This is a genomic window from Enterococcus sp. DIV0170 (assembly GCF_051710765.1).
Lineage (GTDB): Bacteria > Bacillota > Bacilli > Lactobacillales > Enterococcaceae > Enterococcus_A > Enterococcus_A raffinosus.
In genome coordinates, this window is record NZ_JBIOLG010000001.1 from 1,681,717 (window position 1) to 1,892,500 (window position 210,784).

General features: G+C 37.9%; 185 protein-coding genes, 11 tRNA genes, 3 pseudogenes and 2 riboswitches (1 of these 201 cut by a window edge). Of the genes and pseudogenes, 30 read left to right on the plus strand and 169 right to left on the minus strand.

Translation table 11 applies throughout. The features are described 5' to 3' along the window. A protein-coding gene (locus IGI50_RS08160; RefSeq protein WP_218255541.1) for an LTA synthase family protein crosses the window boundary here: on the plus strand, nucleotides 1-1,633 show its 3' portion. The gene continues 467 nt to the left of window position 1, outside the view; only the last 1,633 of its 2,100 coding nucleotides appear in the window; the start codon falls outside the window, past its left edge; the stop codon is at nucleotides 1,631-1,633. Nucleotides 1,634-1,670: 37 nt separating this feature from the next. Here the strand turns inward: IGI50_RS08160 and IGI50_RS08165 are convergent, their stop codons facing one another. The 7 genes from IGI50_RS08165 to pbp4 form a co-directional block, all read right to left on the minus strand. Then, complete coding sequence (locus IGI50_RS08165; protein WP_218255543.1) at nucleotides 1,671-3,557, minus strand: endonuclease MutS2; 1,887 nt, start codon at nucleotides 3,555-3,557, stop codon at nucleotides 1,671-1,673. A 339-nt stretch (nucleotides 3,558-3,896) separates the two neighbouring features. After that, the gene (gene asnB / locus IGI50_RS08170) at nucleotides 3,897-5,777 is read right to left on the minus strand and encodes an asparagine synthase (glutamine-hydrolyzing) (protein WP_218255545.1); all 1,881 of its coding nucleotides are present in this window, start codon (nucleotides 5,775-5,777) and stop codon (nucleotides 3,897-3,899) included. A 230-nt stretch (nucleotides 5,778-6,007) separates the two neighbouring features. Continuing rightward, on the minus strand, nucleotides 6,008-7,039 hold the full coding sequence (locus tag IGI50_RS08175) for a hypothetical protein (RefSeq protein ID WP_438776685.1): 1,032 nt from the start codon (nucleotides 7,037-7,039) through the stop codon (nucleotides 6,008-6,010). Further along, nucleotides 7,039-7,887 (minus strand): hypothetical protein, encoded by an 849-nt coding sequence (locus IGI50_RS08180; RefSeq protein ID WP_010744867.1) that lies wholly within the window; start codon nucleotides 7,885-7,887, stop codon nucleotides 7,039-7,041. Before IGI50_RS08180 ends, IGI50_RS08175 begins: the two co-directional genes overlap by 1 nt. 216 nt (nucleotides 7,888-8,103) lie before the next feature. Continuing rightward, nucleotides 8,104-9,135 (minus strand): DUF1002 domain-containing protein, encoded by a 1,032-nt coding sequence (locus IGI50_RS08185; protein WP_218255547.1) that lies wholly within the window; start codon nucleotides 9,133-9,135, stop codon nucleotides 8,104-8,106. Nucleotides 9,136-9,411: 276 nt separating this feature from the next. Further along, nucleotides 9,412-9,594 (minus strand): hypothetical protein, encoded by a 183-nt coding sequence (locus tag IGI50_RS08190; protein ID WP_010744869.1) that lies wholly within the window; start codon nucleotides 9,592-9,594, stop codon nucleotides 9,412-9,414. Nucleotides 9,595-9,649: 55 nt separating this feature from the next. Beyond that, a complete protein-coding gene (gene pbp4 / locus IGI50_RS08195; RefSeq protein WP_438776686.1) occupies nucleotides 9,650-11,674 on the minus strand; it encodes a penicillin-binding protein PBP4(5) in 2,025 nt (674 codons plus the stop codon). Between the two features lie 66 nt (nucleotides 11,675-11,740). Between pbp4 and IGI50_RS08200 the strand changes: the two genes are divergently transcribed. Next, nucleotides 11,741-12,283, plus strand: coding sequence for a guanylate kinase (locus IGI50_RS08200; RefSeq protein ID WP_438776687.1), 543 nt, complete (start codon nucleotides 11,741-11,743; stop codon nucleotides 12,281-12,283). Here the strand turns inward: IGI50_RS08200 and IGI50_RS08205 are convergent. The 6 genes from IGI50_RS08205 to IGI50_RS08230 form a co-directional block, all read right to left on the minus strand. Next, on the minus strand, nucleotides 12,263-12,922 hold the full coding sequence (locus IGI50_RS08205) for a GNAT family N-acetyltransferase (RefSeq protein WP_438776688.1): 660 nt from the start codon (nucleotides 12,920-12,922) through the stop codon (nucleotides 12,263-12,265). The genes IGI50_RS08200 and IGI50_RS08205 overlap by 21 nt on opposite strands. Further along, the gene (locus IGI50_RS08210; RefSeq protein ID WP_438776689.1) at nucleotides 12,912-13,823 is read right to left on the minus strand and encodes a sce7725 family protein; all 912 of its coding nucleotides are present in this window, start codon (nucleotides 13,821-13,823) and stop codon (nucleotides 12,912-12,914) included. Before IGI50_RS08210 ends, IGI50_RS08205 begins: the two co-directional genes overlap by 11 nt. Before the next feature lie 4 nt (nucleotides 13,824-13,827). Then, on the minus strand, nucleotides 13,828-14,514 hold the full coding sequence (locus IGI50_RS08215; protein WP_438776690.1) for a hypothetical protein: 687 nt from the start codon (nucleotides 14,512-14,514) through the stop codon (nucleotides 13,828-13,830). Between the two features lie 74 nt (nucleotides 14,515-14,588). Continuing rightward, nucleotides 14,589-15,914 carry a dihydrolipoyl dehydrogenase family protein gene (locus tag IGI50_RS08220; RefSeq protein WP_438776691.1) on the minus strand — a complete coding sequence of 442 codons (1,326 nt, stop codon included), beginning with the start codon at nucleotides 15,912-15,914 and terminating at the stop codon, nucleotides 14,589-14,591. A gap of 2 nt (nucleotides 15,915-15,916) precedes the next feature. Continuing rightward, the gene (locus tag IGI50_RS08225; protein ID WP_438776692.1) at nucleotides 15,917-16,870 is read right to left on the minus strand and encodes an ABC transporter ATP-binding protein; all 954 of its coding nucleotides are present in this window, start codon (nucleotides 16,868-16,870) and stop codon (nucleotides 15,917-15,919) included. Then, nucleotides 16,871-18,406 (minus strand): ABC transporter permease/substrate-binding protein, encoded by a 1,536-nt coding sequence (locus IGI50_RS08230; RefSeq protein ID WP_218255560.1) that lies wholly within the window; start codon nucleotides 18,404-18,406, stop codon nucleotides 16,871-16,873. Between the two features lie 125 nt (nucleotides 18,407-18,531). On the opposite strand from IGI50_RS08230, the gene IGI50_RS08235 reads away from it, so the two are divergent. Then, entirely contained in the window at nucleotides 18,532-19,098 is a 567-nt protein-coding gene (locus tag IGI50_RS08235; RefSeq protein WP_438776693.1) for a hypothetical protein, read from the plus strand. Nucleotides 19,099-19,138: 40 nt separating this feature from the next. Here the strand turns inward: IGI50_RS08235 and IGI50_RS08240 are convergent, their stop codons facing one another. From IGI50_RS08240 to IGI50_RS08300, 13 genes and pseudogenes are all read right to left on the minus strand, one after another. Next, nucleotides 19,139-19,438: a YciI family protein gene (locus tag IGI50_RS08240; RefSeq protein WP_438776694.1), complete on the minus strand. Its 300-nt coding sequence runs from the start codon at nucleotides 19,436-19,438 to the stop codon at nucleotides 19,139-19,141. Between the two features lie 16 nt (nucleotides 19,439-19,454). Continuing rightward, nucleotides 19,455-19,754: a YciI family protein gene (locus IGI50_RS08245; protein ID WP_438776695.1), complete on the minus strand. Its 300-nt coding sequence runs from the start codon at nucleotides 19,752-19,754 to the stop codon at nucleotides 19,455-19,457. A 10-nt stretch (nucleotides 19,755-19,764) separates the two neighbouring features. Continuing rightward, nucleotides 19,765-20,670 carry a helix-turn-helix transcriptional regulator gene (locus IGI50_RS08250; RefSeq protein WP_438776696.1) on the minus strand — a complete coding sequence of 302 codons (906 nt, stop codon included), beginning with the start codon at nucleotides 20,668-20,670 and terminating at the stop codon, nucleotides 19,765-19,767. A 109-nt stretch (nucleotides 20,671-20,779) separates the two neighbouring features. Beyond that, nucleotides 20,780-20,989 (minus strand): hypothetical protein, encoded by a 210-nt coding sequence (locus IGI50_RS08255; RefSeq protein WP_438776697.1) that lies wholly within the window; start codon nucleotides 20,987-20,989, stop codon nucleotides 20,780-20,782. Between the two features lie 188 nt (nucleotides 20,990-21,177). Continuing rightward, entirely contained in the window at nucleotides 21,178-21,537 is a 360-nt protein-coding gene (locus IGI50_RS08260) for a DUF1304 domain-containing protein (RefSeq protein WP_010744883.1), read from the minus strand. 2 nt (nucleotides 21,538-21,539) lie between these two features. Beyond that, on the minus strand, nucleotides 21,540-21,827 hold the full coding sequence (locus IGI50_RS08265; RefSeq protein ID WP_438776698.1) for a putative quinol monooxygenase: 288 nt from the start codon (nucleotides 21,825-21,827) through the stop codon (nucleotides 21,540-21,542). A 16-nt stretch (nucleotides 21,828-21,843) separates the two neighbouring features. Beyond that, nucleotides 21,844-22,482 carry a nitroreductase family protein gene (locus tag IGI50_RS08270; RefSeq protein WP_218255569.1) on the minus strand — a complete coding sequence of 213 codons (639 nt, stop codon included), beginning with the start codon at nucleotides 22,480-22,482 and terminating at the stop codon, nucleotides 21,844-21,846. Between the two features lie 14 nt (nucleotides 22,483-22,496). Beyond that, complete coding sequence (locus IGI50_RS08275) at nucleotides 22,497-22,904, minus strand: MarR family winged helix-turn-helix transcriptional regulator (RefSeq protein WP_218255571.1); 408 nt, start codon at nucleotides 22,902-22,904, stop codon at nucleotides 22,497-22,499. A gap of 342 nt (nucleotides 22,905-23,246) precedes the next feature. Then, nucleotides 23,247-23,312, minus strand: a pseudogene (locus IGI50_RS08280) (metal-sulfur cluster assembly factor); the annotation flags it as partial. 349 nt (nucleotides 23,313-23,661) lie between these two features. After that, nucleotides 23,662-24,828 carry an FRG domain-containing protein gene (locus IGI50_RS08285; RefSeq protein ID WP_438776699.1) on the minus strand — a complete coding sequence of 389 codons (1,167 nt, stop codon included), beginning with the start codon at nucleotides 24,826-24,828 and terminating at the stop codon, nucleotides 23,662-23,664. Nucleotides 24,829-25,077: 249 nt separating this feature from the next. Then, nucleotides 25,078-25,242: an IS3 family transposase gene (locus IGI50_RS08290; RefSeq protein WP_438777581.1), complete on the minus strand. Its 165-nt coding sequence runs from the start codon at nucleotides 25,240-25,242 to the stop codon at nucleotides 25,078-25,080. A 12-nt stretch (nucleotides 25,243-25,254) separates the two neighbouring features. Further along, nucleotides 25,255-25,971, minus strand: a complete 717-nt coding sequence (locus IGI50_RS08295; RefSeq protein WP_438776700.1) for an IS3 family transposase — start codon at nucleotides 25,969-25,971, stop codon at nucleotides 25,255-25,257. A gap of 59 nt (nucleotides 25,972-26,030) precedes the next feature. Beyond that, complete coding sequence (locus IGI50_RS08300; RefSeq protein WP_438776701.1) at nucleotides 26,031-26,621, minus strand: helix-turn-helix domain-containing protein; 591 nt, start codon at nucleotides 26,619-26,621, stop codon at nucleotides 26,031-26,033. A gap of 170 nt (nucleotides 26,622-26,791) precedes the next feature. On the opposite strand from IGI50_RS08300, the gene IGI50_RS08305 reads away from it, so the two are divergent. Beyond that, on the plus strand, nucleotides 26,792-27,658 hold the full coding sequence (locus tag IGI50_RS08305) for a hypothetical protein (RefSeq protein ID WP_438776702.1): 867 nt from the start codon (nucleotides 26,792-26,794) through the stop codon (nucleotides 27,656-27,658). A gap of 303 nt (nucleotides 27,659-27,961) precedes the next feature. On the opposite strand, the gene IGI50_RS08310 is transcribed toward IGI50_RS08305, so the two are convergent. From IGI50_RS08310 to IGI50_RS08355, 10 genes are all read right to left on the minus strand, one after another. Further along, nucleotides 27,962-28,801, minus strand: coding sequence for an immunoglobulin-like domain-containing protein (locus tag IGI50_RS08310; protein ID WP_438776703.1), 840 nt, complete (start codon nucleotides 28,799-28,801; stop codon nucleotides 27,962-27,964). 47 nt (nucleotides 28,802-28,848) lie between these two features. Continuing rightward, nucleotides 28,849-29,304, minus strand: coding sequence for a hypothetical protein (locus tag IGI50_RS08315; RefSeq protein ID WP_438776704.1), 456 nt, complete (start codon nucleotides 29,302-29,304; stop codon nucleotides 28,849-28,851). A 998-nt stretch (nucleotides 29,305-30,302) separates the two neighbouring features. Next, nucleotides 30,303-31,631: a DUF3883 domain-containing protein gene (locus IGI50_RS08320; RefSeq protein ID WP_438776705.1), complete on the minus strand. Its 1,329-nt coding sequence runs from the start codon at nucleotides 31,629-31,631 to the stop codon at nucleotides 30,303-30,305. Between the two features lie 88 nt (nucleotides 31,632-31,719). Continuing rightward, entirely contained in the window at nucleotides 31,720-31,893 is a 174-nt protein-coding gene (locus IGI50_RS08325; protein ID WP_438776706.1) for a hypothetical protein, read from the minus strand. Between the two features lie 76 nt (nucleotides 31,894-31,969). After that, on the minus strand, nucleotides 31,970-32,161 hold the full coding sequence (locus IGI50_RS08330) for a hypothetical protein (RefSeq protein WP_438776707.1): 192 nt from the start codon (nucleotides 32,159-32,161) through the stop codon (nucleotides 31,970-31,972). A 101-nt stretch (nucleotides 32,162-32,262) separates the two neighbouring features. Beyond that, complete coding sequence (locus tag IGI50_RS08335; protein WP_438776708.1) at nucleotides 32,263-33,309, minus strand: DUF4062 domain-containing protein; 1,047 nt, start codon at nucleotides 33,307-33,309, stop codon at nucleotides 32,263-32,265. A gap of 114 nt (nucleotides 33,310-33,423) precedes the next feature. Continuing rightward, a complete protein-coding gene (locus tag IGI50_RS08340; RefSeq protein WP_438776709.1) occupies nucleotides 33,424-34,725 on the minus strand; it encodes a hypothetical protein in 1,302 nt (433 codons plus the stop codon). 82 nt (nucleotides 34,726-34,807) lie between these two features. Then, nucleotides 34,808-34,915 (minus strand): HTH domain-containing protein, encoded by a 108-nt coding sequence (locus IGI50_RS08345; RefSeq protein WP_438776710.1) that lies wholly within the window; start codon nucleotides 34,913-34,915, stop codon nucleotides 34,808-34,810. Continuing rightward, on the minus strand, nucleotides 34,916-35,431 hold the full coding sequence (locus IGI50_RS08350) for a recombinase family protein (RefSeq protein ID WP_438776711.1): 516 nt from the start codon (nucleotides 35,429-35,431) through the stop codon (nucleotides 34,916-34,918). It abuts the gene before it with no gap. A 396-nt stretch (nucleotides 35,432-35,827) separates the two neighbouring features. Further along, on the minus strand, nucleotides 35,828-36,076 hold the full coding sequence (locus IGI50_RS08355) for a hypothetical protein (RefSeq protein WP_438776712.1): 249 nt from the start codon (nucleotides 36,074-36,076) through the stop codon (nucleotides 35,828-35,830). 57 nt (nucleotides 36,077-36,133) lie between these two features. Between IGI50_RS08355 and IGI50_RS08360 the strand changes: the two genes are divergently transcribed. Then, the gene (locus IGI50_RS08360) at nucleotides 36,134-36,466 is read left to right on the plus strand and encodes a hypothetical protein (protein WP_438776713.1); all 333 of its coding nucleotides are present in this window, start codon (nucleotides 36,134-36,136) and stop codon (nucleotides 36,464-36,466) included. Beyond that, entirely contained in the window at nucleotides 36,463-37,020 is a 558-nt protein-coding gene (locus tag IGI50_RS08365) for a DNA methyltransferase (protein WP_438776714.1), read from the plus strand. Before IGI50_RS08360 ends, IGI50_RS08365 begins: the two co-directional genes overlap by 4 nt. Nucleotides 37,021-37,090: 70 nt before the next feature. Here IGI50_RS08365 and IGI50_RS08370 read toward each other — a convergent pair whose 3' ends face one another. From IGI50_RS08370 to IGI50_RS08390, 5 genes are all read right to left on the minus strand, one after another. Then, nucleotides 37,091-37,258, minus strand: coding sequence for a hypothetical protein (locus IGI50_RS08370; protein WP_438776715.1), 168 nt, complete (start codon nucleotides 37,256-37,258; stop codon nucleotides 37,091-37,093). 182 nt (nucleotides 37,259-37,440) lie between these two features. After that, on the minus strand, nucleotides 37,441-37,788 hold the full coding sequence (locus IGI50_RS08375; protein WP_438776716.1) for a tyrosine-type recombinase/integrase: 348 nt from the start codon (nucleotides 37,786-37,788) through the stop codon (nucleotides 37,441-37,443). A gap of 14 nt (nucleotides 37,789-37,802) precedes the next feature. After that, nucleotides 37,803-38,414, minus strand: coding sequence for a tyrosine-type recombinase/integrase (locus tag IGI50_RS08380; protein WP_438776717.1), 612 nt, complete (start codon nucleotides 38,412-38,414; stop codon nucleotides 37,803-37,805). 144 nt (nucleotides 38,415-38,558) lie between these two features. Continuing rightward, nucleotides 38,559-38,900, minus strand: coding sequence for a metal-sulfur cluster assembly factor (locus tag IGI50_RS08385; protein ID WP_010744891.1), 342 nt, complete (start codon nucleotides 38,898-38,900; stop codon nucleotides 38,559-38,561). Between the two features lie 93 nt (nucleotides 38,901-38,993). Next, the gene (locus IGI50_RS08390; RefSeq protein WP_218255573.1) at nucleotides 38,994-39,896 is read right to left on the minus strand and encodes a YitT family protein; all 903 of its coding nucleotides are present in this window, start codon (nucleotides 39,894-39,896) and stop codon (nucleotides 38,994-38,996) included. A gap of 215 nt (nucleotides 39,897-40,111) precedes the next feature. Here IGI50_RS08390 and IGI50_RS08395 point away from each other — a divergent pair, with 215 nt between their 5' ends. Then, nucleotides 40,112-40,603, plus strand: a complete 492-nt coding sequence (locus tag IGI50_RS08395; RefSeq protein WP_010744893.1) for a YajQ family cyclic di-GMP-binding protein — start codon at nucleotides 40,112-40,114, stop codon at nucleotides 40,601-40,603. Between the two features lie 179 nt (nucleotides 40,604-40,782). Here the strand turns inward: IGI50_RS08395 and IGI50_RS08400 are convergent, their stop codons facing one another. Beyond that, nucleotides 40,783-43,125 (minus strand): helicase C-terminal domain-containing protein, encoded by a 2,343-nt coding sequence (locus tag IGI50_RS08400; protein WP_438776720.1) that lies wholly within the window; start codon nucleotides 43,123-43,125, stop codon nucleotides 40,783-40,785. A 298-nt stretch (nucleotides 43,126-43,423) separates the two neighbouring features. Here IGI50_RS08400 and IGI50_RS08405 point away from each other — a divergent pair, with 298 nt between their 5' ends. The 5 genes from IGI50_RS08405 to rpsT all read left to right on the plus strand — a co-directional run bounded on the left by IGI50_RS08405 (nucleotide 43,424) and on the right by rpsT (nucleotide 48,430). Further along, on the plus strand, nucleotides 43,424-44,050 hold the full coding sequence (locus IGI50_RS08405; RefSeq protein ID WP_438776721.1) for an MBL fold metallo-hydrolase: 627 nt from the start codon (nucleotides 43,424-43,426) through the stop codon (nucleotides 44,048-44,050). 23 nt (nucleotides 44,051-44,073) lie between these two features. Next, nucleotides 44,074-44,778 carry a histidine phosphatase family protein gene (locus tag IGI50_RS08410; RefSeq protein WP_010744896.1) on the plus strand — a complete coding sequence of 235 codons (705 nt, stop codon included), beginning with the start codon at nucleotides 44,074-44,076 and terminating at the stop codon, nucleotides 44,776-44,778. Nucleotides 44,779-44,904: 126 nt separating this feature from the next. Then, nucleotides 44,905-45,738: an undecaprenyl-diphosphate phosphatase gene (locus IGI50_RS08415; protein ID WP_010744897.1), complete on the plus strand. Its 834-nt coding sequence runs from the start codon at nucleotides 44,905-44,907 to the stop codon at nucleotides 45,736-45,738. Between the two features lie 289 nt (nucleotides 45,739-46,027). Continuing rightward, complete coding sequence (locus tag IGI50_RS08420; protein WP_438776722.1) at nucleotides 46,028-47,911, plus strand: heavy metal translocating P-type ATPase; 1,884 nt, start codon at nucleotides 46,028-46,030, stop codon at nucleotides 47,909-47,911. A 264-nt stretch (nucleotides 47,912-48,175) separates the two neighbouring features. After that, nucleotides 48,176-48,430 (plus strand): 30S ribosomal protein S20, encoded by a 255-nt coding sequence (gene rpsT, locus IGI50_RS08425; protein ID WP_010744899.1) that lies wholly within the window; start codon nucleotides 48,176-48,178, stop codon nucleotides 48,428-48,430. 84 nt (nucleotides 48,431-48,514) lie between these two features. Here rpsT and nifJ (IGI50_RS08430) read toward each other — a convergent pair whose 3' ends face one another. The 42 genes from nifJ (IGI50_RS08430) to purC all read right to left on the minus strand — a co-directional run bounded on the left by nifJ (IGI50_RS08430) (nucleotide 48,515) and on the right by purC (nucleotide 99,593). Continuing rightward, a complete protein-coding gene (nifJ, locus tag IGI50_RS08430; protein ID WP_438776723.1) occupies nucleotides 48,515-52,048 on the minus strand; it encodes a pyruvate:ferredoxin (flavodoxin) oxidoreductase in 3,534 nt (1,177 codons plus the stop codon). An 11-nt stretch (nucleotides 52,049-52,059) separates the two neighbouring features. Then, a complete protein-coding gene (gene gltA, locus IGI50_RS08435) occupies nucleotides 52,060-53,469 on the minus strand; it encodes an NADPH-dependent glutamate synthase (protein WP_438776724.1) in 1,410 nt (469 codons plus the stop codon). Next, a complete protein-coding gene (locus IGI50_RS08440; protein WP_438776725.1) occupies nucleotides 53,462-54,298 on the minus strand; it encodes a sulfide/dihydroorotate dehydrogenase-like FAD/NAD-binding protein in 837 nt (278 codons plus the stop codon). Before IGI50_RS08440 ends, gltA begins: the two co-directional genes overlap by 8 nt. Nucleotides 54,299-54,327: 29 nt before the next feature. Continuing rightward, entirely contained in the window at nucleotides 54,328-54,777 is a 450-nt protein-coding gene (locus IGI50_RS08445; RefSeq protein WP_010744904.1) for a flavodoxin, read from the minus strand. A gap of 467 nt (nucleotides 54,778-55,244) precedes the next feature. Further along, nucleotides 55,245-56,273 (minus strand): DNA polymerase III subunit delta, encoded by a 1,029-nt coding sequence (holA, locus tag IGI50_RS08450; RefSeq protein WP_438776726.1) that lies wholly within the window; start codon nucleotides 56,271-56,273, stop codon nucleotides 55,245-55,247. 96 nt (nucleotides 56,274-56,369) lie between these two features. After that, complete coding sequence (locus tag IGI50_RS08455; RefSeq protein WP_438776727.1) at nucleotides 56,370-58,472, minus strand: DNA internalization-related competence protein ComEC/Rec2; 2,103 nt, start codon at nucleotides 58,470-58,472, stop codon at nucleotides 56,370-56,372. A 122-nt stretch (nucleotides 58,473-58,594) separates the two neighbouring features. Then, a complete protein-coding gene (locus IGI50_RS08460; protein WP_218255586.1) occupies nucleotides 58,595-59,086 on the minus strand; it encodes a ComE operon protein 2 in 492 nt (163 codons plus the stop codon). A gap of 369 nt (nucleotides 59,087-59,455) precedes the next feature. Beyond that, complete coding sequence (locus IGI50_RS08465; RefSeq protein WP_438776728.1) at nucleotides 59,456-60,403, minus strand: MFS transporter; 948 nt, start codon at nucleotides 60,401-60,403, stop codon at nucleotides 59,456-59,458. A gap of 395 nt (nucleotides 60,404-60,798) precedes the next feature. After that, complete coding sequence (locus tag IGI50_RS08470) at nucleotides 60,799-61,404, minus strand: helix-hairpin-helix domain-containing protein (RefSeq protein WP_438776729.1); 606 nt, start codon at nucleotides 61,402-61,404, stop codon at nucleotides 60,799-60,801. 106 nt (nucleotides 61,405-61,510) lie between these two features. Then, nucleotides 61,511-62,554: a SepM family pheromone-processing serine protease gene (locus IGI50_RS08475; RefSeq protein WP_438777582.1), complete on the minus strand. Its 1,044-nt coding sequence runs from the start codon at nucleotides 62,552-62,554 to the stop codon at nucleotides 61,511-61,513. Next, the gene (gene coaD / locus IGI50_RS08480; RefSeq protein WP_438776730.1) at nucleotides 62,544-63,038 is read right to left on the minus strand and encodes a pantetheine-phosphate adenylyltransferase; all 495 of its coding nucleotides are present in this window, start codon (nucleotides 63,036-63,038) and stop codon (nucleotides 62,544-62,546) included. The genes IGI50_RS08475 and coaD overlap by 11 nt, the downstream gene beginning before the upstream one ends. A gap of 1 nt (nucleotide 63,039) precedes the next feature. Then, nucleotides 63,040-63,594 carry a 16S rRNA (guanine(966)-N(2))-methyltransferase RsmD gene (gene rsmD, locus IGI50_RS08485; protein ID WP_438776731.1) on the minus strand — a complete coding sequence of 185 codons (555 nt, stop codon included), beginning with the start codon at nucleotides 63,592-63,594 and terminating at the stop codon, nucleotides 63,040-63,042. A 159-nt stretch (nucleotides 63,595-63,753) separates the two neighbouring features. Continuing rightward, nucleotides 63,754-64,101, minus strand: coding sequence for a YlbG family protein (locus IGI50_RS08490; RefSeq protein WP_028020682.1), 348 nt, complete (start codon nucleotides 64,099-64,101; stop codon nucleotides 63,754-63,756). Next, nucleotides 64,088-64,513, minus strand: coding sequence for a YlbF family regulator (locus IGI50_RS08495; protein ID WP_438776732.1), 426 nt, complete (start codon nucleotides 64,511-64,513; stop codon nucleotides 64,088-64,090). Before IGI50_RS08495 ends, IGI50_RS08490 begins: the two co-directional genes overlap by 14 nt. A gap of 1 nt (nucleotide 64,514) precedes the next feature. Continuing rightward, nucleotides 64,515-65,621 carry a CAP-associated domain-containing protein gene (locus tag IGI50_RS08500; RefSeq protein WP_438776733.1) on the minus strand — a complete coding sequence of 369 codons (1,107 nt, stop codon included), beginning with the start codon at nucleotides 65,619-65,621 and terminating at the stop codon, nucleotides 64,515-64,517. Nucleotides 65,622-65,658: 37 nt separating this feature from the next. Continuing rightward, on the minus strand, nucleotides 65,659-69,081 hold the full coding sequence (locus tag IGI50_RS08505; RefSeq protein ID WP_438776734.1) for a pyruvate carboxylase: 3,423 nt from the start codon (nucleotides 69,079-69,081) through the stop codon (nucleotides 65,659-65,661). Between the two features lie 5 nt (nucleotides 69,082-69,086). Continuing rightward, nucleotides 69,087-70,277, minus strand: a complete 1,191-nt coding sequence (locus tag IGI50_RS08510; RefSeq protein WP_218255593.1) for an FtsW/RodA/SpoVE family cell cycle protein — start codon at nucleotides 70,275-70,277, stop codon at nucleotides 69,087-69,089. A gap of 3 nt (nucleotides 70,278-70,280) precedes the next feature. Next, nucleotides 70,281-70,583 carry a YlaN family protein gene (locus tag IGI50_RS08515; RefSeq protein WP_010744919.1) on the minus strand — a complete coding sequence of 101 codons (303 nt, stop codon included), beginning with the start codon at nucleotides 70,581-70,583 and terminating at the stop codon, nucleotides 70,281-70,283. Between the two features lie 468 nt (nucleotides 70,584-71,051). Then, nucleotides 71,052-71,678 carry a DUF2922 domain-containing protein gene (locus tag IGI50_RS08520; protein ID WP_218255594.1) on the minus strand — a complete coding sequence of 209 codons (627 nt, stop codon included), beginning with the start codon at nucleotides 71,676-71,678 and terminating at the stop codon, nucleotides 71,052-71,054. A 48-nt stretch (nucleotides 71,679-71,726) separates the two neighbouring features. Beyond that, on the minus strand, nucleotides 71,727-72,113 hold the full coding sequence (locus tag IGI50_RS08525; protein ID WP_376713206.1) for a hypothetical protein: 387 nt from the start codon (nucleotides 72,111-72,113) through the stop codon (nucleotides 71,727-71,729). A 267-nt stretch (nucleotides 72,114-72,380) separates the two neighbouring features. Beyond that, the gene (gene typA, locus IGI50_RS08530; RefSeq protein ID WP_218255595.1) at nucleotides 72,381-74,222 is read right to left on the minus strand and encodes a translational GTPase TypA; all 1,842 of its coding nucleotides are present in this window, start codon (nucleotides 74,220-74,222) and stop codon (nucleotides 72,381-72,383) included. 111 nt (nucleotides 74,223-74,333) lie between these two features. Next, entirely contained in the window at nucleotides 74,334-75,098 is a 765-nt protein-coding gene (locus IGI50_RS08535; RefSeq protein WP_438776735.1) for an inositol monophosphatase family protein, read from the minus strand. A gap of 62 nt (nucleotides 75,099-75,160) precedes the next feature. Continuing rightward, nucleotides 75,161-75,430 (minus strand): UPF0223 family protein, encoded by a 270-nt coding sequence (locus IGI50_RS08540; protein WP_218255597.1) that lies wholly within the window; start codon nucleotides 75,428-75,430, stop codon nucleotides 75,161-75,163. A gap of 82 nt (nucleotides 75,431-75,512) precedes the next feature. Beyond that, nucleotides 75,513-76,376 (minus strand): Rgg/GadR/MutR family transcriptional regulator, encoded by an 864-nt coding sequence (locus tag IGI50_RS08545; protein WP_218255598.1) that lies wholly within the window; start codon nucleotides 76,374-76,376, stop codon nucleotides 75,513-75,515. Between the two features lie 625 nt (nucleotides 76,377-77,001). Then, nucleotides 77,002-78,408 carry a dihydrolipoyl dehydrogenase gene (lpdA, locus tag IGI50_RS08550; protein ID WP_218255599.1) on the minus strand — a complete coding sequence of 469 codons (1,407 nt, stop codon included), beginning with the start codon at nucleotides 78,406-78,408 and terminating at the stop codon, nucleotides 77,002-77,004. Nucleotides 78,409-78,415: 7 nt separating this feature from the next. Next, nucleotides 78,416-80,071 carry a dihydrolipoyllysine-residue acetyltransferase gene (locus tag IGI50_RS08555; RefSeq protein WP_438776736.1) on the minus strand — a complete coding sequence of 552 codons (1,656 nt, stop codon included), beginning with the start codon at nucleotides 80,069-80,071 and terminating at the stop codon, nucleotides 78,416-78,418. Between the two features lie 19 nt (nucleotides 80,072-80,090). Beyond that, nucleotides 80,091-81,068, minus strand: coding sequence for an alpha-ketoacid dehydrogenase subunit beta (locus IGI50_RS08560; protein WP_010744927.1), 978 nt, complete (start codon nucleotides 81,066-81,068; stop codon nucleotides 80,091-80,093). 2 nt (nucleotides 81,069-81,070) lie between these two features. After that, a complete protein-coding gene (gene pdhA / locus IGI50_RS08565; protein ID WP_218255601.1) occupies nucleotides 81,071-82,180 on the minus strand; it encodes a pyruvate dehydrogenase (acetyl-transferring) E1 component subunit alpha in 1,110 nt (369 codons plus the stop codon). A 391-nt stretch (nucleotides 82,181-82,571) separates the two neighbouring features. Continuing rightward, nucleotides 82,572-85,178 (minus strand): magnesium-translocating P-type ATPase, encoded by a 2,607-nt coding sequence (mgtA, locus tag IGI50_RS08570; RefSeq protein WP_311855430.1) that lies wholly within the window; start codon nucleotides 85,176-85,178, stop codon nucleotides 82,572-82,574. Nucleotides 85,179-85,372: 194 nt separating this feature from the next. Then, nucleotides 85,373-85,537: riboswitch (M-box (ykoK) riboswitch) on the minus strand. Between the two features lie 37 nt (nucleotides 85,538-85,574). Next, nucleotides 85,575-86,306, minus strand: coding sequence for a nitroreductase family protein (locus IGI50_RS08575; RefSeq protein ID WP_438776737.1), 732 nt, complete (start codon nucleotides 86,304-86,306; stop codon nucleotides 85,575-85,577). Next, nucleotides 86,307-87,728 carry a PLP-dependent aminotransferase family protein gene (locus IGI50_RS08580; protein ID WP_218255604.1) on the minus strand — a complete coding sequence of 474 codons (1,422 nt, stop codon included), beginning with the start codon at nucleotides 87,726-87,728 and terminating at the stop codon, nucleotides 86,307-86,309. It lies immediately after the preceding gene. Between the two features lie 108 nt (nucleotides 87,729-87,836). Next, nucleotides 87,837-88,814, minus strand: coding sequence for a GMP reductase (gene guaC, locus IGI50_RS08585; protein WP_010744934.1), 978 nt, complete (start codon nucleotides 88,812-88,814; stop codon nucleotides 87,837-87,839). A 181-nt stretch (nucleotides 88,815-88,995) separates the two neighbouring features. Next, nucleotides 88,996-89,424, minus strand: a complete 429-nt coding sequence (locus tag IGI50_RS08590) for a DUF3788 family protein (RefSeq protein WP_438776738.1) — start codon at nucleotides 89,422-89,424, stop codon at nucleotides 88,996-88,998. A 257-nt stretch (nucleotides 89,425-89,681) separates the two neighbouring features. After that, nucleotides 89,682-90,932: a phosphoribosylamine--glycine ligase gene (gene purD, locus IGI50_RS08595; RefSeq protein ID WP_438776739.1), complete on the minus strand. Its 1,251-nt coding sequence runs from the start codon at nucleotides 90,930-90,932 to the stop codon at nucleotides 89,682-89,684. 15 nt (nucleotides 90,933-90,947) lie between these two features. Further along, on the minus strand, nucleotides 90,948-92,480 hold the full coding sequence (gene purH, locus IGI50_RS08600) for a bifunctional phosphoribosylaminoimidazolecarboxamide formyltransferase/IMP cyclohydrolase (RefSeq protein ID WP_438776740.1): 1,533 nt from the start codon (nucleotides 92,478-92,480) through the stop codon (nucleotides 90,948-90,950). Between the two features lie 57 nt (nucleotides 92,481-92,537). Next, on the minus strand, nucleotides 92,538-93,107 hold the full coding sequence (gene purN / locus IGI50_RS08605) for a phosphoribosylglycinamide formyltransferase (RefSeq protein ID WP_438776742.1): 570 nt from the start codon (nucleotides 93,105-93,107) through the stop codon (nucleotides 92,538-92,540). After that, nucleotides 93,104-94,147, minus strand: a complete 1,044-nt coding sequence (gene purM / locus IGI50_RS08610) for a phosphoribosylformylglycinamidine cyclo-ligase (RefSeq protein WP_218255614.1) — start codon at nucleotides 94,145-94,147, stop codon at nucleotides 93,104-93,106. The genes purN and purM overlap by 4 nt, the downstream gene beginning before the upstream one ends. A 147-nt stretch (nucleotides 94,148-94,294) precedes the next feature. After that, the gene (gene purF, locus IGI50_RS08615; protein WP_438776743.1) at nucleotides 94,295-95,734 is read right to left on the minus strand and encodes an amidophosphoribosyltransferase; all 1,440 of its coding nucleotides are present in this window, start codon (nucleotides 95,732-95,734) and stop codon (nucleotides 94,295-94,297) included. After that, nucleotides 95,719-97,938 (minus strand): phosphoribosylformylglycinamidine synthase subunit PurL, encoded by a 2,220-nt coding sequence (purL, locus tag IGI50_RS08620; RefSeq protein WP_438776744.1) that lies wholly within the window; start codon nucleotides 97,936-97,938, stop codon nucleotides 95,719-95,721. The genes purF and purL overlap by 16 nt, the downstream gene beginning before the upstream one ends. Then, nucleotides 97,938-98,618 (minus strand): phosphoribosylformylglycinamidine synthase subunit PurQ, encoded by a 681-nt coding sequence (purQ, locus tag IGI50_RS08625; RefSeq protein WP_438776745.1) that lies wholly within the window; start codon nucleotides 98,616-98,618, stop codon nucleotides 97,938-97,940. Before purQ ends, purL begins: the two co-directional genes overlap by 1 nt. Nucleotide 98,619: 1 nt before the next feature. Further along, a complete protein-coding gene (gene purS / locus IGI50_RS08630) occupies nucleotides 98,620-98,874 on the minus strand; it encodes a phosphoribosylformylglycinamidine synthase subunit PurS (RefSeq protein ID WP_311855795.1) in 255 nt (84 codons plus the stop codon). Nucleotides 98,875-98,876: 2 nt separating this feature from the next. Then, the gene (gene purC / locus IGI50_RS08635; RefSeq protein ID WP_438776746.1) at nucleotides 98,877-99,593 is read right to left on the minus strand and encodes a phosphoribosylaminoimidazolesuccinocarboxamide synthase; all 717 of its coding nucleotides are present in this window, start codon (nucleotides 99,591-99,593) and stop codon (nucleotides 98,877-98,879) included. Between the two features lie 256 nt (nucleotides 99,594-99,849). Between purC and IGI50_RS08640 the strand changes: the two genes are divergently transcribed. Continuing rightward, nucleotides 99,850-100,221, plus strand: coding sequence for a hypothetical protein (locus tag IGI50_RS08640; protein WP_218255623.1), 372 nt, complete (start codon nucleotides 99,850-99,852; stop codon nucleotides 100,219-100,221). Between the two features lie 38 nt (nucleotides 100,222-100,259). On the opposite strand, the gene purB is transcribed toward IGI50_RS08640, so the two are convergent. The 5 genes from purB to IGI50_RS08665 form a co-directional block, all read right to left on the minus strand. After that, nucleotides 100,260-101,555 (minus strand): adenylosuccinate lyase, encoded by a 1,296-nt coding sequence (gene purB, locus IGI50_RS08645; RefSeq protein WP_438776747.1) that lies wholly within the window; start codon nucleotides 101,553-101,555, stop codon nucleotides 100,260-100,262. 48 nt (nucleotides 101,556-101,603) lie between these two features. After that, nucleotides 101,604-102,725: a 5-(carboxyamino)imidazole ribonucleotide synthase gene (gene purK, locus IGI50_RS08650; RefSeq protein ID WP_218255627.1), complete on the minus strand. Its 1,122-nt coding sequence runs from the start codon at nucleotides 102,723-102,725 to the stop codon at nucleotides 101,604-101,606. Continuing rightward, complete coding sequence (purE, locus tag IGI50_RS08655; RefSeq protein ID WP_311855788.1) at nucleotides 102,718-103,206, minus strand: 5-(carboxyamino)imidazole ribonucleotide mutase; 489 nt, start codon at nucleotides 103,204-103,206, stop codon at nucleotides 102,718-102,720. The genes purK and purE overlap by 8 nt, the downstream gene beginning before the upstream one ends. 205 nt (nucleotides 103,207-103,411) lie before the next feature. Further along, entirely contained in the window at nucleotides 103,412-104,695 is a 1,284-nt protein-coding gene (locus tag IGI50_RS08660) for a nucleobase:cation symporter-2 family protein (protein WP_438776748.1), read from the minus strand. 1 nt (nucleotide 104,696) lies between these two features. Beyond that, nucleotides 104,697-105,278 (minus strand): xanthine phosphoribosyltransferase, encoded by a 582-nt coding sequence (locus tag IGI50_RS08665; RefSeq protein WP_010744950.1) that lies wholly within the window; start codon nucleotides 105,276-105,278, stop codon nucleotides 104,697-104,699. Between the two features lie 82 nt (nucleotides 105,279-105,360). Continuing rightward, nucleotides 105,361-105,458, minus strand: a riboswitch (purine riboswitch). Between the two features lie 245 nt (nucleotides 105,459-105,703). Between IGI50_RS08665 and IGI50_RS08670 the strand changes: the two genes are divergently transcribed. After that, on the plus strand, nucleotides 105,704-106,621 hold the full coding sequence (locus tag IGI50_RS08670; protein WP_311855785.1) for a magnesium transporter CorA family protein: 918 nt from the start codon (nucleotides 105,704-105,706) through the stop codon (nucleotides 106,619-106,621). 107 nt (nucleotides 106,622-106,728) lie between these two features. Here IGI50_RS08670 and tdcB read toward each other — a convergent pair whose 3' ends face one another. The 6 genes from tdcB to clpB form a co-directional block, all read right to left on the minus strand. Further along, a complete protein-coding gene (gene tdcB / locus IGI50_RS08675; protein WP_218255636.1) occupies nucleotides 106,729-107,736 on the minus strand; it encodes a bifunctional threonine ammonia-lyase/L-serine ammonia-lyase TdcB in 1,008 nt (335 codons plus the stop codon). Continuing rightward, a complete protein-coding gene (gene ald / locus IGI50_RS08680) occupies nucleotides 107,736-108,845 on the minus strand; it encodes an alanine dehydrogenase (RefSeq protein ID WP_218255638.1) in 1,110 nt (369 codons plus the stop codon). The genes tdcB and ald overlap by 1 nt, the downstream gene beginning before the upstream one ends. A gap of 337 nt (nucleotides 108,846-109,182) precedes the next feature. Beyond that, nucleotides 109,183-109,620, minus strand: a complete 438-nt coding sequence (locus IGI50_RS08685) for a Fur family transcriptional regulator (protein WP_010744954.1) — start codon at nucleotides 109,618-109,620, stop codon at nucleotides 109,183-109,185. Between the two features lie 93 nt (nucleotides 109,621-109,713). Beyond that, nucleotides 109,714-110,643, minus strand: a complete 930-nt coding sequence (gene cysK / locus IGI50_RS08690) for a cysteine synthase A (protein WP_218255640.1) — start codon at nucleotides 110,641-110,643, stop codon at nucleotides 109,714-109,716. A gap of 230 nt (nucleotides 110,644-110,873) precedes the next feature. Continuing rightward, a complete protein-coding gene (locus tag IGI50_RS08695; RefSeq protein ID WP_438776749.1) occupies nucleotides 110,874-111,722 on the minus strand; it encodes a glucosaminidase domain-containing protein in 849 nt (282 codons plus the stop codon). A 265-nt stretch (nucleotides 111,723-111,987) separates the two neighbouring features. After that, the gene (clpB, locus tag IGI50_RS08700; RefSeq protein WP_438776750.1) at nucleotides 111,988-114,591 is read right to left on the minus strand and encodes an ATP-dependent chaperone ClpB; all 2,604 of its coding nucleotides are present in this window, start codon (nucleotides 114,589-114,591) and stop codon (nucleotides 111,988-111,990) included. Between the two features lie 302 nt (nucleotides 114,592-114,893). Here clpB and IGI50_RS08705 point away from each other — a divergent pair, with 302 nt between their 5' ends. Beyond that, the gene (locus IGI50_RS08705; RefSeq protein ID WP_218255645.1) at nucleotides 114,894-115,904 is read left to right on the plus strand and encodes a zinc-binding alcohol dehydrogenase family protein; all 1,011 of its coding nucleotides are present in this window, start codon (nucleotides 114,894-114,896) and stop codon (nucleotides 115,902-115,904) included. 60 nt (nucleotides 115,905-115,964) lie between these two features. Here the strand turns inward: IGI50_RS08705 and IGI50_RS08710 are convergent, their stop codons facing one another. From IGI50_RS08710 to pcrA, 31 genes are all read right to left on the minus strand, one after another. Then, nucleotides 115,965-116,999, minus strand: a complete 1,035-nt coding sequence (locus IGI50_RS08710; RefSeq protein WP_438776751.1) for a lysylphosphatidylglycerol synthase transmembrane domain-containing protein — start codon at nucleotides 116,997-116,999, stop codon at nucleotides 115,965-115,967. 99 nt (nucleotides 117,000-117,098) lie between these two features. After that, nucleotides 117,099-118,328: a peptidase T gene (gene pepT / locus IGI50_RS08715; protein WP_438776752.1), complete on the minus strand. Its 1,230-nt coding sequence runs from the start codon at nucleotides 118,326-118,328 to the stop codon at nucleotides 117,099-117,101. Nucleotides 118,329-118,351: 23 nt separating this feature from the next. After that, complete coding sequence (locus tag IGI50_RS08720) at nucleotides 118,352-119,473, minus strand: Nif3-like dinuclear metal center hexameric protein (protein ID WP_438776753.1); 1,122 nt, start codon at nucleotides 119,471-119,473, stop codon at nucleotides 118,352-118,354. Then, entirely contained in the window at nucleotides 119,454-120,167 is a 714-nt protein-coding gene (locus IGI50_RS08725) for a tRNA (adenine(22)-N(1))-methyltransferase (protein WP_438776754.1), read from the minus strand. Before IGI50_RS08725 ends, IGI50_RS08720 begins: the two co-directional genes overlap by 20 nt. A 118-nt stretch (nucleotides 120,168-120,285) precedes the next feature. Further along, nucleotides 120,286-121,212, minus strand: coding sequence for a primosomal protein DnaI (dnaI, locus tag IGI50_RS08730; protein WP_438776755.1), 927 nt, complete (start codon nucleotides 121,210-121,212; stop codon nucleotides 120,286-120,288). Next, complete coding sequence (locus tag IGI50_RS08735; RefSeq protein WP_438776756.1) at nucleotides 121,212-122,522, minus strand: DnaD domain protein; 1,311 nt, start codon at nucleotides 122,520-122,522, stop codon at nucleotides 121,212-121,214. Before IGI50_RS08735 ends, dnaI begins: the two co-directional genes overlap by 1 nt. A gap of 11 nt (nucleotides 122,523-122,533) precedes the next feature. Then, nucleotides 122,534-123,007, minus strand: coding sequence for a transcriptional regulator NrdR (gene nrdR / locus IGI50_RS08740; protein WP_010744965.1), 474 nt, complete (start codon nucleotides 123,005-123,007; stop codon nucleotides 122,534-122,536). Nucleotides 123,008-123,193: 186 nt separating this feature from the next. Beyond that, a complete protein-coding gene (coaE, locus tag IGI50_RS08745; protein WP_438776757.1) occupies nucleotides 123,194-123,793 on the minus strand; it encodes a dephospho-CoA kinase in 600 nt (199 codons plus the stop codon). A 2-nt stretch (nucleotides 123,794-123,795) separates the two neighbouring features. Continuing rightward, nucleotides 123,796-124,629, minus strand: coding sequence for a DNA-formamidopyrimidine glycosylase (gene mutM, locus IGI50_RS08750; RefSeq protein WP_218255656.1), 834 nt, complete (start codon nucleotides 124,627-124,629; stop codon nucleotides 123,796-123,798). 245 nt (nucleotides 124,630-124,874) lie between these two features. Next, nucleotides 124,875-127,514 carry a DNA polymerase I gene (gene polA / locus IGI50_RS08755; protein ID WP_438776758.1) on the minus strand — a complete coding sequence of 880 codons (2,640 nt, stop codon included), beginning with the start codon at nucleotides 127,512-127,514 and terminating at the stop codon, nucleotides 124,875-124,877. Between the two features lie 270 nt (nucleotides 127,515-127,784). Continuing rightward, nucleotides 127,785-128,468 (minus strand): Bax inhibitor-1/YccA family protein, encoded by a 684-nt coding sequence (locus tag IGI50_RS08760; RefSeq protein ID WP_438776759.1) that lies wholly within the window; start codon nucleotides 128,466-128,468, stop codon nucleotides 127,785-127,787. Then, the gene (locus tag IGI50_RS08765) at nucleotides 128,461-128,925 is read right to left on the minus strand and encodes a MaoC family dehydratase (RefSeq protein ID WP_371086069.1); all 465 of its coding nucleotides are present in this window, start codon (nucleotides 128,923-128,925) and stop codon (nucleotides 128,461-128,463) included. The genes IGI50_RS08760 and IGI50_RS08765 overlap by 8 nt, the downstream gene beginning before the upstream one ends. A gap of 192 nt (nucleotides 128,926-129,117) precedes the next feature. Next, nucleotides 129,118-130,452, minus strand: a complete 1,335-nt coding sequence (gene murC / locus IGI50_RS08770) for a UDP-N-acetylmuramate--L-alanine ligase (protein WP_438776760.1) — start codon at nucleotides 130,450-130,452, stop codon at nucleotides 129,118-129,120. Nucleotides 130,453-130,553: 101 nt separating this feature from the next. Further along, nucleotides 130,554-131,003, minus strand: coding sequence for a SprT family protein (locus IGI50_RS08775; protein ID WP_311855736.1), 450 nt, complete (start codon nucleotides 131,001-131,003; stop codon nucleotides 130,554-130,556). Beyond that, nucleotides 130,996-133,176 (minus strand): Tex family protein, encoded by a 2,181-nt coding sequence (locus IGI50_RS08780; RefSeq protein WP_311855737.1) that lies wholly within the window; start codon nucleotides 133,174-133,176, stop codon nucleotides 130,996-130,998. The genes IGI50_RS08775 and IGI50_RS08780 overlap by 8 nt, the downstream gene beginning before the upstream one ends. A 79-nt stretch (nucleotides 133,177-133,255) precedes the next feature. Beyond that, nucleotides 133,256-134,155 carry a DMT family transporter gene (locus IGI50_RS08785; RefSeq protein WP_311855739.1) on the minus strand — a complete coding sequence of 300 codons (900 nt, stop codon included), beginning with the start codon at nucleotides 134,153-134,155 and terminating at the stop codon, nucleotides 133,256-133,258. A gap of 135 nt (nucleotides 134,156-134,290) precedes the next feature. Continuing rightward, nucleotides 134,291-135,019, minus strand: a complete 729-nt coding sequence (locus tag IGI50_RS08790; protein ID WP_311855741.1) for a metallophosphoesterase family protein — start codon at nucleotides 135,017-135,019, stop codon at nucleotides 134,291-134,293. A gap of 31 nt (nucleotides 135,020-135,050) precedes the next feature. Then, the gene (locus IGI50_RS08795) at nucleotides 135,051-135,422 is read right to left on the minus strand and encodes a VOC family protein (protein WP_218255668.1); all 372 of its coding nucleotides are present in this window, start codon (nucleotides 135,420-135,422) and stop codon (nucleotides 135,051-135,053) included. Between the two features lie 126 nt (nucleotides 135,423-135,548). Beyond that, on the minus strand, nucleotides 135,549-136,940 hold the full coding sequence (locus IGI50_RS08800; protein WP_438776761.1) for an L-cystine transporter: 1,392 nt from the start codon (nucleotides 136,938-136,940) through the stop codon (nucleotides 135,549-135,551). A 277-nt stretch (nucleotides 136,941-137,217) separates the two neighbouring features. Next, nucleotides 137,218-137,601 (minus strand): DUF1149 family protein, encoded by a 384-nt coding sequence (locus IGI50_RS08805; protein ID WP_207109222.1) that lies wholly within the window; start codon nucleotides 137,599-137,601, stop codon nucleotides 137,218-137,220. A gap of 114 nt (nucleotides 137,602-137,715) precedes the next feature. Beyond that, nucleotides 137,716-138,321 (minus strand): HAD-IA family hydrolase, encoded by a 606-nt coding sequence (locus IGI50_RS08810; RefSeq protein WP_438776762.1) that lies wholly within the window; start codon nucleotides 138,319-138,321, stop codon nucleotides 137,716-137,718. Nucleotides 138,322-138,342: 21 nt separating this feature from the next. After that, nucleotides 138,343-139,011, minus strand: coding sequence for a 2,3-bisphosphoglycerate-dependent phosphoglycerate mutase (locus IGI50_RS08815; RefSeq protein ID WP_311855745.1), 669 nt, complete (start codon nucleotides 139,009-139,011; stop codon nucleotides 138,343-138,345). Between the two features lie 50 nt (nucleotides 139,012-139,061). Then, nucleotides 139,062-139,475 (minus strand): hypothetical protein, encoded by a 414-nt coding sequence (locus tag IGI50_RS08820; protein ID WP_438776763.1) that lies wholly within the window; start codon nucleotides 139,473-139,475, stop codon nucleotides 139,062-139,064. Between the two features lie 24 nt (nucleotides 139,476-139,499). Further along, nucleotides 139,500-139,628, minus strand: a complete 129-nt coding sequence (locus IGI50_RS08825) for a hypothetical protein (protein WP_010744982.1) — start codon at nucleotides 139,626-139,628, stop codon at nucleotides 139,500-139,502. 2 nt (nucleotides 139,629-139,630) lie between these two features. Beyond that, nucleotides 139,631-140,995, minus strand: a complete 1,365-nt coding sequence (gene rlmD / locus IGI50_RS08830; protein ID WP_438776764.1) for a 23S rRNA (uracil(1939)-C(5))-methyltransferase RlmD — start codon at nucleotides 140,993-140,995, stop codon at nucleotides 139,631-139,633. 171 nt (nucleotides 140,996-141,166) lie between these two features. Continuing rightward, the gene (locus tag IGI50_RS08835) at nucleotides 141,167-142,177 is read right to left on the minus strand and encodes a diacylglycerol kinase (protein WP_311855446.1); all 1,011 of its coding nucleotides are present in this window, start codon (nucleotides 142,175-142,177) and stop codon (nucleotides 141,167-141,169) included. 12 nt (nucleotides 142,178-142,189) lie between these two features. Continuing rightward, on the minus strand, nucleotides 142,190-143,620 hold the full coding sequence (gatB, locus tag IGI50_RS08840; RefSeq protein ID WP_010744985.1) for an Asp-tRNA(Asn)/Glu-tRNA(Gln) amidotransferase subunit GatB: 1,431 nt from the start codon (nucleotides 143,618-143,620) through the stop codon (nucleotides 142,190-142,192). Then, nucleotides 143,620-145,089 carry an Asp-tRNA(Asn)/Glu-tRNA(Gln) amidotransferase subunit GatA gene (gene gatA / locus IGI50_RS08845; RefSeq protein WP_218255680.1) on the minus strand — a complete coding sequence of 490 codons (1,470 nt, stop codon included), beginning with the start codon at nucleotides 145,087-145,089 and terminating at the stop codon, nucleotides 143,620-143,622. The genes gatB and gatA overlap by 1 nt, the downstream gene beginning before the upstream one ends. Next, nucleotides 145,089-145,394 (minus strand): Asp-tRNA(Asn)/Glu-tRNA(Gln) amidotransferase subunit GatC, encoded by a 306-nt coding sequence (gene gatC, locus IGI50_RS08850; protein WP_010744987.1) that lies wholly within the window; start codon nucleotides 145,392-145,394, stop codon nucleotides 145,089-145,091. Before gatC ends, gatA begins: the two co-directional genes overlap by 1 nt. Nucleotides 145,395-145,585: 191 nt before the next feature. Beyond that, the gene (ligA, locus tag IGI50_RS08855; RefSeq protein WP_218257354.1) at nucleotides 145,586-147,604 is read right to left on the minus strand and encodes an NAD-dependent DNA ligase LigA; all 2,019 of its coding nucleotides are present in this window, start codon (nucleotides 147,602-147,604) and stop codon (nucleotides 145,586-145,588) included. Nucleotides 147,605-147,635: 31 nt separating this feature from the next. Then, nucleotides 147,636-149,885, minus strand: a complete 2,250-nt coding sequence (gene pcrA, locus IGI50_RS08860; protein ID WP_218255682.1) for a DNA helicase PcrA — start codon at nucleotides 149,883-149,885, stop codon at nucleotides 147,636-147,638. Nucleotides 149,886-150,036: 151 nt separating this feature from the next. Here pcrA and IGI50_RS08865 point away from each other — a divergent pair, with 151 nt between their 5' ends. Continuing rightward, nucleotides 150,037-151,611, plus strand: coding sequence for a ClC family H(+)/Cl(-) exchange transporter (locus IGI50_RS08865; protein ID WP_218255684.1), 1,575 nt, complete (start codon nucleotides 150,037-150,039; stop codon nucleotides 151,609-151,611). An 8-nt stretch (nucleotides 151,612-151,619) separates the two neighbouring features. Here IGI50_RS08865 and IGI50_RS08870 read toward each other — a convergent pair whose 3' ends face one another. Further along, nucleotides 151,620-153,080: an alpha-amylase gene (locus IGI50_RS08870; protein ID WP_218255685.1), complete on the minus strand. Its 1,461-nt coding sequence runs from the start codon at nucleotides 153,078-153,080 to the stop codon at nucleotides 151,620-151,622. 157 nt (nucleotides 153,081-153,237) lie between these two features. On the opposite strand from IGI50_RS08870, the gene IGI50_RS08875 reads away from it, so the two are divergent. From IGI50_RS08875 to IGI50_RS08885, 3 genes are read left to right on the plus strand one after another with little or no spacing between them, the layout of a single operon-like run. Beyond that, nucleotides 153,238-153,990 (plus strand): DeoR/GlpR family DNA-binding transcription regulator, encoded by a 753-nt coding sequence (locus tag IGI50_RS08875; RefSeq protein ID WP_218255687.1) that lies wholly within the window; start codon nucleotides 153,238-153,240, stop codon nucleotides 153,988-153,990. Next, the gene (pfkB, locus tag IGI50_RS08880) at nucleotides 153,987-154,907 is read left to right on the plus strand and encodes a 1-phosphofructokinase (RefSeq protein WP_218255689.1); all 921 of its coding nucleotides are present in this window, start codon (nucleotides 153,987-153,989) and stop codon (nucleotides 154,905-154,907) included. Before IGI50_RS08875 ends, pfkB begins: the two co-directional genes overlap by 4 nt. Nucleotides 154,908-154,959: 52 nt before the next feature. Next, nucleotides 154,960-156,882 (plus strand): PTS fructose transporter subunit IIABC, encoded by a 1,923-nt coding sequence (locus IGI50_RS08885; protein ID WP_218255691.1) that lies wholly within the window; start codon nucleotides 154,960-154,962, stop codon nucleotides 156,880-156,882. Nucleotides 156,883-156,923: 41 nt separating this feature from the next. Here IGI50_RS08885 and IGI50_RS08890 read toward each other — a convergent pair whose 3' ends face one another. Further along, nucleotides 156,924-157,109 (minus strand): hypothetical protein, encoded by a 186-nt coding sequence (locus IGI50_RS08890; protein WP_010744995.1) that lies wholly within the window; start codon nucleotides 157,107-157,109, stop codon nucleotides 156,924-156,926. Between the two features lie 90 nt (nucleotides 157,110-157,199). Next, nucleotides 157,200-158,528 carry a hypothetical protein gene (locus IGI50_RS08895; RefSeq protein WP_438776765.1) on the minus strand — a complete coding sequence of 443 codons (1,329 nt, stop codon included), beginning with the start codon at nucleotides 158,526-158,528 and terminating at the stop codon, nucleotides 157,200-157,202. A 133-nt stretch (nucleotides 158,529-158,661) separates the two neighbouring features. Here IGI50_RS08895 and IGI50_RS08900 point away from each other — a divergent pair, with 133 nt between their 5' ends. Beyond that, nucleotides 158,662-158,814 (plus strand): SPJ_0845 family protein, encoded by a 153-nt coding sequence (locus IGI50_RS08900; RefSeq protein ID WP_010744997.1) that lies wholly within the window; start codon nucleotides 158,662-158,664, stop codon nucleotides 158,812-158,814. Here IGI50_RS08900 and yihA read toward each other — a convergent pair. From yihA to IGI50_RS08940, 8 genes are all read right to left on the minus strand, one after another. Continuing rightward, nucleotides 158,811-159,407, minus strand: coding sequence for a ribosome biogenesis GTP-binding protein YihA/YsxC (gene yihA / locus IGI50_RS08905; protein WP_010744998.1), 597 nt, complete (start codon nucleotides 159,405-159,407; stop codon nucleotides 158,811-158,813). The two genes, IGI50_RS08900 and yihA, sit on opposite strands and share 4 nt — an antisense overlap. A 56-nt stretch (nucleotides 159,408-159,463) precedes the next feature. Then, nucleotides 159,464-160,711, minus strand: a complete 1,248-nt coding sequence (gene clpX, locus IGI50_RS08910; RefSeq protein ID WP_010744999.1) for an ATP-dependent Clp protease ATP-binding subunit ClpX — start codon at nucleotides 160,709-160,711, stop codon at nucleotides 159,464-159,466. Between the two features lie 152 nt (nucleotides 160,712-160,863). Next, complete coding sequence (locus IGI50_RS08915) at nucleotides 160,864-162,243, minus strand: GH25 family lysozyme (protein WP_218255695.1); 1,380 nt, start codon at nucleotides 162,241-162,243, stop codon at nucleotides 160,864-160,866. Between the two features lie 253 nt (nucleotides 162,244-162,496). Then, nucleotides 162,497-163,780, minus strand: a complete 1,284-nt coding sequence (gene tig, locus IGI50_RS08920; RefSeq protein ID WP_218255697.1) for a trigger factor — start codon at nucleotides 163,778-163,780, stop codon at nucleotides 162,497-162,499. 103 nt (nucleotides 163,781-163,883) lie between these two features. Continuing rightward, entirely contained in the window at nucleotides 163,884-164,807 is a 924-nt protein-coding gene (locus IGI50_RS08925; protein ID WP_438776766.1) for a tetratricopeptide repeat protein, read from the minus strand. Beyond that, nucleotides 164,804-165,349, minus strand: a complete 546-nt coding sequence (locus IGI50_RS08930; RefSeq protein ID WP_438776767.1) for an RDD family protein — start codon at nucleotides 165,347-165,349, stop codon at nucleotides 164,804-164,806. Before IGI50_RS08930 ends, IGI50_RS08925 begins: the two co-directional genes overlap by 4 nt. Before the next feature lie 2 nt (nucleotides 165,350-165,351). Continuing rightward, the gene (sppA, locus tag IGI50_RS08935) at nucleotides 165,352-166,380 is read right to left on the minus strand and encodes a signal peptide peptidase SppA (protein WP_438776768.1); all 1,029 of its coding nucleotides are present in this window, start codon (nucleotides 166,378-166,380) and stop codon (nucleotides 165,352-165,354) included. A 10-nt stretch (nucleotides 166,381-166,390) separates the two neighbouring features. Beyond that, on the minus strand, nucleotides 166,391-166,678 hold the full coding sequence (locus IGI50_RS08940) for a hypothetical protein (protein ID WP_438776769.1): 288 nt from the start codon (nucleotides 166,676-166,678) through the stop codon (nucleotides 166,391-166,393). Nucleotides 166,679-167,156: 478 nt separating this feature from the next. On the opposite strand from IGI50_RS08940, the gene glmS reads away from it, so the two are divergent. Next, on the plus strand, nucleotides 167,157-168,965 hold the full coding sequence (gene glmS, locus IGI50_RS08945; RefSeq protein WP_438776770.1) for a glutamine--fructose-6-phosphate transaminase (isomerizing): 1,809 nt from the start codon (nucleotides 167,157-167,159) through the stop codon (nucleotides 168,963-168,965). 84 nt (nucleotides 168,966-169,049) lie between these two features. Here glmS and glmM read toward each other — a convergent pair whose 3' ends face one another. The 4 genes from glmM to nifJ (IGI50_RS08965) form a co-directional block, all read right to left on the minus strand. Further along, nucleotides 169,050-170,405, minus strand: coding sequence for a phosphoglucosamine mutase (gene glmM / locus IGI50_RS08950; RefSeq protein WP_010745007.1), 1,356 nt, complete (start codon nucleotides 170,403-170,405; stop codon nucleotides 169,050-169,052). Nucleotides 170,406-170,428: 23 nt separating this feature from the next. Then, complete coding sequence (locus IGI50_RS08955; protein WP_218255706.1) at nucleotides 170,429-171,529, minus strand: CdaR family protein; 1,101 nt, start codon at nucleotides 171,527-171,529, stop codon at nucleotides 170,429-170,431. Then, on the minus strand, nucleotides 171,526-172,410 hold the full coding sequence (gene cdaA, locus IGI50_RS08960; protein WP_010745009.1) for a diadenylate cyclase CdaA: 885 nt from the start codon (nucleotides 172,408-172,410) through the stop codon (nucleotides 171,526-171,528). The genes IGI50_RS08955 and cdaA overlap by 4 nt, the downstream gene beginning before the upstream one ends. Nucleotides 172,411-172,611: 201 nt before the next feature. Then, nucleotides 172,612-176,283 carry a pyruvate:ferredoxin (flavodoxin) oxidoreductase gene (gene nifJ, locus IGI50_RS08965; protein ID WP_438776771.1) on the minus strand — a complete coding sequence of 1,224 codons (3,672 nt, stop codon included), beginning with the start codon at nucleotides 176,281-176,283 and terminating at the stop codon, nucleotides 172,612-172,614. A gap of 280 nt (nucleotides 176,284-176,563) precedes the next feature. Here nifJ (IGI50_RS08965) and IGI50_RS08970 point away from each other — a divergent pair, with 280 nt between their 5' ends. After that, on the plus strand, nucleotides 176,564-177,079 hold the full coding sequence (locus IGI50_RS08970) for a thioredoxin domain-containing protein (RefSeq protein WP_438776772.1): 516 nt from the start codon (nucleotides 176,564-176,566) through the stop codon (nucleotides 177,077-177,079). Between the two features lie 22 nt (nucleotides 177,080-177,101). Here the strand turns inward: IGI50_RS08970 and whiA are convergent, their stop codons facing one another. From whiA to uvrB, 7 genes are all read right to left on the minus strand, one after another. Further along, the gene (gene whiA, locus IGI50_RS08975; protein ID WP_010745012.1) at nucleotides 177,102-178,037 is read right to left on the minus strand and encodes a DNA-binding protein WhiA; all 936 of its coding nucleotides are present in this window, start codon (nucleotides 178,035-178,037) and stop codon (nucleotides 177,102-177,104) included. A gap of 98 nt (nucleotides 178,038-178,135) precedes the next feature. After that, nucleotides 178,136-179,134 (minus strand): gluconeogenesis factor YvcK family protein, encoded by a 999-nt coding sequence (locus tag IGI50_RS08980; protein WP_010745013.1) that lies wholly within the window; start codon nucleotides 179,132-179,134, stop codon nucleotides 178,136-178,138. Further along, nucleotides 179,131-180,018 carry an RNase adapter RapZ gene (gene rapZ / locus IGI50_RS08985; protein WP_438776773.1) on the minus strand — a complete coding sequence of 296 codons (888 nt, stop codon included), beginning with the start codon at nucleotides 180,016-180,018 and terminating at the stop codon, nucleotides 179,131-179,133. The genes IGI50_RS08980 and rapZ overlap by 4 nt, the downstream gene beginning before the upstream one ends. 294 nt (nucleotides 180,019-180,312) lie before the next feature. Next, nucleotides 180,313-181,026 carry an amino acid racemase gene (locus tag IGI50_RS08990; RefSeq protein WP_438776774.1) on the minus strand — a complete coding sequence of 238 codons (714 nt, stop codon included), beginning with the start codon at nucleotides 181,024-181,026 and terminating at the stop codon, nucleotides 180,313-180,315. A gap of 2 nt (nucleotides 181,027-181,028) precedes the next feature. Beyond that, nucleotides 181,029-182,285: a carboxylate--amine ligase gene (locus IGI50_RS08995; protein ID WP_438776775.1), complete on the minus strand. Its 1,257-nt coding sequence runs from the start codon at nucleotides 182,283-182,285 to the stop codon at nucleotides 181,029-181,031. 101 nt (nucleotides 182,286-182,386) lie between these two features. Then, nucleotides 182,387-185,209 carry an excinuclease ABC subunit UvrA gene (uvrA, locus tag IGI50_RS09000; RefSeq protein WP_218255719.1) on the minus strand — a complete coding sequence of 941 codons (2,823 nt, stop codon included), beginning with the start codon at nucleotides 185,207-185,209 and terminating at the stop codon, nucleotides 182,387-182,389. A 76-nt stretch (nucleotides 185,210-185,285) separates the two neighbouring features. After that, a complete protein-coding gene (uvrB, locus tag IGI50_RS09005; RefSeq protein ID WP_010745018.1) occupies nucleotides 185,286-187,277 on the minus strand; it encodes an excinuclease ABC subunit UvrB in 1,992 nt (663 codons plus the stop codon). A gap of 245 nt (nucleotides 187,278-187,522) precedes the next feature. On the opposite strand from uvrB, the gene IGI50_RS09010 reads away from it, so the two are divergent. Both IGI50_RS09010 and IGI50_RS09015 read left to right on the plus strand, forming a co-directional pair. Further along, nucleotides 187,523-189,685, plus strand: coding sequence for an amino acid ABC transporter substrate-binding protein/permease (locus IGI50_RS09010; protein WP_311855473.1), 2,163 nt, complete (start codon nucleotides 187,523-187,525; stop codon nucleotides 189,683-189,685). Next, on the plus strand, nucleotides 189,686-190,435 hold the full coding sequence (locus IGI50_RS09015; protein WP_218255723.1) for an amino acid ABC transporter ATP-binding protein: 750 nt from the start codon (nucleotides 189,686-189,688) through the stop codon (nucleotides 190,433-190,435). It begins immediately after the preceding gene. A gap of 21 nt (nucleotides 190,436-190,456) precedes the next feature. On the opposite strand, the gene IGI50_RS09020 is transcribed toward IGI50_RS09015, so the two are convergent. Continuing rightward, nucleotides 190,457-191,500: a glycerol dehydrogenase gene (locus IGI50_RS09020; RefSeq protein WP_311855476.1), complete on the minus strand. Its 1,044-nt coding sequence runs from the start codon at nucleotides 191,498-191,500 to the stop codon at nucleotides 190,457-190,459. A 130-nt stretch (nucleotides 191,501-191,630) separates the two neighbouring features. Beyond that, nucleotides 191,631-192,818 (minus strand): elongation factor Tu, encoded by a 1,188-nt coding sequence (tuf, locus tag IGI50_RS09025; RefSeq protein WP_010745022.1) that lies wholly within the window; start codon nucleotides 192,816-192,818, stop codon nucleotides 191,631-191,633. A gap of 334 nt (nucleotides 192,819-193,152) precedes the next feature. Here tuf and IGI50_RS09030 point away from each other — a divergent pair, with 334 nt between their 5' ends. The 3 genes from IGI50_RS09030 to IGI50_RS09040 are packed head-to-tail and all read left to right on the plus strand — an operon-like array spanning nucleotide 193,153 to nucleotide 194,826. Then, nucleotides 193,153-193,428, plus strand: a complete 276-nt coding sequence (locus IGI50_RS09030) for a hypothetical protein (protein ID WP_311855478.1) — start codon at nucleotides 193,153-193,155, stop codon at nucleotides 193,426-193,428. Nucleotide 193,429: 1 nt separating this feature from the next. Continuing rightward, the gene (locus IGI50_RS09035) at nucleotides 193,430-194,068 is read left to right on the plus strand and encodes an ABC transporter ATP-binding protein (RefSeq protein WP_311855479.1); all 639 of its coding nucleotides are present in this window, start codon (nucleotides 193,430-193,432) and stop codon (nucleotides 194,066-194,068) included. Then, nucleotides 194,065-194,826, plus strand: coding sequence for an ABC transporter permease (locus tag IGI50_RS09040; protein WP_010745025.1), 762 nt, complete (start codon nucleotides 194,065-194,067; stop codon nucleotides 194,824-194,826). Before IGI50_RS09035 ends, IGI50_RS09040 begins: the two co-directional genes overlap by 4 nt. A 42-nt stretch (nucleotides 194,827-194,868) precedes the next feature. On the opposite strand, the gene ilvA is transcribed toward IGI50_RS09040, so the two are convergent. From ilvA to IGI50_RS09075, 7 genes are all read right to left on the minus strand, one after another. After that, nucleotides 194,869-196,125 carry a threonine ammonia-lyase IlvA gene (gene ilvA, locus IGI50_RS09045; RefSeq protein WP_218255729.1) on the minus strand — a complete coding sequence of 419 codons (1,257 nt, stop codon included), beginning with the start codon at nucleotides 196,123-196,125 and terminating at the stop codon, nucleotides 194,869-194,871. Between the two features lie 13 nt (nucleotides 196,126-196,138). Next, the gene (gene ilvC / locus IGI50_RS09050) at nucleotides 196,139-197,134 is read right to left on the minus strand and encodes a ketol-acid reductoisomerase (protein ID WP_010745027.1); all 996 of its coding nucleotides are present in this window, start codon (nucleotides 197,132-197,134) and stop codon (nucleotides 196,139-196,141) included. 59 nt (nucleotides 197,135-197,193) lie between these two features. Continuing rightward, nucleotides 197,194-197,670: an acetolactate synthase small subunit gene (gene ilvN / locus IGI50_RS09055; protein WP_438776776.1), complete on the minus strand. Its 477-nt coding sequence runs from the start codon at nucleotides 197,668-197,670 to the stop codon at nucleotides 197,194-197,196. Nucleotide 197,671: 1 nt separating this feature from the next. Beyond that, nucleotides 197,672-199,369, minus strand: a complete 1,698-nt coding sequence (gene ilvB / locus IGI50_RS09060; protein ID WP_035016634.1) for a biosynthetic-type acetolactate synthase large subunit — start codon at nucleotides 199,367-199,369, stop codon at nucleotides 197,672-197,674. Nucleotides 199,370-199,389: 20 nt separating this feature from the next. Further along, the gene (gene ilvD / locus IGI50_RS09065) at nucleotides 199,390-201,072 is read right to left on the minus strand and encodes a dihydroxy-acid dehydratase (RefSeq protein WP_218255731.1); all 1,683 of its coding nucleotides are present in this window, start codon (nucleotides 201,070-201,072) and stop codon (nucleotides 199,390-199,392) included. Between the two features lie 430 nt (nucleotides 201,073-201,502). After that, nucleotides 201,503-203,308 (minus strand): ABC transporter ATP-binding protein, encoded by a 1,806-nt coding sequence (locus IGI50_RS09070; RefSeq protein ID WP_438776777.1) that lies wholly within the window; start codon nucleotides 203,306-203,308, stop codon nucleotides 201,503-201,505. Next, nucleotides 203,289-205,031, minus strand: coding sequence for an ABC transporter ATP-binding protein (locus IGI50_RS09075; RefSeq protein WP_438776778.1), 1,743 nt, complete (start codon nucleotides 205,029-205,031; stop codon nucleotides 203,289-203,291). The genes IGI50_RS09070 and IGI50_RS09075 overlap by 20 nt, the downstream gene beginning before the upstream one ends. Nucleotides 205,032-205,108: 77 nt before the next feature. On the opposite strand from IGI50_RS09075, the gene IGI50_RS09080 reads away from it, so the two are divergent. Both IGI50_RS09080 and IGI50_RS09085 read left to right on the plus strand, forming a co-directional pair. Then, on the plus strand, nucleotides 205,109-205,945 hold the full coding sequence (locus tag IGI50_RS09080) for a MerR family DNA-binding transcriptional regulator (RefSeq protein WP_438776779.1): 837 nt from the start codon (nucleotides 205,109-205,111) through the stop codon (nucleotides 205,943-205,945). Between the two features lie 375 nt (nucleotides 205,946-206,320). Then, the gene (locus tag IGI50_RS09085; RefSeq protein WP_438776780.1) at nucleotides 206,321-207,487 is read left to right on the plus strand and encodes an RtcB family protein; all 1,167 of its coding nucleotides are present in this window, start codon (nucleotides 206,321-206,323) and stop codon (nucleotides 207,485-207,487) included. Between the two features lie 80 nt (nucleotides 207,488-207,567). On the opposite strand, the pseudogene IGI50_RS09090 reads toward IGI50_RS09085, so the two are convergent. Continuing rightward, nucleotides 207,568-208,053, minus strand: a pseudogene (locus tag IGI50_RS09090) (isochorismatase family cysteine hydrolase); the annotation flags it as partial. Between the two features lie 247 nt (nucleotides 208,054-208,300). On the opposite strand from IGI50_RS09090, the pseudogene IGI50_RS09095 reads away from it, so the two are divergent. Next, nucleotides 208,301-209,602 (plus strand): annotated as a pseudogene (locus IGI50_RS09095) (ISL3 family transposase). Nucleotides 209,603-209,716: 114 nt separating this feature from the next. On the opposite strand, the gene IGI50_RS09100 reads toward IGI50_RS09095, so the two are convergent. The 11 genes from IGI50_RS09100 to IGI50_RS09150 all read right to left on the minus strand — a co-directional run bounded on the left by IGI50_RS09100 (nucleotide 209,717) and on the right by IGI50_RS09150 (nucleotide 210,768). Continuing rightward, nucleotides 209,717-209,789: transfer RNA gene (locus IGI50_RS09100), tRNA-His, on the minus strand. 58 nt (nucleotides 209,790-209,847) lie between these two features. Beyond that, nucleotides 209,848-209,931: transfer RNA gene (locus IGI50_RS09105), tRNA-Leu, on the minus strand. Nucleotides 209,932-209,955: 24 nt separating this feature from the next. Further along, nucleotides 209,956-210,026, minus strand: a tRNA-Cys gene (locus IGI50_RS09110). Between the two features lie 69 nt (nucleotides 210,027-210,095). Further along, nucleotides 210,096-210,167 (minus strand) — tRNA-Gln (locus tag IGI50_RS09115). 10 nt (nucleotides 210,168-210,177) lie between these two features. Beyond that, nucleotides 210,178-210,250 (minus strand) — tRNA-His (locus IGI50_RS09120). 11 nt (nucleotides 210,251-210,261) lie between these two features. Then, a tRNA-Trp gene (locus tag IGI50_RS09125) sits at nucleotides 210,262-210,332 on the minus strand. A gap of 8 nt (nucleotides 210,333-210,340) precedes the next feature. Continuing rightward, nucleotides 210,341-210,421, minus strand: a tRNA-Tyr gene (locus IGI50_RS09130). Between the two features lies 1 nt (nucleotide 210,422). Then, a tRNA-Phe gene (locus tag IGI50_RS09135) sits at nucleotides 210,423-210,498 on the minus strand. Between the two features lie 33 nt (nucleotides 210,499-210,531). Further along, nucleotides 210,532-210,607 (minus strand) — tRNA-Asp (locus tag IGI50_RS09140). Nucleotides 210,608-210,610: 3 nt separating this feature from the next. Then, a tRNA-Val gene (locus IGI50_RS09145) sits at nucleotides 210,611-210,683 on the minus strand. A gap of 13 nt (nucleotides 210,684-210,696) precedes the next feature. Then, nucleotides 210,697-210,768, minus strand: a tRNA-Glu gene (locus IGI50_RS09150). Nucleotides 210,769-210,784: the final 16 nt, after the last annotated feature.

The following is a 210,784-nucleotide window of genomic DNA, read 5'->3' on the forward strand; positions in this document are numbered from 1 at the left end:
TCGTTTTCGACAAGCGGCTGCCCTTTCTGCTCTTTCACTTCTGATTGGTAGCGGAAATATTTTCTTGGCTGAAATTGATCGTTCTGGCTTATTGAGTCGTCAGTTTTCTCGCGAGTATTTGGTGAAATATTTAGGTGTGAATGCTTTTACGTTATATGACAGCTATCAAACCTATCAAAACAACCAAATCCGAGCAGAAGCAAGTCCGAATGATTTAAAAGAGGTCGAGAGCTACGTCAAAGATCATTATGCCGCACCCAATGATTCGATGTTTGGGATCGCTAAAGGAAAAAATGTTGTCTATATTCATTTAGAAAGCTTTCAACAGTTTTTGATCGATTATCAATTGACTGATGAGAACGGTGTAAACCATACAGTGACACCTTTTTTAAATAGCTTATATCATGGGGAAAGCACCTACAGCTTCGATAACTTTTTCCATCAAGTGAAGGCAGGAAAAACGTCTGATGCTGAGACACTGATGGAGAACTCACTGTTTGGTTTGAATCAAGGAGCACTGTTTACACAAATGGGTGACAAAAATACCTTTGAAGCAGCACCGAATATTTTGAAGCAAAAAGCGGATTATACTTCAGCCGTTTTTCATGGTCACTCAGCTTCATTCTGGAATCGTGATAAAACCTATAAGCATTTAGGCTTCGAATATTTCTTTGATTCTTCCTACTATGACATTAACGACGATAACTCGTTCCAATATGGGATGCATGATAAGCCCTTCTTGAGTCAATCGGTTCAATACTTGGAGCATTTACAACAACCTTTTTATGCGAAATTCATTACCGTGTCCAACCATTATCCTTATTCTCGTTTTAAAAATGAAGAAGATGGTTTCCCATTGGCAAACACGAAGGATGAAACAATTAATGGCTATTTTGCTACAGCAAACTATTTAGATACCGCGTTGAAAGAATTTTTTGATTACATGAAAGCCAGCGGACTTTATGATAACTCGATTTTTGTACTATATGGTGATCACTATGGAATTTCCAATACGCGGAATAAAGAATTAGCTCCATTATTAGGGAAAGAATCGGACACTTGGACAGATTATGACAACGCGCAATTACAGCGTGTTCCATTTATGATCCATGTACCTGGGGCAACGAATGGCGGAATCAATCATACGTATGGTGGTCAGGTCGACGCGCTCCCTACTCTACTACATTTGCTGGGAATTGATTCAAAGAAATATTTACAGTTAGGGCAAGACCTATTTTCTCCTGATCACAAGCAAGTTGTTGCATTTAGAGATGGTGACTTTGTAACACCCCAATATACATTTTATGGCGGAAAAATGTACGATAATCAGACTGCTCAAGTTATCAGTGAGCCTACACCTGAGCAGGAACAATTCTTTGTTGAGTTGAATCAAGAGGTCGATCAGCAATTGATCACCTCGGATAAAATCACTAATGGGGACCTGTTAAGGTATTATCAAGATAGCGGCTTAGATTCTATCAATCCAGACTCATTTGACTATCGAGATCAATTGGCTCGTTTGGAAGAAATTGAACGACAAAAAGGGGCGCAATCCTCGAGCCTGTATAGTGAGAACAATCAAAAATCAACTGTCGGACTATACAAGACAAAAACATTTCAGCAATATGAATAAGTAAAAGCTGCTCCAGTTTTAAAACTGGGGCAGCTTTTTACTCTTGTCTTCTTTGCAAAGCCTCTTTTCGCAATTTGCGTTGTGCTTTCTTTGATCCACGATCAATATCACGTCGTTCTTTTCGAGTATGAAAATCCTCGAATAAATTTTCTAGCTCATAATCAGCCGGATAAAGCTCTGATGCACGAAACTCAAGTTTCATTCTACGCTTTGGTACTTCAATGAATGTATTGTCTAGAAAGACCTTTACATTTTCAGTAAATGGAATTTCTTGATAAACTAATGCGGCTTTTTGTTGTTCTAATAAGAAGACCTTATCGCCTTTATAATAGGACATCTCATCAGCTGCAGTTGGTTGCTTCTTCGTTTTCGTTTTGAAAGATTTCTTTTCAAGGTCATAACTTCGATCGTTAAAATAGTTTTGTGCTTTAGTAATAATCTGCTCGGAGATCGCCATTTTTTTGGCGATCCACAGTGCGTTACTTTCACCAGTCTGACCGATCAGCAAGCGATACTTAGGCGTTAAGTGCTCAGCATCAAAATCCATTGCCGCTGTAATGAAATCCGGATGCTGCTCAGCAAACCGTTTGATTTCACCGTAATGTGTTGTAGTGATTAGAATACTGCCCTTTTGATAGAACTCCTCCATAATGGCAATAGCTAGGGCTGCGCCTTCATTTGGTTCCGTCCCACTGCCTAATTCGTCCAATAAAATCAAGCTGTTTTTATGCGTCTTTCGAAGGATTTCAGAAATATTCTGCATGTGTCCCGAGAAAGTACTAAGGGCATTTTCGATACTTTGCGCGTCACCGATGTCAACAAAGATCTGATCAAAAATAGCGATCTCTGTTCCCTCTTTTGCTGGAATCTGCAGACCGATCATAGTCATTAGACTCATCAGGGCGACTGTTTTTAATACAACCGTCTTACCACCGGCATTCGGACCAGTAATCGTTAACCCGCGATAATCTTCACCAATTGTCAAATCTAATGGTACCACATTGTTAATCAATGGATGCGTTGCAGAGACAAGATGAATATAGCCATCTGAATTTATCTCCGGTGTGATTCCTTTTAATTCTCGACTAAATTTTCCGCGAGCAAAAATATGATCGAACTCAGCGATAATTTCAATATTTTGTTGAATTAGTGGTAAGGCCTCTGCTAATAGACCGGTCAATGTTGCTAATATTTGATAGACTTCTGCTTCTTCGATCATCTTATGGTACACCAATTGTTCATTCCATCGACTTACATTACTGGGCTCAATATATGCTGTCGTCCCTTTGCTTGAAAGCTCGATAATCGTTCCTTTTACTTGCTTCTTATAAGCTGATTTAATGGGTACTGTAAAAACATCGTTGCGTTTTGTAATAATTGCCTCTTGCAATTTTTCCTTGTTTTGTCGAATAAATTTTTTCAATAGCTCTTGAATCTTGTCTTGTGTTTCCGCGATGTCTCGCCGTGCACGGCGAAGCTCACGGCTAGCGTCATCAATAATCCGCCCATTACGAATAACTTGGTAGATTTCTTCTTCAATTTCATTGAAGCCATTCAGCCCTTGTCCATACCGATTCAACAAAGGTGCCACCGTTTGATTTTTTTCAAAGAATTGGCGAATTAAGCGTAAGCTACGTAAAAAATCTGCGTACTCTAAAAGTTCTTGTGGCGTTAGAACAAATCCTTTTTCAAGCTGATTCGTAATATGTTCAATGCTCTGAAGCCCCATAAAAGGCACGTGAAGACTACTGTCAAGCAATTTTTTTGCTTCGGTTGTCTCAGTTAACCGCTTTTCTACAACAGAAAGTTTTGAATGAGGTTGTGTATTTTCTATTCTTTTTTTCCCAAAGCTACTAATAGCATAACTACTTAGTTGTGCTTTAATTTCGTTAAATTGTGTTTTTTCAAATGTTTCGTTATTCATGGTCTCTTCCTTTCAATCTGAAAAGATCCCTATCGAGGCCGGAGGAAAACTTAACAAGTAATGGTTACTCATGATTTATATTGTTTGCACAGTCGTAAAAAATACGCAGCGCACAAAAAAGCTGTGAAGATTCCTCTTCACAGCTTGAACTCTAATTCATCAGCTTTGATAGGCATCTAATTTGGCATGCGAAATAAACCTGCATAAACAGTTCTTTTTCGCTATCAAGTTACTCCAAATTAAATAACTACACTCACCAAGACACCTCATAAATTTTGTTAAGTTTTCTTATTAAAAGAATAACGTGTCAATGAACATTTGTCAAATCCGATAAATACTTTATGCGATTTCAGCAGGTATTGGTTTTACCCCATCATTAATAAAATATACTTGGTACCAAGTTAAGAAAGTATAAATGGTCCAGATCTTGCGACGACCATCCACTGTTCCAGCAAAATTATCGTCAAGTAATTTTACGATCTTTTCTTGATCAAAGAATTCTTTGACAAAATCTTGTGTAAATACATCGCGAACAATCTGATAGAACTTCTCTTCTCGCAACCAGTCTTTGATCGGAACTGGGAAGCCTAGTTTTTCACGATTGTACCATTCTTCTGGCAAATGACGAGCGGCTGCTTGTCGAAATGCAAACTTTGTATTTTCGGCATTGATTAGATATTTTGTCGGTACAATTTCAGAGACTTTCATCATTTCTTTATCTAATAGCGGTACACGAACTTCCAATGAATTGGCCATCGCCAATTTGTCAGCCTTCAATAAAATATCTTTTGGCATCCATTGGTGCATATCCAAATATTGCATTTTTTTGATTTCAGACATGTCTTGAACTTTTTCATAATGAACATCCACAATTTCTTTAATGGATGGGCTCTGTTTATATTCAGGCTGCAGATAATCCACTGCCTCGTCTTCTTCAAAGACTTTCGCTTGCCCTATAAAGAATTCTTCAGCTGGCGCAAGTGAAGTGTACAAGTGTAAAGCACCCTTGAATGTTTTTCCTTTTAACCCTTTAGCAATAGAATAGCGCATATTTTTCGGCAGTTTTTTCAAGCCTTCAGCAACAACTTTCACTGCTTTTGATTTCGTGTTCATACCATACGCTTGATAACCAGCAAATAACTCGTCGGCACCTTCCCCGCTCAACGCGACACGCACATCACGACTAGCAAGTTCTGTTAAGAAATATAACGGAACACATGAAGGATTAGAATCGGGTTCATCCAAATGATACTGAATTAATGGGAAATATTCGAAGGCCTCGTCTCCAGTTACTACACGAGAAGTATTGTTAAGATCGATTAAATCGGCCAATTTCTTCGCTTCAATAGATTCATTGTAAGACTTATCACCAAAACCAATAGAATATGAATGTTCTGGGCGTAATACAGCCGTTACGTAGCTTGAGTCAACACCAGAAGATAAGAAGGAACCAACCTCAACATCTGCGATCCGGTGAGCTTCAACGGATTTCACAACGGTATCATCAATTAGATCAACGGTTTCTTCCAATGTCATATTCGTTTCCTGTTCTTTCACATCCCAATATTGCTGAATGTCTAACTGACCATCTTTATAAGTAAAATAATGCCCTTCTTTGATGCGGTAAACATTTTTAAAGAACGTTTCATCTAATGCTGAATATTGGAAGGTCATATAAGGTTTTAAGGCTTCTTTATTTAACTCTTTGACAAAATTTGGGTGTTGCAAAAAGCTTTTTATTTCTGAACCGTACATGAAAGTGCCATTCATCATCGTGTAATAAAGTGGTTTGATCCCGAAATGATCCCGCGCACCAAACAACTCTTGTTTCTTTGTATCCCATATAACAAAAGCAAACATTCCGCGGATTTTTTGCAGCAGATCAATCCCATATTCTTCATACCCGTGCAACAACACTTCAGTATCGGCATGAGTTGTAAAAATATGCCCCTTAGCAATCAAATCCTCGCGAATACTTTGATAATTATAAATTTCTCCATTAAAGGTAATGATTTTTGTTCCATCTTCGTTTTTGATAGGCTGTGTACCGCCCTCAAGGTCAATGATGCTTAATCGACGAAATCCTAAAGCAGCACCTTCGTCGATGAATTGCCCCGCGCTGTTTGGCCCACGGTGAACAATTGTATCCATCATATTTTTAACAATTTGTTCTTTTTGCGTTGTATTTGAACGATCAATAAATCCTACAATTCCACACACAATCTCTACCCTCTTTCAAACATGGTAAACTGATACTCTTTCATATCAACTTTCAAAGTATATCATAGGATTTAAGGACTTTCACGAACGAACGTGATTTCCTATAAAAAAAGGCAAAAAAAATTAATTTTTTCCAAAGAGATTGTTCCTTATGAATTGTTATCCAATCAATAGAATAGTAAAAAGTGTTGCACCAAAAAATATTTGGTGCAACACTCGTTGTTTCATTCTTATTCGTCAGTAATTGTTAATGGAACTAAGAATGGATAGCTTCCAAAGAATTCAATCAATGATTTGTTTTTACGATCAGTATTTAGTTTCAAGCTACTAGTCTGTTCTTCAATATTTTGATTAATGGTAACTGTTTGTTTCCCGTCTAAAGCAACTACGTAGCTATTTTCATCTAACTTCTTGAAATCATAATGTTCATTATCCATTGTCGTGATAAAGATTTTGTCCAGTACCTCTACCGGAGTTTTATGATGAAGATCCACGGATAAGTCTAACGGTTGACTGTTGTCTAAAAGATTTTCATCGAAATCGAAGCCTAAATCTTTCATATGAGCCATCACATCATTCATTTCCCGACTAAACATTGAATTTTGTCCGCTCGTGTAAATGTGTTTGTTGTAGCAATCTTTCAGTAAGGTTAATACTGCATCGTCCAAAATCGTGGCTTTCATCGTCTCAGGATAAACTTCCATCAATTTTATTTTTTCACTGCGGAATTTCCCATCAGAGGTTGGCATCATAAAACTAAAATTGATTTCATTTGTACTAGTTAATCGATAAGAAAGATTGAAGTGCTTGCTCTCCCAAGTTGAAAACTCGTTGGTTGAAAGATGCAGATCATGATTTTGTAATGGCTTAATTAATTCGAAGGTGAAATATTCTAAAAGCGCACCTTTGGCAATAGCAGAGGCAGTCATTTCAGCTGTAATAAAAATCTTCTTAAAGTAATCCAATAAGGTCGGGAAATCAGATTCCATTAATACTTTTCGAAATTTAAGATCAGCAATTTCTTTTTCTGCGTCTGCAATTAAATTTAATAAATCTTGATAATTTTCTTCTCGATTATCGTAATAATTTAGAGAAGTTCCACTGACAGGTTTTGATTGAGGAACAGTCTTGAATTCTTCGTTTGAATCCTCCGCTGATTCATCCGGATGAAGAATTTCTTTTTCGCGGATATTTAAGCCAGGTTCTTCCGAATCGACTAAAGTATCATAGATTTGATTGAATTTGTTTTTTTCTTCAGTCATTATTCTGCCCCCCTATTTAAGAAATCTTTGATAAAAATCTCAAGTGCGGCATCCATTTCTTCCAAACCGCCGAAGCGTTTTTTAATCAAGCGTAATTCTTTCAATGCAATGGCTTGCTCTAACGACAAATTATTTATCCGATTGGCCAGTTCGATTTTTTGAGATTCCCCAGATAATTGATCACCGACAAATGGTGTCCATTGGCTCCGTTGTTTTTTTAACTCACTCAATTTTTCATCGATGACTTCGATTTCATCTTCGACTTTCTTACGGTTCATAAAACTCTTGGTCTCTTCCAATTCAGCCTTAAGTTTCTCCTGATGAGCAATTTTTCCGTTAAGCTCTCGTAATTCAGATTGTGCAGCAATTGTTTTAGCATCAAAATCATCCTGTTGATTCTGCAATTCTGATAACTGCTCTTTATATCCGCCTTTTTCAGCTTTTTCCCATTGCTCGCGGATTTCAGGTAATATTTTTATAGTCGGTTGCGTCGCGTCAACCTGTAAGACCGCTCGGTCACGATAGTAACTGCCGATCTGATAATTGATCAAAATTGGGGAAACCACATCACGCATGATCATAAATGGGAACGTCCTCTGTATTTCTTGATCTAACTTACTAGTCAAGAAATTATCAATTTCATGATTTGCGTTACTGGATTGTTGGATTGAGGCAGGCAATTCGTTCCAGTAAATTTGATAAACATCGCCCATTCGCTCTGCTTTCATTGCCTCTTCTAATCGTCTGATCTGCCCCATCAACCCACCTAACACATCGGAAGCAGATTCTTTCACTGAATCAAACGAGGTTTCAGTTTGAAGTTCTTCCTGTTTTTCTGGAGTCTCCATCTAAGACCCTCCTTTATTTTTTTGATTAATTATATAATAAATATTACCATAATTATTCTTGATCCAAGTCAAACGTGTAAATATTCTAAATTTTCCCGCCAGAATTGGAACCCACTTCTCTATTTTACCCTAGCAAGGCCGTAATGATAAGCATAAACTTTTAGAGAAAGAAAAAAAGATTGTGCCAATCTAAAAAAAATGACACAATCTTTTTAACTATTTTGTTAATCCACTAAAGAAATCTTTGATTTGTTGCCATAAATTTGAGAAAAATCCTTGGTTGTCTTCTAATGTTCCTTTAAGTGAATCTCCAAATTTTCCTAATTGATCAGAAACTTTATTGACAGTTCCTTTAAAATCATTACTTATTTTATCTAATTGTTCAATGGATTCTTTGTCTAGGACACCGTCTGTCATTTGATATTTTTCTGCTAAAGCAACTAATTTGTTGACGTCATCCTTCGTCACATATTGAGAGAGATTATTCTTATCCAATGCATCATTAACAATTTTCTCAACATCTTCTTTCGTAGCTAACTCCCCTTGCTTCTCCTTAAGCTCTGCTAACTCTTTTTTTATGTCTACAAGGGTTTGATTCAATTGTGCTTTATAAGCTTCATCAGCTTTTTCTTTTTCACTATCAGATAAGTTTTGGTTTTGGCTCTGTTCATTTGCCTTATTCACTACAGATTGCGAAACATCTGACGTAGTATCTAACTCCGTTTGTGCTAACTGCGCACGTTCAGGATTTACAGTCTCGCCATTGGATTCAAACGCTTTATAAACCCCTGTCAATGCGCTCTCACCAGTCACCTTCACGACACTAGCAACCTTCACCGTTGCATCAGTGATTCCTGCTGTAACTAGTGGGTTTTTATACTGATCTGCAGTAATTTGGGTAATATTCTGTGGTGTTAATATATCAACATTGATTCCTTTTCCTGGGTCTTCACGATTAACAACGACAGAACTTAACATAACACTGTCGTCACCGCTGCCATAGCCCAGATATTTCACTAAATCTGCTCCAGTTGCCGTTTCCATTTTGACGCTTTCTTGATTGATGCCCAATTTATCCATTGTTTCATTTAATTGCTGTTGATTTAAGCCGGCTCCAGCTACAAAGGTTGGTTTTCCCCAACGTTCATTGATTGCACTGTCTTCCGCATGAGCCTTTTCCTGACCAATCAGTCCCGCTCCTAAAGATAGACCTAAACCTGCTAGTAGAATATATTTATGAAGTTTCATTTTACTGCCTCCTGTAACTTGATATTCATATTCTAGCTGATTTTGTTCATTTTCCTTAGTCAGAACCCTTCTCTTTAAACAATTATTTACTAAGTCAAGAATCTCTTAACTATTTTTTCAGTCTCCAGTAGGAGGAAAAACCTATTATTCTATGCCTTATCATTGCTTAATGTTTCCCCTACTTACAAAAAGCTCATTCAATGATAAAAAGTTTACGATAGCTGTTCCAACATAAAAACACATCTCAGTTCCATTTACTGAGATGTGTTTCAAGAATTATTTTTCTTTTGTTGTAAAATGAATCTTATCTTGGTCATCACGTTCCAAGTAAGTCGTTTCTTTTAAATAGTTGAAATGTAATTCTTTGATGCTGGAATCTTCCAGCATTTTTTCGTAGCCTTCAAAAATTGCCCGAATGTACTGCTTATAAGCTTGTTTTTTTCGTTGTCGCTTGTTCATAAGACACCGTCCTTCTTGGTTATCTTACCAAGCATCCGCTTTTCAGACAAGTATTTTATTGATAGGTTTGATTCAAATACGTCAACAAGTCTTTCGATAAATCCGTGGCAGAAGTTCCTTCCGGTTTGTTTTCCAAAAATTCCACAACGGAATAATTTTGTTTTTCTGCATCGAAAGCATATAAGAAGCTGTTTTCTTGTCCTTTTTCGTCTTGTTTTTGTTTAATCTCAGCGGTCCCAGTCTTAGCCGCTAGTGGAATGTTTAATGCTGCTAAACTATGAGCGGTCCCATTCTCATCGCTTACAACCGCCTGCATATCATTGGTAATCGTTTCTGCTGAGCTGGCTTTGATAACATCTTTGGTGTCCTTCGTTTCTTTGTCTGCGATCAATTTAGGATAAACCATTGTGCCTCTGTTTGGGAATACCGAGTAAGCAGTGATTTGTTGAATTGGATTTAGCAATAACTGCCCTTGTCCATATCCAGTATCTGCCAACAGGATTTCAGAGTCAAAGCTGTCTTTACTGGAGATTTGAGCCTTCTCCATAGCAATTGGTAAATCTAAGTCTTTGCCAAAAACAAATTTGTTCAAGCCAGCGCGAAACGTCTTTTCCCCCATTTTCAACGTTTCCTGTGCCATATAGATATTATCTGAGTAAACGAGGGCTGTTTTCAAATTGACTGGACTTACATCAGACACACGCGTAACTTGATAAGAACCCCAAGAACTATCTTTCTGCCATTTCAAACCGTTAATAGCTAATTCTTCGTTGGGATTCAACGTTCCGGCATCCAGACCAATTGCTGCAGTAATTGTTTTAAAGGTTGAGCCTGGTGCGTAGCCTGTAGCAAAACGACTCATGAATGGTTGATTCTTGTCATTACTGTAAGCGTCATAATCCTCCTGACTAATTCCATTTGTCATCTTATTAGGATCAAAACTTGGGGAACTGGCAGCTACCAGCAAATCTCCTGTCTTTGGAGCCATTACGACACTCGAGCCTGCTTGACCATTTAAACCATTATACGCAATTTGCTGCGCTCTGCTATCAATGGTCAATTTAACGTTCTTACCATCTTTTTTATCAATGCTTTGCAATACTTTTTTTTCATTTCCTTTGCTATCCATAATAGCAAGTGACCCGCCATCTTTTCCACGTAGCTGTTTGTCCAATGCCATTTCTAAGCCACTGCGACCTATCAAACTATCGCTTGCTAAGTCATCGTTCTTTTTCATATCTTCTGCGGTTACTTTTCCGACATAACCAATTAATTGTGCAGCCGCTTCTTTTAGCGGATAAGTCCGTCCTGTTATTTCCTTTACTTCCAAACCATCAGGAGCTTCTTTAGGAGCATCTGCGCTAGTCTTTAACGGCACAAAGAAGTCCTCTTGGACCCAACCTTGTGATAAAGCAGTATTAATATCATCCGCAGTGATATCTAAGCTTTTAGCAATCGCCTCGATTTTAGACGTGCGATCCTCACCCGTACCTAGATTTTTAGGAACGACACCTACCTGATAGACCGTTCCGTTAGTTGCGAGTCCTTGACCATTGCGATCTAAAATCTCACCACGAGTCGCTGGATCAACAGAATAGTTAATCTTGTCTTTTCCTGACATACCAGGAAAAATCAAATTAGGTTTCCAGTTTATTTCTTTACCATCATCGGTTAGTGTCCCCGTATATTTTTGCTTCTTTAGCTGACCGAAGCCAGTGTTCACTGACAACTGATAGGAAAATTGATAACCGGAGCCTTTTTTATCTATTGTTAAATCAGACATTTTTATATTTGATGCATTGATCCCTGTAAAAATTGATTGATACTTCTCAGCAACTGATTTTGTTGAATAGCCGCTTTTTTTTACAGAATCAGCATTCAAATTCTTTGTCATATCTTGATAGTTGCCTTTTTGTAAATCTTTAACAAACGATTGGACCGTTTTCTCCCCTTGTTTTTTTTCTTGATTTGCCTGATAGGCTCTCACTCCAAAAAATCCCGCAATGAGTAAAATGATAACGCCCACAGCAATCATCGGTAATTTACTGCTTTTTTTCATATTCCGTGTACTTCTTTCCATAAGAAGATTCCTCCCTAGCATCTTTCATCCTCTTTCTTTATACTATAAAAAAGGACGTGTGAACTTATGAATCATTGTTACTTATTTATCGGTCCTAGTGGATCCGGAAAAACTAGTTTAGCTGAAAAAGCCTTCGCCCCTGAACAAAAGGTAATCTCTTATACAACGCGCATGCCTCGTAGCGGCGAAGAAGAGGGACGAGATTACTATTTTGTGTCAAAAAAAATATTTAAACAAATGATAGTAAACGATCGATTCGCTGAATACGATGTGTATGATGAACATTTTTACGGTATTGCGAAAGACACGTTGCGTGAAGCATTAGAAGCGGGTGATTGCTATGATCCTATCACTACGACCGGCTTCACCAACTTACATCGGCTCTTTGGTGATCAGATGGTTCCTATCTGGATCAATATCTCAAAGGAAACTATGATCGCACGTCTTGAAAAACGTGCATCTGCTGAAGATTTAGAACGTCGTCTAGCTATTTTCCAAGAAGATCAAAAAAGTTTAGAGCGTTTAAAAAAGTTCCCAAATCTGATTGAGATTGATGGCGAAGCCTCTTTAAATGAAATGCTTTTTCAATTACGTCAAGCGTTGGCGTAATTGAAAGGCTTTGCGCTCACCATGCTCAAAGGGGAAATGTATCATGCCTCGATAGGTAAAACCACTTTTTTCAATCAATCTTAGCATTGGCTGATTCGCAGGATATGTATCTATGCGGATATCGTCATAACCTAGCACTTGAGATTGTTTAATTGCCAAGTTTAATAAGCTTTTCCCTAGACCGATTCCGCGATGCTTTTGACTGATCGCTACATGGTGCAATGAAATATATGGGCCATCTCCTTGCCACGTTCCTTCAATAGCCTCATAAACAGGATCCGTCTCCGCGATCAAAGCAATCGTTCCGACGATCTCCTCTTCTAAAGTTAGCACATAGCTGGCCTTTTTTCGGATATCCTCGCGAATAACAGCTTCATGTGGTTCATGACCATTCTGCCATTGAGGTGAGCCTTGTTCCTTTAAGTATTCCTTCGCCTCATTGATGATAACGCCTATCGCCGGTATATCTGCTAATGTACTTGGACGAAAAACAAATTTCGCTTCCTCTAACTCAGTCGTTCGGGCCTCATCCCCAAATGAGAGAATCGCATCAGCATCTTTTTTTCCAAGAATACCGCCTAAAAGCTCCCCCGTTTGTTTGGCCTGTCTGACAATAAAATCCTCATCTTCATATCCCATTTTTCTTCCATCCTCTCCGCCAATGATCGCCTTGTTCTAAAAAAGCACCAATTAATTCAAAATGATGTGCCAACGACCATTTTTTTATTGTTCCTAAACCTGGGAATTTTTGGGTTTCCCGGTAATGTAACAACTCCTCTAAACCAAGTGTTAACAATAGTTGATCTTGATTTCTCGAATACCAGCTAGCTAGTTTGTCCAATGCTTCGAAAAATTTCCCGCTTTGATCTTGTGCGTTCTCATTAGTATCAGACACAAAATGCTTCACTCTTAAATTAAGATACGCATCAAAATAGGTAATATGTAGTGCAATCGCACGACTTGGACCGCCCTTATCAAAATAACGACTACCTTCGATCGTGTAGTCACTAAAACCTACTGAATCGAACCCAATAAAAAGGTGTTCATCGCTATAGAAATCATCTACTTTTTCGCTATAATTAGCAACATTTTTTTTCGTTTGAAAGGCTTCTCTGAGTAAAATTTTATTTGGTACATCTAAAATTCTAAACCTTCCCTGATCTGGAATAACGGTTAAATCCTTTGATTTTATCATAAATTGATCGTTTTTCCTTGGTGAATGTTCATTGAATAAATAGAGAGTTGCTTCAAACGAATTGTCCTTTGTAACAATTTCAGCTTTTTTAACACTGCTTTCTTTCTTCAATGACCATTCAAAACGCTTTTCTTCAAATAGTCTCGCCGTTCCAACCTGAGGATTCATAATTAAATAACAAATAATATCTTTTTTATCAAACAATTCGATGGTCTTCTTTAAAGTGGCTGAATCACGAACCGGCTCGATAATCGGTCGAATCCTTTTTGACCACCGTTCTTCCTTAATTAAAGTAGTGACCGCTAACAAATCAAACTGTTTTCCTCTTAAATAGGGATAATACATTTAATCACTCCAGTGGCTCAGTTGGCCGTCGCCGCACCTGTCTCTGCTGACGTAAAAATTCATAATCTTGTTCTAGGGCGCGAAGCTCTTCTTCTAAACTATCAATTCGTGCCGTATGCACGTCATCAATAAATCGCTGATAATAATTCTTCTCGTGCAGACTATCCTTATCGTCTAGTCTTCGTTTAAGCTCTTTGTAAAGCTGTTCTGTCGAGAAAAAACTTGTTCCATATGCCATTCGTTTCGCTTTCTGGACCTCTCTAAACAGCGAAGCCATAAAACGTTGCGTTAAAGCAAGTTCCTCTACTAGGAGTTCTCTTCTTAACGGCTTCTTCGCTACAAAAAAAGTGCCATCTGCTGGTAAATCCTCTGTTTCCAAATAAGGTCGGTAAACTAAAACACCAATGTCATTCGGAATATCCTCCTGTACTTTTTTATAAAGCTCATCTGTTAATACGAAATAATTGTAATGACCAATAAAGGAAAGCTTTGCCTTTGAGTAAAAATCAGCTTTCGTTACTTTAAGCTCGTAACAACGCCATTCTGTACTACTCGGTTTGAAGAAACAGGCCAATGTATCAACGATTCCTTGATCTTCTGGCATGGTTACCTCTTCCACAACAATCCCGCCGAGTTCAATGCAATAGTAATATAGTGCTTTTTCAATTTCTTGTGTCAATGTCGTTTTCATAATCTCACCATGGGAACGTATTTTCGTAAACTTTAGCATATCTATGTAAAAAAAAACAGAGGTTGCCCTCTGTTTTAAATAAAATATGAAAGATCACTGGCAGGACTGGGATAGGCGAAGATGTACCTTTCAATTTCTTCATGTGTCATTTTTTTCATTAACACGATCAAAAGATAATTAATAACCTCATCGGCAAGTTGGCTCAAGCAACTTATAGAAACAATTCTGTTGTTCTCATCGTAAACAAACTTAATTTTTGCACCTTGGTCATTGATTCGATGATACGTATACCAGCTTGATAAATCTGTTGTTTCTGAATGATAGTTTTCTGCATGGTCCGCAAGTTCTCTTTCACTCAAACCTATTCGAGCTAATCGCTGATCGCCAAAAACGATGGTTGGGATCAATGGATAGTCGATTGCCTCGGTCTCTCCATTCATTGCTTTCGCCACGTAAGCTGCTTCGAAACCCGCCACAGGTGTAAGCTTCGGTTGGCTTTTTGCGATTACATCCCCACAGGCAAAAATATGCTGCTGTGTCGTACGCAAATGGTCATCAACTTTAATTCCTCTTTTATCGTACGATACACCTGCATTCTTCAGATTTAATCCTTCAACATTTGGATTTCGTCCGGTCGCACCAATGACCATATCTGCGACTAACTCAAAGTTCTCTCCAGTAATTCGATAGTTGGGATGCAGTAACTCAATAGCCTTTGTATTTACATTAAAGTGAAAGTTAATGCCGGCTTGTTTTAAATGTTCAACTAAGTCGTTAACAAGTTCGACATCAAATTCTTTTAAAGGTCGATCATTATGATGGATGATATGAACCTCAGAACCTGCGGCATTTGCGATAGCTGCTAATTCAAAGGCGATATATCCAGCACCAATAAAGACAATTTTTTGAGGCAAGTGGTCTAAAGAAAGAAAATCGGTACTGCTTTGTAAAAATTCCTGTCCTTCAATCGGTAACACCGCTGGTCGTTGTCCTGTCGCAATCAAAAATTGTTCAGCTGTCAACGTTTGATCATCAACAACGATTTGTGTTTTGTTTATAAAGCTCGCTTGTCCTTGGTAACGATCTATTTCTGCAGCATCCAACCCATTCTTGGTATTTTGTGGGACGGTATCCGTATAGCTTTTCTTAAAGGCCATCAAATCCTCCCATACGATTTTCGGTGTTTCTTCAAAGCCGTTTCCGATCATTGTTTCAATCCGTTTTTGTGCCTCTACACCAATCATAAGCATCTTCTTAGGGTCACAGCCACGGTTCGGGCACGTTCCACCCCATAAATCTGATTCAATAATCGCTGTTGTTTTTCCTTGTTCCTTCAAGGCATACGTCGCAGCATTTCCCGCTGGACCACTGCCAATCACGATTGCATCATATTTTTTCATCATTATCCCTCCTGACTTAAAAAGCGGAAAACGTCACTTCGCTCGATGATACCAAGGATTTTTTTATCATGTTTAAGGATAAACGATTCTTCTTCAGCCAATAAATCAAAAACCTCACTTAAGCTTGTATCCAGATCCAAGGTAGTTAGATTAGATGGATTAGTTGCCATTTTTTGATAAAAGCCGCCATTATATAATGTTTCTAATGTTTGCGTATAGACTTCATCCGTCGTTTCGTCAAAAAATTCTTCAACGAAATGATTGGCCGGATGCTTTTGGATTTCTTCAGGTGTATCGCACTGAATCAGCTTTCCTTCGTGCATGACCGCAATACGACTGCCGATCTTCATAGCTTCTTTCATGTTATGTGTGACAAAAATGACAGTATTCCCAAGTTTTTGGTGCAGTGCTAAGACGAGGTCTTGTAGACTCGCACGTGAAATCGGATCAAGAGCGCTGAATGGTTCGTCCATTAGAACGATATCTGGCTCAGAGGCTAAAGCACGAATAATTCCGATTCGTTGCTGCTGCCCACCGGATAATTCACTTGGCATCCGATCCCTGAATAACTCGGGGTCCATATCGACCTCTTTTAATAGCTCATCCACACGATTGTTTCGACGTTCTTTATCCCAACCAAGCATGTCAGGAATTACTTCGATATTCTCTTTGACGCTCATTGTTGGAAAAAGAGCAATTTGCTGCAAAACATAGCCGATTTGCCAGCGTAATTTCTGAATATTATAATCTTTAATTCGCTTTTCCTTAAAATAAAGGTTGCCATCAGTTGGTTCGATTAAACCGTTGATCATTTTTAAAGACGTTGTTTTCCCACTGCCTGAAGGGCCAACTAAAACAAAAATTTCACCTTTTTTTACAGAAAGGTTTAAATCTTTTAAGACAACATTGCCTTCAAATTCCTTACTTACATTTTTAAATTCAATAATTGATTCCATCTATTTCTCCTCCCCAATGATTTTCTCTTTCACTAAGAAGTCATGAGCGACTTTAGCTGGTTGCTCTTTTTTAACATTAACCAAATAATTCATTTCAATCATTTGGTCTTCGGTAATCTTACCAGCTAAACGATTCAGTGCTTTAACAACTTTTGGGTGCTTCTCCGCAAATTCTTTTTTCATTAAAGGTGCCCCTTGATAAGGAGGGAAAAGATGCTGATCGTCTTCCAAAGTCATCAAATCATACTGCTTAATCTCACTATCCGTAGAGTAGGCATCAATCACATCAACGTCGCCTGTGTTAATTGCTTGGTATCGTAATGCTGGCTCCATGCTCTGGACAGAGCTTAGCTTTACTCCATATTTGTCTTGAATTCCACGATAACCATCTTGACGATCAATAAATTCTAAAGTAAATCCAGCTTTTAATTGATCTTGTTGTGCCTGAAGTTGAGAAATTTTTGTGATCCCGCGTTTCTCGGCTTCGCTTTTCTTCATTGCCAAAGCATAGGTATTTTCATAATCCATTGGTTTTAACAAGCGCATATCAAATTGCGAATCTAATAATTTATTGGCTTCAGTATAAGTTTTCTCTGGTGTCAGATTATCTGGAGTATTTTTAGGAACCTCTACTAGACTCTCTAAAACTGTCCCAGTAAATTCAGGATAAATGTCAATTTGATCACTTTTCACGGCACTGAATAAGAAACTTGTTTTCCCGAAGTTTGGTTTCAATTCCACATTAATGGAAGAGTCTTCATCTTTGATAACTTCCTTGTACATGTTAATCAAAATATCCGGTTCTGAGCCTAGTTTCCCCGCAATCGTTACTGTTTCAGTTCCAATAGGATTATTCTGAGCAAAGAAAATCCCCCCGATACTCAAACAGATTACTCCTAAAGCAATTAGAGTTACTTTTCCGCTGCGATTTTGTAAAAAGCGAATCAGTGTGCTGAAGATAATAGCAAGCAAAGCGGAACTAATCGCACCGATCAAGGTTAGGTTCGGATCATTTCGATCAATCCCTAGTAGGATAAAAGTTCCCAGTCCTCCAGCACCAATCAGCGCAGCTAATGTCGCGGTACCAATAATCAAGACAAGAGCTGTGCGTACACCGGAAATAATTACAGGCATTGCCATTGGCAACTCCACGCGAACCAATTTACGCATCCGAGACATTCCAAAGGCGTCTGCTGCTTCTTCAATGGATGGGTCAATTTCCGAGAGCCCAATATAAGTATTTTGAAAAATGGGAAGCAGGGCGTAAACTACTAGGGCGATTAAAGCCGGCACCGTCCCGATACCCACGAAAGGAATTAGTAGCCCCAACAGAGCGAGAGATGGAATCGTCTGTAAAATACTAGTTATCTGCAAAACGACTTCCGCTAATTTTTTTCGTTGACTCAATAGTATTGCTAATGGAATGGCGATCACTATGGCAATTAATAAAGCACTCAAGGAAATTGCTAAATGTTCAAAGATTGCCGATAAAAGATCGTCTTTTCTTTCACTAAAAGTATTAATTAATTCATTCATAAAATATCCTTTCAAAATTATGACCTGTTCTCAGTATAACTTAATCAAAAAGGGAGACAAAAAGATTGGCTTGGACAAAAGTAGTATAATGAGCAATGACTTACAGTAAAGAAAGCGGGAGAAAAATGAAATCCAATGATGAATTAAAAAAAATCCAAAGAAAAACACAAGAGAAAAACTATTCTTACTTGAATTCTTATCATTATAATTGGTTTAAAGCTATTGAACTGAACTTGTTAAGCGGTGATGGCTTTACTAACTATTTCTTACGAATCAAACAAAATGAGCCGATAGTTTTTGAAAAACTACAGGGAAGCGTATTAGACGCAACAGTGGTCGCCTTTCAAAAAGGACTATCTGAAATAGATAGCTTTGTCTTAATTACGGCGGCTTGGGCCAATGGCTTCGTCCCTGAAAAATCCGAATCAGCGATGCAAGATTTGGACCGTTTCCTAACAAACTATACTATCCAAAAAGAACCACTAATCGGGATTAATCAAATGAATGCAGATTTTAATCAGGTATTAATGCAGCATTTTCCTAAAGTTCGTCGTCAAGATTTGCGATTGATTTATCGGCTGCTTCTATTGAAAAGTGTCCCTTCAAACCGTGTTACCAAAGAATTAGAAACCTTAAATGAACCTACCAAAAAAAGAACCATAGAAATGCTGACGCTTTTCCGATCATTCTAATAAAAAAGAAACGACTGTGAGAATGTCGTTTCTTTTTTTATTACTTATCGTGGGTGACCACTACATGCCATTGCTTTAACTCGTAGCGGTAAAGATCGTCTTGGAATACTGGATCAGCATCAGAGATTGATTTGGCTTCTGCTAGACTTTCTGCTTCAAAAATCACCATCGCTCCATCAATTTCCTCGGTTGACATATCCCCGAATACTCCCGCTGTTAAGTAGCGCTCTTTTGATAATCCCTTCAAATACTGTGCCGACTCCATGGCGACCTGCTCGCTAACCTCCTTTTCCCCGTTTTTGTAATCGATCCGAACAAACAACATACTACCTTCTTTCATATTATTAACTCCCTTTCTATAACAAATAGTTATTCTCTTTATTCGCAATGTGCAAACGATGTAACTCATAAGTAGCATAGCCAGCAATAACTAGCGGCTCTTGCTTACAAATTTCTTCAGCTTCTTCATAGCTTTTTGCTTTAAGTAAAAACATTCCTGCCATACCAGGAAACCCTTTAAATGCACCAGCAAGTTCAATGTGCCCCTCAGTATCTAATTTACGGATGTTCTCAACATGTGCAACCACCCCTGCTTTGTTTAATTTACGATATTCCTTCGTCTTCTTAATCATCATGACGTATAACCATTCTTCCATTTTCTTCCTCCTAATCATATTTTTCGGCGATTTTCATTGCACGTTTTTTCAATTCCTGCTGGGCTTCTTTCGGTTCTAGAACTTCCATGTGAGAGCCATAAGAAAGCAGACGGTGGTATGTCCATTCATTCAATGGGTACTGGACGTTCACTAAAAAATTTCCATCTGCACACCGCTTAACCTGATGTTCGTGAAACTCATCAAATAGACGATGCGCCATTTCGGGAGAAAATTTTAACTTGAATAATGTAAATGCCATATTATTGGCAGATTCATCTAATGAATAAGTCTCGGGCATCACTCGGTCGAAGGTTTCAGTCAAAACTCGTATTCTTTTCATACGAGACAAGCGAAAAACTCTAATTGCTTGATTCGTACGACAAAATCCAACCACATACCACGCATGAGATTTAAAAACCAATCGGAATGGTTCAACTCTTCTTTTAGATTGTTGCAATTCAGAGTTGAAATATTCAAAAGCCAAAATATATTTCATAGTGATTGCACGTCGTAATTCCGAAATCGTGATTTTTTCATCGTCGCTACTCCCCCAATAACTAAGATCAATCTCTAACCAATCTTCTGATAACGGCCGGTCAAATAATGCTCCGATTTTGTTCAGGGCCTCCTTGGCATCTGGATAATTCGATGCTTGAAGAATCTGTAGCCCTTGATACACTTGAACCTGTTCTTCCGCAGTTAAAAAGGACTTATTTAAGGCATATCCGTCCATCAGTGAAATACCTCCGCCCGTTCCCTTTTTTGAAATAACAGGAATACCTGATAACGTCAACGTATTCATGTCCCGATAAATTGTTCGTGTCGAAACCTCAAAATAATCAGCTAACTCCCGTGCAGTCACCTGTTTGTGGCTGACAATGTAAAAAATCATCCTTACCAACCGTTCGATCTGCATAAATTTCCTTCCTTTCGAACACACTATAGCAATGGTAATGTGACAACAAGCTGTCCTATTAGATAAAGAAAAAAACAGAGAGAAAACATTTGTATGCTCTATCTCTGTTTTATGTCATTCTTGTAATTTCGCTTTCAATCAGTGCAAGAGACAGCCTTAGTGCCTTTACGCGCTCTTTTGATAAAGTGATTTGCGCCTTCATATTTCGTCCAGCCGCTTGTTTTTCCTCTAGTGAAATAATTGCTTGTTCGATTTTGTGCAACGTTGAAGCTAAGGACTTCTTTGCTGCTAGGTAATCTTCTAATTGATAGTTTTCCATGCGACCCACTCCTTTAGAACAAGTATATCAAAAAAGCTCTTTCAAAATTGAATGAACTTTACATTATTGAGTAATAATTACAAATTTTACTTATCATATAGTGTCTCAACTGTGCTGTGCTTATGGAGAATGATTTCCTAAACAAGCAAAAAGCACAGGAAATAGAGACCTATGCTTTTGACAAATAATTAAAAGAATGTTGTTACAAGAGCGATAATAGCTAATCCGCCTTGTGTTAAGATAATTTTTTTGTCACTTGTTAAACTACCATACAAAGCAACAAATATGATATAGATTAGGAATATTCGACTAATTTCAATCGGAGCATTAGAAAAAAACAGGCCATATAGCAAACCAAGTCCAAGTAGTCCATTGTAGATTCCTTGATTCTTAAATAAGGTATTTAAGGATTCTTCCTTCAATTTTTCTTTTGTCAGATTAAAAACTCTGCTAGTTGTATTTGACGTGGTAGCAAAGGTTTCTAAATACATAATATAGAAAAATTCTAATGCAACGAAAAGAATAAATATTTTTGAAATGATGGACAATGTTAGTCCTCCTTTTCTGTTACAGTTAATTCTGTTTTCTTTTCAGCGTACTCAGGCATGTTACCGAATAGTTTTATTAATAGCGGATTTTGGTTATGCTGTTCAACCGCTTCTTGATTTTGCCAATTCTCAATCATGACAAATTGGTTTTTCTTTTCAATTGACTCATATAGATCATATTTTAAGCAGCCTTCTTCTAACCGTGCAGAAGTTATTAAAGGGAAAATATCCGCTAAAAAGTCAGCTCTTTTATCATCATTAATGTAGAAAGTTGCTTGGATAATCTTCATTATTTAACCTCATTACTTATTTAAATTCTGTAATTTTTTCAGCAGGCAATCGAACAGACGTATATCCAGCTTCTTTCGCCTTACCGATAGACAAGATCATGACTGGTGTATATCGGTCTTTATTGAGCCCAAATGATTCAGCTAACTGGTCAGCTTCAAAGCCGCCGATTGGATTGGTTTCATACCCATGTGAACGTGCAATTAGCATAAACTGCATAGCAGCTAGACTGGAATCAATTTTTACTACATCATTCATTTGTTCTTTAGTGAAGCTCTTATAATAAGGAATAATCGCCGATAACTGTTGATCTCTTACTTCCACAGGCATCTTACCCTCTTCCACAGCCTGATCATAAATTTCTTCACCTAATTCGTAACACAACATATCCCCAAAAATCAGTATCATGGCTGATGAGGTATCATTTTGTTTAGTATTAAAACGAATCAATGGTTTCAATTTCTCTTTTTGCTCATCACTTTCAACTACCACAAAACGCCAAGGTTGCATGTTCACTGAAGAGGGTGCTGTAGTTGCTTCTTGAATCATTTCTAGCATCTCTTCGTGAGATATTTTAACCGTTTCGTCGTATACACGAACGGATTTTCTCCCAAATGTAATTTCAGAAAAATCATTATTTACTAGTTCTTTAGACATCGTTACTTCCTCTTTCAATTCACTAATTTTTTTAATAATTCAAGCAATGTTTGAGTTTCCCCTTCATCTAGGGGCAATATAACTCTTTTTTTTGAATGAGTATAATCTTGCTCACACGTTTCCAATGCTTTTGATGCTTCATCGGTAATCTTTACAAAAACTTCTCGATTATTGTCTTTATTTCTTTCGCGAATGACATATTTTTTCTCTTCTAAAATCTTTAAATGCCTAGTGACCGCAGCACTATCTATTTTCAACTCGTTTTGCAATACCGTTTGAGAACACTGACCATTTTCTTTTAAAAACATCATTAATTCATAACGAGTAATACTAAAACCAGTTTCTTTTTCGAATTTACTGGTTGTCTCTTGATTCGCAAGTTTCAGCTGGTAGAATAACTTACTAATTTCTCTTAGGTTCATTTAAAACTCCTTCCATTAATTGACTAATCAACTGTTGACTGATCAACTATACTTCATTAAGGATAATTTAGGAAGCAATTTGCCTGTAAAATTCCTTTTAAATAAAAACGAATACCTTACTATCCTTTAAATCTATTAGAAACTATAGAAATCCCTTCTTATCAGTTTACTTAATTATTCTAATATCGTTTTATATTGCACATTATCTTTTTGCGTAACGTTTAAGCTATAAAAAATGCAAAAACGCCTTTATCAACATTATTGAAAAAGTTGATAAAGGCGTTTTTATTTTAATACGTATACTGTAAGTTCATCTTAACAGAAGTTCATTAACGCAAGTTCTTATCTAATACCTAAAGCAATCCGTGCATACCGACTCATCTTGTCAGTTGTCCATGCGGGATACCAATTTTTGACTTGCTTAGCGCTCCGCACTAAGACACTCACTTCTAAAAATGGCGTTCAATTATCAGCAGAAAGGTTGATTTATCAATATTTCAGTCAGTTATTTACTTCTCTTTTTTAGCAGTATAACTTAAGATATTTGCTTCAGCAATAGCCAATCTTAGGCTTGGATAACTGACTAATTGAGTCAAAAAACACTCATTTTATCTGTAGTCCAGTCAAAAATAGGCATGATTTTTATCAAAAATTATTTGGGTATTTCTGTCAATTATTTTAAAATATCTATAACAAAAAATAATTATTTCACTTCTGTTGAATGGGAGTACAATAAATTAGGAAGCTTCGTTATTAGTTATCCAAATGGGTGCATCTTTTTGTAAAATGATTTCGAATAATTATTTGCATAGTATTTGGCTATATTATCATGGTCAGGATAAATAAATTTTTGGTTGATACCAATTTTATCTAACTGAGATAAGATTTCTTCTTTTTTAGAAGAAGGTATTTTAAATGAAAAAGAAGGAGTCACTTTTTGGTTGACTATTGTCTTCGCCCATTCCTCACTTAACTGATAAATAAACTCTCCACCTTGGTTTCTCATTCTATCAAATACTATTGATGGTTTATGCAAAAGTAGTTTTAAATCTGGGAAAAATCTATTTTCTCCCTTTCCGATTAAGTCAATTGAAGTATTTATGCAAAATACATGTCTTAGATAAATTTGCTCATCTATACTCTTGTTGGCTATACTGTCTCTTAGATATTTATTTGCTTCGCTGAAATTTTCACTTTCAAAAAAGTTCAAAATATCTTTATCAACAATTCCCTTAATTGAAGAATCTCCTTGCCTTTTTAGAGTTTGGTATTCCGTATATGCCTCAAACAATAACATTGTTTCTTCACTTTCTCGAAAGAGATTATAAATGAATTCATTTGCCTCTTCCTTCAATTCTTTCTGAATATCATCAGAATCAACTTCATTAAACCATCGAAAACGGATATATTGTTTATTAGGGTCCTTGGAGATTAATTTTCCAATCAAATCATGGTAAAGGTTATCATAGAATTTATTTGTATTGATCGCATCAGCATTGTAGCCATTATTGTCGAATAGATAAATATATCCATCATCATCAAAATCTTTTTCACAAGCAAAGTACAATGCCACTGCTGGGTTAGAGGTAATATCTAATAATTCTGTTGGTAAACCGTGGTGCTGAGCATAGGAAATAAAGTTCTCTGTCTCCTTTTCAGTCAAGGTATGACCGATTTCTCGATAATAATCTCTTCTGAGCCAAAGCAGGTCATCAAATGTCTTACCATTTTTATATATCCAGCGGTATCCACTTGCCATATTTCTAGTGTCAAAAGATTCTCCATTTTCACCTAAAATAGTATTGCTATAGTCCTTTGGTTCTCCCCTAAAATAAAAATTTCCCGAAAACTTTTCATCTTCAAATTTTGAAATAAAAGCTTGCAATGAGTCAATTTCAAAAATTTGTTCTTTTTTCTCTTTCATCTATCAAAAACTCCTAACTAAAACTATACAACTTTGATTCTACTTGAAATAAAAAAAGAGTAAAGAATCTTTATGCTGGGCTCCCCGTCAAGTGGACAATGAAATAGAATAAAATTATTTGAATTGCTGTCTATCAATCTCGATAGACAGTTTTTATCTTTTTAATGTGTTTAACCTTGACTTCGCTTGGTTGGTCCCCCTCTTAAATAAGCGAAGGGCATTTTTTCGCTTATCTAAGAGGGAGAAGTATTACGCTGCCATCAATAATTCCTGATGAACCTGCATCGGTGTCTTACTCTTTAAACATCGTTGGTACCGACCATTATTGTAGTAAGTCATGTATTTCTCAATCATTTCAACCAAACTTTCTCTGCTCGTAAATTTGCGACGATAATATTTTTCTCGCTTAAGTATTCCCCAGAACCCTTACATCGGTCCATTATCAATGCAACGGGCAACCCGAGACATGCTTTGTTTCATTTTTGCTTTCTTTAGTTTTGTACAGAATCCCTTACACGTATATTGAAATCCACGATCACTGTGAAACAGCGGCTGTGCGGTAGGTTCGGCGGCGACTGCTTGATCGAATGTATCAAAGACAAGTTGATTATCATTTTTATCACTGATTACGAAAGAGACAATTCGACGATCTGCTAAATCAAGAATCGCGCTTAGATAGACTTTCTTTACTTCCATTCCCTGATAGTATTTAAATTCACTCACATCCGTTAACCATTTTTGATTTGGTTGATCTGCATAAAATTTTCGATTCAAATAGTTTTTCGCAATATGATACGGATTCTTAGACGCTTTCGTAATACTGTTGCCTGAATGTTTGATCGTAGATTGGATTTGAAGTTTGCGACAAATTCTAAGAATCCGTTTATCATTGACCTGAAAACCGTAATCATTCACGAGATCCTCACAGATTCTGCGATAGCCTTTATCATTGTCTGTCTCGTAAATATAACGAACCAGATCAGACAACTGTTCATTAAATACCACTTCAGGCAACTTAGGACTTTCTAACCAGCGATAGTAAGCCGATCTTGTGACATGAAGAAGGGAACACATTGTGCGAATTGGGTAACCTTTTGCTTCGTTCAACTCTTTGATTGCTTGGTATTCAAAGGAATAACGCACTAATTCAAATCCCGCCTCCTCTCTAACTCGCTGACTTTTTTAACAGATTATTTTCCATTTCAAGCAATTTGATACGCCGTTCTTGCTGGTTCGCTACCTGCCCGATGTCCACGCCGATCTTCTAACCCTTTTTCTCCCATCTCATCGTACTTCAATACCCAGTTACGAACTTGTTGGTAGGAGACTTGATAATGAATGGCTGTCTTTCCATAGTCTCGACCATTGACAATACAGTAATGGACAATTTCGATTCGTTCCTTAACTGTTATTTTTCTCGATTGACTCATTCTACTTCCACCGCTTTCTGATCTGAAGTTTCTATGAGTATTATATATCTTTAGCCAGTTTTCTAATTGTGTTTTGTTGCGAAGTCCATATTTCTTAGCGATGCTTTGCAACCCACAATGTTTTCCAGATAGATAATCTTTGACTGCGTTTAGCTTCAACTCAACTGAATAAGATCTATTTTTTGAAGTAGTCAATAAACCGGTTGGTCCTTCGTTATCATAAATAGCTATCCATCTTATCATCGTGCTGATAGCTACTTGTGCTTCTTTCGCTAGGCTATTTATGCTGGCCTCATTTCTTTTATATCTTTCTACAAAAAGCAATCGTTCTTCGGGTGTTAACTTCATTTTTCTTCTGGACATACAAAACTCCCCCTATATAGGTCACTTTATATTTCAGTGTCCTATATAGGGGGAGCATATCATTAGGAGAAAATGTTCTTTTCTTCCAAATATAAAACTAAAAAATTTAGATAAGCACCATTTTAAATATAGTATAATGATTCTTAAATAAGACTAGTCTAGGAGTAACTATGAAAAAAGTAGCATCAATAACAGCTAATTTGTTAGAGGTAGCAATTAAAATAAAAAAGAAATTTGTTAAAACTTTTGACCATTCTATTTATAGAACTTTCTACATACAATCTTTAGAAGAACAATTGGCATCCAAGTATTTAGTAATAAGGCTATTTGTCTATTTAATCACAGTAAACAGTCTTCTATTTTGTGGAGGCTTCTTCATGTATTTTTATCTATTCAATGGCACCATAAGCGAATATGTCATTGACTTTGCTCTCTTAATTATAAGTTTTGGCTTTAATTTAGCTACAATAAATTCTTTGAAAAAAATTGTTGATTTTCAAAATAGAAAACATCAAATTTCAGTTGTTAGCCGTCTAACAGAATGCCTACTAGTCTTTTTTGTTATTGCTAGTATTGTTAGCGTTTCTTATCCTGATGGGAAAACTACCCTACAACATTATTCAGAAGGAGTTACCGTATCTAGAAAATATTTTTTAGAACCTTTTAACGACTCTTCATACCCAAAATATTCAAATAAAAAATATTACTCTAAAAAAGAAGTTGTGACAATTTCTTCTAAAGATGTTGAAAAAATTACTAAACAAAAAAATAGCAAATTAAAAAAAGTAGAACGAGAGATTGCGAAAATTGAAAAATCTTTAAAAACACTGAAGGTAACTCCCTCTAAGAATAAAGCTAAAATATCTGAGTTTGAAAAAAAGAAAAAGGAACAGTTGAATACTAAAGAAGAGCTTAATTCTGATGTACTAATTTCCACTACTACAAATTATATTTTACCTTCTACAAGTGTAATGCAATTTCTTGCACTATTAATATTAACTCCAATTCGACTTCTATTTCCTTTGTTAAACGAATAAAAAACAGCAAATATAGTTTCTGCTCTAAATATGAAAATTTGTATTTGGTATTTTCAATTATTGTGGGTTTGAAACATAAATTGTACTTGTCTTTTTCAAGATTTTGCTAGGATTAACTGGTTTAGCAAGTGCAATTAATACTCTTGCATCGTCACCCCAGCACGTTTGCAAATATAAAGGTGCTGATTCTATCGCACTAGAAGCTGACTTGTTCCCTCTTGCTGAAAATTTGTATTCCATTCCTCGTGGCGTATTAGGATACAAATACCTGTCAGCATACATCAAAAATTTATCATAAACTCTTTATTCGTAGGTGGTTCCATTGACGTGTTTTATTAATCTGGAATTTGGTTTTATCTTCGCAAGATTTTCACCTCTTGCACTATGTATAAACAGTCGACTTTGGTCTAAACCCATATACCACCAGCCTCTTTCATCATTGCGTTTAGGATAAATATGTACTGTGTTTACTGGTTTAAAAGTATTTGGTGTAGTTTTCTTCACTACTTTTTTAGTTTTTACAATTTTTGACTTTACAGTGATGGTTCTTCGCTTAGTTGTTGTGTTTCCACTTCTATCTTTTACAACATACTTTAGGTAATATTTACCTGCTTTTTTAGTGTTAACATATCTTCTTTTCCCGACTTTGTACCATTTCGCCTTATTTGCTATGTATACACTGTATCCACGTCTGCCATCAACATTATCTCTTGCAGAAATCCCCTTGATAATGCTGAATTTTGAGCCAAAATTTATTGTTGTGTTAGATATTCCATAAAATTTTGGAGCGGTTCTATCTTTAATATAGATTTTTCTATGTATATTTTTTACCTTATTTCCGCTTCTTAATTCGTATCTTAACAATTGATACTGCCCTTTTTTCGTAACCTTGTTGGTTTTTATGTAATTTGTGGAACCTACCTTTTTGCCTTTGTAATATACTGAAAATCCTCTTTGATTATTATTTTCATCATAACCTTTAATCCCTTTTACCGTACTAAAACTACTTTTTGCTTCTATAGTAGTATCTCTTATTCCTTCAAATCTTAATCCATTTTCGGCTGCACTCGCCTTGCTTGCTCCGAAAATTCCTACTACCGCCAACATTATCCCCATTTTTACTGCTAATTTTCTTCTATTCATTTTAGTCACGCTCCATCTTTTAGTTTTTTTATTATCATCTTCTTTCTTTAGTTTTTTGCTGATTCCTTCTGTGCTGGGTATATCCCTAGTTGTTTTAATAGTTTTAAATTTAACTCATAGTCTTTAATCCAGATAGGTACTCTTGTTCTAGTAATAGTAAGAGTGTTTACATTTTCTCGAATCTTTTCATAAGGTACCATGTATCCATTTGTACCAATTTTTCCATTCTTTTCTTCATAAAATGCTAACAGATAGTAGTCAGTTGTTTTTCCTTTCCCTCGCTCAATTTTTCTTCTTTTTACAATATTGAATTGCAATTCAATCCTTTCCAAATATCCACCGTCTTTGCTCCTTCTAGTATTTCCAGCCGAAAATTTTACGTCTACTCTTTTGGCTTTTCCTGATTTATCAAATATTTTAATATCATAGCCTTCGTGACATTTGCCCATTAGTTCAGTATTTAATCCTTTGTTTCTAAAATAGAAATAACTCAAAATCTCCATCTTCTACCACTTTTTCAACTCATTCCAATCCTTATTCTAATACTCTCTTGCAATTCTTTCTCTTTCAAACATTCTCCTTTTACCTCTAGTTTTTTGTTGTTTTTATTATCCCTTTCCGATTTTTTAAATAACTTACGTTACCTTTGTATTCATAATTATACACATTGTATAATTATGAGTCAAAAAAATATCAACATTTTTAAAAGCCCGCATTAAATAAGGATTTATGAGTTATTGAATTGAAAAAAGCTTGATAATAAAGGGGAATTATTTATTGAGTTTTCTTGATGAAATATAACAAAATGTTTGTATTGAAGAAGAAAAAAGCTTGATAAATCTGAGGAAATTTTGTGGGGGTAAGACTTAAGACTGATTTTTTATAAAGGTATTTTTTAGTTTTTGAAGAAGAAGAGAAGAAGAAAAAATTGGGGGAGAAAAACATGAAAAAACCACCAACCCAATGAAAGGTGGTGGCTAGGATAATTATAAACTCTAAAAACTAAAAATTTGAAAGAGTTGACTAAAAATGGAAACTTCAAAACAAGCGCAGTAATGAAAATTTATGATTGTAAAGTTTTCTTTACATTTTTTAGTTTATCATCAGTGGATTTTTGAGTCAAATTTTCTGGTGATTCTGAAAAAGAGTAGCCAAAAAGCTACTCTTAATTAATTTCTTCAATTTTTAGCTGGTCTTTTGCCATTCTCGTGACTTTAAATCGCTTGTCCAAATATGAATATCTTAGAACTTTAAAATATTTAGAATGCAAAAAGTAGTAAAAGTTGAATTTCCTGATAAAATCCCAGCCCTCACATAATTCGTATTCATCCCCTTCGAAACTGATGTAAAATTGTAAGTCCGTGTCGTACTTTTCTGCTAAAATTTTGAACTCTGTGATTAATTCCTTTACCGTTTTCATAATCAATTAGCCCCTTTTTCCTCTGATTGATGGGCCCAATATAACTTCAGAGAAAAGTTTTATCAAGCTTGATTTTTCAACTTATAATTCAAACTTTACTTTTACCTCATACTTTACTGCCTTTATTTCATATTTTGATTCATCATTGAGGAAGTTTTTCATCGAATAAATTTTAGGTACTGTATTACTCAAATCAACAATATAAATCCAATAATTCGATAATAATTTTCCTTTTTCAAGCTCTCCGCTCGACATGAAAAACTTTGCTTTTTTACTAGAATCTAAAGTTGTTGTTTTAACCTCGATTTGTCTTTCTTCTCTATTTTCCCCTGACTCAAAACTTAATATGTCATACCCAGTTTTATCACTGTTTAAAGAAACTTGTTTAATTAATTGACTTAAGTCGTGCCTACCTGCTTCTCTGAGACGTTTTCTTTCGTATTCTAATACAATTTGCTCTCCTCTATTTCCAACATAGTAATCTCTAACAGCCTTTTCTAAATAATCCTGTGCTCCATCATTTAGATTATCTTGTTTAGTTTTTTTCTTACTACTATCATTAATACTTCTTTGAACTTCTTTTAGATTTTTTTCTTCATATTCAACTTTATAGCTATTCATTTGTAATTTATATAGTTCATCTACAAGTGTAATAAACCCTTTATCACTTTGATTAGAAATATTTCCAAATAGAAAATACAGATATTTCATAAATTTGTAGTTTGCCCAGTTTTTTAAAATTCTGTGCTGATTTTTTTCTTTAAGCAATATTTGTTGTTGATACACAACTGCATGAGGAGGATTTTCTAGATTCAATTTTTCATGAAAATGGTCTAAATGTGAAGGGGTAAATATATTCAAGTATCTATCAGGATTATACATATATGCCACTTTATATTTGATTGTATTTGCAGAAATCCCTGAACTATTAACTTTATTATCATCGCCATTCATAGAAGCTTCAATCAATCCACAGTAGCATCTTTTTAATAAATCAAACGCCTTTTCAAGTGTTTCTCCGTAAGTTTTAGTGTGAAAGAACCCCCTTTTCCCCTCTCGACAATAAATGCCGTATTTTCTAGTATCACCTTGACCACTTATTGATCCAACAATCTCCGTTTCATATTCCAATCGATAAGTGAAAGAATGTTTTGCATTTTTATTCTGTGATAGAAGACCTGTATATTCTTTCATTGTTAAATTTATTATTTTTTCTTTTGGAAAATCTTTTACGAAATTCTTTCTTAGTTCTTCTACTTTTTCATAGTCTGTAGAAGCAATCTCTTTGGCTCTTCTAATTATCGAGTTCTTTAGTGTATAATTGGATTCCATCATTTTTAGTAAGTAATAATCTTCTACTTCTCCTTTTTCAAATACTGATATCCACTCGTCATACAATTCTAATCCCATTTCCCATTCAGCTCCTTCATTTTCCTTTTCCTTTTAATGAAAGCATACCAAAATTACAAGTGTTATCAACATAAAAAAGAGAAGGTTGCTAAATAGCTTCCTTCTCATGTAGTTGATTGTCTATAAAATTAGTTTCAGTAGATTCATCTTGCAGGAAAAGTAGCTGGTGGTCAATATATTTTTGAATCAAGATAATAGCAACTTCATCAAAATTTTCAACTAAATGTTTGACATCTTCTAATGTCTCAAATGGCTTCATCATGTTTAATCCACCTTCTTTTCTTGAAATTGGTTAATTAGATGATACCAAATTTTGGACGCTTTGTCGAACATACGTTCTATTTTTGTTCTGGAATATTTTTGTAATAGATTATTTTTTCTCTATGAGCTTGGTATGGCTCTGTATCTTTTATGATTAAGTGTTGTTCTGTTTCTATTTCATCAAAGTCTATACTATTTAAAATTTCCAGCAGTTTATCGTATTTTTCTAAATCGTCACCTAGAAAAAATTTGACTATCTTCTTGTTCATCACTGTTCCACTCCAAATTTTCCTTCTAAGTAAAGTATTCCAATTCTGCTATTATTTTCGTTCCCTTCTTGAAAAAAAATGAAAGACCTCAGAAATGAGGTCTAGTAATTAACATCTACGAAAGTTTTATGAGATTGAACTAATTGATAGAATTCTTTATACATATCAAAGTATTCCTGAATTTTTTCATTAATTTCTTCTAGCTTATCTGATTCAGAACTACCATCAGCATTTTTGTAGTTGAGATAGAAAATCTTTTTTGGCTCTTTATACAATTTAATATTACCAACCCAATTGCTATAATCACTATACAAACCTATCATATTGCATATTTCCCGACCTAAATCATGCCATTCTGTAAATCTGTCATCCAATTTCGAGTCTAAGAAGACTTTGTTTTGTTTACTAAAACCGAAATCAATTTCTTCAAACATTTCATTAAATAGGTTAGTTTCAGAAAGGCTCATCTCTCCATGATTATAATAATTGTAAGCTACATTAATAATTTTGAATATTTCAATTGCTTTATTGTAATCCTTGCTTGAGCTTAATTTGGCAACATCATTTTCAGATATATTCATTTTTGAAAAGCTAAAAAGCATAACTTCTTTGGCTATAGTAAATATTGTTTCCTTAATTCTTTTCAGTAATTGGTCATCTGATTTATAGAAATAGTAAGAAACACCATCATTATTTAACTCTTTTAAAAATTTTTCTAAATCCTTGTTTTTCTTTTTCTCGGTTTTGTTCTCCTTGGAATCCACTACTAAATTTAAATTATCAGTAGTTTCTACTTTTTCACTTTCTAAGGATTCCTTCTTCTTATCTTTATTTTTATCTTCAGCTTCATCTTTAAGAATATAAACATGCATTGGGATATTATTTTCTCTTGCAAGCCTGTATTCTTCATGGGTGCCAGATAATCCAGAATTTGTTTTACTTCCATAATGTTCTTTTAAAAATAGAATTACGAAATCCGATTCTAATATGTTTTGTCTATAAGTTAGGGGTAATACTGATGGTGTAAGGGCTGTTTCATAAAGTAAAGGTTCTGCACCAGTTTCTTTAAGTAATTTTTCAATTTCATTTCTAACATATTCATTCCCTTTAAATGTTGAACTAACAAAAATTCTTGGTCTAAAAATCATTAAATATTCCCTCCTTCTAAATAACTTTCGCTTTTTCTTATGCTGAAAACTAGAATTATATATACTCTCTTAATAATTATTCTTCAACTTTCTATCGTATTTAGTTGTATACTATCACTTCTTTTTCGTTACTATTGGTATTAACAATCTAATAGGAGTAAAAATTGCAATTCCAATAAATGATATTAGATTTTTCCTCGTGTTGAACTCAGACTTATTAGTAACCAAATAATAATCTGAAAATTCACCATTATCCATTCTTTTTGCATTTTCAACAATATATAATTCTTTATGTTCATAAGAAGGTTTTCCAGTTACCTCTTTTAAATAATCATCATCTAGTCTTTTGAAATAATCTCCTCTTGTATATTTGATTATTACTTGTCCCTTTTCTCCTTCATAATGCGCTCTTGCAGTATCTTGTTTAGAGAATTGATTTTGGATAAAGAATAATGTAGACACTACAAGTAAGCAGGTGACAACTGCTGTCGCCAAATCAATGTGATAGTTCGAATACTCAATTTCTTTTTTAAACTCCTTAAAAAAGAAGAAATCTATTGAAAATGTTAACATCATAATAAAGGTTATCCATATTAATGGGTGTAGTTTATTTTCAAATATAGCTATAGAAACTCCCCAGATTAAACCATTTAAAATTATTAGAAATATAATTCCTGATATAATCGAGAATCCAAGTTTTATCCCGCTCTTCTTTGGCTCTTTATTTTCATTACCTTCTTTGTTATTCTCATCATTTTTGTTTGTTTCATTATCTTTCTCAGCATCTTCTTTCTTTTCTACTGATTTAGACAGGGCATCTTGTTCCTCTATTAGACTCAATGTGTCTTGAATATATTTATTTTCGTCTTTTTTTCTTCTAAAACGTTTGATGAAATTAAACCATCTGATATTTAAATATTCCCAATGATGTTTAAGAAGGTATCTAGTGAAAGCCCTTAATATTTCTGCATCTATTTCAGAAATAACTTTTGGCTTTGCTGATTTTAATTCTCTATTTTTAGTTTCTTCCTCATTACTTGAATAATCCTTTAAAATATTGTCGCAGAAAATTATCATTGTGCTTGTCATTTGGTCAAAATCTTTGCGACCCATATCCGCATTTTTTGACAATAAGTCAATTCTATTTTTCGGAACATATCTCAATGCTCCTCTTACTCGACAAACGTCATCTAACGATATCTCATATTTCGAAGCTACATTATATAATTCTTTTCTCCAACCTGACTTTGAATCTAATGAATCTCTTAAATTTCTGCTTGCAACAAATTGTTGCCCCATAAAACCAACAATACCACCAATTAAACCACTAAATATAATATTAATATTAGTAACTTGACCAAACCAATCTACAATACCATCAACTACCCCTGCTGAAGCAACCACACTCATAATCATTTACTATAGTCCCTTTCTATAATAATTATTATTATAATTTTATCAAACTTTTTTTCTTTGGTATATAAAAAGAAGGAATAGTTTATAACTTTCCTTCTGCTCGCAATTTTTTCGCATTTCTATAAACAGTAGAACGATTAATACTTAATGCCTTAGCAATTTCATTATAGCTATTACTCTTTTCAAGCATTTAAACCATCCTGTCATAAATCAGCTTATCTGCTCCTTCAGCTCTTGCATGATATTTCATTTTTCTTCCTTGATACTTTCCTTTTTCTTTTGCTATAGCTATCCCTTGCCGTTGCCGTTTAAGGATTTTTTCTCTCTCATTTTGTGCTACAAAACTCATAAGCCCCAATAACTGGTCAAACATGGTCTCATCTAACAACTCGTTCCCTGTATTTAGGTTCAAAAATGGAGAATCTATTACTGTTATTACCACTTTTTTCTCTCTTAACTTAGTGATAATTTTTTTGATGTCATCATAATCTCTACTCAATCTATCTAAACTTAAAACTATGAATTCATCTTCTTTATGTACTTCCTCTAAAATCTCTTGAAGGACTGGTCTTCCTTCAATATTTTTTCCACTCTCTTTTTCTACATAAACATCTTCTTTTCTTGCACCAGCTTTTTTAAATTCTTCTATTTGTCTATCAAGTTTTTGTTCCTCACTGCTTACTCTCGCATAAAAATATTTTGACATTTTTTCCTCCCTCCTAATTTTCTATTAAGCACAACTCAAAAGCACACGCTCCAATGGTGCATGAAATCTGTAATATAAGTGTGTGCTTGCGGTATACCCTTGAGCGCACACTTTGATTTAAGAAAAAGGACAATATTTAAACTGCCCTCTTTCAAATTCTAACTCCAGTAAACTTTTCTTCACAACTATAATTATTTAATAGGGTGAAGTGTCAACTGGTCTGATTCCTTGTCTTTAATATCTTGAACATAATCTAACACTGAATAAATTGCTGTAGATTCTGGTGATTTTGACTCGAAAAGTGGCTTCAAATCAATACTCTTTTTACAATTGTCAAAAAATATTGTTGTGCCTCTTCGGACAAAAGTATCTCTTTTTTCAAGCTTATTCATTCGTTCAACTATGAGTATTACTTTTTTCCATTTTGTAATTTGATAATAGAAATGCTACGTCCCAATTTTCTTTAACCAGTTGCTCATTGCTAATCCAGATTTTTACTAAGTTTAAAGCTTCTTCTTCATCAAAAATATCCTTAAATCTGTATTCGAGTTGGTCAACTACTGTCTGTATTGTATTAACTGTTCTTGGAGAAACACTTTTAAGATTAGTTGTGATTTCTTTCGCCTTTAAATTCAAATCTTCCATAAAATCTCCTGTGTTATAATTTTCTAGAATAATTATATCAGATAAGGAAACTAGTTTATGGAAAAAATATTAAACGCTATCACATTAGGTGACTCATTTGAATTGATTCACAAGGTTGAAGATAATTCTGTGGATTTAATACTTACAGACCCACCATATTTTGCAAATGCAGAAAAAGGATTTAAGGGTAAGGATTGGGATTCCTCTAAAAATTTACTCAATGAAGATTTGATTTATAAAATTGAAAACAAAATTTTAAATGGAGTACAGGCTAAACAGGAATACCTTAAAGCAGTAGAGCAGTATTTTATTAAAATTACTAAAACTCTTTTTCTTCCAACAATTAAGGAAGATGGTGTACTAATAGTATTTAGCAGGAAAAAAACTTGAATACTATTAAGACTGTTTTAGATAAAGATAGATTTGCTGATGAAGAATGGGCAAATACTATTTTTGCAAATGAACAAAAAGAACCTAAATCAAGATGGTTTACTACTATTCTGGAGTGGAAAAAATCTAATCCCAATAAAACTATTACAGAACATGCTTGGTCAGAATATGCCTTAATTGCTATTAATACAACAAGTTCTAATGTTGAAAAAATTATCCAAATACCTGAGTATTGGGATGATGCGCTTAACTTCAACAACCAGTATTATGCTTCTTCGCCACATAAAAGTTTGTCAATTTTTAGTGGAAAAGCTAATCATGTAACACCAAAACCAAATCAAGTTTGGGCAGATTTGATAAAAAGATTTTCTAAACCAAATGACCTTATTTTTGACCCATTTTCAGGGTCTGACACCACTACTATGGTAGCTGAGGATTTGCATAGACAGTATATTGCTTTTGAATTTGATGAAGAACAAGTAACTAGAAGTTTAAAAAGATTGAATACTTTTAAAGAGAATATGCCCCATTCATTATTTATTTTTGAGGAATAAAAATAGGCTGTCCTTGGTTGGATAGCCTAATATTTTACACAAAAACATTTAGTTGTTTGGTCTAAAAAACCTACTGCTTAACATATTTGATGTGTTTGTTTTCCTTAATGACTTTGATTCCATCAATTTTTCCATTTTTGATTCGAGTAGTAATGCCTGTTAAAACACCTTCTCTTCTAACTCCATCAGAATTATACAACTCAACTTTTAGGGCAGAATTGATTCTAACCTTGCCCAAACCTCATTGTAGATTGCACCATGTTTGTACTTCTCCTCATTTAACATAATATGCAGTGCATTGATAACCTTAGCCGTTGTGCTTAGTTTAATTCTCTTCTTCTCTTTTTTCATAATAATTACGACCTCTTCCAAAAATTTGGGACCATATTACCTTCAGATAGGATTTTTATCAATTGAAAATTACAAATTCATAAGTGGGCTACTAACAAGCCCTTTTTCTAATACAACATTATTGACTAAACTATTTAAATAAATTTCTGTTGTTTTATTTGAAGCATGACCTAGTAATCTTTGAATCGTGTAAATATCTGTACCATTTTTTAAAAGTGATTGGGTGAAGAAATATCTAAAAGTGTGAGGGCTGGCTCTAACACTAGTTGCTACACCAGCATTCTTTGCAATTCTTTTAATATCCCTTTGAGCTATATCATTAGTATATTTTTTTCCGAACTTTGTTAAGAATACATAATTTTCTTCAACTATATTTTTGTGTTCGAAATATTCCTTTTTAATCCTGTAATATTTCATTTTTTCCTTTAAGATTATTGGTGAAGTAAAGATAAATCTTCCTTTTTTCCTTTAGCTCTAATTACATTAATTCCCTCTTGTGTCAGGGTCGAATCCCTTAATTCATGCACTTCACTTATTCTAAGTCCAGAGTCTACCAAAAGCATAATCAAAAATTTATCTCTTTCACGAGTAACTCTTGTCAAATGTCCAGTATGATATTTGTCATATTTTTTTAGCTTATGATGAGTTATTTTGTCAGTGTAGATAAGCATTTTCTTAACATCTTCTTCTGAAAAAGTAGTCAATATTTTCTTTTCTTGTTTCATCCATTTTACCCTTAAAGTTGGGTTTTCCATTTGTGTGATATACTCTTCATCTTCACAAAAAAGAAAGAATGCTCTGATTGAGCGTAGAAATACATTGACATAACTCTCTGAATTTTCTTGCCCTTTTTTATAAATCATAAAACTCTTAATCATGTTGGTGGTTACTTGCTTCAAAGTATTGACTTTAAACTCTTGGCTTAGAAATTTGAAGAACATTGTCAAAAACTTGGTATTTTTCTTGATTGTCTTGTCTGATAACCCTCTGGCTCTGTCAGAAAATTCCATCTCTGTCAAAAGGTTAAATAACTCTAATTCCATACAAAAAAGCCCTCCCTTTTATTAAAAAAGAGAAGACTTTCAGTCTATACCATTGCTCATTTTATCCGTAGTCCAAGAAATTCTTGATTCTGGTTGGACTACCTACTAATTGAGTACAAATCATTGTTAAATCAAGCTAAATCCTTAACGAATACCTAAAGCAATCCGTGCATACCGACTCATCTTGTCAGTTGTCCATGCGGGATACCAAACAAGTTTCACTTCTACATTGGTTACTTCTGGAATCTCAGCTAACGCTGATTGGATATTTTCAGTTAAGATATCTGCTAACGGGCAGCCCATTGTCGTCAAAGTCATTTTAATCACAGTATTTCCCGTTTGTTCAAAATCGACCTCATAGATTAAACCAAGGTTCACGATATCGATTCCTAACTCAGGGTCAATGACTGACTCTAAAGCGGTCAAAATTGTTTCTTTAATCTCAGCTACTTCTGCATCGGTCCATTTTTGAGTGTTTTCTTCCACCTGCTTCACTCCCTTTCGAGTTTCAAGAGTATTTTACTCTATCTATCAGCTTTTGTAAATGAGAATCGAGACCTGCTTATTCTCAATTAACAATCATTCGTTATTGGCTTTGGATTTTTTTAATAAGTTCTGTTCATCCTGTGTTAAGAATGTTCCTACGACAGAATCTGTTGCTACGATGTTAGTGAACGAATGAGGATCAACATCCGCCACAACCTGTTTAAGTGTATATAATTCATAACGAGTAAAAACGATCATAATTACCTCACGTTCGCTAGAACTAAAGCCTCCTCTTGCGGGTATTACTGTTAACCCACGAAGTAATTCACGACTTAAGGCAGCACACATTTCTTTGCTCTTACTCGTGTTGACAAACGCCGTCATTTTCTGATGACTTGTATGTACGTAGTCAACTACCGTACTCATAGTGAAGATGGTTATGATCGTATATAGCGCGCTTTCCCAAGTGAAAAAGAACCCCGCTACAACAACAATCAATCCATTTAGAAGCATCATATAGTTGCCAACCGTTCGACCGGTCGTTTTTGATAGTAATAATGAAACGATATCCAGCCCACCGGTAGTAAACCCGAACTTTAATGACAGTCCAGCACCAATACCCAGTAAGACTCCACCAGTAATCGCATTCATCAATACGTTATCAGTCACCTGTCCAACAGGCACAAGTGTAGTGAAAAAGGACATCGAAATTACATTCGCAAAACTTAAGATCATTGCTGATTTACCTAATTTAATAAAGCCTAAGATGAATACTGGAACATTCAGAAGAAAAATCAAGATACCAGTATCAAGTGATAGTCCTGCATTTGAGAGCACATGTTCAACGATTTGCGCAATCCCAGTCATTCCAGCTGAAAAGACATTTGCAGGAATCAAAAAATAGTTTAACCCGACTGCGCCAGTCAAACCAGTAAATAATATAATAAGAATTTTTTTAGCTAAATCCTTAGATGTGTAATTGATAACCTTCTGCATCCGAAGTATTCCTCCTCTATTTGAAACCTATAATAGAGTAGCAGGTTCTCTCATAATTAATCAATCGTTTTCAACAACTTATTGGAGAATAATCATGGCTTTCTTAGCATTTTTTGATAAACTAGAAGAATAGATTCAGAATGTCCATTCAACGGTAGGTTTAGCCTTTTGTTGAGTCATATATGAGACATTCAAAAGAAATAAGGAGGATGTCCATGGCTAAAGATGCAAGCTTTGATATCGTTTCAGAATTGAACAAAGAGGAAGTAAAAAACGGAGTTCAAATTGCCTTGAAAGAATTGAAAAATCGTTTTGATTTTAAAGGAAGTCTTTTTGACATCAAGCTAGAAGGAAACCAATTGGTAATCAAGGCGGAAGATGAGTATAAAGTGGAACAAGTTAAGGATGTCCTGTTTAGCAAATTGATTAAACGAGGGGTTCCACTGAAGAACATTCAATTTTCTCCCTCTGAACATGCGTTAGGTGGGAATGCTCGTCAAGCAGCTGAGCTAGTAAATGGGATTGATAGAGACAGCGCAAAGAAAATCACGACAGCTATCAAAAATAGCAAAATAAAAGTAAAAGCACAAATTCAAGAAGATCGTCTACGTGTCACAGGAAAAAGCCGTGATGATTTGCAGCAAGTTATTGCATTAGTAAAGGAAATTGATTTACCTATTGATGTGCAATTTATTAATTATCGATGAAAAAAGCCGACAATAAATGTCGGCTTTTCATTTACATTAAAAGAAGTATAAAAGGAATGGCGTCCAAAAGTTAATGAAATCAACTTTTTGGGCACGCTTCATCTCTGTTTTATTTATCTATAGTTTGGGAATTTGCCAAAAATTTCATTTGCGATATTTATATTTTAATGTTTAAAGAATTACCCTTTATTCTCCCAGAATGAGCGAGATCTATGCTCCACTTCGTCTGAACCATAGACGATTTTTCGGTCCTCCCAATTAATCGGTAAAAGAGTTTGATAATGAGGATTCGTATAGCGTTGATCTAACAACAAAATAATGCCTTGATCTTCCATCGTACGGATCACTCGTCCAGCAGCTTGGATCACTTTGTTCATTCCTGGTAATTGATAAGCATAGCTGAAGCCCTGGTTTCGTTTCTCATCATAATACTCTTTGATTAATTCTTGTTCGTGATTGATTTGCGGCAACCCTACACCAACCACGACTGTTCCGATCAATCGCTCTCCCACCAAATCAATCCCTTCGGAAAAGATTCCTCCAAGTACGCAAAAGCCGATCAATGACTCTTTCGGCTGATCGATAAAAGCCGCTAAAAACTCTTCACGTTCTGCTTCGTTCAATTTTGATCCTTGAATCTGAATCGCATACTCAGGATATACATCATGAAAATAATCTGCCACTTGATCCAAATATTGAAAGGATGGAAAGAAAACAAGATAGTTTCCTGTTTTCGTTTTAACTAAGCGTTCAATTGAGGCTGCAATTTTCGGAATACTTTGGGTTCGCTTTTGATAAGTGGTCTGAATACTGGCATCAACTAAGACTAATCGATTTTCATTTGGAAATGGGCTAGGTAAGCGATAACTCAAACTATCCTCTCCTCCACCTAAAACTTCTTGATAATAATCCAGTGGAGAAAAACTTGCAGAAAACAAAATACTACTCCCTACTTTTTCCATTGTTTGCTCTAGAAACCAGGATGGATCAATACAATACTCTTTAACAATCAAATCATAACTCTTATGCTCTACTGTGGTTTGATAATGGTCGTCATAATATTCACTCATTCTAGTAAAACGCAAAATCTCAAAATAAACTGGAAGCATTTTTTGCTGAGCTGGATGATCGGGGTTTTCAGCCAACCATTCTTTAATTTGCTCCTGCAATTTGAAGAGGCTGTTAATTAGACTTTCAGGTGCTGCTTGTTGATGATGATAGGGTTCCCCGTTAAGCGACTGATGAATCAACTCGAATTCGTTATCGACCCGAATAAAAGCTTTATTTAGTTTCTTAAAAGGCTTGTCTAGGTCTTTTTGCATTTGAGCGATGTTTTCTCGAGAAATGCTTGCTGAATACATTTCCTTTGAGCGATTGACTAGATTGTGAGCTTCATCAACTAAAACCAAATTTGTCTTATTTTCCTCTTCGAAAAAACGACGTAAATACACCGTCGGATCAAACAAATAATTGTAATCTCCTACAACGAGATCACAAAAACGACTGACATCCAATGAAAGCTCAAAAGGACACAATTCATGCTTGCGTGCATAATCTTCGATAACGGGTCTTGTATATTGGTCTTCATTATTCAGCATATCCCAAAGACCATCATTGACGCGGTCATAATAGCCTTTAGCGAAGGGACAATGCTCAGGTGTACAATTTCGTTCTGTTAAAAAACAGATTTTATCTTTTGCAGTTAAGGTCACGCTTTTTACACGCGCCTCTTTTTTTGTAATTTTCGTAACAGTTTCTTCTGCAACCTGGCGGGTGATTGTCTTCGCCGTTAAATAGAAAATTCGCTCTCCTAATCCTTCCCCCATTGCTTTAAATGCTGGAAAAATTGTAGACATCGTCTTTCCTGTTCCTGTTGGGGCTTCAACAAATAGTTTCTGCTGAGCGTGAATCGTCTTGTACACCGCTGCAGCTAACTCTCTTTGTCCTGCACGGTAAGTATCAAAAGGAAAGCTTAAGCCCTGTAAAGAACGATTACGAGTTTCTCGCCATTCCATTTGAAAAATCAACCAATTTTCGTATCGCTTGATTAAATCCTCGAAAAACTCAGTCAATTCATCAAAGGTAAAGGTTCGAATCTGGCGGGTAATTTTCTCTTCAGTCGTTTGAAAATAGGTCAAGCGTGTACCGATTTCAGACAGCTCTTCCTGTTCACTATAAATATAGGCATAAACCATTGCTTGATAAAAATACAAATCAATGATGCCAGGTTCTAATTCTTCAAATGGGGTTTCGGATGTTTTTATTTCATCGATAAATACTCGATCTTCTTCTATATAAATGCCGTCAGCACGACCTTCAATTTGAACAGCGGTATCTGCGATCTCGAGGGATTTTTTCAACCAGACTTCTTTTTGATATCCTGATCCGCCTTCTTTTTGCAACTGGCGATGAATTCTCGCACCTTCTTGAGGTGTATGATTGCTGTTTTTCCCCTCATCAATGCTTCCGCTACGCAGGATAAACTCAACTAATTCACGAACCGCGATTTTCTTTACTGCCAAGTTGTCACCTCATTTTTACGTTTCTACTAAATCATTTGGCTGTTTCACCATAGAAGATTTTTTAGCCTTCGTCAAGTTTTATTCTATTTTATTGTTCTTGATTTATTTACCAGAATTTTTTTTAAACTTGTTTGCCTAAGTTGTCAAAATCGTACAGAGAAGCCGCTTTTTTTTTGCTTTTAAGGTATAATAAAGAAGGACTTTGTGATATTGAGTTTTTATTACTGACAGAATCATTTATCAGTAAGGTGAATCAAATCAAACAAAATTACTTTTTAATGTTTCAGGGAGGAAAAGAATGATTCAAATCGAAGGTTTTGTTACCGGAATCGCGCAAGAAAATTGCTATTTGATTCATAATGAAAAGAATTTATTGGTCGTGGATCCAGGAGCTGAAGGAGACCGATTAATAAAAGAAATTGAACGTATCGGGAAAAACCCGCAGGCTATTCTATTAACCCACACCCACTATGATCATATCGGTGCGGTGGAACAAATTCGAACGAAGTATGGTATTCCTGTTTATGTAAATCCTTTGGAACAGAAGTGGTTAGGAGATCCAATCCTAAATCTTTCTGGTCTAGGACGCCACGACAATATGCCAGATTTGATCGTACAGCCAGCCGAGTATGAATTTGAAATGAAAGAATACACCATTGGCGGTATGACTTTTCAGGTCGTACCAACACCAGGACACTCAATTGGCAGTGTCAGCTTTATCTTTGACGATTTTGTTGTAGTTGGGGATGCACTCTTTAGGGGAAGCATCGGGCGAACTGATTTATACACTGGAGATATGCAACAGCTGCTTTATAGTATTAAAACATATTTGTTCACTCTTCCTCGCGAGCTTCCAGCTTATCCCGGACACGGTGAAGCAACGACGATTGGTCGTGAGATCGATACGAATCCGTTCTTTAATTAAACAACTTTTTGGAGGTTTTAAATATGACAGAAACAAATCTTTATATTGTTCGACATGGTAAAACGATGTTCAACACATTGGCTCGTGTGCAAGGTTGGTGTGATACACCACTAACAAAAAGCGGACGTGAAGGCATTCATTATGTAGGACTAGGTTTGCAAGATACGAAGTTTGAAGAAGCTTATTCAAGTGACTCAGGTCGTGCAATCGAAACCATGCGTATTTTACTAAACGAACATCCTGAAGGCAAAAATATTCCTTATCACGTTGATCCTCGAATCCGGGAATGGTGCTTTGGTTCCTTGGAGGGCGCCTATGATGCAGAGATGTGGGGTGTTCTACCACGAGTATTGAACTTTAAAACAGAAGACGATCTATTTGCCACTGATGTTAGTTTTGAAGAAATCGCGAATGCTGTTGAAGGTGCAGATACTGCGAACTGGGCAGAGCCTTATACTCAATTACGCGACCGTGTTTGGAATGGATTCGAAGATATTGCTCAAAACCGAGAAAAACAAGGCGGAGGAAATGTTTTAATCGTTTCTCATGGCCTGACCATCGCCTTTTTATTAAGCTTGATCGATTCAAAACAACCTGTTCGCGCAAACTTACTAAACGGCAGTATCAATCGCTTACGGTATGAAAATGGCGAGTTTTCTATTCGTGCGATCAATGACATCAGCTACATGGAACGAGGAAAAACTATTTCAGATCATGCAGATGAATAGAAATTTAGCTGTCAGCTTTTGCTGGCAGTTTTTTTCTTAAAAAAAGCTTAGCCTTTTTTCGATGGTCTTTTCAAGAGTGAAACGGTATACTGATTATTGTTATTAACTTGAAAGGACGTACACTTAATGCTTATCGCTAATATTTTTAAAGCAATTATTCTTGGAATTGTCGAAGGAATCACTGAATGGTTGCCTATTTCTTCGACAGGGCATTTGATTTTAGCAGATGAATTTATCAAATTAAATATGAGTCCTGCTTTTATTGAAATGTTCAATGTTGTGATTCAATTAGGAGCTATCCTAGCGGTCGTGGTTCTTTATTTTAGTAAGTTGAACCCTTTCGCACCGAGCAAAACACATGAAGAAAAACAAGACACTTGGACGTTATGGTTTAAAGTAATCATCGCTTGCTTGCCTGCAGCGGTGATCGGACTGCCTTTGGATGATTTTCTAGAGGAACATTTTCATAAGTTTTTGCCAGTTGCAATCATGCTGATCGTTTACGGGATCGCTTTTATTGTTGTAGAACGACACAATAAGACTAAAACGCCCAAATGCACCAATTTGAACGACTTTACTTACAAAGCCGCTCTTATCGTCGGAGCCTTTCAATTGCTCTCTCTAATCCCTGGAACTTCTCGTTCAGGCGCGACGATCCTTGGAGCTATTATCATCGGAAGTTCTCGTTTTGTAGCGACGGAATTCTCTTTCTTCCTCGGGATTCCAGTGATGTTTGGTGCCAGCGGGTTGAAAATCGTTAAATTCTTAATGAACGGCAATACCTTTGGGGGTTCTGAAATTATTGTTTTGTTAGTCGGTATGGTCACAGCCTTTATCGTATCGATTATCGCAATTAAGTTTTTATTGGATTATATCAAACGAAACGATTTTACTGTGTTCGGGTGGTATCGAATTGTATTAGGGATAATTTTGATCGGCTATTGGCTGATTGCTATGTAAGACCTGCCTTTTTAGCAGGTCTTTTTTTCTATTTAAACTATATTAATTATAAATTAAAACGAATAGAAAATTTCTTGATTTTTAACGAGATATTCCTCTTTCACCGTTACAAGAACTAATGATAGTCATTCTCAATTCCAATTGATAATCACTTTCGTTCTCAATTAGCTAATTTCATTATCATTTAGCCAGACTAATGTGTTACTATAATAGTGAAAGAATAGTTAGTATCTTGATGAGCTATTACCATTAGATACATGTCAAGACTATTGAGAAAGGAGGAAAAGTGATGAGTAAAAAAGAACGCAATGCGTTTCTCTCTACCCTTTTCTGTTTATTGTTTTTAATTGTTGGTAGGATCTTAATTGGGCTTTCTCAGCCTATCTATCCTCTCTTTTTCATTGTTGCGATCATTAGCGGCGGTTGGAAGCAAACCTACGAAGGAATCAGTGAACTCGTGCAAGAACGCACCTTGAATGTCGATTTATTGATGGCGTTAGCTGCTATCGGAGCCTGCTTGATTGGAAATTGGTTTGAAGGGGCGATGCTGACCTTTATTTTCTGCTTAAGTGGTGCCTTGGAGGAGTATGCTACAAATAAAAGTACGAAAGAAATTACCGCACTAATGAATGTTGCTCCGAATGAAGCCTTGAAAATTATTGATGGTGAGCATGTCACGGTTCCTGTTGAAGAATTAAAATTGGGCGACATGGTTTTTGTTCCTAAAGGAAAAGCGGTCCCTATTGATGGCCGAATGCTTGGAGCTTCCTCTATTGACGAATCTGCAATCTCTGGAGAATCTGTTCCTGTTGAAAAAAAAATTGATGATGAAGCTTTTGGCGGAACAATTAATTTAGGGCAACCTTTTTCATTGGAAGTAACTAAGACAAGTAATGATACTCTTTTTGCGCATATTTTACGTTTAGTTGAAAATGCTCAAAATGAACAAACAGCAACTGCGACTTTCATTGAGAAAATTGAAAATGTATATGTCAAAGTTGTTTTACTAGCAGTTCCTCTAATGATTTTGTTTACACACTTCATACTTGATTGGAGCTTTACCGAAAGTTTTTATCGTGGAATGGTTTTATTAGTGGTTGCCTCCCCTTGTGCCTTAGTTGCTTCTGCCACACCCGCTACTTTGGCTGCAATATCAAACGGCGCGAAAAAGGGAATCCTTTTTAAATCAGGAAAGACTTTAGAAAACCTGGCGGATTTACGGGCAATCTCCTTCGATAAAACGGGCACATTGACACAAGGAAAACCGCGAGTTACGGATTATAAAACCTTTTCAGATGACTCTGTGATTCCTCAATTATTTTTTTCAATGGAGCGGCAATCAACGCACCCTCTAGCGGTAGCAATCACAAAGTTTTTTAAGGACGAGAATGCTCTTGAATTAAATGTGGAGGAACGCGCAGGATTTGGATTAGTGACTACTTATCAAGATCAAACATGGCAACTTGGCAAACCAACTGATAAGCAGAAACACCCGTTGATTGACCAATGGCACGAAGAAGGAAAGACGGTCGTGGTTCTTAGTAAGAATGATCAAATTACTGCTCTGCTTGCCCTAATGGACTTGCCTAAGCCGTATACAAAAGAAGTAATCACCTATTTCCAAGAGCAAAATGTTCAAACTGTCATGCTTACAGGTGATAATGTAGGTGCGGCCAGTTATGTTGCTCAGCAGCTTCACTTAAATGATTTTCATGGTGGGTGTCTACCAGCTGATAAAACTGATTTGGTGAAGCAACAGAAAAAGGACTATACTGTCAATGCGATGGTTGGGGACGGAATCAACGATGCCCCTGCCCTAGCCACTGCTAGCATTGGTGTCGCGATGGGTGAAGGAACCGATGTAGCCATGGAAGTTTCAGACATGGTGTTGATGAAAAATGATTTGACGAAATTGATGTATAGTCATCGCTTATCAAAAAAAATGAAACGGATTATTCGTCAGAACATCATATTCTCACTATGCGTAATCGTTCTTTTGATCGCAAGTAATTTTTTACAATTTCTGACACTGCCATTAGGAGTCGTAGGCCATGAAGGAAGTACCATTCTTGTTATTCTCAATGGACTCCGGATGCTGATACCTTTGAAGGAGCTTGCCGATATCGATGAAACGAAATGCTCCACATGTCCACTTTATAAAGCATCTCATTGATCACAAAAAGCTAGGATGATAAAGATTCTAGCTTTTTATCTGTTTTTTCTTGATATCTTGGTAACTTTTTTTATCTATATGGATGTACTACAGCTAACAAGCAATAGATAAAACGAGGCATTTGTCTATTGTTTCAAATATAATTTCTGTTAAGGAAAAAAACTTGTCACGATTTTATTGCATTGAAAAGCGGCTTTATGTATAATGAGTAATGTTGAATTGTACGGTTACAACCGTATAAGACTGAATTCGGAGGTGAAATCCATGCCAAACATTGAATCTGCAATCAAACGTGTTCGCACTAGTGAAGCTGCTAATGCTAAAAACTCATCACAAATGAGCGCAATGCGCACTACTGTTAAGAAATTTGAAGAGGCTGCTGCTGCTGGCGCTGAAAATATGAATGACCTTTATAAAGAAGCTGCTAAAGCAATTGATATGGCTGAATCAAAAGGTTTGATCCATAAAAACAAAGCAAACCGTGACAAAGCACGTCTTGCTAAAAAATTAGCTAAATAATAAAAACCGATCAATTGATCGGTTTTTTTATTTGTTTTTGATTGTAAAAATAAGATCGATACTGATAGTATCGATCTTATTCTTTTACTTGTTAGATAATTCAGTGTAGCTCTTCACTCGTTCTTCCATGTCTTCAACTGTTTGATTCAACATTTCTTCTACTACGGAATCATCCTTCTTGATGTTATGCAACGCAGAGAAGCGTGTTTGCCCTTCTAAGAAGGCATTCATCTTGCTGAAGTCTGTTTTCTTGAAGTCGATGCGCATTGGGTCTTTGCCCTTTTGTGCTCGGACTGGATCGTAACGATAAAGCGGCCAATAGCCGGATTCTACAGCTTTAACCGATTCTTCGATTGACTGGCTCATTCCGCCACGTATTCCATGATTGATACATGGTGTATAGCCGATAATCAATGATGGTCCTGGGTAAGCTTCTGCCTCTTGGATTGCTTTTAATGCTTGTGTCGGATTTGCTTCAATCGCAACCTGTGCGACATACACATCACGATAAGTCATAGCAATCATACCAAGGTCTTTCTTCTTCGTCTTCTTACCACCCGCTGCAAATTTTGCAATAGCAGCTGATGGCGTAGCCTTCGACATCTGTCCCCCAGTATTAGCATACACTTCATTGTCCATTACAAGGATATTTACATCCTCACCAGATGCTAAAACATGATCGATTCCGCTAAAGCCGATATCATAGGCCCAACCGTCTCCACCAATGATCCATTGACTAGGTTTAGCAAACATATCTTTATCAGCTAAGATGGATTGTAACTCATCATTTGTTTCTTCGCTTAGAACAGCACGCAACTTAGCCGCACGCTGCTGGCTGCCTTCACCTTCCAACATGTGATTCAACCAATCTTGTAGCTGTGCTCTTGTATCCTCTGTCCCAACACCGTTTTCTAGCGCTTTGGAGATTTTGTTCGCCAAACGATTCCGTTTCGTTTCATTGGCCATATGCATACCTAAACCATACTCAGCATTGTCTTCAAAGAGCGAGTTGCTCCATGCAGGACCGCAGCCCTCTTGATTGACCGTATATGGTGTAGCTGGTGCAGAACCGCCCCAGATAGAAGAACATCCAGTGGTGTTAGCAATCATCATTCGATCACCAAATAACTGAGTTAGCAACTTCACGTAAGGAGTCTCACCACAGCCAGCACAAGCGCCTGAGAATTCAAGTAGGGGCTGCTCAAATTGAGAACCTTTTACTGAAAATTTCTTGGCCGGATTTGCTTTTTGACGCAGGGTCATCGCAAATGCCCAATTTACCGCTTGTTCTCTTTGTTCTTCGTATGACTTCATAACCAATGCTTTTTCTTTTGCAGGACAAGCCTCTACACAGAGTCCGCAACCGGTACAGTCTTCTAAAGACACTTGAATACGATATTTGAAACCATCTTTTCCGCGCATATCCCGAGTGATAAATCCTTCAGGTGCTGCTTCCATCTCTTCCTCGTCTGCAAGGAACGGACGAATCGCTGCGTGAGGACAAACAAAGGCACATTCATTACACATCGTACAAGCCTCAGGAATCCATTCTGGAACCTCTAAAGCAATACCACGTTTTTCATAAGCAGCAGTACCAGAAGGCATTACACCGCCCAACATACCATTTTCAATCAAATCACCCACTGAAAGCTGATTGCCTTCTTGACGATTGATTGGTTCTAAAATATTACGAATATAGGCTGGTTTATTTTGATCTTCGTCATCAACAAGTGTTTTCACTTCAATCGTTGCCCACTCGGCTGGAATTTCGATTTTTTTCAGTTCAGCTACAGTAGCATCAATCGCCTGCCAATTTCGTTCAACAATTGTTCTTGATTTTTTCCCGTAGGCTGCGTCTACTTCTGCTTTAAGCAGCGGCAGATAGGTCTCATGATCCATAATATCTGTTAACTCAAAGAAAGCTGTTGACATTACTTGATTGATCCGACCGCCAAGTCCCGTTTTTTGAGCGATCTCCATTGCGTTGATGATGTAAAAATTAATATGATGCTCTGCTAAATAACGTTTGATTCGACTTGGTAATAATTTTTTGACCTTTTCCTCATCCCAAACTGTGTTCAGTAAGAAGGTCCCACCATCTTTCAATCCTTTGACTAGGTCATATTGATGAATATAAGCACTATTATGACAACCGACAAAATCAGCGGCTTCCACATTATAGGTAGAAAGAATTGGTTCTTTCCCAAAACGGAGATGAGAATTTGTTAAGCCCCCTGATTTCTTAGAATCATAAGAGAAATAAGCCTGCGCATAATAATCGGTATTATTCCCGATAATTTTGATTGCTTGTTTATTTGCTCCAACTGTTCCATCTGAACCAAGTCCCCAGAATTTTGCTTGGAATGTTGATTTTGGTGTCAGATCTAATACACTACTCATTGGAAGAGAAAGATTTGTTACATCGTCATTTATCCCCACAGTAAACCGCTGTTTCATATCAGCAACTGGTAATAATAAATGATCAAAAACTGCTACGATTTGATCTGGCGTTACGTCTTTTGAAGCAATACCGTAGCGACCGCCAATAACGATTGGACGGTTTGTATGACGATATAGCACGCTTTGGACGTCTAAGAGCAATGGTTCTCCATCAGAACCTGGTTCCTTCGTCCGATCCAAGACAGCTACTTTCTCTACAGTTGTCGGTAATTTTTCCAATAAGTTCTCTGCTGGAAATGGACGATATAGATGAATATCCAAAAAGCCGACCTTTCGACCATTCTGATTCAAATAATCTACTGTTTGCTGAATCGTTGGTGAAGCTGATCCCATAGCAATGATTACTTCTGTCGCTTCGGGATCTCCGTAATAATTCGTCAAATCATAATTTGTACCGCGCAATGCATTGATCTTGCCCATGTATTTTTGGACAATTGCTGGCATTTCATCATAATAACGATTCACTGTTTCTCTTTGTTGGAAATGAATATCTGGATTTTGTGCGGTACCAGATACATTTGGGCGATTTGGATTCATCCCTAAACGTCTGAAATCAGCTAACGCTTCCCAGTTCATCATTGCCTTTAGATCTTCATAGTCAATCACTTCAATTTTTTGCAGTTCGTGACTCGTTCTAAACCCGTCGAAGAAGTTCATGAAAGGCAGTTTGCCCTCAATACTCGCTAAATGGGCAACGGCAGACAAATCCATTACTTCCTGAACGCCACCTTCAGCCAGCATACAAAAACCTGTTTGCCGAGCTGCCATTACATCACTGTGATCTCCAAAAATACTTAATGCATTCGTAGAAACTGCACGTGCTGCTACGTGAAACACAGTAGGTAACAATTCACCAGCAATCTTAAACATGTTCGGAATCATCAGCAGCAAACCTTGTGAAGCGGTATATGTTGTAGTTAAAACACCTGTTTTCAAAGATCCGTGAACGGTTCCGGCAGCTCCTGCTTCTGATTGCATTTCAACCACTTTTACTGTTTCATTAAAAATGTTCTTGCGACCTTGCTCTGCCCATTCGTCAACGACTTCTGCCATTGTTGAACTAGGCGTGATTGGATAGATTCCGGCAACTTCCGTAAACGCATAAGAAATATGGGCTGCCGCAGTGTTTCCATCCATCGTTTTCATAGTTTTCATCATTTGCACCTCGCTTAAACCAATTGCTCCTGTCTTGTCTTTTGAATATACTGATCAATTTCATTTGCTGCTATTTTCCCTGCACCCATGGCTAAGATGACGGTTGCCGCACCTGTAACGATGTCACCACCGGCGAAAACTCCTGGAATTGACGTCGCACAAGTTTCCTCATCCGCATCAATATATCCCCATCTATTTAGTGCTAGTTCAGGGAAAGTGTCCAATAAGACTTTATTGGCTCCTTGTCCGATTGCTTCGATTGCTGTATCTGCTTCAATAATGAATTCACTACCTGGAATAACGATTGGTCTTCGACGTCCCGATTCATCCGGTTCGCCCAATTCCATCCGAACACACTTGACCGCCTTTAATCGCCCAGCGCCATCATCCATGTATTCAACAGGATTGCTTAACCAATGATACTCTATTCCTTCTTCTACTGAGTGATGATATTCTTCCTCACGAGCAGGTAATTCTTCCAATGACCGACGATACACGATAGAAACTTTGTCAGCACCTAAACGTTTGGCAGAACGTGCTGCATCCATCGCTACATTTCCGCCGCCAATGACAACGACATTTTTCGATTTCTGAACAGGTGTATCGTAGGTTGGAAATTGATAACCATGCATCAGATTTACACGTGTCAAGTACTCACTTGAAGAGTAGACACCGTTTAATGATGTTCCTTTGATTCCTTGGAATCTAGGGGCACCTGCTCCCACTGATAAATAGCACGCATCAAATTCGGAAAGAATCTCATCCATTGTAATTGTTTTTCCAACGACCACGTTGGTTTCGATTTTCACACCCTGAGCGACGATTCGTTCAATTTCTTTCTTCACAGTACTTTTTGGTAAACGGAATTCTGGAATTCCATATGTGAGTACGCCACCTGGCGCATGCAATGCTTCATAAACAGTCACATCGTACCCCAGCTTCACCAAATCTCCAGCTGCCGTTAACCCGGAAGGTCCTGATCCAATAACTGCAACTCTACCCTTATCGCCAGTGACTTCCTTATATTCTACTGGTTGCTCTAAAGCCCAGTCCGCCACTAAGCGTTCCAGTTTTCCGATCGCTACTGGTTCAAATTTTTTCGATCGTCCTAAGCGACATACCATCTCACATTGCTTTTCCTGTGGACAAACACGCCCACAAATTGCTGGTAGATTCGTATAACGACTTAAAATCTCGTAGGCTAATGGCATATCGCCTTCTTCGATTGCTTTAATAAAGCCAGGGATATCAATCATTACGGGACAATTTGTAATACAAGGCGCATTTTTACATTGCAAGCAACGGCTTGCCTCTAATTGTCCCTCTTCTAACGTATAGCCTAAAGCGACCTCGTCGAAATTCTGATTTCGAACCTCAGGTGCTTGTTCTCGCATCGGGGTTTTTGTATAACTGCGTTTAGCCATTTGTATTCACCTGCTTTTCATAGCTTTCATTCGCCAGTAATTCTTCCGGACGGTATTGCTGCATCCGATTGACGAATTCATCCCAATCGACTTCTTCGCCTAAAAATTCTGGTCCATCAACGCAAGCAAATTTAATAGAGTTCGCCACAGTTACACGACAGCCTCCGCACATCCCCGTTCCATCAATCATGATCGGATTCAATGAGACATAGATAGGTACATCATATTTTTGTGCTGTGAGTGTACAAAACTTCATCATGATACTTGGTCCAATTGCCCAAGCCATTGAGATGTCTTCCCGTTTGAAGACCTCTTCCATTGCCTGAGTTACTAGACCCTTTTGACCCACAGAGCCATCATCTGTCATCAAAATCAGTTCGTCAGAATACTGTGCGCATTCCTCCTGCAGAATCAATAACTCCTTATTTTTCGCCCCGAGAACAGTAATCACACGATTACCCGCCTCTTTTAATCCTTTAACGATTGGGAATAATGCCGCGATTCCAACGCCACCGCCAACTAAGAGAACGGTCCCATAATTTTCGATATCCGTTGCCTTACCAAGTGGTCCAACAATATCCATTAAGGCTTCTCCAGCCATAACAGTAGCGAGCTGGGCAGTTGATTTGCCGATCACTTGAAAGATTAAGCGTACCCAACCCGCTTCTTTGTCCGTATCCACGACAGTTAGCGGAATCCGCTCACCTTGTTCGTCGATTCGCAAGATCACAAACTGCCCTGGTTGTGCTTTCTTGGCAATTCGTGGTGCCTCAACTAAAATTTCATATTCAGTTGGCGCCAGTTCCTTGCGTTCTAATACTTTAAACAAAATCTCACTCCATTCTTCCCAGGTGACCCTTATTCCGCTGCTTCTACCAAAGCTTTCACAAATGCTTTCAATACTTCTTCATCCTCATCATCAGCTTCATTTTCAATTTTCACTGTTTCCGCTGCTTTTTTCGCTCCAGTTTTCGCAAAAGCCTCATCAAATGCAACTGCTGCATGACAGAAGTAATCTGGATACAGTTCGCTATCTCCACTTCCTACTACACCATAAATTTTTCCTGATAGATCTTCGTCAGGTAATTCTTCATGTAAATCTTCTAAGTCAAACGGCAGTTCACCATCTCCATCGGTATAAGTAGCTAGGACACAGATATCCGCATCTTCATAAAAATCTGCTTCTGCATCATCCGCTTCAACGCGTTCAACGTCGACGCCAATTTCTTCAAAAGCATCCTCCAAAATTTCAGAAATTCCTTCTGTGTTTCCTGTGTTGGTTGCATAAACGATTTTTGCTAGTGTCATTTTGTTCATCCTTTCTTTTTTGGGTTTATACATTTGTGGTGCATATATAAAGTCAGACGAGCTGACTATTATCACTTTGAAATAAGAACTTTTGTACCTCTAACTTCAAAATCAGATCCATCAACTGATGGCTTTCTAATTGAGAGTAATTCTCACAAGGTTTCTTCAATCTCTTTGTTTTAGGTAATTAACACCTTGGTATTATCATACCTTAAAATAGTGAATTATTAAACATTGCTGAGAGATTTTTATTCTAATTTTTTCGATAAACAGTTCCCTATTCGTGTTTTTTTATCTCCCTTATGCTTCACAAGAAAAAAAGTTGTATTTTTTCTGAAACTATCATAAAGGTATCGCTTTCTAAGAATGACAAAAAAGAGCTGATAAAACAAAACATTTTGTTTATCAGCTCTCTTTTTCGCGTTTATCACCTATAAATATGGGAAAATAATCGGTTCAAATTCTTTCTATTTTTTAATTTTTTCGGTTGTTTTTAGAATGAACAATTGAAAGTTCATTTCTTTATCTGCTTGTCCTGTCTTCACTTCATAATCGTTTTCAACCAACTCATCATACATCGATACAAGTAATTCTAGTGGAAATTTCGCGACTTGTTGCATTGCTAATTTCACTCGATAAGGATGGACACCTAACGTTTCTGCAATATTAGCTTGCTGATAACCGGTTTTTTGTAAAATTTTTGTTTGCAAAAGCAATCGAATCTGTCCAATTAATATTGCCGTTAGCTTGATCGTTTCTTCCCCTTGCAAATGTAATTCCTCGTAAGTTTGATAAGCTTTTTCTGTGTCTCCCTTTAAAATTCGTTCAGTCAATTCAAAAATGTTATGTTCCAATGTCTTTGGTACCAAATCCTCTACTAGTTGAAGAGTGATAGTGCCTCCCTCACCAGCTAATAGAAGTAATTTTTCAATTTCATTCATCGCCTTTGAAAGATCAAAGTCTGTTAAGCGTAAAAATAGATCAAATGCTTCTTTTGAAATTTTCACATGTTCGTTGCTAATATAGCGCTGTAGGAAGCTGCGAAGATCTCGCTCTTGCAAAGGAGCTGCGTCAACAATAGTGGTTTTCTTCAGTGCTTTTGTAATTTTTTTCCGAGCATCCAGTTTGGGATAGTTCGCCCAAAAAACAACAATCGATGTGTCTAATGGCTGCTTCAGATATTCTACTAATCCATCAACGTCTTGGTCTGGCACATTGCTTTTTTTCTCTCCTGTTAAGAAGTAAGGTTTCTCAACAAAAATCAATCGATAATCACCAAAAAAAGGCAAGGTTTCAGCCTCATCAATCACCGCACCTAAACCATTTTCTTCCATATCAAAGGACATAAAATTTAATTCTTCTAAATCATCTTTTTTCATTCGATCCATAAAAGCTTGCCGAATTTCCTGAATCAAATAATCTTCCGTTCCAGTAATCAAATAAACCGGTTTTAATGGTTCATTTCTAATCTGTTGAATAGCTTCCTGTGTGTTCATGTAACTACTCCTAACTTGTATTCAAAACTATAAAAATAGGCTGATCATTCTTCTACTCACAAAGAGAAAAAGCTTCAACTTTCCATGCTACCACGTTTATTCCGGAAAATCTATCATGACTTTAACCCTTCCTCGTTTCGTCACCGCTGACCATTGATAGTAGATCATCCCGTGTTGATCAGTTCTTAATATTCGAATCTGATGTTTCTTTAACTTTTCTAAAGTTTCCTCTGTGGGATGACCATAGCGGTTCGTTTTACCTACAGAAATAATACCATATTTAGGAGTGATTTTTTCCAACAGCTCTTCACTCGTCGAAGTATTACTGCCATGATGCCCAACTTTGAGAAAGTCTGTTTTCAATTGCGGATAATTCTTCAGCAAGTCCTCTTCACCGGATATTTCTAAGTCTCCTGTTAATAAAAAGCGCTTCTTATTTAATTGAAAATAAGTGACAAGAGAATCATTATTCTTGCCTTCACTTTTTTTCGGTGACAATATTTGAATCTTTAAGTAGTTTCCGACAGTATCTCCTTGCTTTATCAGATGAATCTTTGTCCCTCTAATTTTTCTTATCATGCTCTGTAACTCTTTTTGCGACCCTCGAGCCAAATAAAGATTTTTCACTTTTATTTCATCGAGTACATGAACTAACTCACCCATATGATCCGCATCATTATGAGTCACCAGCAAATGATCAATCTTGCGACACCCCTGCGATTTTAAAAATGGCAATAAATTATAGTCAGAGAGATGTTTTGATTGCCTTTTCTGCCAATTGTCCTGTTTAAAAGTTAATTTTCCACCAGTATCTATCAAAAAAGTTTCTCGTTTAAAAGGAAGCTTGATAAAAATGCTATCCCCTTGTCCCACATCAACAAAGGCTACTATACCGTTGGTTGATATAGAGATTGAGCCGAGAAGAAAAAAAGCTGTGATCAAAAAAAGATAAATGCTCTGATGATATTTTAACCGATCAATAATCAAAAGAACTACTATTAGAAGAAGAAGAAATAGAAAAAATGATGGTTTTCCAATCGTGAAATTAGGGAAAGTAAAGACCTGCAAAAATTTCTCAAGAAGTAAAAAGAAAAACTCTATCGTATTACTTAGTATTTTCGGTATTGGAGCAAAACAGCCTAGAAAAAGTAGTAAGCATCCAGGTAAAATAATCCATTCAAAAATTGGAAATAGCAGTAGAGTTAGTACACCGCCAATTATGCTCCATTCACTAAAACTAAAAATCAATATTGGCAAAGATAAAACAGAGAAGACGAGCGTCTGCTTCCGCGTGTGAATAGGCAAATCGTTTAAATATAATAGTATCAAAGCAAAGTACAGACTTAACTGAGCACCTACAGACCAAAGAACTAATGGAAAGCTTAAAACTAATAGGAACAGCATTATGCTCCATTGATCTAGTTTAGAAAGTAAAATATCAAAAGTCTGACAGACAAAACCAATGATAAAGCTTAAAACCGCTCGAATTGTACTAAAACCGCCACCTGTCAAAAGAATGAATAATACGCCGATACAACTTAAAAAAATGAAACGCGAGTTCCTTGTTAAACGCGCTCTCTTCAACAGCAAATGAACGCCTCCCAAATAAAATTGGATATGCATTCCTGACAAAGTAAATAAATGTAACAGTCCAGACGCTTTGTAAGCTGATGTATATTCTGTGAATGCCGCATCCTTGTAGCCAATTACCAAAGCCTTAAGGTAGCTGGCAAGTCGGTTAGAATACCTTTGATCTATGCGAAAAATCAACTGCTGTCGTAAATCACTCAGGTTAAATCCTCTTCGATCAAGTTGCGTTAATGAATTCACTTGAAGAATTCCTTGGAAACCAAGACTTTGGTAATGGGCTTTTGCATTAAAGCCTTTGAGATTTCTTGCTATATCAAACGTTTCCAATTCTCCGCTAACTAGTCCTAGATTTGGCGGCTGATTAGCAGTCCAACGTTGTTTTTCAACTGGAGACTTCAATGAGTAATAAAGCACGTACTTTTTACCATCGACTTTCCCGATCATTTTTAAGGAACTGCCATCAACAGTGATCGAATCAGATTGAATATGGACGGTTTTATTTAATATAGATTCTGAAGATTCCGAAAACTGGTCTACATAATAATACGTTCGTAAACCAATAAAAATGCTGCATAAAAAAGCCAACAAAAGCATCTTGTGGCTTTTCATGCAGCAAAGTCGAATCAATAAAATAGTTGCTAGTAAAAATAACCAACCATTAAACTGATAGATCAGACTAGCAAGCAAAATCGCTAGTAGAATCGGTACAATTAAAAAATTACGAAAAGAAGCTAAGGGTTTGGTAATGTGGCAGCATCTTCTCCTAGCTGAAGTTTTGTAAAATATTTACTTTCTAGATGTACTTGATGTGCACTCGCTCCTACTTGATCGATCAACTCAATCGCATATGGATCATTACGATAGTCTTTCAAGTAATGAATTTTCTTGATGCCGGCCTGCAGGAGCGCCTTTGTACATTGTAGACAAGGAAAATGAGTTACATACACCTCGGCTTGATCCGTTGCAATACCTAGTTTGGCACATTGTAGCAATGCATTCATTTCCGCATGGATCGTGCGAAGACAATGACCATCTACGACATAACAACCATCATCAACACAGTGTACATCTCCACTGACAGAACCATTATAACCTCCTGCGATGATGCGTTTATCACGAACGATTGTAGCACCCACTTCTAAACGGGTACATGTACTCCTCAATGATAATAAAACAGCTTGCGCCATAAAATATTGGTCCCAAGGTATTCTTTCAGTCGTCAAATTTTTACCCTCTCTTTCGATCTTTCTTATATTGTAATCGAGTCCTTTAAATTTTCAAGCATCTTTTCGTCGATGTTGGCTACTTTCATCACCCTCTCACTCTTAGGAAAACTGCCATTTTTCCAGTGTTACTAAATATTACACATTCTATTTTTTACCGATTCTTAGCCAATGCCGCCTATGGTATTCATTTATATCAAAGTACGCAAACGAACCTGTTTGCTTCTTATTCACAAGTATTAGCAATGATTATTATGCTAATGTAAAAACATTCCTTCACATTTATTGGCGACAAAAAAGTGATAACTCGTACCTTACAAGGATAAGTTATCACTTAAAACTATTTAGTCTACAAAACATACACTTATTTTAATCGTCGATTATTCTTTTTCTACTAAAAATGAAGAAAAAAACTAATGCTCCGAACAATGCGTAACCTGAAATAAGACAATAAATTGTTTGTATAGATATTATTTTTGCCAATAGGCCGTAGATTAGGCTAAAGAGGATCATTACTACATTTTGTCCCAATCCGTAAAATGACATTACCGTAGCTCTGCCTTCATCAGTGATTGTTTCTTGTAGCGACTTGATTAATAGCACTTCGGAAATAGACATGATCATCATTGAGGCACCGAAAGTCACAACAGCATAAGTGTGCCAAAGAAAAGTGAAGACCGCTAAGAAACCGCCTGCAAAGCCATATAAAATAAATATCCATCGAATTGATCTGCACTTTTTATCAACTTTGGGGGCTAACAAATCCCCTAAAGCAATAAAAATGAATCGCACAGTTAACAAAACACTCACCCAGTAGTAATCCGCCTTTAAGTCGCGTACAATCAACGCATCGAACTCATCAAGATAACTTACAAGACTAGAAAACAGAATAAGAAAAAAGACAGTCAGCAGAGAAAGAGTGCTGTTCCTAAAGAGCTGGGCCGCATCCTTAAATGTTCTATGAATAGCAATCGTCGAGTCATTTAATTGACTTGCATAATAATTTTTCTCCTCAAGTTTTGAGGCAAGCAACGCGTTGATGAGACAGATACATGCAGACAAAAGAGAAATTTCCGCGAAGCTAAAAAAAGTCACTAAAACACCGCTAATAACAATGCCAGTCAAATTTCCAACGTTTGCGAAAAAACGGCTCCTGCCATAGATTTTGCTAAATTGGTCTTCACGATTTTTACTCTTCAGATTATCATAGATTAGACTTTCCTCTGTGCCAGAAACAAAAGCGTTTCCAATGGCCCAAAAGAAAAAACCAACAGCAAACAAACTGAATGATTGAGAAAAAGACCAGATAAAAAACAAAAACCTTCAACAAATGAAGCAATAACCAACATATTTCTACGGCTCCATCGATCGGCAATATACCAGAGGGTATTTCAAATAAAATACTGAACCCACTCCAGAGAGAAACAAGGATAGCAATCTCAGATATACTCATCCCTCTTTCAATAAACAAGAGCGTGTAAAATGCATAAATTGGCAGACAATGACTCATAAATTTGTAACAATACAATAACTTATCATTAAATGGTATCATTTTTTCTCCTCCCTTTTGTTTTTGAGCAAAACTATTTCAGGGAGGTCCTCGAACATTTTTTTGAGATTCGTTTTAACAAGGGTATCGAATCATTTTCATGGTTTCTCATCTCCTGACTATGGAATTTTTCGAGCACTTTTTGTAAACGCCATATTCTTTCTTATATTGTAATTGAGTCCTTTAAATTTTCAAGCGTTTTCTCACCAATACCGGATACTTTTGTCAGATCATCGATCGTGCTGAAACTGCCATTTTCCTCTCGATATTTGATTATATCCGCCGCCTTTTTCTCACCAATTCCTGATAATTTCTGCAATTCTGTCGCATCTGCTGTGTTGATGTTGATCTTTTCTTGAGATTCCCCTCCAATTGATCCATCTGACTCTACTGTTGCTTCTTTTAATCTAGGAATTTCCTCTCCAACTTTAGGTACATAAATGATTTCTTGGTCCGACAAAAGCTTTGAAAAATTGATCTGATTCTGATCCGCCTCAGCTGTAAACCCACCTGCAAGATCAATAGCATCCATTAAACGCATACCTTTTGAAATACGATACATTCCTGTTTTTTTGACCGCTCCTTTGACATCGACATACCACTCTTGATTGATAGATTCACTTGTCTCTACCCTACTGCTCTCTGAAGAAAAAACGGCTGGATCTGTTAGCTCTTCTTCAGATGTTCTGGAAAAGAAGAAAAAAAGAATAACTGTAAGAATAGTCGGTACTGCTAGCCAGTAAGGATACTTTTTTAAATACTCTTTCATAACTACCTCCTTTCCAATAAGTTACGCAAACGATCCTCATTTTTCGGTCTATTTTTTCTCAAAAAAAAAGAATGTTAGATTTATTATCTAACATCCTTAATGACTTCTATTTCATTGATTCCAAATACTTTAAAGCATCCTTCACTGTCTTCACTGGAACGATCTTCATATCTGTATCCAGCTTTTTAGCTGCTGCTTTGGCTTCTTCATAATTGGATTTAATACCTGGTTGTGCTTCCTTCATTTCTTTTGTAATCTCATCATCAGGAGCGAAAAAGACCTTATTTTTATCCGCCGCTGCACTAGCGACCTTCTTATCAATCCCGCCAATTCTTCCGACTTCTCCTTCAGAATTAATCGTTCCAGTCCCAGCGATCTTCTCACCGTGACGCAGATCCTTGTCAACGAGCTGTTCATAAATTTCTAGTGTAAACATTAAGCCAGCAGAAGGTCCACCGATATCACCAGCATCCACCTTCACTTTATCCTGCGAGTCAATCTCCGTGTGATCAGTTAAAGTAATTCCAATCCCGGGCTTTTTATCTGTTGGTAATTTAATCAACTTCTCGGTAGCTTCTTTTGTTTTGCCATCATGTGTATAGGTCACTTTCATTTTTTGACCGACTTTTTGGGATTTTACGTACTTCATAAAATCTTCGCTGCTGGTAAATGTTTTTCCATCTGCTTTTGTAACCGTATCACCAACACTAATTTTTCCAGCAAAATTTGAATTTTTCTCTACACCTAGTACATAGACCCCTTTGTACTCCATTTTATAAGGTCTATTAGCTAATTTTAAAGCTTGTTCAATTGCAAAATTTTGAGACGTTTCCATATTGAATTTTTGAATCTGCATATATTCGTCATCACTAGCACCGCCTGTCAGTTCATCAGCAGAAATAATTTCATGAAAAGGTTCAATTTTTGCTTTTAGAGCTGTAAAAACCGTTGCTCGACGTATACCAACTGAGGTTAAGCTAAAAGATCCTTTGTTTTCATCCTTTTTATCATTGACTGTAATCAACTCTTTTAAATTGATTGTCTCTCCTGGCTCCTCGATGTAATAAGGAATCGGTACAATCACACAAGCCACCACTGCTAATGCTAAAAATATAAGTAATAATCGTTTGACGAGTTTATTATTTTTCACTATTCTCACGCTTCTCTTCCAACGCCCGATAGACTGCATCAGGCACATATTCTTTAATATCTCCTTTAAAGGCCCAGACTTCCTTCAAAATTGAAGAACTAATATGACTGTATTTCGGTTCTGCTAACAAAAAAACTGTTTCTAATTTATGGTCTAAATGATGATTCATATAAGCAATCTCTTTTTCATATTCATAATCTTTGACACTTCGAATGCCCCGCAGCAAAAATTTTGCTCCGAGCTTCTCTGCGACATTAACTGTCAGCTCATTTTCCTGACCAATCACCCGTACGTTAGGAATGTGTGCTACGGTCTCCTTCACAACCTCAAGCTTCTCTTCTGACGTGAAGTAACTTTTTTTCGTTGTATTCACAAAAACGCCAATGATTAACTCGTCAAATAATTTTGCTCCCCGTTCAATTGTATCAAGATGACCCATAGTCAAAGGATCAAAGCTACCAGGGAAAAGCGCAATTCGTTTCATCCTAATCCTCCCAATCGTAAATCGTTACAGCAGTAATCCCATAATCTTGACGTTTACGTTCTTTCAAATTGCCGATTGCTTCAGGCAGAACGATTTCTTTCCCCGTCTCACATACAACGATTGATGTTCTGTTCAGTAAGTCATTCTCAAGCAACAGATTGATCTGCTTCACGATTTCTTGTTTTGCATAAGGCGGATCCAATAGCACTAAATCAAATTTCACTTCATTCGCAATCAGCTGCTGAATTGCCTGATTTGCCGGCATTTTCATCAATTGAAAGGCTGATTCGTTCTTCGTCACAGCAATATTTTCACGAATGATCTCCATAGCGCGAAAGTTTTTCTCTACCAAAACGGCTTGATCCATCCCACGAGAAACAGCCTCGATTCCTAGAGAGCCGCTACCAGAAAATAGATCCAATGCTTTTCCTCCGTCGAAATACGGGCCGATCATATTAAAAATAGCACCTTTTACCTTATCCGTCGTAGGTCGTGTATTATTTCCTGATAAAGTTTTTAATTTACGACCACCAAATTCACCTGCAACCACTCGCATGAATTACATGCCCCTCTCATTACTATTCATCAGTCAAATGCACAGCTAAGGATATCTCTGTTTGATATAATCCAAAGTCCATTCAGGCTCATTTGACCTCTTTATTATCAAAGAAAAAGATGAAAAATGTTTGAACAAATCAGACATTTTTCACCTTACTTAGACTGTTTCAGCTAATCGAATCTTTGTATTGGCTTCCACGACATCCAACTCATCGTCATCTTTAACTTGATAAGCGGCCTTCGTTCCAATTCGATCCGCAAAATTCATTTCAATATCTGGTCGATACGACCGCTCAACTTGACGTACAAAATGTAAGCCCTGTAGCTTATCTTCTGTTTCATCAACGACCTCTTCATTCACATACAAAACGACGTATTTCATTTTTCTTGAGACAAAATGAATCAAACCAAATCGTTTTAAGGTTTTTAATTGCTTTAAAGAATATACCCAAACAATGATTCCTCGTCTTTTCTGCATTACAAATTCTATGTTATCCATGACAATTCCCCTTACAACTAGGATTTCCAGTTTCAAAAAAAGGATTTCCCGCATTGACTTTGATTTCTGATGAGATGGTTTTTGCCAAACAAATGCCAATTTCATCTAAAAGTTGCTGAAAATCAGTCTCAGCAAGGCGATAAGCGGCGACTTTCTCATTCAGATCAAGAGCTCGCTTGCTTAAACGAACGTTTCGTTGCTGTTGGCGATAATTTGGCACATACTCGCCGTAAACAGCGATTTGTTCATATTTATCCTTTTCTGCTTGAAACGTTTTTTTTAGCTGTGCTACCTCTGAGCATTCGTTCATCTGTCTCTTTGCTTGCAGATAGTTTTTATAGCATCGACTTGCTAAAATTTCTTGAATCAATCGTTGATTCTGATCCTCTAGCTGAAAAAAAGCATCATTAATGATCAACCTATTCACTATCCTTTGTTTTTTCTGGTTCTTGTAACAAGACTAGCACACTTTCTTGATTAATTGCAACGCCTAGCTCTGAATCGGAGGTCGTCACTATTTCAGTCAAATGTTCATGGCTAATCCAATCCAAGAGATTAAACAACGGATCTATCATTGGCGAATAGAAAAAACCATCTTCATAGTCGAGTTTGGCATTTTTTGCCAAATCTTTAAATTCGGTTGGTGTTAATTCAAAAGACAAATTGCTTAAATGAGCACCCTGATCCGTTTGCCACTCCTCTAAACGATCTGTTTCCAGTACCTTTTTAGGTGTAGTTAAAAAACTTTTTAAAAGCTTTTTACTGTTAGTTATCGAACTGTCAGCAGTTGGCAGCTTTTCCAGTTTGCGTAGCGTTCGATAAACATTCATAGCATTGATTGTACGTTCTTGCTTCTGCTGGTTTAAAAGGGTCCAATCAAGATTGCTTTCTTGAACACGATTCGCTAAAGGATTTCCACTGTTAATCTGATAGGGCATTAAGCGTAAAAGATTTTCAATGTCTAAATAAACGGCTCCTACCAATTTTTCATTATCTCCATTGAAAAATAGCATTGCAAATGTATTGTTGTCAAAAGCAATCAATGGTCGAAAACGCATATCGTTTTCACTCAATTCAATCTGCACAGGTTCTTCGTCATAACTTAATGCAAAATCCGCAGATAGATTGATCTGATCTGACAGTTGACTGCTACTCATTCCAAGTTTGAACGGTTTGACATCAGCCTTCTTTGCCATCACTTTGATTGTACTAACCTGCCCAGACTCTACATTCACTTCCAGAATCCCTTGATCTAGAGAATACTCTCGCGTTTGAAAAAAGAAGCCACTGTCTTCTATCTTGATAGGTCGCCCAAATTCCTCTTCAAAAGTTTCGATGGGTTCTGAAATGTAGTTTGCATACCCCTCAGCCTTAATCGTTTGATGCTTTAACGCCTTGTGTCGGACAACTTGGTTCGTAGGTGCGGCAGGGATCTTTTTTTGCGTAGGCGGAAAGAGGACAGGCTGCAAATAGTAGCCGATCATAACTAAAAACAGAATACTAAGAAAACCAATCACTCTTTTCACGCAACAACGCTCCTAACTCATACTAAATAAAATCAAACTATTTTTCTTTCACTTCAATTAATAAGTCTCCAGAGGTAATACTTTCCCCTTCCTCCACATATAGGTGTGAGACTTTTCCTGCGAAACGAGCATCAATGGAGGTTTCCATTTTCATCGCTTCTGTAATCAATAACGGCTGTCCCTTTTCAACATGATCGCCCTTCTCAACAAGAACTTTCAATACTGAACCTGTCATTGTCGCACCAATCTGTTCACGATTTGTCGGCTCTACTTTACGTTTCGTTTGAACAGCACTCTTGATTGACGCATCCTTAACAAGTATTTCACGACGTTGACCATTCAAGTTAAAGAACAATGTCCGGTTTCCTTCAACATCCGCTTCACCGATTTCATCTAAGCGAATAATCAAAGTTTTTCCCTTTTCGATTTGAACGGTAATTGTTTCCCCTAATCGCATACCACTAAAGAAGGTTGGTGTATCTAACAAAGTAACGTCCGCAAACTGTCCATAGGATTTTTGATAGTCTAAGAAAACTTGTGGATACATTAAGTAGCTTAATACATCCGTTTTACTAGGTTCAAAGCCGATTAATTCTTGTAACTCTTTTTTCACTTTATCAAATTTTACTGGTTCAGCAAACTTACCTGGACGTTCCTGCATCGCAGGACGGCCTTGTAAAATGATCTGCTGTAATTTCTCGGGGAATCCGCCAACTGGCTGTCCTAGCTCGCCTTGGAAGAAGCTGACTACTGAATCGGGATAACTTAACTCATCCCCACGATCGTAAATATCTTGCTCTGTCAATTCATTTTGTACCATGAATAAAGCCATATCACCAACAACTTTAGAAGACGGTGTTACTTTTACAATGTCACCAAACATCATATTAACGGTTTGATACATTTCTTTGATTTCATCCCATTTATCACCTAGACCCACAGCTTTAGCTTGTTGCTGCAGATTCGAATATTGTCCACCAGGCATTTCGTGGTTATATACCTCTGTCTGAGCAGCCATAATTCCATTTTCAAAGCTTGCATAGTATGGGCGAACATCTTCCCAATAATGATTCAATTGACGAACATTCTTCAGATTCAGATCCGGTGTACGTTCTCCATATTGAAGCGCATAATATAAACTGCTCATACTTGGCTGACTCGTTGCCCCACTCATCGCACTTGTAGCAACGTCTACGATATCTACCCCAGCTTTAACAGCGGCAGACAATGTAATAATTCCGTTTCCAGCAGTATCATGAGTATGCAAATGAATCGGCAAATCGGTTGTTTCTTTCAGTTCACTAATTAAACGGAAAGCTGCCTGAGGTTTTAACAATCCGGCCATGTCCTTGATCGCAATCATATGTGCACCGATTGCTTCCAATTCTTTAGCCATATCTTTATAGTATTGAACATTATATTTTGTGCGGCTTGGATCTAAAATATCTCCTGTGTAGCAAATCGTTCCCTCAGCAATTTTTCCAGCATCACGTACGTACTGAATACTTTTTTCCATTTGAGGAATCCAATTCAAGCTGTCAAAAATACGGAAAACATCGATTCCATGATATGCCGCTTCTTTAATGAATTCTTCCAAAACATTATCTGGATAATTTGAGTACCCTACTGCATTTGATCCACGAAACAGCATTTGCAATAACGTGTTTGGCATTGCTTTACGTAATAATTTCAAACGTTTCCAAGGATCTTCTGTTAAGAAGCGGTAAGCTACATCAAAGGTCGCTCCCCCCCACATTTCACTTGAGAACAATTCAGGAATTCCTTCACCCGTAGCTTGAGCAACATTTAATAAATCATGTGTTCTGACACGCGTTGCAAGTAAACTTTGATGGGCATCACGGAAGGTCGTATCAGTAAGCAACACAGAGTCTTGTTTTTTAACCCAATTAGCTACCGCCTCTGGTCCTTCTTTGTCTAAAACATTCTTAGCAGTAACCATTTCTTTTTTCTCAATTTTTGGTGTTCGAGGTGTTTCAAAATAGCGTTTTTCTTGTTTTTCAATTCCTGGAAAACCATTCACTGTGATTTCTGAAATATAGCGCATTGTTTTATTTCCACGGTCGCGAACACGCGGAAACTCAAATAATTCAGGTGTATTATCAATAAACGTCGTTTTCGCATCTCCGCTTTGGAACACAGGATGACTGATGACATTGTGCATAAACGGAATATTGGTTTTCACTCCACGAATTCGGAACTCAATCAAGCAACGTTGCATTTTTTCAATGGCTTGATCAAAATTCAATGCATGGGTACATACTTTTACTAATAAAGAATCAAAGTATGGTGTTACAGTTGCTCCTGCGTAAGCATTTCCTACATCCAGACGTACACCAAAACCACCTGGTGAACGGTAAGTATCAATTTTCCCAGTATCAGGCATGAAGCCATTTAATGGATCTTCCGTGGTTACTCGGCATTGGATTGCCGCACCTGACATTTGGATGTCTTTTTGTTCTGGTAAACCAATCTCTTTGTGCAGGTCTTTTCCTTGAGCGATTAGCAATTGCGAAGTAACAATATCCACTCCAGTGATTAATTCAGTAATTGTGTGCTCAACCTGGACACGAGGATTTACCTCGATGAAATAAAAATTATCACCTTCAACTAAGAATTCGACGGTACCAGCATTTACATAGCCCACGTGTTTCATTAATTGAACGGCCGCTTGACAGATTATTTCTCGTTGTTCATCAGTTAATGAAATACACGGTGCGACTTCAACAACTTTTTGATGTCGTCGTTGAACAGAACAATCACGTTCGAATAAATGAAGAACATTTCCCTTTGTGTCACCTAAAATTTGTACTTCAATATGCTTAGGATTGGCAACATATTTTTCGACGTAGATTTCATCGTTACCGAAAGCCGCTTTCGCTTCACTTTTGGCACGATCATACCCTTCACGTGCTTCTTTTTCATCATGTGCTACCCGCATTCCACGACCCCCACCGCCTAAAGCGGCTTTGATCATGATTGGATAACCGTGTGATTCAGCAAATTCTAAAACACCTTCAACTGTGTCGACCGGACCATCAGAACCTGGAATTGACGGAATTCCTGCTTCTAACGCGGCAGTCTTTGCTTTGATTTTATCGCCGAAAATATCTAAATGGTGCAACTCGGGCCCAACAAAAATTAGTCCCTCTTCCCGACAGCGCTTCGCGAACTCAAGGTTTTCAGAGAGGAAGCCGTAACCTGGATGAATCGCATCCACTTTTGCTTCTTTCGCCACCCGAATAATATCTTCAATATCCAAGTAAGCATCAATCGGTTTCTTCCCTTTTCCGACTAAATATGCCTCATCTGATTTGAAGCGGTGAACGGAATACTGATCCTCTTCAGCAAAGATCGCCACCGTTTTAATGTTTAACTCACTACACGCACGAAACACCCGCGTTGCAATTTCTCCTCTATTTGCTACCAATACCTTTTTCATGCACTTCACTCCTGACTTTTTAAGTATTCATACTCGATTGCGAGTTTTGTCCGTTTTTCATCCGCACTAATATTTAATGCAAAAGCTACGCCCACTGACAATACAAGTAAGCTGTTTCCTCCTTGACTCAAGAATGGGAACGTGATCCCAGTCAATGGAATAATTCCTAAAATACCACCAAGATTAATAAAAACTTGTAATAACAACAAACTTCCAATACCGATACAAATCAGCGAATTGAAAGGTTTTTTCGAACGAATCCCAACCAAGTAAATTCGTGCGATCATAAAAATTAAAATTGCTAATATAATTAAAGCGCCGATCAAACCAACTTCTTCTATTACTATAGAAAAGATGAAGTCCGTATGAGCTTCACTTAAAAAACCTTTTTTCTCAATACTATTTCCCAGTCCACGGCCAAACCAGCCACCATTAAACATAGCGTAATAACCGTTGACCATTTGATGTCCTTGATCTAGCTCATATTTGAAGGGGTTTTTAAAACTCTCAAATCGACTGACAATATATTGGAGCTTCCCTGGAAAAATTGCTTCACCAAAATGCGTTAAAAATTCAATAACAAGAAAACTTCCAACAATTCCTACACCACCAACAATCAAACTATAAACCCAGTTAACTCCGCTAGCCAGAAGCAAGATCAACGCAAGCAATGTGATAATAGCGGCATTTCCCATATCTGGTTGAACGGCTACTAAAAAAATCATTGCAAAAACCAGCATTAGTGGACGTTTCATATCTGTCACGAAATTTTCTTGAATCGTATCTTGACGCTTCGACAAGATATAAGACAAATACCAAACGACCATAATTTTCAAATACTCAGCCGGCTGCATACTAAATGATCCGATCCGAATCCAACCTTTAGCGCCATTCACTTCATCACCAATAAAAAAGACAACAATCAACAAGATGAATATGAAATAAGTCGCAATAATAATTAGCTGCTGACTTTTCAATACATCTGTTTTCATCTTGTACATCAAACTGATCATAATTAAACTTAAAACCCAAAAAATTCCTTGGTTCATCACCAGGCTTGTTGGGTTCACATCATTTGTAATCAGCAAATAGGAAGTTGAACTGTAAACAAAAATCAATCCGATCACAGTCAAAATCAAATAAGGAATCAAAATACTATAATCTAAAAAATGTCGTTTCTTTATCTTCGTTGGCAAGGGTTAAGCCTCCCAGCCGGCATCCGTCAGATCCTGACGAGTTTCGTACAATTCCGTATATAAACGATTTAACTCTGCTTCCAGTTCACTAAGCATTTGCTGCCCTTCTCCGCGCTTCAAGATACCTACCTTTTCAGCAAAGAATACTTGACGTGAGAAGCCATACATTTGTGTATCAACGACTTCCTCAAAAGCTTTACATTGAGAGATACACAAACTATTCGTTTGATTGCGAATCAAAAGCTTGATTCGATCAGCATCTTCTTGCAACACTTTAATGGCAAAATCAGAAGAAATATTTTCCATTCTGCTTCCCTCCTATCTTGATTTCAACATTATAACATAGAAAAAAATTAAAAAGGGAAAAAATACGTGAGACTAAGCTTTTTCTAAACTCTTTGTTCGGATTTTGACTTTTACACAGCCTGTAGAATATTACAAAGAGATTACAACCCAGAAACTTTATATGAAAGCGCGAAAAATCAATTCTTTTTGCAACCCTCTCTGTGAAACAAAACTCCCATATGAAACATAACGGTTTTTTATTATTTCCAATTCCACAGTTTAACAATACGTTGATTAGATTTTGATCGAAGCGATGACACTCGTTCCTTACCGCGACTTATTCACTGAACATTTTTTTAATCCTAAGCACGACAAATAGCCTACTAATTTAGTAGGCAAAAAAATCAACTATTCAATTAATAAAGATCAGCTTACTATGAATCTACCATATACCAACGTTGGATTTTTATATTAAGCAATTACCATGAGTTATTCTCGTTTGCGAATACGATCTAGTAGACGCTTTCGTCTTTTTTTAGGTCGTTCAGACGGTTTTTGAAAGAGCTCCTCATTCGCCTTTTCCTCTGTAATCCTTTCAACTAACACAAGTTGCGGAGGATTTGTGCTGTCATCGATACGAATATCCTCCAACGCAGCTCCAGCAGGTATACAAGCGGAGATTATCACCAGTGCTTGACTTTCAGTCAGCTCCCTTGGATCAACGCCGCGAGGGAATTCAATTGCTTGTACTAGAACATCTGCTTGTGGTTTTGCTTCCGTAATTACTAAGTCTTCGGGAATGCAGATATCCGCTAGTTTCTGTTCAATTTCTGACACCTGCGGCAATGCTTCTGTTTGTTGGATTTTAGCATCAGCTGTTTTTGATACTTCAAGGTCTTTTTGATCGAAGATCGGTGTTTCTCGTTTTTCAATCATCTTTGCATGTAAAACTTTATCAAATAAGCCTATACCATCTTTTTCAAAGAGACTTAGCTTTGTTAATTTTTCTAAAGAGGCTCTGATTTCTTCGGCTGTTTTACTTGGGTCAAATCCTTTTAAGCGTAGATGTTGACTCTTGCCGTTCGTGTTCTCAAATTCAGCATCTAATGTATACATTCATTCTTTCCTTTCTACTTTAATTTTTCTCTTCCTCTTGATTTATCGTCATGAACCAACTAATCCAGCTAATGGCTGTTCGATAAACTGCGTATATATTTTTTTAAGCTTGTCAACAATATATGTTTTGGCAGGGAATAGCTTTATTAACAATAAGCGCCATTCTCTTTTTTCAAAATATTCGGTAAAAAAGATGTAATAGCGGCGCAATGTCGCATTGGACCTAGTTCGTAAAAAGATAAAGTGAACCATATCAGCGAGCATAAAAGAAAAATCCTCTTCACACAACTCTTCTCTCACTTGAAGCGCTACCAATAGTTGGATCGCGCTATTTCCATCTTTCGTATCTTTATAAAAGTGCTTGATTCTTTTTTCTAAAGTCCTGCGCTTTAATGAAAAAAGCTGCTCCCTTTTTAATCCATGTTTCTCTATCATGCGTTATCTCCTTATTTCATCCATATCTTTCATTTAAACACCACAATCAACTCTTCGCACCAGCTAAAACGTTTCCCTACACTTCACAAAATTAACATAAACTATTTCTCACAAAACGTCATACCAGTTTTTTTAAAATAATTAACAGATAAGAATCAACCTTATTTAAAACAAGTGATATCAAGGAACTTCTTAGTATAAAATAATTCTTACTTAATCAATAAAACAAAAAAGACCGCACATAATGTGCGATCCTCGATAGTAAGATTATTCTACAGCAAGTTTGCGTTTCTTCGCTGCTTTTTCACGTTCTGATTTATTTAAAATCTGTTTACGTAAACGAATCGATTCTGGTGTAATTTCACAGTATTCATCATCATTCAAGAACTCTAACGACTCTTCCAAGGTTAAAATTCGTGGTTTTTTGATAACCGATGTTTGGTCTTTTGTAGCGGAACGAACGTTAGTCATTTGTTTGGCTTTTGTAATGTTAACACCTAAGTCTTTATCACGGCTGTTTTCACCAACAATCATACCCTCATATACTTCTGTCGTTGGTTCGACAAAAACTGTTCCACGTTCTTCAACACTCATAATAGAGTACATTGTAGCTTTTCCATTATCAACAGAAACTAACGCACCATTACGACGTCCACCAATCACTCCTTGGATCAATGGTAGGTATTGGTCAAATGTGTGGTTCATAATACCATACCCACGCGTCATTGATAAGAATTCAGTAGTGAATCCAATCAAACCACGAGCTGGTGCCAAGAAGACCAAACGGACTTGACCGTTTCCTGAATGGATCATATCTTGCATTTCAGCTTTACGTTGCCCTAATGCTTCAATTACACTCCCCATATATTCTTCTGGAGTATCGATTTGTACACGTTCAAACGGTTCACATTTCACACCATCTACGATTCTTTCGATAACTTCTGGACGAGAAACTTGTAATTCATATCCTTCACGACGCATATTTTCGATCAAGATTGATAAGTGCAATTCCCCACGCCCTGAAACAGTCCATGCATCTGGTGAATCGGTATTTTCAACGCGAAGTGAAACGTCTGTATGCAATTCTGACATTAAGCGTTCCTCGATTTTACGAGCAGTCACATATTTACCCTCGCGACCAGCAAATGGTGAATTATTCACTAAGAAAGTCATTTGCAAAGTTGGTTCATCAATATGCAGAATTGGTAATGCTTCTTGATGGTCAACAGGCGTCACTGTTTCTCCAACGAAAATGTCCTCCATACCAGAAACAGCAATCAAATCTCCTGCTTTTGCTTCTTGAACTTCTAAACGCTGCAGGCCAAAGAAACCAAAGATTTTTGTAACACGGAAATTCTTAATTGAACCATCAAGCTTCATAACAGAAACTTGGTCGCCGACTTTCATCTTTCCACGGAAGATACGTCCGATACCAATACGGCCTACGTAGTCATTGTAATCCAACAATGAAACTTGGAATTGCAATGGCTCATCACTATTATCAACAGGAGCAGGAATTTTTTCAACAATCGTATCAAAAACAGGAGCCATTGTTGGTTCTTGTTCTGCAGGATCATCGGATAAACTAGATGTTCCGTTAATCGCTGAAGCGTAAATAACTGGGAAATCTAATTGATCATCATCTGCACCTAATTCGATAAATAATTCTAATACTTCATCTACAACTTCTTCTGGACGAGCAGAAGGTTTGTCAATTTTATTTACAACAACGATTGGTGTTAAATGTTGCTCCAATGCTTTTTTCAATACGAAACGTGTTTGCGGCATCGTACCTTCATAAGCATCTACAACTAATAGTACGCCATCAACCATTTTCATGATACGTTCCACTTCACCACCGAAATCGGCGTGTCCTGGTGTGTCCATGATGTTGATCTTGTAGTCTTTATAGTTTACAGCAGTATTTTTCGCTAAGATCGTGATTCCACGTTCTTTTTCTAATGCATTTGAATCCATTGCACGTTCTTGTAAACTAACGTGGCTGTCAAGGGTATCAGATTGTTTAAGCATTTCATCAACTAGTGTTGTTTTACCATGGTCGACGTGGGCAATAATGGCCACGTTGCGGATATCTTCTCTGTAATTCAATTTTAATTGCTCCTTTTCTTGTAACGCGAGACTCACTCGATTGACAATTATAACAGAAAATCATTAAGAGTGTTAGTAAAACATTTTCATTTTTTCAGAAAAAGTATTTTCTTAACGATTGTCTTCATCAAACGCTTGGATTTCAGCCATCGCGGCCTGAGTTGCACCAATAAAAAACTCCCGACCTTGGAAGCTTAAGGGCTGCTGATTTTTTCCTGTAAAGCTCATTCCTAACTGCTCCATCATAATCGTTCCCGCTGCATAGTCCCACGGACTCAACATACTGACATAACCAATTTGAGTTCCCTTTATTATTGCGATGAAGTCTAACCCGGCGCACCCTAAAACACGAATCCCCATAGACGCTTGTCCAATTTCTTGCGCATGGTAACTATTTTTACGGTACAGCGCGGCATTCATACCAATTAACCCTTCTCTTAACGACTGATTTTCAGGTGCTGAAATTTCTTCTTGATTAAAGAAGACTTTCCCAACTTTTGGTCCACCCCAAAAAAGTTCATCTCGCATCACATCATAAATAAATCCTAATTGTCCCTTTCCCTCTTCGTAGACAGCAATCATGATACAAAAATTTTCTCGCTGCATGACAAAATTTAGTGTTCCGTCAATTGGATCAATGACAAAAACACGTCCTTTATCGATTGGTGTCTGATCCTGTCCGTTTTCTTCTCCTAAAATCAGAGCCTGTGGATCATAGGCATTAATTTTTTCAACAATAAAATCTTGGACCTCTTTATCAACATTTGTCACTAAATCGGTTCGTCCATTTTTTTGGTCTACTTTTAGTGCGTCACCTAATCCTGATTTAATTATTTCAGCCGCCTCATAAATCCAACTAATAATTTCTTTTTCCATCTTGATAATCTCTCCTAGCTAAGTTTTGATTGCCACCATGAATAAGTATTAAATAGAAAATATTACATTTTAAAGCGTTTTGTCGTTGTTGCTTTTGCTTTTTGTAATGTTCGATAAATAGAATAATCGCTAACCTCTTGAAAATCACGACCTATTCGTTTTTCTTCTCCGATACTTTTAACAACTGTTTTGAATTTTTTATAGCCTTCTAAAAAGACTTCTTTATCAATACCGCTTTCGTTCGCTTCTTCTACTAAATTCAGAAAGTTGATAACAATCACGATTTCTTCATGTGTCCAATCTTCATCAATTGGATAACTATAATTTGCCATTGATCCACACTCCATTCCAAATTAGTTTACCATAGAATCATCGAAACTTTTGCTTATGGACCATCCTGTTCGTCTACTATATTTAGTTGGTTTGCTCAGACTCTGCTAAAGTTGACAGATAGAGAATATTCAAACGGTTGCCATAATTTGTATAGCCACAAACATTCACAAAAATATCGATGATTCGTTCACATTGATCCTGTCCTTTTGAATCATGCTTTTTTACTAAAAGCAAACCATAAAGGAACTTTGCATACAAATCATAGTGAATATATTTCAAATCACGATTGGGCGTTAAATAGCTGAGATACTCTACTAAAATTTTCTCTGCAGAAATTAATTGATTTTCTTCAACAAGAAACCGTGCTAAATGCAAGACAGCATCACAACGCCATTTTCGTATTTCGTAATTCCCATCTTGCTGATTAACTAAGCGATTAGCATAATAAAAAGCCTCTTCTGGACTAAATAAATCTCCGTTATAGGTGACCAAGAAAGACTCAAATTTACCCCAAGTTTCAGTTTCTCTTAAGTAATTCGCTATTGGAGATACATTGACTGTATAACTAGGTAAAAAAATATAATTATAGAATCTCTGACCAATAATTGCTGCAAATAGAAATCTATCCTCTTTAGTCTCTTTATAAAAGGCTTCCTGTTTCTCAACAAATTTTTTTAACGAGAATGAGTTTCCAGCATGATAGGCTTGATCAATTTCTTCTTCAATTTCATATAACCAAGCATCTAAACTTCCCTCAATTTCAAAAGCAAATTCGTCAACTGTCGTGTTTAATCTATTTAACAATTGTACCAAGTTTGAAAAACGAATATCGCCATTTTCCCGTTCATATTTTCTTAAAAATTGAGGAGACACAATTCCTTCTGAAACATTCGTTATGGTTCGATTTTTCTTCTCGCGAATTTCTTGGAAAAATTTTCCTGTCATTGTTTTCAACTCCTGATATCTTCATATACTCTTTTCAGATAAATTAGCTAGGTCTATTTTAAAGTGACTTACGAAACTTTTATTTCTGCTAAACTAAAATACCATGAAAAAATAGTGAGATAATCTAATTTTAGAAAAGTTTATTTCAGAAATTCTTTTTTCTATCTAATATATCTAATAAAAAAAAGAAAACAATGATCATCGAACAGGATCAGAACGAAATCATTTTATCGACAGATGAACTTCCTGATGATTTGATTTGCCCTACTGTCTTATCGCCAGATCTATTAATTTAAGGAAGAAACGAGTAGCTAAAATTCGAAAATATCTCTGAAACGACTTTTATTAAGAAAAGAGTTGAAATACCATGTCGCACAGATTCAAGTTTCGTTGATCCCTCTTGAATGAAGTGACTATTGCCTAGAACAGCAGTTGTTTTATTAAAAAAGCATCACTAAACAAGTGTGTATGGATTAATTAAGCACTCTTGATTATGATGGGTTTAAGTTGGTACTTCTATTGAAAAAAATCTTCTTACCTGAAAAAGTATATTGATAAGGGGGAACGTTTCAGACTGTAAAAAAAGCCAAAATCCACTAATAATTAGGATTTTGGCTCTTTCTTTTTAAATATGAATTGGCATACCTAAAGCTAATTCAGAAGCATCCATAACAATTTCACCTAATGATGGATGTGGGTGAATGGTTAAAGCAATATCTTCGGCATTCATACCAGATTCGATGGCTAACGCCAATTCAGAAATCATATCACTCGCTCCAACACCAGCAATTTGACCGCCAATGATGACATTGTCTTCTACGGTAGTTACTAAACGAATGAATCCTTCTGTTTTACCTAAAGATAGCGCGCGTCCATTTCCAGAGAATGGGAATTTGAACGCTTTTGCTTCTAATCCAGCTTCTTTTGCTTCCTTGATCGTCATTCCAACAGTAGCTAATTCTGGATCAGTAAAAGCTACTGCGGGCATTGCTTTATAGTCCACCGCAACTTTCTTGCCAGAGATTGCTTCCGCTGCGATTTTCGCTTCGTAGCTTGCTTTATGAGCTAAAGCAGCTCCAGGAACGATGTCGCCAATGGCATAGATGCTAGGCACGTTTGTACGTCCTTGTTTGTCGACTGGAATCAATCCTCGATCTGTCATTTCAACACCCGCTTGTTCTAAGCCCATGTCATTTGTATTCGGACGACGACCAACGGTTACCATCACATAATCAGCATCAACCGTTTCTTCTTTGCCGTCAACTTCATAACGAACCGTTACACTATCTCCATTATCAACAGCTTCACGAGCCATTGCAGAGGTCACGACCTTGATTCCTTTTTGTTTGAAATCTTTTTCAACAAGTTGCACCATGTCTTTTTCATAAGTAGGCAAAATTTGTGGTGTACCTTCAACAATTGTTACTTCAGCACCAAGGTTAGCATATGCGCCACCTAGTTCAGCACCGATAACGCCACCGCCAATAATGACAAGTTTTTCTGGAACTTCTGCTAAGGCTAAGCCGCCAGTAGAATCTAATACGCGACCACCGAATTTAAAGCCGGGGATCTCGATTGGACGAGAACCTGTTGCGACAATTGCATTATTAAATGAGTAAGTTTGAGCAGAATCAGGGTGAATTACTCGTAAAGTTTTGTCATCTACAAAGAAAGCTTCCCCTTCGATAATTTCTACTTTGTGTTTTTTCAATAAAAATTTAACACCTGAAGTTAATTTATTAACGACTTCATTTTCTTTCCACTCTTGTGTTTTCGTGAAATCCAATTTGACTTTTTCACTTGTGACACCAAACATTGATGAATCAAGTGAGTCTTGGTAATGATGTCCCGCAGAAATTAGCGCTTTTGACGGAACACAACCGACGTTTAAACACACGCCTCCAATATATTCACGCTCAATAATCGCTACCTTCTGTCCCATTTCAGCGGCGCGGATAGCGGCAACATAGCCGCCAGGTCCAGCACCGATTACAACTGTATCTAATTCAATGGCAAAATCTCCAACTACCATGATTTTATCATCCTTCCATTAATAATAATTCTGGATCAGCCAATAAACGTTTAATATTGTTCATAGCTTTTTGTGCTGTCGCACCATCAACGATACGATGGTCGAAGCTTAATGAAAGTTTCATTACACGGCCAACCGCTAATTCGCCTTCATCGTTAACGATTGGTTGTTGTGCAATCGTACCAACGCCAAGAATCGCAACTTCAGGGTAGTTGATTACTGGAGTAAACCAGCCACCGCCTACAGAACCAATATTTGAGATTGTGATCGTCCCATTCCGCATATCATCCGCAGATAACTTACCGTCGTGTGCCAATGCTGCTTTTTCATTAATTTCATCGGCAATTTTGAACATACCTTTTGTATCAGCATTTTTGACGTTTGGTACATATAAACCATGATCAGTATCTGTCGCAATACCAATATTGTAGTAATTTTTATAGACAATTTCTTGAGCTGCATCATCGATTGATGCATTCAAGACTGGGTATTTTTTCACTGTTGCAGTTAAAGCTTTCACTACGTAAGGCAAGAACGTTAATTTTGTTCCGTTGTCTAAAGCTACTTGCTTGAATTTCTTACGATGATCCCAAAGCTTAGACACTTCTACTTCGTCATGCAGAGTTACATGAGGTGCAGTATGTTTGCTGTTAACCATTGCTTTAGCAATCGCTTTACGGGTTGGTGTCAATTTCTCACGAGTTTCCATTTCACCCATATTTGATGTAAATGGTTGAGCAGGTTTCTCAGCTTTCACTGGTGAACTTGCTGATGAAGCAGCTGTTTCAGTTGATTTTACTTCTGATTTGGTTGGTTCAGTTTGTCCACCGCCGGAAATAAATGTATCGATATCTTCCTTAAGGACACGTCCACCTTTTCCAGTAGCAGTTACCTGGCTAATATCCACATCTTTCTCACGTGCGTATTGACGAACGGACGGCATTGCTAAGATGCGTTTATCTGGGTTACTTGCTTCTACAACTGAAGAGTTTCCTTTCGCTTCAACTTTTGGCGCCTCCGTTGGTACAGATGCTTCGCTTGAAGAAGCACTTGAATCATTGTGTCCAGGTGCATCAATTTCGACTAAAACGTCTCCAACATTGGCAACTGTTCCTTCATCAACAATGATGTTCTTGATTGTCCCTGTTACTGGAGAGGGAATTTCTTCCACTGATTTGTCGTTTTGAACTTCTAATAAAGTATCGTCTTCTTCGATCTTATCGCCAGCTTTAACGAACCACTTAACGATTTCGCCTTCCGCAATGCCTTCACCAATATCGGGTAATTTGAATTGGAAAACTCCACCGCCCTCATTAGAACTGCTGCTCTCACTTGATCCGCTTTCGACCGTTGGTTCAGCCGCTGGTGCTTCTGGTGTTTGCGATTCTGCTGCAACACCTGCGTCCCCTTCATTATCTTCATGACCAGGTGCATCGATTTCAACTAAAACATCACCGACATTCGCAACTGTTCCTTCATCAACAATAATTTTTTTGATTGTTCCTGTTACAGGAGAAGGAATTTCTTCCACTGATTTATCATTTTGTACTTCTAATAAAGTGTCATCTTCGTTAATTGTATCGCCAGCTTTGACGAACCATTTGACGATCTCACCTTCAGCAATGCCTTCACCGATGTCAGGCAGTTTAAATTGGTAAGCCATGTTTTTTCGCTCCTTTAGTTTAAAATTCTACGATTTCTTTTACTTTTGCTTCGATATCTGCTGCGTTTGGCAACCAGATACCTTCCGCTTGTCCAAATGGGAAAATCGTATCTGGAGCAGAAACCCGTCCGATAGGTGCTTCTAATGAAAGAATTGCCCGTTCTGAGATTTCTGAAATTACTTGTGCAGAAACGCCTGCTTGTTTTTGCGCTTCTTGAACAACAACGACACGACCAGTCTTCTCTACTGATTTAATGATTGTTTCAACATCAAGAGGAGCTACTGTCCGCAAGTCAATAATTTCTGCATTAATATTTTCTTTTGCTAAATTGTCAGCAGCTTTAATTGCTTCACGAACCATCGCGCCATAAGTAATAATTGAAACATCTGATCCTTCCTTAGTTACAGCTGCTTTGTCTAGAGGTACTTCATAAATTCCTTCTGGAACTTCTTCACGGAATGAACGGTAAAGCTTCATATGTTCTAAGAAGACTACCGGGTCGTTATTTCTGATTGATGCGATCAATAGTCCTTTTGCGTCATAAGGGTTTGATGGAATAACTACACGCAGACCTGGTGATTGTGCCATTAAACCTTCTAAATTATCTGAGTGGAGTTCTGGTGTATGAACACCACCACCGAATGGTGCACGAATCGTGATCGGTAAATTCCGAGTATTTCCCATGCGATAACGAGTCCGAGCCATTTGTCCGACAATTTCATCCATCGCTTCAAATACAAAACCAAAGAATTGAATCTCTGGAACTGGACGGAAGCCTTGCAATGCTAAGCCAAAACCAAGTCCCGCAATACCAGATTCAGCTAATGGCGTATCGAAAACTTGATCTTCACCGAATTTCTCTTGCAATCCCTCAGTGGCACGAAAAACGCCTCCGTTCTTCCCAACGTCTTCACCGAAAATTAATACTTCTTTATCTTTTTCAAGCATCAGAGCTAAGGCATCTGTAATTGCTTGTATCATTGTTTTTTGTGCCATGATTATTTCGACTCCTTCGCTTCATAGAATTCAATTTGCTCTTTAATGTTTTGTGGCTGTACCTCATACATGTTTTTCAAGAAATCAGAAACTTTCTGCTTTGGTACACGGTCGGCATCAGTAATCGCTTGTTTAATTTCTTCTTTTGTTGCTTCAATCACTTTTTCTTCTTGCTCTTCTGACCATAAGCCTTTTTCTGTCAGATATTTACGGAATCGAACCAATGGATCTTTCTTTGTCCATTCATCATCCATTTCTTTTGAACGGTAACGTGTTGGGTCATCACCAGATAGCGTGTGTGGACCATATCTGTAAGTTAAAGTTTCAATTAACACTGGACCATTGCCATTTGCTGCCCACTCACGTGCTTTTTTAGAAACGTAATAGACTGCTAATGGATCCATTCCGTCAACCTGAATACCAGGAATTCCAGCTGCCACTGATTTTTGGGCTAACGTTTTTGCTGCGGATTGTTTTTCACGAGGGGTAGAAATCGCAAATCCGTTATTTTGAATATAAAATACAGCGTTTGCATGATAAGCACCGGCAAAGTTAATTGCTTCATAGAAATCACCCTGTGATGAACCGCCATCGCCTGTATAAGTGAAAACAACGTTTTTGCTGTTACGTTTCTTCAGTCCTAAAGCAACACCAGCCGCTTGAACATATTGCGCACCTATAATGATTTGTGGAGGCAATGCTTGCAAATCCGCTGGATAGTTATTTCCTGCAACATGACCTCGAGACCATAAGAAAGCCTCTGCTAATGGTAGCCCGTGTTTGATCAATTGTGGTACATCACGATAACCTGGTAATAAAACGTCTTCTTTTTCAAATGCAAAGTGACTGGCTAATTGGCTAGCTTCTTGTCCAGCAGTTGGCGCGAAAAACCCTAAACGTCCTTGACGATTTAATGCAGTCGAACGTTGGTCTAGCACTCGAGACCAAACCATCGAAGTCATTAATTCTACAAGTTCATCATCGGATAGCTCAGGAACTAGGTTTTCATTTACAATTTTCCCGTCCTCATCCAACGCTTGGTACACGGGGAAATCCGCGTTTACATCTTTTAGTAAGGCTTCAAAATCAATCGTTAACTCTTTTTCTGCCATGGTGTACACTTTCCTCTCTTAAATAAATTAAGTCTTGTTATCAGTGCAACAGCAAGTCAATCTGTATTATTGCTATTGCTCCTTCCATTCTAAATTAGCATTTTTGTATTCAATTGACAACAAACTTGCTCACTAATTTTGAGCGAATTGAAGCGTTTCACATTTTAGGCTTGTGAAATCATGTTCAGCACCCTTTCAATAAGGAATTCTGACCAATCGGACAAAACAATAAGATTAAATCAAAAGGGTATTTAGTTTTATTAAAGCTCTATTGTTTTTAGAATAATTTACAACTAAAACGACTGACTGCACAATCTTCAAAACTTAAATTTTGTTGCCTTTTTTCACAAAAAAAGAAACAGAATGGCAACACAGGCCATTCTGTTATAGTTCAGATCCATTCTTTTGCAATTTTTATATATACGACTTTTCCTAGCTGAGTCGCTAACATGTAAGCAGCAACGATAATAAGATACCATAGCCAATAGCTGCTTGGTAAATGAACAAAATCAAATTGTTCAGCAATTGGAGTCAAAACAACTAATGCTCCGACAACAACAGCCATCAGTAAACTGGCAAAAACTTGTGGTGCTGGACGACTTTGGATAAATGGAATTTTCTTCGTTCTTACCATTAAAACAACCAATGCTTGTGTGGTAAGACCGATCATAAACCACCCGGTTTGGAAAAGGTTTTGTGCACCAACTGTATTGGCACCAAAAATGAACCACATGACTAAGAAAGTAATTATGTCGAAAACTGAGCTGATCGGACCAATACAGACAGTGAATTTTAATAGACCGGTAGTTTCCCATTTAGTTGGAGCCTGTAATTCCTCATCATCCACATTGTCCCAAGGAATTGTTAGTTGTGCAAAATCATAGATTAAATTTTGCAATAGTAATTGAATTGACAGCATAGGTAAAAATGGTAAAAACGCGCTAGCAATTAAAATAGAAAATACGTTTCCAAAATTTGAACTAATAGTGATTTTAATGTATTTCATCATATTACTAAATACTCGGCGGCCTTCAATAACACCATTTTCTAAAACGCCTAGGCTTTTTTCTAGTAGGATGATTGAACTGGCATCCTTAGTGATATCTGCCGCTGTGTCCACCGAAATTCCGACATCAGCTTTTCGTAAGGCTGGCGCATCATTGATTCCATCCCCCATGAAACCCACCGTGTGTCCCTTAGTTTGTAGCGATTCAATGATTCGTGATTTTTGCATAGGGTTTAACTTGGCAAACAGATTGATTTTTTCTGCTGCTTGATACAGCTCTTCATCTGACATTTCATCAATTTGATTCCCTAATACAAAATCGTCCGCAGGAATGCCAACATCTTGGCATACTTTTTGAGCAACGATTGCATTATCCCCTGTCAAAACCTTCACTGTTACACCGTGTTGTTGGAGCGATTTAATTGCTGGTTTAGCTGATGCCTTTGCTGGATCAAGGAACCCCATAAAACCGATTAATGTCATATCTTTTTCATCATCCGTTGAATAAATAGGTTCATCATGGGCATCTCTCCGCACAGCAACCGTGATTACTCGCATACCTTGACGATTCATTTTCTCGTTAACGATCTGTAACTGTTGGCGGATATCTGGCGTTAATTCTAAAATTTCCCCATTTATTTCAACATATTTGCAGATTGCTGCCATTTCTTCAACAGCGCCCTTAGTGATCATTAATTGATGCTCGTCCGTCTTCATTACGACAGTTAAACGCCGGCGAGAAAAATCAAATGGTATCTCATCAATTTTCTGAACCGCTCGATAAGGCAAATGACGATTTTGCTCTTCAAAATAATTAATTACCGCGATGTCCATCAAATTTTTCCACCCTGTCTGATAGGTAGAATTCATAAAAGCCAAGTCCAAAACTTGTTCATTTTCATTTCCTAAAGGGTCTAAATGCTGTACTAATACAACACGATCTTCCGTAATAGTTCCCGTTTTATCTGTACATAAAACATCCATACTACCTAGATTTTGAATCGAAGCTAATTCTTTCACAATGACTTTGTGCTTCGAAAGAGTTAATGCCCCCTTCGCCAAATTCGAGCTTACTATCATTGGGAGCATTTCAGGTGTCAAGCCCACTGCAACTGCAATTGCAAAGAAGAAGGCACTACTCCAATCCCCCTTAGTAAATCCGTTAATTAAAAACACTAAGGGAAACAGAACCATAACCATTCGCAGCAGCAACTTACTAACTTTTGATAATCCAATATCAAAAGAAGTCTTGCCACGTTTCGATGTCGCATTTTTAGCGATATCACCAAAGAACGTTTGCTGACCTGTCTTTAGAATAATAGCTTTTCCTTGACCACTTAACACGTCAGTTCCCATAAATACTAAATTGGTTAAGTCTAATGCGGTTGTTTCTTCGTTTATTTCCGTCTCATCTGAAAGATATTTTTCGACAGGCATTGATTCTCCCGTTAACGAGGATTGATTGACGAAGAGATCCTTCGTCCAGATTAACACCGCATCTGCTGGAATCATGTCTCCAGTCGCTAACGTCAGAATGTCACCAGGTACTACTTCGTCCATCGGAATTTCCTTTGTTTCTCCATTACGTGTGATCGCAGCGGTATTTTCAATCATTTCTTTTAATTCAATACTCGCCTTTTGTGAGCGATATTCTTGAATGAACGTAATCAAAACACTAGCCAAAATCATGATCGTCATCACAATTGAGGCCTCAATATCATTTGTCAACAATGAAACGATGGCTAAAAGTGCTAAAACATAGACAAATGGATCGTTGAAAGCCTGCAAAAATAATAAAATACCAGGTGTCGGCTTCTGCGCAGAAACTTCATTAGGTCCATACTCCTCCAAACGACTTTGCGCATCCTCCTCTGATAGTCCTTGAAGAGATGTTCGCAAATTAAGGAATAAGTCACGATCAGATAAAATTGCTAATTTTTTTAACTCTTGATCTTTATTGATTTTGCGAGCAAGAAGGCCTTTTTTGTTCATCATAGTTTTTCCTCCTAAAATTCAAGGCAGCCAAAGCCGCCCAGTTATTCTTACTTTTCGGTCGACTATCTTCAAGGTCCATCTTCCTCACATCCTTTCATTATTCTTTGGCGATATTAAGCAACCTAACATGCTTACAGGTTTAACTGACAGAAAAAAAGCGCACACTCGAAAATGAGCACGCGCGAAAATCCAATCATGTTCATCGTCGAGCTTTAGCACTATAGGGCGTAGACAAAATTTGTCAGCTACGTTATGAATCACCTTCACGATGATTCCTGTTTTACCCATTGGCGTCTCTCGACATTTTTGGGCAGTAGCCTGTGTCCATATAAGAGCCTCACCTAACAATTATTCTTATTTACATCCTTACTATATGTCAGTTAACTCTCGGTGTCAAACATTAGATTGAAAAAACTTTTTCATTTTCAGAAACTCATCAACCTTTTTATTTGGAGAACTGCTAAAGTAATCTGCAAATTTTTTACTCCACAGTTTCGTTTCGCGAGCTTCTGCAAATTTTTCCATCGTATCATCATACTCTTCTATCAACTGATAGTTATAATCTTGGTACGTGTCATAGTGTACAATTGCCTGTTCTGGCAAACGAGGTTTGATTTTCATTTCCACATTGGGCTTTCCAATGCTCAAGCCAGCAACAGGAAAGACGAAATCAGGTAAATTCAACAAATTGCTTACTTCTGGAATATCTTTTCTAATCGATCCAACGACTACAGAACCCAATCCTAAAGATTCAGTGGCGATTACTGCATTTTCCAGGGCTAAAGCAGCATCGGTTACTGCTGTGATCAACGGATCTATACCTTCATTAATGCGATATCCCACTTCATAATGTTTAGCGACCTTCTCTGTTCTTTTTAAATCAGCTACGAATACAAGAAAAACCGAACTTTTAAGCATGTGTGGATTCCCTGGATTGAGCTCAACAAGCTTTTCTCTAATTTTCCGATCTTGTACCACGATAATGCTGTACATTTGACCATTCATCCAACTCGGTGCTTGGCGACTTGCGTTCAAAATTTTTTGTAATTCTTCCTCTGATAATTGATAGTTTTCGTCAAAATTACGATACGTTCGGTGTGTCTGTAAACTCTTTAATGCATCCATTTAATTCCTCCTTAGCTCTCTAGAAATCTTCTGTAGTTTTTCGAAAAAAAGTTGCTGTGCTTTTTCTGATAGTCGAGTATAATTCACTCTCATTGCCATTGTATCACTACTAAAAAGAAATGCGGGGGCAATTAATATTTTTTCTCTTAGGAAAATTTCCCAGTCTTTTCTGAACAATTTTTGATGCCGCCAAGTAAAATAAACATAGATTCCGCCTTCAATTTTAGAAATTATCCAATCCTCTGAAATACTATCAGCTAATGAAACAAATAAGTTGGCACGTTTCTTTAATTTACTTACTAATTCTTTCTGATTCCGTTCAAACTGTGAATCGGTCAAAGCGGTATGGGCGATCACCTGTGGGAAAACGCTGATGGAAAAATCCATCATTTGCTTGGCCTCGGATAATCGTTGAATTAAATCCCGATCAGCCACAATCCAGCCAATTTTGATAGAAGAACCAAAAATTTTAGATAATGAGCCTAGATGAATCACTTGATGTGGTGCAAGTTCCTTCAACGAAGGAGGGATGAGGTTAAAATTCATCTCACTGAATACTTCATCCTCGATAATTGGCAGCTGGTATTTTTGACTGAGCTCAATCAATTGCCTTCTGCGACTTTCTGACATCGTCTTCCCCGTCGGATTTTGAAAAGTTGGGTTAAGGATAATTAGCTTTATTTTTTTTGTGAGAATTAATTGCTCTAGCTTATCGATCTTCATTCCTTCGTTATCCATCTCTACACCATACAGCTTAATACCTGCAGTTGCGAAAATCGGTAATGAGTATAAAAAAGATGGATCCTCGATAGCTACGCTGTCTCCACTCTGCAGCATTACCTGAAGCAGTAAGAACATTGCCTGCTGTGCGCCTGAGGTGATCAAGACTTGGTCCGAAAAAACATCAATTTTCTGTTCTATTTTTATTTTCTGACAAATAATCTGCTGCAAAGGTCGATATCCCAAAGGGCTTTGTTTTCTTTCTTCTAAAAGTAATTCTTCCCAGGTGTAAGAAGGGAAGCGAAAATCAGGAATCAAATTTAAGGGGAGTTCTCCTGAGTAAAGATCAAGTGCTTCAGAATCAGACAATAAAAGTTGTAATTTTTCCAGAAAAGGTTCTCTAGGATGTGATTCCTGTGTAAAAAAACTGCGCCAATCAACCCTTGGCATCGTACTTCTTCCCCAATTCCCCTCATTCACTATTGTCCCACTACCCTGTCGCCGCAATACCCAGCCTAGACTAACCAACTCATCCAAAGCGTGAACGACTGTCGATCGATTTACATTATAATATGTAGCCAATTTACGCTCCGACGGCAACCGATCTCCTGGTTGCAGAGTGCCTTCTTGAATATAGGAAATAATTTGTTCCATAATTTGTTGATATATCGGTATTTTTGTTTTTTCTGATAGCTCCCACATAGAAATCCCTCATTTATTATTGGATGACTCAACGCTAACCCAATTCAATAAAAGAGTCAAGATAACTAAAAAAACTCATACTAATTATTAGTATGAGTTCAAATAATATTAAATCGTATCCCCATTGAAAATCGAGTTCTTAACAACTACATAATCAACTTTTTGCAGCGCCTCTAAATCATTCCCACCCGCGTAAGAAATCGATGATTGCAAATCTTGTTGCATTTCAATAAGAGTGTCTTTTAAAGAACCTTTATAAGGAATCCAGATTTTCTTTCCTTCTACATTCTTCTTTTCACCTTTTTGGAACTCAGAAGCACTTCCGAAGTACTCTTTATAAACAACTCCATCTTCGACCATTGTTTCCCCTGGTGATTCCTCGTGTCCAGCAAAAAGGGAGCCAATCATAACCATCGTAGCTCCGAATCGAATGGATTTTGCGATGTCTCCATGAGTACGAATACCACCATCTGCAATAATTGGTTTACGTGCCGCTTTTGCACACCAACTCAGTGCCGCTAATTGCCAACCGCCAGTACCAAAACCTGTTTTGATTTTAGTAATACATACCTTACCTGGCCCAATCCCAAGCTTGGTAGCATCTGCCCCAGCATTTTCTAATTCCCTTACTGCTTCTGGTGTACCAACATTCCCAGCAATTACAAATGTTTCTGGCAAATATTTTTTGATATGCTTGATCATATTAATCACCGGATCAGAATGTCCATGGGCAATATCAATGGTAATATAGTCTGGGTTTAATTTTTCTTCTGCTAATTGTTTTACAAAATCATATTCATATCCTTTTACACCGACACTAATAGATGTAAATAAACCACGAGATTGCATTTTCTTTATGAATGGAATTCGTTGGTCCTCATAAAAACGATGCATAATATAGAAGTAACCATTTTCTGCCAAAAATTCCGCAATACTTTCATCAATAATCGTTTGCATATTGGCTGGTACAACGGGCATCTTAAAACTAAACTTTCCTAATTGAACAGTCGTGTCACATTCTGAACGACTATTAACAATACACTTATTAGGAATCAGCTGAATATCTTCATAATCAAATACTTTCATAATGGCCTCCAATGAATAAGATCGCTATCTCATTTTAATTTGTTTTTATACTATTCAGACTACAAAAAGCAGGACTAATAAAAAAACATAGAGCGTTATCGCCCTATGTAATTTACAACATATTCACTTAAAAAGCAAGCTGATTTTAAATTTTATCTCAAAAAACACGAACATTAACTTTTCAGGCTAAAGCATTTCTTAATTTTTTGGCCTGAAGACTAACTAAAAAAATAACGTCTTCCATTTCCTCCTCATTAGTAACTTTCATTTCGATTTTTTGAGTTTTTTTTGAAACGTCTTCAAATTTTACTTTGAACTCATCTGACATTACTTTTACCATAGGGGTCAAATAACTTATCCCGAACTCTGGGAAAGGAGTACTAACTGAAAAGTAACTCTTATGGATTTTGATGCGACAAAGTAATCCATCATATTGTTCAATAACTAGCTGCCATCCAGTCTGTTTCTGGAAAATATATTTGATTTTAGGATCATAATGCCTCATAAGTTGAGCCAACAATATTTTCAAATACTGAGAATTAGGTAATCCTGATAAGATCGTCTGCAACTCTTGCTTCTCACCATCCGTTTTGGATCGTTTACTTTCCATGGTCCTCGCCTCTTTCGATATCAATACACTATGAAATAAAAATAGTTTTACTTTACGCAACTATTTGTATGAGTCAAATACTTTTTATTTTTCTTCAAATTCACGTTTTTTTTTAACGCTTTTTTCATATTAAGTTTACCACTTTTAATTAACTCTGTCATTTTTTAAATCTCGAGACAATTTGAGCAAAAAAAGACTGCAGACATCCACGATAAAATGGCTTCTGTCTACAGTCTGATTTACAAACGAAACTAGCTTTATTTTATTGATTTTGCACCGATATCCTTACGATAGAAGTAGTCTGTAGTATTCACCTCTTCTAAAGCTTCATACACTTTAGCTTGAGCAGACTCTATTGAATCCGACTCAGCCTCAACTAAAAGTACACGTCCGCCTGATGCGCGTATGGTTCCTTGATCGTCTGTTACTCCTGCAAAATATACAGTCACTTGATCATTAAATTCAGGAACAGACATTCCCTTTTTGTAATCATTAGGATAACCCTCCGCCGCTAAAACTACTCCTACTGAAGCTTGATTACTCCACGTCAATTCTGGTTCTTTATTATTTAACAGATCATCAATTATTTCTGCAAGATCACTAGTCAAACGTGGTAAAACAACTTGCGTTTCAGGGTCCCCAAAGCGAGCATTAAACTCAATGACTTTTGGACCTGTGTGTGTAGCTATTAATCCTGCATACAAGATTCCAGTAAAAGGCGTATCATTTTTCATCATTCCTGAAGCTGCTGGTTTCAGTATTCTTTCCACCGCAGCATCCACCATTTCTTCTGGTATCTGAGGTACTGGCGAGTAGGCTCCCATACCACCAGTATTTGGTCCCTTGTCTTCGTCAAATGCGCGTTTATGGTCTTGAGCAATTACCATTGGATAAACATTCTCATTTCTCACAAAAGCAAGCAAAGAGAATTCTTGTCCTTCCAGAAACTCCTCTACAACGACCTTGTCACCGCTCTTACCAAAGCGATGATCCGTCATCATTTCTTTTAATGCTTGTAATGCTTCCTCTAAAGTCATTGCGACGGTCACGCCTTTGCCAGCTGCTAAACCATCTGCTTTGATGACGATAGGCGCTCCTTTTTCTTTTACATATGCACAAGCTGCCTCGTAATTTGTGAAAGCTTCATAATCAGCAGTTGGAATCGCATTGTCCACCATTATTTTCTTGGCGAATTCCTTTGATCCTTCAATCATCGCCGCCGCCTTGTTAGGTCCAAAAATCTTTAGTCCCGCTGCTTGAAAATCATCAACAATCCCATTTAACAGTGGGATTTCAGGTCCAACAAACGTCCAAGCGATGTTTTTTTCTTTAACATAAGAAATCAATCCCTCATGATCATCTTCAGCGATATTCACTACTTGGATACCATCGCTTAACATGCCTGGATTTCCTTTCGCACAGTAAACCTCCGTCACTTTCGGGCTGTTCAATATCTTTCTTGCGATCGCGTGTTCTCGTCCACCGCTGCCAATAATTAATATCTTCATTGAATCCTCCTCAAATTAATGTCTAAAATGACGAACGCCTGTAAAGACCATTGCTACACCATATTTATTTGCCATCGCAATCGAATCTTTGTCACGAATACTTCCGCCAGGCTGAACAATTGCCTTGATTCCATGCTGAGCAGCATATTCTACGCTATCATCCATTGGGAAATAAGCATCACTAGCTAAAACTGCACCATCCATTCGTCCCTTAGCCTCATCTAGTGCGATTTTGACTGAACCGACTCGATTCATTTGTCCAGCTCCAACGCCAACTGTTTGATGTGCATTCGCAACTACAATCGCATTTGATTTTACATGCTTTACTGCTTTCCAAGCGAAGGCTAAAGCTTTTAATTCTTCATTTGTCGGCTTACGATCTGTCGCAACTTCCCATTCTTCGGTAATCTCTTCAATAACATCTTGATCCTGTACTAATAGTCCGCCTAAAACAGAAACGACTTCTGGTTGATTGTTTCTTTGATTCGCAAAATCTAATGTCATCAGTCGTAGGTTTTTCTTCCCTGATAACACTTCAAAGGCTTCTTTGGTGAAGCTTGGCGCGATAATAATTTCTAAAAATAGTTTATGCATCTCTTCTGCTGTCTCCAGATCAATCTCCCGATTTGCGACTAAAATACCACCAAAAATTGATGTGGGGTCTGCTTCATAAGCAAATTGATACGCCTCAGCGATAGTACGGCCACTCCCTATACCACATGGATTCATATGCTTTAATGCTACAACTGTCGGCTCAGTGAATTCGCGAGCAATACGAATTGCTGCATCAGCATCCTTAATGTTGTTGTATGACAGCTCTTTACCGTGAAGTTGTTGAGCACTAGCAATCGAGTAGGAAACAGGCAACGCACTTTGATAGAAAGCTGCCGTTTGATGACTATTTTCTCCATAACGTAACGTTTGTTTTAGGTCATACGTCAACGTTAATTTCTCTGGCTCGAGCTCGCTGACTTTCTCTGTTAAGTAATCAGCAATCAGTGCATCATAAGCTGCGGTATGACGAAACACTTTTGCCGCCAAACGTTTACGGGTCTCTAACGAAGTAGCTTGGTTGCTTTTCACTTCCGCTAAGACAAGTGCGTAATCTTTAGGATCAACTACCACAGTGACTGAACTGAAATTCTTTGCAGCCGAACGCAACATGCTTGGACCACCGATATCAATATTTTCGATCGCGTCTTCTTCCGTTACGTCTGACTTTGAAATTGTCTCCTTAAATGGATACAGATTCACACAAACATAATCGATTGGCTGAATATCATGCTCTGTCATTGCTTCCATGTGACTTGTTAAATCGCGTCTTCCCAACAATCCACCATGAATTTTTGGGTGCAAGGTCTTTACCCGACCATCCATCATCTCTGGAAAACCTGTCACCTCATCAATGCTTAACGTTGGAATACCGGCTTCATCTAAAACTTTTTTAGTTCCACCAGTAGAGATAATTTCAACTCCCGCCGCAATTAAACCTTTAGTAAACTCTACAACTCCAGTTTTATCTGAAACACTAATTAATGCTCTAGTCATTATGACTCTCCCTATAATTATATTTTTTAAACAAAACTACCTTTTTTGCCTGTTTTTTCAGCTGTTTTCTTTTACAATCTTTGCTAAAACCTCAGGATAAAGCTGATGTTCGATTTGATGGATCTTCGTCTCCAGATCACTTAGACTGTCCTCATCTGAAACTTCGACTCTACCCTGAGCAATGATAGGACCAGTGTCTACCCCACTATCGATATAATGAATCGTTACACCCGTTTCTTTTACTCCGGCTTCATAAGCATCTTTGATTCCATGTAGACCAGGAAAGTTAGGTAACAGGGCTGGATGAATATTCACAATCCGATTAGGAAAAGCTGCCAACAGATTTTTACCAATGATACGCATATAACCTGCCAATACAACAAGCTCAACATCATATTCTTTTAGTAAACCTAACAGTGCATCCTCGTAGCTCTGTTTATCAGAAAACTCCTTCAGCTCAAAACTTTCACAAGGTATGTCAAACTTTTTTCCTCGTTCAAGTACGTAAGCATTGTGGTGATCCGAAAATAATAGAACCAACTCCGCCGCAATTTTTTTATCCTTGATTGCCTGAGCGATTACCTCAAAGTTTGATCCGTTTCCCGAAGCCAAAACAGCTATTTTCATGCCTTTTCCCCTTTGAAAACAATCGATGATTCGTGTTTTTCTGTCACTTCACCAATAATATATGATGTCTCGTTGCGCTTCTGTAAATCGCTCTGCAACTCTGTAACTTTATCTGGTGAAACGGCTAAAACCATCCCGATTCCCATATTGAAAATCTCATACATTTCCATTTCAGGTATTTCACCATATTTAGCCAACGCATCGAAAATCGGCAAGATCGGCCATGAACCAAGTTTAATTTCACAAGCTAACGTTTCCGGTAACATTCTTGGCAAATTTTCAACAAATCCCCCACCAGTTACGTGAGCAATACCATTGATTAATCCCTGTTTTACTAAAGGCATAACAGCTTCGACATAAATTTTCGTAGGAGTCAGAATTTCATTACCTAATGAATCAACCAATTCAGGCAATTTTTCATCTATGGAGAATTGATGATTTTCAAAGAAAATTTTCCGAACAAGAGAATACCCGTTTGAATGGATACCTGATGAAGGCAATCCTATTAAAACATCCCCTGCTTGAATTTTCTCGCCCGTGATCATTTGGCTTTTCTCAGCGATACCAACTGTAAATCCAGCTAAATCATAATCCTCTTCACCGTACATTCCAGGCATTTCTGCGGTCTCTCCGCCAATCAAAGCTGCTCCCGCTTGAACACATCCTTCTGCTACGCCAGCTACAACTTGCTCTAAACGAGCTGGTACATTTTTTCCAGTTGCAATGTAATCCAAAAAGTAAAGGGGTTCTGCACCTTGTGCTACAATGTCATTCACACACATCGCGACACAATCAATCCCGATCGTGTCATGTTTATCCGCTTGGATAGCAACCATTAATTTTGTTCCAACACCATCCGTTCCGGAAACTAAAACAGGTTCCTTCAATTGAAATTGACTTAAATCGAAACAGCCGCCAAATCCGCCTATTGCTCCCATGACACCTAAACGTTCTGTTCTTTTTACATGTTTCTTGATGCGCTCAACTACTTCATAACCAGCTTCCACATCGACGCCAGCTTTGGAATATGCATTTCCCACTTGATTCTCTCCTTATTCGTGATTAAGTATTCTTTGACTAAACAAAACTATACGTTCCTCTTAATCAAACAATTTGTTCTATTAAATTTCTATGGAGGATTTTACCCTTCTCGCCTTGCTGACTGTGAAAAGTAAGCATGACATCTTTTAATAGAACGACGTTTTCTCTTTTAAAGTTGCTTGATAATGGGCTTCATAGTCATATAAAGGTGTTGGATAATCACCATTAAAGTATGCCATACAGAGCCCAGAGTATGGGGCATCAAAATCTAACCCAATCGCATGAATTAGCCCATCTTCGCTCAGAAAGGATAGTGAGTCTGCTCCGATCATCTCTCGAATTTCTTCGATTGAATGATTGGCTGCAATCAATTCTTTTCGTGTTTGGATATCGATCCCGTAAAAACATGGATATCTCAAAGGAGGTGAAGCGATCCTCACATGAACTTCCTTCGCGCCTGCTTCTTTTAGAAGATTTACAATTCGACGACTTGTCGTTCCTCGAACGATGGAATCATCTACCATAATCACTCGCTTCCCTTCTACTACACCACGTACCGCAGAAAGTTTCATTCGTACACCCTGCTCCCGTAATTCCTGCGTTGGTTGAATGAAGGTTCGGGCAACATATTGATTTTTAACCAGACCCATTTCATAAGGAATCCCTGATTCTTCAGCATAACCGCTTGCTGCTGATAACGAAGAGTTTGGAACCCCTACTACCATATCTGCATCAATAGCAGCTTCTTGTGACAAAATCCGTCCCATGTTTTTTCGAGCACTATGAACATTCACACCTGCAATATTCGAGTCTGGTCGTGCAAAATAAATGTATTCCATTGAACAAATTGCATGTTGCGTATCATCAGTAAACCGTTCTACCTTCAAGCCATCATCATTAATGGTAATGATTTCTCCAGGGCTTACATCTTGAATGAATGTTGCACCGACAACTTCCAAGGCACATGTTTCAGAAGCTACAACATATGCACCGTTAACCATTTGTCCAATTGATAACGGCCGAAATCCATTCGGGTCGAGAGCCGCAACCATTGATTCTTCTGTTAGCATCAAATATGCAAAACCGCCTTTTACTGTGTTCAAGGCTTCCTTCATCCGTTCGCACAAAGTATCTTTTTGACTGCGCCGAATTAAATGCATCAGAATTTCAGTGTCCGAATTAGAATGGAAAATTGCACCATCAATTTCCAATTCTTTTCGCAAGCTTTTCGCATTTGTTAAATTCCCATTGTGAGCTAAAGCGAAATCTCCATCGTAAAAATTGAATAGAAAAGGTTGAATATTATCAACACTGCTTGTCCCAGCTGTTGCATAACGTACATGCCCGATTGCTGCCTGTCCCGTCAATTGGTTCAATTGACGTTCATCCTTAAAGACTTCTGATAATAGTCCTAATCCACGAGTACTGATTAAATTTCCACCATCATTACTGACAATTCCAGCACCTTCTTGTCCACGGTGCTGCAAACTATGCAAGCCAAAATAAGTGACGCGAGCAGCATCTGGGTGTCCCCAGATACCAAATACGCCACATTCTTCATTTAAACTTTTTACTTCATTAGACATGGAATGGCTTCCTCCCATAATTCTTCTGCCTTACTAACTGCTACTTTGATCACGCCACCGTTAGCCGTGATCACAAGTTCCCCCGTGCTAGTTGTTTCTCCAATGTTTACCGCTTTGTTGCCCGCTAAAGCTTCAAATGCTGTCTGATTTTCAGGTTTTATAGATAAAACAAAACGTGATTGTGTCTCAGCAAAAAGGTTTTCAACCGGCATAGCGATAGTTACTTCAACACCTAATTGATTATTGAAGGCCGCTTCGGCAATAGCAACTGCTAAGCCCCCTTCAGCACAATCGTGGGCACTTGCTACTAATCCAGCTTTGATGGCGGAAAGAACCAACTCTTGATTTTCTTTTTCAACGCTTAAATCAAAGTCCATTAACGATCCTTCTACTAAACCCTTTTGCATTTTTTGAATCTCTGTGCCATTAAAGTCAGCATTTGTTTCACCGATAACATAAATCAAATCGCCAGCTTGTTTAAACTCTTGTGTAGTGATATGTGACAGATCTTCAATTAGTCCAACCATTCCAATCATCGGTGTAGGGTAAATTGCTTTTCCATTTGTTTCATTGTACATAGAAACATTTCCAGAAATAACTGGTGTATTCAATGTACGACATGCTTCAGCAATACCATCTGCTGATGTCCATAGTTCCCAGAAGCCTTCAGGTTTTTCCGGAGAACCATAATTTAAGCAGTCTGTGATTGCTAAGGGTTGTCCACCTGAGGCAACAATATTTCGTGCCGCTTCGGCAACCGCAATTTGTCCGCCAACTTCTGGGTTTAAATACAGGTATCGTGCATTACAGTCCGTTGTCATCGCTAATGCTTTGTTGGTTCCACGAACACGCATGACTGCTGCATCGCTTCCAGGTCGGACAACAGTGTTTGTACGAACTTGAGAATCGTATGTTTCATATATCATTCTTTTAGAAGCAATTGTGGGCTGCTGCAACAACCCCAATAATGTCTCTGTGGCATCCTTAACTTCAGGCTTGAAATCGTTCATGTCAGCAAATTCTTGTATGCGAGCAGGTTCTTTCTTCTCATTCTCGTAAACAGGAGCGTCTTCAGCCAATGCGTCTACTGGCAAGTTTGCTACTTCTTCACCATGATGATACAAGCGATACATCCCATCATCGGTTACCTCGCCGATTGTTACTGCATCTAACTCATAACGTTTAAACAATTCCACAACCTCTGCCTCGTGACCTTGCTCAACACAGATCAGCATACGCTCTTGTGATTCAGACAACATCATTTCGTACGGAGTCATATTCGTTTCACGCTGCGGCACATCATCTAGATAAAGTTTCAAACCTGATCCTGCCTTAGAAGCCATCTCAGAACTTGATGAAACCAATCCAGCTGCCCCCATGTCCTGAATACCGACCAAAATATCAGAGTGATCTAAAATTAATTCCAGACAGGCCTCCAAAAGTAATTTTTCCATAAACGGATCACCAACTTGAACGGCAGACCGCTGTTGTTCTTCGCCTTCCACAAATTCTTCAGAGGCAAAGGTCGCTCCATGAATCCCATCACGTCCTGTTTTTGCACCGACGTACATGATTGAGTTGCCGACGCCTTTCGCCTGACCTTTTTGAATGTCTTTATGATCTATCAAACCGACACACATAGCATTAACCAATGGATTTCCTTCATAACAAGGATCGAAGGCTACTTCTCCACCAACTGTCGGAATTCCAATACAGTTTCCATATCCGCTGATTCCAGCAACAATTTCTTCTAACAAGTATTTTGTACGAGGTGTATTCAATTCGCCAAAACGAAGCGAATCTAAAATAGCAATTGGGCGAGCCCCCATACTGAAGATATCCCGAATAATTCCGCCAACTCCTGTTGCGGCACCTTCATATGGCTCAACTGCTGATGGGTGATTATGGCTTTCTGCTTTGAAAACCACTGCTTGTCCGTCTCCAATATCGACGATCCCTGCACCTTCTCCTGGTCCTTGCAACACTTGCGGTCCGTCTGAAGGGAATTTACGTAACACTGGTTTTGAATTTTTGTAAGAACAGTGTTCACTCCACATAACTGAGAAAAGACCAGTTTCTGTATAGTTTGGAAGCCGACCAAGAATATCTTCTGAAATTAATCGGTATTCATCATCAGTCAAACCCCATCCAGCATATATACGCTGATCTTTAATCTCTTGAGCTGTCGGTTCTAATTTCATCATTAGTTTGCAGTCACCTTTCCAAAATTAGTTAAAATCGAAGCGAAAAATTTCTTTCCATCGTCTGAACCAAGCAATTTCTCCATTGCTCGTTCTGGATGTGGCATCATACCTAGGACATTTCCAGCCTTGTTTGTAATTCCCGCGATACTTTCCACACTACCGTTGATGTTTTCACCTTCGTAGGTAAAGACGATCTGATTGTTAGTCTTCAACTCAGCTAACGTTTTCTCATCACAATAGTAGTTTCCTTCACCGTGAGCCACAGGAATTTGAATCACTTCATCTTCTTTGTATTCTGAAGTAAATTTTGTTTGGTTATTCACAACTTTTAATGGCGTAATTTTGCTAATAAATTTCAGTGAGTCATTCCGACGTAAAGCGCCAGGTAATAAGCCTGCTTCTGTCAAAATTTGGAACCCGTTACACGTACCAAAAACTGGCTTTCCTTCTTCAGCGAACCGAATAACCTCATCCATAATATTGGCAAAACGAGCAATCGCACCACAGCGTAAGTAATCTCCGTAAGAGAAGCCTCCTGGAAGCAGGACACCATCAAAACCATCTAAACTGGCCGCGTCATAGCGAACATACTCACAATCAGCACCCATGATTTCTTTCATCGCCCAGTACATATCTAAATCGCAATTTGAGCCAGGAAAAACAATGACCGCAAATTTCATGTTAAACTTCCTCCGATGTTGAAATTTCATATCTATAGGTTTCCATATTGACGTTAGCCAATAATTTATCACACACTTCTTCGATCATTTCCTCAACCGGCCGATCACTTTTTGTGACTTTGATCTCAAAATATTTACCGATTCGAACATCTTCGATCTCATCATAGCCTAGACGGTGAACAGCACCCTTCACAGCTTCCCCTTGTGGGTCCAACACAGAGTCCTTATACGTTACATAAACTTTTACAAAATACATCCTTATTCTCCTCGCTTTTCTAATCTATTTAATACTTCTTGGTATACTGGAATAATGTCTCCTAAGTCACGACGATAAATATCTTTGTCTAAATGTTCCTTCGTTTTTTTGTCCCATAAGCGACACGTATCCGGCGATACTTCATCTGCTAGTAGAATGGTTCCGTCTTTTTGACGTCCAAATTCAAGTTTGAAATCAATCAATGTAATATCCATCGAGTCGAACAATTCGATTAACGCTTGGTCTACTTCCAGAGCCATTTGTCGCAATTGTTTAATCTCTTCAGTTGTCGCAAGTTCTAAAAAAAGAATGTGATCGTCTACAATCATTGGATCATCTAACTCGTCATTCTTGTAATAAAATTCAACAATTGGCTTATTCAACTGCACTCCTTCTGGAATAGCTAATCGTTTTGAGAAACTCCCTGCTGCAACATTGCGTACTACTACTTCTAAAGGAATGATATCCACCGCTTGAATCAATTGCTCAGTTTCCGAAAGCTGTTTAATAAAGTGGTTTTTGATATTTTTACTTTTTAAAAAATTAAAAATCAAACCGGTAATTTGATTATTTAGTTCGCCTTTACCGCTTATTTGATCTTTCTTCGCACCATTTAGAGCGGTCGCTTGATTCAGATATTCTACCCAGATGACCTCTGAATCATCTGTTTCAAACAATTGTTTTGCTTTTCCTTCATACAATAAATTTCCTTTTTTCACGTAATAGCGCTCCTTTTTTATGAACATTCTAAAACATATCGCAATAATCGTTCGTTAATCAAATTCATCTTTAGTGTAACAACAGAAAAAGGATATTTCAATATTTTATCGTATATTATAGTGAAACAATTATTCTATTGTTCGTGTTTATAACATTCCGTAAACACAGGATAATCGCTCTACTTAAAGATAGCGTTTACATTTTGTGAAAATGGTGCTATATTTAATTCGAACGAAATATATGGGGGAATTCACTATGTTAGATGCGCCGGCAGCAGCTCAGAAATTTCTTAATTCAATGAAAGAATCAGATAAACAGCACTTATTGAATGCTTTGTTGGGGTTAGATGCGACACACAATCTTAATCGTGATACAAGCTTTTATTCCTACCGTAATCTAAAAAAACTTTTGCATCCAAGACAATCTCAAGCTATGCAATCTTTACATTTTTCGAATAAAGTACAAGATAGCTTGATTATTCGGCAATTCAAAGATCACTCATTCTTAAAAAATTCCTATCGAATTGAAATTTTATTAAATTCTGTGAATTATGATTATCGATTAATCAGTTGCTTATTGGAACAGCTACATGAAAGCTGCTTCGTAGATGTCTATTCCTATGCCTAAACACGTAAAAACCTCTTGCTATTAGCAAGAGGTTTCTTTTATTTGATTCCTACACGTTCAAATACTTGATCCACGTTTTTTAAGTGATAGTTATAATCGAAAGCATCGTCTAAGTCTGCTTCCGACAAAACATTAGTAATTTTTTCATCTTCTTCAACCAACGGACGGAATTGAGTCTGATGATCCCAAGCATACGCTGTTTTCGGCTGGACTAAATCATAGGCCTCTTCCCGCGTCATACCTTTATCAATCAATTTTAGCATTACACGTTGACTATAAATTAATCCAAAAGTAGCCTGCATGTTTCGTTTCATATTTTCTGGGAAAACTGTCAAATTCTTGACGATGTTCCCGAAGCGATGCAACATATAATCAACCAAAATAGTAGTATCTGGTGTAATAATTCGCTCGGCTGACGAGTGAGATATATCACGCTCGTGCCATAGAGCCACATCTTCAAAAGCGGTAATGAGATGACCACGGACTACGCGAGCCAATCCAGTCATATTTTCAGAACCGATTGGGTTTCGCTTATGAGGCATCGCAGAAGAACCTTTTTGACCTTTCGCGAAAAATTCTTCAACTTCACGCGTTTCAGATTTTTGCAATCCTCGAATCTCAGTAGCGAAGCGTTCGATTGAAGTAGCAATCAATGCTAGACTTGAGAAGTATTCCGCATGAAGATCTCTAGGCAATACTTGCGTTGAAACTTCCTGTGGACGAATGCCTAATTTCTCGCAGACAAATTCTTCAACAAACGGCGGAATATTCGCAAATGTACCTACCGCTCCTGAAATTTTCCCTGCTTCAACCCCTTTAGCTGCGTGTTCAAAACGCTCGATATTTCGTTTCATTTCCGAATACCAAGTAGCCAACTTCAACCCAAAAGTTGTTGGTTCAGCATGGACACCGTGAGTTCTTCCCATCATCACTGTATTTTTATGTTCTTTCGCCTTTTCTCCAACAATTACTAAAAAGTCTTGCAGATCTTGGCGTAAAATATCATTAGCCTGTTTGTACAAATAACCATAAGCAGTATCAACAACGTCTGTACTCGTCAATCCATAATGAACCCATTTTCGTTCTTCACCTAAAGTTTCGGAAACTGCACGGGTGAAAGCTACGACATCATGCTTTGTTGATTGTTCAATTTCTAAAATACGATCAATATCAAACCCTGCATTTGCACGAATCTTTTCTACATCTTCTTTAGGAATTTCACCAAGTTCAGCCCAGGCTTCATCCGCTAAAATTTCAACTTCTAACCAAGCCTTATAACGATTTTCATCGCTCCAAATATTTCCCATTTCTGCTCTTGTATATCGAGGTATCATGATTATCTCCTTGTCATGTTTAATGTATTGACATATTTTTTTACATTATTAATCCCATGTTTCAGTTTTTTTAATGTCGTCCAATGTACGTTGAATGCTTTCAGTCAGAATAGTTACATGTCCCATCTTGCGTCCTTTTTTTGGCATTGCTTTCCCATAATAATGGAAATGCCAGTCTGGCCATAAGTCGATCAATTCATAGGTTTTCAGTAAATTCTCACCTAAAACATTTACCATTACAGCATTCGATAATAATTTTGGTTCGCTTAAAGGCCAGCCGCAAATCCCGCGGATATGAGCATCAAATTGACTCATCGTACAGGCTTCAATCGTATAATGCCCTGAATTATGTGGGCGTGGCGCAATTTCGTTTACGTACAATGCCCCTGCCTTTGTCAGGAAAAATTCTACACAGAGTGTCCCGACCAAATCAACGCCTTGTGCAATTACTTTCGCAATACGAGCAGCTTCCTTTGCAACAGCTGAATCAATTCCTGCCGGCGCGATTGTTTCATGCAATATATTATTCCGATGAACATTTTCCACTACTGGAAATGTGACATAGTCACCAATATTATTGCCAGCTACTTGAACAGATAATTCTTTTTCAAAAGGAATCCATGCTTCTAAAACACAAGTACCTTGACGTAACAAATTCATTGATGGTGCCAAATCAGCGGTACTTTTCAATACATATTGACCGTGTCCATCGTACCCACCGCGAGTTGTTTTCAACACACAGGGATAGCCGATGCCTTCGATAGCATCTTGGATATCTGTTGGACTAATGATTGTCGCATATGGAGCAATCACGATATTATTGTTTTCTAAGAAAGATTTTTCCATCAAGCGATCCTGACTAATCGCCAAAAGATCTGTGCCTTGAGGAATATTAGCAAAATGCTGAATGTGATTAATGGTATCGACATCTACGTTCTCAAATTCGTAAGTGATTACCTGTGATCTACGAGCCATTTCTTCCAAAGCCATTTGATCATCATAATCAGCAACGATATGCCAATCCGAAACTTGCGCAGCCGGACAGTCTTCAGTCGGATCGATCACACCTGTACGAAAACCCATTTCCTTTGCACTGATAGCCATCATACGGCCTAATTGTCCTCCGCCTACGATACCTATCGTAGAGCCTGGTTGTAACGATTTAACCAAGTTGTTCACTACTTTCCAATACAGATTGTGTCATTTGCTGACGCTTTTCTTCCAAGCGTTCAGCTACTTTTTTATCATACATTGAAAGCATCTGTGCCGCAAGTAGTCCAGCGTTTGTTGCACCAGCTTTTCCGATAGCTGTCGTTGCAACTGGAACACCTCCTGGCATTTGTACGATTGATAATAAAGAATCTAACCCATTTAAGGTCCTAGATTGTACAGGAACTCCGATCACCGGCAACGTCGTTTTGGCTGCGACCATTCCTGGTAAATGTGCGGCACCGCCTGCACCAGCGATGATTACTTTAATTCCTCTTTCTCGAGCTTTTTCGGCAAATTCAAACATTAAATCTGGTGTTCGATGGGCTGAAACCACTCGCTTTTCATAAGTAACCCCTACTTCATCGAGACTTTCACAAGCGTGCTTCATTGTTTCCCAATCAGACGTACTACCCATAATAACTGCAACTTCTGGATTCATAAATTGCTCCTTTCTCCTATTGAACAATCATTTTTTCTTAAGAAAAACGACTCATTTATTGAGTCAAATACCGTAATTCAAACTTATTTTAGCAATACCCTTTTAGTAAGTCAAAGTTAAATTCGAATATTACAAGATATTTTTAATCTAATGTTCGTGTTTATTATCTAGAAAAAATAAACGCGGTTGATACCGCGCTTACCCTTTACTTCTTTTCCTTTTTATATCCATGAAACAAAAGATTTAAAATGATCGCTGATAAGCTGCTCATTACAATCCCATTTCCGGTAAACATTTGAACCGTTTCTGGTAATTTTGAAAACAACGTTGGCATCGCGTTGAAACCTAATCCAAACCCAATTGAAATCGCAATAATTAATAAATTCTTTTCATCATTAAAATCAACCTTCGAAAGCATCTTCATTCCTTGTACTGCGACCATTCCGAACATTACTAACATTCCGCCACCTAAAACAGGCTCAGGGATAATCTGGGCTAAAGCACCTACTTTCGGAAAAAGACCTAAAACAATCAAAAAGAATGCTGAAAAATAAATTGGACGCCGTGTTTTAATTCCAGATAATTGTACAAGCCCAACATTTTGTGAAAATCCCGTATAAGGAAATGTATTGAATAAGCCACCTAAAATAACAGCCAAACCTTCTGCACGATAACCTCTTTTTAAATCATCTTCCTGCACTTTTTTTCCAACAATATCACCTAATGCAAAATATACACCAGTTGATTCTACCATGCTCACGATAGAAATAATTATCATTAATAGAATAGAGAATGGCTCAAACTTTGGTGTGCCAAAATAAAAAGGTTGAGGAACATGGAACATTGGTGCATGCCCAATCGCCGCTAAATCAACTTGTCCTAATAGTGCAGCGAGAACCGTGCCACCAACTAGTCCAACTAATACAGCGATAGATCGTAAAAATCCCCGACCAAACACCTGCACTGCCAAAATCAATAGAATTGTGACAAAAGCTAGCAATAAATTTGTCGTATCACCAAACGTTTTTGCTGCAGCGTCTCCACCACCCATTTTAGTAATAGCTACCGGAATCAATGTTAATCCGATAGTTGTAATAACCGTCCCTGTCACGATAGGCGGAAATAGTTTTTCTACCTTAGAAAAGAAACCTGAAATCAATACAACAAAAATTCCCGCAGCAATAATCGATCCGTATACCGTACCGACACCGTGCGTTTGCCCGATCAAAATCAACGGAGCAACCGCTTGAATTGCACAGCCTAACACAACAGGCAAACCAATTCCAAAAAATTTGTTGACAGTTAATTGCAGTAAAGTTGCAATCCCGCACATGAAGATATCAATGGAAATCAAATACGTCATTTGTGCTTCATTGAATCCCAATCCTGTACCTATCAAAAGCGGCACAGCCACTGCTCCTGCATACATCGCTAAAAGATGCTGCAATCCTAATACTGCTGATTTTCCGTTTCCTGTCTCACTTGTCACTCTATGCGTCCTCCTCGATAAACGTTACTTTACCATCATGTAAGGAAGAGATTCTAGCTAAGGAAACAACTGGAATACTCATGTCTTCAATTAATTGGCGTCCATCTTGGAAAGATTTCTCGATCAAAATTCCAATTCCTGCCACATTGGCTCCAGCTTGCTGACATAATTCAATTAATCCCTTAGCAGCTTGACCGTTCGCTAAAAAATCATCGACTAATAACACATTGTCCTCTGCAGAAAGGAATTTACGAGAAATCGAAATCGTACTAGTGACTTGTTTTGTAAAGGAGTAAACAGAAGCAGTCAATAGCTCTTCATCCATGGTTAGGCTTTTTGACTTACGAGCAAAGATCATTGGCACCTTTAAAGCTTGCGCAGCATATACTGCAGGAGCAATTCCTGAAGCTTCAATTGTTACGACTTTAGTGATTTTTTTATCCGCAAATACTTCAGCTAATCGTTTGCCCATTGCGTCCATTAATTCAGGATCTACTTGATGTGTGATGAACTCATCAACTTTTAGCACACCTTCACCTAAAACACGCCCATTGTCTTTGATACGATCTGTCAATTCTTTCATGATAATTTTCTCCTTTTCATTTCTTTTCGTTTTTTGATTAATACAAAAAACGCACCTCATCTGCAAAGCAAAAAAGGTACGTAACCGTACGTTTTTTGCTTATAGTCCTGCGTTTACGGCACAAGGTAGAAACTGTCATCCATATTATGACGATATATAAGCTTATTTCCAATGAAAATTTTCATTGAAGTTTATGAAATATGAAGATTATTATAGCAGATACAGAGTTACTGTAAACTAGAATTGTTTCAAATGAGAAGAATAATAGCTGAATTAAATGATTGTCTCACTTTTATCAAAATTTCTTCTATTATATAAGAAAGAATAGCTCTTAAACAAATTTAACGATTCAAAATAATTGGCAATCAATTAGCAATTTGAGATGATTGAAGAAAAATACTTATACTTTAAGGAGGTTCTTATCATTGATTGAGTACTTTTCAATTTCAAATGATGGCATACAGGCAAATGCTCATAATGGAAATTGGTTATCTGTTTCTAATCCGACCGACGAGGAGAAGGAACAATTACATAATGTCTACGAGCTGCCTAAAAAATTCTTTTCTCTTGGGAGAAAGTATTCTAATGTTTCTTTTTTTAAGAAATATCAAACGGAAGACAAAAAGTCGCTATGTCTTATGCTTTTTACTGATATCAAATCTATTGATGACCCAGAATCTCTATCTTCTTCTGTTTCTATCTTCCTTACATCAGATGTTCTGATCACTGTTTGTGAAAAACCGTTAATTGATGAAGTTCTAGAAAATTATGAATCTGAGATTTTTACTAAAGCAGGACTGATTTTACATACCTTACAGATCATTAATGAACACTATCTTATTTTTTTGCGAAAACAAAGAAAGATGATTGAGGAAATCAGTCAAGGCACATCAAATGGATCAAATAGAAATATTTTGGAGAAAACCACTGATACAGAGAAAAGATTGGTGTATATTGACAATCTTTTAAAAGAGCAGCGTCGAACAATTACACATTTGCTAGACTCTAGCTTGGTTTCTTCTGACCGTGATTTGGCAATTGAAATTGAATTGCAGACAAAGCAAGCTACCACATCCGTTCAAATTTATCGAGAAATGCTTAGCTCCATTAGCGGACTGATTGACAGCATGATGGATAATCGCTTGAATCAACTGATGAAATTTCTGAATACAGCTTCCTTATTGCTCGCACTGCCAACATTAATATTCAGTCTCTGGGGGATCAATACAGGCGGACTGCTATGGCGAGATTCAGAGCTTGGCTCTATTATGGTTGTACTTCTTGCATTGATTGTTTCGATTGTGAGCGGTATCTATCTGTTCAAAAAAGATTACGATGCTTAATCAAAAAAGTAACGACCAACTGATGGGCTCACCCTAACTAGGACTTTTGTATTTCTTTGTCCTAATTCAGGGAAGCCTGTCAATCCGCCGCTACTTATCTTTTTAAACTATTTTAATTCATTTGCTACTGAGAAGTGACCAATAACGTCAGTGATACGGTTCAGATCCACATTACCACCTGAAACGACAGCAACAACTTTTTTACCATTGACATAGTCATCAACTTTGCCAGAAAGAATCGCAGCTGTAGCTAATGCACCAGCTCCTTCAACTACAATTTTTGTTCGTTGAATCAGGTCTTTCATTGCTAGTTCAATTTCTTGCTCAGAAACCGTCACCATATCATCAACTAATTCTTCAACAACCTCGAACGTCAGATTTCCTGGAAATTCCACTGCACATCCATCAGCGATTGTTGCGGCTTTTTTATAGCCAACTTTGCGTCCCGCACGGAATGAGGCGGTCATACCATGAATATTATCTGCTTGTACCCCAATAATATTGATATTCGGATTAAAGGTTTTCATCGCGACAGCAATTCCAGCGATTAAGCCGCCACCACCAACAGGTACGATCACAGTATCAACATCCCAAATTGAATCCAAGATTTCAAGTCCGATCGTCCCTTGTCCAGCCATCACAAATTCATCATCGTACGGCGGGATATAAGTTACCCCTGTTTCCTCAACGATTTTTTCGCAATACGCTTTCGCATCATCAAAACCAGCCCCATGAAGGATGACTTTTGACCCATACCCTTCAGTTGCTTCGACTTTTGCTTTTGGTGCCGTTTCGGGCATTACAATCGTACTCTTGATTCCTAACAATTTAGATGTCAATGCAACCCCTTGAGCATGATTGCCAGCAGATACAGCGATAACACCTTTGTCCTTTTCTTCTTGGGTCAAGTGAGCAATTTTATTGAATGCACCACGGAATTTAAACGAACCAGTTAGCTGCATATTTTCTAATTTCAAAAATACTTGTCCACCAGTTTTCGCAGTTAAGAACATTGACTGAATTAGCGGTGTCACTCGTCCATATTGTTTGACCACATTTTTTGCCTCATGGATATCTTCAATTGACACAGGTAACTTTGTCATTGTGTCTGTCATTATAAAACATCTCCTACCTCTGTATAAGTAACATCTATGGAATCAGCCAGAGCTTTAGAAACAACTTTTCCGTTGTAGACACTCAAACCCGATAATAATGAGTCATCAGATTTTAATGCCCCATCTAATCCTTTCACGCTAACGTCTTTAAGGAAAGAGATGTTTCCTTTTGCTAAAGCAATTGTCGCTGTTCTTGGTGTTGCCCCTGGCATATTTGGTACAGCATAGTGAATAACATTATGTTTAATAAAGACAGGGTCTGCATGATTGGTTGGTTTGTCGATTGTTTCAACAGTTCCACCTTGATCAATTGCAATATCAACAATTACTGAGCCTGGTTTCATTGATTCAACCATATATTCTTTCACTAATTTCGGTGGTTTCGCGCCTGGAATTAAGACTGTTGAAATAAAAACATCTGCCTCTTTGATTTTTTCTTCTAAGTTTGCTGTATTCGAAACAATCACTTCTACATCATGTTCTTTATAGCGATCTTGTAATTGTTTGATACGATTTTCATTTACCTCAAGAATGACAACGCGGCAACCAATACCAACAGCCATATCTGCAGCATTTTCTGCAGCGTTTCCTCCACCTAAAATGACAACAGTTCCAGCCTCAACCCCGTCGATTCCTGGTAGTAAAATTCCTTCGCCGCCGTGTTGTTTTTCTAAATAATATTGCCCTAAATTGACTGCGCGACGCCCTGCAATAGCACTCATTGGTTTCAATAATTCTAGAACACCATTGATTGAGATATTTTCACCTGATAAAGCAGTCACACCGACTTCCATCATTTTTTCAACACAAGCTTTATTTGCAGCTAAGTGTAAGAATCCCCAAATGATTTGACCTTTTTTGAAATAGTGATATTCACTTTCCATCGGTTCTTTTACTTTTACAATCAATTCTGCAGTCCAAGCGGTATCCGTATCTACAATCTTACCACCTGCTTCAACGTATTGTTCATTCGTAAAGCCTGAACCCGCACCAGCACTATTATCAACGAGCACTTCATTTCCTGCTTCTACTAAAATTTTTACATTTTCTGGTGTCATGCCTACACGTGCCTCACCTTGTTTTGGATCTTTAATTACACCGATTTTCATGGTAAATCACTCCTAAAGAATTATTATTGAAGTTCTTTAACTTCTGAACAAGTTTAATATATCACAATACTTTTTAGAAGCAACGATCAAGCTTCAAGTGTTATTGATATCTCATTTATCTAGAACTACTATTCATTAAACGAAAAAAAATTATCTAACAACGCTTATAAAACAGCATTATCAGATAAGAATCTTTTCATTTTAGTATTTTATATTCTCTTCAAAAAGTTTTTTTAAGAAAAGAACAAGCAAACGTTATCATAATTTTATGTGATTTTTCTCATTAGTTAAAATGAATAATTTTGTTATCTTAAATAAAAATAAAAAAGCTGAGGAATTATTCCTCAGCTTTTTTTTGACAATCTGGACATAAACCATACACTTCTAAGCGGTGTTTGTTAATTTGATATCCTGTCAGTTTACTAGACGCCATTTCAACATCTTCTAATCCTGGATAGAAGAAATCAACGATTTTTCCGCAGTCCGTACAGATTGCATGATAATGCTGCTGATTCGTAAAATCAAAGCGACTTGCCGCATCACCATAATTCATCTCCTGGACAATACCGATCTCAACGAATTTTCTCAAATTGTTGTACACAGTAGCCACGCTCATATTCGGGAAGCGGCTTTCTAGTGAACGAAAAATTTCATCAGCTGTTGGATGATTACGGTACTGGATCAAATACTCTAAAATGGCATAACGTTGTGGCGTAATTCGGACTCCGCCGGCCTTTAATTCTTTGACCGCTCGATCGACTGCCTCATTTACCATATAAGCCCCTCCTAATTGTATTCTATATTAAAATGATACTATTATCTGAGGGGAAATACTAGTTGGATTCAAAAATTAATGTTTTTCATAAAGTTATTGGTTAAATTGAAATAATTCAGTAGACAAGTATCTCTCACCATTGTCTGGTAACAAAACCAATACTTTCTGATCAGGATTCATCTCTTTAGCTACCTTTATTGCTGCAAATAAAGCCGCACCTGAAGATACTCCTACAAGAATTCCTTCTTTTTTTGCGATTTCTCTAGCAGTTTCCATAGCTTCACTGCTGCTTACAGGTAACACTTGATCGTAAATCTCCGTGTTTAAGATGCTTGGGACGAAACCAGCGCCAATTCCTTGGATTTTATGTGGTCCAGACTGACCACCTTCTAAAACTGGTGATTCTTCGGGCTCTACCGCATAAATCTTGATATCTGTATACATGCGTTTAAGCTCATTTCCAACACCAGTGATTGTACCACCGGTTCCTACACCGGCAACAAAAGCATCTAATCCATTTTTTTCAAATGCATTTACAATCTCTTTCGCCGTTGTTTCTTCATGTACTTTTGGATTTGACGGATTATCGAATTGCGCAGGAACAAACCAATCATTTTCTTCAGCAAGTTCCTTCGCTTTTGCGATTGCACCCTTCATCCCCTCAGCTCCAGGTGTTAGAACTAGCTCAGCTCCATAAGCTTGCATTAGCTTTCTTCGTTCGATACTCATTGTTTCTGGCATTACTAAAATAACTGGATAACCCTTGGCTGCCCCAACCATAGCTAAACCGATGCCTGTATTTCCAGAGGTTGGCTCGATAATTGTCATACCATCTTTTAATTTACCGCTTTTTTCTGCATCCTCGATCATTCTTAAGGCAATTCGATCTTTTACACTGCCTCCAGGATTAAAGGATTCTACCTTAACATAAACTTGTGCCATATCCTCTGATGGCAAGTTTCTAAGTTTTACAATGGGTGTGTCACCAATTGTATCCAAAATAGAATTATAGATTTTTGTCATTCTCCTCGCTCCATTCCTTACCTTATGTAAGTTATCTTATCGAATATTTTAGAAAGATGCGAGAATTTCGACTCTAAAAAACTTTCTATAGACTATTTCTTAATGAACTATCTATTTTAAAGTCGTAGTTCGTCTCTCATTATATCAATTTTTAAATAAAACAAAATAGATAATAAAAATTAAGCCAAAAAAAAATGGAGTATTTTACTCCATTTTTCAAGTTCTTAAAATCAAATGACGATTGTATCTCCAGGCATAATTGTTGAATCAGAACTCCAACCGTTATCTGCTAATAGTTGGTCAACGCTGATTCCGAATTTTTCAGCAATTCCCCAAATTGAATCACCAGATTGTACCGTATACGATTGACCGCTGGCTTGAGAAGACGAACTAGTTTGCTCAGTTGTCTGAACATTTGTAGTTTGTGCTTGAACAGCCGTGCCTGATCCCGGTGTATCAAAACGAGTTAAATTATATGTCTGAATTAAGGAGATCAATTTACTAGCATATCCTGGATCTGTTGCATAACGACCAGTTAAATAGACTGCAGCATCTTGATAACTATTTGTGTGGCTCTTCCATGCTCCAGCATAGTATGAGCTAGCTAAGAGACTCGCATGTGCTTGAAAGGATTCAGCATAGCTACTATAAACTGCAAAAGGTTCATTCATTGTTACCCATTGACCATTTAAGTATTCCTGTGTGCTCATAGTTACCGATGGACCACCACTATATTCTTTCACGCCGAATAAATTGTAATAAGGAGCAGCAGATAATTGAGAACTTCCAAAACCAGTTTCTACTAATGCTTGAGCGACCATAATAGATGCATATAGATCATTTGAAGCTGAAACTTGCATAGCAGAAGCACCTAATTGTTCGATAAATGTCGATTGATTTTGAACTTGACCGGTTTCTGCTGCGCTAGCTTTTATCGTGTTTGTATTCAAAACAGCTGGTGATAGAATCATTGCTGTACCCAATAAAGGCACCGTTCTTTTAGCCATCTTCAAGCGTTTCTCTTTTTGTTGTGTTTTTATATAATTGTACTTTTCAATGCGGGTTTTAAATTGGTTCATTGTTTACCTCCAAGTAACCTTTGCATAACTCTTCATTTTTGATTACTTTAAAAGTATAAAACATTAACAATTAACAAACAATTTAAACACTACAAATTCACTAATTTGTCATTACTTCGTAATATGTGTAATGAAAAAGTTGCTATTTTTCGGCAATGAAATGCTTGATTTTTTTGTATTTTTCTTATAGCTTTTCATTTCTATAAAAGAAGTGAAGTAGCGAATTATATCTCTACTTCACTTCTTTTTTGTTTACATAATCTTTTTATATGTCCATGGGTTGATTCTGAAAGACTAGTTGATCATCAAGTAGCTCGATAGACACTTTTGTTTTCGGCAACACGCGTCCTGCGATAATTTCTTTAGCCAAAGGCGTCTCTACCTCTCGTGTAATAAATCGTTTCAACGGCCGAGCCCCGTACTGTGGTTCATAGGCTTTCTCCGCGATCCAGCTTTTTGCATCCTCAGTTATGTCTAATTGAATCTCTTGCTCTTCCAAGCGATGAGATAAATGCTGAATGATTTTTTCCACGATTCCTTTTACGTCATTCAAGCTTAATGGTGTAAAAAGAATAGTATCATCAATTCGATTTAAAAATTCAGGCTTAAAGTGTCCTCGTAGCATACTTAATACTTGTTCTTTCGTTGCTTCAGGAATATCCCCTTCTGCAGTTACGCCATCTAAAAGAACTTGCGAACCAATATTGCTGGTCATAATCAATACGGTATTCTTAAAATCAACTAATCGACCTTTAGAGTCTGTTAATCGACCATCATCCAGTACTTGCAGCAAAATATTAAATACATCAGGATGAGCTTTTTCTATTTCATCTAATAAAATGATTGTATACGGGTTTCGACGAACGGCTTCTGTCAATTGACCACCTTCCTCGTAACCTATATAACCTGGAGGTGCTCCAACGAGCCGTGACACTGAATGTTTTTCCATGTACTCGCTCATATCAATTCGAACCATATGATCTTCTGAATCGAATAGGTTTTCTGCCAAGGCTTTGGCAAGCTCTGTTTTACCGACTCCTGTTGGTCCCAGGAACAAGAAAGAGCCTAACGGACGATTTGGATCCTGTAACCCTGCACGTGAACGTAATACAGCATCACTCACAGCATCCACAGCTTCATCCTGGCCAATCACACGACGGTGCAGTGTACTATTTAAACTTAGTAATTTTTCACGTTCACCTTCTACTAATTTGGTAACAGGAATACCTGTTAAACGTCCAACTACTTGTGCAATTTCATTTTCTGTTACTGATTCCTGAACCATTTTGATATCATTTTTCTGATTTTTCGCTTCCAATTCGGCTAATTCTTTTTCTAGATTTGGAATCGTGCCATGACGTAGAACTGCAGCACGCTCTAAGTCATAATTGTTTTCTGCATCTTCCAACTCATGTTTTGCCTGATCGATTTCTGCACGTTTATTAGAAACCACATTGACTTCTTCTTTTTCAGTCTCCCATTGCAATTTCATCGCATTCGTTTCTTCACGAAGGTCAGCCAATTCTTCCTGCAAGTTTTCTAGTCGTTTTTTGCTTGCGTCGTCGCTTTCTTTTTTTAATGCCGCTTCTTCAATTTCTAGTTGCATTAAACGTCGCGTCACTTGGTCCAGTTCAGTCGGCATAGAGTTCATTTCAACACGAATACTAGCGCTCGCTTCATCCACTAAATCAATCGCTTTATCTGGTAAGAAACGATCTGTAATATATCGATCTGACAATGTTGCTGCAGCTACTAATGCATTATCATGAATATTTACACCATGATGGATTTCGAAGCGTTCTTTTAAACCGCGCAATATACTGATCGTATCCTCAACGGTGGGTTCTTTCACTAAGACCTTCTGAAAGCGGCGTTCTAAAGCTTTATCCTTTTCCATGTATTGACGATATTCGTCTAACGTAGTCGCACCAATCAAATGTAGTTCGCCACGCGCCAACATTGGTTTTAAAATATTTCCAGCGTCCATACTGCCTTCTGTTTTTCCGGCGCCAACAATATTATGAATTTCATCGATAAAGAGTAAAATGCGCCCATCTGATTTTTTTACTTCTTTTAGAACGGCCTTTAATCGTTCTTCAAATTCACCACGAAATTTCGCACCAGCGATTAAGGAGCCCATGTCCAAAGAAAAAACTGTTTTATCCTTAAGATTTTCTGGAACATCCTTCCGAACGATACGCTGCGCTAATCCTTCTACAATAGCTGTTTTTCCTACACCAGGTTCGCCGATCAAAACAGGATTATTTTTGGTTTTTCGCGAAAGAATACGAATCACATCGCGAATTTCTTCATCGCGACCAATGATAGGGTCTTGCTTGCCGTTTTTAACTTGCTGAACCAAATCAACTCCATATTTTTCTAACGCTTTATAAGTTTCTTCCTGATTTTGTGAAGTCACACGATCTCCTCCTCGCATCTCTTCAATATTTTTCTGTACTTCCTTTTCATTTAATCCTTGCTCATTCAAATATTTCGTCAAGGAGTAATTTTTTAATTTCATTAATGCTAATATGACGATTTCTGTTGATAAAAAATCATCTTGAAATTTGTCTCTAAGTTTATCTGCTTCATTTAATAAATTAAATAAATTTTGACTAAGGTTCTGTCCATACTGGACGTTTCCACCACTTATAGTTGGGTATTCATCCAATACTTTGTCTACTTCTTGCTCAAATTGTTCAACATCAATACCTGCATCCGTATAAAAATTTCTGCCAAAGTGATTAGGCTGCAAAAATATCTTCCATACATGAGCAATATCAATTTCCTGATGATGTCTCGTAACAGCAATCTGCTGAGCTTCAGCAATCGCTTCTTGTAAAGTTGTCGTCATTTTTTCGATATTCATAAACATACCTCCGACATTATTAATGGTTTACAAATAATAGTATATACTTTTGGTCAGTAAAGGTCAAACTATTCGCTCACTAAAATCAAAGTTTATTATTATGAAGAAAATCAAAATAATGCTACAATTCTTTCATTGCTAAATAGGAAACAGCTTGTTCGTCTTACTTATAAATTAGCTAATTTTATCTTTTTAAATGAGAGCTTCATTAAGTATAAGATTAGCTGTATGACTATACAACGTGAAAATCAAACTCATTTTTATTAAAAATGGGTACACAATTGGATAAGGAGAGTGATTCGATGATTTCTCGCGTAATCGGATTCGAAAAAGGTTTTCTGCTTTCAGAAGGGAACCATTTCGAAACGTACGAAGTAATGCTTCCTAAATTAAATAAGCTTGATCTGGTTGTAAAAAACTTAGCTGTTTCAATAAATCCTATTGACACAAAATTGAGACAAAGTGGCAAAGGAACTCCTCAACCCCATGTCTTAGGATTTGATAGTGTTGGCATTGTCACCCAACTAGGTAGCGATGTTAAAAATTTTGAGGTTGGAGATCGAGTGCTATTTGCCGGTACTACCAAAAGATTTGGCAGCTACAGCGAAAATCAAGTCGTTGACTCCCGAATCGTCGCAAAACTGTCAGGCGGCATTTCTACCGACGAAGCTGCAGCGTTGCCGCTAACCTTCATCACTGCTTATGAAATGCTATTTGAAAAAATGGAATTGATACCTGAGGAAGGTCAAAATAATGGCACAATCTTAATTATCAATGGCGCTGGAGGTGTTGGTTCGTTAGCGACGCAATTAGCAAAATGGGCTGGTCTAACTGTGATTACCACTGCCTCTCGTAAAGAAAGTAAAGAATGGTCTGAAAAAATGGGAGCTGATCACGTGATTGATCACCATAAAGACCTAACTAAACAATTAAGAAAGATTGGACATCCATCCTTGCCATACATATTAATTCTTCATTCGACAGATCGCTATTTTGAGGAAATGAGTGATTTACTGGAACCCTTTGGTCATCTCGGATCAATTGTAGGAGCAAATAAAGATGTAGATTTAACGAAATTAAAAAATAAATCTGGTAGTTTTGATTGGGAATATATGTTTGCTAAAACCGATTATGACTACAACATCGCTTCACAAGGAGCAATTTTAGCTTTACTTGTTCAGCTGATGAATGAGAAAAAGATCAAAAGTACGTTAACGAAGATTATTCCTGGTTTTTCTCCAGATGTTTTTTATCAAGCCCACCAATTTATTGAAGAAGATAAAATGATTGGGAAACTCGTCGTCCACTATTAAAATTTCAAAAGCTGTGTTTTTAGTTTCAAAGTATATAAAAAAGAAGTTAAACGAAAAGTATTAATCGTTAACTTCTTTTTTTGCTTCTTTAATTTCATGATTAATTTGCCGTTGCTTATTAATCAATACATAAATCATTCCAATTAAAAATGGCAATAAATATGTCGCATAACGATAAAGCAGCAGTGATGAAACTGCATCGACTTTTCCAACGACGTTGCGGAATAGGAGCACATAGACAAATTCGAAACCTCCGATTCCTCCTGGAGCAGGCAGTATTCCACCAATGATTACTGTAAAACTGATCAACGCCACGGTCAACCATAGATCAATCGAAGGACGATCGTGGACTAAAATAAAAAAGGGAAGCATATACCAGACAGCTAATTTCGCCATATTTGAACAAAACACACGGATCATTGCATTTTTGTCATGAATAAAAGTTTGGATGGCACCACGCAAAGAGTAAACCTGATTGTTCACCTGATCCACAATATCTCGCAACTTCTGCCTTTTGAATAGTCGATTACAGATCAATACCAAGAGAACTTGCGCATTAACATTTAAACTTAGCACTAGTAAAGTAGAAATAATCAATAACGTCACAAGAATACCAGCAAGAACCAAAAAAATCCCATTCGCAATATGCTTTTGAATCGCATCACTTTTTACGATTAAAAAGAACAACGCCCAGATCATTAAAGCAATTTTGTAAGTCACCATTCGTAAAGCACTGGTACCTGTTCCTTCTGAGTACCGTAAATCTTTTTTATGGTAATAAATGACTTCAGACACAATCGATCCAGTACCAAAAGTAATGACACGATAAAAAGTCGCATAAGCCGATGCAAAAAAACCATCGCGAACAGTAAATGCCGTATTAAATTCACCTGCAATATTTTTAATTGTATACCCTTCGATAAGTTGACTAATCAACCCTAATCCTGTGACACCTATAAGTACCGGCAATGAAGTTCTGCCTAGTTCAGTAAAAATATCACTTAACGAATCGCGGACCACAAAGATGATAATTCCAATCATAACAACAAACAACAAAATATTTAGAATCAATTTCCGATTGATCGATAACTTCATTTTTTAGCCTCATTTTTATCTTTATTGCTATAGCCTAACACATGCGAAAGAGCAAAAAAAGAAAAAGCTTCAAGTTTCCTCAAAGCTTTTTCAAAAAAACTATTTTGCATTGTTTTCTATGATCTTCACAATCACGTCAACTGCTTTTTCCATGGTTTGTAATGAGACAAACTCAAAGCGTCCATGCATGTTTTCAGCACCAGCAAAGATATTAGGTGTTGGAATCCCCATGAAAGAAATTTTAGACCCGTCAGTTCCGCCTCGAATGGGTTCGATAATTGGTGTTACACCAACTTCTTCCATCGCCCCCTTGGCTAGATCAATAACGCTCATGTCCTTTTCAATTATCTCACCCATATTATAGTATTGATCATACATGTTAATTTCTACTCGTTCTTGATCAAACTGACTATTCATTTTTGTTTGAAGCTCTAAAATCATTTGCTTGCGTTCTTCAAACTTCTCACGATCGTGATCTCGAATGATGTATGTCATTTTTGCTTCTTCAACATTCCCATCAAGGGCCAATAAGTGGAAAAATCCTTCACGTCCATCTGTTTTTTCAGGACGGTCACCTTCTGGTAATTGATTATGGAAATCAATGGCCATTTGTAAAGCGTTGATCATTGTATTTTTAGCCGTTCCTGGGTGAACATTTTTCCCATGCATAGTAATTTCAGCTTGTGCTGCACTAAATGTTTCATATTGCAATTCACCAATTGGACCACCATCCATTGTGTAAGCAAAATCTGTATTAAATTCTTTAACGTCGAATTTATCTGCACCAATTCCGATTTCTTCATCAGGACCAAAACCAACACGAACTTCCCCATGTTTGATTTCTGGATGATTGACTAAATATTCCATCGCAGTCATAATTTCAGCGATCCCTGATTTATCATCAGAACCAAGCAACGTAGATCCGTCAGTCGTAATCAATGTCTGGCCGGCATAGTTTTTCAAATTAGGAAAATCTTTTACATTTAGTGTATATTTTCCTTCTGCATCCAATTTAATAGTAGATTCACCATCATAATTTTCAACAATTTGTGGATTTACCCCTTCAGCATTGAAATCTGCTGTATCCATGTGAGAGATAAAGCCAATCGTCCGTGCTTCCTTGTCAAGATTGCTTGGCAAAGTAGCGATCACATAGCCGTTATTTTCATTATAAGTAATGTCCTTCATCCCAATTTTATCTAATTCTTTCATCAGCTCATGGGCAAAGGCTACCTGTGTTTGAGTTGTTGGTGTTGTGGTGCTTGTCGCATCAGAACGAGTTTCTGTCTTAACATAATCTAAAAAGCGCGGTAATAAATTTTCGTACATCTTACTCTCTCCTTTAATGCTATTTATTTAAATGAAAAAGGATTTGTGGACGTCTCTGATACTAAAAATTCAACATCCCAGTCTTCTTCATTTTTCCATTGGATAAATAGAGTCACCATCTTTTCTTTGCAGAGCGACTCAATATAATGCCCTGGATCTATCACCAACATACCTGTTTCCTGCATATCGTGTGCAGTATGGTAATAAACATCACCGGTGATATAAACATCTGCATTCGCAGCTAGGGCCTCACGATAAAATTTCTCTCCACTTCCGCCGCAGATAGCTACTCGTTTAATACTCTCTTTGGCTGTACGGGGATAAACCACGCGCAAGCCTTCTAAGTTGAAAACTTTTTTCACTTTTTGAATAAACTCTTCTGTCGGTAGTGCTTCTTTTAATTCGCCAACGCGCCCAATTCCAAATTTTTCAGTTAAATTATCCAATTGATAAATATCATAAGCTGGTTCTTCATATGGATGGGCTTTTACCATTGCAGCAACGATTTCTGTTTGTCTTGTTTCTGGAAAAATTACTTCTATTTTACTTTCCTGAACTTGCTCAAGAACATTCGCGGTACCAATTGTCGGTTGCGCGTCATCATTTGGTGTGAAACGTCCCGTGCCGTTTAATGTAAAAGATGTAGCATGATAGTTTCCTTGTATCCCCGCTCCAGCTTCCGCTAATACTTGACGCATCTTTTTTGCATCCGATTGAGGTATATAGACAGCAAGCTTTTTCATTTTCACGGTATGTGTATGGACAAGGTAGTCCGTATCAAAGACTTCTAAACCTTCGCAAAACCAATCATTCAAACCATTAGAAATGATGTCCATATTTGTATGAGCCGCATAAACAGCAATATCGTGCTTGATTAGGTCTGCATACATTTTCGTTTGTACATCATCTGTCGTTAACCGTGTAATTGCTCGGAAAATCGGTGGATGCTTCACAATTAATAAGTCAACTTTCTTGGCGATCGCTTCTTCAACAACTGCAGGGCGTACATCTAAGCTCATCATAATTCGATCAACATTCTTATTCAATGTACCTATATGAAGCCCTACTGGATCTCCATCTTCTGCTAACCACTCTGGACAATACTGCTTAAAACGCTGGATAAATTCACTTCCCTGCATCATCAAGTACCTCCTTGATCCATTCTATTTCTCGCGTAACCTCTTGGATTTTTTCTGCTACATCCTGATCGCTTTGCCGCAAACTCGCTAAAATTTTTTCGCTTTTTTCCAACTTGTTCTGCCATTTTTTCATAAAAATCGCATTTTTTTCTTTACACAAAATAGGACCGAATAAAAGTTCTTTTCCCGAATATTCAGGTCTTGCTGTTCCTTTTTCAGCTACAATTATTTCATATACCTTATTGTTTTCTTCGATAATTGCTTCATCGATAATCAGATAGCTCTCGTCAAATAGCCATTGGCGTAATTGTCTTTCACCGACATTCGGTTGCAGGATAAGACGTTCTTTTCCAGACAACCGATGTTTCTCTTTTCCTCGCTGTAAAATGTCCCGAATCAATACGCCACCCATCCCACAAATCGTGATCGCATTAATCTGATCATCCAATTCTACTGCTTCCAATCCATCGGCTAGACGAACATCGATATTTTTATCTAGGCCATTTTTAGCCACCTGTTTTTTTGCAGATTTGTATGGACCAACAACAACTTCTCCAGCAATCCCAAAAGATATTTTATTTTGAAGCATTAAAGCTACTGGTAAATAAGCATGGTCCGAACCAATATCTGCTAAACGTGCATCTTGTGGTACAAACTCAGCCGCTTTTTGTAATCGAAGCGATAAATCTTTGGCATTCATTACTTTCACATCCTAAAATAGATTATAACACTCCTTAAAAAAAGCGCCCTTAAAAAAGAGCTAAATGACAGCGCTTTTTAATAGGGCGTTTCTCTTTTTCTAAGAATTTTTTCGTTTTTTAACCATTTCGGCGATTTTCACCAATCACCCAAATTTCTTTACTTAAATATCGAACACGTTCCATGATCCGCTTTGCCTTCAATGGCTCTTCGTCTCCCCGCTGCGTGACAGATAAATGTTCTTCCAATTGATCCATATTAAAATTAGAAGAAAAGAAGGTTGGCAATTGCTCTTGCATACGATGTTGCAAAATTACTCCTAGAACTTCGTCACGAATCCATGCACTCATAGAATCGGCGCCGATATCATCAATCATTAAAATTGGGGCTCTCTTCACCTCATCAAGCTTTGGTCCCACTCTGTCATTGGAAATGGCTTGTTTCATCTCACCAGCAAAGGTTGGAAAATGTAGCAGTGTTGTTTCGAAGCCTTTTACAGCGAGTTCATGGGCAACGGCCCCTAACAAATAAGTTTTGCCAACTCCAAAATCTCCTACTAAATACAATGCTTTATGAAACATTTTAGGGCTCGACTCATATTGATTAATAAAATCCAGTGAAGCTTCTAATGCCTCACTTCGTCCAGAAGTAACTTCAAAACTTCGTATTGAAGCCTTACGGATATCCTTCGGCATGTCTAATGAATTGACACGATTACGAATCTCTTCATCACGTTTTAAACGAAGCAACTCATCGGTTGGTACATATGTTACATCAATAAAATGAAAATTTAGACTTAGTTGTGGCTCATAACCTGGTGCAATCATCGTAGGATCAGAAGCTAAATACTTTTTCTTTTCTTGAACAAACTCATAAAGCTTTGCAAACGACTTCTCAATATCTGCTTGCGATAATTTTTCTTTGTGCTCTTCAATAAATTGACGAACATCCGGATCGGCCAAAACTTCTTCCATCATTTGGCGGTAACGACCATCGACCCCACGGCTCTTAATGATGCGATTCAACTCTTTTCCTACATCTTCCATCAATCGTCACCTTCTTTACTTAAATATTCCGCTAGTTTACGGTTCAACTCTGCTTCTTTTTCGGGAGTTAGCTTCTTCTCTTTCGGCGGCTGCTTAATATGCTCTGGCAAAGCCTCTTTTCGACCACTACGTTTTTGGTACACTGGACGTGTAGCTTGTGGTTTGCGAACCAATTTCTGATTATTTTTCCGCACATGACTGATGGCCTCTTCTGGTGTGGTAATTTTTTTCTGAGCCCAGTCATTAGCAATAGCATTTAAATAATTGGCATTAATCACAGCCTGATTTTGAATAACTAAAATGTAATTAATGATAATGTTAATCACACTTTTAGGTAGTAAATTACGCCCAATTAGTTCTTCCAATAATCGAACTTCCGTATTGGTTTCGAATCCGCCCTTTTCACGCTTAATCGCTCGAAGAAAGGTAACCGGAGCAATTTTTTTACTTTGAGTGATAATTTCTAACTCCTGCGATGAGAAGTTTCCGGTAGTTGTTAGACTTTCTGATGGTATTTTTTTCGATTCAGCGGGTATATTCGGTCGTTTCTCTTTGTTGATAAGTTGACGCAAGTAATTAAAATTCAGCCCTTTTTCTTCACCGGCACTTGCTTTAGCAACATATTCTGCCAAATCCAATTCGTTCAATCCATATAGTCGCTGAAAAGTTTGTAGCTTCTCTCGCTCATCCAAAGTCATAATCAAATTGAACCGTTTTATCTGCTGAGTAAACAACGTCCAATCAAAATCTGATTTATCTTCAAAAACTTCCTGTGTTCTCTCTAAAGAATCACTATGACTAGTAAAAGCAGTCTCATCAAAACGATATACGTCTCTAAATCTTTTTGTTATATTTTTGGCATTTTCAGTATCAAAGTTTTTCGGTTTAAAGCGTTCGACTAGACGTTCATATCGGTGTTTTCCAATTTTATCCATTAATAGGTAAGCCATTAATGGGTCTTGAAAGAATTTTTCAGGAATAAGCGGTGGGCGCAATTGATATATCAGGCTACTCCCCATCTCTTCATTCATCACTTCAAAGGTTTCTAATAGACCGATCCCTTCAAGCTTTTCACGAGCTTTTATCAAGTTTGTTAAGCCTGTATCAATAGCGGCTAATAAATCGGTATGCATCAAGCTTTGACTTTTTCCATCTAACATAATGTCGCTAATCAAGGTCAGGTATAAGCTTGACGCAGAGCTGCCAATAATTGGCTGGTATAAATACAGCAAAGCATCTTGTTTACTTTGATCAAGTTGTGGCTCACCATAGACCGTATAAAAGGTGCTGGGTTTCAGTTGTTCTGCCACTAAAATGCCTCCTACTCTTCATCCGTTGACTTCGCTTTGTCAACGATCTCCTGTAATTCCTTTAAAAATACAGACATGTCTTTAAACTGTCGATAAACACTCGCAAAACGAATATAGGCAATTTCATCAACTTCCATCAAATCTTCCATGACAAATTCGCCAATTTGACTGGTTGGAATTTCATTTTCTCCCATGCTGCGCACACGATTTTCTACATGATCGACAATTTGTTCCATCTGCTCCATCGCTACTGGACGTTTTTCTGCAGAACGAATTAAGCCTCGTAAAATTTTGTCACGGCTAAATTCCTCTCGATCCCCGTTACGCTTAACAACTAGCAGAGGAGCCGCTTCAATACGCTCAAATGTTGTAAATCGAAACCCGCAGCTTTCACATTCTCTCCGACGACGAATCGCTCGTCCATCATCAGTCTGTCGACTATCAATTACTCGGGAATTATTATGATTACATCTTGGACAACGCATAAATTCACCCACACTTTCTTATGATTGGTTAAATTCACTGATTAAACGTGAAATCTATTTGTTATATTGCATCGTTTTTTAAAAACAAAATTTTGTTGATTGAAAAAATTTATTTGTTTATATAACATGAGTTTACCATAACCAGCGCGCTAAAAAAAGCGTCGTAATACTACGACGCTGAATTCTTTAAGAAACAAATTTGTTTATTCTTAGCCAATCCATAACTTGTTGACGTGTTGTTTCTTGGGAACCACAATTATCAATAAGAATGTCCGCTCTCTTTTTCTTTTCATCCAATGAAAGCTGACTCCTAATTCGTTCTAATGCTTCGTCTTTGGGAAGGTTATTTCTTTTCATTAGCCGACTTAATTGAATTTCTGGAGTAACATAGACAACCGCTACTTTATCCATCAAAACTTGATAATTTCCTTCATACAATAATGGAACATCAACAATGACTAATTGATTGTTTTTTTTCGCCTTCTCCACCTGCGCTTCAATCTCACTTCGAATAAATGGATCAAGTGTTTTATTTAATTTTGCTCTTTTACCTTCATCATGAAAAATCATCTTGCCTAACTTTTCTCGATTTAAATTGCCCTGTTCATCAATAATTGCTGATCCGAAAGCCTGTTGTAAAGTTAGCAGCCCTTCGGTTCCAGGTTCAACCACTTTCCGCGCCACAATATCCCCATCCACAATCGGAAAACCCTCTGATCTAAAAATATCAACCACTGTCGATTTTCCGCTAGCAATTCCTCCAGTTATTCCTAAGACAAAACTCATTTTTACACCTTCTTCAATTTCTGACAATGAGGACAAAGATGCGTTCCTCTTTGAGCAACCTTGATTTTAATAATTGGTGTTCCGCAGCGTGTACATGGCTTACCTGTCTGACCGTATACATGCAGCTCTTGCTGAAAGTGACCTGCTTCTCCCAAAGCATTTAAATAGGTTCGAATGGTCGTTCCTCCAGCTTTCTTCGCTTTATCAATCACTTCAATAATTGCTTCACGTAGGCGACGAACATTTTGAGGATTTAATGTGTTTGCTGGCTGTTCAGGATGGATTTTAGCCAACCATAAAACTTCATCAACATAAATATTACCTAAGCCTGCCACGACCTTTTGATTTAACAATAGAGGCTTAATCATAGTGGTTGATTTTTTTAGCTGTTTTTTGAAATCAACTAAGTTAAAATCTGCATCGGTTGGTTCCGGTCCTAACTGCGTCAATCCTTTATAATCTTTCGCCGTTCCTTTTTTTAATAAAGCCATCCGTCCGAATTTTCGTACGTCATGATAAACAAGTTCAGTCCCATCTGTAAAAATGAAGCGAACATGACTATGCTTATCTAAAGGAGTCGGCTGATCAAAATATTCATATTTTCCTTCCATGCGCAAATGTGAGACCATCTCATAATGAGTCAATTGAAAAATCAAGTATTTTCCACGACGTTCAACTGTTTCTATAGTCTCTCCAATTAATTGTTGTTGAAAAATTTCGACTTCGGGAAATTCAACAATTCGCGGCCAATAAACATCTATTTTTGCAATAGTCTTTCCCTGGACTAAAGAAACCAAACCTTTTCTGACTGTCTCAACTTCAGGTAATTCTGGCATAGCTATCATCCTAACTAGTAATAATTTCTTTCAAACCCGCTCAAACACATTACTATTTCTTAGTAAGAAAAAGTTCATAAACCTTCAGCTAGCATTTAACAAGTTTATCTTTAAGTTATCATTTTTCCGATCAAGCGAAAAATAGTTTGCTCTAAACTTGACTAGCCGGTTCGTATTGACTTCTATAAAAAACTACACATTGATTTGACACACTACAAAAAGCTGGAATTTCTTCCAGCCTTACATTATTTTGCCTCGTACCATGTTTTTCCCCAATTACTATCAGTCAGTAATGGAACATCTAATTGAACTGTATTTTCCATAACTTCTTTAACTAATTTGTCAAGTTGTTCTAATTCACTTTCAGGGACCTCGAATACTAACTCATCGTGTACTTGTAGGAGCATCGTTGCTTGCATTTTTTCTTCTTCTAAACGTCTAGCCATTTCAATCATCGCTAATTTTAGAATATCCGCCGCACTTCCTTGAATCGGTGTATTGATTGCAGTACGTTCTGCAAATGATCGCAAATTAAAATTTCGGGCATTAATGTCAGGAAGATAACGCCGACGATTATACAAAGTAGCTGCATAGCCCTTATCTTTTGCTTCTCGTACACTTTCCTCCATATAACGTTTCACATCTGGATAGTTCTCAAAATAAGTATCGATATATTCCTGAGCCGCTTTACGCGTAATCCCTAAATTCTGTGATAATCCATAATCTGAAATACCATACACAATACCAAAGTTAACAGCCTTAGCATTACGACGCATATTTGGTGTAACCTCATCTTCACTCACACCAAAAACACGCATTGCAGTACTAGTATGGATATCCATACCATCACGGAAGGCTTGCTTCAGATGTTCATCTCCAGAAATATGAGCTAAGACACGCAATTCAATCTGAGAATAATCAGAAGAATAGATCACCCAGTTTTCATCTCGAGGTACAAAAGCTTGACGAATTTTTCTTCCCTCTTCCAAACGAATGGGGATATTTTGCAAGTTAGGATCAACAGAACTCAAACGTCCAGTTTGCGTAAGGGTCTGAATATAGCGTGTATGGATCTTATTATCGCTTTGGATCACCTTCAACAAGCCTTCTACATAGGTCGATTGAATTTTAGCGATTTGTCGATAATTCAAAATGTGCTCAACAATTGGTGCCTGTTCACGAAGTTGCTCCAATACATCAACAGCTGTTGAGTAACCTGTCTTTGTTTTCTTAATAATCGGAAGCTGCATTTTTTCAAACAAGATAACACCAAGCTGTTTTGGTGAGTTGATATTAAACTCTTCACCTGCTTCTTGAAAAATCTTCTCTTCAATTTCCTGCAGACGTTTTGAGAACTCACCACGCATTGATTGTAATCTTTGCGCATCTACGGTAATACCAGCAATTTCCATTTCAGCAAGAATTCGAGAAAGCGGTAATTCCATTTCATAGAACAATTTGTCTTGTTTCTTTTCCTCTAATTCATTTTCTAATTTATCGTTCAGAAAGTGAATAGCTTTAATCTTACGCGCCAGATGTCCAAAAAATACCTCATCATCTTCTGGTAGTCCCTTTTTAGCACCCTTACCATAAATCTGCTCATCTGTTTGAATTTCTGTGTAGCCGTAATATTGAGCCACTCCTGCAATATCATTACTATTGTCATTGGTATCTAATAGATAGGCTGCCAAAAGGACGTCAAAATTGATCCCTTCCGTTTTTGTAATATAGCGATTTAGCGCAACATAAGTGCGTTTTGCATCGTATACTTTCTTTCCGTTTGCTGTTTCTAACCATTTTTTAAATACGCTGCTGTCAAACAAAGCTAGCTCGTTTGTTACATAAATTTTTTCCTTCGTCCCCCAAGCAATACCGACAATATCAGAAAGGTGGTAATTGTCTTCTAACATTTCAACATACAAAGCAGAATCAGGACTGAACATATCTTCAGTAAATTCATCAACAACGTCAAACATAATATCTTCTAACTCAACTTCTTCTTCCTCAACATTTAGTTTGCTCAGAAATCCTTTGAAATCCATCTCTTTAAAGAAAGGAACTAATTTGTCTAGATCTTTTCCGTGATAAGCCAATTCTTCTATGGAAATATCAACTGGTGCATCCAGCTTGATCGTGGCTAATTCTTTTGAAAGAAAGGCTTGTTCTTTGTCATTGATCAAATTTTCTTTCATTTTACTCTTCTTTAATTCATCAATGTTCTCATATACACCTTCAACACTACCAAATTGCTTTAATAATTTGATTGCTGTTTTTTCACCGACTTTTGTAACACCTGGGTAATTATCAGAGGTATCACCAGCTAGTCCCTTCATATCGATAATTTGATTTGGTGTTAATCCATCATATTTTTCAGCGACATGCTCAGGAGTATATGTTTCGATTTCACTAACGCCTTTTACTGTAATGTCGACTTTTATTTTATCTGTAGCTAATTGTGTTAAGTCACGATCTCCTGATAACACAACCACCTCAAAGCCTTCTTCTGCCGCACGATGAGCCAACGTGCCAATAATGTCATCTGCCTCATAGTTATCTAATTCATAGTGTTTTACTCCTAATCCAACTAACAATTCTCGTAAGTACGGCATCTGCTCACGAAACTCACCAGGCGTTTTTGAACGGCCCCCTTTGTAATCAGAATACATGGCTGTGCGAAACGTTGTATTTCCTGCATCAAATGCGACTAAAACATGGGTTGGTTTTTCTTTATCCATTACATTTTCAAACATGTTATTAAATGCATAGATAGCATTGGTATGTAACCCATTTTTATTTTTAAAACGCTCTAAAGAGTTGTGCAAGGCAAAAAAAGCTCGGAAAGCTACACTGTTCCCGTCTACTAACAATAATTTATTTTCACTCATAAGTTCGACTCCTAATCCCATTAAGGTATTTATTTTCAAAATAAAGCTGATATTCAACAATTAAACGATTCCGCTAATCCTTCAATTACCAATACACAAATACTGGTATTTCTTAAATGAGTATAAAAATTATACTTTCAATTTCAAACAAAACTACTAAACCTTCACGTTTCATTTTAACAAAGTATTGGATGAAATGAAAAGAATGCGCTAAATTTATCAGGATTCTTCTATCAAAACTAAAAACAAAAAAGAGGCGATCATTCGCCCCTATTTACTGCTACCAAAAATTCGTAAAAATGAAATAAACAGATTAATGAAATCTAAGTAAAGCTGCAACGCCATAAAGACAGCTACACCATTTCCTGCTTCGCCATTTGTTCCGAGATAAATTTTTCGAATCATCTGATTGTCATAAGCTGTGATTGCAGACATAATTACAACCATTAAGATAGAAATGAAGAAATCAACCGCGCCACTGTGTAATACAAAAACATTGAGTAACATCGCGATGATTATACCCAGCAGGCAACTTAAAGCTGCACGTCCGATTCCAGAAAGATCACGCTTCGTAAAAGAGCCTACTAACGACATTACTAAGAAAGTCGCTGATGCAGTTACAAACGCTTGTGTAACTGTCCCTATATCATACATCGCTAATGTAATGGCTAAAGTGAGACCATTCAATGCAGAATATACAATAAAGCCACCAATGGCTAAGGTTGGATTTTTTTGTGCTTTGACGCCAAGAAATATTACAAGAGCAATCTCAGCGATCCAAATTCCCCAGAAACCTAAGGGAAAATTGTTAATAAAATTACTAACTTGTGATATCCATGGTCCTAAAGCCATATATGAAATTACAGCACTAATCCCAATTCCTAAAGCAAGGAAAGCATAGATTTTCCCATAGAAACGGTTCAATCCGTAAACCCGTGTTTCTTGATTATTCACTTATATCATCTCCTAATTGTACTTGTGGCGGTTTAACCATGACCACCGCATCTAAAATGCGTTTCTCTTCGTTATCAGCAGATTCTACCGCTTCAACAGAAATCGTAACGACATCTTTCATTTTATCAACTTTAATTACTTCAAACTCAAAGGTCAATGTTTCATAGTGAAAAACCGGATCAATAAAATTGATCGAGAAATTCACAACGTGAGACCCCGGCCCTGGTAAATGTTTTGAAATCGCACTTGTTATGATTCCCATCAACATTATTGATGGTACAAGCGGTTGCTCATATTCAGTTTCTTTCGCGTAGTCGTGTTGGATGTACAAAGGATTCGCATCATTTGTCAAACCTAAGTATAAAAGAATCTGATTATCTTCGATCGATTCCGTTAACGATAACGAGTCACCTTCCTCAATTTCGTCAATCGTTTTGCCTATTTTCCGAGCCTTCATATTATACAAATTCATTCCCTCCGTAATTTGTTCTATTAATTATTTTATCAGAAAGCAAGTAAAACACAAGTTTGTACATACGTTACTATAAAGATTTCTAAAGCATCGTTTTACCAAGTTTTCTACACGTTTATTATCAGAATACAAGTGCTAAAAAAGAGTTCTGATCAAAATATCAGAACTCTTTTCTTATTACAAAACGTTACGTGTTGTGTTGCTCAAAAGATTTTCGTAGGCCCGCTCAAATTTCTGGACATCGCCAGCCCCCATAAAGATTACTACAGCATTTTCATGGTCTAATAAAGGAGACATGTTTTCTTCTTTGATGACCTGTCCGCCTTTTTGAATTTTGTCGCCTAGGTCTTCAATCTTCACATCGCCTGCCGTTTCGCGAGCTGATGAGAAGATATCACACAAATAAACCTTGTCTGCGCGATCCAGCGCTTCTGCAAACTCATCCATTAATGCGATTGTTCGAGTAAAGGTGTGTGGTTGAAAAACAGCAACTAATTCTTTTTCAGGATACTTTTGACGAGCAGCATCAATTGTCGCCTTTATTTCAGCAGGATGGTGTGCGTAGTCATCAACAATGATCATGTCTGCTACTTTCTTTTCGGTGAATCGACGTTTTACACCAGAAAAAGTCAACATTTCCTCTTTCACCTTATCCATGTCTAAACCTTCAAAGTAAGCCACGGCAATCACAGATAAAGCATTCAATATATTATGTTTTCCAAATGATGGTACCGCAAAACGACCAATAAACTTATCTTTGTGGTAAACATCGAAAGCTGAACCATTCGTTGTGCGAACAATATTACGCGCTTGAATATCATCATTTTCAGATAGGCCATAGTAATATATTGGAACACCCGCTTTTAATTTGCGCAAGTATTCATCATCACCATAAGCAAAAATTCCTTTTTTGACTTGTGAAGCCAACGTTTGGAAAGCTTCGAACACATCGTCGATACTCTTGAAATAATCAGGATGATCAAAATCAATATTCGTCATAATTGAATAATCTGGCGCATAAGCCAAAAAGTGTCGTTGATACTCACACGCCTCAAAAGCAAAGAACGTCGCGTCGGGAACACCATGTCCGGTTCCATCACCAATCAAATAGCTTGTTGGTGCTAGTCCATTTAATACATGAGCTAATAAACCCGTTGTGCTGGTTTTACCGTGTGAACCAGTAACAGCAATACTAGTGTAAGGTTGGATAAACTGGCCAATAAAGTCATGGTAACGGATAATTTCCAGCCCTAATTCTTTTGCTTGAGCGATTTCTTCATGTGTGTCGGGAAAAGCATTTCCTTGAATGATTGTCATGCCTTCCTTAATATTGTCTTTGCTAAATGGCAGAATCGTAATGCCTGCTTTTTCTAAATCACGTTGTGTGAAAAAGTATTTTTCAACGTCAGAACCTTGTACATTATAGCCCTTTTCATGCAATACTAAAGCTAATGAGCTCATACCTGAACCCTTGATTCCAACAAAATGATAAAGTGTCTCTTTATTATTCATTTAATCCTCTTCCTTATATGTACAAAATTGTTTGCGGTTCACATTATCATATAAATTCGTAAAAATAGCAATCTTTTATTCTCCGTATCGTATGGCAACTCTCACACTTCAATTGTTTTCAAAAATTTTAATTTTCCTTGACAGCTTCCACATACATATCGATCTGTATTGATTTTTCTTCGCCGTTTGATTTCTTTTTGACATGCTTGGCACTGATATACTTGATACTTTAGTATTGTTAAAGGTGGCGTATAACGAGAGCCACCTGTTTTCTTCAACAATTGCTTAAATTCCAAATCCTTATGTTGATAGCCGCGACCTGCTAAATGCAGATGATAATGACAAAGCTCATGCTTGATCACTTTAATTAATTCCTCTTGTCCATATTTTTCAAATACCTTCTCATTAAAATCCAAATGGTGACTGCTCAAATGATAGCGTCCACCAGTTGTTTTTAGACGAGGATTGAAGGTTGCTTTGTGGCAAAATGGCCGTCGAAAAGATTCTTGAGAAATCTTTTCGACTAGAAGCTGTAATTCTTGATTAGTCATTTTTATCACTTTGCACCATCGTTAGACTAATACGTCCTTTTTTCACATCTACGGATTCGACCCAAACAGTCACAACATCTCCTACAGAAACCACATCTGTTGGATGTCTAACGAATTTTTTACTCAATTTAGAAATATGAACAAGTCCATCTTGTTTAACACCGATATCTACAAAAGCACCAAAATCAATAACATTTCGAACTGTTCCTTGTAGTTCCATACCCGGTTTCAAATCTTCCATTGTTAATACATCTTGTCTTAACAATGGTGCAGGCATTTCATCACGCATGTCGCGTCCAGGCTGAAGCAATGCTTGAATAATATCTTTGATCGTTTCATTTCCAATTTCAAGTTCGTTTTGTAATTGTTGCAGCTCTAAAGCTTTAATTTTTTCTGTCGCTTCTTCAGATCCCAGTGTCTTTAAATCGACTCCTGCTATTGCCAAAATTTCTTTTGCACTTACATAGCTTTCTGGGTGAATGGCTGTTGTGTCCAGAATATTTTTCGCTCCAGGTATCCGCAAGAACCCGATCGCTTGTTCATAAGCCTTTGGTCCTAAACGAGGAACCTTTTTTAGTTGAGGACGAGAAGTAAAGGCCCCATTCTCTTCTCGGTAGTTTACGATATTTTGTGCAGTTGTCTTATTCAACCCTGAAGCATATTGCAGCAACTGGGGACTCGCTGTATTGACATTCACACCCACTTGGTTCACGGCGGTTTCCACTACAAAGTCTAATCGTTCAGATAGCCGTTTCTGAGATACGTCATGTTGATATTGACCAACACCTACAGCTTTTGGATCAATCTTTACTAATTCAGATAACGGATCTTGCAGCCGACGAGCAATGCTGACTGCACTACGTTCTTCAACTTGTAAATCTGGAAATTCATTTCGGGCGATGTCACTAGCCGAATATACAGAAGCTCCAGCTTCATTCACAATCACATAAAAAACTTGTTGGTGAATTTGCTTTAACTGTTCGGCAACAAATAATTCAGATTCACGACTAGCAGTACCATTTCCGATTGCAACCATTTCTACATTATATTTTTTTATCAATGTCTGAAAAGCAGGTCCTGCAGCTTGTCGTTTTGCTTGTGGTGCTGGCTTGTGGGGATAGATTACCTCAATTGCTAGCACTTTGCCTGTTTCATCTACAACGGCTAACTTACAACCAGTTCGATAAGCAGGATCAAAACCTAAGACAACTTTTCCTTTCAATGGCGGCTGCAATAACAGATTACGTAAATTTTCACCAAAAATGTTGATTGCCTGCTCATCCGCATCTTCAGTCAATTCATTTCGAATTTCACGTTCAATCGCAGGTCCTATAAAACGTTTGTAGCTGTCTTTATACGCCTCACGGATGAATTCCACAGTAATCGAACGGTTATTTGTTACCAAGTGCCGTTCTAAATAATCAAATATTTTTTCTTCCTCAACTACAATGGAAACCTTTAGAATCTCTTCCTTTTCGCCACGATTAGATGCTAAGACACGATGTGAAACCATTTTATTGATTGGTTCGGCAAAGTCATAATACATCTCGTAAACGTCTTTCTCATCTTTTTCAGCGTCCTTCACCTTACTTTGATAGACACCTTTATTTTTTGTAAACGTACGAATCCATGTCCTAAAGTCTGGGTTGTCACTGATTTGTTCTGCCACAATTTCATGCGCACCCTGTAATGCTTCTTCAGGAGTTGTTACAGCTTCACTAATAAATTCCTCAGCCTTCGCATAAACATCTCCTGATTGCGGAAAACTCATTAAATAATCTGCTAATGGTTCTAGACCGTTTTCTTTAGCGATTGTAGCTTTGGTTCGACGTTTTTGTTTGTATGGACGATAAAGATCTTCTACTTTTTGTACCTTTGCAGACTGCTGAATTTTTTGTGCCAGTTCCTCAGTAAGCTTTCCTTGCTCATCAATTAAGCGTAAAACTTCTTGCTTACGCTTTTCCAAATTTTCTAAATAATTATAGCGCTCCTCTATTTCACGGATCTGAACTTCATCTAAGGTCCCAGTCATTTCTTTACGATAACGAGCAATAAATGGAACAGTATTGCCTTCGGTTAATAAGTTAAGTACAACTTTAATTTGCTGGGGACGATATTCTGTCAATTCCTTATTCAACAATTGAATAATATCCTGATTTAAACCTTCTGCCATTTCAATTCCTCATTTCATCCAAAATCCTATTTATTTTATCACACTTCCACTAAGATTGCTTCTTGTGTTAAAAGAAACACTAATCAGTATATATTTTTCGTTTGTATAAAAAATTTGGCATTTCCGATAAAATTAAACCAGCTAGCGTTAATAAAATACCGATAAATGCTTTCATTGTTAACATTTCTCCTAGAATAAAAACTGAGGCTAAAGTGGTCAACATAGGGATCGTATAAATGTATACCGTTGCGCGAACTGCTCCAAGATTTTTCACTGAAAAATTCCAAGTAACAAAGCATAAGGCAGACGCACCGATACCTAAGAAAAAGAAATTTCCAACGTTCTGTACCTGTGTAAAGCGAGAAAAATCAACTGAGTCTAGAGTGGCGAATAAGACAGGAATCATGAATAGCAACCCATAGAAAAAGATTCGCTGTGTTGTAGCAATTGTACTGAACCCAAAATAGCTGATTTTTTTTATAGTCAAGGAGTACGAGGCCCAACATATTGTAGCAATCAATGCTAATCCATCTCCAATTGGATTTACATTCAATGTTCCTGAAAAACTTATCATAGCTATCCCGATCATAGAGCAAATAAACCCTAAAACAAATACTCTTGGAATCTTTCCTTGTTTTAAAATAAATCGACTAATTAACGCTGTCATAAAAGGACTAACCGAGCCGATAATTCCAACGTTCATCGCTAGAGTGAAAGTCAAAGCTACATTTTCCAAATAGTAATAAAGAAATACACCAAACAAACCAGCTATTATATAGTATCCTTCTTCATGCCACCCCTTGAAGGGAAGTATTTTTCGTGAAATAGCAGACAATACAATAAAACCTATTAAAAAACGTATAAATAATATCTCAATTGGTAAAAAATCTTTTAATAGTATCTTTGTAGAAATAAAAGTTAACGCCCAAATAAGGACAGTCAGACTCGCAGACAAGTGACCTTTAACAGTATCAGACATGTGGCTCTCCTTTCATGTTTTTCTTTTCTCATAAACAATTCTATCGAAAGCTTCTAAATCACTATGCCACTCTGTGAATAATTGTGCAATAAAATCTACAAAAAAGTGAGATTCAAGATGAATCCCACTAAACAATTAAAAATCAGGCTGCCAAGGGCCGTTTGTATTAGGCAGTTCGTAATCGTGGACAATGCCATCCCTATCAAAAACTACACCATGTAAACTTCCGCCAAATACAGCACCACCATCAATCCCAATCTTACCATCAGACTGCCAAAGGGAAGCTGTTTGCATATCTCCATATAGCATAGGCGTAATGGTATGACCAAAAACAATTGTTTTTCCAGTATTATTTATTCCTTCGTGGAAAGGTTCGCGAATCCATAAAAAGTCTTGTAAAGAAGTTTCCTGCCATTTTTTAGTTAAATCTACTCCAGCATGAACGAATAGGTAATCTCCCCATTCATAATAAAAAGGACGTTCCATCAGAAAATCCAATAAATCTTTATAACGGCTTCGAATCATCATCACAATTTCTGTTGGAGAGTACTCTTCCGTAGCACCTTTGTGAAGTAAACTTTCAATTGTTTCTTTACCACCATTGTATAAATAGCTAGGAAACCAATCCTCTGGATTATCCATAAATTCTAGAAAATATTGTTCATGATTTCCTCGCAAATAGATTGCTTGATATTTCTGAACCAATTCCATTCCTAAAAACCAGCAATCCTTACTTTTAGGACCGCGGTCGTTTAAATCGCCAATCAATATCAGCCGCTGTGTATCTGGTCGAAAATTCTTTAATATCTTTAGAAACATCTCGTACTCGCCATGTATATCACCAATCGCGAAAACTTGCTCCATTTCCCTTCGCTCCTTTCACTAAGGATCGTGACTATCTTCCTGACACCACAAAGTAATTTCCATCTTCATCAACAAAATTGAACACATATTCTTCACCTATTTGGGCTAAATCTCCTAATTGTACAGCTGCTTCTTGTAATTTTTTATATAGCGTCACTACATCATCACTACCAAAAATTAAAGCTGGCGATGGCTCGGTTGCTTCATCATCATTTTTTTCAATAAATTCACGATCATAGATGACTAAATGAGTCGTACTATTTTCACTCATTGCTACTTCAGAAACTTGTGAACCATCTAATTCTTCAAAACTAAGCTCCACAAAACCTAACCCCTGCCAAAATGAACTGGCCTTTTTCACATCATTCGCATATAAAATTACTTTTACTTGTTCGTTAAACAAATTATTTCGCTCCCTAATCAATTTTCTCTTGTGGCATTCACAGTGTTGTATTCTGATTATAGTTGTATATATCAAAAAAAGTGTATCAAAAAAGGCTTGACCGCGCTAGTCAAGCCATTTAAATAATTAAGAGTTCACTTCGATTGAAGCATTCTCATCATGTAGAATATCGCGATTCAATTCATGGATGCGTTCGCTTGTAACAACTCCAGCTACCATACTTCCACTCACATTCACCGCTGTACGAGCCATATCAATCATCGGTTCAACGGAAATAACTAACCCAACAATTGCAACGGGTAAGTTCATGGCACCTAACACGATCAATGAAGCAAATGTCGCTCCGCCACCGACGCCAGCCACACCAAATGAGCTGATCGTAACAATAGCGATTAACATAACAATAAATTTTAAGTCAAAAACATTTATACCTACTGTAGGCGCTACAATTGTGGCAAGCATCGCTGGATAAACACCCGCACAGCCGTTTTGCCCAATTGAGATTCCAAAGCTTCCAGCAAAGTTTGCGGTTGCTTCATCGACACCTAACGCTTTGGTTTGTGTCTCGATATTCATAGGTAAAGTTCCCGCACTCGAACGTGATGTAAACGCAAAGCTTAACGCTGGAAATGCTTTCTTGAAGAAATTGATTGGATTCACTTTAACACCTAATAGAATTACAGAATGCACTAAAAGAACAACAATCAATGCACTATATGAGGCTAAAATGAATTTTCCTAAGTTAACAATTGCCTCAAAATCACTTGTAGCTAATACATTCGTCATTAGTGCAAAAACACCATATGGCGTTAAACGCAATACCAAGGTTACAATGCGCATAATAATTTTGTATAGACTCTCAACCAAATTAGCAAAAAATTCTGCTTCCTTCGGTGCTTTGCGACGCACTCCTAAAAAGGCAATACCAACAAAGGCCGCAAAAATTACCACACCAATTGTACTTGTTGGACGTGTTCCAGCAAAGTCAGCAAAAACATTGGTAGGAATAAAGGATAAAATTTGTTGCGGAATTGAAAAGTTCTGAACCATAGATTGACGGTCAGCTAACTCTTTGATACGAGCAGTTTCGGCTGCCCCTTTAGTAAAGGTGGCACCATCAAGTCCAAAGACCATAACCGCCAAAATTCCGATTAAGGCCGCAATCGCTGTCGTAGCCAATAAAGTAACTAAAACATTCGCGCTGATTTTACCAAGCTTTTTGCTTGATTTCATTTTGGTAAAGGCACCGACGATAGAAATAAATACTAATGGCATAACAAGCATTTGTAATAATGAAATATAACCATTACCAACGATCCCGATCCATTCCATCCCTTGTGAAATGACTTTGCTACCATTGCCTAAAAGCAACTGTAAAACTCCACCGAAAATAATTCCGGCACCTAATCCTGCAAATACACGATTTGAAAATTTCACATGTCTTCTTTGCATTTGGTAGAAAGCTACAAGCAACGCAACGAACACTAAGATCACTAATACAGTGAACAGAGTTGTCATTGTATTCCTCCTTAAAATAACTTTCTATAATGACAAGTCTGTCAAAGGAAGTAAAGGTTCCCGGTATTCGTTCTTCAACGAACTACCCTAAAATATAGCTGCGCTACTCCTAAATTTTAGTGACTAATAAATTATAACTCAGATAAAATAATCTGTCTTATAATTTGCATTGTTACAAAGAAACTTTCATAATTTTATTCATTAAAAATCCTCCATTCTGAATACGCACTGAAAAAAAGAAACAGCTCGCAAATCAAATGGAGGATTTATAGTTATTTTAAATAGTGTTAGAAGAAAAATTGATTTTAACCCCAGGCTTATCTAACGCAATTTCTGTAATTTCATAAACCATTCGTTCGATTAATCTTAAGATAGGACGAATCATCTCATTTGCTTCAGCCTCAGTCAAATCATTCTGCTGTTTCACCTGACGTCCAATCACATGGATAACCTGAGATAAAACGCCGCCAATAATAAATTCTTCGAAAGGAAGCACGAACTCAATCCGTACACCCATGATACTATTTTCGGCTGGATATCCCGGATCCACAGCTTCTAGCGGACTGAAATTAATCAGCAATTTTTGTTTTACTACTTGGTCTTTCGGCGGAAGTCCATAATTAAATGATTCCACGACTTCCTGATCGCGTTGTAATTCCATTTCGCACCTCCTCATTATAAACGTTTAATTAAATAGATTTAAAATATAATTTTTAATATTTCTATTATTGTCAATTCTTCCAACTATTTCCTTATCCCAATTATAACTTTCTGGTCAGAAAATTTGTACCATTTCTTTTAAATTATTTATAAAATAAGTAGCGCAAATATTCTGTTTGAAGTAATCCAAATCAAAGAATACTGTCTGAACTCCTGCATTATTTCCAGCATCAATATCCAACTTGCGATCCCCGATCATTACCGCTTTTTCAGCATCTAAATGATATTTTTCGATAAAATACTGAATTGCTGAGGGATCCGGTTTTCTTGGAAACTTTGAATCACTGCCAATAATATCTGTAATCATCGTTTCTAAACCATCTCTCTTCAACAAGTTCCAGGTTGATTCAACAGTACGATGAGTCAAAATAAAATGTTGCCCGCCTCTTTCCCGTAATATTTTCAAGGTCTCTTTTGTTTCTTTAAAAGGATAGGAATCCTTGTTGTCCAAAGCCTCAAGTGCATGATATTTTTCATCAAATTCTGGAGTAGGCAACTGCCAATCAGTAATCATTTGACGAATGGACTCTTCTTTTATTTTCCTATAAACAACTTTTTCATCTTTCTCAATACCAAACTCTTCAAAAGTTCTCATGAGCGACATTAACATAATTGGATACGTATCGTATAACGTACCATCAAAATCCCATATAAAATTCATGCTAACCCTTTCCAAATAATTTTATAAAATTTCCTTTTTAATAATTTCTAATTGTGAATTGAAAGTGTAAACCATAGGAGTCGCGTTAGGAATGTCAATTTTGTCAACTTGATCAATCGGAATTTCTTCAAGAAATTGTACTAAGGCTCGCAAACTATTTCCATGTCCACATACCAGAATTGTTTTTCTATTTAATAGATTTGGTACTAACTGGTCCTGCCAAAGCGGGACAACCCGCCGCGAAGTCATATGTAGGCTCTCTCCTTTGGGAATTAATCTCGAATCTAATTGATCATATCGACGATCAAAATGATTATCTTTGGTTAAAGGAGGGACTTCATCAAACCCTCTTCGCCATTTTTTAACTTGATCAGCCCCAAAATGCTGTGTCATCAATTCCTTATTCTTTCCAACTAATGCACCATAATGTCGCTCATTTAATCGCCAAGTTTTATATTCAGGAACAAAATATGCGCCTGCTTCTTGCAAAATCATCTTGGCAGTTTTAATCGAACGCTTAAGTACAGACTCATATGCTAAATCAATCGTCAAACCTGCTTGCTTAATTTTATTCCCTGCATCCCTAGCTTGTTGAATTCCTTTTTCAGTTAAGTCTACATCGAGCCAACCGGTCCAATAATTTTGAAAGTTGGCTTCACTTTCGCCGTGTCGAACTAAAATTAATTTCATCTTTTCACCTTCTCGTTGTAAGAATATCAGAAAAAGCCTAGTTTTAAAAACTAGACCTTTTTTATAAATTGCTTATGGCAATTCTTACAAGTCACTTTGATTTTCCCTCGACCTTTTGGGGCACGCATCTTTTGTTTACATTCAGGACATTTAAAGTAACGATATGTTCCCTTTTTCCCCTTGAAAAAATCTTTGATTTGGGCGATCCATTGGATAAACTTTTGGTTTTCATTACTTCTTGGATAAATTTTTTTCGAACAAAAACGATATAAAACTATTACGAAAGCTGCTATCGCCAAAATATTACCAATATAAAATGGAATCCAACGATCAAAAATCATCATCACTGCCCAAAAAATCAATAATGCTTTATTCACTTGATCTAGCCTGCCATAACGTCCACGCATTACATGTGTGTACTTTTGATAAAATTTGGTCAATCGTTGTATCCAAATGTTTCCCAATGAAATTATCCCCTTTCAATGACTTTACTTGTTATAAATTTTTGGCCCTTTACGCATATTCTTTCGATCATTTTTCGGTGTTTCCATTTTTTTCGAACGTCCGCCACCTTGTTTTTTCTTGATTAGCTCTAACATTTTCTCTTTTTGATTCACTATTACACCGCCTTTACCAATAAGGTTACAGATTCAACGTGGTGAGTTTGTGGGAATAAATCCACCGGCTGTACTTTCACTGCACGATAGCCAAGGTCCTCGTATCTTCTCAAGTCTCTGGCAAGTGTAGCTGGATTACATGAAATGTAAATAATTTTATTAGGATTTACCGCTACAGATGCCTCAATGAATTTTTCATCTAACCCTTTTCTTGGTGGATCAACAAAAACTACTGAAGGTTCAATGCCTTCACGAGCCCAACGAGGCATAATTTTTTCAGCTTTTCCTATCTCGTAATTAGCATTTTTTATGCCATTATTTTTTGCATTTGCTTTAGCATCATCGATTGCTTGAGGCACTATCTCAACCCCATAAACGTGCCTAACTTTTTCCGCTAGTGACAAACCAATAGTTCCTATTCCACAATAAGCATCTACAACGATATCCTCTGAATTCAAATCAGCAAACTCTATTGCTGTCTGATAAAGTACTTCTGTTTGTTCAGTATTTACCTGGTAAAATGATTGAGGAGAAATTTGATAGGTCTTCCCTAGTAAAGTGTCATTAATTGTTGCTTTACCATAAAGAATTTTCTCATCTCGCCCCATAATTACATTTGTTTTTTCAGAATTAATATTCTGAATCACTGAAACAACTTCTGGTAATTCAGCCTTAATTGTTTCAGCAATTTCGCCACCCTTAAAGAAACGTTCTGCTCTAGTAACAAGTATGATCATCATTTCATGGCTATAATGACCACGACGAATAACGATGTGACGGATAAAACCTGTATTTTCTCTTTCATTATAGGCTTTCACCTTGAAGCGTTGTAAGATATCGCGAACTGTCGTAATTGCTTGATCAATTTTAGGATCTTGGATCAAGTAATCCTCAATTGGAAGCAAGTCATGTGAATTTTTACGATAAAAACCAGTCATTAACTGATTATCAACTTTTTGAACGGGAATTTGTGCTTTATTACGATACTCAAACGGGTGCTCCATTCCCAAGGTTGCAGCAACAGACAAATCTGGTAATTTAGCAATTGTCTTCAAAACTTTTTCAACTTGCTGCTGTTTAAATCGCAGTTGGTACTCATAAGTCATATGACTTAAAGGAGCAATACCGCTTCTTAAAAGATCTAAGTCTTTAACTTCTTGCCGTTCAGGATTGGAATTAAATCGTTCCATGACTTTTCCATAGCCAAATTTTTTTCCAACTTTAACTGCTTTAATTTTTATCTCTTCTTCTGGCAAAGCATTTTCAATAAATAGCGGATAGCCATCAATGTGGGCAACACCCAATCCTTCATGTGACAAATCATCGATCGTCACTGTATATGTTTTGTTTTTCTCTACTGAGGTCATTTTATTCTCCTTCAAGGCTGATTTATCTATTCTAATGAATTCTACTTGAAAAAGCAAGGTAACACTAAGTTTTATACTTTTAAGAGTTCCATAAGAATAACTACTTGCTATATGCAATTTTTGAACGGACGCATAAAAAACGTTTCTGTTCTCGAACAGAAACGTTTTATTTTACTCTTCTAAATCTTCTTCTTGGATTTTTTCGTATTCCTTAACTAACTCTATTCCAGCTTCTCGCTTTTGATCATCTGGACCCAAAATCGCATCATCATTGATTTCATCCGTGTTAGCATAGAATTCGATATGCTGATGAAGATTGTCAAAACGCATTGGAGCATCGCCACCATATTCTCCATCTAAATTAATCATCATTTTCTTATCGGTATCAATTAGGCTTGCATCCAAGAAGCTTGTTTTCACATACAAAACCTTTGAGTCATTGACATGCTTTCCACCATTTAATACTAAAGTAATTAGCCGAACAATTTCAAATAGATTCGCAGTCTTAACTACTATCAACGAAAATTTCCCGTCATCTAACTTAGCATCGGGTGCGATAGTTTCAAAACCGCCAATAGAATTTGTTAAACCTAAGAAGAACATTGAAGCATTGCCTTCATACTCGCCACCTTCATATATCAATCGCATTTTCGTCGGTTTGATTCGTGGAAGCATTTCTGCCCCTTTGGCTAGATAGGCTAAATACCCGAAAATGCTCTTCAATTCTGAAGGCACCTCATACGTCAATTCAGTTAACGAACCACCAGCCGCGATGTTGATAAAGTACGTGTCTGCAGCTTTACCGATATCCATCTTGACTGTTTGTTGTTTCTGAATGACCTCAGCAGCTGCTTTGACGTTATTGCGTGGGATTTTCAATGCTCGAGCATAGTCATTTGTCGTCCCCGCTGGAATAATCGCCATTTTAGGGCGTTTCTTTAATCCTGCAATTCCATTTACTACTTCATTGATTGTTCCATCGCCACCCGCTGCAACTACTAGTTCAAAACCAGCCTTTGCCGCACGGGTTGCTTCATTTTTTGCTGAATCAGGTTCAGGAGTCGTAGCGAAGGCACTTGCTTCATAACCTGCTTTTTCGATGGCTTCTAAAATATCTGCTAGATTATTACGCATAATCTCTTTTCCAGATACTGGATTATAAATCAGTCGTGCTTTTCTCATGATCGAGCTCCTCTAACGTTTCGCTAATTCCTCTTGAAGTAGTTTATTTACAACACCTGGATTTGCTTTTCCTTTGGTCGCTTTCATAATTTGACCAACTAAGAAGCCGACCGCCCGATCTTTACCATTTTTGAAGTCTTCGACAGACTGTTCATTATTATCAAGTACTTCGTTGATCATTGGCAACAATTGTGCTGGATCTGACAATTGGACAAGTCCTTTTGCTTCAACAACCTCTTTAGCATTTCCACCGTTTTGAATCAATTCACGGAAAACTTTTTTCGCAATTTTCGAACTGATAGTCCCATCTGCAATCAATGTAATCATGCCCGCCAAATTATTTGGGGTTAATTTCGTCTCAGCCAATTCTAATTTTTCACTATTCAAATAAGCGGAGACCTCACCCATTAGCCAGTTAGAAGCCTGTTTGGCATCTGCACCTTCTTTTAATGTATCTTCAAAAAAGTCAGACATTTCGCGACTCAAGGTTAGAACCATTGAATCATATTCTGGCAAACCAAGTTCATTTACATACCGCTCACGACGAGATGCAGGCATTTCAGGTAATGTTTGCCGTACCTTATCAATCCAAACATCATCAATTTCAAAACGAGGAATATCTGGCTCTGGGAAGTAACGATAATCGCTCGAACCTTCTTTAACACGCATTAAGATCGTTTTATTGGTTCCTTCGTCATAACGACGTGTTTCTTGTTGGATTGTTCCACCAGAAAGCAACACTTTTGTTTGACGTTGCACTTCAAAGGTCAATCCTTTTTTTACAAAACTAATAGAGTTTAAGTTTTTCAATTCGGTTTTCGTTCCGAACTCTTCTTGTCCATAAGGTCGTAAAGAAATGTTCGCATCACAACGCATAGAGCCTTCTTCCATCTTCACATCACTGACACCTGTGAACTGGATAATTGATCGTAATGCTTCTAGATAAGCATTCGCTTCTTCAGGCGAACGCATGTCTGCTTCAGAAACGATCTCGATCAAAGGTGTTCCTTGACGGTTCAAATCGACATATGAATAGCCGCCGATACCATGCATATTTTTCCCTGCATCTTCTTCTAAGTGAACACGTTCAATGCGTATCTTTTTCTTTTTGCCATTGACATCAATTTCAATCCAACCGTCATGACCAATCGGTTCATCAAATTGAGAGATTTGATAAGCTTTCGGATTATCTGGATAGAAATAATTCTTACGATCAAAATGCATATTTTTCGAAATTTCACAGTTTAGCGCAAGAGCAGCTTTCATCCCAAATTCAATTGCCGCTTTATTCATAACTGGCAAGACACCTGGATAGCCCCAGTCAATAATATTTGTATTCGTATTTGCTTCTGCACCAAAATGGGCAGGTGCAGGTGAAAAGATTTTAGAGTTTGTTTTTAATTCAACATGGACTTCAAGTCCGATGACTGTCTCTAAGTTCATTATTTTCCCCCCCCTAAAATCACAGGTTTTTGCTTATGAAAATCCGTTGCTTGTTCAAAAGCATACGCTGCTTTATACATAGTAGGCTCATCGAAATGCTTTCCAATAATTTGCAAGCCTACTGGTAATCCTTCTGAGAAGCCAGCAGGAACAGACATGCCTGGTAAACCAGCTAGGTTCACTGGAATCGTTAAGATATCATTTAAATACATCGTAATTGGATCATCAATGTTTTCACCAATACCAAAGGCAACAGTTGGCGACGTTGGACCAATGATCAAATCGTAATCAGCAAATACCTTATCAAAATCTTGTTTGATCAGCGTGCGAACCTGTCCAGCCTTTTTGAAGTAAGCATCATAATATCCCGCAGAAAGAGAAAAGGTTCCTAACATGATTCGGCGTTTTACTTCGTCACCAAATCCTTCAGTACGAGTATTCACGTATACGTCTTCCAAGTTTTGAACATCTTCGGAACGGAACCCGTAACGAATACCGTCAAAACGCTGCAGGTTTGAACTTGCTTCAGATGATGCAATAATGTAATACACTTCTACCCCATATTTAGAGTGTGGTAAACTCACTTCTTCAACTGTCGCTCCCAACGCTTTAAATGTATCCACAGCTTTTGTAATTGCTGCTTTAACACCTGGTTCAATCCCCTCAGCCATGAACTCTTTTGGTAATGCAATCTTCATGCCTTTTATATCGCCTGTTAAACCTGCAGCAAAATCTGGTACAGAAACACCAGCCGAAGTCCCGTCCTTAGGATCAAAACCACTAATTGCATTTAAGGCTAACGCATTATCCTTTACTGTGCGTGTGAATGGTCCAATTTGGTCTAGAGATGACGCAAAAGCAATCAAACCAAACCGAGATACACGTCCATACGTGGGTTTCAAACCAACAACCCCGTTAAATGCTGCCGGTTGGCGAATACTGCCCCCCGTATCACTACCTAAAGAAACCGGAACTTCACCTGCGGCAACTGCTGCTGCAGAACCTCCTGAAGAACCGCCAGGGACTTTCGTTTGATCCCAAGCATTTTTTGTTTTCTTGAAATATGAAGTTTCACTTGAACTACCCATAGCAAATTCGTCCATATTTAATTTTCCAACTGGAATTAAATCTGAACTGTAGACTTTTTCCATAACAGTTGCATCGTAAATAGGATCAAAGTTTGATAAGATTTTGGATGCTGCAGTCGTTAAGATTCCTTTTGTAACAATGTTATCCTTAATTCCAATTGGAATACCAGCTAAAGCATTTTCTTCAGTGATTCCTTTTGCATCGATTGCTTTTGCCAATTCCATTGCTTTTTCTTCATTTAAGGTAATAAAAGCGTCAATATCTTTTTCCGTCTCTTTTATGCGGTCGAAGGTTTCAGCAGTTAAATCAGTTGCTGTAATTTCTTTTGTTACTAATAAATTGTGTAATTCTTCAATTGATTTATCATATAATTTTTCCATTATGCACCAGCCTCTCCGTTGTCAATGATTGCCGGAACTTTAATAAAGCCATCTTCGCTTTCCGGAACGTTTTTCATTAACTCATCACGCGACCAGCCTTCATCCGCCACGTCTTCACGCATAACGTTGATCGTCTCTAATACATTGGAAGTAAATGGCACACCTTCTGTATCAACTTCTCCAAGTTGTTCGACCATGTCGATTATTTTACCTAATTGATCGGTAAAGCCCGTCAATTCATCATCTGAAAAAGAAAGCTTCGCAAGTTTTGCGACATGTTTCACTTGTTCTTCATTGATTGCCATAATATCCCTCTTTCTTTTGTCAATTTTCAATCATTTTATCATATCTCTGTTAGAATTCACGTTTTTTTCTTGAAATTTTTTGAAAAATAATTCAATTCAAACAATTCCAAAATAGACGCTTTATAACAGACTTGACGCCTTTTTATAATACTCGTTCGTTAATAGTGTCGTCAACAATCATATGGGTAGACTTACTCAGTATGACTTTCTTCAATTGCTTGGATCATTTTTTTTTCATCCCAGACTTCGATCCCTAAATTTTGAGCTTTAGTCAATTTACTTCCAGCATCTTCTCCCGCAACAACAATGTCCGTTTTTTTCGAAACACTGCCAGTAACTTTCCCACCAAGATTTTGAATCTTCTCTTTCGCATCTTCGCGTGTATAATCAATAAGTTTCCCTGTTAAAACAACGGTTTTGTCCTTGAATGGCGACTCCACTTCAGCCAATTGGCTTGCACGAATTCCCTTGTACTCAAGATTCACACCACGTTCCGCTAATTCTTGCATTAGCACATGAACTTCTTCATTCTCGAAGTAAGTCACCAAACTGTCAGCAATCGTTTCTCCAATAGTGTTTAGATCAATGATTTCTTCTTTGCTAGCCTTGCTGATCGCTTCCAAACTTCCAAAATGCTCTGCCAAAATTCCAGCTGCTTTTGCTCCTACATGGCGAATTCCCAAACCAAAAATTAGTCGTTCGACGGAGTTCTCACGGCTCGCGTCAATTGCCTTTAGGATATTTTCAGCAGATTTATCTTTAATTTTGTCTAACGTTACAAGTTGGTCCTTTTCTAATCCATAAAGATCCGCTACATCAGAAACCAGTCCTTTATCGAACATTTGAGCTAGCACACGTGGACCTAATCCATCAATATTCATTGCGTTGCGAGAAACAAAATGACTTAATCCTTCTTTTATTTGTGCTGGACATTTGGGATTGATGCATCGAAGAGCAACTTCTTCATCTAAATGAACCAGTTCGCTATCACAAATTGGACAATGTGTAGGCACAGGATATGGCTCACTATCCTCAGGTCTTTTTTCCAGAATGACCTGTGCTACTTCTGGAATAATATCTCCAGCTTTGTATACAAGGATTGTATCTTTCAAGCGAATATCTTTCTTTTCAATATAATCGCTATTATGAAGACTGGCGCGACCAACCGTTGTTCCTGCCAGTCTAACCGGTTCCATAATCGCCGTTGGGGTCAACACACCCGTACGCCCAACTGTCCAATCAATATCTAAGAGAGTTGTTTGAGCTTCTTCAGGAGGAAATTTATATGCGGTCGCCCAGCGAGGAGCTTTCACTGTAAAGCCTAATTCATCTTGTAACTCAAACTCATTTACTTTAACAACAATACCATCAATTTCATAAGGCAATTGATCTCTTGTTTCATGAAAGGTCTCGATGTAGGCCCACACTTCATCAATCGTCTCACAAACACGATGTTCAGGATTTGTTCTAAAGCCTAATCGTGACATTTCATTGAGTGCGTGATCTTGTGTAGTGGATTCCAACGGACCGAAATCAGCCAGCGTATACAAAAATGTGCTCAAATTCCGCTTAGCCGCAATGCGTGTGTCCAATTGACGTAAACTTCCAGCTGCAGCATTCCTCGGATTAGCAAAAACTTCTTTTCCTTCCTCTTCTCTTTGATGGTTTAACTTAACAAAGGAAGATTTTGGCATATAGCATTCTCCGCGAACTTCAATCGAAAGAGGCTCCTTTAAACGTAATGGGATTGACTTAACAGTTTTCAAATTCTCAGTAATATTCTCTCCGACTGTTCCGTCTCCACGTGTAGCCCCTTGAACAAAAACACCATTTTCATATTTAAGGGAAATGGACAATCCATCAATTTTTAATTCGCAACAATAAGAAACGGCATGTCCTATCGCCTTTTTTACCCGCTCATCAAAAGCGATTAATTCCTCTTTACTGAAAACGTCGTTTAAGCTATATAAAGGAATGTCGTGTACAACCTTTTCAAAGCCCTCCAGCACTTTTCCGCCAACACGTTGGGTAGGTGATTCTGGCGTAATTAAGTCAGGATATTCCGTCTCAATTTCAACTAGTTCTTGATATTTTTTATCATAAACAAAATCTTCCACCGAGGGTTGATCTTGTACGTAGTACTCATACGAATATTGATTCAGCTCATTGCGGAGCTCTGCAGAACGCTTTTCTGCCGCTTGAAACGTCATTGGTTCCAAGAAAATCCCTCCTAATTTTTGCTTAAATTTTTTCTATTGGTGCAAAGGCGGCTAATAAACGCTTAACTCCTTGTTGAGGAAAAGCAATATCTAACTCCACATCTTTGGCGTTGCCGCTAACTTTTACCACAGTCCCAACACCCCATTTTTTATGTTGAACCTTATCACCAGGATTCCAGTTTTCATTTTCACCGCCAGAAGCCGTTTTGTTCATCACTGGTTCGCGAGTAGCATGTTGGTATTTAGGCTTCATAGTATTTGGATTTGAGGTAAATGGATTATTGAAAGCCGTTTTTGCTTGTGGCTGCATACCAACTGAGTTTAACAGGCTTTCATCAATTTCTGCAACAAAACGTGAAGGTTGATTATACTGCGTTTTCCCATAAAGTGTTCGAGAGAAAGCATTCGTTAAATACAAGTTCTCTTCTGCACGCGTAATACCTACATAAGCCAAACGACGTTCTTCCTCTAACTCTGCTTCTTCCATTAATGAACGAGAGAGCGGGAATATCTTTTCTTCCATGCCAATCAAGAAAACGATTGGAAATTCCAATCCTTTTGCAGCGTGTAACGTCATTAACGTTACTTGTGCGCTCTCTTCTTGATAATCATCTAAATCTGATACCAAAGCCAAATCATTTAAGAAAACAGCGAGTTTTTCTTCTGGCGCATCAGCTTCCTCCTCATTTTGAGCTTCATTTCTTTTATCAAACTCTTTCGTAACTGTGCGGAATTCCTCTAAATTTTCTAACCGTGATTCCGCTTCTAAGGTTCTCTGATTTTTTAGATCATCTAAGTACCCCGTTCTTTCTAAAACTTGATCAACTAAATCAGTTACTGGAAGATAAGCAATCATCTCCTGAAACTGTGAAATCATAGTTCCAAATTCACCAATCATTCGACTTGCTTTACCAGAAATATTGGCTAGATCAACATTTTGTGCCGCTTCTACCATAGACCAATCATGCATTGCAGCAAAATTTCGTAATTTCTCAACTGAAGCTGCACCAATTCCCCGTTTTGGCGTGTTAATTACACGTTCAAAACTAACGCCATCTCGTGGGTTATTGATGATGTTCAAGTAAGCAATAATATCCTTGATTTCTTTACGATCATAGAATTTATGGCCACCTACCATAGTATAAGGAACATTTGATTTAACTAAAGTGTCTTCAATCACGCGTGATTGGGCATTGGTTCGATACAATACTGCGAAATCATTATAGCTACGATTATTGCTTTGAATTTCTTCTTTAATCTTTCCTACAACGAACTGAGCTTCATCTCGCTCGCTATCTGCACGATAGTAAGTAATTTGTTCACCCGTCTGATTGTCTGTCCAAAGATTTTTATCTCGGCGATTGCTATTGTTTTTAATAACCTGATTGGCGGCGTCTAGAATACTTTTGGTTGAACGATAATTCTGTTCTAACAAAATAACCGTAGCATCGTTATAGTCTTTTTCAAAATCCAAGATATTCTGCATATCCGCTCCACGCCAGCCGTAAATACTTTGATCTGCATCTCCCACGACACATAAATTACGGAAACGTGCTGCCAACATATTTACTAAAGTGTATTGTGCATGGTTGGTATCTTGATATTCATCTACATGCAGATAATGAAATTTATTTTGATAATAAGTCAATACTTCCTCGTTCTCTTCAAATAAACGAATCGTGTTCATGATCAAATCGTCGAAATCCATACTTTGATTGTTTCGAAGTGCTTTTTGGTAGGCATCATAACAGCGAGCAACGATTTCCTCAAAAAAAGACCCTTGACGCTCTGCATAAGTTTCCGGAGTCAATAATTCATTTTTTGCATTGCTGATTGTTCCTAGAATCGATCGAGGATCATATTTCTTTGGATCAACGTTTAACTCTTTCAATATCCGTTTCATTAGCGTTAGTTGATCTGACCCATCCAAAATTGTAAAATTTCGATCATAGCCAATCGCATCTACATCACGGCGTAAAATCCGCACACACATCGAATGGAAGGTCGAAACCCACACGTCGTTGCCACCCTGTCCTAAAATGCCATTGACACGTTCCTTCATTTCTCTGGCGGCTTTATTCGTAAACGTAATTGCTAAAATATTCCACGGGTTAACATTTTTTTCTTCTATTAAATAAGCAATACGGTGGGTTAAAACTCTCGTTTTACCACTTCCTGCTCCTGCCATAATCAGTAATGGACCTTCGGTATGAAGTACCGCTTCTTTTTGTTTAGGGTTAAGTCCTGCTAACAACTCTTGTTTGTTTGGCATGCAAAACGTCCTTTCTATATTCAATCTTTTTTATTATAGCATCTCAGAAAGTTTCGCGACACCAGCAACATTTAAAAAAGCGAATTCATTGATTCATCCTTGTTTTTCTCATAGATTCGCGCTAAATTTAATAATGGTATGGAGGGAAAACATGAAGAACGAACATGAAATCAAACGTTTAGATAGTACGAAAGTTATTTTCATCTTAAAAGGAATCCTAATCGGAGCGATTGCCGGAATTATTGTTAGCTTATTCCGTCTACTCATTGAGGAAATGATGAATCATCTAGTGGCTCTTTATTTGTGGTTCCGTATCAATCCAATAGGGTTGATTCCTTGGACTCTTGTAATGATTATATTCGCCGTTGTCGTAGGATTCTTGATAAAATCAGAACCAAATATTAAAGGGAGCGGAATCCCACAGGTTGAAGGAACTTTGCAAGGAGAAATCAAACTAAATTGGTTTTCAATTCTTTGGAAAAAATTTGTTGGTGGCGTCCTATCTGTAGGATCAGGCCTTTTCCTTGGACGAGAAGGTCCTTCTATCCAGTTAGGGGCAATGGTAGGTCAGGGGTTCGGTGAATATACAAAAGCCTCTACTTCTGAAAAGAAAATATTTATTTCTAGCGGTGCAGCGGCTGGGCTAGGCGCTGCCTTCAATGCTCCTATCGCCGGCCTATTATTTGTAATTGAGGAAGTTCATCATCACTTCTCCCCTTTGATTTGGTTAACCTCGTTAACAGCAGCATTGACTGCAAACTTAGTTTCATTAAACTTTTTTGGTTTAAAACCAGTCTTATTCATCGCGGACGTTCCTTCATTGCCGTTAAAATATTACGGACTGCTGATTCTTCTTGGAATTATATTAGGGGTACTTGGTTATGTGTATCAAATTGTACTTTTGGCATTGCCTCAAATTTACAAAAAAACTCATTTGCCCGAGCATCTTTACGGGCTTATCCCGTTCCTATTGATTATTCCTATTGCTTACTTTTTCCCCTATTATTTGGGTGGCGGGAATCAAATTGTTTTAGCTATTGGAGAAAATAGCTTTCCCATAACTGTATTGATCTTTCTATTTTTCTTACGGTTTCTTTTTTCTATGATCTCTTATGGAGCGAACCTTCCAGGAGGAATTTTCTTACCAATCTTGACTTTAGGAGCATTGATCGGTGGGATTTATGGAACTATCTTACATCAGTGGTTTGGTTTAGATTCCCTCTTGATTCGAGACTTTGCAATTTTTGCTATGGCTGGATATTTCACCGCAATTGGTAAAGCCCCGTTAACAGCCATTATTTTGGTCACTGAAATGGTGGGAAATATTACACACTTAATGCCGTTAGCGGTTTGCTCACTGACAGCCTACGTTGTGAACGATTTATTAGGTGGCAATCCAATCTACGAATCTTTACTTGAACGTTTACTTAACGGTCATCTTCCAAGTATTACTGGAAACAAAACAATCATTGAATTTCCTGTTACGGCTGAAAGTACGTTGGATGGCACAATGGTTCGAGATTTTAATTGGCCGAAAGAAATGTTGTTGATTTCAATTAGACGAGGATCAACAGAAATCTTAACACACGGTGATACTGTGATGAAGGTTGGTGATCTTTTGATGATCTTAACAGATGAAGGCTATACACAAAAAATTAAAAAACAGATTCGTGAACGGTCAGATGCAGCAATAGCAAAAAAACAAGACAAAGCAATACGAGGATGAGCTTAAGCTCATCCTCGTATTTTATTAGCTAATTTTTCGTTTACATAGACAGATACTTGTCCATCATTTACTGGAAATATTCCTTGACCATTCTCATCAAGGACAATTTTTGCTTCATTATTTCCGAGTAGATCAACAAAGGTTTCCCCTTCATGAATGGCACTAATAGTCATTTCTTTTTCTCCACCATTGGCATTGGTCATAATGATTGCAGCTCCAGACTCAGTATCATCAAATCCACCTGTTAAAGTCCAGCCAATAACGTTTGGGTCATCAAAATAGTCCGCTTGGTTGCCAAAGTTCAATTCTTCTCTTAATTTAATCAACGCATTCAATCCTTCACCAACAGCATCTGCATTTTCTGTTCCGTAAAGATCTCCCCAAAAAACTACTGGTGTTCCTTCATTTCTCATTAAAATTAAGCTATAGGCATGTAATTTAAACCAACCTTCTACCCACGATTCTAAGCTTTGTCCATGCTGCGTATCATGGTTGTCCACAAATGTAACAGCCCAATCAGGACGCGTTTCAATCAAAGTACCAGTAAAAATTTGTCGCATATCAAACTCGCCCATTGTAGAAGCTGCTTGAAATAAATTAAAGTGCAAGGGAACATCGAACAATGAAATCAAATTGCCGGATGAATCCAGATATTCCTGCAATTTATCCAACTCATCAGACCAATATTCACCGACAACGAAAAGCTGCTCCCCTTTTTCTTCACGGCGATGTAACAGCCAGTCAACAAATAGGTCAAATCGAATGTGCTTCACTGCATCTAACCGATATCCATCAACATCTGTTAACGCCTGATACCACTTCCCCCACTTATCTAACTGATCAATGGTTTCAGGGTTTTCCATGTCCAAGTTACATCCCATCAAATAGTCAAAGTTGCCATTTTCATCGTCAACTTTTGGTTCCCAGCCTTTATCGGCAAAATTAAAGATTGCATGGTCTTTTTCACGCGCATCATAATCAACACCCGAAAAGTTTTTCCAAGTCCACTGATAATCATTGTATTTACCTTGTCTTCCGGGAAAAATAAATTTTGTCCAAGCTTCTATTTCTTCCTCTCCCGAACTTGGTTTAGTTCGGTCGTCAAACTGATAAGCAACAGCTGAAACAACTTCCGTTTCATCCGCACCCATGAAGTGATCAAAAACGATATCTGCGTAAATCTTCAAACCAGCCTTTTTCAATGCAGTAATACTGCTCAAATACTCTTCTTTCGTGCCATACTTTGTTGCAATGCTTCCTTTTTGATCAAACTCACCTAGATCGTATAGATCATAAGTGCCATACCCGACATCGTTCGCCCCTTCAGAGCCTTTGTAGGCCGGTGGCATCCAGATCGCATTGATTCCCAAATGACGTAATTCTTCTGCTCGCTCAGTCAATGTTTTCCAATGGTTTCCGTCCGCCGGAAGATACCATTCAAATCCTTGTAAAATTGTTTGTTTTCCCATAACCTTCACCTCTACTTCTATCATACAAAAAATGAGAGTCCTTTCATAATATGACGAATCAAAACACACCCTTTAAATGTTTTTGACTGTTTTTGATCGTTTATGGTTGAAACACAAAAATACTTATGGTATTATTTCAAATGAAGGGGGATTGAAAATGCTTACAGAAGAACGACATAGAAAAATTATTGAGCGGCTTGAACGTGATGGATTAGTAAAGTCACAGGATTTAGTACAGTGGTTAGACTCTTCTGAATCGACTGTCCGAAGAGATTTGCAAGAGCTAGAAGATTTGGGAATCCTAGAACGTGTACATGGCGGAGCAAAACGACCTCAACATTTAGAACAAGAATTAGGTATGTTCGAAAAATCATCCAAAAACGTTCAACAAAAAAAATTAGTTGCTAAGTATGCCGTTGAATGCATCGCTGAAGGCGACGTCATTTATTTAGACGCTGGTACTACCACTTCGGAAATGATTCCTTTTTTGAAAGAGTGTACTGTTACTGTTGTGACAAATTCCGTTGGTCTTGCTGCTCGCCTAGTTGAAGCGAAGATAGCCACAATTGTATTAGGCGGACGTATTAAATTAACAACGGATGCAGTTGTTGGTTCACAAGCTTTAGAACAGTTAAAACAGTATCGTTTTAATAAGGCCTTCATGGGAATGAATGGTGTGCACATAGATAGCGGATACTCTACACCTGATCCAGAAGAAGCGATTCTTAAAAGAGCGGCTATCCAACAAGCCGAAGAAGCATTCGTACTAGTTGATCATAGCAAATTCAACCAAACTAGTTTTGTCAGTGTCGCACCTTTGTCAGCTGCTTCAATTCTCACAGATACCTGTCCTTTGGTTATTCATGATCAAATCACAGAGCAAACTACCCTAAAGGAGGTTTCTGTATGATTTATACAGTAACACTAAACCCATCAATCGATTATATTGTCCATGTCAATCAACTGGCAATTGGTGACGTCAATCGCATGAAAAGCGACTTGAAATTACCTGGTGGTAAAGGAATCAACGTATCACGAATTTTGAAACGAATTAACAATGATTCTACGGCTCTGGGTTTTCTTGGCGGATTTACCGGACGCTTTATCAACGAGTGGATGGAACGCGAAACAATTAAAACGAAATTTACACCTGTAGCTGATGACACGCGCATTAATATCAAACTAAAAGCAAATGAAGAAACTGAAATCAACGGTCAAGGTCCAAAAGTCTCTATTGAAGAGATGACTGCATTGAAAAAAGTTTTAGAGCATTTAACTTCAGAAGATATTGTGGTGTTATCTGGAAGTAAACCCGCAAGCATTCCAACTGGTTTTTATCAAGAATTAATTGAAATCATCAAGGCCCAAGGTGCCTCATTTGTCATTGATACTACTGGTGCTGACTTGATGGATGCTTTAGAGAAACAACCTTTACTAGTTAAGCCAAATAATCACGAATTGGCGGATTTATATCAAACAACCTTTAGTTCCGTTGAAGATATTTTCCCATTCGGTCAACGCTTATTAGATGAAGGAGCTCAACATGCACTAGTTTCAATGGCTGGTGATGGGGCTTTATTATTTACTAAGGACGGGATTTACCGTTCCAATGTCTTAAAACGCCCAGTCAAAAATTCTGTTGGCGCAGGAGATTCGATGATCGCCGGTTTTGTAGGAAACTTTACTAAAACGAAAGATCCTGTCGAAGCCTTCAAGTGGGGGGTCGCATGTGGCAGTGCAACTACTTTTTCAGATGATTTAGCAACTGCTGAATTTATCCAAGAATTATTACCAGAAGTACAGATCACAAAAGTAAAGGAATCTTGATTTGCCCTTCTGTTAAAAAATATGTATTAATTTAAAATTTGGAGGAATTATAATGGACATTAAAGATTTATTGATCAAAGATGCCATGATCATGGATTTGCAGGCAACCACTAAAAAAGCTGCAATTGATGAAATGGTTCAAAAAATGTATGATGCTGGTCGAATCTCAGATATTGATGTTTATAAAGATGGGATTTTGGCACGCGAAGCCCAGACATCAACAGGCTTAGGTGACGGGATCGCAATGCCCCATGCTAAGAACAGTGCCGTTAAAGAGGCAACCGTTCTTTTCGCTAAAAGCAAAACAGGTGTTGACTATGAATCTCTAGATGGTCAACCTACGTTCCTATTCTTTATGATTGCCGCTCCAGAAGGTGCAAACGATACTCACCTTCAAGCATTAGCTGCGCTATCAAGATTATTGGTTGATCCAGATTTTGTTGCTAAATTAAAAGCGGCCGAAACACCTGATCAAATCCAAGAAACTTTTGATACTGCTGAAAAGGCTAAAGAAGCGGAAGAAAAAGCAGAAGCTCAGGCGGAGGCAGAACAAAAAATCAAAGATACAAACCGACGTTATCTCGTGGCCGTAACAGCCTGTCCTACTGGTATTGCTCACACCTACATGGCAGAAGATGCTTTGAAGAAAAAAGCAAAGGAACTGGGCGTTGATATCAAAGTTGAGACAAACGGTTCAGAGGGAATCAAACATCGCTTAACAGACGAAGACATTGCTCGTGCAGATGGCGTTATCGTCGCTGCTGATAAAAAAGTTGAAATGAATCGCTTCAGTGGAAAAGAATTAGTTAACCGTCCTGTAAGTGATGGGATTCGTAAACCAGAAGAATTGATCAACTTAGCATTAAGTGGTAAAGCACCTGTTTATCATGGAAGCGGCGAAGATACTTCAGCCAATGAAGAAAAAAGTGATAACGGTACTTTAGGTCAACGCATTTATAAAGACTTGATGAATGGTGTATCACATATGCTGCCATTCGTTATCGGTGGCGGAATCATGATCGCATTATCATTCATGATCGATCAATTTATGGGCGTACCTCAAGCAGAACTTGCTAATTTAGGAAATTACAACCAAATCGCTAGCTGGTTCAACCAAATCGGTGGAGCAGCATTTGGCTTTATGCTACCTGTTCTTGCAGGTTTTATTGCTTCAAGTATTGCTGATCGTCCTGGCCTAATCGCCGGCTTTGCTGCTGGTGCTTTAGCGAATGCTGGAGGTGCTGGTTTCTTGGGCGCATTAATCGGCGGTTTCCTAGCTGGTTATGTCATCATTTTCTTGAAGAAATTATTTAAAAACTTGCCTAAATCACTTGAAGGAATTAAAGCGATTCTTTTCTACCCCTTCTTTGGTTTAATGATTACTGGTTTCTTAATGCTCTTGGTAAATGTACCGATGAAAGCAATCAATGATGGCTTAAATGGGTTCTTGACTGGTCTAAGCGGATCAAATGCTATTTTGCTAGGCGCTTTACTTGGTGGGATGATGGCAGTTGACTTAGGTGGACCAATTAATAAAGCTGCCTATGTATTTGGTACTGCAACTTTAGCGTCCTCTGTTGCTCAAGGTGGTTCAATCGTCATGGCAGCCGTTATGGCCGGTGGGATGGTTCCTCCATTAGCTATTTTTGTCGCTACTCGTCTATTCAAAAATAAGTTTGAAAAGAGTCAAGTAGATGCTGGATTAACAAACATCGTTATGGGACTTTCCTTTGTTACTGAAGGAGCAATTCCTTTTGCAGCAGCTGACCCAATTCGAGTAATTCCGAGTTTTGTTGTAGGTTCAGCTTTAGCTGGCGGCCTAGTCGGTGCTGTCGGCATCAAATTGCTGGCTCCCCACGGAGGAATCTTTGTTGTCTTATTATTAAGCCATCCATTACTTTATCTTTTATTTATTGCTATTGGAGCAATCGTTTCAGGTGTTATTTACGGATTAGTAAAAAAACCTGTAGCTTAAAAAGAAGGCTACTCTCAAATTGAGAGTGGCCTTCTTTTTTTCTACAACCAGCGATCCTTTCTGCGGGCACGAACAGGCTGAGGTTTTGGTTTAATCGTAAACAAAATCATACCAATAAAGAACACTGCAATAGACAACGGAATCTCCAATGACGCAAGTGGCAACATAAAAATTATTCCAACAATCAATAAGCAACTCCCCATAATCTTGATATATCTTCGATCCATAAAAACCTCTCCTTTCTCAAAATGAGAATCTACTTTCAAAAAATAGAATTTCAATATTTAGACACTTGAAAAGGCAACATCCAAGAATTATCAAATTTCCAGTATATCCAATTGATTTTTTGCTGACACTTTTTTTTGATCAATAAATGAAACAATTAGGTGCTTCGCTTCTTTCTCTAAAGAAAAGGTGAGTGAATCATTTTTACGACTAACCTGATGAATTGTCATATCCTTTAAAGCACCTTTTAGTTCCTCCAAAGGAAAATCTAAAAATGCTTTTTTGGGAATGAATAATTGCAGTACAGCAGTATAATCTTTGTACCGCATATCCTGTATCTCAAATTCGATAGAATCACGGATATAATATTCGAATGCGGCCAGTCCCTTATCCAATGTCAGTTCAGGATACAAGATATGATAATTCATCATTCGTTCACTCTCATCATCAATCCAAGGAAAATAAGCTAAAGCGTTTAGTCCTCCCTTCATTCGATTCACACGGTATTGATTCGTCAAAAAATTATAGGTCCGTGTTACAAAATAAGAAGCATCACTTTTCTTGGTCGGTTGAAACTGTTCATTTTGATATTGGACGGTTTGAATTACAGTATCCTCAAAAGCAAATTCAATGTAGGGCTGTTTTAGCAATCCTACACCATTCGTATAAGACAATTGAGAAATTCCCAATTGATCACGAAATAATTGTTGGAACCGCAAATTGGCTTCTTCCTTCCATTGAAATGGATCCTTGTATAGTTCAAAAAAAACTCCCTCACCTAGCTCGGTTACTTTGTCCACTTGTTGAATCTCAAGCAGTAACTGTTTTGCAAAAAGTTTTTTGTATGGATCTCCTAGGAATAACCACCAGCAAGCAGTAAGACAAACCCCCTTATAAAAAACGTCATAACCAGGAAAAGCATTACAATCTACCACAACATCTCCATTTAGTCCCTTCATTTTAGGCAAAGCACTCGTCTCTTCAGCCGTTTCGAATGAACGACGTTTAGATAGCTCACTTGTATTATGATAAAGGTATTCTTCATAGGAACGAATATAAGCAAAGAAACCGTGTTCAATTAAGCGCGATTTTAGATAATCTAAATAGACATTCTCCCAATAATAAAAATTCTGTTTAACAAGAATAGATTTTTCAAAAATTGTATCCCCTAGTAAGTGAACAGTCATTTCCTCATCTTGGTTTTTTAATTGAAGCCAGTAATCTTCTTTTGTCCCAAAAGCATTAATTGTCCGCTGTAAATAATCCGGATCAAAGGCCAGTTCTTTCCCATTAATCAACATTCTGTCTGGTTCCAGCAATAGACGACTCATAACTAACCAATCTTTGGTCTTCAACTGAATATCGGCTTGCTTTAAATCGTAAAGCTGGCTGACACTATAAATCTTTTGATTATTCTCCATTGCTTTCCCCTTTCTCATTACTCTATTATAATTATATCTTAAAGATTTAAAAAACCCTATGAAATTGATTACTAAATGTAAAAAAATTGTATACTATAATAAACTATGTTAAAACTAAAATGGAGGTGTTCAAATGGGACTAAAATTTGAAAAAACCGATGATTTAGATAAGTTGTTTGAATCATTCGTCGTTGATCCAGATAAAAAAGTACAAAAAGACGAAGACATTCAGAAATTCTTAAAACCAAAAACTGAACAAAACGATAAAAAAAAGGATCAGGCTTAAGCCTGATCCTTTTCGATTGCAGCTTCGATGGCCGCCCATGCTTCTTCTTTTCCTTTTTTTGTTTCAGATGAGAAAAGAATGAAGGTATCATTCGGGTCGAAATCCAACTTCTTCTTGATAGCACTCGTATGCTTATTCCATTTTCCACGAGGAATTTTGTCTGCTTTAGTTGCCACCACAATCACTGGAATCCCATAGTACTTCAGGAAATCGTACATTTGAATATCTTCTTTACTAGGATCATGACGCACATCTACTAAAGAAACTACCGCACGTAATTGCTTGCGTGAAGTAATATATGTCTCAATCATTTCTCCCCATTTTGCTCTCTCTGTCTTCGAGACTTTTGCATACCCATAACCAGGAACGTCCACAAAATGCAAAGCATTCTCAATTAAGTAAAAATTTAACGTTTGCGTCTTCCCTGGTTTACCTGACGTTCGCGCTAAATTTTTACGATCAATCAGTGTATTAATAAATGAAGACTTCCCAACATTGGAGCGCCCTGCTAAGGCGATTTCCGGTAAATCAGTTTCGGGATATTGTTTAGGCGAGACTGCACTAATAACAATCTCTGCATTATGAACTTTCATATTTTCACGCCTTTCAAAAAGGGCTCACAAATTAATTTGTGAACCCTCAACACTTGCTAACCTGCTTTTTTCTTATCGTTATGATACTCAATAATTGGTTTGCCAGAACCCTCAACAGAATCTTTCGTCACGATTACTTTTTCAATTGATTCATCTGAAGGAATGTCGAACATCACATCCATCATAACATCCTCAATAATTGATCGCAGACCACGTGCGCCCGTATTTCGAGAAATGGCTTTGTCAGCAATTGCACTTAATGCATCCTCATCAAATGTTAAATCCGTGTCGTCGTATGAAAGTAATTTTTGATACTGTTTAACTAATGCATTTTTAGGTTCTGTTAATATCCGAACTAAGTCTTCGGTTGTTAATTTCTCCAATGCTGTCGTAACCGGTAATCGTCCGATAAATTCTGGTATTAAACCGAATTTTAGCAAATCTTCAGGAATAATCTGCTGCATCACACTCGCATCTTCATCAATCTTTTTGTTGTTCTTTCCAAACCCAATGGTTTTTTCACCTAAACGATTTTTCACAATTGTTTCGATACCATCGAAGGCTCCGCCAACGATAAATAGAATGTTTGTTGTATCGATTTGAATAAATTCTTGATGAGGATGTTTGCGTCCTCCTTGCGGTGGTACACTAGCGACTGTTCCTTCAAGGATCTTAAGCAAAGCTTGCTGAACTCCCTCACCCGAAACATCACGAGTAATCGAAACATTTTCGCTTTTACGAGTAATTTTGTCGATTTCATCAATGTAAATGATTCCTTTTTCAGCACGTTCAACATTATAATCAGCAGCCTGCAAGAGCTTTAATAAAATGTTTTCAACATCTTCACCAACGTAACCCGCTTCAGTTAAACTTGTTGCGTCTGCAATAGCAAATGGTACGTTCAGCGTTCTAGCTAACGTTTGTGCCAAGAACGTTTTTCCGGAACCGGTTGGTCCAATCAAACAAATATTGCTTTTCTGTAATTCTACTTCGTCGATACCATCATTTTCAGTATTTACTCGCTTATAATGATTGTACACTGCAACCGATAATGCTTTCTTCGCCCGATCTTGACCAATAACATATTGATTTAAAACATCCAATAGTTCTTTGGGCTTTGGCACATCAATAAACTCACGAATAGCTTCCTCATGGAATTCTTCATCTATAATTTCTTTACAAAGGTCGATACATTCATTACAAATGTAAACGCCTGGACCCGCAACGACTTTTTTTACTTCCTCTTGGGTCTTTCCGCAAAATGAACAGCGAACTGTTTCTCCTGCGCCTGTGCTCTCATACATGGCTGTCACCTCTTGTTTCATTCTCTACAAGTGTTTCCACGATTGCAGTCTTTATCTATAATAACATAAAGCATTAAAAAGACAAAGAAACCAATTGCAAATAAAAAGGAAATCTAAAGAAAAAAGGTTCTCGAAAATCGAGAACCTTTTGACTATTTTGCATACCAGGCTAAACCTTCATATTTCCAGCCGTGCTTAACTAAATTATTTTTTTCATTCGTGTTCAATGTGTAGTGATGCGCGCCAGCTTTAGCATTTGGATTGTATAATCGATGTAACGCATTAGGACCGCCAGAGTACCAAGAAATCCCTTCATATCTCCATCCCTTCTTGATTAAATTGTCTTTTTCATAAGCATGAAGAGTATAATGATGATCTCCTGCATTAGGGTTGTACAAACGATAAACTGGATTGCCGGAGGTTGGTCCATTCCAACCAATCCCTTCGTATTTCCAGCCTTTTGAAACTAAGTTGTTCTTTTCAGCAACATTTTGTGTATAAAAATGTTCGCCGCTGTTCGGATTATAAACACGGTACATTTGCACACTATTTGCCGGAGGCGTTGGTGTCGGGTTACTAAAGGTTGATGTATAATCTGCGTTAATGTCAAAATTCCCGCTAATACCAGGGAATGATAATTGCGAAGACCATTGCCAAGCTCCGTATTGGGTATAAAAATTTGTTGTTGATAAATTATATGGATAAGCAGCAACCCATATATTTTTATATCCAATAGTAGCAGCATTAATCCGTCCAGTGGTCAACCAATTCAAACCAATGTAATGTCGAACATTTCCATATCCTAAGCTTTTTAAACGATTTTCAAATGCCCTAGAGTTATTTGTATGGTTTCCTTTACCAAGAATTTGAGGTTCCTCGATATCATTCACCATAACGGTACCGCTACTCAAACCGAATTTCTTAGCTGCAGCCGCAAAATAATTCGCCTCTGCCACGGCTTGAGCATCGCTCGTAAACCAACTATAGTGATAGGCAGAAACTTTCATTCCCGCTGCCATAGCATTGTTAATCTGTGACTGAGCGTAAGGGTTAGTATAACTGGTAGCTTCTGTTAGCTTGACAACAACCCCCGTAACACCATAGCCTTTCATTTTTTGGAAGTTTGCAACAGAAATATTTCCATTATGAGAGGAAATATCAATAAAACTTTTACTAGGGGTATTAGTATTCGTTGCTGATACAGATGGAAGCGAAGCAAATAATTGGATACTTGGATATAAATCAGAACGTCCTTTCGGTAAAGACATTGTTCCCTCTGCTGTCTCCATTTGCGATTGCGGAACTGTCACTTCTTCTGCTTCTGTTTCAACACTATCAGTCGTTTGTTCAGAGTCAGAATTTCCCGTAGTCTGTGATTCGATTTGTGGAACACTTGCAGTTGAATCAGTGATCGATGAACTTTGAGTGATTTGTTGACTGCTTTCTATTTGATTTTCTTCAGCTAGAGCTATAGTCGAAAAATTTAAACATAGCACTGATAAAAAACATAGTCCTAAAATTTTTCTCTTCATTTTCTCCTCCTTAGGGTATTAAAACATAAAATAATTACATCATTTAAAAACGAGAATGACCCTCATTTCATTAATAATTCAATATTACCAAATTTAAGAGTTATTTTGAAGTTATTCGTTATAAATATCTATAAAAAAGTGAGAAACTAAATTCATGAGTATCCTTAGTTAGCAAAAATACTAGTGAATAAAAAAATGTGACGCATAATCTGCGCCACATAGTTTAACTACCTGCTTAATTAACCAGTACTGCTTATTTTTCTACAGCAGTTCCAGTTACTAATTCAACAGCTTTTTTCATTTTAATATCGTGTTCAAGCATATCTTCCGTTAAAACACGACGGATTTGCTCTTCTGGCATTTGATACATTTCAGCCAAGTCTTTGATTTCTTTCGCGATATCTTCCTCAGAAGCTTCAATTTTCTCTGCTTCAACAATAGCTTCCATGACTAAGTTTGTTTTCACTCGTCCTTCTGCTTCACCTTCAAATTGAGTATGAAGATCTTCCTCAGTTGAACCAGTTAATTGATAGTACATTTCTGGTGAGATTCCTTGACGTTGCATGTTATTTAAAAATTCATCCATCGAACGGTGAACTTCATCATGAACCATTACATGTGGAAGTTCTACGATTTCAGCATTCTCAACAGCTTGCTTGATTGCAGCTTCGTCTTTTGCTTCTTTCGCAGCTTCTTCTTTTTGTTTTGTTAGTTCATCACGATATTTTGCTTTTAATTCATCTAATGAATTCACTTCTTCATCAACATCTTTAGCAAAATCATCATCCAATTCAGGAAGTTCTTTTGCCTTTACTTCGTGAATCGTTACTTTGAATACAGCTTCCTTACCAGCTAAATCTTCTGCTTGGTAATCTTCTGGGAAAGTAACTGTTACATCTAAGCTTTCACCTGCTTTGTGTCCGACTAATTGCTCTTCAAAGCCAGGAATAAATGAACCAGAACCTAATTCAAGAGAATAGTTTTCACCTTTTCCGCCTTCAAATGCTTCTTCACCAACGAAACCTTCAAAATCAATTACAGTAGTGTCGCCGTTTTCAGCAGCTTCGTCTTCTTTGATAACTAGCTCTGCTTGAGATTCTTGTTCTGATTTCAAACGCGCTTCTACATCAGCGTCAGAAACTTCAACATCTTGTTTAGGAACTTCTAACTCTTTATAGTCACCTAATTTAACTTCAGGTTTTACAGTAACCTCTGCTTTAATAACCCAAGCTTCGCCTTTTTCCATACTGTCAACATCAATTTTGGGTTGAGAGACTGGATCGATGTCTGCTTCTTTTACGGCAGCTTCATAAGCTGCTGGTAATACATCATTCAACGCATCTTCATACAATGCTTCTTCACCGTACATACGGTTAAATACTTGACGAGAAACTTTTCCTTTACGGAAGCCAGGTACATTAAGATTTTTTTTCACTTTGTTGAATGCATTTGTTAATCCCTTTTGAATCTCAGTTTGTTCAATTGAGAAAGTTAACACACCATCATTGGTGCCTGTTTTTTCAAAATTTGCAGTCACGTTTGTTCCCTCCGAATACTAATATACTTGCATTTTGCATACCATTAAATATTACACTACTGATTATGAATTGTAAATATAAAGCTTTTACTCTGGGCATTTTTTAATGATAATCGAACATAAGTTGTTTTATTTTCATACGCACGCTTTCGATCGCTTCATCAAGTGGTTTTGAGCATTCCGAATACTCGGATAGATAACTGGACACCCAAGCATCCGGTTTCATGAACGAACTTTGAAGAGGGTATAAAAAAGCCATTTCTAGTTTTACTTGCTCCATTAAACTCGCTAACAAGATTGGATTCTCGTCTTCTAACTCCTCACTCAGGTGTTTTTCAATTCTTTTTTGCAGCGTATCGTCAAATCCAGAATAAGCAGGAGATAATTCTACAATTTCATCTTGTATGGTTAGATAACGTACACTTTCAGATACCCCTACACGTGCTAAACTTTCGAATAAATAACTTCGAACCAATGGTGCAATTCGTCTGTCTATCATATACAATTTAGCCAAGGTTTTTAGCCGATCTACAGGCAGGTGCCTAATCCTTCGAACTAGGGTTAATTGCTCGAGCGCATTCATGGTTGGAAGCAGATTCAGCTCATCCTCAAGTTGTTTGAAAACTGCTTGTTGCTGATGTTGGTAAAACCTCTCTTGATCATCAATTCGTGTCAACCAGATATCTCTTTGCTCTTCTGTCAACTGTTTTATCTTTTGCGAACGCCATAAAAATTCTCTAGCTTCATAAAATTTTTGTGCATATAATTGAATTTGTAGAAACAAATCGATTGTATCCAGAGTTTCTAAGTAACTATCTGGCATTTCATCTGCAAACAATAATGCTTCAGAAAATTCTCCTTGTTCCAAAGCCATGCTAGCAATTAAGAAGTTAAGCTTCGTTGTTGGCTTCTCTTTATAAGCCTGTTTATAGTTTTCTAACGCTTCTTGATAATTTCCTGCGGAAAAAGCCTTTTCCGCAAGCGTTAAGTAATACTGATCATTGTTTGGAAAATCTATTGGATTCATTTCTGTACAAAGCCCTCTCTAGCTGCTAATAGATTTAGTGTCACAACACTCGTATCTGAAAAATAATCACCTATATGTTGTTTATTGGGGGTAAAAATAGTGACAAGGTATCCTAACATAAAAATAGAGCCACGTAGAACAAAACGACAGGCACCTTCACGGACTAAAACCGTTTGCCAACTCAGTTCCTCTTCCTCAAAACAGATAACTCTGATTCCAAAAACCATTTTTCCTATTGTTTGACCATGATTTAGTTTTGTCAATAAAATAAAATACGCTAAGTATAGGAGCAATGATAAAAATCCGTAAAGACTAAGTAATTCCTCGCTTTTAGACACCCCGATTAGATTTGCAGGGAACCCTATAATGATTCCTGTTAGGGCTGTAATACAAGCTAAATCCAATAGATAAGCAAAAAAACGAATCCAGAAACCAGCATAAAAATAGTCTGGGTAATCATGAAATTGATGTTGACGCTGTTTTTTTTCTAACAATTGTGTCACTGGTCCTACTGCTGGTCTTTGATTAGTTTCTTCCTCCATTATTATTCCCCTCCATATAAATACATTGCTTTAGGTGCTTGTGGAGTTCCAATACTTTTTACAATATTTGTCATCAATTCCTCTTGCGAAGGCTTAAGACCTTGCATATCTGCTAAATTGTTTCCTAACCATGTATTCATGAAATTAGTAGTTCCACTTTTGTATGAAATGACTTTCGCCCCAGTCAGACCTTCATTTCGTTTAAGTGAGATCAAAGCCTGATCAGGATATCCAATTTCATCTATCAAACCGTTATCGAGTGCCTGTGCACCATCATAGATCCTTCCGTCTGCCAATTTCCTTACCTTTGCTTCATCCATATTACGCCCTTCAGCAACAGTCTTAACAAATCGACTATACATGCTGTCAACAAAAGACTGCAAAACTTCTTTATCTTCTTTTGTTTGCGGACGCGAAGACGAACCAATGTCTTTAAGCGCACCACTTTTAACTGTTGCATCTGTGATTCCAAGTTTTTCCATCAGTCCAGAATAATTAACACTTGACATGATGACCCCAATAGATCCGGTCATCGTGTCCTCAGAGGCAAAAATCCGATCAGAGTTAGCGGCAATATAATAACCACCGCTAGCAGCTTGACTCTCCATAGAAGCATAAATCGGAATTTTCTTGTCCTTTTGAATTTCTTTCAAAGCACGAGTGATTTCTGCCGTTTCATAAACAGAGCCACCTGGAGAATTTATCTCTAATAAAATGCCTTTAACAGTTGAATCATCTTTAATTTTCTCTAGCTGTTTCATAAACGAAGTATGATTATAGCCGCCAGTTGAAAACAACCCACTTGTGCCATCATTAATGATGGTGCCCTCTACAACTAATTTAACAATTTTTTCTGTGTCTGATCCTTCTTCAACGGTCTCTTCTTGAGGCTCATTGTTTCCATACAATAATTCATTCACTTGACTGAGTTCCTTTTTGCTTTCGTTACTACGGCTGATTGATGAAGATATTGCTGAAAAAATTAACAACACTACCGCAATACCAATTGCAACCCAACGTCTCTTATTCATTTTCTACCTCCTAGTATAAGTTACGAATAATTACTACTTTTTCTACCGGCCCATCAGCATTCATTTTTTCTGCTTTTTCTACTAAAGAATAGCCCCCGAAAAGCTCATGTGTTAATGGATCTTCAATATTAAAGGTTTGAGCTTCCTCAATACTTAAAGCATCCGGGCTGATTTCTTGAATACTATCCCAGCCTGTATCTAAAAAAATTTTTGTTTCGTTGTTCACTTCGGGATTATTCGTAATTTTTTCTAAAAACTTACGTAAATCGCCAACAGTTAAGTTTTCTGGTTGATTCATTTTATTTTCTCCTCTCCGTTTATTCTGTGAAAATTGATTTCCCGTAATATTTTTTTATCATAATAAACGTCTTTAGCAAGCTATAAAAAAAGTGGTTAAAAGATGCCTATTAAGTGATACTTTTCTATTTTACCCTATTCTTCCAATAGATGAAATGCAGAAGGTATTTTGCTTTTTGCATTTTAATTTCACAAATATCATATATACCAATTTGTTTAAAATAAAAAAACATTTGACTACAAGCGAAGTTTATATTATATTAATCATTGTTTCCGATGTTAAAACAAAAAAATCTTAAATGTACCAATAAGATAGCGCCAGACCTTTTAAAGGTGACGAGGAAGAAGCTAATCGAAATATTCGGCGGGTGGCTTCAGGGCAGCTGTACTCTACAGACTATTACAAAAACTTTTTTAAAGAACAAAGAAATGGTCATACAGCTCGGAAACATATAATGACAGGAAAGTAGGAAGACATTATGTGTGGAATTGTAGGAATTGTGGGAAATGAGCAAGCAACAAGTATTTTAGTAAATGGTTTAGAGAAATTGGAGTATCGCGGGTATGATTCTGCCGGTATTTTCGTGGCTGACGAAAAAGAAGATTTCTTAATTAAGTCACAAGGTCGTATTAAAGAGCTAGCTGAAAAGATCGGCTCTGGAGTCCATGGTTCCATTGGCATTGGGCATACACGCTGGGCAACACATGGGGAGCCTAGTGAAGAAAACGCACACCCTCACACTTCACAAAGTAAACGTTTTGTATTGGTTCACAATGGTGTAATTGAAAATTATGATGAATTGAAGAAAAAATATTTAACAGATGATACCTTTTACGGTGAAACAGACACAGAAATCGCTGTTCATTTAGTTGAGTATTTCGCAAATCAAGGACTTTCAACCAAAGATGCTTTTCGGAAAGCTCTCAAAGAAATTCATGGGTCATATGCCTTTGGGTTAATTGATAAGAAGGACCGGGAGACAATCTTTGTCGGAAAGAACAAAAGCCCCTTATTAATTGGCTTAGGCGACGGATTCAATGTTGTTTGTAGCGATGCAATGGCGATGTTAGAACAAACCAATCAATTCGTCGAGATTTACGATGGCGAAATGGTTATTGTAACAAGTGATCACGTAGAGATTGAAGATGCTGCCGGCAACGAAGTCCAACGTGCCCCTTACGAAGCAAAAATTGATCTTTCCGATATGGAAAAAGGAACTTATCCATATTACATGTTGAAAGAAATTGATGAACAACCTGCTACGATGCGCCGGATCATCAGTGAATACACCGATGAAACAGGAACCGTCGTGATCGAAGATGAGTTGTTGCAGAGTTTACTAAACAGCGACCGTATTTACATTGTCGCTTGCGGAACAAGTAACAATGCGGGTTGGGCAAGTAAACAAATTATTGAAGGCTTGGCTAACATTCCCGTTGAAATTCATTTATCTAGCGAGTTTGGATATAATATGCCATTGCTTTCAGAAAAGCCTTTCTTTATCTACTTAACGCAAAGTGGAGAAACTGCAGATAGCCGTCAAGTTTTAGTAAAAACCAATGAATTAGGACACCCTTCTCTTACTGTAACAAATGTAGCAGGTTCAACATTATCTCGTGAAGCTAGCTACACCATGTTGCTACATGCAGGTCCAGAGATTGCAGTAGCTTCTACCAAAGCTTATACTGCGCAAATTGCAGCTTTGACGGTTTTAGCCAAAGCTGTAGGTGAAGCAAAGGGAGTTTCTGCTGCTAAAGAATTCGACTTAACAAAGGAATTAGGCATTGCAGCTAATGCGATGGATGTCATGATCGCTGAAAAAGCTATGATCGAAGAAATTGCTGAAGAATATTTGGCAACAACTCGTAATGCATTTTATATTGGTCGTTCTGAAGATTACTATGTTTCTATGGAAGTTGCTTTGAAGCTAAAGGAAATTTCTTATATTCAGGCGGAAGGCTTTGCCGCTGGTGAATTGAAACACGGAACAATCGCATTGGTCGAAGAAGGAACACCTGTTATCGGCATCATTACCGAAGCTGTTACAGCTCCTCACACACGAGGAAATCTCCGTGAAGTTGAAAGTCGCGGCGCTCATACACTAGTAATAGCTTCAGAAGAATTAAGTAAAGATGGTGACCAAATCATTTTACCTATAGTTCACCAATTCTTACGTCCGCTTGTTTCTGTTATCCCAGGACAATTAATTGCCTACTATGCAACATTATTACGCGGCTACGATGTTGATAAACCTCGTAATTTAGCAAAATCAGTAACAGTTGAATAATTGAATAAATTAAAAGGTTGAGAAAAATTTCTCAACCTTTTTTATGCAGAAAAACACCCGACTAAAAAAGTCGGACGTTTATTATTAATCTAATCCAATTTCATCTCGAACAACAGCTGCGATTTTTTCAACATAGTAATCAACCTTTTCATCTGTTGGTGCTTCTGCCATGACACGTAGTAATGGTTCTGTGCCTGAAGGACGAACGAGAATTCGACCATCGCCATTCATTTCTGCTTCTGCCTCTTCAATCGCTTGTTTTATAGCGGGAACATCCATCGCTCCGTACTTATCGCTTACTCGAATGTTCACTAACTTTTGCGGATAAATAGTTACTTCACTAGCTAGCTCAGAGAGCTTTTTACCAGTTTGCTTCATAATGTTCAATAGCTGAACACCGGTTAACATTCCGTCACCTGTCGTATTATAATCTAAGAATAAAACATGTCCAGATTGTTCCCCACCAAGATTGTAATCATTTTTACGCATTTCCTCAACAACATATCTATCACCGACCTGCGTGATGACATCTTCAAGACCAATCTCTTCAATTGCCTTATGGAATCCTAAATTACTCATTACTGTAGTAACTACAGTATTTTTTTTCAATCGTTTACGTTCAGCTAAATATTTCGCACAAATATACATAATTCGATCACCATCGACAATATTGCCGAGTTCGTCAACAGCAATTACACGATCGCCATCTCCATCAAATGCTAAACCAGCATCTGCACCTTTTTCAACAACTAATTTAGCTAATGCTTCTGGATGAGTAGAACCTACTCCGGCATTGATATTTAACCCATTAGGTGATGTACCCATTGTATAAAAATCTGTTTCTAAATCTGCAAACAGACGATTAACGCTAGTAGATGTGGCACCATTTGCAGCATCAACACAAACAGTTAACCCGGATAAATCTCCTGAAATTGTTTGTACTAAGAATTGTGAATACTTCAGAAGTCCTTCATGAAACTCATCCAATGTCCCAAGCCCTTCGGCTGAAGGACGAGGTAATGTATCTTCCTCCGCATCAATTAAAGCCTCAATCTCAGCTTCTTGTTCATCAACAAGTTTAAATCCATCACCGCCAAAAAACTTAATCCCATTATCTTCAGCTGGATTATGAGAAGCAGAAATCATCACTCCTGCAGAAGCCTTCTGCAATCTTGTTAAATAAGCAACTCCTGGTGTAGAAATGACACCAAGTTGAAATACTTCGATACCTACAGATAATAATCCAGAAATCAAAGCTGTTTCTAGTAACTCTCCAGAAATTCGAGTGTCACGCCCAACTAGTACACGTGGACGACCTTCACTTTCATGATGTTGACTTAAAACATAACCACCACAACGTCCTAACTTAAATGCTAGTTCAGGTGTTAACTCCTTATTCGCGATTCCTCTTACTCCATCTGTTCCAAAATATTTACCCATTAAATTATATTTCCCTTCTTCATCTAGTTAGTAGATTGATTTGTCGAATCTTCTTGACTGTTTGTTGTCTGTGTAGCACTTGTTTCAGAAAATCTGGAAGCGTCATCTGATTCTGCTACATCTTCAGTCGTCGACGAACTAGAATGATTTGTACTGCTAGTTTCCGATCCTTGGGACTTCTTAAAGACAGGCGTTACTTGTGCACTCACTGTTTTAGGGTTTATTTGATAGTCCCCAGAGGGTACATCAATAAACTTTTTTACAGTCCCTTGGATTCGACTCACATCGACTGGAATGCCGATACTGTCTATTTGATCAATTACTGACTGCACACCAGTAATTGTTACCTTTGTACGATTCAAGTCTATTTTGACGCTTTCTACATCCGAAGGCAAGTCCCCTTCTTGGATAGGGTAGATCGACACTTCTTTACTAGGCGTTTGAATCTCAAAATTAACTGTTACATTTTGTGGATCAGACTGAATTGGCAGTGCTTCTCCACTAGCATTTAACGCCTGAATAGGCGCTTGTATACTATCTTGATCTGTGGTCAACTTACTACTGTCAACCGAAGCAACAACACGATCAATTTCCTTCATAGTATTTTCGCCAGTAGTAATTTCAACCTTTTCAGGCTGTGTAGACATTTCCCCGATTTTCAGCCCATTATTGCTAGTTGTACTGCTTAAGATTGGGGATACGTCAAATTCTTTCTTTACCTTTTTCTCGATAGTCACAGAAATTTTTTCTGGTTCTATCGTGGCAAAAAGAGAGCTCGATAAATTTTTTGTTTTTAGCCGAATCTCGTGGGTTCCAGAAGACAGATTTCTTAAATCTGCAACAACACTGAAATCCCTTGTGTCAGGATCTACTTCCTTATTCAATTGTATGCGGTTAGCCCCGCTTAATTTAACCGATACATTCGATGAAAAACCATGAACAAAGTATTCATCTGAATCATAAAGGACATTTATAGGAACGTTCTGAATAGATTCCTCATAGTTTGTTTCAGACGAAATTAACTGACTAAAATTTTGACTATTTACATTAAAAAATAGAATTAAACTAAACACCAATGAGATCAGCATATATGGGGCATTACTTTTTTTAAACTTAATTCTCATTTTTGTCCTCCTTTAGTCAACCCTTCGAAAAAGGTTTGCAGAAGACTCTTCTTGCTGGCATTTTTTTCATCTGGCAACAACTCTCTACGCATTACAGCCAGATACTCTTCTTGAGACAAATCGTGAAGAAAATCATTATTCAGCGTGATACTAACCCCACCTGTTTCTTCAGATACTATAAACGTTAACGCATCACTGACCTCGCTGATACCTACCGCGGCTCGATGTCGAGTACCAAACTCTTTGGGGATCAGCATACTGTCCGATAATGGGAGATATGCCGAAGCAACCGCGATTTTTCCATTTTTTACAATAACTGCACCATCATGTAACGGCGTATTCGGTATAAATATATTGATCAATAGTTCTCCGGTAATATCTGCATCCAGAGCAATCCCAGTCTCGATATATTCTTCTAGCCCTGTAAAACGTTGGATCGTTACTAATGCACCAATTTTCCTTTTTGACATATATTGAATCGCTTTGTCAAACGCAAGGATCATTCGCTCGTCGTCACGTTCTTCCTTTTTTGATGTTTTAAAGAATGAACTGCGACCTAAATGTTCCAAACCGCGTCGGACCTCTGGTTGAAAAATAACAATCGCCGCAATTACACCATAGGTAATGATTTGATTCATCAACCAAGACAATGTATGCAGACCAATCAATTCAGCAACGATTCGTATCCCAATAAAAATCGCCACACCTTTGATCAGTTGGACTGCCTTCGTTCCGCGAACAAGTTCAAACAAACGATAAATCAAAAACCAGACAACAAATATATCTAAAAGGTTGACGATGATATCCCAGGTTGAAAGATTCTCAGAAAAAAAGCTAAGCCAATATTCCGGTTTGAATAATTCAATTAGACGATTAGGCATAGATAACCTCTCTTTCTATCCAAAATTCTCTACAATTATACCACAGTGGTACAGGTCTAGCATAAAATTTAAGAAGGAAAGAAGGAGCCTTAATAAACAAAGACTCCTTCTCCTACTACTGTTTAATTTCTTCTATAATAATTTTGATGGTTACATGCTTTCTTATCTTACTATCTCGATATAACGACAACATCCAAAAAGTTATTGGTTTCTTTTTTCAGCGCGAGCAGCTCTGCGAGCGGCACGCCGTGCTGCTGCTTCTGGATCAGCTTTCCGCTCACTTTTTACTTTCTTTTCACTAGTAGTCTTCGTTACTTCAACTTTTGTTCCTTCTAATTTCGCACGAATTTTTTCTTCCTGTCCCGCCATGCGTGCATAGTTATAAAAACGTGTTTGAGCATCGTTTACTGTTTTTTGGTATAGGCGCTGTGCATCGTCAGGCTGCACTCTTTCTAGTGCTGAGAAGCGTGTCTGCTGTTTCATAAAGCCAATCATATCATCAAAGTTTGGTTTTTTATAATCCAACGTCATTGGGTTCTTTCCTTTTTCACGTTGAATTGGATTGTAACGATACAATGACCAATAACCAGAATTTACTGCATCTTTGGCCTCTTGTAGAGTTTTGCTCATTCCACCGCGCAAGCCGTGATTAATACATGGTGTATAAGCAATAATCAAAGAAGGTCCTGGGAATTTTTCAGCTTCTTCCAGAGCTTTGATTGTCTGCATTTGATTAGCTCCTGAAGCGATTTGTGCAACATAAACATTGCCATATGTCATCGCCATCATCCCTAAATCCTTCTTAGATTGATATTTACCACCCGCTGAGAATTTTGCAATGGCAGAAGCTGGTGTTGCTTTAGATGTTTGACCGCCGGTATTCGAATAGACTTCATTATCCATTACTAAGATATTTACATCTGCTCCACTAGCTAATATATGATCAATACCACCGAAACCAATATCGTACGCCCAACCATCTCCGCCAAACATCCATTGGCTAGTTTTGACAAATAAGTCACGGTTGTCATAGATCTCGGCTAGTTTAGCATTCTCCAACCCTTCTGCTTCAAGCGCTGAAGTTAACTTAGCTGCTCTTTGCTGGGTTCCGTCAGATTCATACATATGATCCATCCAGTCTTCCATTAACTCCCGTAAATCATCAGAAACCATATTTAGAACGTCATTAATTTTATCTGCTAATTCTTTACGTCGGGTTTGATTTGCCAAAAACATTCCATATCCATATTCAGCATTATCCTCGAACAATGAGTTAGACCACGCTGGCCCTTGACCTTTTTCGTTTGTTGTGTAAGGACTGACGGGGGCAGCCGCTCCCCAAATAGATGAACAGCCTGTCGCATTTGCAATCATCATACGATCACCAAACATTTGTGTCATTAATTTCACATAAGGTGTTTCACCACAACCTGCACATGCTCCCGAGAATTCCAGCAGTGGTTGATTGAACTGTGAACCTAAAACGGAATTTGTTTTTGCTGGATTTGCCTTTTGCTTTAATGTCATTGAAAAGGCCCAATTGATTGCTTGTTCTTTCTCTTCTTCAAATGGTTTCATAACTAGTGCTTTGCCTTTAGCTGGACATGCTTCGACACAAAGACCACAGCCAGTACAGTCTTCAACTGAAACTTGAATACGATACTTCAAACCGTCGGCACCGCGCATTTCTCGGACGATGTATCCTTCTGGTGCTTCTTCCATTTCTTCTTCATCTGCCAAAAATGGGCGAATAGCCGCATGAGGACATACAAATGAACATTCGTTACACATTGTACAACGATCGCTAATCCAATGAGGAACCTCTAATGCCACCCCGCGTTTTTCAAATTTTGTGGTACCTGTTGGTATGGTTCCATCTGTCATGCCGTTTGCTACAAGGTCATTAACAGTAAGTGCATCTCCTCGTTGAGTATTGATCGGTTCAACAATTTGTTCAACATATTGTGGCACGGGAGATTTACGTACATGGGCAGGCGTTTCAATGGTTTTCCACGTTTTAGGAATCTGTACCTGATGCAATAATTCAACGGTTTGATCAATCGCCGCAATATTCTTTTCTACGATTTCCAGTGATTTACGGCGGTAGCTTTTATCGGCTTCAGATTTTAAAATCTCTATCACTTCATCAAATGGGATAATGCCCGTCAAGCTAAAGAATGCCGTTTGCATCACTGTGTTGATCCGCGAACCAAGCCCGACTTCCATGGCTAATTTAGCAGCATTAATTGTGTAAAATCTAATATTATTCTCGGCGATATAGCGTTTCATCTTAGCAGGTAATAATTTATCAATCTGCCCATCATTCCACATAGTATTCATTAAGAATATCCCGCCTGGCTTCAATCCTTTCAGCAAGTCATAGGTGTGAATATAAGCAGGTGTATGACAGGCGATAAAATCAGCACTTTCGACAAGATAGGTCGAGCGAATAGGTGTATCTCCGAAGCGCAAATGTGAAACAGTCAATCCGCCTGATTTTTTTGAATCATAGCTAAAATAACCTTGCGCATATTTGTTCGTATGATCTCCGATAATTTTAATTGCTGATTTATTTGCCCCCACTGTTCCGTCTGAACCAAAACCCCAGAATTTTGCCTGATAAGTATTAGGGTTCGTCAAGTCAAGGGTTCCCTTTGTTTCGAGCGACATATTAGTTACATCATCAACAATACCGATAGTAAAACGCTTTTTGGTTTTTCCTTTCTCTTTTAACAATTCATCATATACAGCAATAATTTGGTCTGGTGTGACATCCTTAGAGCCTAAACCAAAACGTCCACCGATGATTCTAGGACGGATATCCGCTTCATACATGACGCCTTGAACGTCTAATAATAATGGCTCACCATCAGCTCCAGGCTCTTTTGAACGATCCAAAACAGCAATAGACTTCACAGAATTTGGAAGCTTTTCTAAAAAGTTCTCGGTTGGGAACGGACGATACAAATGAATATTTAAAAAACCAACTTTCCGACCATTAGCATTTAAATAGTCCACCGTTTGTTCGATCGTTTGTGCCACAGAACCCATTGCTACAATGACTTCTTCTGCATCTTCTGCCCCATAATAAGTAACCAAATCATATTGAGTACCACGGAGTTTATTGATTTCAAACATATATTTTTGAACGATTGCTGGCAATTCATCGTAATAACGATTGACTGTTTCACGTTGTTGAAAATGTATATCAGGATTCTGATTCGTCCCACTAATTGTTGGATGATTTGGATTCATGCTTCGCTTACGGAATGCTCTTAACTTTTCTTGATCAACAAGCGGCGCCAATTCTTCATAGTCTAATACCTCAACCTTTTGAATCTCATGACTAGTACGAAAACCGTCAAAAAAGTTCATGAATGGGATGCTGCCTTCAATAGCTGCTAGATGCGCCACCGCAGACAAATCCATTACTTCTTGTACACTGCTCTCCTGTAGCATCGCAAATCCCGTTTGGCGTGCCGCCATTACATCTCCATGATCACCAAAAATATTTAACGCATTTGTTGTAACTGCGCGACTAGCCACATGAAAAACGGCCGGCAGTAACTCTCCTGCCATTTTATACATGTTTGGAATCATTAGTAATAATCCTTGCGATGCAGTATAAGTAGTTGTTAGTGCACCCGTTTTAAGCGCACCATGAACAACACCTGCGGCACCCGCCTCTGATTGCATTTCAGTAATTGATACCGGTTGACCAAATATATTTTTCTTTCCCTCTGAAGACCATTGGTCCACAAGTTCAGCCATTGTTGAGCTAGGAGTGATTGGATAAATTGCAGCTAACTCAGTAAATGCATATGAAATATAAGCTGCTGCTGTATTTCCATCCATCGTTTTTTTCTTACGCATAGTTCTCCTCCTTATTGTAATTCGTCCTTTTTTCTTGGAAAAGACAACGATTCTATTGTTTTGTAACATTTCTTTTAAGCGGTAAAATGACAGCTAAAAAAAATTGCTTACCTCAAAATAGAAATCTTAACTTTATAATCTTTATAACAACGGATTTATTATAAACTAAGCTGAGTTATTTTCAAACAGACGTTTCAATCTTTTTAACTTATTTATATCAAAAGAGTTTGTTTTCTTTAGAATCTTTTGTAAACTAGACTATGAAAGGACGTGTTTATTAATGGATATTTCTATAATAAAAGCAAACTTAGTAAATGATTTCAATGGAATTAAAATTGGATCAGACACAGCGCCAAAGCGTTTAATTGAATTTATTAACCTACGATGTCCCTACTGCAAACAATGGTTTGAGGAATCCTATGAAACGCTGAGTCAAGCGGTCGAAGAAGGCAAAGTTCAACGTGTTATCAAGTTATTAGATAAAGATAAAATTAGCTTACAGCGCGGAAATGTAATGCACGAATATATTGACAATAATCCTGCCAAGGCTATGATTCAAATCAAACAAGCTTTTGAAACACAAGAAAATTGGCAAGACCTTGCTTTAGAAGCTGTAGCTGAGTATGCTGAAAAAACATTGGGCTTTATTCAACAAGCAAACCAAAATCTGCAAGGAGAAATCCGCAATGAGGCAGCCCAAGCAAACATTCAATTCGTACCAACCATTGTATTAGGTGATCATATTTTTGACGAATCCATTGATGAAGCAACTTTAAAAGCTTACATTGCTGAATAAACAGAAAAAAACCGTTTGACTATCAAACGGTTTTTTTTCGTAAATTATCGGCAAAATCATTAATTTTTCTAATTCTATGGTTGATACCTGATTTCGAAATGGCTCCTGATGGAATCATTTCTCCTAGTTCTTTTAGACTGATTTCAGGATTTTGAATCCTTAATTCTGCTATTTCCTGTAGCTTTTCTGGTAACGATTGTAGTCCAACCGTCGACTCAATAAAATGAATGTTCTCAATTTGCTTAGACGCAGCATCTATCGTTTTGTTCATATTGGCTGTTTCGCAATTCACTAGTCGATTGACAGAATTTCGCATATCACGAACGATTCGAACATCCTCAAATTTTAACATTGAATTCGTCGCACCAATCAAAGTTAGAAAATCAGCTATTTTCTCTGCGCCTTTAAGATAAGTAATGTAGCCATTTCGGCGTTCCAGCGTACGCGCATTCAAGTCAAATTGATTCAACAGGTCACAAATATCTTGATTGTGTTCCTCGTAAATTGAAGATATTTCTAGATGATAACGGCTCGTTTCTGGATTATTAACTGAACCAGAGGCCAAAAATGCACCACGTAAATACGCACGAGTTTTTTCATCTGATTGCTTAATTTCATTCGATATATGCGCTTGAAACATCATGCCGTCCATGATATCCAAATCCAATAAAATATTTTGTGTTTCTTGTTTCAATCGAACAATGTAGACGTTGTTTTTTTTCAATTTCATTTTCCGACGTACCAGTAACTCGCTTCGCACATTATAATGCTCTTTTAATAAAGTAAAAATTCGACGAGCAATCGCCGCATTTTCAGTTTGTACATTCAAAACAAATTGATGATTACTCAAACTAAGGGAACCATTCATTCTTATCAATGCGGCTAACTCAGCTTGTGCGAGATTCTTTTGGACTGCCAGACCCGTTAACTCTTTTTTTACTTCTGCCGCAAAAGACATGACGAGCCCTCCTTCTCATAATAAAGAACTAATTTTCCTAAATAAAATTAGTTCTAACTAAATGATTTACTATTTCGACATTTATTAAAAATTTAGTCTTAAATTTTTGCACCAAAAACAATTCGAAATAGCTCATCGACAACTTTATCTCCATCATGAAAGACGCCACCATCACGAAGTTTTAAAAAGTCAGTTGAAACAACTCGGCAGCCTTCTTCCCTTAACCCATTAAAATCATGTGTAACTTGTACCAAGTATTCATCATAGATCTCTGGATCCATATATCCTTCAGGAACTTTTTCAGTATTGACTAATACAGTGTCAATAAATTTGCTATCGAGGTGTTTGTGAAGAACACGAATATGATCCGCATCACTGAAATGTTCGGTCTCACCTTTTTGGGTCATAATATTACAAATATAGACTACCTCTGCCTTTGTTGTACGAACCGCATTTCCTAGTTCCTCAATGACTAAGTTAGGCAAGATACTAGTGAATAAGGAGCCTGGTCCTAAGACAACCATATCTGCCTCATTGATAGCATTAACTACTTTACGTGCTGCGTGAATCGCTTTTTCACCATTTTTTTCTGTGACATAAACTCTTTCTATCGTCTTACGATCCAGAGCTATTTTTGATTCTCCCACTGCACTTGTTCCGTCATCAAAATCCGCGTGCAACACTAGCGGTGTTTCCGAAGAAGGGTAAATATGCCCGTCCACGTGCATCATCATGGAAAGTAATTGAATTGCTTCATACGTACTTTCTCGCATTTCTGATAAAGCCGCGATTAAAAGGTTCCCAATCGTATGATTTGCAAGAAATTTGTCATCCTCATGAAAACGATATTGAAATAAGTCTTCATAGAGCTTCGGCATGTCAGATAAGGCGGCCAAAACATTTCTCAAATCACCTGGGGGGGCCATGTCGATCGAATCGCGTAGTTCACCACTACTGCCACCGTCATCTGCTACAGTTACCACTGCTGTAATATCAGCACTTTGATTTCGTAAACTTTTTAAAATAACTGGTAATCCTGTCCCACCACCGATAACCACGATCTTCGGTTTACGAATACGGTATGTTTTCATTTTCATGAACGATTCACCGTCTCTTTCCGCTTATCCTTATCGCGATGAGTGATATTTACCTTGTACTCTGCATCCGTAATTGCCTTTCCAATACGCTCTGTCAAAGCGACTGACCGATGCTGTCCACCAGTACAGCCGATAGCAATCGTTAATGAACTTTTTCCTTCATTAATGTAGCCAGGCAGAATGTCCATAATTAAACGAACAAAATTCGTGTAAAAACTTTCTGTTTCAGGAAATGACATTACATAATCATATACCGGTTTGTCTAGCCCGGTTTGAGGCCGCAGGTCTGAAATATAGTGTGGATTCGGCAAAAAACGAACATCCATAACTATGTCAGCATCAATTGGCAACCCATATTTGAAGCCAAAAGAAACTACCTCCACGTGGAATCCCGCGTCGTCCTTATCTTTAAATGTTTGATTAATTTTTTCTCGTAATTGACGCGGCGTTAAATCTGTTGTATCAATCATTAGAGTAGCTCTATTCTTTAAATCTTCCAAAATTGCGCGTTCTTTACGAATACCTTCAGTGATCATGCCATCCATCGCAAGCGGATGCGCGCGACGCGTCTCTTTGTAACGAGAGACTAATTCTTCATCTGAACAATCTAAGAACAAGATACTTGTATCAATGAACCCTGTATTTTCTATCTCTATCAGCATTTTTTGAATATCTTCGAAAAATGAGCGAGAACGTAAATCTACTACTAAAGCGATCTTAGTTACTTTTCCTGATTCACGGATCAATTCCCAAAACTTCGGAATTAAACCTGGAGGCATATTATCTACACAAAAATACCCCATATCTTCAAAACTTTGAATTGCGACAGTTTTACCTGCACCACTCATACCTGTAATGACAACCAAATGTAAACTATCAGTCATTTGTGTCACTCCTTTCACGTAATTAGAAACTCACTCCTGAGAATGATTATTTTAATTTACTATTGTTCTATATAGACGATATTGCGATTTGAAATACGTTGATAGGCTCATCAATAATCATAAGCAAAATTTTTGAACCAAATAAAAAGATGCCAAAGAAACCATAAGCTAGCTTCTTTCGCTATCTAAAAAAATTATAACACTCCTGGCGTGTCTTTGCTACTCATTTGTCATTCTTTAGATTTTCCTAATAGAATAGAAACTGGAAAAATGTGCAAATAAAAAACAGATCTCCTATTTAAAAGATCTGTTTTTCTGTGCTAATTCAATTGTCCGATCCGCTAAAATAGATTGCGCATCAATTACTGGAAAAGGAACTTCTTTTGTCAATTCTTGAACTAAAGACAGCTCGGTACAGCCAAGAATAGCATTCTGACAACCATATTTTTCAAAAACATCTGAAAGAATCTCTAGATACAAATCACTGTTGATATAATCATTCTCTTTTACATCGTGATAAATCAGATGATTAACCTTCTCTTGTAAGTCTGGCTTAGGAATCAAAACTTCAAATCCTTTTGTCTCTAGCTCACTTTGATAAACCTTAGCGGAAATTGTCCCAGCAGTTGCTAATACCGCGATTTTCTCGCCGGGTTTATGATGCTTTGTCACTTCATTTACAGCCTCACGCGGCATATGCAGCAACGGAATATTTGTTGCCCCCTGTAGTTGATCAAAAAAGTAATGAGCAGTATTGCAAGTGAGTACAATAAAATCCGGTTGTAATAGGTTTTGTTTCTCTATATCATCCAATAAAAAGGGTAATGGACTTGGTGCTTCGTGATCTAAAATAAAAGCCGTGCGGTCAGGAACCGTTGCATGATTGAACATCACATAGTTTAAGTATTCTTGATCATTATGAGCATGTGTACGTTGGTTAAGGATTCGAATAAAACTTTCCGTCGCCATCGTCCCCATTCCACCAAGAATACTAAAGAAATTTTCCATACTTATCCTTCTTTCTCTTTAAAGAATAGATCGAAGCGTCCTTTGTACTTGCTGAACATATACTTCATTAAAATCCAACGCATCAAGGACATATCTTTCTTGTAAAAGACTGTCGTTCCCCAATGGTCATTTTTGATCATTTCTAGAGCTTTTTCTTTTTCCTTATTATTTCGAGCAAATTTCTCAAAAACACCCTTTGGAACCCCCATCCATAACATAGATGTAGCTGGTTCTGCTTTACCGTAGATCGTTTCAGTAAACGACTTTTCAAAAATACGATCTTCAGTTACGTATTGTGCTAAATTGAAGCCATTTAAAGTAACGAAGAAACTACTGCGTCCTTGCCGTAAGTTGATTTCAAACAATTTATATTCTCCATCACGAGGATCGTACTTCATGTCAAAATTTGCAAAACCGGTATAGTTGATTTTCTCTAAAAATCCTTTAATTGTCTGGTAGATCTTCTCGTTATATTCAGGCATGATCGCCACATAGTTTCCAATCGCTTCTGGAGAAGGATCTTCTAATAATGGATGTCCCAAGCACATCATGCGAACCTGATGGTTTTGATCGACATAAGCATTCAATACACGCATGTTGCTATCGTCTCCAGGAATAAAGTCCTGCGCAATCATTTCACTCGTATAACCAGCTTGATAAATACGCTCAATGATTGTGTCAAATTCATCACGAGTATCTAAAATAAAGGCTTTTTTTCTTCCTTCAAAATCAACTGATAGCCATTCCACACTATTCGCTGGTTTTAGTGCAACAGGAAAATCAAAGGGTAAATCCTGTTTTAACTTACCAGCCTCTAACATATCTTCAGTAATGATAAATGTTTTTGGATAAGGCAAATCATAATTTTCGCAAATTTCATAAAAGCTGACTTTACTAATCAGACTTTGGAGTAAATCAAAATCAATATACGGACAAATAAACCATTCGGAAAGCTCTTCTTTATGTTGTGAAACTAGCTCAGCGTATCCATCACCGCAAGCAATCAATAAATATTTTACATTAGGATCGTTGTACGTATTTTTTCCTAATTCGCGCATCTGCTCGATGAACACAGGATCCTTATCAAATCCTGGTACAACATGTACGTTCACGATCTTACTATATTTTGTTGGTGCTAATTGTAGACCAGCATAAGCCTCTGATACGATTCCATAGGCTTCGTGAAAAGAACGGGCCATACCGTAAACGTTGATATCGCTCCCTAATAAAATCGGGACAAATTTTTGATTTTCATTCATATTCTCTTACACCTTCTCATTCTAAATCCTTGATAATCATACCATAAAGAAAAATGCAAGCAAAGGAGAATCCTTTGCTTGCATCAAGCTTTATCAGTTATTTATTTTTTTAAGACGCGTTTTAAATAATGTCCTGTATAACTGTCTGGTACTTCAGCAATCTCTTCCGGTGTCCCTGTTGCTAGTATGGTTCCACCACCGTCGCCGCCTTCTGGTCCTAGATCGATAACGTAGTCGGCTGATTTAATCACATCCAAATTATGTTCAATCACTAATACCGTATTTCCTGCGTCAACAAAACGTTCCAGAACCTTTAACAAACGAGCAATATCATCTGTATGAAGTCCTGTTGTCGGCTCATCCAAAATATAGAAATTCTTTCCATTGGAATTCTTATGAAGTTCACTAGCAAGCTTCATTCGTTGAGCCTCTCCACCTGAAAGTGTTGTCGCAGGCTGCCCCATCGTGACATAGCCTAAACCAACGTCAACAATTGTTTGAAGTTTTCGATGAATTTTAGGAATGTGTTTGAAGAATTCCACAGCATCTTCAACAGTCATTTCCAGAATATCCGCAATATTCTTTCCTTTATAATGAACTTCCAATGTTTCGGAGTTGTAGCGTTTGCCGTGACAAACTTCACACGGCACATAAACATCAGGTAAAAAATGCATCTCAATTTTGATGATTCCATCTCCGCGACAAGCTTCACAACGTCCGCCCTTTACATTAAAGCTGAACCGACCCTTTTTGTAACCGCGAATCTTCGCTTCATTTGTCTGAGCAAACAAATCTCGAATATCATCAAAAACACTTGTATAGGTTGCTGGATTGCTCCGCGGTGTTCTCCCGATTGGACTTTGATCAATATCAACTAATTTTTCGATATTGTTGTAACCAGTAATTTTTTTGAATTTTCCTGGTTTGTTTGAATTACGATTCAACTTCTGTGCGAGAGCCTTTTTCAAGATCTGATTAACTAAAGTAGACTTCCCAGATCCTGAGACACCCGTCACAGCAACAAATTTCCCTAATGGGAACTCGGCATCAATGCTTTTCAAGTTATTTTCAGCAGCGCCAGTAACTTTTATTTTCTTTCCATTTCCTTTTCGACGTTCTTTTGGCACAGCGATTTCTCGTTTTCCAGATAAATATTGACCAGTCAAGGATTTTGGATTTTTTTCAACTTGTTTAGGTGTTCCAGCAGCGACAATCTCGCCACCTTGATCCCCTGCACCTGGACCGACATCAATCAGATAATCTGCCGCACGCATTGTATCTTCATCATGCTCTACTACAATCAAAGTATTTCCTAAATCTCGCATTTTCTTCAAAGACTCAATCAAGCGGTCATTGTCTCGCTGATGCAAACCAATCGAGGGTTCATCTAAAATATACAAGACACCAGATAGGTTTGAACCGATTTGAGTCGCCAACCGAATTCTTTGAGCCTCTCCACCAGACAAGGTCCCTGAAGCTCGGCTCAAGGTAAGATAATCTAACCCAACATTTCGTAAGAAGCTAAGACGATCCTTGATTTCTTTCAAAATAGGCTTAGCGATTACCTTTTCCTGTTCGCTTAATGCAACGGTTTCGAAAAAATCGAGTGCTCTATTAATAGAGTCTTCACTAACTTGTCCAATATTAACATCATTGATTTTCACTGATAAAGCCTGTGGATTCAACCGATAACCGTGGCAGGTTTGACATGTTAATTCCGTCATATATAAACGCATTTGATCACGGGTAAAATCACTGTTCGTTTCTGCATAACGTCGGTTAATATTGTTAATAATCCCTTCAAAAGGAACTTCTACATCACGAACACCGCCAAAGTCATTTTCATAATGGAAATGGAAATTTTCTCCATTTGAACCATTCAAAATGATTTCTTGATGTTCTTTTGGCAAATCCTCAAACGGAGTATCCATATCAATACCGAAACTCAAGCATGCTTGCTCTAGCATTTGAGGATAGTATTGAGAACTGATCGGATTCCAAGGAATCAATGCCCCTTCACGCAACGTTTTACTTTGATCAGGAATAACTAAATCCAAATCGACTTCCAACTTAACCCCTAATCCGTCACAATCTGGACAAGCTCCAAACGGCGCGTTGAATGAAAACAGTCGAGGTTCAAGTTCGCCTACTGTAAAACCACAATAAGGACAAGCGTAGTGTTCGCTGAATAGCATTTCTTTTTCCCCGATCACATCAACAATCGCATACCCTTCAGCTAAGCGTAACGCTGCTTCGAAGGAATCAAATAGACGCGAGCGGATACCTTCCTTAACAACAATACGATCGACGATGATTTCGATATCGTGTTTTTTATTCTTGGTTAGTTCTGGAGCATCTGTCACATCATATAATTCTCCATCAACACGCATACGGACATAACCTTCTCGTTGAATCATTTCGAAAACTTTTTTGTGTTGTCCTTTTTTCTTTGCAACAACTGGCGCTAATATTTGAATTTTGGTTCGCTCAGGTAATTCAAGCACCTTGTCGACCATCTGCTCAACAGATTGAGAGGTAATTTCAATATGGTCGTTCGGACAGATTGGATGACCTACTCGTGCGTATAACAAACGCAAATAATCATTAATCTCCGTCACGGTTCCTACTGTTGACCGAGGGTTTTTACTTGTAGTTTTTTGATCAATAGATATCGCTGGACTCAATCCATCAATGCTGTCAACATCAGGCTTATCCATTTGACCCAAAAACTGCCGCGCATAAGCAGATAGGCTTTCCACGTATCTACGCTGTCCTTCAGCATATAGCGTATCAAAGGCCAGCGAACTCTTTCCTGAACCTGATAAACCAGTAACAACCACCATCTTATCACGAGGAATCGTGACATCTACATTCTTTAAATTGTGAGCTCGCGCTCCATGAATTACTATCTTATCATTTGCCATTTATTTCTCCTTGTTCATTGTTCATTAACTGTAGTTCTTTTTCCACAGCCGAAAAAACGTGCCATTTTTTCACCAGTTATTCTGCTGCTTTTAATTCTAAGATTGTATCTCGTAATGTTGCGGCAGTTTCAAAATCAAGTGTTTTAGCCGCTTCTCGCATTTCATCTTCAAGTTTCGCAATAAGTTCTTTACGTTCAGATTTAGATAACTCTTCATAAGAGGTCGTATCGTAAGTTCCAGTATCTTCTGCAACCTTACTAATTGCGATCAAATCACGAATTTCTTTAATAATCGTCTTAGGTACAATGCCATGCTCTTCATTATATTGTTGCTGAATACTACGACGGCGTGATGTTTCATCCATTGCACGTTGCATTGAATCCGTCACCTTATCAGCATACATAATAACTTTTCCCTCTGAATTTCGGGCAGCACGACCAATTGTTTGAACAAGTGAACGTTCACTGCGAAGGAAGCCTTCTTTATCTGCATCTAAGATAGCCACCAATGAGACTTCAGGTACATCTAGACCTTCACGAAGTAAATTAATACCAACTAGCACATCAAATTTTCCTAATCGCAAATCACGAATAATCTCAGTACGTTCTAAGGTTTTGATATCACTGTGGAGGTATTTAACCTTGATACCTAGTTCTTTAAAGTAGTCTGTTAAATCTTCGGACATTTTTTTTGTTAAGGTCGTGACAAAAACACGTTCATTTCTTTCAGAACGTTCGTTTATTTCTCCAACCAAATCGTCTATTTGTCCCATAATCGGGCGGACTTCAATGACCGGATCTAGTAGTCCAGTCGGACGGATGATTTGCTCTATTACTGTATCTGTTTCTTCATGTTCATAAGGACCAGGAGTCGCCGAAACGTAAACAATCTGATTCACGCGCTCTTCAAACTCTTCTAATCTTAATGGACGATTATCTAAAGCTGATGGCAACCGGAAACCATAATCTACCAGCATCTGTTTACGTGCTCGGTCACCGTTGTACATACCTCTTACTTGCGGCATCGTCACATGAGATTCATCCACAACTAGTAAAAAGTCATCTGGGAAAAAGTCGATCAACGTATAGGGCGGCTCGCCCTCTTTACGTCCGTCCATATGACGAGAATAGTTTTCTATACCAGATGTATAGCCCATTTCTCGAAGCATTTCGATATCATAATTGGTTCGTTGTTCTAATCGCTGAGCCTCTAATAGCTTGTTATCATTTCTCAAGACTTCTAATCGATCAGCAAGCTCTTTTTGAATATTACTAATCGCCACTTCCATATGCTCTTCATTGGTTAAGAAGTGGGTCGCCGGGAAGATGGCTACGTGCTCTGTTTCACCGGTGATTTCTCCTGTTAACGCGTCTACTTCGCGAATTCGTTCTATCTCATCACCAAAAAATTCCACGCGTAACGCACGTTCATCACGTGATGCGGGAAATATTTCCACTACATCCCCACGAACACGAAAACGACCACGCTGAAAGTCAATATCGTTTCGTTCAAATTGAATATCAATTAAATTCCGTAATAATTGGTTCCGATCCATTTCCATTCCTACACGCAAAGAAACCACTTGCTCCAAATATTCCTTTGGTGATCCCAAACCAAAAATGCAGGAAACTGAAGCTACGACGATCACATCATTTCGTTCAAGTAAGGCGCTTGTCGCCGAGTGGCGAAGCTTATCGATCTCATCATTAATACTTGAGTCTTTTTCAATATACGTATCACTAGAAGGCACATACGCCTCTGGTTGATAGTAGTCATAATAACTAACGAAATACTCCACCGCGTTGTTAGGAAAGAATTCCTTAAACTCTCCATATAATTGCCCCGCTAACGTCTTATTATGGGCAATAATCAAGGTTGGCTTATTTACTTCCTTAATAACATTGGAAATCGTGTAAGTTTTACCAGTCCCGGTAGCTCCTAAAAGGATTTGCGCTTTTTTTCCATCGACGATTCCTTCGGCAAGTTGTTCAATGGCCTCAGGCTGATCGCCAGCAGGCTGATATTTTGAATGAAGGTCAAACGTATTATCCGTTACTCTTTCAATCATACAAAAATCCCCCTTTTTCTATTAAATGAACAAAGATTTTCCATTCCAAAATTATAGCATACCGAACATATTTTCGCCATTTTTTCTTCTTACCATAAGAAGTTCTTAAAAACAACCGTGTCACATTTTCTGACATCCCATGTTATAAAAATTTTGCTTTTTTTCTATCCAACAATGAACCCTCTTGTGTTTTATCCATAAACTAACATATAATAAACAAATGATAAGTAATTAGGAGGATTATTATGAGAAAAAACAAATTAATTCCATTCGTTGTTTTCTTAATGGCAAGTATTTTCACACTTAGCTTTGCCAACAAGACTGACGCCGCGGAAAAAACATATAAGATCGGGACGGACTTGACTTTTGCTCCTTTCGAATTTCAGAATTCCGATGGCGAATACATAGGTATCGATGTAGATTTGCTTAATCAAATCGCTAAGGACCAAAACTTTAAAGTTGATTTGCGTCCATTAGGATTCGACAGCTCCATCCAAGGAGTGCAATCCGATCAACTGGACGGAATGATTGCTGGCATGAGTATTACAGATGAACGGAAAAAAACGTTTGATTTTTCTGAACCTTATTTTGATAGCGGAATCCAGATGGCTGTTAAAAATGACAATAAAGACATCAAGAATTACAAAGATTTAAAAGGAAAAACAGTTGCCGCAAAAATCGGTACAGAAAGTGCGACTTTTTTAAACAAGAACAAAGACAAATATGGCTATGAAGTAAAACAATACGAAGCTGCTGATGCTATGTACAACGCCCTGACAAACGGGAATGTTGAAGCGATTTTTGATGACTACCCTGTACTTGGTTATGCTGTAACTAATGGTCAACCATTCAAATTAGTCGGTGAACCTGAAAAAGGCAGTTCTTACGGCTTCGCTGTGAAAAAAGGCGAAAACAAAGAGCTGCTGGAAAAGTTTAATCAAGGACTGAAGGACCTAAAGGAAAATGGCAGCTATGATAAAATCGTCAGCAAGTATATTTCTACTGGTTCCGGTGATCAAGGCGCTTCAAGCGAAATGAAAAAAATCGAGCCAAAAAAAGATGTTTATGTTATTGCCAGCGATTCTGCTTTCGCCCCTTTTGAGTATAAGGACAGCGACGGCGAATACAAAGGGATTGATGTTGACCTGTTAAAACGAATCGCAGAGCTGCAAGGATTCAAAATTGATTTTAAATTCATCGGATTCTCCTCAGCAATGCAGGCTTTAGAGTCAGGACAGGCTGATGGTATGATCGCAGGAATGACCATTACCGATGAGCGAAAAGCCAATTATGATTTTTCGGACCCCTACTTCCAAAGCGGGATTCAATTAGCTGTTGCGAAAGACAATAAAGATATTAAGTCTTACGAGGATTTAAAAGGCAAAACCGTAGGAGCTAAGGTTGGAACGGAAAGTGCCGACTTTTTAGAGGCTCACAAAAAGGAATATGGCTATACAATCAAAAGTTTTGATGCAGCGGATCAATTGTATGACGCGCTGAAAGTCGGTTCTATCGATGCGATGATGGATGACTATCCGGTCATCGGTTATGCTGTAAAACAGGGGCAAGATTTGAAAACACCAATCAAACGCGAAGTTGGTGGTGAATATGGTTTTGCTGTGAAAAAAGGTCAGAACCCTGAATTGCGCGAGATGTTTACAGAAGGCCTAAAAGAATTGAAACGTACTGGCGAGTACGATGAAATTGTTGATCAGTACATCGGCTCCGGTAGTGAAGACAAGAAAGAAACTGTTGATGAGTCTACTATCACTGGTTTATTGAAAAATAATTACAAATCATTACTAGAAGGATTATGGAAGACCATTGTATTGGCTTTAGTCTCCTTTGCACTGGCTCTTGTTTTAGGAGTTATCTTTGGATTGTTCCGTGTTTCTCCTGTTCGTGGATTACGTACGTTGGCCGGTATCTATATTGATATCATCCGCGGAATCCCAATGATGGTATTAGCCTTCTTTATCTTCTTTGGTTTACCGGGAATTACAGGTATAAAAATCCCTGACTTTGCTGCGGGAATCATCACACTGACATTAAATGCCAGCGCATATATCGCTGAAATAGTTCGTGGCGGTATCAATGCGGTTCCTGTCGGTCAAATGGAAGCCTCTCGAAGTTTGGGATTGTCCTATAACCGAACCATGCAGAAGATTATTTTACCTCAAGCTGTGAAGATCATGATTCCTTCTTTCATCAATCAATTCGTTATCAGTCTGAAGGATACGACAATCATTTCGGCTATCGGTGTAGTAGAATTACTGCAAACAGGGAAAATCATTGTTGCTCGTACAACTCAAAGTTCTTACGTTTACTTGATCATCGCGATCATGTACTTAATCTTGATCACGATCTTGACTAAGTTAGCGAACCGTTTAGATAAGAAGGTGAAATAGATGGAAAATAAATTAGATAAGAAAATTGTCGTAAATCATTTAGTAAAAAAATTCGGTGACAATACCGTTTTGAATGACTTGAATATTACTATCAGCGAAGGGGAAGTTGTTTGTATCATTGGCCCATCTGGTTCAGGGAAAAGTACCTTTCTTCGCTGTATGAATCACCTAGAAGAACCTACGTCTGGGGAAATTATTATTGATGGGCAAGATTTGACGGATAAGCATACGGACATTAACTTAGTTCGTCAACATATTGGTATGGTGTTCCAGCATTTCAACCTGTTCCCTCACCTGACAGTTTTAGAAAATATAACGTTAGCCCCACTCGATTTAAAGGGGGAATCAAAAGAGTCAGCAAACAAGCGTGGTGTGGAGTTGTTGACACAAGTCGGTTTAGCTGAAAAGAAAGACGATTATCCTGATAGCCTTTCCGGAGGACAAAAGCAACGTGTCGCAATTGCTCGCGCGTTAGCAATGAATCCTGATATTATGCTCTTTGATGAACCAACTTCCGCTTTGGACCCAGAAATGGTTGGAGATGTTTTAAAAGTAATGAAGGATCTGGCACTGCAAGGTATGACCATGGTCATTGTCACTCATGAGATGGGCTTTGCGAAAGAAGTTGCTGACCGCGTCATCTTTACCGATGGTGGAAAAATTCTAGAAGACGGCACACCTGAACAGGTCTTCAATAATCCTCACAATCCGAGAACCCAAGACTTCTTAAATAAAGTATTGAATATTTAATACGAAACCCGTGAAATCTAGTTAGATTTCACGGGTTTTTCTGAATGTTAATAGCGTTTGATAAACCTCTTCTTTTGTTGCAGGCGATTGACTTCGAACGATGCCGTCTTCTGGAGAAAATGCCAGATCAACAATTTTCTTTAGTTCATCAACAGATGGGAAAATTGACAACATTTCATAAGTAATGGGCAAATTGAGTTTTTCAAATAGTTCTTGATGACTTGTCAGTTCTTCATGGCGACCTTCAATACGTAATTGCTGCAATGTCGTCAATGCAATGATCTGTCCATGACTTCCCTTTATCTCTCCTCCCCACAAACTAAACATCGCATTATGGAGCGCATGGGCAATGCTTAAGCCCCCGGATTCAAATCCAATGCCACTTAATAACGTGTTGGCCTCTACCACTGCATCAAATTCTACTGTGATCTCTTTTCTCTTATTCGCCTTAACTGCTGCTTCTGCATTTTTGAGTAAAACATCACGACATTTTTCGGCAATTGCTTCTGCTGCTAGTGTTGGTGCTGCCCCTAAGGTATTTTTTCCAAAATTTTCACGTACAGTCCTTGCTTCTATGAATGTAGACAAACCATCTGCTATTCCAGCAGTTAAGAAATGGACCGGACTATTGATCAAAATAGCCGTATCAACTAGAACCAAGGCAGGACTTTGAGTATAATAGGTATACTTCTCGAAATAGCCATTTTGATATTTCACAGAGATTCTTGAAGTGGGCGCGTCTGTCGAAGCAGATGTCGGAACAACGATACATCGTCTGCTTGACTTAAAAGCCAATGCTTTTCCTATATCGATCGCCCGTCCACCACCTAGAGCGATTACATAATCGCATTCATCTATCGTGCTGTTCTCTTCTGCGAACCGCACAGAAATTTGACCGCCTAAAGAAGTCAACTCATGCACCAAACGTTTGCCAATCATCTCGTACACAAATTGATCCGTTACTAGTAACCCCTTATTGCCAAATGCTAGAATATCTCTCAAATGATTCCATAAAACATTTTCTCCCTGACGATACGTCATTGGACTAACAAAGACTTTTTCCATAGTTACTCCCTCTATCCATTTTAAACTCATCATAGCAATCAGAGAAAACTGTTGCAAGTTATTCTAGTAACAGCTTTATAAAACACAAAAAGCACGTAAGCGTTGAACGCTTACGTGCTAGAAAATCAATTTAAGCTTCGATTTCAGTTACGATACCTGAACCAACGGTACGTCCACCTTCACGAATAGAGAAAGTTGTTCCTTTTTCTACGGCGATTGGATGGATTAATTCAACGTCGATTGTTACGTTATCGCCAGGCATGACCATTTCAGTACCTTCTGGCAACACGATATTACCGGTAACGTCTGTTGTACGGAAGTAGAATTGAGGACGATAGTTGTTAAAGAATGGTGTATGACGTCCACCTTCTTCTTTCGTCAACACATAAACTTCTGCACTGAATTTCGTATGTGGTGTAATTGAACCTGGTTTAGCTAATACTTGACCACGTTCGATTTCATCACGTGTAATACCACGTAATAGAACCCCAACGTTATCTCCAGCTTCACCATAATCCAATGTTTTACGGAACATTTCAAGTCCAGTTACGACAGCCTTTTGAACTTCAGGTTTGATCCCGATAATTTCAACTTCGTCACCGACTTTAACTTCCCCACGATCAATACGACCAGATGCAACAGTCCCACGTCCCGTGATTGAGAAAACATCTTCCACTGGTAACAAGAATGGTTTGTCAGTGTCACGTTCTGGTGTTGGAATATATTCGTCAACCGTATCCATTAGATCCATGATTACTTGTTCTTGTTCAGGATCGCCTTCTAAAGCTTTCAGAGCTGAACCTTTAAGAACAGGAATATCATCGCCTGGGAAACCATATTCTGAAAGTAACTCACGTACTTCCATTTCAACTAAATCAATCAATTCTTCATCGTCAACTAAATCAACTTTGTTCAAGAAGACGATCAAGTATTTAACACCTACTTGGCGTGATAATAAAATGTGCTCACGTGTTTGAGGCATTGGTCCATCAGTAGCAGATACTACTAAGATCGCACCGTCCATTTGAGCAGCACCGGTAATCATGTTTTTTACATAGTCCGCGTGTCCTGGAGCATCAATATGGGCATAGTGGCGTTTTTCAGTTTCATATTCAACGTGTGCAGTATTGATAGTGATTCCGCGTTCACGTTCTTCTGGTGCAGCATCGATACTAGCATAGTCTTGAGGGTTTGCTAGACCTTTCTTACCTAATACCGTTGTAATTGCTGCCGTTAATGTTGTTTTCCCGTGGTCGACGTGCCCAATGGTACCAATATTAACGTGTGGTTTACTTCTATCATAATGTTCTTTTGCCATAATAAACAAACCTCCTAAAAAGTGTAAAAATTCTTACGGATATAGTGTAAAGCATTTTGAGCAAAATGAAAAAGATTTACACTTTTACTTTTCGTAAGTAACTATCCGAGATTATAATACATCAGAATTGGTCAAACTCCAAACAATTTGTTTCTCTACTTAATTAGATGAGAAATTGAACCTGATTTTAAGTGAAATAAGTTCATTGGAAGCAAATGAACTAGGATATAATATAGACTAAAGAGTGTACAGAAAAATAAATAATTGGTTTAATAGTGAATGGAAATTTTTCTAATTGACTCGTTTGAGATTATAAAATGAATGGAGGATAGCTATGAAAGAATTTCAGAAACAGTTGGCTCAATGGCCCTTAGATATAAAGCAAGCCTGGAGCATCGGTTTTGTTTTTGTTAGAGAAAAAGAGCATTATTGGCATTTCCCCGCTAGACAGTGGACAGAGCAGCAAATTCAGGATTATTTTTTTGAACGTTTTGGAAAGGAAGGCCGGTTTATCTCCTACCCTGAACTAAGTTTAAAGCAGTTAAGGATCGATGAGATTCCTGAACTTTTGATTATCATCCCTTACGATCCTAGAAAGGAGAAACAATAATATGGCCTTATTAGAACTACATGATGTGAATTATCAGACAGATGATCGATTGATTTTGAATCAGATCACTCTATCTGTTGAAAAAGGTGATTTTTTAACGATTACTGGTCCCTCTGGCGGAGGAAAAAGTACCCTGCTGCGACTGATTGCTTCTTTATTAACGCCGACAAGTGGCGAGATACTTTTTGATGGAAAAGCGCAGCAAACCTATGACTACACTGACTATCGACAGCAGGTATCGTATTGCTATCAACAGCCCTCTTTATTTGGAGATACGGTAGAAGATAATTTAACCTTTCCCTATCTAATAAGAGAAGCAGAACCTAATCGGAAGAACATGCTGGATCAGCTTCAATTAGTTGATCTGCCAGAAAGCTATTTTTCTAAAAGTATCAATGAACTTTCTGGCGGTGAGCGTCAGCGGATCGCATTGATTCGTAATATTTTATTCCTGCCTAAGGTTTTGCTTTTGGACGAGGTAACAGCGGGCTTAGATGAACAAACGAAAACAATTATTCATCGCCTAATGGATGACATTCAGAAAAAAGGCTGTACCATTCTACAAGTCACTCATGATGAAGCGGAAATCAATTCTGCAAAGAAACTACTACACGTTCAAGGAGGAAAACTGGATCAATGAATCAACTTGCTGTAAATAATCTTTCTCTGCTGCTAGCCTTTGCACTTGTCTTGATCGCTGTTGGAATAAGCTATAAAGAGAAGTTGAACTTATCTAAAGATATTTTCTTCAGCATTGTACGGGCAATTATCCAATTAGTCATTGTCGGCTATTTATTGAAATACATTTTTCAAGTTAACAACAATTTACTGACTTCAGGGATGAGTCTTTTTATTGTATTAAATGCGGCGTGGAACGCCCATAAAAGAAATCCTGCTCGCCAAAAAAAATACCTGCACTCTTTGGCAGCTATTTTCGTAAGTACCTATATCACTCTTGGTGTATTGATTTTAGCAGGAGCAATCAAATTCATCCCTTCGCAAATCGTACCTATCACGGGAATGATCGCCAGCAATTCGATGGTGGCGCTCGGCTTATGTTATCGTGCGTTGAATACGCAATTTCACGACTTGCGACAGCAAACTTTGGAGAAATTAGCTCTAGGTGCTTCTATCAAATTAGCCTCTAAGCCTATTCTTCAGCAAAGCATTAAAACAGCAATGCAGCCAACCATTGATTCCGCCAAAACAGTCGGTTTGGTTAGCTTGCCGGGGATGATGTCTGGGTTAATCTTCGCTGGCCTTGATCCGGTCCACGCAATCAAATATCAGATCATGGTCACCTTTATGCTGTTATCAGCTACCAGTCTGGGATCTATCATCGGCGGATACTCTGCTTATAAAAACTATTTTAATGAAAATCATCAATTGACGATTTAATTCGAAAAAGGCCTCCAAAAGTTCGCTTTCGGAGGCCTTTTCTTAGACTAATAAATTATAGAGTGTTTTATTTTGACTTAGTTCAATATACGTTGAATCAAATGTCTTAAGTCGCTTCAGTAAATTCGGTAACGTTTCAGGCTTCTTCAATAAGACACCTATCACGACTGGTCCGGTTCCACGATTACTCTTTTTCGTATATTCAAATCGAGTAATGTCATCCCCTTCTCCTAGAACTTCTGATACAAATTCTTTTAAAGCGCCGGGACGCTGTGGAAAATTCACCACAAAATAATGCTTCAACCCTTCATAGATCAATGAACGTTCTTCGATTTCAGCCATTCGATTGATATCATTATTTCCACCGCTAATGATGCAAATAACCGTTTTGCCTTTGATTTTATCTTTCATTAAATCTAAGGCGGCCACGCTTAAAGCTCCCGCAGGTTCCACTACAATCGCTTGCTTCCCGTAAAGATCTAAAATAGTTGAACAGATTAGTCCTTCATCAACAGACATCAACTCATCTACGTATTCTTTACTGTGAGAATATGTGATTTCACCGACACGTTGAACGGCGGCGCCATCGACAAACTTGTCAATCTCATTCAATTTGATCGGCTGTTCTTCGTCAAAGGCTGCCTGCATAGAAGCAGCACCTTTTGGCTCAACGCCTATTACTTTAGTGGTTGGTGAAGTATTTTTTACGTAGGAGGAGACACCGCTGATCAAGCCCCCACCACCGATAGCAGAGATGACGTAATCAGGTTTGTAGCCTTCACTTTCTGCGTCCGTCATCATTTCCAACGCCAAGGTTCCTTGACCGGCAATAATATTTTTATCGTTAAAAGGATCAATAAATGTCATGCCGTTTTCTTCACAGTATTTTCTTGCGGCAGCGGCAGAAGCATCAAAGGTATCACCAACTAAATGAATATCCGCAAACTCACCACCAAAGAACTTCACTTGAGAAACTTTTTGCTGCGGTGTAGTAGTCGGCATAAAAATTGCTGCTTTTGTTCTTAACTCATGACAGGTATAAGCGACACCCTGTGCATGATTTCCCGCACTCGCACAAACTACACCCTTTTTCAATTCTGCCTCTGGAAGCTTCTTAATTGCGTAATAAGCGCCGCGTAACTTAAATGAACGAACTTTCTGCAGGTCTTCTCTTTTCAAAAGCACCGTTGCCTGATACTTTTCGGATAAATAACGATCATATTGCAACGGTGTATGGTTTACAGCGTTTTTCAATAATTGATACGCACTGCGGACCTCGGTATCTTTGATCAATTCCATCGCTGCACCTCCACTAATCTTTACGACTTACAAATGGCATCATTTTTCTTAATTCACCGCCGACTTCTTCAATTTGATGTCCAGCACTTTCAGCACGCATCTTCTTGAATTCAGGGAAGCCATTCTTATTATCGTCAATGAAGCCTTTCGCAAATTTACCATTTTGGATATCAGTTAACACTTCCTTCATCCCGGCTTTTGCTGTTTCAGTGATTACGCGAGGACCAGAAACATAGTCGCCGTATTCAGCTGTGTTAGAGATTGAATTACGCATTTTGGCAAAGCCACCTTCATAAATCAAATCGACAATCAACTTCATTTCATGGCAAACTTCAAAGTAAGCCAATTCAGGTTGGTAGCCAGCTTCAACTAGGGTTTCAAATCCAGCTTCGATCATACTAGTTAAACCACCGCAAAGCACTGCTTGTTCCCCGAATAAGTCTGTTTCGGTTTCTTCCTTAAAGGTTGTTTCCAAGACACCTACTCGTGTAGCACCGATTCCTTTCGCATAAGACAATGCCAAATCTTGAGCAGTTCCTGTTGCATCTTGATAAACAGCGAATAAGGCAGGTACCGCAAAACCTTCAGTAAAGGTACGACGGACCAAATGCCCTGGACCTTTAGGAGCCACTAAGAATACATCAACATTCTTCGGTGGATTGATAACGTCAAAGTGAATATTGAACCCATGAGCAAAGACTAAAGCATCGCCTTCCTCTAAGTTTGGTGCGATTTCATTTTCGTAAAGTGTTCCTTGAATTTCATCTGGAGCTAAAATCATGACTACTTCGGCTTTCTTTGTTGCTTCAGCTACTGGCAACACGTCAAACCCATCTTCGCGAGCAGCCTCAGCGGATTTTCCTTCTCGAATACCGATCACTACTTGATGACCTGTATCTCTAAGATTTTGTGCATGAGCATGGCCTTGAGATCCATACCCTACCACTGCGATTGTTTTTCCTTCCAAAGCATCCTTCGCTACTGCATCATCATAATAAACTTTAACCATAATTTTTCCTCCAATTTTTTAAACTATATTAATAGCAAAACGAATAATCAATTTTGCGTTTAACCTCTGCTAAATCCGGTAACACCGGTTCTTGCTAATTGCTTAATTCCATAAGGTCGCAATACGTCAATACACGCATTGACCTTTTCGGTTGAACCAGCCACTTGTACCACGATTGTTTTCAATCCTACATCTACAACGTCCGCTCTAAATGGATCAATCATCGCCTGAATCTCAGAGCGCGTAGCCGCTGGAGCACTGACTTTGATCAAGGCCAACTCACGTTCTAAGTGCGGCTCATCGGTTACATCAGAAACTTTAACGACATCAATTTGTTTATTTAATTGCTTTGTTACTTGTTCGACATCCGCTAAGGTATCCGCTTGAATAATGATCGTCATCCGCGATTCGCCATCTTTTTCCGTTCGCCCGACGGAGACACTGTCCATGTTTACTTGCCGACGATTTAGCACACTTGTAATTCGACTGAGCACCCCTGCTTGGTCATGAACCATCGCTGTAATCATCCGTCTCATCTTAATCAACCCCTAACATTTGATCATTTGGCATCCCGGCTGGGATCATCGGTAATACATGCTCTTTGTTGCAGATCATGACCTCAATCAGCATTGGTCCAGGTGTAGCAAAAGCCTCCTGTAACTCCTTCTCCAAAGAAGCTGGGTCGGTAATTTTCTTATTCCCAATTCCATAAGCCTCCGCCATTTTCATAAAGTCTGGCTGCTCATGAAAGACCGATTGGGAGCGTCGTTCATTGTAAAACTTCTCCTGCCATTGCCGAACCATTCCCAATGATTGATTGTTCAATAAGACAAATTTGATGTCCAACTGGTGTTGGTTTAAGATTGCCAGCTCCTGATTCGTCATTTGGAACCCGCCATCTCCCACAAAAACAACTACGGATTCTTTTGGTTTACCAAATTTCACGCCGATTCCTGCGGGGATTCCATACCCCATAGTCCCAAGTCCACCACTGGTGATCAGCTGCTTAGGAAATTGGAATGGATAATATTGAGCTACCCACATTTGATGTTGTCCTACGTCTGTTACAACATAGGATTTTCCTTTTGTAATTCGACCGATGATTTCTATTACTTCTTGCGGTTTGATGATTTTTTCGTGACGATCATATTTTAATGGATACTTTTTCTTCCGTTCATCACAGAGATCACGCCAAGCTTGGCAATCGGGGGCTTCAATTTCGATTGACAGCATTTGCTGCAAAGCAATTTTTGCATCGCCAACAATCGGTACATCCGTCTTGATGATTTTGCCGATTTCAACTGGATCCACGTCAATATGAGCAACTTTCGCATGTGGTGCAAAAGCTTCAGGTGAACAGGCAAGGCGATCATCAAAACGACTGCCAATATTAATTAACAGATCCGTTTCCATCATTGCCATATTTGCTACATAGGTCCCATGCATTCCGCCCATTCCTAAGAAATTAGGGTCATCATGGGGCAGTAGCCCTAAGCCTAAAAGCGTACTAACGGTCGGAATTTGGTATTTATCAACAAACTGCCTTAATTCCTCAGCACCATTCGCTGCTACTACTCCGCCGCCAACCAAAAGAAGAGGTTTTTTAGCTTTCTTTAGTAAGCTCATTAAGCGTTCAACCTGTAAAATCGAGGGGGTCGTTGTTGGCTGATAGCTTTCTAAATGAACCGGCCGATCAATCTTTGGATTTGATTTCAATACTGTGATGTCCTTCGGTAAATCAATCAAAACTGGTCCTTTGCGTCCAGTTGTAGCAATATGGAAGGCTTCATTAACGATACGTGGAAGCTCTTCGATGTCGCGAACTTGATAATTATTTTTGGTGATGGGAACGGTAATTCCCAGCATATCCGCTTCCTGAAAGGCATCTTTTCCGATTCCTGGAGTTGTTACCTGACCAGTGATTACTACTAGTGGAACAGAATCGATCATTGCATCAGCGATTCCTGTCACGACATTCGTTGCACCTGGACCGCTAGTTACGATCACAACTCCCGGTTTTCCTGTAGCTTTCGCATACCCTTCAGCTGCATGAACTGCACCCTGCTCGTGCCGTGTGAGAATATTTGGGATAGATTCATCATAAAGGGAATCAAATAATGGTAGGACGGACCCTCCGGGATACCCAAAAATCAATTCGACTCCTTGATGCTCCAGACACTTGATTAACAAATCTGCACCATTGTATAGGTTTTCTGTTTCCACTTTTTGTTTCATTTCTTCCACCCCGATTCCCCCTATTCTTCAGGTAATTTCATGACACCACCAGTATGCGCTGAAGTGACCATTGCCGAGTAACGTGCTAACCAGCCTTTTTTGACCTTCGGCTGGAATTTTTTTAACCCCTCTTGCCGTTTTGCTAATTCTTCTGCTGATACATCCACATTCAATGTTCGATTCGTTAAATCGATCGTGATTTCATCACCATCTTGAACTAGCGCGATTGGTCCACCTGCAGCAGCTTCTGGAGAGATATGTCCAACAGCGATTCCTCGAGTAGCTCCTGAGAAACGCCCATCAGTAATTAGTGCTACATCTTTCCCTAAACCACGCCCGACAATACTAGACGTCGGTGCCAACATTTCCGGCATACCAGGTCCGCCTTTTGGACCTTCGTAACGAATGACAACAACATGTCCTTTCGTAACTGTGTGATTGTCAATAGCTTCCACCGCTTCATCATGAGAGCTAAAGCAAATCGCTTTTCCTTTAAAGACCTTAATACTTGGGTCTACTCCCCCAACCTTGATGACACTACCTTCTGGTGCAATGTTGCCATATAAGATAGAAAGACCGCCGACTGGACTATAAGGAGAAGTTTTCGGATGGATTACCTCTTCATTCCGAATTTTTGCAGATGCAACACTTTCCCGTAAGGTTTTGCCTGTCACTGTGATTCGATCAGAATGAATCGCTCCGTCAATGGAGACCAATTCATTGATAATTGCTGGAACACCACCTGCCTCATGAACATCGTGCATCGAATAATTGGAAGACGGCGCGATTTTTGAAAGGTAAGGAACTCTTTTTGCAATCTCATTGATATCGGATTGATCGTAATCAATCTCTGCTTCATTGGCGATTGCCAATGTATGAAGAACCGTATTAGTTGAGCCGCCCATCGCCATATCTAACGCGAAGGCATCATCAATAGCGTCCTTAGTCACGATATCTCGTGGTTTGATTTGTTTCTTCACAAGATCCATTAAATGCTTCGCCGATTCACGAACCAACTCACGACGCTCATCAGAAACAGCCAAAATTGTCCCATTTCCTGGTAAAGCTAACCCTAGAATTTCTAATAGACAGTTCATAGAATTTGCTGTAAACATTCCGGCGCACGAACCACAAGTTGGACACGCGTTTTGTTCCATAAAGAGAAAATCTTCTTTGGTCATTTGACCTTCTTTAAATGCGCCAACAGCTTCAAACATTGACGAAAGTGTCGTTTGGTGACCACGGGGATCAATCCCAGCCTTCATTGGACCGCCTGAACAAAAGATGGATGGCACATTCGTTCTCATAGCAGCCATGATCATTCCCGGAGTGATTTTGTCACAGTTGGGAATATAAAATACTCCGTCAAACCAATGGGCGTTAATGACTGTTTCTGCCGCATCAGCGATAAGTTCTCTACTCGGCAGCGAGTAGCGCATTCCGATATGCCCCATCGCAATTCCATCGTCTACACCAATCGTATTGAATTCGAACGGAATGCCTCCGGCTTCACGAATCGCTTCTTTTGCTACATCGGCGAGTTCTCGTAGGTGGACATGTCCCGGTACAATATCGATATAAGAATTACAAATAGCAATAAATGGCTTATCCATATCGTGGATATTTTTTACTTGGCCAGTCGCGTATAACAAACTTCTGGCGGGTGCTGCATCAATACCTTTTTTAATCTGATCACTTCTCATAGTCACATCTCCCTACCTTCAAAAAAAGAGCATCCCATCAATAAATGGGATGCTCTTGCAAGAATCCCATTTCTAACGCAAATAGGACTCAAACTAACGGTTGTTACTTCTCCGCGTTCTAAGTCCTGGACTCAATAATTAATAAGACGATGCCATCAAAATTATTGTATTTACTCTTGCGCATAAAAATCGGCTCCTTGTTTTTTCTAATAATATCTTAATCATTTTTTTATACTATACATTTCATAAGATTAAAAGTCAATGAATTTTCAGAATATTTTCTAACTTAGCAATTTTTTGGTTTCTTACTGGTAAAAAAGAGTCCTATAGCACCAATATTAATATCCTCTTAAGTAGTAAATTCTCATGATGGCTCTCTAATAAATTATTTTCATAAAACATTAAAAAAGCCCGACAATATTTGTCGAGCTTATCCTGCAAATTGACTATTGTACAAATTCGCGTAGAAATCACCTTTTTTCATTAAACTCCGATGGCTGCCCTGTTCAATGATCGAACCATCCTTCATCACTAAAATCAGATCGGCATTTTTTATGGTAGATAAGCGATGCGCAATCACGAAGCTGGTCCTTTCAGCAGTTAAACGATCCATCGCCTGTTGGATCATTCCCTCTGTTCGTGTATCTACGCTAGAGGTTGCCTCATCTAAGATCAACAACTGCGGATCTGCTAAGATCGCTCGAGCAATCGTTAAGAGTTGCTGCTGACCTTGAGAAATCTGACTGCCATCTGATGAGATGATGGTATCATACCCATTTGGCAACGTTCGGATAAAGTGATGACATTGTGCGTCTCTTGCTGCTTGAATAATTTCCTCCTTTGTCGCCTCTGGATTGCCGTATGCAATATTATCAGCTACACTTCCTTCGAACAGCCATGTGTCCTGCAAGACCATACCAAACTTCTGGCGAATGGCCGCACGTGAAAAATGACTGATATTCTTACCGTCTACTTCGATTTGCCCCCCTGTCAATTCATAAAAACGCATCAATAAATTGATCATCGTTGTCTTACCCGCACCTGTCGGACCAACGATTGCTACCATCTGCTTGGGCTTCACCTTGAAGTTCACGTCATCCATTAAAAGCCGATCTGAAGTATAGCCGAATGCAACATGCTTAAAAGTTACTTCACCACGAAGGTTTTCTGGAACGGCAACACTTAATACTTCTTCTGTTTCTTCCTCCAAATCTAAAAGCTCAAAAATTCGCTCTAAGGCTGCAAAAGCGCTTTGCAAACTATTGATTACATAGGAGACCTGTGTAATTGGTTCGGAAACTTGATTCACATATTGCAGATAAGCTTGAACCAAACCAATCGATAGTTGTCCATTGATCACCATGATGCCTCCAACAACTGCGCTCGTCACAAATCCTAACTGGTTGATTAAACGAATTAATGGGTTGATGGCAAAGCTAACAAATTGGGCTTTTTTGAAGGCTTGGAACTGTGCCTCATTCAATTTATCCAATTCCTCGGCAGTTTCCTTTTGCCGATTATAAGCTTTAATAAGTAGATTTCCCGAATAATTTTCCTCAGCCTTTGTTCCTACAGCCCCTAATGCTGCTTGATTTTCAGAAAAATACTCTTGATTTTTATGAGCCAGATAATTGGTCAGCAATAAGCTAATCAATAAAATCACAACAATCCCTAGCGTTAAAAGCGGACTCAAATAAATCATCAAGCCTAAACCAATAACGATGGATAAAATCGCTGAAATCATTTGCATTAAACCGACTTGCAAGACTTCAGAGACTTTATCTAAATCCAAGGTCGCTCTTGTTAATATATCACCGGTTTTATATTGATCAAAAAACTTCATCGGTAAATGATTCAGCTTCTCTGTCAATGTTTTTCTAAGTCGTAAGGTTAGTGTCTCAGCAACGCTCGCCATCGTATATTCCTGTAATAAAGAAAAGAGTGATACGCCACCCCACGTTAAAAAGAGTAGAAGTACTGGGCGCCGTAATGCTTCAACTATATTTTTTAAAGATGCCTGCTGTGTTCTCAGCAGACCTATAATGGCATCCAATCCCCATCCTAAGATTAAGGGAGTGATCGCCATTAATGTGGCAAAGCAAATAGCTGAGCCAACAATAATGATAAATCGACGCTTCTGCTCCATCAGCAATTTAAACAATCGTAATCCCGTTTTTTTAAATTCTTTTGGTTTTTCAGACACTAATTCTTTTTCATCAACTTGCTTGATGCTCATGCTTCTTCCCCTCCATTCCTTGAGATTTGGCAAATTCTTGGTACACCTTACAGATACGGAGCAACTCTTCGTGCGTCCCTTTACCCACGATTTTTCCTTCTTCTAAAACAATGATTTGGTCCGCATCCTTAATCGTCGAGAGCCGTTGAGCGACAATCACAATTGCCGCGTCTTGCAGATAACTCTTTAAAGCCTTCCGCAGCTTAGCGTCTGTTTGATAATCTAAGGCTGAGAAACTATCATCAAAGAAATACAGATCAGCAGGCTTGATTAACGCCCGCGCAATACTCAAACGTTGTTTTTGCCCGCCGGAGAAGTTATTTCCCTTCTGAGCAACCAAAGCATCATACTGACCATCGAGGGAATTAATAAATGCAGCCGCTTGAGCTACTTCGGCTGTCTGCTTCATTTCTTGTTCTGTAGCTGACGGCTTACCAAAAAGAAAATTCTCTCGAATCGTTCCGCTAAATAAGAAAGCTTTCTGAGGAACGTAACTAATTCGCTCTCTTAACGCTTCTTGTGTGACGCATTGAACAGGTTCATCAAGAAAGCGTATCTCCCCTTTCGTCGTATCCTTTAAACGCAGCAAGGCTTTAGCAATAGTACTCTTCCCTGAGCCTGTTCCGCCCACAATCGCTGTCACACCTTTAGGAATGTCAAAGCTAATATCGGATAGAACTGCCTCTTCTGCTCCGCTGTATGCAAAATCGACATGATCAAAAACGGCGATCGGTGCATCCTCTTTCAATTCAAAGGATACTTTCGCTCCATCCACGATCTCTTCCTCTTTCGTTAATACTTCATCGATCCGTTCCAATGAAGCTAAAGCCTTTGGAATCATGACAATAACCATGGCTGCCATTGTTAGGAACCATAGACTCAAGACGGTATATTCACTGATCGCTGTTAAACTTCCGATAGGGACATTTCCTTGAAGTACAAGAACACCGCCAAAGGCTAATACTGCGGTCATTCCTAAGCCCATCACTAAGTTGACTGTTGGATTTAGGACGGCAAATAATTTATTCACGCGAATCATTACCTCAGCATAATTACTAAAGGTTTGATCTGTCCGTTTCTTTTCAAAGCTAGTTTTATTGAATGCTCGAATCACACGAACCCCTGTATAAAACTCTCTCAAGATTTGCATCATTTTATCCATCCGCTGCTGCATCACCTCTGCAAGCGGAATGGCCTTTTTGATCACCAATAAGGCTACAATTGAAAATAGAGCGATTGAAGCCATGGGAATCCAAACAAAGCGCCACGAAATGACCCCCGTTAAAACGATTGAAGCCAAACAAATCAACGGTGCTGGAATAATCATTTGAAAGACCATCATCATAATTTGCTGAATATTGGTGATGTCGCTAGTTGTTCGCGCGAGTAGGGTTGGTGTCCCAAACTCATCCATGTCAGCCATGGAGAGCTGCTGTGTTTTGTTGACTAATTGTTTCCGTAAAAAATAGCCGAAACGTCCAGCCAAAATCGCGGAATAATAGCTGGCGATAATTGACACGATCCCCGTCAATACAGCTATCCCCAGCATAAATGCACCATTACGCCAAATCGCTCCTTGATCCTGAGTTAAAATACCTTCATCTATAATTTCAGCAACATAGTAAGGAATCATTAGCGTTCCAACCGCTTGCACGATCATTAAGATGAAGGTGCCGAAGAACATCTTATGATATTCTTTGAAAAAGATATTGAATAGTTTCATCTTTTTTCCCCTCCTTCTTCTATGGTAGAATAAACTGTAACGTTACGTCACAGTCAAGCAGGAAAGGAATTTTTTTAATGAAAGAATTATTAACGATTAGCGAGATGGCAAAATACGCGGGCATTAGTCGAAGAACCTTGATTTACTATGACCAAATCGATCTTTTTAAACCTGCAAAAGTTGGTGAAAATGGCTATCGCTATTATGGCATTGATCAATATTTTGAGTTAGACGTCATTTTATTATTGAAAAATCTTGACGTCTCCTTAGAAGACATTCATGTATTTTTAAAGAACCGGAACGTTGACTATGTTTTAGATGGATTTATTCGACAGAAACAAAAAGTGAATGAACAAATAAATAAACTAAATGGCATTCGGGATTCTTTAAATAGCTACATCGAACGCTATACTACCCTAAAAAACTTCGATCTTGAATCTATCACTCTTTCCTATCGAGAGGCTGAGTCCTTCGTCATTTCTGAGACAATCGAGAATTATGATATAAACTCTGTTCAAATTTACGGTCGTTTCTATTCCTCAGTAGAAAGCAGGGATTTATTTAGCGGATACCCGATTGGTTTCCTTGTGGATGGTTCCGCCTTTTATCAGGAAAATTTCCATACCGCTCCTTATCGCGCCTTAGTAAAGATCTCCGAGGATCGCCTGCACATTTATGATCAGCAACGTGTAGTAAAGCGCCCAGCGGGATATTATGTTTCTGGTTTTATGAAAGATGAGATTCATCACATCAATACCTTTAACAATCGCTTTAGGAACTATCTGAAGGAGAATAAACTAGAATTAAATGGAGATATTTGGGAATTGCTTTGGCAGGATGAGACTACCTCTGAACAGCCAGAAGATCAGGTATTTGAAGTATTAATTCCTGTCCAATATAAAGAAGGAAAATAGCTTATTTATCGGTTTCTTGCTCAAAATAATCTTGACAGCTTGATAAATTAGATGGTAGGCTTTATAAAGCAATAAACGAAGGGAGAGAGTACAATGATTAAGACAAATTATCTAAACTTCATACAGTTGATTGAACGGTTGGATCTGTTTTGTTCGAAGCAAGAGTCTTATTCTACAGGCTCTCTAAGCTTCTGAATAAAGCCTATTTGTTAAACTGTCAATCGAAGGATTGGCAGTTTTTTTGTTTCATAAAATTAAGTCGAAGATATTTAAAAATCAACGGAGGTGTTCCCTATGAGTGGAAAAAGAAAGAAGTCAGACCTAAATACAAATTAAGAAGAGGAATGATTTAATTCCTCTATGAGAGGATTAAATATGTTAACAATAAAAGGAAAATACAATACAGCGACTGTCTATACTGATAATTTAACTGACAGTACAGTAGGGCAAATCATGACCCTTTGCAATCAAATATTTACGAAGGATGCTAAAATTCGAATGATGCCTGACACTCACAGCGGTTCCAGTTGTGTGATCGGGACAACAATGACTATACAGGATCAGGTAGTTCCTAATCTCGTAGGTGTCGATATCGGCTGCGGCTTATACGTCGCAAAAATCAAGAAGGGAGTCAAACTCAATTTTGATAAACTCGATCGAATCATCCGCAACCGTATACCCAGTGGACATCATTCCCACAGCAAACCGCAATATACTTTTCCTCTAGAAGGCGTTGAGGCACCAATTCATCGAGGAAGAGTGTTACGAAGCTTGGGAACGTTAGGCGGAGGAAACCACTTCATTGAGGTTAACGAAGGATCAGATGGCTTTTACTTGGTGGTTCATAGTGGCAGTCGCCTGTTAGGTAAAGAAATTGCGGAATATCATCAAGAAATCGCTTATCAAAAGCTAACACAACGACGGCAAGAATTAAAACAGCGAGCAGCTTCAGCAATAGATCCAGCTGAAAAGGATTTTCTGATGCAATTACGAGAGGAGATAAAAATCCCCTATGAATTATCCTATGTAGCAGAAAGGGACCTAGAAAATTATTTATCAGATATGAAAATTGCACAACAATATGCTGCCTTCAATCGACAAAGTATGGCATTGACGATCTTAAAAGCAATGAAGTGGGAAAAATATGTGATTGAAAGTTTTGACAGTCCACACAATTATATTGATCTGAAGCACATGATTTTACGTAAAGGGGCTGCCTCTGCTCGCAAGCAGGAAAAAATGATTGTTCCATTAAATATGAAGGATGGTTCAATCATTGGTATTGGGAAAGGCAATGATGAATGGAATCAATCTGGTCCACATGGGGCAGGTCGCATGATGAGCCGCTCTCAAGCCAGAGCCTCGATCAGCCTAGAAAACTATCAGCATATGATGCGGCATGTTTGGACGACATCTGTTTCTAAAAAAACATTGGATGAGGCTCCTAAAGCGTATAAATCGAAGAAGCAGTTATTGACGAATTTGCATGAGACGATGGAAGTAAAAGAAATCATCCGGCCTCTATATAACTTTAAAGCGTAAAGTAAAAGCTATTACTATGAAGACCTATGGAGGGTCCTGTAGTAATAGCTTTTGTACGATCATTCAACCATTTTATCTTTTTAGAGCTGCCGTTTCGCTTCATCAGCAGGAATCACTGTAATACCTGATTTAACGAGTTTAGCGTTCCAGGACTCAATGACATGATTCGCGTTCTTCACAAAAGTACTATGGGCATCCTTTAATAAACAAATCCTATATCCCTTGGCTTGCCCCTTTAAGCAAGCAGCTTGGACACAACCATTCGTAACAAAGCCACAAATATACAATTCTTGCATATCAAGTTTTCTCAATAATTTCTCAAAACCTGGCTCATCAAAAATGTTGCTTCTTCTTTTATCGAAAATCAGTGATTCCTCAGGGCAATCAAGGGTAGCATCTAACGTCCATAACGCTGACTCGCAAATTAATGATGTTTTATTGGTATGCCGAGTAAAAATAATCGGTTGCTGAGCTTTCTGAAATGAAGCAACCATTGTATTAATAGCAGAAACCGTTTGAGCCTTCTCGTAAATAGTTTTATCAAGTATCCCCTTCTGTCCATCTAAAACAAGTAATACTTTTTTCCCATCGACTTACCTCCTAACCGATCAACAAAAAACAAAAAATGCTATACACTTCCGAATAGTCAAAATTCTAATTTAACAAGATTTAGTAGTTTCATTATAAAGGCTCTATAATTTCTAGGACTGATAGAAAATCATTCTATCGGTCCTTTTTGAGCATGAAAAAACAAAACATACAGAAGCTCCGTTAGAATTGAATCACCACAACACAATCAAAGGAGCGTTCTGTATGCCTGATCTTCATCATATCAAACTACTACTTGGAATCAAAGATAAAAACATTTTCATCACAAATGTGGAATCGAAGAGCATTAAGAATATCAAGAGTCTTGTTGTTTCTGCGACGTTAAGTAAAGAAATTCGTCGCTGTCCTTTGTGTAAACAGATGAATCATGAAGGCATGATCGTTAAGAACGGAAAGAAAAAATCGCTCATTCAACTTAATAAATGTGCGAACCAACTGACTTATCTTGCTTTAGCGAAACAACGCTACCACTGTCGTGGCTGCCACACCTATTTTACGGCGAATACCTACATTGTCGATAGAAACTGCTTTATCGCTAAACAAGTGCGCTATAAAATTTTAGAAGAGCTAACGGAAAAACAAGCAATGACGACAATCGCTAAGCATTGCGGCGTTTCTTGGTCGACCGTTTCTCGGACACTTGCTTCTCTAATCCCCATGACAAAAGTAAAAAGAAATTGGTTACCGCGTTGTTTATTAATGGATGAATTTCGTTCACTGAAAAATCAAGTCGGTCCCTATTCCTTTTCTTGTATGGATGGCGATACTGGAAAATTACTGGATATTCTTCCTTCACGGAAGAAAAAAGCCCTCGTTTCTTATTTTATGCAATTTTAACGACGCGCACGATTGAAGGTAAAGGTCATCGTGACGGACATGAATGCTTCTTATGCCTCTCTGATAAAGGAATGTTTTCCAAAGGCAAAACTCGTTGTGGATCGTTTTCACATTGTCAAACATCTCATTCGCAAATTTGAGGATATTCGCGTACGAATCATGAAAAGTTTTGATCGTAACGATCCAACACAAGCCAAACATTATCGACAATTAAAGGCGTTGTCTCGACTTCTGATCAAACGACAGGACAAGCTTGTTTATGACAAATGGACCAAATGGCGCAATTTTGGTTGGGCGTATCTCACCGAAAGTGAAGTGGTGGATCGTCTGCTTTCGATCTCTGACGAATTACGAATCGCCTATTTTTACTATCAAGAAATTCTTCAAGCGTTTCACGACAAAGAGGCGGACACTTTCTTTAAACTTGTAAGAACGATGCCCAATTCCGTTCCAAAAGAACTACATCATATAAAAAAAGCTTTTATAAACTATGAATCCGGCATTCGTTTAGCCCTCGAATTGCCTTATTCAAATGCCAAAATAGAAAATCTGCATACCCACATCAAAGCATTGAAACGAGTCGCTTATGGCTTTCGAAGCTTTCGGAAAATGAAGACCAGAATTTTCTTACTAAATAATCTGATTACCTATGAATCAAAAAACATCTAAAGTAGAAAAGGAATTCTACCTTAGATGTTCTTATCTCACTCTATCAGTCCTATTTGACAAAGAGCCACAAAGAGCCAAAAAAAGACCCAACAAATTCTGCTGAGTCTTCGTTAGGGCGAATGATGGGAATCGAACCCACGAGTGTCGGAGCCACAATCCGATGCGTTAACCACTTCGCCACATCCGCCATTACCCTATTCAATTTCAAATAAAAAACTAAGATGAAATAACATCTTAGCTCTTTATACCGGCGGCCGGGGTCGAACCGGCACGCCCGTGAGGGCACTGGATTTTGAGTCCAGCGCGTCTGCCAATTCCGCCACGCCGGCATATCAATAAATATTCTAGTACTAAGGCGGTAACCGGATTTGAACCGGTGATGAAGGTTTTGCAGACCTCTGCCTTACCACTTGGCTATACCGCCATTATACTATTGTTTTCTTCCTAGAACAAGTCATTTTCAAGAGAGTTTCCTGAAACTTTTCTAAGAAAACTGGGGTAGCTGGATTCGAACCAACGCATGACGGAGTCAAAGTCCGTTGCCTTACCGCTTGGCTATACCCCAATAATACAAGGGCGAACGATGGGAATCGAACCCACGAGTGCCGGAGCCACAATCCGGTGCGTTAACCACTTCGCCACGATCGCCATAAAAAGAACAGGGGCAGCAGGAATTGAACCCACACTAACGGTTTTGGAGACCGCTGTTCTACCTTTAAACTATGCCCCTGAAACAAATGGAGGAGAGTGGATTCGAACCACTGAACCCTAAGGAACGGATTTACAGTCCGTCGCGTTTAGCCACTTCGCTACTCCTCCATGGTGGCGCGGGACAGAATCGAACTGCCGACACACGGAGCTTCAATCCGTTGCTCTACCAACTGAGCTACCGCGCCATATATAATAGTTTAAAGTATTTAATTAAATAATGGCGGTCCCGACGGGATTTGAACCCGCGATCTCCTGCGTGACAGGCAGGCATGTTAACCCCTACACCACGGAACCGAATGGAGGTTAACGGGATCGAACCGCTGACCCTCTGCTTGTAAGGCAGATGCTCTCCCAGCTGAGCTAAACCTCCAAATTTAATTAAATGACCCGTACGGGACTCGAACCCGTGTTACCGCCGTGAAAGGGCGGTGTCTTAACCGCTTGACCAACGGGCCAGTAAAAATGTTGCTA

Coding starts and splice junctions, on each gene's coding strand:
- IGI50_RS08925 (WP_438776766.1), bottom strand. CDS start 164,807: ATGAATCCAATAGATTTTCCAAACAATGATCAGTATTACTTAACGCTT.
- tdcB (WP_218255636.1), bottom strand. CDS start 107,736: ATGACAGACACAATGACAAAGTTACCTGTGTCAATTGAAGATATCCAT.
- ilvA (WP_218255729.1), bottom strand. CDS start 196,125: ATGGAATTGATCAAAGATACCGAGGTCCGCAGTGCGTATCAATTATTG.
- IGI50_RS08445 (WP_010744904.1), bottom strand. CDS start 54,777: ATGACACTAGCAAAAATCGTTTATGCAACCAACACAGGAAACACAGAA.
- IGI50_RS08810 (WP_438776762.1), bottom strand. CDS start 138,321: ATGAATTTTATATGGGATTTTGATGGTACGTTATACGATACGTATCCA.
- glmM (WP_010745007.1), bottom strand. CDS start 170,405: ATGGGTAAATATTTTGGAACAGATGGAGTAAGAGGAATCGCGAATAAG.
- IGI50_RS08705 (WP_218255645.1), top strand. CDS start 114,894: ATGATTTCTCGCGTAATCGGATTCGAAAAAGGTTTTCTGCTTTCAGAA.
- IGI50_RS08930 (WP_438776767.1), bottom strand. CDS start 165,349: ATGGAGGAAGAAACTAATCAAAGACCAGCAGTAGGACCAGTGACACAA.
- IGI50_RS08305 (WP_438776702.1), top strand. CDS start 26,792: ATGAAAAAAGTAGCATCAATAACAGCTAATTTGTTAGAGGTAGCAATT.
- IGI50_RS08265 (WP_438776698.1), bottom strand. CDS start 21,827: ATGAAGATTATCCAAGCAACTTTCTACATTAATGATGATAAAAGAGCT.
- IGI50_RS08815 (WP_311855745.1), bottom strand. CDS start 139,011: ATGAAATTAATTTTAGTTCGACACGGCGAAAGTGAAGCCAACTTTCAA.
- purL (WP_438776744.1), bottom strand. CDS start 97,938: ATGATGAAATTAGAACCGACAGCTCAAGAGATTAAAGATCAGCGTATA.
- IGI50_RS09015 (WP_218255723.1), top strand. CDS start 189,686: ATGGAAAATAAATTAGATAAGAAAATTGTCGTAAATCATTTAGTAAAA.
- IGI50_RS08890 (WP_010744995.1), bottom strand. CDS start 157,109: ATGGATCGAAGATATATCAAGATTATGGGGAGTTGCTTATTGATTGTT.
- IGI50_RS08335 (WP_438776708.1), bottom strand. CDS start 33,309: ATGATTTTTAGACCAAGAATTTTTGTTAGTTCAACATTTAAAGGGAAT.
- IGI50_RS08895 (WP_438776765.1), bottom strand. CDS start 158,528: ATGGAGAATAATCAAAAGATTTATAGTGTCAGCCAGCTTTACGATTTA.
- IGI50_RS08340 (WP_438776709.1), bottom strand. CDS start 34,725: ATGATTATGAGTGTGGTTGCTTCAGCAGGGGTAGTTGATGGTATTGTA.
- uvrA (WP_218255719.1), bottom strand. CDS start 185,209: ATGGCAAATGATAAGATAGTAATTCATGGAGCGCGAGCTCACAATTTA.
- IGI50_RS08725 (WP_438776754.1), bottom strand. CDS start 120,167: ATGAATGCCAAAGATTTATCGCTTCGATTACAAAAAGCGGCTGAGTTT.
- ald (WP_218255638.1), bottom strand. CDS start 108,845: ATGAAAATCGGTGTAATTAAAGATCCAAAACAAGGTGAGGCACGTGTA.
- IGI50_RS09040 (WP_010745025.1), top strand. CDS start 194,065: ATGAATCAACTTGCTGTAAATAATCTTTCTCTGCTGCTAGCCTTTGCA.
- IGI50_RS08210 (WP_438776689.1), bottom strand. CDS start 13,823: ATGTATTATCCCTATTTAAGAGGAAAACAGTTTGATTTGTTAGCGGTC.
- IGI50_RS08350 (WP_438776711.1), bottom strand. CDS start 35,431: ATGTCAAAATATTTTTATGCGAGAGTAAGCAGTGAGGAACAAAAACTT.
- purE (WP_311855788.1), bottom strand. CDS start 103,206: ATGAATCCAGAAGTTGCAGTTATTATGGGTAGTACGTCTGATTGGGAA.
- IGI50_RS08580 (WP_218255604.1), bottom strand. CDS start 87,728: ATGTGGGAGCTATCAGAAAAAACAAAAATACCGATATATCAACAAATT.
- IGI50_RS09075 (WP_438776778.1), bottom strand. CDS start 205,031: ATGAAACTATTCAATATCTTTTTCAAAGAATATCATAAGATGTTCTTC.
- IGI50_RS08360 (WP_438776713.1), top strand. CDS start 36,134: ATGGAAAAAATATTAAACGCTATCACATTAGGTGACTCATTTGAATTG.
- pcrA (WP_218255682.1), bottom strand. CDS start 149,885: ATGCCAAACAAACAAGAGTTGTTAGCAGGACTTAACCCTAAACAAAAA.
- IGI50_RS08390 (WP_218255573.1), bottom strand. CDS start 39,896: ATGCAGAAGGTTATCAATTACACATCTAAGGATTTAGCTAAAAAAATT.
- IGI50_RS09080 (WP_438776779.1), top strand. CDS start 205,109: ATGAAAGAATTATTAACGATTAGCGAGATGGCAAAATACGCGGGCATT.
- IGI50_RS08765 (WP_371086069.1), bottom strand. CDS start 128,925: ATGAAGGCTCGGAAAATAGGCAAAACGATTGACGAAATTGAGGAAGGT.
- IGI50_RS08505 (WP_438776734.1), bottom strand. CDS start 69,081: ATGAAAAAGGTATTGGTAGCAAATAGAGGAGAAATTGCAACGCGGGTG.
- tuf (WP_010745022.1), bottom strand. CDS start 192,818: ATGGCAAAAGAACATTATGATAGAAGTAAACCACACGTTAATATTGGT.
- IGI50_RS08275 (WP_218255571.1), bottom strand. CDS start 22,904: ATGAACCTAAGAGAAATTAGTAAGTTATTCTACCAGCTGAAACTTGCG.
- IGI50_RS08875 (WP_218255687.1), top strand. CDS start 153,238: ATGCTTACAGAAGAACGACATAGAAAAATTATTGAGCGGCTTGAACGT.
- rlmD (WP_438776764.1), bottom strand. CDS start 140,995: ATGACCTCAGTAGAGAAAAACAAAACATATACAGTGACGATCGATGAT.
- IGI50_RS09085 (WP_438776780.1), top strand. CDS start 206,321: ATGTTAACAATAAAAGGAAAATACAATACAGCGACTGTCTATACTGAT.
- IGI50_RS08515 (WP_010744919.1), bottom strand. CDS start 70,583: ATGGAAAATATTTCTTCTGATTTTGCCATTAAAGTGTTGCAAGAAGAT.
- nifJ (WP_438776771.1), bottom strand. CDS start 176,283: ATGCGTAAGAAAAAAACGATGGATGGAAATACAGCAGCAGCTTATATT.
- cdaA (WP_010745009.1), bottom strand. CDS start 172,410: ATGCCTAATCGTCTAATTGAATTATTCAAACCGGAATATTGGCTTAGC.
- IGI50_RS08225 (WP_438776692.1), bottom strand. CDS start 16,870: ATGGAATCAATTATTGAATTTAAAAATGTAAGTAAGGAATTTGAAGGC.
- IGI50_RS08870 (WP_218255685.1), bottom strand. CDS start 153,080: ATGGGAAAACAAACAATTTTACAAGGATTTGAATGGTATCTTCCGGCG.
- IGI50_RS08535 (WP_438776735.1), bottom strand. CDS start 75,098: ATGGAAAAAGAAATTATTAGTTGGATTTATGAGGCGGCTGAAATAATT.
- nrdR (WP_010744965.1), bottom strand. CDS start 123,007: ATGCGTTGTCCAAGATGTAATCATAATAATTCCCGAGTAATTGATAGT.
- IGI50_RS08345 (WP_438776710.1), bottom strand. CDS start 34,915: ATGCTTGAAAAGAGTAATAGCTATAATGAAATTGCTAAGGCATTAAGT.
- sppA (WP_438776768.1), bottom strand. CDS start 166,380: ATGAATAAGAGACGTTGGGTTGCAATTGGTATTGCGGTAGTGTTGTTA.
- pbp4 (WP_438776686.1), bottom strand. CDS start 11,674: ATGGAAAGAAGTACACGGAATATGAAAAAAAGCAGTAAATTACCGATG.
- IGI50_RS08665 (WP_010744950.1), bottom strand. CDS start 105,278: ATGAAAGAATTGACAGATCGTATCAAAGACAATGGGCGTGTTTTAGGT.
- IGI50_RS08940 (WP_438776769.1), bottom strand. CDS start 166,678: ATGAATCAACCAGAAAACTTAACTGTTGGCGATTTACGTAAGTTTTTA.
- mgtA (WP_311855430.1), bottom strand. CDS start 85,178: ATGAACAAAAAAGGCCTTCTTGCTCGCAAAATCAATAAAGATCAAGAG.
- IGI50_RS08560 (WP_010744927.1), bottom strand. CDS start 81,068: ATGGCACAAAAAACAATGATACAAGCAATTACAGATGCCTTAGCTCTG.
- glmS (WP_438776770.1), top strand. CDS start 167,157: ATGTGTGGAATTGTAGGAATTGTGGGAAATGAGCAAGCAACAAGTATT.
- gatC (WP_010744987.1), bottom strand. CDS start 145,394: ATGGCAATCAATGAAGAACAAGTGAAACATGTCGCAAAACTTGCGAAG.
- IGI50_RS08270 (WP_218255569.1), bottom strand. CDS start 22,482: ATGTCTAAAGAACTAGTAAATAATGATTTTTCTGAAATTACATTTGGG.
- IGI50_RS08205 (WP_438776688.1), bottom strand. CDS start 12,922: ATGGGATATGAAGATGAGGATTTTATTGTCAGACAGGCCAAACAAACG.
- IGI50_RS09010 (WP_311855473.1), top strand. CDS start 187,523: ATGAGAAAAAACAAATTAATTCCATTCGTTGTTTTCTTAATGGCAAGT.
- IGI50_RS09070 (WP_438776777.1), bottom strand. CDS start 203,308: ATGAGCATCAAGCAAGTTGATGAAAAAGAATTAGTGTCTGAAAAACCA.
- rpsT (WP_010744899.1), top strand. CDS start 48,176: ATGCCAAACATTGAATCTGCAATCAAACGTGTTCGCACTAGTGAAGCT.
- IGI50_RS08285 (WP_438776699.1), bottom strand. CDS start 24,828: ATGAAAGAGAAAAAAGAACAAATTTTTGAAATTGACTCATTGCAAGCT.
- polA (WP_438776758.1), bottom strand. CDS start 127,514: ATGAGTGAAAATAAATTATTGTTAGTAGACGGGAACAGTGTAGCTTTC.
- guaC (WP_010744934.1), bottom strand. CDS start 88,814: ATGAAAGTATTTGATTATGAAGATATTCAGCTGATTCCTAATAAGTGT.
- pepT (WP_438776752.1), bottom strand. CDS start 118,328: ATGTACGAAAATTTATTACCGCGCTTTTTAGATTATGTTAAGACAGAA.
- rapZ (WP_438776773.1), bottom strand. CDS start 180,018: ATGACTGATAGTTTACATTTGGTTGTCATTACAGGTATGAGTGGTGCA.
- IGI50_RS08245 (WP_438776695.1), bottom strand. CDS start 19,754: ATGGAAGAATGGTTATACGTCATGATGATTAAGAAGACGAAGGAATAT.
- IGI50_RS08900 (WP_010744997.1), top strand. CDS start 158,662: ATGGGACTAAAATTTGAAAAAACCGATGATTTAGATAAGTTGTTTGAA.
- IGI50_RS08455 (WP_438776727.1), bottom strand. CDS start 58,472: ATGAAAAGCCACAAGATGCTTTTGTTGGCTTTTTTATGCAGCATTTTT.
- IGI50_RS08555 (WP_438776736.1), bottom strand. CDS start 80,071: ATGGCTTACCAATTTAAACTGCCTGACATCGGTGAAGGCATTGCTGAA.
- IGI50_RS08640 (WP_218255623.1), top strand. CDS start 99,850: ATGTTAGATGCGCCGGCAGCAGCTCAGAAATTTCTTAATTCAATGAAA.
- rsmD (WP_438776731.1), bottom strand. CDS start 63,594: ATGCGAGTGGTTGCAGGTGAATTTGGTGGTCGTAAATTAAAAACTTTA.
- cysK (WP_218255640.1), bottom strand. CDS start 110,643: ATGACAAAAATCTATAATTCTATTTTGGATACAATTGGTGACACACCC.
- ilvN (WP_438776776.1), bottom strand. CDS start 197,670: ATGAGACGGATGATTACAGCGATGGTTCATGACCAAGCAGGGGTGCTC.
- IGI50_RS09030 (WP_311855478.1), top strand. CDS start 193,153: ATGAAAGAATTTCAGAAACAGTTGGCTCAATGGCCCTTAGATATAAAG.
- ilvD (WP_218255731.1), bottom strand. CDS start 201,072: ATGAGAAGTGATCAGATTAAAAAAGGTATTGATGCAGCACCCGCCAGA.
- IGI50_RS08255 (WP_438776697.1), bottom strand. CDS start 20,989: ATGGAAAACTATCAATTAGAAGATTACCTAGCAGCAAAGAAGTCCTTA.
- IGI50_RS08915 (WP_218255695.1), bottom strand. CDS start 162,243: ATGAAGAGAAAAATTTTAGGACTATGTTTTTTATCAGTGCTATGTTTA.
- pdhA (WP_218255601.1), bottom strand. CDS start 82,180: ATGGCAGAAAAAGAGTTAACGATTGATTTTGAAGCCTTACTAAAAGAT.
- IGI50_RS08980 (WP_010745013.1), bottom strand. CDS start 179,134: ATGAAAATGAAAACATACCGTATTCGTAAACCGAAGATCGTGGTTATC.
- IGI50_RS08325 (WP_438776706.1), bottom strand. CDS start 31,893: ATGATGAAGCCATTTGAGACATTAGAAGATGTCAAACATTTAGTTGAA.
- IGI50_RS08320 (WP_438776705.1), bottom strand. CDS start 31,631: ATGGGATTAGAATTGTATGACGAGTGGATATCAGTATTTGAAAAAGGA.
- yihA (WP_010744998.1), bottom strand. CDS start 159,407: ATGAAAGTTCATAATGCAGAGATTGTTATTAGTGCAGTCTCGCCTAAA.
- IGI50_RS08220 (WP_438776691.1), bottom strand. CDS start 15,914: ATGAAAAAATATGATGCAATCGTGATTGGCAGTGGTCCAGCGGGAAAT.
- holA (WP_438776726.1), bottom strand. CDS start 56,273: ATGAACACACAGGAAGCTATTCAACAGATTAGAAATGAACCATTAAAA.
- IGI50_RS08405 (WP_438776721.1), top strand. CDS start 43,424: ATGATTCAAATCGAAGGTTTTGTTACCGGAATCGCGCAAGAAAATTGC.
- uvrB (WP_010745018.1), bottom strand. CDS start 187,277: ATGATTGAAAGAGTAACGGATAATACGTTTGACCTTCATTCAAAATAT.
- IGI50_RS08355 (WP_438776712.1), bottom strand. CDS start 36,076: ATGGAAGATTTGAATTTAAAGGCGAAAGAAATCACAACTAATCTTAAA.
- IGI50_RS08175 (WP_438776685.1), bottom strand. CDS start 7,039: ATGACTGAAGAAAAAAACAAATTCAATCAAATCTATGATACTTTAGTC.
- IGI50_RS08185 (WP_218255547.1), bottom strand. CDS start 9,135: ATGAAACTTCATAAATATATTCTACTAGCAGGTTTAGGTCTATCTTTA.
- mutM (WP_218255656.1), bottom strand. CDS start 124,629: ATGCCAGAATTACCTGAAGTTGAGACAGTCAGAAAAGGTTTGGTTTCT.
- coaE (WP_438776757.1), bottom strand. CDS start 123,793: ATGAGTTTTGTCTTAGGAATAACTGGAGGAATTGCTAGCGGAAAATCG.
- gltA (WP_438776724.1), bottom strand. CDS start 53,469: ATGGCTAAACGCAGTTATACAAAAACCCCGATGCGAGAACAAGCACCT.
- nifJ (WP_438776723.1), bottom strand. CDS start 52,048: ATGATGAAAACTATGAAAACGATGGATGGAAACACTGCGGCAGCCCAT.
- IGI50_RS08330 (WP_438776707.1), bottom strand. CDS start 32,161: ATGAACAAGAAGATAGTCAAATTTTTTCTAGGTGACGATTTAGAAAAA.
- IGI50_RS08835 (WP_311855446.1), bottom strand. CDS start 142,177: ATGAGAAAAGCACGACTGATTTATAATCCAGTATCTGGAAAAGAGATT.
- purS (WP_311855795.1), bottom strand. CDS start 98,874: ATGTATTTTGTAAAAGTTTATGTAACGTATAAGGACTCTGTGTTGGAC.
- IGI50_RS08315 (WP_438776704.1), bottom strand. CDS start 29,304: ATGGAGATTTTGAGTTATTTCTATTTTAGAAACAAAGGATTAAATACT.
- IGI50_RS08785 (WP_311855739.1), bottom strand. CDS start 134,155: ATGTCTGATACTGTTAAAGGTCACTTGTCTGCGAGTCTGACTGTCCTT.
- ligA (WP_218257354.1), bottom strand. CDS start 147,604: ATGACGTTTCAAGCGGCAGAAAAGCGTTCTGCAGAGCTCCGCAATGAG.
- clpX (WP_010744999.1), bottom strand. CDS start 160,711: ATGTATGAGAGCACAGGCGCAGGAGAAACAGTTCGCTGTTCATTTTGC.
- purN (WP_438776742.1), bottom strand. CDS start 93,107: ATGAAAATAGCTGTTTTGGCTTCGGGAAACGGATCAAACTTTGAGGTA.
- IGI50_RS08380 (WP_438776717.1), bottom strand. CDS start 38,414: ATGGAATTAGAGTTATTTAACCTTTTGACAGAGATGGAATTTTCTGAC.
- gatA (WP_218255680.1), bottom strand. CDS start 145,089: ATGGAAAAATTATATGATAAATCAATTGAAGAATTACACAATTTATTA.
- IGI50_RS08415 (WP_010744897.1), top strand. CDS start 44,905: ATGCTTATCGCTAATATTTTTAAAGCAATTATTCTTGGAATTGTCGAA.
- IGI50_RS08410 (WP_010744896.1), top strand. CDS start 44,074: ATGACAGAAACAAATCTTTATATTGTTCGACATGGTAAAACGATGTTC.
- lpdA (WP_218255599.1), bottom strand. CDS start 78,408: ATGGTAGTTGGAGATTTTGCCATTGAATTAGATACAGTTGTAATCGGT.
- coaD (WP_438776730.1), bottom strand. CDS start 63,038: ATGAAACGAATTGCGCTTTTCCCTGGTAGCTTTGATCCTTTGACTATG.
- IGI50_RS08395 (WP_010744893.1), top strand. CDS start 40,112: ATGGCTAAAGATGCAAGCTTTGATATCGTTTCAGAATTGAACAAAGAG.
- IGI50_RS08995 (WP_438776775.1), bottom strand. CDS start 182,285: ATGAATGAAAATCAAAAATTTGTCCCGATTTTATTAGGGAGCGATATC.
- IGI50_RS08235 (WP_438776693.1), top strand. CDS start 18,532: ATGAAATCCAATGATGAATTAAAAAAAATCCAAAGAAAAACACAAGAG.
- IGI50_RS08805 (WP_207109222.1), bottom strand. CDS start 137,601: ATGGAATTACAACGCGATCAGGAAGTCGTGGAATCATTTAATTATGGA.
- IGI50_RS08300 (WP_438776701.1), bottom strand. CDS start 26,621: ATGTCCAGAAGAAAAATGAAGTTAACACCCGAAGAACGATTGCTTTTT.
- IGI50_RS08375 (WP_438776716.1), bottom strand. CDS start 37,788: ATGAAATATTACAGGATTAAAAAGGAATATTTCGAACACAAAAATATA.
- IGI50_RS08540 (WP_218255597.1), bottom strand. CDS start 75,430: ATGGCAAATTATAGTTATCCAATTGATGAAGATTGGACACATGAAGAA.
- gatB (WP_010744985.1), bottom strand. CDS start 143,620: ATGAACTTAGAGACAGTCATCGGACTTGAAGTCCATGTTGAATTAAAA.
- IGI50_RS08545 (WP_218255598.1), bottom strand. CDS start 76,376: ATGACAGGAAAATTTTTCCAAGAAATTCGCGAGAAGAAAAATCGAACC.
- clpB (WP_438776750.1), bottom strand. CDS start 114,591: ATGAATATCGAAAAAATGACGACAACTTTACAAGAAGCGATTGCTGAA.
- murC (WP_438776760.1), bottom strand. CDS start 130,452: ATGAATAATAAAGAGACACTTTATCATTTTGTTGGAATCAAGGGTTCA.
- IGI50_RS09035 (WP_311855479.1), top strand. CDS start 193,430: ATGGCCTTATTAGAACTACATGATGTGAATTATCAGACAGATGATCGA.
- IGI50_RS08420 (WP_438776722.1), top strand. CDS start 46,028: ATGAGTAAAAAAGAACGCAATGCGTTTCTCTCTACCCTTTTCTGTTTA.
- IGI50_RS08775 (WP_311855736.1), bottom strand. CDS start 131,003: ATGACTAATCAAGAATTACAGCTTCTAGTCGAAAAGATTTCTCAAGAA.
- IGI50_RS08215 (WP_438776690.1), bottom strand. CDS start 14,514: ATGAAAACGACATTGACACAAGAAATTGAAAAAGCACTATATTACTAT.
- IGI50_RS08970 (WP_438776772.1), top strand. CDS start 176,564: ATGGATATTTCTATAATAAAAGCAAACTTAGTAAATGATTTCAATGGA.
- IGI50_RS08955 (WP_218255706.1), bottom strand. CDS start 171,529: ATGAGAATTAAGTTTAAAAAAAGTAATGCCCCATATATGCTGATCTCA.
- IGI50_RS08200 (WP_438776687.1), top strand. CDS start 11,741: ATGAATCATTGTTACTTATTTATCGGTCCTAGTGGATCCGGAAAAACT.
- purQ (WP_438776745.1), bottom strand. CDS start 98,618: ATGAAATTTGCGGTCATTGTTTTTCCTGGCTCAAATTGCGATTTAGAT.
- IGI50_RS08590 (WP_438776738.1), bottom strand. CDS start 89,424: ATGGAAAGTAAACGATCCAAAACGGATGGTGAGAAGCAAGAGTTGCAG.
- IGI50_RS08240 (WP_438776694.1), bottom strand. CDS start 19,438: ATGAAAGAAGGTAGTATGTTGTTTGTTCGGATCGATTACAAAAACGGG.
- IGI50_RS08520 (WP_218255594.1), bottom strand. CDS start 71,678: ATGTATACATTAGATGCTGAATTTGAGAACACGAACGGCAAGAGTCAA.
- IGI50_RS08250 (WP_438776696.1), bottom strand. CDS start 20,670: ATGCAGATCGAACGGTTGGTAAGGATGATTTTTTACATTGTCAGCCAC.
- IGI50_RS08230 (WP_218255560.1), bottom strand. CDS start 18,406: ATGAATGAATTAATTAATACTTTTAGTGAAAGAAAAGACGATCTTTTA.
- purB (WP_438776747.1), bottom strand. CDS start 101,555: ATGATACCTCGATATACAAGAGCAGAAATGGGAAATATTTGGAGCGAT.
- IGI50_RS08865 (WP_218255684.1), top strand. CDS start 150,037: ATGAAGAACGAACATGAAATCAAACGTTTAGATAGTACGAAAGTTATT.
- purH (WP_438776740.1), bottom strand. CDS start 92,480: ATGACTAGAGCATTAATTAGTGTTTCAGATAAAACTGGAGTTGTAGAG.
- pfkB (WP_218255689.1), top strand. CDS start 153,987: ATGATTTATACAGTAACACTAAACCCATCAATCGATTATATTGTCCAT.
- IGI50_RS08885 (WP_218255691.1), top strand. CDS start 154,960: ATGGACATTAAAGATTTATTGATCAAAGATGCCATGATCATGGATTTG.
- ilvC (WP_010745027.1), bottom strand. CDS start 197,134: ATGGTTAAAGTTTATTATGATGATGCAGTAGCGAAGGATGCTTTGGAA.
- purF (WP_438776743.1), bottom strand. CDS start 95,734: ATGTCTAATGAAGTAAAAAGTTTAAATGAAGAATGTGGCGTATTTGGT.
- IGI50_RS08310 (WP_438776703.1), bottom strand. CDS start 28,801: ATGAATAGAAGAAAATTAGCAGTAAAAATGGGGATAATGTTGGCGGTA.
- IGI50_RS08525 (WP_376713206.1), bottom strand. CDS start 72,113: ATGATAGAGAAACATGGATTAAAAAGGGAGCAGCTTTTTTCATTAAAG.
- IGI50_RS08685 (WP_010744954.1), bottom strand. CDS start 109,620: ATGGTAAATGAGGCAGTCGATCGAGCGGTCAAAGAATTAAAGGCCGGC.
- purD (WP_438776739.1), bottom strand. CDS start 90,932: ATGAAGATATTAATTATTGGCAGCGGTGGACGAGAACACGCGATCGCA.
- IGI50_RS09020 (WP_311855476.1), bottom strand. CDS start 191,500: ATGGAAAAAGTCTTTGTTAGTCCAATGACGTATCGTCAGGGAGAAAAT.
- IGI50_RS08800 (WP_438776761.1), bottom strand. CDS start 136,940: ATGACAACTCTGTTCACTGTATTAGTGATCTTAGTGTTCGTTGCGTTG.
- IGI50_RS08575 (WP_438776737.1), bottom strand. CDS start 86,306: ATGGATGCATTAAAGAGTTTACAGACACACCGAACGTATCGTAATTTT.
- ilvB (WP_035016634.1), bottom strand. CDS start 199,369: ATGAAACAAAAAGTGGAAACAGAAAACCTATACAATGGTGCAGATTTG.
- IGI50_RS08710 (WP_438776751.1), bottom strand. CDS start 116,999: ATGAAGTTATCGATCAATCGGAAATTGATTCTAAATATTTTGTTGTTT.
- IGI50_RS08695 (WP_438776749.1), bottom strand. CDS start 111,722: ATGAACCAATTTAAAACCCGCATTGAAAAGTACAATTATATAAAAACA.
- IGI50_RS08780 (WP_311855737.1), bottom strand. CDS start 133,176: ATGGCAGAAGGTTTAAATCAGGATATTATTCAATTGTTGAATAAGGAA.
- IGI50_RS08165 (WP_218255543.1), bottom strand. CDS start 3,557: ATGAATAACGAAACATTTGAAAAAACACAATTTAACGAAATTAAAGCA.
- IGI50_RS08190 (WP_010744869.1), bottom strand. CDS start 9,594: ATGAACAAGCGACAACGAAAAAAACAAGCTTATAAGCAGTACATTCGG.
- IGI50_RS08790 (WP_311855741.1), bottom strand. CDS start 135,019: ATGGAGCAAGTTTTCGCGATTGGTGATATACATGGCGAGTACGAGATG.
- IGI50_RS08180 (WP_010744867.1), bottom strand. CDS start 7,887: ATGGAGACTCCAGAAAAACAGGAAGAACTTCAAACTGAAACCTCGTTT.
- whiA (WP_010745012.1), bottom strand. CDS start 178,037: ATGTCTTTTGCGGCAGAAGTAAAAAAAGAGTTAACGGGTCTGGCAGTC.
- IGI50_RS08990 (WP_438776774.1), bottom strand. CDS start 181,026: ATGGAAAATTTCTTTAGTATTCTTGGTGGAATGGGGACGATGGCGACG.
- IGI50_RS08470 (WP_438776729.1), bottom strand. CDS start 61,404: ATGAAAGAGTATTTAAAAAAGTATCCTTACTGGCTAGCAGTACCGACT.
- dnaI (WP_438776755.1), bottom strand. CDS start 121,212: ATGGAAGATGTAGGAAAAGAGTTGAATCGCATCATTAAGAGCCGTGGG.